217 protein-coding genes, 1 other RNA gene and 3 pseudogenes (2 of these 221 only partly in view) are annotated in these 230,686 nt (G+C 59.2%); 98 read left to right on the plus strand and 123 right to left on the minus strand.

Going from position 1 to position 230,686, the window contains the following annotated elements:
• The 6 genes in view from CU048_09090 to CU048_09115 are tightly spaced (at most 27 nt apart) and all read right to left on the minus strand, a layout consistent with a single transcriptional unit that may run on beyond the window.
• Nucleotides 1-789, minus strand: the 5' portion of a protein-coding gene (locus CU048_09090) for a multidrug ABC transporter permease (GenBank protein QBR71410.1). It extends 54 nt beyond the left edge of the window; the window shows 789 of its 843 coding nt (coding positions 1-789); its start codon is at nt 787-789; its stop codon lies beyond the left edge, outside the window.
• Between the two features lie 5 nt (nt 790-794).
• The gene (locus CU048_09095) at nt 795-1,580 is read right to left on the minus strand and encodes an ABC transporter ATP-binding protein (protein QBR71411.1); all 786 of its coding nucleotides are present in this window, start codon (nt 1,578-1,580) and stop codon (nt 795-797) included.
• Nucleotides 1,577-2,554: a hypothetical protein gene (locus CU048_09100; protein QBR72798.1), complete on the minus strand. Its 978-nt coding sequence runs from the start codon at nt 2,552-2,554 to the stop codon at nt 1,577-1,579. Before CU048_09100 ends, CU048_09095 begins: the two co-directional genes overlap by 4 nt.
• A gap of 20 nt (nt 2,555-2,574) precedes the next feature.
• Entirely contained in the window at nt 2,575-3,774 is a 1,200-nt protein-coding gene (locus CU048_09105; protein ID QBR71412.1) for a branched-chain amino acid ABC transporter substrate-binding protein, read from the minus strand.
• A 27-nt stretch (nt 3,775-3,801) separates the two neighbouring features.
• Nucleotides 3,802-4,584, minus strand: a complete 783-nt coding sequence (locus CU048_09110; GenBank protein QBR71413.1) for a uroporphyrinogen III synthase HEM4 — start codon at nt 4,582-4,584, stop codon at nt 3,802-3,804.
• Between the two features lie 4 nt (nt 4,585-4,588).
• On the minus strand, nt 4,589-5,497 hold the full coding sequence (locus CU048_09115) for a hydroxymethylbilane synthase (protein ID QBR71414.1): 909 nt from the start codon (nt 5,495-5,497) through the stop codon (nt 4,589-4,591).
• Nucleotides 5,498-5,648: 151 nt separating this feature from the next.
• Between CU048_09115 and tsaD the strand changes: the two genes are divergently transcribed.
• The gene (tsaD, locus tag CU048_09120) at nt 5,649-6,707 is read left to right on the plus strand and encodes a tRNA (adenosine(37)-N6)-threonylcarbamoyltransferase complex transferase subunit TsaD (protein QBR71415.1); all 1,059 of its coding nucleotides are present in this window, start codon (nt 5,649-5,651) and stop codon (nt 6,705-6,707) included.
• A 4-nt stretch (nt 6,708-6,711) separates the two neighbouring features.
• Here the strand turns inward: tsaD and CU048_09125 are convergent, their stop codons facing one another.
• The 4 genes from CU048_09125 to CU048_09140 form a co-directional block, all read right to left on the minus strand.
• Nucleotides 6,712-7,320 (minus strand): Holliday junction branch migration protein RuvA, encoded by a 609-nt coding sequence (locus tag CU048_09125; GenBank protein QBR71416.1) that lies wholly within the window; start codon nt 7,318-7,320, stop codon nt 6,712-6,714.
• Between the two features lie 104 nt (nt 7,321-7,424).
• Entirely contained in the window at nt 7,425-7,940 is a 516-nt protein-coding gene (locus CU048_09130; GenBank protein QBR71417.1) for a crossover junction endodeoxyribonuclease RuvC, read from the minus strand.
• Between the two features lie 82 nt (nt 7,941-8,022).
• Entirely contained in the window at nt 8,023-9,564 is a 1,542-nt protein-coding gene (locus CU048_09135) for a chromosomal replication initiator protein DnaA (protein QBR71418.1), read from the minus strand.
• A 907-nt stretch (nt 9,565-10,471) separates the two neighbouring features.
• Entirely contained in the window at nt 10,472-10,738 is a 267-nt protein-coding gene (locus CU048_09140) for a 30S ribosomal protein S20 (protein QBR71419.1), read from the minus strand.
• A 341-nt stretch (nt 10,739-11,079) separates the two neighbouring features.
• Between CU048_09140 and CU048_09145 the strand changes: the two genes are divergently transcribed.
• From CU048_09145 to CU048_09155, 3 genes are all read left to right on the plus strand, one after another.
• Complete coding sequence (locus CU048_09145; GenBank protein ID QBR71420.1) at nt 11,080-11,421, plus strand: hypothetical protein; 342 nt, start codon at nt 11,080-11,082, stop codon at nt 11,419-11,421.
• Nucleotides 11,422-11,557: 136 nt separating this feature from the next.
• Nucleotides 11,558-11,782 carry a hypothetical protein gene (locus tag CU048_09150; GenBank protein QBR71421.1) on the plus strand — a complete coding sequence of 75 codons (225 nt, stop codon included), beginning with the start codon at nt 11,558-11,560 and terminating at the stop codon, nt 11,780-11,782.
• Nucleotides 11,769-12,572 (plus strand): hypothetical protein, encoded by an 804-nt coding sequence (locus tag CU048_09155; protein ID QBR71422.1) that lies wholly within the window; start codon nt 11,769-11,771, stop codon nt 12,570-12,572. Before CU048_09150 ends, CU048_09155 begins: the two co-directional genes overlap by 14 nt.
• A gap of 22 nt (nt 12,573-12,594) precedes the next feature.
• On the opposite strand, the gene CU048_09160 is transcribed toward CU048_09155, so the two are convergent.
• Complete coding sequence (locus tag CU048_09160; protein ID QBR71423.1) at nt 12,595-13,779, minus strand: lytic murein transglycosylase; 1,185 nt, start codon at nt 13,777-13,779, stop codon at nt 12,595-12,597.
• A gap of 114 nt (nt 13,780-13,893) precedes the next feature.
• Nucleotides 13,894-14,274 (minus strand): response regulator, encoded by a 381-nt coding sequence (locus tag CU048_09165; protein ID QBR71424.1) that lies wholly within the window; start codon nt 14,272-14,274, stop codon nt 13,894-13,896.
• Nucleotides 14,275-14,480: 206 nt separating this feature from the next.
• Between CU048_09165 and CU048_09170 the strand changes: the two genes are divergently transcribed.
• Together CU048_09170 and hisN are read left to right on the plus strand one after the other, a co-directional pair.
• Entirely contained in the window at nt 14,481-15,419 is a 939-nt protein-coding gene (locus CU048_09170) for an N-formylglutamate amidohydrolase (protein ID QBR72799.1), read from the plus strand.
• A 478-nt stretch (nt 15,420-15,897) separates the two neighbouring features.
• On the plus strand, nt 15,898-16,695 hold the full coding sequence (gene hisN, locus CU048_09175; GenBank protein QBR71425.1) for a histidinol-phosphatase: 798 nt from the start codon (nt 15,898-15,900) through the stop codon (nt 16,693-16,695).
• A 193-nt stretch (nt 16,696-16,888) separates the two neighbouring features.
• Here the strand turns inward: hisN and CU048_09180 are convergent, their stop codons facing one another.
• The 7 genes and pseudogenes from CU048_09180 to CU048_09210 all read right to left on the minus strand — a co-directional run bounded on the left by CU048_09180 (nt 16,889) and on the right by CU048_09210 (nt 22,089).
• Nucleotides 16,889-18,292 carry an NAD synthetase gene (locus CU048_09180; GenBank protein ID QBR72800.1) on the minus strand — a complete coding sequence of 468 codons (1,404 nt, stop codon included), beginning with the start codon at nt 18,290-18,292 and terminating at the stop codon, nt 16,889-16,891.
• A gap of 7 nt (nt 18,293-18,299) precedes the next feature.
• Entirely contained in the window at nt 18,300-18,731 is a 432-nt protein-coding gene (locus CU048_09185) for an NAD synthetase (GenBank protein QBR71426.1), read from the minus strand.
• A 42-nt stretch (nt 18,732-18,773) separates the two neighbouring features.
• Entirely contained in the window at nt 18,774-19,913 is a 1,140-nt protein-coding gene (locus CU048_09190) for an NAD(P)(+) transhydrogenase (Re/Si-specific) subunit alpha (protein ID QBR71427.1), read from the minus strand.
• Nucleotides 19,914-20,017: 104 nt separating this feature from the next.
• Complete coding sequence (locus tag CU048_09195; protein QBR72801.1) at nt 20,018-20,167, minus strand: aa3-type cytochrome c oxidase subunit IV; 150 nt, start codon at nt 20,165-20,167, stop codon at nt 20,018-20,020.
• Nucleotides 20,168-20,351: 184 nt separating this feature from the next.
• The gene (locus CU048_09200) at nt 20,352-21,719 is read right to left on the minus strand and encodes an ABC transporter ATP-binding protein (protein ID QBR71428.1); all 1,368 of its coding nucleotides are present in this window, start codon (nt 21,717-21,719) and stop codon (nt 20,352-20,354) included.
• A gap of 53 nt (nt 21,720-21,772) precedes the next feature.
• Nucleotides 21,773-21,895, minus strand: a pseudogene (locus CU048_09205) (SAM-dependent methyltransferase).
• Nucleotides 21,889-22,089 (minus strand): hypothetical protein, encoded by a 201-nt coding sequence (locus CU048_09210; protein QBR71429.1) that lies wholly within the window; start codon nt 22,087-22,089, stop codon nt 21,889-21,891. The pseudogene CU048_09205 and the gene CU048_09210 overlap by 7 nt, the downstream one beginning before the upstream one ends.
• 113 nt (nt 22,090-22,202) lie before the next feature.
• On the opposite strand from CU048_09210, the gene CU048_09215 reads away from it, so the two are divergent.
• The gene (locus CU048_09215; protein QBR71430.1) at nt 22,203-24,086 is read left to right on the plus strand and encodes a glycosyl transferase family 1; all 1,884 of its coding nucleotides are present in this window, start codon (nt 22,203-22,205) and stop codon (nt 24,084-24,086) included.
• A 32-nt stretch (nt 24,087-24,118) separates the two neighbouring features.
• On the opposite strand, the gene CU048_09220 is transcribed toward CU048_09215, so the two are convergent.
• Nucleotides 24,119-24,730, minus strand: coding sequence for a hypothetical protein (locus CU048_09220; protein ID QBR71431.1), 612 nt, complete (start codon nt 24,728-24,730; stop codon nt 24,119-24,121).
• Nucleotides 24,731-24,863: 133 nt separating this feature from the next.
• Nucleotides 24,864-27,269 carry a TonB-dependent receptor gene (locus tag CU048_09225; protein ID QBR71432.1) on the minus strand — a complete coding sequence of 802 codons (2,406 nt, stop codon included), beginning with the start codon at nt 27,267-27,269 and terminating at the stop codon, nt 24,864-24,866.
• Nucleotides 27,270-27,736: 467 nt separating this feature from the next.
• Between CU048_09225 and CU048_09230 the strand changes: the two genes are divergently transcribed.
• The 7 genes from CU048_09230 (at nt 27,737) to treS (ending at nt 36,824) form a co-directional block, all read left to right on the plus strand.
• The gene (locus CU048_09230) at nt 27,737-28,105 is read left to right on the plus strand and encodes a 30S ribosomal protein S13 (protein ID QBR71433.1); all 369 of its coding nucleotides are present in this window, start codon (nt 27,737-27,739) and stop codon (nt 28,103-28,105) included.
• A 106-nt stretch (nt 28,106-28,211) separates the two neighbouring features.
• Nucleotides 28,212-28,601: a 30S ribosomal protein S11 gene (locus CU048_09235; protein ID QBR71434.1), complete on the plus strand. Its 390-nt coding sequence runs from the start codon at nt 28,212-28,214 to the stop codon at nt 28,599-28,601.
• Between the two features lie 114 nt (nt 28,602-28,715).
• On the plus strand, nt 28,716-29,732 hold the full coding sequence (locus tag CU048_09240; protein QBR71435.1) for a DNA-directed RNA polymerase subunit alpha: 1,017 nt from the start codon (nt 28,716-28,718) through the stop codon (nt 29,730-29,732).
• Nucleotides 29,733-29,818: 86 nt separating this feature from the next.
• A complete protein-coding gene (locus CU048_09245) occupies nt 29,819-30,238 on the plus strand; it encodes a 50S ribosomal protein L17 (protein ID QBR71436.1) in 420 nt (139 codons plus the stop codon).
• 366 nt (nt 30,239-30,604) lie between these two features.
• Nucleotides 30,605-32,041, plus strand: coding sequence for a serine protease (locus tag CU048_09250; GenBank protein ID QBR71437.1), 1,437 nt, complete (start codon nt 30,605-30,607; stop codon nt 32,039-32,041).
• Between the two features lie 42 nt (nt 32,042-32,083).
• Nucleotides 32,084-33,397 carry an AAA family ATPase gene (locus CU048_09255; protein QBR71438.1) on the plus strand — a complete coding sequence of 438 codons (1,314 nt, stop codon included), beginning with the start codon at nt 32,084-32,086 and terminating at the stop codon, nt 33,395-33,397.
• 154 nt (nt 33,398-33,551) lie between these two features.
• Nucleotides 33,552-36,824 (plus strand): maltose alpha-D-glucosyltransferase, encoded by a 3,273-nt coding sequence (gene treS, locus CU048_09260; GenBank protein QBR71439.1) that lies wholly within the window; start codon nt 33,552-33,554, stop codon nt 36,822-36,824.
• Here the strand turns inward: treS and CU048_09265 are convergent.
• A pseudogene (locus tag CU048_09265) lies at nt 36,821-36,948 on the minus strand (Appr-1-p processing protein). The gene treS and the pseudogene CU048_09265 overlap by 4 nt on opposite strands.
• 58 nt (nt 36,949-37,006) lie before the next feature.
• Here CU048_09265 and CU048_09270 point away from each other — a divergent pair.
• Complete coding sequence (locus tag CU048_09270) at nt 37,007-37,894, plus strand: hypothetical protein (protein QBR71440.1); 888 nt, start codon at nt 37,007-37,009, stop codon at nt 37,892-37,894.
• 191 nt (nt 37,895-38,085) lie between these two features.
• Here the strand turns inward: CU048_09270 and CU048_09275 are convergent, their stop codons facing one another.
• The 4 genes from CU048_09275 to CU048_09290 all read right to left on the minus strand — a co-directional run bounded on the left by CU048_09275 (nt 38,086) and on the right by CU048_09290 (nt 41,162).
• A complete protein-coding gene (locus tag CU048_09275; protein QBR71441.1) occupies nt 38,086-39,003 on the minus strand; it encodes an IS1595 family transposase in 918 nt (305 codons plus the stop codon).
• 112 nt (nt 39,004-39,115) lie between these two features.
• Nucleotides 39,116-39,730, minus strand: a complete 615-nt coding sequence (locus CU048_09280) for a hypothetical protein (protein QBR71442.1) — start codon at nt 39,728-39,730, stop codon at nt 39,116-39,118.
• Nucleotides 39,730-40,554 carry a hypothetical protein gene (locus tag CU048_09285; protein ID QBR71443.1) on the minus strand — a complete coding sequence of 275 codons (825 nt, stop codon included), beginning with the start codon at nt 40,552-40,554 and terminating at the stop codon, nt 39,730-39,732. The genes CU048_09280 and CU048_09285 overlap by 1 nt, the downstream gene beginning before the upstream one ends.
• 17 nt (nt 40,555-40,571) lie before the next feature.
• Complete coding sequence (locus CU048_09290; GenBank protein ID QBR72802.1) at nt 40,572-41,162, minus strand: LemA family protein; 591 nt, start codon at nt 41,160-41,162, stop codon at nt 40,572-40,574.
• A gap of 294 nt (nt 41,163-41,456) precedes the next feature.
• Here CU048_09290 and CU048_09295 point away from each other — a divergent pair, with 294 nt between their 5' ends.
• Together CU048_09295 and CU048_09300 are read left to right on the plus strand one after the other, a co-directional pair.
• Nucleotides 41,457-41,696 carry a hypothetical protein gene (locus CU048_09295; protein ID QBR71444.1) on the plus strand — a complete coding sequence of 80 codons (240 nt, stop codon included), beginning with the start codon at nt 41,457-41,459 and terminating at the stop codon, nt 41,694-41,696.
• A 189-nt stretch (nt 41,697-41,885) separates the two neighbouring features.
• Nucleotides 41,886-42,770, plus strand: coding sequence for an alpha/beta hydrolase (locus CU048_09300; protein ID QBR71445.1), 885 nt, complete (start codon nt 41,886-41,888; stop codon nt 42,768-42,770).
• Between the two features lie 86 nt (nt 42,771-42,856).
• Here the strand turns inward: CU048_09300 and CU048_09305 are convergent, their stop codons facing one another.
• A complete protein-coding gene (locus tag CU048_09305) occupies nt 42,857-43,828 on the minus strand; it encodes an alpha/beta hydrolase (GenBank protein ID QBR71446.1) in 972 nt (323 codons plus the stop codon).
• A gap of 258 nt (nt 43,829-44,086) precedes the next feature.
• Here CU048_09305 and CU048_09310 point away from each other — a divergent pair, with 258 nt between their 5' ends.
• Nucleotides 44,087-44,557, plus strand: coding sequence for a molecular chaperone (locus tag CU048_09310; protein ID QBR71447.1), 471 nt, complete (start codon nt 44,087-44,089; stop codon nt 44,555-44,557).
• Nucleotides 44,558-44,650: 93 nt separating this feature from the next.
• Here the strand turns inward: CU048_09310 and CU048_09315 are convergent, their stop codons facing one another.
• Nucleotides 44,651-45,262, minus strand: coding sequence for a hypothetical protein (locus CU048_09315; GenBank protein QBR71448.1), 612 nt, complete (start codon nt 45,260-45,262; stop codon nt 44,651-44,653).
• A gap of 202 nt (nt 45,263-45,464) precedes the next feature.
• Complete coding sequence (locus tag CU048_09320) at nt 45,465-46,529, minus strand: low specificity L-threonine aldolase (GenBank protein ID QBR71449.1); 1,065 nt, start codon at nt 46,527-46,529, stop codon at nt 45,465-45,467.
• Nucleotides 46,530-46,843: 314 nt separating this feature from the next.
• Here CU048_09320 and CU048_09325 point away from each other — a divergent pair, with 314 nt between their 5' ends.
• The 3 genes from CU048_09325 (at nt 46,844) to gltD (ending at nt 53,353) form a co-directional block, all read left to right on the plus strand.
• Nucleotides 46,844-47,065, plus strand: a complete 222-nt coding sequence (locus CU048_09325) for a hypothetical protein (GenBank protein ID QBR71450.1) — start codon at nt 46,844-46,846, stop codon at nt 47,063-47,065.
• A complete protein-coding gene (locus CU048_09330) occupies nt 47,062-51,738 on the plus strand; it encodes a glutamate synthase large subunit (protein ID QBR71451.1) in 4,677 nt (1,558 codons plus the stop codon). The genes CU048_09325 and CU048_09330 overlap by 4 nt, the downstream gene beginning before the upstream one ends.
• A gap of 196 nt (nt 51,739-51,934) precedes the next feature.
• On the plus strand, nt 51,935-53,353 hold the full coding sequence (gene gltD, locus CU048_09335; protein QBR71452.1) for a glutamate synthase: 1,419 nt from the start codon (nt 51,935-51,937) through the stop codon (nt 53,351-53,353).
• A 6-nt stretch (nt 53,354-53,359) separates the two neighbouring features.
• Here gltD and CU048_09340 read toward each other — a convergent pair whose 3' ends face one another.
• The 3 genes from CU048_09340 to CU048_09350 all read right to left on the minus strand — a co-directional run bounded on the left by CU048_09340 (nt 53,360) and on the right by CU048_09350 (nt 56,400).
• A complete protein-coding gene (locus tag CU048_09340; GenBank protein ID QBR72803.1) occupies nt 53,360-54,085 on the minus strand; it encodes a L,D-transpeptidase in 726 nt (241 codons plus the stop codon).
• A gap of 238 nt (nt 54,086-54,323) precedes the next feature.
• A complete protein-coding gene (locus CU048_09345) occupies nt 54,324-54,929 on the minus strand; it encodes a L,D-transpeptidase (protein ID QBR71453.1) in 606 nt (201 codons plus the stop codon).
• A gap of 145 nt (nt 54,930-55,074) precedes the next feature.
• Nucleotides 55,075-56,400 carry a DUF459 domain-containing protein gene (locus CU048_09350; GenBank protein ID QBR71454.1) on the minus strand — a complete coding sequence of 442 codons (1,326 nt, stop codon included), beginning with the start codon at nt 56,398-56,400 and terminating at the stop codon, nt 55,075-55,077.
• 99 nt (nt 56,401-56,499) lie between these two features.
• On the opposite strand from CU048_09350, the gene CU048_09355 reads away from it, so the two are divergent.
• The 3 genes from CU048_09355 to CU048_09365 all read left to right on the plus strand — a co-directional run bounded on the left by CU048_09355 (nt 56,500) and on the right by CU048_09365 (nt 59,559).
• Complete coding sequence (locus tag CU048_09355) at nt 56,500-57,057, plus strand: RNA polymerase subunit sigma (GenBank protein QBR71455.1); 558 nt, start codon at nt 56,500-56,502, stop codon at nt 57,055-57,057.
• Nucleotides 57,057-57,599: a hypothetical protein gene (locus CU048_09360; GenBank protein QBR71456.1), complete on the plus strand. Its 543-nt coding sequence runs from the start codon at nt 57,057-57,059 to the stop codon at nt 57,597-57,599. The genes CU048_09355 and CU048_09360 overlap by 1 nt, the downstream gene beginning before the upstream one ends.
• 556 nt (nt 57,600-58,155) lie before the next feature.
• Nucleotides 58,156-59,559, plus strand: coding sequence for a ClC family H(+)/Cl(-) exchange transporter (locus CU048_09365; GenBank protein ID QBR72804.1), 1,404 nt, complete (start codon nt 58,156-58,158; stop codon nt 59,557-59,559).
• Nucleotides 59,560-59,581: 22 nt separating this feature from the next.
• Here CU048_09365 and CU048_09370 read toward each other — a convergent pair whose 3' ends face one another.
• The 3 genes from CU048_09370 to CU048_09380 form a co-directional block, all read right to left on the minus strand.
• A complete protein-coding gene (locus tag CU048_09370) occupies nt 59,582-60,355 on the minus strand; it encodes a molybdopterin-binding protein (protein ID QBR71457.1) in 774 nt (257 codons plus the stop codon).
• Nucleotides 60,356-60,372: 17 nt separating this feature from the next.
• Nucleotides 60,373-60,996 (minus strand): thioredoxin reductase, encoded by a 624-nt coding sequence (locus tag CU048_09375; GenBank protein ID QBR72805.1) that lies wholly within the window; start codon nt 60,994-60,996, stop codon nt 60,373-60,375.
• A 66-nt stretch (nt 60,997-61,062) separates the two neighbouring features.
• Nucleotides 61,063-61,635 (minus strand): fasciclin, encoded by a 573-nt coding sequence (locus CU048_09380; protein QBR72806.1) that lies wholly within the window; start codon nt 61,633-61,635, stop codon nt 61,063-61,065.
• Nucleotides 61,636-62,157: 522 nt separating this feature from the next.
• On the opposite strand from CU048_09380, the gene CU048_09385 reads away from it, so the two are divergent.
• The 3 genes from CU048_09385 (at nt 62,158) to galE (ending at nt 66,197) form a co-directional block, all read left to right on the plus strand.
• The gene (locus tag CU048_09385; GenBank protein ID QBR72807.1) at nt 62,158-63,609 is read left to right on the plus strand and encodes a hypothetical protein; all 1,452 of its coding nucleotides are present in this window, start codon (nt 62,158-62,160) and stop codon (nt 63,607-63,609) included.
• Between the two features lie 130 nt (nt 63,610-63,739).
• Entirely contained in the window at nt 63,740-64,699 is a 960-nt protein-coding gene (locus tag CU048_09390; GenBank protein ID QBR71458.1) for a hypothetical protein, read from the plus strand.
• A 469-nt stretch (nt 64,700-65,168) separates the two neighbouring features.
• Nucleotides 65,169-66,197: a UDP-glucose 4-epimerase GalE gene (gene galE, locus CU048_09395; GenBank protein QBR71459.1), complete on the plus strand. Its 1,029-nt coding sequence runs from the start codon at nt 65,169-65,171 to the stop codon at nt 66,195-66,197.
• Nucleotides 66,198-66,276: 79 nt separating this feature from the next.
• On the opposite strand, the gene rho is transcribed toward galE, so the two are convergent.
• From rho to CU048_09410, 3 genes are all read right to left on the minus strand, one after another.
• On the minus strand, nt 66,277-67,545 hold the full coding sequence (rho, locus tag CU048_09400) for a transcription termination factor Rho (protein QBR71460.1): 1,269 nt from the start codon (nt 67,543-67,545) through the stop codon (nt 66,277-66,279).
• 210 nt (nt 67,546-67,755) lie between these two features.
• Complete coding sequence (locus CU048_09405) at nt 67,756-68,187, minus strand: protoporphyrinogen oxidase HemJ (protein QBR71461.1); 432 nt, start codon at nt 68,185-68,187, stop codon at nt 67,756-67,758.
• Nucleotides 68,184-69,194, minus strand: coding sequence for a uroporphyrinogen decarboxylase (locus CU048_09410; protein QBR72808.1), 1,011 nt, complete (start codon nt 69,192-69,194; stop codon nt 68,184-68,186). The genes CU048_09405 and CU048_09410 overlap by 4 nt, the downstream gene beginning before the upstream one ends.
• 438 nt (nt 69,195-69,632) lie before the next feature.
• On the opposite strand from CU048_09410, the gene CU048_09415 reads away from it, so the two are divergent.
• The 6 genes from CU048_09415 (at nt 69,633) to CU048_09440 (ending at nt 74,334) form a co-directional block, all read left to right on the plus strand.
• Complete coding sequence (locus CU048_09415; GenBank protein ID QBR71462.1) at nt 69,633-70,466, plus strand: phosphoenolpyruvate synthase regulatory protein; 834 nt, start codon at nt 69,633-69,635, stop codon at nt 70,464-70,466.
• Complete coding sequence (locus CU048_09420) at nt 70,463-71,080, plus strand: septum formation inhibitor Maf (protein ID QBR71463.1); 618 nt, start codon at nt 70,463-70,465, stop codon at nt 71,078-71,080. The genes CU048_09415 and CU048_09420 overlap by 4 nt, the downstream gene beginning before the upstream one ends.
• On the plus strand, nt 71,077-71,931 hold the full coding sequence (locus tag CU048_09425; protein ID QBR71464.1) for a shikimate dehydrogenase: 855 nt from the start codon (nt 71,077-71,079) through the stop codon (nt 71,929-71,931). The genes CU048_09420 and CU048_09425 overlap by 4 nt, the downstream gene beginning before the upstream one ends.
• A complete protein-coding gene (locus tag CU048_09430; GenBank protein ID QBR71465.1) occupies nt 71,931-72,527 on the plus strand; it encodes a dephospho-CoA kinase in 597 nt (198 codons plus the stop codon). The genes CU048_09425 and CU048_09430 overlap by 1 nt, the downstream gene beginning before the upstream one ends.
• A 68-nt stretch (nt 72,528-72,595) precedes the next feature.
• Complete coding sequence (gene dnaQ, locus CU048_09435; GenBank protein QBR71466.1) at nt 72,596-73,321, plus strand: DNA polymerase III subunit epsilon; 726 nt, start codon at nt 72,596-72,598, stop codon at nt 73,319-73,321.
• Between the two features lie 146 nt (nt 73,322-73,467).
• A complete protein-coding gene (locus tag CU048_09440; protein ID QBR72809.1) occupies nt 73,468-74,334 on the plus strand; it encodes a peptidase M23 in 867 nt (288 codons plus the stop codon).
• Here CU048_09440 and CU048_09445 read toward each other — a convergent pair.
• On the minus strand, nt 74,315-75,664 hold the full coding sequence (locus CU048_09445; GenBank protein QBR71467.1) for a glycolate oxidase iron-sulfur subunit: 1,350 nt from the start codon (nt 75,662-75,664) through the stop codon (nt 74,315-74,317). The genes CU048_09440 and CU048_09445 overlap by 20 nt on opposite strands.
• 1 nt (nt 75,665) lies before the next feature.
• Entirely contained in the window at nt 75,666-76,865 is a 1,200-nt protein-coding gene (locus CU048_09450; GenBank protein ID QBR71468.1) for a glycolate oxidase subunit GlcE, read from the minus strand.
• A 301-nt stretch (nt 76,866-77,166) separates the two neighbouring features.
• Between CU048_09450 and CU048_09455 the strand changes: the two genes are divergently transcribed.
• A complete protein-coding gene (locus CU048_09455) occupies nt 77,167-78,048 on the plus strand; it encodes a hypothetical protein (protein QBR71469.1) in 882 nt (293 codons plus the stop codon).
• A gap of 98 nt (nt 78,049-78,146) precedes the next feature.
• On the opposite strand, the gene CU048_09460 is transcribed toward CU048_09455, so the two are convergent.
• From CU048_09460 to CU048_09490, 7 genes are all read right to left on the minus strand, one after another.
• Nucleotides 78,147-79,103, minus strand: coding sequence for a type I pantothenate kinase (locus CU048_09460; GenBank protein ID QBR71470.1), 957 nt, complete (start codon nt 79,101-79,103; stop codon nt 78,147-78,149).
• A gap of 126 nt (nt 79,104-79,229) precedes the next feature.
• Nucleotides 79,230-79,556, minus strand: coding sequence for a phosphoribosyl-ATP diphosphatase (locus tag CU048_09465; protein ID QBR71471.1), 327 nt, complete (start codon nt 79,554-79,556; stop codon nt 79,230-79,232).
• Nucleotides 79,553-80,377, minus strand: a complete 825-nt coding sequence (locus CU048_09470; GenBank protein ID QBR71472.1) for an imidazole glycerol phosphate synthase subunit HisF — start codon at nt 80,375-80,377, stop codon at nt 79,553-79,555. Before CU048_09470 ends, CU048_09465 begins: the two co-directional genes overlap by 4 nt.
• A 24-nt stretch (nt 80,378-80,401) precedes the next feature.
• A complete protein-coding gene (gene hisA / locus CU048_09475) occupies nt 80,402-81,142 on the minus strand; it encodes a 1-(5-phosphoribosyl)-5-[(5-phosphoribosylamino)methylideneamino]imidazole-4-carboxamide isomerase (GenBank protein ID QBR72810.1) in 741 nt (246 codons plus the stop codon).
• Nucleotides 81,139-81,789 (minus strand): imidazole glycerol phosphate synthase subunit HisH, encoded by a 651-nt coding sequence (locus CU048_09480; GenBank protein QBR71473.1) that lies wholly within the window; start codon nt 81,787-81,789, stop codon nt 81,139-81,141. The genes hisA and CU048_09480 overlap by 4 nt, the downstream gene beginning before the upstream one ends.
• Before the next feature lie 10 nt (nt 81,790-81,799).
• Nucleotides 81,800-82,219, minus strand: coding sequence for a hypothetical protein (locus tag CU048_09485; protein QBR71474.1), 420 nt, complete (start codon nt 82,217-82,219; stop codon nt 81,800-81,802).
• Nucleotides 82,220-82,249: 30 nt separating this feature from the next.
• Nucleotides 82,250-82,837 (minus strand): imidazoleglycerol-phosphate dehydratase HisB, encoded by a 588-nt coding sequence (locus CU048_09490; protein ID QBR72811.1) that lies wholly within the window; start codon nt 82,835-82,837, stop codon nt 82,250-82,252.
• 308 nt (nt 82,838-83,145) lie between these two features.
• Here CU048_09490 and CU048_09495 point away from each other — a divergent pair, with 308 nt between their 5' ends.
• From CU048_09495 to CU048_09510, 4 genes are all read left to right on the plus strand, one after another.
• Nucleotides 83,146-83,718, plus strand: a complete 573-nt coding sequence (locus tag CU048_09495; GenBank protein QBR71475.1) for an HslU--HslV peptidase proteolytic subunit — start codon at nt 83,146-83,148, stop codon at nt 83,716-83,718.
• Between the two features lie 28 nt (nt 83,719-83,746).
• On the plus strand, nt 83,747-85,054 hold the full coding sequence (locus CU048_09500; protein QBR71476.1) for an HslU--HslV peptidase ATPase subunit: 1,308 nt from the start codon (nt 83,747-83,749) through the stop codon (nt 85,052-85,054).
• Nucleotides 85,055-85,236: 182 nt separating this feature from the next.
• Nucleotides 85,237-86,271, plus strand: coding sequence for a tryptophan--tRNA ligase (gene trpS / locus CU048_09505; GenBank protein ID QBR71477.1), 1,035 nt, complete (start codon nt 85,237-85,239; stop codon nt 86,269-86,271).
• 265 nt (nt 86,272-86,536) lie between these two features.
• Complete coding sequence (locus CU048_09510; GenBank protein ID QBR72812.1) at nt 86,537-87,805, plus strand: porin; 1,269 nt, start codon at nt 86,537-86,539, stop codon at nt 87,803-87,805.
• Nucleotides 87,806-88,102: 297 nt separating this feature from the next.
• On the opposite strand, the gene CU048_09515 is transcribed toward CU048_09510, so the two are convergent.
• Complete coding sequence (locus CU048_09515; GenBank protein ID QBR71478.1) at nt 88,103-88,771, minus strand: hypothetical protein; 669 nt, start codon at nt 88,769-88,771, stop codon at nt 88,103-88,105.
• Between the two features lie 225 nt (nt 88,772-88,996).
• On the opposite strand from CU048_09515, the gene CU048_09520 reads away from it, so the two are divergent.
• The 3 genes from CU048_09520 (at nt 88,997) to CU048_09530 (ending at nt 91,084) form a co-directional block, all read left to right on the plus strand.
• Nucleotides 88,997-89,518, plus strand: coding sequence for a hypothetical protein (locus CU048_09520; GenBank protein QBR71479.1), 522 nt, complete (start codon nt 88,997-88,999; stop codon nt 89,516-89,518).
• 349 nt (nt 89,519-89,867) lie between these two features.
• A complete protein-coding gene (locus CU048_09525; GenBank protein QBR71480.1) occupies nt 89,868-90,485 on the plus strand; it encodes a hypothetical protein in 618 nt (205 codons plus the stop codon).
• A 41-nt stretch (nt 90,486-90,526) separates the two neighbouring features.
• Nucleotides 90,527-91,084, plus strand: a complete 558-nt coding sequence (locus tag CU048_09530) for a hypothetical protein (GenBank protein QBR71481.1) — start codon at nt 90,527-90,529, stop codon at nt 91,082-91,084.
• Between the two features lie 334 nt (nt 91,085-91,418).
• On the opposite strand, the gene CU048_09535 is transcribed toward CU048_09530, so the two are convergent.
• Nucleotides 91,419-93,491: a thioredoxin domain-containing protein gene (locus CU048_09535; protein ID QBR71482.1), complete on the minus strand. Its 2,073-nt coding sequence runs from the start codon at nt 93,489-93,491 to the stop codon at nt 91,419-91,421.
• A gap of 86 nt (nt 93,492-93,577) precedes the next feature.
• On the opposite strand from CU048_09535, the gene CU048_09540 reads away from it, so the two are divergent.
• The 6 genes from CU048_09540 to CU048_09565 all read left to right on the plus strand — a co-directional run bounded on the left by CU048_09540 (nt 93,578) and on the right by CU048_09565 (nt 100,364).
• Nucleotides 93,578-94,906: a tRNA uridine-5-carboxymethylaminomethyl(34) synthesis GTPase MnmE gene (locus tag CU048_09540; GenBank protein QBR72813.1), complete on the plus strand. Its 1,329-nt coding sequence runs from the start codon at nt 93,578-93,580 to the stop codon at nt 94,904-94,906.
• 91 nt (nt 94,907-94,997) lie between these two features.
• Nucleotides 94,998-96,857, plus strand: a complete 1,860-nt coding sequence (locus CU048_09545; GenBank protein QBR72814.1) for a tRNA uridine-5-carboxymethylaminomethyl(34) synthesis enzyme MnmG — start codon at nt 94,998-95,000, stop codon at nt 96,855-96,857.
• Between the two features lie 3 nt (nt 96,858-96,860).
• On the plus strand, nt 96,861-97,502 hold the full coding sequence (gene rsmG / locus CU048_09550) for a 16S rRNA (guanine(527)-N(7))-methyltransferase RsmG (protein ID QBR71483.1): 642 nt from the start codon (nt 96,861-96,863) through the stop codon (nt 97,500-97,502).
• Between the two features lie 164 nt (nt 97,503-97,666).
• Complete coding sequence (locus CU048_09555; protein ID QBR71484.1) at nt 97,667-98,488, plus strand: chromosome partitioning protein ParA; 822 nt, start codon at nt 97,667-97,669, stop codon at nt 98,486-98,488.
• Nucleotides 98,489-98,536: 48 nt separating this feature from the next.
• Nucleotides 98,537-99,436, plus strand: coding sequence for a chromosome partitioning protein ParB (locus CU048_09560; GenBank protein ID QBR72815.1), 900 nt, complete (start codon nt 98,537-98,539; stop codon nt 99,434-99,436).
• Nucleotides 99,437-99,734: 298 nt separating this feature from the next.
• Nucleotides 99,735-100,364: a hypothetical protein gene (locus CU048_09565; GenBank protein ID QBR71485.1), complete on the plus strand. Its 630-nt coding sequence runs from the start codon at nt 99,735-99,737 to the stop codon at nt 100,362-100,364.
• 49 nt (nt 100,365-100,413) lie between these two features.
• On the opposite strand, the gene pyrE is transcribed toward CU048_09565, so the two are convergent.
• Nucleotides 100,414-101,043: an orotate phosphoribosyltransferase gene (pyrE, locus tag CU048_09570; protein QBR71486.1), complete on the minus strand. Its 630-nt coding sequence runs from the start codon at nt 101,041-101,043 to the stop codon at nt 100,414-100,416.
• Nucleotides 101,044-101,205: 162 nt separating this feature from the next.
• On the opposite strand from pyrE, the gene CU048_09575 reads away from it, so the two are divergent.
• Nucleotides 101,206-101,835, plus strand: coding sequence for a hypothetical protein (locus CU048_09575; protein QBR72816.1), 630 nt, complete (start codon nt 101,206-101,208; stop codon nt 101,833-101,835).
• Between the two features lie 19 nt (nt 101,836-101,854).
• Here the strand turns inward: CU048_09575 and CU048_09580 are convergent, their stop codons facing one another.
• The 6 genes and pseudogenes from CU048_09580 to CU048_09605 form a co-directional block, all read right to left on the minus strand.
• On the minus strand, nt 101,855-104,107 hold the full coding sequence (locus CU048_09580) for a primosomal protein N' (protein ID QBR71487.1): 2,253 nt from the start codon (nt 104,105-104,107) through the stop codon (nt 101,855-101,857).
• 9 nt (nt 104,108-104,116) lie between these two features.
• Entirely contained in the window at nt 104,117-104,857 is a 741-nt protein-coding gene (locus tag CU048_09585) for a hypothetical protein (GenBank protein QBR71488.1), read from the minus strand.
• A gap of 138 nt (nt 104,858-104,995) precedes the next feature.
• A pseudogene (locus CU048_09590) lies at nt 104,996-105,091 on the minus strand (SAM-dependent methyltransferase).
• A gap of 248 nt (nt 105,092-105,339) precedes the next feature.
• Entirely contained in the window at nt 105,340-105,627 is a 288-nt protein-coding gene (locus CU048_09595; GenBank protein ID QBR71489.1) for a hypothetical protein, read from the minus strand.
• A gap of 97 nt (nt 105,628-105,724) precedes the next feature.
• Nucleotides 105,725-106,066, minus strand: a complete 342-nt coding sequence (locus CU048_09600) for a hypothetical protein (protein ID QBR72817.1) — start codon at nt 106,064-106,066, stop codon at nt 105,725-105,727.
• A 447-nt stretch (nt 106,067-106,513) separates the two neighbouring features.
• Complete coding sequence (locus CU048_09605; protein QBR71490.1) at nt 106,514-109,327, minus strand: preprotein translocase subunit SecA; 2,814 nt, start codon at nt 109,325-109,327, stop codon at nt 106,514-106,516.
• A gap of 518 nt (nt 109,328-109,845) precedes the next feature.
• On the opposite strand from CU048_09605, the gene CU048_09610 reads away from it, so the two are divergent.
• The 3 genes from CU048_09610 (at nt 109,846) to CU048_09620 (ending at nt 112,755) form a co-directional block, all read left to right on the plus strand.
• Nucleotides 109,846-110,910, plus strand: a complete 1,065-nt coding sequence (locus CU048_09610; protein QBR72818.1) for a peptidylprolyl isomerase — start codon at nt 109,846-109,848, stop codon at nt 110,908-110,910.
• 29 nt (nt 110,911-110,939) lie between these two features.
• Complete coding sequence (locus tag CU048_09615; GenBank protein ID QBR71491.1) at nt 110,940-112,178, plus strand: bifunctional ornithine acetyltransferase/N-acetylglutamate synthase; 1,239 nt, start codon at nt 110,940-110,942, stop codon at nt 112,176-112,178.
• A gap of 103 nt (nt 112,179-112,281) precedes the next feature.
• Complete coding sequence (locus CU048_09620) at nt 112,282-112,755, plus strand: 8-oxo-dGTP diphosphatase MutT (protein QBR71492.1); 474 nt, start codon at nt 112,282-112,284, stop codon at nt 112,753-112,755.
• 181 nt (nt 112,756-112,936) lie between these two features.
• On the opposite strand, the gene CU048_09625 is transcribed toward CU048_09620, so the two are convergent.
• The 3 genes from CU048_09625 to CU048_09635 are packed head-to-tail and all read right to left on the minus strand — an operon-like array spanning nt 112,937 to nt 116,335.
• Nucleotides 112,937-114,370, minus strand: a complete 1,434-nt coding sequence (locus tag CU048_09625; protein QBR71493.1) for an aldehyde dehydrogenase — start codon at nt 114,368-114,370, stop codon at nt 112,937-112,939.
• 26 nt (nt 114,371-114,396) lie between these two features.
• Nucleotides 114,397-114,972, minus strand: a complete 576-nt coding sequence (locus CU048_09630) for a nuclear transport factor 2 family protein (protein ID QBR71494.1) — start codon at nt 114,970-114,972, stop codon at nt 114,397-114,399.
• Complete coding sequence (locus CU048_09635) at nt 114,923-116,335, minus strand: beta-carotene 15,15'-monooxygenase (protein QBR71495.1); 1,413 nt, start codon at nt 116,333-116,335, stop codon at nt 114,923-114,925. Before CU048_09635 ends, CU048_09630 begins: the two co-directional genes overlap by 50 nt.
• 71 nt (nt 116,336-116,406) lie before the next feature.
• Between CU048_09635 and CU048_09640 the strand changes: the two genes are divergently transcribed.
• On the plus strand, nt 116,407-117,039 hold the full coding sequence (locus CU048_09640) for a TetR/AcrR family transcriptional regulator (GenBank protein QBR71496.1): 633 nt from the start codon (nt 116,407-116,409) through the stop codon (nt 117,037-117,039).
• 6 nt (nt 117,040-117,045) lie between these two features.
• Here CU048_09640 and CU048_09645 read toward each other — a convergent pair whose 3' ends face one another.
• Entirely contained in the window at nt 117,046-117,879 is an 834-nt protein-coding gene (locus CU048_09645; protein ID QBR71497.1) for an electron transporter SenC, read from the minus strand.
• Nucleotides 117,741-119,057, minus strand: a complete 1,317-nt coding sequence (locus CU048_09650; protein ID QBR71498.1) for a selenium-binding protein — start codon at nt 119,055-119,057, stop codon at nt 117,741-117,743. Before CU048_09650 ends, CU048_09645 begins: the two co-directional genes overlap by 139 nt.
• 195 nt (nt 119,058-119,252) lie before the next feature.
• Here CU048_09650 and CU048_09655 point away from each other — a divergent pair, with 195 nt between their 5' ends.
• Both CU048_09655 and CU048_09660 read left to right on the plus strand, forming a co-directional pair.
• Nucleotides 119,253-120,146: an MBL fold metallo-hydrolase gene (locus tag CU048_09655; GenBank protein ID QBR71499.1), complete on the plus strand. Its 894-nt coding sequence runs from the start codon at nt 119,253-119,255 to the stop codon at nt 120,144-120,146.
• Entirely contained in the window at nt 120,134-120,745 is a 612-nt protein-coding gene (locus CU048_09660) for a GNAT family N-acetyltransferase (GenBank protein ID QBR71500.1), read from the plus strand. The genes CU048_09655 and CU048_09660 overlap by 13 nt, the downstream gene beginning before the upstream one ends.
• Here the strand turns inward: CU048_09660 and CU048_09665 are convergent.
• The 3 genes from CU048_09665 to CU048_09675 form a co-directional block, all read right to left on the minus strand.
• A complete protein-coding gene (locus tag CU048_09665; GenBank protein QBR71501.1) occupies nt 120,733-122,598 on the minus strand; it encodes an oligoendopeptidase F in 1,866 nt (621 codons plus the stop codon). The genes CU048_09660 and CU048_09665 overlap by 13 nt on opposite strands.
• A 102-nt stretch (nt 122,599-122,700) precedes the next feature.
• A complete protein-coding gene (locus CU048_09670) occupies nt 122,701-124,704 on the minus strand; it encodes a hypothetical protein (protein QBR71502.1) in 2,004 nt (667 codons plus the stop codon).
• 2 nt (nt 124,705-124,706) lie between these two features.
• Nucleotides 124,707-125,000, minus strand: coding sequence for a hypothetical protein (locus CU048_09675; GenBank protein ID QBR71503.1), 294 nt, complete (start codon nt 124,998-125,000; stop codon nt 124,707-124,709).
• Between the two features lie 215 nt (nt 125,001-125,215).
• On the opposite strand from CU048_09675, the gene CU048_09680 reads away from it, so the two are divergent.
• Complete coding sequence (locus CU048_09680) at nt 125,216-126,694, plus strand: sigma-54-dependent Fis family transcriptional regulator (GenBank protein ID QBR71504.1); 1,479 nt, start codon at nt 125,216-125,218, stop codon at nt 126,692-126,694.
• 131 nt (nt 126,695-126,825) lie between these two features.
• A complete protein-coding gene (locus tag CU048_09685; GenBank protein QBR71505.1) occupies nt 126,826-128,658 on the plus strand; it encodes a L,D-transpeptidase in 1,833 nt (610 codons plus the stop codon).
• A 33-nt stretch (nt 128,659-128,691) separates the two neighbouring features.
• Here the strand turns inward: CU048_09685 and CU048_09690 are convergent, their stop codons facing one another.
• Together CU048_09690 and CU048_09695 are read right to left on the minus strand one after the other, a co-directional pair.
• Nucleotides 128,692-129,180 carry an acyl-CoA thioesterase gene (locus CU048_09690; protein ID QBR71506.1) on the minus strand — a complete coding sequence of 163 codons (489 nt, stop codon included), beginning with the start codon at nt 129,178-129,180 and terminating at the stop codon, nt 128,692-128,694.
• Between the two features lie 200 nt (nt 129,181-129,380).
• A complete protein-coding gene (locus CU048_09695; GenBank protein QBR71507.1) occupies nt 129,381-130,268 on the minus strand; it encodes a branched-chain amino acid aminotransferase in 888 nt (295 codons plus the stop codon).
• Nucleotides 130,269-130,537: 269 nt separating this feature from the next.
• Here CU048_09695 and CU048_09700 point away from each other — a divergent pair, with 269 nt between their 5' ends.
• The 4 genes from CU048_09700 to CU048_09715 all read left to right on the plus strand — a co-directional run bounded on the left by CU048_09700 (nt 130,538) and on the right by CU048_09715 (nt 134,393).
• On the plus strand, nt 130,538-131,011 hold the full coding sequence (locus CU048_09700; GenBank protein ID QBR72819.1) for a MarR family transcriptional regulator: 474 nt from the start codon (nt 130,538-130,540) through the stop codon (nt 131,009-131,011).
• Nucleotides 131,008-131,748 (plus strand): DNA-binding response regulator, encoded by a 741-nt coding sequence (locus tag CU048_09705; protein QBR71508.1) that lies wholly within the window; start codon nt 131,008-131,010, stop codon nt 131,746-131,748. The genes CU048_09700 and CU048_09705 overlap by 4 nt, the downstream gene beginning before the upstream one ends.
• Nucleotides 131,749-131,897: 149 nt before the next feature.
• Nucleotides 131,898-133,139 carry a two-component sensor histidine kinase gene (locus CU048_09710; GenBank protein ID QBR72820.1) on the plus strand — a complete coding sequence of 414 codons (1,242 nt, stop codon included), beginning with the start codon at nt 131,898-131,900 and terminating at the stop codon, nt 133,137-133,139.
• Between the two features lie 150 nt (nt 133,140-133,289).
• Nucleotides 133,290-134,393, plus strand: coding sequence for a bifunctional DNA-binding transcriptional regulator/O6-methylguanine-DNA methyltransferase Ada (locus CU048_09715; GenBank protein QBR72821.1), 1,104 nt, complete (start codon nt 133,290-133,292; stop codon nt 134,391-134,393).
• Here the strand turns inward: CU048_09715 and CU048_09720 are convergent.
• Nucleotides 134,372-135,310, minus strand: a complete 939-nt coding sequence (locus CU048_09720; GenBank protein QBR72822.1) for an ABC transporter permease — start codon at nt 135,308-135,310, stop codon at nt 134,372-134,374. The two genes, CU048_09715 and CU048_09720, sit on opposite strands and share 22 nt — an antisense overlap.
• A gap of 65 nt (nt 135,311-135,375) precedes the next feature.
• Nucleotides 135,376-136,038, minus strand: a complete 663-nt coding sequence (gene ftsE / locus CU048_09725) for a cell division ATP-binding protein FtsE (protein QBR72823.1) — start codon at nt 136,036-136,038, stop codon at nt 135,376-135,378.
• Between the two features lie 376 nt (nt 136,039-136,414).
• On the opposite strand from ftsE, the gene CU048_09730 reads away from it, so the two are divergent.
• From CU048_09730 to CU048_09740, 3 genes are all read left to right on the plus strand, one after another.
• Entirely contained in the window at nt 136,415-137,131 is a 717-nt protein-coding gene (locus CU048_09730; GenBank protein ID QBR71509.1) for a 4-phosphopantetheinyl transferase, read from the plus strand.
• Nucleotides 137,132-137,295: 164 nt separating this feature from the next.
• On the plus strand, nt 137,296-138,216 hold the full coding sequence (locus CU048_09735) for a hypothetical protein (protein QBR71510.1): 921 nt from the start codon (nt 137,296-137,298) through the stop codon (nt 138,214-138,216).
• 54 nt (nt 138,217-138,270) lie between these two features.
• Entirely contained in the window at nt 138,271-139,869 is a 1,599-nt protein-coding gene (locus CU048_09740) for a bifunctional metallophosphatase/5'-nucleotidase (protein ID QBR71511.1), read from the plus strand.
• Here CU048_09740 and thiD read toward each other — a convergent pair.
• The 3 genes from thiD to CU048_09755 all read right to left on the minus strand — a co-directional run bounded on the left by thiD (nt 139,848) and on the right by CU048_09755 (nt 142,970).
• On the minus strand, nt 139,848-140,645 hold the full coding sequence (thiD, locus tag CU048_09745) for a bifunctional hydroxymethylpyrimidine kinase/phosphomethylpyrimidine kinase (GenBank protein ID QBR71512.1): 798 nt from the start codon (nt 140,643-140,645) through the stop codon (nt 139,848-139,850). The genes CU048_09740 and thiD overlap by 22 nt on opposite strands.
• Before the next feature lie 92 nt (nt 140,646-140,737).
• Nucleotides 140,738-141,907, minus strand: coding sequence for a hypothetical protein (locus CU048_09750; protein QBR71513.1), 1,170 nt, complete (start codon nt 141,905-141,907; stop codon nt 140,738-140,740).
• 70 nt (nt 141,908-141,977) lie between these two features.
• Entirely contained in the window at nt 141,978-142,970 is a 993-nt protein-coding gene (locus tag CU048_09755) for a hypothetical protein (GenBank protein QBR71514.1), read from the minus strand.
• Between the two features lie 129 nt (nt 142,971-143,099).
• Between CU048_09755 and CU048_09760 the strand changes: the two genes are divergently transcribed.
• A complete protein-coding gene (locus CU048_09760; GenBank protein ID QBR71515.1) occupies nt 143,100-143,714 on the plus strand; it encodes a hypothetical protein in 615 nt (204 codons plus the stop codon).
• Nucleotides 143,715-143,725: 11 nt separating this feature from the next.
• Here the strand turns inward: CU048_09760 and CU048_09765 are convergent, their stop codons facing one another.
• From CU048_09765 to CU048_09780, 4 genes are all read right to left on the minus strand, one after another.
• Nucleotides 143,726-144,766, minus strand: a complete 1,041-nt coding sequence (locus tag CU048_09765; protein ID QBR71516.1) for a cobalamin biosynthesis protein CobW — start codon at nt 144,764-144,766, stop codon at nt 143,726-143,728.
• 108 nt (nt 144,767-144,874) lie between these two features.
• On the minus strand, nt 144,875-145,747 hold the full coding sequence (locus CU048_09770; GenBank protein QBR72824.1) for an ABC transporter substrate-binding protein: 873 nt from the start codon (nt 145,745-145,747) through the stop codon (nt 144,875-144,877).
• A 55-nt stretch (nt 145,748-145,802) separates the two neighbouring features.
• Nucleotides 145,803-146,672, minus strand: coding sequence for a zinc ABC transporter permease (locus CU048_09775; GenBank protein QBR71517.1), 870 nt, complete (start codon nt 146,670-146,672; stop codon nt 145,803-145,805).
• An 18-nt stretch (nt 146,673-146,690) separates the two neighbouring features.
• Nucleotides 146,691-147,431 carry an ABC transporter gene (locus tag CU048_09780; GenBank protein ID QBR71518.1) on the minus strand — a complete coding sequence of 247 codons (741 nt, stop codon included), beginning with the start codon at nt 147,429-147,431 and terminating at the stop codon, nt 146,691-146,693.
• Between the two features lie 373 nt (nt 147,432-147,804).
• Here CU048_09780 and CU048_09785 point away from each other — a divergent pair, with 373 nt between their 5' ends.
• The gene (locus tag CU048_09785; GenBank protein QBR71519.1) at nt 147,805-148,422 is read left to right on the plus strand and encodes an SCO family protein; all 618 of its coding nucleotides are present in this window, start codon (nt 147,805-147,807) and stop codon (nt 148,420-148,422) included.
• A 24-nt stretch (nt 148,423-148,446) separates the two neighbouring features.
• On the opposite strand, the gene CU048_09790 is transcribed toward CU048_09785, so the two are convergent.
• Nucleotides 148,447-149,340, minus strand: a complete 894-nt coding sequence (locus CU048_09790; GenBank protein ID QBR72825.1) for an ABC transporter substrate-binding protein — start codon at nt 149,338-149,340, stop codon at nt 148,447-148,449.
• A gap of 287 nt (nt 149,341-149,627) precedes the next feature.
• On the opposite strand from CU048_09790, the gene cobA reads away from it, so the two are divergent.
• Nucleotides 149,628-151,055 carry a uroporphyrinogen-III C-methyltransferase gene (gene cobA / locus CU048_09795; GenBank protein QBR72826.1) on the plus strand — a complete coding sequence of 476 codons (1,428 nt, stop codon included), beginning with the start codon at nt 149,628-149,630 and terminating at the stop codon, nt 151,053-151,055.
• Between the two features lie 50 nt (nt 151,056-151,105).
• Nucleotides 151,106-152,437: a C4-dicarboxylate ABC transporter substrate-binding protein gene (locus tag CU048_09800; GenBank protein ID QBR71520.1), complete on the plus strand. Its 1,332-nt coding sequence runs from the start codon at nt 151,106-151,108 to the stop codon at nt 152,435-152,437.
• 40 nt (nt 152,438-152,477) lie between these two features.
• Here CU048_09800 and CU048_09805 read toward each other — a convergent pair whose 3' ends face one another.
• The gene (locus CU048_09805; GenBank protein QBR72827.1) at nt 152,478-152,708 is read right to left on the minus strand and encodes a hypothetical protein; all 231 of its coding nucleotides are present in this window, start codon (nt 152,706-152,708) and stop codon (nt 152,478-152,480) included.
• A gap of 229 nt (nt 152,709-152,937) precedes the next feature.
• On the opposite strand from CU048_09805, the gene typA reads away from it, so the two are divergent.
• Nucleotides 152,938-154,758, plus strand: coding sequence for a translational GTPase TypA (gene typA, locus CU048_09810; protein QBR71521.1), 1,821 nt, complete (start codon nt 152,938-152,940; stop codon nt 154,756-154,758).
• A 156-nt stretch (nt 154,759-154,914) separates the two neighbouring features.
• Here typA and CU048_09815 read toward each other — a convergent pair whose 3' ends face one another.
• The 4 genes from CU048_09815 to CU048_09830 all read right to left on the minus strand — a co-directional run bounded on the left by CU048_09815 (nt 154,915) and on the right by CU048_09830 (nt 156,525).
• Entirely contained in the window at nt 154,915-155,520 is a 606-nt protein-coding gene (locus tag CU048_09815) for a hypothetical protein (protein ID QBR71522.1), read from the minus strand.
• 93 nt (nt 155,521-155,613) lie between these two features.
• Entirely contained in the window at nt 155,614-155,937 is a 324-nt protein-coding gene (locus CU048_09820; protein QBR71523.1) for a hypothetical protein, read from the minus strand.
• Nucleotides 155,938-155,956: 19 nt separating this feature from the next.
• Nucleotides 155,957-156,301, minus strand: a complete 345-nt coding sequence (locus CU048_09825; protein QBR71524.1) for a hypothetical protein — start codon at nt 156,299-156,301, stop codon at nt 155,957-155,959.
• Entirely contained in the window at nt 156,289-156,525 is a 237-nt protein-coding gene (locus tag CU048_09830) for a hypothetical protein (protein QBR71525.1), read from the minus strand. Before CU048_09830 ends, CU048_09825 begins: the two co-directional genes overlap by 13 nt.
• A gap of 84 nt (nt 156,526-156,609) precedes the next feature.
• On the opposite strand from CU048_09830, the gene CU048_09835 reads away from it, so the two are divergent.
• A complete protein-coding gene (locus CU048_09835; protein ID QBR71526.1) occupies nt 156,610-157,062 on the plus strand; it encodes a hypothetical protein in 453 nt (150 codons plus the stop codon).
• 27 nt (nt 157,063-157,089) lie between these two features.
• On the opposite strand, the gene ubiB is transcribed toward CU048_09835, so the two are convergent.
• The 3 genes from ubiB to CU048_09850 all read right to left on the minus strand — a co-directional run bounded on the left by ubiB (nt 157,090) and on the right by CU048_09850 (nt 160,259).
• A complete protein-coding gene (gene ubiB, locus CU048_09840; protein QBR71527.1) occupies nt 157,090-158,676 on the minus strand; it encodes a 2-polyprenylphenol 6-hydroxylase in 1,587 nt (528 codons plus the stop codon).
• Between the two features lie 102 nt (nt 158,677-158,778).
• Nucleotides 158,779-159,528, minus strand: a complete 750-nt coding sequence (locus tag CU048_09845; GenBank protein QBR71528.1) for a bifunctional demethylmenaquinone methyltransferase/2-methoxy-6-polyprenyl-1,4-benzoquinol methylase UbiE — start codon at nt 159,526-159,528, stop codon at nt 158,779-158,781.
• A gap of 275 nt (nt 159,529-159,803) precedes the next feature.
• The gene (locus CU048_09850; GenBank protein QBR71529.1) at nt 159,804-160,259 is read right to left on the minus strand and encodes a transcriptional repressor; all 456 of its coding nucleotides are present in this window, start codon (nt 160,257-160,259) and stop codon (nt 159,804-159,806) included.
• Nucleotides 160,260-160,559: 300 nt separating this feature from the next.
• Here CU048_09850 and CU048_09855 point away from each other — a divergent pair, with 300 nt between their 5' ends.
• Nucleotides 160,560-161,225: a fatty acid hydroxylase gene (locus tag CU048_09855; GenBank protein QBR71530.1), complete on the plus strand. Its 666-nt coding sequence runs from the start codon at nt 160,560-160,562 to the stop codon at nt 161,223-161,225.
• A gap of 13 nt (nt 161,226-161,238) precedes the next feature.
• On the opposite strand, the gene CU048_09860 is transcribed toward CU048_09855, so the two are convergent.
• Together CU048_09860 and CU048_09865 are read right to left on the minus strand one after the other, a co-directional pair.
• Nucleotides 161,239-162,396 (minus strand): ceramide glucosyltransferase, encoded by a 1,158-nt coding sequence (locus tag CU048_09860; protein QBR72828.1) that lies wholly within the window; start codon nt 162,394-162,396, stop codon nt 161,239-161,241.
• Between the two features lie 109 nt (nt 162,397-162,505).
• Nucleotides 162,506-163,228, minus strand: coding sequence for a superoxide dismutase (locus CU048_09865; GenBank protein QBR71531.1), 723 nt, complete (start codon nt 163,226-163,228; stop codon nt 162,506-162,508).
• A 285-nt stretch (nt 163,229-163,513) separates the two neighbouring features.
• Here CU048_09865 and CU048_09870 point away from each other — a divergent pair, with 285 nt between their 5' ends.
• Nucleotides 163,514-164,386, plus strand: a complete 873-nt coding sequence (locus CU048_09870; GenBank protein ID QBR71532.1) for a DNA-formamidopyrimidine glycosylase — start codon at nt 163,514-163,516, stop codon at nt 164,384-164,386.
• Nucleotides 164,387-164,407: 21 nt separating this feature from the next.
• On the opposite strand, the gene CU048_09875 is transcribed toward CU048_09870, so the two are convergent.
• Nucleotides 164,408-165,160 (minus strand): L,D-transpeptidase, encoded by a 753-nt coding sequence (locus CU048_09875; GenBank protein ID QBR71533.1) that lies wholly within the window; start codon nt 165,158-165,160, stop codon nt 164,408-164,410.
• Nucleotides 165,161-165,513: 353 nt separating this feature from the next.
• On the opposite strand from CU048_09875, the gene CU048_09880 reads away from it, so the two are divergent.
• Nucleotides 165,514-165,966 carry a PadR family transcriptional regulator gene (locus CU048_09880; protein ID QBR72829.1) on the plus strand — a complete coding sequence of 151 codons (453 nt, stop codon included), beginning with the start codon at nt 165,514-165,516 and terminating at the stop codon, nt 165,964-165,966.
• Nucleotides 165,967-165,993: 27 nt separating this feature from the next.
• Here the strand turns inward: CU048_09880 and CU048_09885 are convergent, their stop codons facing one another.
• Complete coding sequence (locus CU048_09885) at nt 165,994-166,590, minus strand: DUF2239 domain-containing protein (protein QBR71534.1); 597 nt, start codon at nt 166,588-166,590, stop codon at nt 165,994-165,996.
• Between the two features lie 255 nt (nt 166,591-166,845).
• On the opposite strand from CU048_09885, the gene coaBC reads away from it, so the two are divergent.
• From coaBC to CU048_09900, 3 genes are read left to right on the plus strand one after another with little or no spacing between them, the layout of a single operon-like run.
• On the plus strand, nt 166,846-168,108 hold the full coding sequence (coaBC, locus tag CU048_09890; protein QBR71535.1) for a bifunctional phosphopantothenoylcysteine decarboxylase/phosphopantothenate--cysteine ligase CoaBC: 1,263 nt from the start codon (nt 166,846-166,848) through the stop codon (nt 168,106-168,108).
• A gap of 17 nt (nt 168,109-168,125) precedes the next feature.
• Nucleotides 168,126-168,593 (plus strand): dUTP diphosphatase, encoded by a 468-nt coding sequence (locus CU048_09895; GenBank protein QBR72830.1) that lies wholly within the window; start codon nt 168,126-168,128, stop codon nt 168,591-168,593.
• Nucleotides 168,590-169,039, plus strand: coding sequence for an Rrf2 family transcriptional regulator (locus tag CU048_09900; protein ID QBR71536.1), 450 nt, complete (start codon nt 168,590-168,592; stop codon nt 169,037-169,039). The genes CU048_09895 and CU048_09900 overlap by 4 nt, the downstream gene beginning before the upstream one ends.
• Before the next feature lie 29 nt (nt 169,040-169,068).
• Here the strand turns inward: CU048_09900 and CU048_09905 are convergent, their stop codons facing one another.
• From CU048_09905 to CU048_09955, 11 genes are all read right to left on the minus strand, one after another.
• Nucleotides 169,069-169,335: a DUF1150 domain-containing protein gene (locus CU048_09905; GenBank protein ID QBR71537.1), complete on the minus strand. Its 267-nt coding sequence runs from the start codon at nt 169,333-169,335 to the stop codon at nt 169,069-169,071.
• 328 nt (nt 169,336-169,663) lie between these two features.
• Nucleotides 169,664-171,175, minus strand: coding sequence for a CarD family transcriptional regulator (locus CU048_09910; GenBank protein QBR71538.1), 1,512 nt, complete (start codon nt 171,173-171,175; stop codon nt 169,664-169,666).
• A 423-nt stretch (nt 171,176-171,598) separates the two neighbouring features.
• The gene (locus tag CU048_09915) at nt 171,599-171,937 is read right to left on the minus strand and encodes a ferredoxin (GenBank protein QBR72831.1); all 339 of its coding nucleotides are present in this window, start codon (nt 171,935-171,937) and stop codon (nt 171,599-171,601) included.
• 247 nt (nt 171,938-172,184) lie between these two features.
• The gene (locus tag CU048_09920) at nt 172,185-172,460 is read right to left on the minus strand and encodes an RNA-binding protein (protein ID QBR71539.1); all 276 of its coding nucleotides are present in this window, start codon (nt 172,458-172,460) and stop codon (nt 172,185-172,187) included.
• Nucleotides 172,461-172,514: 54 nt separating this feature from the next.
• Entirely contained in the window at nt 172,515-173,693 is a 1,179-nt protein-coding gene (locus CU048_09925) for a GTP-binding protein (GenBank protein ID QBR71540.1), read from the minus strand.
• Between the two features lie 36 nt (nt 173,694-173,729).
• Nucleotides 173,730-175,316, minus strand: coding sequence for a D-alanyl-D-alanine carboxypeptidase (locus CU048_09930; protein QBR71541.1), 1,587 nt, complete (start codon nt 175,314-175,316; stop codon nt 173,730-173,732).
• A 238-nt stretch (nt 175,317-175,554) separates the two neighbouring features.
• Entirely contained in the window at nt 175,555-176,832 is a 1,278-nt protein-coding gene (locus CU048_09935; protein QBR72832.1) for a hypothetical protein, read from the minus strand.
• Nucleotides 176,833-176,883: 51 nt separating this feature from the next.
• A complete protein-coding gene (locus CU048_09940) occupies nt 176,884-178,374 on the minus strand; it encodes a sodium:solute symporter (GenBank protein QBR71542.1) in 1,491 nt (496 codons plus the stop codon).
• A complete protein-coding gene (locus CU048_09945; protein ID QBR71543.1) occupies nt 178,364-178,558 on the minus strand; it encodes a hypothetical protein in 195 nt (64 codons plus the stop codon). The genes CU048_09940 and CU048_09945 overlap by 11 nt, the downstream gene beginning before the upstream one ends.
• A 28-nt stretch (nt 178,559-178,586) precedes the next feature.
• Nucleotides 178,587-180,098: a Zn-dependent protease gene (locus CU048_09950; GenBank protein ID QBR71544.1), complete on the minus strand. Its 1,512-nt coding sequence runs from the start codon at nt 180,096-180,098 to the stop codon at nt 178,587-178,589.
• 14 nt (nt 180,099-180,112) lie between these two features.
• Nucleotides 180,113-181,045 carry a hypothetical protein gene (locus tag CU048_09955; protein ID QBR71545.1) on the minus strand — a complete coding sequence of 311 codons (933 nt, stop codon included), beginning with the start codon at nt 181,043-181,045 and terminating at the stop codon, nt 180,113-180,115.
• Nucleotides 181,046-181,757: 712 nt separating this feature from the next.
• On the opposite strand from CU048_09955, the gene CU048_09960 reads away from it, so the two are divergent.
• From CU048_09960 to CU048_09985, 6 genes are all read left to right on the plus strand, one after another.
• Nucleotides 181,758-182,549: a methane monooxygenase/ammonia monooxygenase subunit C gene (locus CU048_09960; protein ID QBR71546.1), complete on the plus strand. Its 792-nt coding sequence runs from the start codon at nt 181,758-181,760 to the stop codon at nt 182,547-182,549.
• Between the two features lie 189 nt (nt 182,550-182,738).
• On the plus strand, nt 182,739-183,605 hold the full coding sequence (locus tag CU048_09965) for a methane monooxygenase/ammonia monooxygenase subunit A (protein QBR71547.1): 867 nt from the start codon (nt 182,739-182,741) through the stop codon (nt 183,603-183,605).
• Nucleotides 183,606-183,684: 79 nt separating this feature from the next.
• On the plus strand, nt 183,685-184,965 hold the full coding sequence (locus CU048_09970) for a methane monooxygenase/ammonia monooxygenase subunit B (protein ID QBR71548.1): 1,281 nt from the start codon (nt 183,685-183,687) through the stop codon (nt 184,963-184,965).
• Nucleotides 184,966-185,064: 99 nt separating this feature from the next.
• Complete coding sequence (locus CU048_09975; protein QBR71549.1) at nt 185,065-185,682, plus strand: hypothetical protein; 618 nt, start codon at nt 185,065-185,067, stop codon at nt 185,680-185,682.
• Nucleotides 185,683-185,922: 240 nt separating this feature from the next.
• Nucleotides 185,923-186,462, plus strand: coding sequence for a hypothetical protein (locus CU048_09980; protein ID QBR71550.1), 540 nt, complete (start codon nt 185,923-185,925; stop codon nt 186,460-186,462).
• 45 nt (nt 186,463-186,507) lie between these two features.
• Nucleotides 186,508-187,371, plus strand: coding sequence for a prephenate dehydratase (locus CU048_09985; protein QBR71551.1), 864 nt, complete (start codon nt 186,508-186,510; stop codon nt 187,369-187,371).
• Between the two features lie 483 nt (nt 187,372-187,854).
• On the opposite strand, the gene CU048_09990 is transcribed toward CU048_09985, so the two are convergent.
• From CU048_09990 to tkt, 4 genes are all read right to left on the minus strand, one after another.
• Nucleotides 187,855-188,424, minus strand: coding sequence for a hypothetical protein (locus tag CU048_09990; protein QBR71552.1), 570 nt, complete (start codon nt 188,422-188,424; stop codon nt 187,855-187,857).
• Between the two features lie 174 nt (nt 188,425-188,598).
• On the minus strand, nt 188,599-189,810 hold the full coding sequence (gene pgk / locus CU048_09995) for a phosphoglycerate kinase (protein QBR72833.1): 1,212 nt from the start codon (nt 189,808-189,810) through the stop codon (nt 188,599-188,601).
• Between the two features lie 14 nt (nt 189,811-189,824).
• Nucleotides 189,825-190,832, minus strand: a complete 1,008-nt coding sequence (gene gap, locus CU048_10000; protein ID QBR71553.1) for a type I glyceraldehyde-3-phosphate dehydrogenase — start codon at nt 190,830-190,832, stop codon at nt 189,825-189,827.
• 86 nt (nt 190,833-190,918) lie between these two features.
• Nucleotides 190,919-192,922: a transketolase gene (gene tkt / locus CU048_10005; protein ID QBR71554.1), complete on the minus strand. Its 2,004-nt coding sequence runs from the start codon at nt 192,920-192,922 to the stop codon at nt 190,919-190,921.
• 402 nt (nt 192,923-193,324) lie between these two features.
• Between tkt and CU048_10010 the strand changes: the two genes are divergently transcribed.
• The 3 genes from CU048_10010 to CU048_10020 all read left to right on the plus strand — a co-directional run bounded on the left by CU048_10010 (nt 193,325) and on the right by CU048_10020 (nt 195,664).
• Entirely contained in the window at nt 193,325-193,639 is a 315-nt protein-coding gene (locus CU048_10010) for a hypothetical protein (protein ID QBR71555.1), read from the plus strand.
• Between the two features lie 49 nt (nt 193,640-193,688).
• Nucleotides 193,689-194,057 (plus strand): cell division protein ZapA, encoded by a 369-nt coding sequence (locus CU048_10015; GenBank protein ID QBR71556.1) that lies wholly within the window; start codon nt 193,689-193,691, stop codon nt 194,055-194,057.
• A gap of 356 nt (nt 194,058-194,413) precedes the next feature.
• On the plus strand, nt 194,414-195,664 hold the full coding sequence (locus tag CU048_10020; protein QBR72834.1) for a porin: 1,251 nt from the start codon (nt 194,414-194,416) through the stop codon (nt 195,662-195,664).
• A 29-nt stretch (nt 195,665-195,693) separates the two neighbouring features.
• On the opposite strand, the gene CU048_10025 is transcribed toward CU048_10020, so the two are convergent.
• Entirely contained in the window at nt 195,694-196,857 is a 1,164-nt protein-coding gene (locus CU048_10025) for a hypothetical protein (protein ID QBR71557.1), read from the minus strand.
• A gap of 448 nt (nt 196,858-197,305) precedes the next feature.
• On the opposite strand from CU048_10025, the gene CU048_10030 reads away from it, so the two are divergent.
• A complete protein-coding gene (locus CU048_10030; GenBank protein ID QBR71558.1) occupies nt 197,306-197,542 on the plus strand; it encodes a hypothetical protein in 237 nt (78 codons plus the stop codon).
• A 661-nt stretch (nt 197,543-198,203) separates the two neighbouring features.
• On the opposite strand, the gene CU048_10035 is transcribed toward CU048_10030, so the two are convergent.
• Nucleotides 198,204-200,204 (minus strand): helicase, encoded by a 2,001-nt coding sequence (locus tag CU048_10035; GenBank protein QBR71559.1) that lies wholly within the window; start codon nt 200,202-200,204, stop codon nt 198,204-198,206.
• 229 nt (nt 200,205-200,433) lie between these two features.
• Here CU048_10035 and ssrS point away from each other — a divergent pair.
• From ssrS to CU048_10050, 3 genes are all read left to right on the plus strand, one after another.
• Nucleotides 200,434-200,588: non-coding RNA, 6S RNA (ssrS, locus tag CU048_10040), on the plus strand.
• Nucleotides 200,589-200,609: 21 nt separating this feature from the next.
• Complete coding sequence (locus tag CU048_10045; protein QBR71560.1) at nt 200,610-201,194, plus strand: 5-formyltetrahydrofolate cyclo-ligase; 585 nt, start codon at nt 200,610-200,612, stop codon at nt 201,192-201,194.
• A gap of 35 nt (nt 201,195-201,229) precedes the next feature.
• Complete coding sequence (locus CU048_10050) at nt 201,230-202,072, plus strand: metallophosphoesterase (protein QBR71561.1); 843 nt, start codon at nt 201,230-201,232, stop codon at nt 202,070-202,072.
• A gap of 3 nt (nt 202,073-202,075) precedes the next feature.
• Here the strand turns inward: CU048_10050 and CU048_10055 are convergent, their stop codons facing one another.
• On the minus strand, nt 202,076-202,948 hold the full coding sequence (locus CU048_10055) for a hypothetical protein (GenBank protein ID QBR71562.1): 873 nt from the start codon (nt 202,946-202,948) through the stop codon (nt 202,076-202,078).
• A 183-nt stretch (nt 202,949-203,131) separates the two neighbouring features.
• A complete protein-coding gene (locus CU048_10060; GenBank protein QBR71563.1) occupies nt 203,132-203,824 on the minus strand; it encodes an AraC family transcriptional regulator in 693 nt (230 codons plus the stop codon).
• 295 nt (nt 203,825-204,119) lie between these two features.
• On the opposite strand from CU048_10060, the gene CU048_10065 reads away from it, so the two are divergent.
• The 4 genes from CU048_10065 (at nt 204,120) to CU048_10080 (ending at nt 207,477) form a co-directional block, all read left to right on the plus strand.
• On the plus strand, nt 204,120-204,989 hold the full coding sequence (locus CU048_10065) for a diaminopimelate epimerase (GenBank protein QBR71564.1): 870 nt from the start codon (nt 204,120-204,122) through the stop codon (nt 204,987-204,989).
• A complete protein-coding gene (locus CU048_10070) occupies nt 204,986-206,263 on the plus strand; it encodes a tRNA (N(6)-L-threonylcarbamoyladenosine(37)-C(2))-methylthiotransferase MtaB (GenBank protein ID QBR71565.1) in 1,278 nt (425 codons plus the stop codon). Before CU048_10065 ends, CU048_10070 begins: the two co-directional genes overlap by 4 nt.
• A gap of 94 nt (nt 206,264-206,357) precedes the next feature.
• A complete protein-coding gene (locus CU048_10075; GenBank protein ID QBR71566.1) occupies nt 206,358-206,501 on the plus strand; it encodes a histidine kinase in 144 nt (47 codons plus the stop codon).
• 7 nt (nt 206,502-206,508) lie between these two features.
• Nucleotides 206,509-207,477: a tyrosine recombinase gene (locus tag CU048_10080; protein QBR71567.1), complete on the plus strand. Its 969-nt coding sequence runs from the start codon at nt 206,509-206,511 to the stop codon at nt 207,475-207,477.
• Here CU048_10080 and CU048_10085 read toward each other — a convergent pair.
• The 7 genes from CU048_10085 to CU048_10115 all read right to left on the minus strand — a co-directional run bounded on the left by CU048_10085 (nt 207,474) and on the right by CU048_10115 (nt 214,261).
• Entirely contained in the window at nt 207,474-208,403 is a 930-nt protein-coding gene (locus tag CU048_10085; GenBank protein QBR71568.1) for a hypothetical protein, read from the minus strand. The two genes, CU048_10080 and CU048_10085, sit on opposite strands and share 4 nt — an antisense overlap.
• A gap of 142 nt (nt 208,404-208,545) precedes the next feature.
• Nucleotides 208,546-209,715 (minus strand): hypothetical protein, encoded by a 1,170-nt coding sequence (locus CU048_10090; protein QBR71569.1) that lies wholly within the window; start codon nt 209,713-209,715, stop codon nt 208,546-208,548.
• A gap of 192 nt (nt 209,716-209,907) precedes the next feature.
• Nucleotides 209,908-211,065 (minus strand): hypothetical protein, encoded by a 1,158-nt coding sequence (locus CU048_10095; GenBank protein ID QBR71570.1) that lies wholly within the window; start codon nt 211,063-211,065, stop codon nt 209,908-209,910.
• A gap of 480 nt (nt 211,066-211,545) precedes the next feature.
• The gene (locus tag CU048_10100; GenBank protein QBR71571.1) at nt 211,546-212,277 is read right to left on the minus strand and encodes a glutamine amidotransferase; all 732 of its coding nucleotides are present in this window, start codon (nt 212,275-212,277) and stop codon (nt 211,546-211,548) included.
• A 31-nt stretch (nt 212,278-212,308) separates the two neighbouring features.
• The gene (locus tag CU048_10105; protein QBR71572.1) at nt 212,309-213,139 is read right to left on the minus strand and encodes a short-chain dehydrogenase; all 831 of its coding nucleotides are present in this window, start codon (nt 213,137-213,139) and stop codon (nt 212,309-212,311) included.
• Nucleotides 213,140-213,141: 2 nt separating this feature from the next.
• On the minus strand, nt 213,142-213,642 hold the full coding sequence (locus CU048_10110; GenBank protein QBR71573.1) for a hypothetical protein: 501 nt from the start codon (nt 213,640-213,642) through the stop codon (nt 213,142-213,144).
• A gap of 67 nt (nt 213,643-213,709) precedes the next feature.
• Nucleotides 213,710-214,261 carry a hypothetical protein gene (locus tag CU048_10115; protein QBR71574.1) on the minus strand — a complete coding sequence of 184 codons (552 nt, stop codon included), beginning with the start codon at nt 214,259-214,261 and terminating at the stop codon, nt 213,710-213,712.
• 154 nt (nt 214,262-214,415) lie between these two features.
• Here CU048_10115 and CU048_10120 point away from each other — a divergent pair, with 154 nt between their 5' ends.
• Both CU048_10120 and CU048_10125 read left to right on the plus strand, forming a co-directional pair.
• Nucleotides 214,416-216,848, plus strand: a complete 2,433-nt coding sequence (locus CU048_10120; GenBank protein QBR71575.1) for a phenylalanine--tRNA ligase subunit beta — start codon at nt 214,416-214,418, stop codon at nt 216,846-216,848.
• Nucleotides 216,849-216,864: 16 nt separating this feature from the next.
• Nucleotides 216,865-217,290, plus strand: a complete 426-nt coding sequence (locus CU048_10125) for a hypothetical protein (protein QBR71576.1) — start codon at nt 216,865-216,867, stop codon at nt 217,288-217,290.
• Between the two features lie 18 nt (nt 217,291-217,308).
• On the opposite strand, the gene CU048_10130 is transcribed toward CU048_10125, so the two are convergent.
• From CU048_10130 to gnd, 4 genes are all read right to left on the minus strand, one after another.
• Complete coding sequence (locus CU048_10130; protein QBR71577.1) at nt 217,309-217,674, minus strand: 50S ribosomal protein L20; 366 nt, start codon at nt 217,672-217,674, stop codon at nt 217,309-217,311.
• 49 nt (nt 217,675-217,723) lie between these two features.
• Nucleotides 217,724-217,924: a 50S ribosomal protein L35 gene (locus CU048_10135; GenBank protein QBR71578.1), complete on the minus strand. Its 201-nt coding sequence runs from the start codon at nt 217,922-217,924 to the stop codon at nt 217,724-217,726.
• Nucleotides 217,925-218,567: 643 nt separating this feature from the next.
• On the minus strand, nt 218,568-219,293 hold the full coding sequence (pgl, locus tag CU048_10140) for a 6-phosphogluconolactonase (protein QBR71579.1): 726 nt from the start codon (nt 219,291-219,293) through the stop codon (nt 218,568-218,570).
• Between the two features lie 61 nt (nt 219,294-219,354).
• The gene (gene gnd / locus CU048_10145) at nt 219,355-220,350 is read right to left on the minus strand and encodes a 6-phosphogluconate dehydrogenase (decarboxylating) (protein QBR71580.1); all 996 of its coding nucleotides are present in this window, start codon (nt 220,348-220,350) and stop codon (nt 219,355-219,357) included.
• Between the two features lie 264 nt (nt 220,351-220,614).
• Here gnd and CU048_10150 point away from each other — a divergent pair, with 264 nt between their 5' ends.
• The 4 genes from CU048_10150 (at nt 220,615) to CU048_10165 (ending at nt 225,364) form a co-directional block, all read left to right on the plus strand.
• On the plus strand, nt 220,615-221,973 hold the full coding sequence (locus CU048_10150) for a sodium:proton antiporter (protein QBR72835.1): 1,359 nt from the start codon (nt 220,615-220,617) through the stop codon (nt 221,971-221,973).
• 168 nt (nt 221,974-222,141) lie between these two features.
• Nucleotides 222,142-223,050, plus strand: coding sequence for a hypothetical protein (locus CU048_10155; GenBank protein ID QBR71581.1), 909 nt, complete (start codon nt 222,142-222,144; stop codon nt 223,048-223,050).
• Nucleotides 223,051-223,260: 210 nt separating this feature from the next.
• A complete protein-coding gene (locus CU048_10160) occupies nt 223,261-224,160 on the plus strand; it encodes a hypothetical protein (GenBank protein ID QBR71582.1) in 900 nt (299 codons plus the stop codon).
• Between the two features lie 154 nt (nt 224,161-224,314).
• Nucleotides 224,315-225,364 carry a Holliday junction branch migration DNA helicase RuvB gene (locus tag CU048_10165; protein QBR71583.1) on the plus strand — a complete coding sequence of 350 codons (1,050 nt, stop codon included), beginning with the start codon at nt 224,315-224,317 and terminating at the stop codon, nt 225,362-225,364.
• Here the strand turns inward: CU048_10165 and CU048_10170 are convergent.
• The 5 genes from CU048_10170 to CU048_10190 form a co-directional block, all read right to left on the minus strand.
• Entirely contained in the window at nt 225,361-226,140 is a 780-nt protein-coding gene (locus CU048_10170; GenBank protein QBR71584.1) for a hypothetical protein, read from the minus strand. The two genes, CU048_10165 and CU048_10170, sit on opposite strands and share 4 nt — an antisense overlap.
• A 154-nt stretch (nt 226,141-226,294) precedes the next feature.
• Complete coding sequence (locus CU048_10175; GenBank protein ID QBR71585.1) at nt 226,295-227,197, minus strand: tRNA pseudouridine(55) synthase TruB; 903 nt, start codon at nt 227,195-227,197, stop codon at nt 226,295-226,297.
• The gene (locus CU048_10180; protein ID QBR71586.1) at nt 227,194-227,607 is read right to left on the minus strand and encodes a ribosome-binding factor A; all 414 of its coding nucleotides are present in this window, start codon (nt 227,605-227,607) and stop codon (nt 227,194-227,196) included. Before CU048_10180 ends, CU048_10175 begins: the two co-directional genes overlap by 4 nt.
• Nucleotides 227,608-227,765: 158 nt before the next feature.
• A complete protein-coding gene (locus CU048_10185; GenBank protein QBR71587.1) occupies nt 227,766-230,405 on the minus strand; it encodes a translation initiation factor IF-2 in 2,640 nt (879 codons plus the stop codon).
• A 90-nt stretch (nt 230,406-230,495) separates the two neighbouring features.
• Nucleotides 230,496-230,686, minus strand: the 3' portion of a protein-coding gene (locus CU048_10190; GenBank protein QBR71588.1) for a DNA-binding protein. The gene runs 466 nt beyond the window's last position; only the last 191 of its 657 coding nucleotides appear in the window; its start codon lies off the right edge, out of view; the stop codon is at nt 230,496-230,498.

Genomic DNA, 230,686 nt, shown 5'->3' on the forward strand with positions numbered 1-230,686 from the left:
CGCCGCGGCGAGGAACACAATCGTCGCGCCAAGCACGACCGCCAAGGCCAGAAAATCGATCTTTTGGTAAAAGGCGAATCGGATCAGCTCGACCGCATGCGTGAATGGATTGAGTTCGCAAACATAGGCGAGCCACGGGCTGCCCTCCTTGACCCGCCAAAGCGGATAGAGCGCGGAGGAAGCAAAAAACATCGGGAAGATGACGAAGTTCATCACCCCGGCAAAATTTTCCAACTGCTTGACCAGCGACGATAAGAGCATGCCGAGCGAACCCAGCATGAGACCCGCGAGTATGAGCGCGGGAAGCACGGTCAGATAGCCCCAAAAAGTCGGCGGCTCGATGTCCCAGAAATAGGCGACGATCAGAAACGCATAGACTTGGCACAGCGAGACGGCGGTGCCGGCGACGAGTTTGGACATCAGCAGAAACCAGCGCGGAAACGGACTGACCAGAAGCGTGCGCATGTTTCCCATCTCGCGGTCATAAACCATCGACAGCGAGGATTGCATGCCGCTGAAAAGCTCGATCATCGCGATGAGGCCGGGCGTGATATAGACCTCGTAGAGCACATAGGTTTCGTAGGGCGGAATAATCGAGACGCCCAGGACCGAACGGAAACCGGCCGCAAAGATGAACAGCCAGACCAGCGGGCGCACCAGGGCGGAGACGAAGCGCTCGCGCTGGTGCCAGAACCGCAGAGCCTCGCGCCATACGATGCCGCCGAAGCAAACCGCATAGCGGGCAAACCCGAAGCCTTCGCGCGTCGGTGCCGTCACGACAGATCGCATAGATTTCACCTCGCTGTTGCGCCGTCCGTGCGGACTAATTTGTTGAAGGCGGCACCGATGTCGGCCGCATCCGCACGGGCGGCAACATGGCTGCTGTTGCCGGTGGCAAGGACCCGGCCCTCGTGCAACACCACAACTTCGTCGCTCGGTTCGAGCTCGTCGATGAGATGGGTGGCCCAAAGCACGCCCAAGCCCTCGCACGCGACGAGAGCACGCACATGTTTAAGAATGTCCGCGCGGGCCTTGATGTCGAGCCCGACGGTCGGTTCGTCGAGCAGCAGCATGCGCGGACGATGCAAAAGCGCACGCGCAATTTCCACCCGGCGCATCTGCCCGCCGGAAAGATCACGCGCCCTGTCATTGGCGCGATCGGTCAGCTCGACTTGGGCCAAGACCTCGCCCACCCGCAGCTTTGCCGCTCGCGCCGAAATTCCGTGCAAGGCCGCATGGTAGAGAAGATTTTGCATGATCGTCAGATCGAGATCGAGCGTGCGTGCCTGAAACACGACACCGAGATTTCGCAGCGCTTCGCCCGGAGCGCGGTTCACGTCGAAGCCCAATATTTGGATGGTACCGCTTCGTGGCGCAAACAGCCGCGTGATCAAATTGACCAAGGTGCTCTTGCCGGCCCCGTTGAGGCCAAGCAGGACCGTGAAGCTGCCTTGCCGGACGCTAAAGGAGACATTCTCCAAAGCCCGGCGCTTGCCGTAGCTGTAACCGACCCCGACAATATCCAAAGCATCAGGCGGAACGCCGACCGGAGCGTTGGCTTCGGGCACGGAAACGCTCATTGGCGTGCGATCGCAACGCCCCAGGGGAAGGAGCCGACCGCAATCGATTTCACCACCTTGAGGCTCGCCACGTCGATGACAGAGACATCATTCGACACGCCATTTGTCGTGTAGAGATATTTGGCGTCCGGCGTGAACGCCAATTGCCACACACGCTGGCCGACCAAGAGATATTTCTCCACCTTCTTAGTCGCGGTATCGATGACCGCGACTCGGTTTGCCGGGCCGAGCGCCACGAAAGCCCGTTTTCCATCTGGGGTAAATCGCAAACCGACCGGCTGAATGGCTTCCTTCGAAAGGCCGGGGATCTCAAAGACGATCTTTTGTTTGACTTTCGAGGTCGCAACATCGATCACGCTGACCGTCCCGCCGACTTCAGACGACACCCATAATTCCAACCCATCCGGCGTGTATTGCGCCGCGCGGGGCCTCGCGTCCACGAGAACATTGGCGAAAATCTTGCGCGTTTGCGTGTCGATCAGATGCGCCATGTTCGTCGTTTCCGACGTGTTGACAATGACCTTGCCGTCGGGGCTCAGCGCCATTCCTTCCGGTTCGACGCCGACCGGAATTTCGGCGACCGACTTCCGCGTCGCGACGTCGATCACGGTCACCAGATTGTCGTTCTCATTCGACGTGTAAAGCAGCTTGCCGTCCGGGCTGAGGATCAGAAGTTCGGGATCGGCGCCCGAAGACAAGGTGCCGACGATGGAGAGCTTCTTGGTATCGAGGATTTGGATCGTGTCGTCGTCGCCGGCGCAGATGAAGAGTTCGCTGCCATCTTGATTGAGCGCGATTCCACGCGGCCGATGGCCGACCGGAACCGTGTCGATGACGGCCATTTTCTCCGTGTCGATAATCGAAATCGAATTGCCCTTTTCGTTCGACACATAAGCGGTAAACGCCTGGGCCGGCAAAGCGCGCGCAAGGCCCAGCGCACCGATCATGCAGGCATAAAAAGCAATCCTTGGCATCCGGTGACTTTCTGAAACGATCATTGCAATTTGCATTTTGTTTCGGGCCGATCGAAACCCAGCGTGTCGAGTTCGGACGTCTGATGCAGAAATCCTTCCTGCGGTGAAACCGAAACGATCATTCTTCCATCTCCAAGGAGAATAGGCTGCCGCAACTGCTGGTTCCAGGGCCGCAAGGTCTGCTTCTGTCCCTTGAAGGCGGCGATGGCAAAATCCGGTCCCGTCAGATAATCGCGGAGGATCTTGGGATCGTTCGACTGGGTGCGGGTTGCTGCTTCGCCAATCATCCGCATCGCGACCCAGGCTTGATTGTCGCGATCGTTCATGCGCCGCGCGGCTAGCTTCATGAATCGATTTTGCAATTGGACCGCGCCCCATTGCTCATGGCTGCCATCCCAGCTCGTCGGCTTCAGGCCGGCTGAGCCCGCGACCGGCCGCGGATCGAAGGTGCGGTATGGAAGATAGTTTGCAAAGACTTCGCTTTGATCGGCAGCGATGAGAACATCATAGGCCGGCGCGCTTTGCGTCGCCGCTGGAATGAGTCTTTGGGTTTGCACACTTCCCGAATCCGAGCGCCGGCCGCCGCCAGTGTCGGCATAGGTTCGCTCCTCGACGATCTTGGCGCCAAACTTTTTCGCGGCGCGGCGCAGCGCCTCGGCAAAAAGCTCATCTTCGGGATGCGACCCTTTGATAAGGAGCCAGCGCTTCCATTGCTTCCAAACAAGATATTGAGCGAGCCCGTCGGCCAGCATGGAATAGGTCGGCGCGATATGAAAGAGATTGGCGCGGCAGTTTTCCTCGCGCAGCGAATCTTCCGGCGCACTGGTATTGAACAGCAGGACCGGCTTGCCTTTGGCCGCGGCGCTGAGCGCGAGGAGCTGGTCGGCTGGAAGATCGACAAGAACCAGGGAAACACCGCGATCGATCAGGGCATTGAGGGCTGCGACCGGATCCTCTCCGGGTTTCAGAAGAATGTCCTCAATCGTAAAACTCTGTCCAAGAAAGCGGCCCGTCGTATTGTTATCTTCCGCGGCAAGCTTGGCCCCGGCGATGCCATCGTCTTCCGCGGGAACGTCGAGAATCGAGAGGGTGTCATGCAGATGGGGCGCTCGAATGAAGCCCACCTTGACGTTGAGCGTGTCCGCTGCGCTCGCCGGGAGGGTGCACATGACAAGCCCCGCGGCGAGAAGGGCAGCAACAACACCATGCTTGAAAATCATACGTAAATCATGGTCGGTTACGGGCGTCTAATCAAGCTCTTGCTTATCAAGATCTTGTATTTCGCCGGGACCGAGCGGCGGCGGCTCGGGCAGGCCCGCCAAGGCATTGACGATGGCCAACATTGCCGGCTCATCGGGCGACTTGGCAATCAGGACTTCATGAATCCCACTCGCCATGAGCGGTGCCGCCGCATCGCTTGAAATGCAGACGTGGTTGACTCGCGACATATCGAGAGCGGCGGCTCGCGCGAGGCTCAGGAAAATTTCCGTGCTGCGTCGGGAATAATGCAATACAGCGCCGATCTCGCCGGTCTCCAGGCGGGCCGTGACTGCGTCGTTCAGAGAATCGGTGGGCTGTGCCGCATAGACCTCGATCAGTTCGAGCGTGTTTTCGATACTCCGGAAATGATCTTCGATCTCGGGTTTGCGATCACGCCCGGCGAGATAGACAAGTCGACGAGGCGCGCGACCGTCCGGTTCGATTTCGGCGCAAAGCATTTTCACATCTGGCGCAACCAGAGCCGGACCCTCAAAGCCACGCTCCTTGGCCGCTTCGCGCGTGCGCTCCCCAACGAGGATCAAGGGCATCAGGCGGCGGGCTTCCGGTGCCGGCCACTCCGGCGTATCGGAAAATAGCTCGAACGCGAGCGCGCTCGTCGCGATGACCCCGTCGACGACCCCCGCCGGCCAGATGGCTCCGGTCGGGACCATATCGAGGACCGGGGAAAACATCGCCTTGTGTCCTTGCCGCTCAAGTTGTGCGGCCGTCCGCTTGGCTTGATCCAAGGCGCGTGTCAGCAAGACCATCATGTTTTCAGCCGTTAAAAAAATCTGCCGGGATCCTCGCGGCGATATCTTGCCCCGCCGATTCTCCCAGGCTTGCCGGGGCGGATGCCAACCCCGATGTCACCGTTTCAAAAAACTGCGATCCATCCGGCTTCAAAACGATGGCGTGAAACGTCAGATCAAGCTGTTCGATTTGCGCATGGGCTCCGATCGGCGTTTTGCAGGATCCGTCGAGAACACGCAGGAAGGCCCGCTCCGCATCGAGAGCGATACCGGTCGCCGAATCGAGGACAGGCGCAAGAAAAGCTTGCGCCGCAAGATCGTCGGTTCGCGCCGTGATGGCGATCGCGCCTTGTCCCGCCGCTGGAACGAATTCGCGCACATCCAAAATGGCCGTGACTTTGGCCTCGAGGCCGAGCCGCCTCAGGCCGGCAAGAGCCAAAAGTGTGGCATCGACCTCGCCTTTGTCGAGTTTGGCCAAGCGGGTCTCGACATTGCCGCGCAGCAGCGCGATGTTCAAATCCGGCCGCAGCCGCTTGACCATGGCGCCGCGCCGCAGAGAGGCCGTGCCGACCGTACTGCCAGCGGGGAGCCCGAGGGGATGCACCGCATGCGGAGAAATCCAGGCGTCGCGCACATCTTCGCGCGGGAGATAGCCGGCGATGACAATTTCCTCCGGAAGGATCGTTGGGAGATCCTTGGCGGAATGGACCGCCAATTGAATATCGCCCTGCATCAAGGCGAGATCCAGCTCCTTGGTGAAGAGTCCCTTGCCGCCAACTTCGCTCAGGGGCACGTCGGCGATGACATCGCCGCTGGTTTTTATGATGGTGATTTCAATAAGTTCTGGCGGGCAGCCATGTGCGGCCGCGAGGCGTCCTTGCAGCTCGCGCGCCTGGGCCAGCGCGAGGGGACTACCGCGCGTGCCGAGCTTGATGGGGACCGCTGAGGTCGAAGCCGAAGAAGATGAGAAAATAGACGGATTTCCTTATTTATCAGAAGGCTTTATAGGTTGATGCATCTCGCCGTGCACTGTAGGTGACATAGCCACTCGATTGCACGGAAAATGCGGCAAAGGGTATGGAACCATGCTGGTCCTCGGCATTGAAACGACTTGCGATGAAACCGCTGCAGCCGTCGTCCAGCGGCGCCAAGGTGGAGCTGGCGAAATTCTCTCGAATGAGGTGATGAGCCAAATCGCCGAACATGCCGCCTATGGCGGTGTCGTCCCAGAAATCGCCGCGCGGGCTCATATCGATGTCATCGACCGGCTGGTCGAACGTGCGCTCGATGTCGCCGGAGTTCGGCTGGCCGATCTCGACGGCATCGCCGCCGCCGCAGGCCCAGGCCTCATCGGTGGCGTGCTGGTCGGCTTGACCACCGCCAAGGCCTTGGCCCTGGCAAGTCGAAAGCCTTTCCTGGCGATCAACCATCTCGAAGCCCATGCCCTGACGGCGCGATTGACCGATGAGCTCGCCTTTCCCTATTTGCTGCTGCTGGTCTCCGGCGGTCACACTCAGCTCGTCGCGGTCAAAGGGGTCGGAGATTATATCCGGCTTGGCTCGACCGTCGATGACGCCGTGGGGGAAGCTTTCGATAAGGTCGGCAAATTACTGGGGCTTGCCTATCCCGGCGGGCCTGAAGTTGAAAAATTGGCGGCGGAAGGCAACGCCACGCGATTTGATCTTCCGCGTCCCATGCTTGGCCGCCAGAAGCCAGACTTCTCCTTATCCGGGCTAAAAACCGCCGTCCGGCTCGAAGCCGAACGCGTTGCCCCTTTGACGTCGACCGATGTCGCCGATCTTTGCGCCTCGTTTCAGGCGGCGGTGGTCGATACGATCATCGATCGTTGCCGCGCGGGCCTGCGTCTGTTTCGGGAAACCGTCGGGCAGCCAACGGCGATGGTGGTCGCGGGTGGGGTCGCCGCCAATAATGCGATACGTCGTTCCCTGATGCGCTTCTGTGGGGAAGCTGGGCTGCGTCTCGTTCTGCCGCCCGGACATCTTTGCACCGATAATGGGGCGATGATCGCGTGGGCGGGTATCGAACGACTGTCGATGGGCCTCGTCGACGACCTGACCTTTGCGGCCAAGCCGCGCTGGCCGCTCGACGCCAACGCCGAGGCCGCGCATCACGGCAAGGCATGACCCATTAGCGGGTCAGTTCCTTAAGCCCATGCAGTATTAAATCGGCAGCCGGCGCGCCTTCACCGAGCGCGGCAAGGGCCGCTCCCACGGCGACGGCGGCTTGCGGGCGTCCGTAACCGAGATTGACGAGAGCCGAAAGCGCATCATGGGCCGCGCCGACCGGCTTGACCCCCAGTCCGTCGAACTCGGCTGGAATGCCGCCGACGCTCAGGGCAGCGCCCTTGTCCTTGAGTTCCGCAACGATCCGCGCCGCAAGCTTGGGTCCGACCCCTGGTGCCCTGGCGATAGCCGCCTTGTCTTGGCTCGCGATCGCCCGCGCTAATTCGGCGACGTCCAGAACGGTTTGCACCGCGAGGGCAACTTTGGCGCCGACACCCTGAACCGATTGCAGCAAGCGGAACCAATCGCGTTCGGCGTCCGTCAGAAACCCAAACAGCTTTATTGAATCTTCCCGCATCTGCGTTTCAATTGCGAGCGTCGCGGCTTCTCCCGCTTGCGGCAGCTTCATCAAAGTGCGGCCGGAACAGTGCACGACATAGCCGACGCCATGCACATCAAGGATGATGAAATCCTCGCCTTGCGAGTCGATCGTGCCTTTGAGCTTGCCGATCATTTGGGACGAGCGGAGTGGAGTCTTGGGAGGTTGCGTTTATACCGAAGCCTTGGCCCGGCGCCAATGTCCGAATGGTTTTGGTCGCGCCTCGGCTTGATTTTCACTTAGGCGCCGCCGACCGATTGCAGATTGCGCGCCCAGAGACGGACCCGCGCATGGGTGATAGCAACAGCCAGGGCATCGGCCGCATCCGCGCCACGCGCTTCGCTGCCGGGCAGGAGCATTTTGACCATCATTGCAATTTGCGCCTTTTCTGCATGGCCATTGCCGACCACCGTCTTCTTGACGAGATTGGCCGCATATTCGGCGACCGAAAGCCCCGCAAGGGAAGGAACGACGAGCGCGATCCCGCGCGCCTGGCCGAGCTTCAACGCCGACTGAGGGTCGCGATTGATAAAGGTTTCCTCGACCGCCGCCTCCGAGGGTGCGTATTCAACGATGACAGCGGCCAGGCCCTCATGCAGCGCCCGCAAGCGTTCGGCCAGCGCGGCCCCATCGTTCGACCGGATGTTGCCGCTCGCCACATAGGATAGGCGCGTGCCAAAAACTTCGATCACGCCCCAGCCCGTGGTCCGCAGACCGGGATCGATTCCCATGACGCGAACCCCTGAGCCCTGCATACCCCCGCCCCGCCATGAAAACCGATAAAGAGCCTGTCCAAGTGGCGCGCGGCAAGAAGATCAACCGCAACAGGGTTGAAGCCTACTCCAAAAGCATGCGTTTCAGAAGTTCGATCTCTTCCGAAAATGTTCCATCCGCCGTGACCAGACCTTGAATCTTGCGGACCGCATGAAGGACGGTCGTATGGTCGCGGCCGCCGAACCGTCGGCCGATTTCCGGCAGCGAGCGTGGGGTCAAGACTTTTGAAAGATACATGGCGATCTGGCGCGGCCGCACCACGGCCGCGGTTCGCCGTGAGGACAGAATATCGGCCCGGCTGACATTGAAATGGCTCGCCACCAGCTTCTGGATGTCCTCGATCTTGACCTTTTTCGGTTCCGGGGTTCGCACCAGGTCGCGAATGGCAAGTTCGGCCGTTTCCATCGAGAGAGGGGCGCCGTTCAAGGAAGAATGCGCCAGCAGTCGGTTGACGGAGCCGTCGAGGTCCCGGCCATTGGTCTGAACGACGCTTGCCACATAGGCGACGACGGCAGGCGGAACTTCGAAAGTTGGATGCACGAGTTTGGCCGCGGATATGCGGGCTTCGAGAATCTTCGTGCGCAGCTGTTCGTCGAGGCCGCCGATTTCGATGCAGAGGCCGCCCGCCAGACGGGAGCGAACTCGTTCTTCGAGGCTTTCCAGATCGCCCGGAGGCCGGTCGGCCGCTATCACGATTTGCCTGCGCGCATCAATCAGCGAATTCAAGGTGTGGCAGAATTCCTGTTGAATCGACTTGCCTTGCAGGAATTGAATATCGTCGATAACGAGAACATCGATCGCGCGCAGCCGCTCCTTGAAAGCGATCGACGTTTGCGCCTTGAGGGCCGAGACGAAGCCGTACATGAACCGCTCGGCCGTAAGATAAATGACTCGCCGCTTGGCAGAAGAGGCTGCGTGCGCGACGGCTTGCAGAAGATGTGTCTTGCCGAGCCCTACGGACGCATGGAGATAGAGCGGATTGAAGAGGAGGGGATCGCCGGAGGCGGCGAATGCGACCCGAAGCGCCGCGGCATGGGCGAGCTGATTGGAAGCTCCGACCAGAAAATTCGAGAAATTCAGGCGGCGGTCCAAGGGCGAACCGGCAAGGATGTCGGCACTCCCGCTCTCCGTCGACCCGGACCTCTTTAACGTCGAAAGCGTTGTGTCCGAATGGGCCATGGGCAATGCGCACGGGCTCGGCGTTTCACTTCGGCTTCGCAGCGAGTCAGAGCCGATTCCCGGACTCAAGTCCGGGTGGTCGCCACCCGCGCGGGAAAACATCGGACGCGTCGACGAGCGGACATTGATCGAGATCCGCTTGATCCCCGGAAATTCGGTCGCCAGCGACGCAAAAATCCTGTCCGCATAGTGAGATTGGATCCAGCTCTTCAAAAACTTTGTCGGCACTGAGAGAAGCGCATCCTGGTCCGACAATGCATCGAGTTCCAGGCGTCCGAACCAGGAAGAGAAAACTTCATCACCGAGCTCCGCGCGCAAGCGGCGGCATATCCGCATCCATGCTTCTTCTTTGGTGGCGACACTGCTCGGAGCGACGGTTTCATCATCATTTTTTGGCTTGGTGATCTGTCTGCGCGGATCCAGCATCGGTGATCTTCTTCAGGAATCGAGGCAAAAAAACAGCGGCCGTTAAAATGACGGCGCCAAAAAACGTGCTGATGACGTGAGAGTGGAATGCGCGAATCTAATCGCGGACGCGAGGGCGATGCCGGGTTAGCGCGGAATAGGCTTTTTGAACGCGCTTGGTCCGCTCACATTCGGTTGCAGGAAGCTGAGCAGGCGGACATTGGACAAAAGCCTTCACGGTCGTAAATCCCCCTTGGCTCCGGCACTAAGCCTCCGAAGCTTGTTTACGTCAACTCCAAAAGAAATCTTTCAATCCTGTGCGGCTATACCACCGCGTATACTACTACTCCACGCACACAGGAAGGTCTCGCGCAGAATTACTTCGGCTATGACCTTCGGCATCGTGTTTACGTAAGGTTAATACACGCCAAAATCGCGCTATTACACGCTGGACGCTCGAACAAACCGGAAAACGCACAGGAGGTCCGCCATGAACTCTTGAGTGAGCCAGATCCAGACCGGAATGAGACTGTAGCATAGGCAAGGCACTTCGCAAGCGGCGTTTAAAGAAAAAGTGACGAAGTGACGTTCCTCGACACAAACACGGCGACCCAACGAGCTTCTATAACCACCTGATTTCGCGGTCATCCCTTGAACCTCGAAAGGGTCGGAACGGGGATATCCGAGCCGTCCAAAATCGTCACAAAAAATTTTCATTTCGGCCCCGCGAGAACGAAGCAACCCCGCTCGTCCGCACGACGTCACGTAGCTTTAATGACAAGCCATTGAGTCCGATGGAAAATGGTTGAGCGATCATTGCACTGAAGAGTGCGAGCGAATTCGCGTCTTCTCAATGAAAAAAAAGGCCCGACACGCGCCAGGCCTTTGGGAACTTTTTCCAAGACTACTAATTCAGCGGTGCTGGATTTTATTTGCTCAGTGCGTTTACTCGCAGGCTTAGCCGTGAGACTTTTCGCGCTGCCGAATTCCGATGCACTATTCCTTTCTGTGCCGCGCGCATAACGACGGGTTGCGCAACGAGCAAAGCGGCGGCGGCGGCCTCGCGGTCACCGGCGGCGATCGCTTCTTCGACCTTGCGCACATAGGTGCGCATCTGGCTGCGCCGTGACCGGTTGACCTTGGTCCGGCGTTCAATCTTGCGGACGGCCTTTTTGGCCGAAGTGGTATTCGCCATTAAAAATGTCCTGGGTAAGGGTCCCTGCGGAATGGCTTCTCTATAGAGAAAGCCGGTCAGGCGTAGCCTGAAAGGTGGCGCTAATAATCATGAACCAATCAATTCGTCAACGTTTGATGTCTGGGACGCAACTCCCGCCCGAGCCTCGCCGCTGCCCCGGGAAGCGCCCAAACCATCTCTAAAGCGCGATCCTCTTTCGCTCACCCCTGTCGAGCATCCTCTAAAGCTTTCATATTTTTTGGAGAGAAGCACCGAAATTCTTGGCATCAGAAATACACTTGATCTGCGCTTTGAAGCAGACAAGTACGGCCCTTATTAGCAATTTGCATTGCGACAAACGATTGGGAAACGCGAGCCCGTTCGATGTTATTTGGTTCGACGATTCAAAAAAAGACAAGGTTGCAGATGCCAAAATATATCAGCCCGCTTTGGAAATGACAGCTAAGCTCATTGCCGGATTCGAATCCCCTCTAGGTATGGAAGTGTTGGCGACCTTAGATTGGCTTCTCCACAAAGAAGGCATTTCGCCGGAACGGAATGCAGTCCGCATGGGTCTTGATGCGTGGGCGGGAGGCCAAAAAGCAGCTGAACGAAAACAACGACTCTTCGATGATCGACTAATCGAATTGGCACTTCAGCGGTTGAGCTCATATAAAGCGCCTTCTACGAGGTGCATTGCCTAAGGGTTCCGATTGCGAGCGTCCATGCCGAATTGGTAAAGCTATATTCAAAGCGGGACGCCGCTCACGCTCGCGGATTGACTTCGTTCCGACCGGCCCTACATGCTTGAGTCTCAGCTGAAGCAAACAGGAGCCGTCCGTGTTTCAGATCGAATTTGTTGGGATGAAGCGCGAGGGAGTCGCGCCCGAAGTCCTCGATCGGATGACGACCGATATGACCGATCTTCCTCACGTGATTGCGCACGCAAAGTCGCTGTTCTCCAATGCCGTGGCCCAGCGAGTCCATAAGCCGCTCCCGCATGGATTTCGAATCCTGGACACGCAAGGGATAGAAGTCGCGCGGTGGAGTATTGACGATTCTTGACGCGCGGTCTCCGGCCCGACGTTCGCATCTCTTTGCCAAGACGCAGGTTTCGATTTGCCTTGTGATGCTGCTTATCGTCGCGGCGGGTCTGGCGCGTGCCGCCGAAGATTCCGGCGAGGTCAAACTGAGGACGCTGCCGCCGGTTACCGCAAGCGTCGCTGCGTTTCCCCGGCTTGTCGCCGGAGCGGACCCGGCTACTGTCGAGCGGATCAATAAAGCCTTGGCGCGCGGCGACGAGCGAGCGCGCAGCGCTGCAACAGACTGTGTCCGCCAGGGCCGAAACCACGGCGCATGGTCCCGCAAAGTTTCGGTCACGATGCGCGGGCCGCATTATCTGAGCTTCGTCGCCGCTGACGATTGGTTTTGCGGCGGCGCCTATCCCGACACCGGCACGGTGGCGCTGGTTTTCGATTTAAGCACGGGCAAGCCGGTCGATTGGGGAAAACTGCTGCCGGAGCTGGTCAAGCATACGGGCACCGACACCGCGGGCGATGGATCGACCTTGGGCACCGTCTCGTCCGACCGGCTTTCAGAGCTCTATAGGGACGCCGCGAAACGGGGCGAAAGCGAACCGGAATGCGCCGACGCCCTTAAGGAAACCGAGCTGAATTTCCTGCTCTGGCCAGATGCGAAGCTGGATGGCTTGGTTCTCCAGCCGACCGGACTCATTCACGCGATTGCCGCTTGCGGCCCCGCGCGTCCGATTGCCTCGGAGACTTTGAAATCCCTCGGCGTCAATGCGGAGTTCATCGCGGCCATCGATACCGCCCATCGACAGGCGGGAAAATAGAGTTCGCGGACGCCAGCTTGCTTCACCGCCCCCTGAGCGCCGCCAGCACCGAGACAGAGGCGCGGCCGTTCGGCGAGAGGCCGGATTTGCTTTGAAAATCGGTGATTGCCTGTTTCGTCTTGGTTCCGATCACGCCATCGGCCTTGCCGTCGAGATCATAGCCGCGCCGCATGAGAAGCGTTTGCATCTCGCGGCGTTCCGCGCGCGACAGCCCCGGATCATTGGTTGGCCAAGCCGCGACGAGTCCATGCTGGCCGCGCAGCCGGTCGGACAAAAGAGCGATCGCCAGCGCATAGGATTCCGCGGCATTATAGGAATAGATCGCATCGAAATTGCGGGTGACGAGAAAGGCTGGCCCGTTGGGGCCGGCAGGCAAAAGCAGGCCCGCGGCCGGGCCGCTGCCGAGAGGTCGGCCGTCGATGCGGGTCAAGCCCCGTGCGGCCCACGACGCCATCGCTTCCTTGCGGGTGCGGCCGGAAGGACCGGAATAATGCTCCGGCAGACGGACCTCAAATCCCCATACGCCGCCGGGGACCCAGCCGCCTTTTCGCAGATAGGCGGCGGTCGAACCCACCGCGTCGGGAACCGAATTGATGAGATCCTTGCGGCCATCGCCGTCGAGGTCCACGGCGGTTCGCAGAAAGGTCGAGGGCATGAACTGGGTATGCCCGAAGGCCCCGGCCCAGGAGCCGTTGAATTGGGCCGGATCAATGTCACCGTGCTGGATGATTTTGAGGGTGGCGATGAATTCGGACCGGAAATAATTCTGCCGGCTGCCGCCGCAAGAAAGGGTGGCGAGCGATTGCACGACCGGACGCGTTCCAAAACTGCGCCCGAAATCCGATTCGACGCCCCAAACGGCGGTGATCGTTGCCTGATCGACGCCGTAGCGGCTTTCGGCCAGAGCCAGCGCCTGACTCCAGCGGCTCATCATGGCGCGGCCGTCACTGACTCTTTCGTCATCAACGAGGCCGGCAAGATAATCCCAAATCGGCGTCTTGAACTCGGGCTGGACTTGCGCCATGGCGAGAACGTCGGGATTGGGCTCAAGCCCCCGCGTCACGCGGTCGAAAGTGGCGGCGTCGACTCCGCTCGCCAGCGCGGTGCTGCGAAGGCCCGCCAGACACTCCGAGAAACCAGCTGCGTTGGCTTCCGGGGCGGAGAGGAGGGCAAGGCTTAAAGTAATGCAGCTCGCGTATTTCGGCATGGTCCGCGCTTTGGTGGTCAGCACAATGGTCCTTCCCTGTTGCTCATCCGATTTCTGCGCGCTGAACCATGCGGGAGCAAAGCAGGGCTGGCAAGCGTGGACCCTGCGGTTTGGCTAGGCCGCGAGCAGACGCTGGACTTCGTTGACTAAGTCTTTGAGGTGGAACGGTTTGGAAAGGACCTTGGCTTGCGGCGGCGCATTATTGTCGGGGTTTAGGGCGACAGCCGCGAAGCCGGTAATGAACATCACCTTAATGTCGGGGTCGAGTTCCGTCGCGCGCCGCGCCAGTTCGATGCCGTCCATCTCTGGCATGACGATATCGGTCAGGAGCAATTCGAATGGCTCCTCGCGCAACCGGTGATAGGCCGACATTCCATTGTCGAACGAGGCCACCACATAGCCGGCGTTCTGGAGCGCCTTGCCGAGAAAGCGGCGCATGTCATTATCGTCTTCGGCCAGCAGGATCTTGTAATTGATGGTAATATACTCGTTCATGGGGGGTGCCTCGCAAGTCGAACCATCAAAACGCCCCCTGGTAAAAATCGAGTGAAAATCGGTTCGTTTTGCTTTAAGCGTTGATTTTTTCCTACCAAGTTGCACATTCGCACCGCCGGAACAGCGCTGGATAGGCTTCGATGTCCCTGACAAATTGGTTGGCTGCCAAGGGTTTCGGAGGTGCGAAGCTCCGGAAGGGAGACTTGATGGAGTCAAAGCCGTCGGACGCAGCGGAACCGCATGAGCCGGAACTCGATCCGCCGTTCGAGGTCTTGGAGCCGGCCCAACTGACATGTCCGCTGGTTTTTTCGTCTCCCCATTCCGGCGACATCTATCCACGCCGGTTTCTGGATTCGACCAAGCTGGACCAGGCGGCGCTTCGCCGGTCGGAAGACGCTTTCGTTGATACTTTATTCGCAGGCGTCACGGCCTTGGGCGCCCCTCTCGTCAGAGCCCGCTTCCCGCGTGCCTATCTCGATCTCAATCGGGAGCCTTACGAGTTGGATCCGCGGATGTTCGATGGCCGGCTGCCCGCGTTCGCCAATACCCGTTCGCTGCGAGTGGCCGGAGGACTGGGGACGATCGCCCGGGTTGTCGGTCAGGCGCAAGAAATCTATGGGGCCCGGCTGCCGGTCAGCGAAGCGCTGGGCCGGATCGAAAAGCTCTACAAGCCCTACCATGAATGCTTACGTCTGCTGCTTGACAGGGCGAGAAATAGCTTTGGCGTTGCGGTTCTCATCGACTGCCATTCGATGCCCTCGGGCGCTCTCCAATTGGGAGCAGCTGGGGTGGTTGGAAAAATCCCGACCGGGCCAAAGCCGGATTTCGTTGTGGGCGACCGCTTCGGAACCAGCTGTGCCGTTGCCTTTGTCGATACCGTGGAGTATGAACTGCGTCGGCTCGGCTACGCGGTGCAGCGGAACAAGCCCTATGCTGGCGGCTTTATCACGGAACATTACGGCCATCCGGCAGGCGACTGCCATGCCATGCAAATCGAAATAAGCCGGGCGCTTTACATGGATGAGCGGGCGGTGCGGCGGGGCGAGAAATTCGATAGGGTCGCCGCCGATCTGACCCAGCTGGCGGGGGCGCTTGCGGAAGCCGCTGCAGGGTTCCGCGACCGTCATCGTGCCGCGGCGGAATAAATAAAGGGGCCGCCTGCGTTACCACAAGCGGCCCAAGTCTAGGGAGGAAACGCCCAAGGAGGGCATCGACGGCAACACCGTTGCCGCATTGCAATAATATGCACGTGCACTGCACAAAAAGCAACCCCTGCTGACCTATTTTTTCGAACGAGCCGGTGACATTCTTGGATCTCGTTTTCTAAGGCTTTGTTTTGGTTAGGTTTATCTTGCTCTCAAAGTCGAGCCTAAAATTGTCTCGATGCCATGGCTCAATCGAAAGTTGAGCTCCGGCGCACTCGACGGCGCCGGCCTTGCATAGCTTGCGGCTAGAGCATGTTCCGAAAAAGTTGACCGATTTTTTCGATCAGAACATGCTCCAACTCGTTGAACTTGAGCGTTTCCTTTTCGATCAGATGATTCCATCTGATCGGGAAGCGCTCTAGGGGAGCGACCCGTAACGAGCGGATTGCCACAACCGCCAATCGGAAAATAACCAGCCATGACCGCCGTGGATTTCGCCGCTTTCGTCGACAAGCTCGCCGATGTGGCAACCGAGACGATTTTGCCGTTCTTCCGCACGGCCCTCTGCGCCGAGGACAAAAATATCGGCGGGATGTTCGATCCCGTGACGGAGGCGGATCGGGCTGCCGAGACCGCCATGCGCCGTCTGATTGAGGCCACCTTCCCGAATCACGGCATTATCGGCGAGGAGTTCGGATCGGTGCGGGCCGATGCCGAATATATTTGGGTTCTCGACCCGATCGATGGCACCAAGAGTTTTATCGCCGGAATGCCGGTCTGGGGAAGTTTGATCGGGCTCTTGCATCAGGGCTGTCCGACCTACGGAATGATGGTCCAGCCCTTCACGCAAGAGCGATTCGTGGGCGATGGACGCCGGGCAAGTTGGCGGGGTCCGGGCCATGATCGGCGGCCCACCGAGCGCAAACTCAAGACCCGCCTTGCACCAAGTCTTGCCAAAGCCACTTTGATGACGACGTCGCCACTGCTCTACACTGAGGCTAAACTTGAGCTGTTTCGCCGGATCGAGGCCAAAACACGGCTGTCGCGGTATGGGGGCGACTGTTATGCCCTGGCGATGCTGGCCGCCGGCCATGTGGATTGCGTAATCGAATCGGGACTAAAGCCCTACGACATCGTGCCCTTGGTGCCGATCATCGAGGGCGCGGGGGGAATCGTGACTTGCTGGGATGGGGGCAGTCCGGCGAAGGGCGGCGATATTGTCGCCTCTGGCGACGCCCGGGTTCATGAGGAAGTCTTGAAGCTGCTGCAGGCGTAGCGCGCTTCGATGACCGACTTCCGATAAGACCTAGAGCATTTTCAAGCGAAGTGGATACCTGTTCGCGTTAAGAAAATGCGACAAAACAAAGGGTTAGAGCTGCTTTCCGATTCCATCGGATCGGAAAGCACTCTAAGTCTCCGAGAGCATGGCCCGGGCTCGAGGCACGGATCATGCTCTCGCGGTGTTTTATCTATCCCATCGCCTTCAAAATGCTGTCGACCATTTTCTTGGCGTCGCCGAACAGCATCAACGTGTTGTTCCGGAAGAACAGTTCGTTTTCGACGCCGGCATAGCCAGAACCCATGCCGCGTTTGACGAAGAGCACGGTTTTGGCGAGTTCGACGTCGAGGATCGGCATGCCATAGATCGGCGAGGACGAATCGGTCTTCGCGGCGGGGTTTGTCACGTCATTGGCACCAATCACAAAAGCCACGTCGGCGTCGGCGAACTCGGGATTGATATCGGTGAGTTCGAAGACTTCGTCGTAAGGCACGTTGGCTTCGGCGAGCAGCACGTTCATATGTCCCGGCATGCGCCCCGCGACCGGGTGAATGGCGTATTTCACGTCGATGCCCTTGGCCTTCAAGACGTCGGCCATTTCCCGCAAGCTGTGCTGCGCCTGGGCCACCGCCATGCCGTAGCCGGGCACGACAATGACTTTTTTCGCGGCGAGCAGGATTTTTGCGGCTTCTTCCGCGGAGCCCTGCTTTACCGGCCGGGTCTCGGCTTCACCGATTCCGGCGGGTGCGGCGGCTTCCACCCCGAACCCGCCAAGGATGACCGAGATGAAGGAGCGGTTCATGCCCTTGCACATGACGTAGGAAAGAATGGCGCCGGATGAGCCGACGAGCGCGCCGGTGATGATCAGGGCCAAATTCGCAAGGGTGAAACCGACGGCGGCCGCAGCCCATCCCGAATAGGAATTGAGCATCGAGATAACGACCGGCATATCGGCGCCGCCGATCGGCACGATGAGCAGAACGCCCAGCGCGAAGGCCACCAACACGATCAGCCAGAAAACCAGATGCGCTTCGGTTCCGATGAAAGCGAAAATGAAGATCGCAAGCAAGATACCGAGACCGATATTGATCGCATGGCGGTTCGGCAGAAGAATGGGGTTGCCGGTCATCCGTCCGTCAAGCTTCAAGAACGCGATCACCGAGCCGGTAAAGGTGATGGCGCCGATCGCCGCTCCAAGCGACATTTCCAACAAGGTCGAGCCATGCATCGAACCGGGGATGCCGAGGCCGAAGCCCTGCGGCGCGTAAAGCGCGCTCGCCGCGACGAGCACCGCGGCAAGGCCGATCAAAGCGTGGAAGAGGGCGACAAGTTGGGGCATCGCCGTCATCTGAATGGTGCGGGCGCGCCATACGCCGATGGAGCCGCCGATCCCAACGGCAAGCACCACCCACAGAAACGAGAAGAATCCCCAGGGCAATTGATAGAGGAGCGTGGTCGCCGCCGCTATCGACATGCCGATAATGCCGAAGCGATTGCCTTGCCGTGCGGTTTCCGGCGAGGACAGTCCCCGCAGGGCGAGAATAAAAAGCACGCCCGAGGTAAGATAAAGAAGGGCTGCGATATTTCCGTTCAACATCGACTCAGCCCTTTTTCTTGAACATGGACAGCATCCGCTCGGTGACGAGGAAGCCGCCAAAAATATTGACCGAAGCAAGGGTCAGGGCGAGAAAACCGAACAGCCGCGCCGTGCCCGCACCGTCGCCGCTATCGGAATTGATGCCGGCCGACAGAAGCGCGCCGACGACAATGACCGAGGAGATCGCGTTGGTCACCGACATCAGCGGCGTATGCAGCGAAGGTGTCACCGCCCAAACGACATAATAGCCCACGACGACGGCGAGGACGAAGATCGCCAGTCTGAAAACGAACGGATCGATGGCTCCGCCACTGGCAGCCGCGGCGCCTGCGGCAAGCTGGTCGGCATAGGCCTGCGCGGTTTCGGCTGCATGCCGCGCCGCCTGGGCCGCGGCCTGTATCTTTTCCATCAAGTTCGGATCGACTTCGACTGCCATCTCATGCCCTCCTGCATAGTTTTTGTTGATTGAATTCCCGAATTACGTCGCGGCTTGAAAGTTTGGATGCACGAGCGCTCCGTCCTTGGTGAGCAAGGTTGCCTTGACGAGTTCGTCATCCCATTTGATCGCGAGCGTCTTGGTTTTTGGATCGATCATGGTTTCGATGAAGGCCAACAGGTTCTTTGCGTAAAGCGCCGAAGCTGTGGCGGACAGACGTCCCGCCACATTCAAATTGCCGACGATCTTGACACCATTTTTTGTGACGACCAGTTCACCGGGTTTTGACAATTCACAATTTCCCCCGCGCTCCACGGCAAGATCGACGATCACCGAGCCGGGCCGCATCGAGTCCACCATGGCGGTGGTCAGAAGAACCGGCGCCGCGCGTCCTGGAATCAGCGCGGTCGTAATGACGATATCCTGGGAAGCGATATGGGAAGCGGTCAGCTCCGCCTGCTTTGCCCTATATTCCGGCGACATTTCCTTGGCGTAGCCTGCCGCCGTTTCGGCCTGTTTGAATTCCTCGTCTTCGACCGCGACGAATTTCGCCCCGAGCGACACCACCTGCTCTTTGGTGGCCGGCCGGACGTCCGTCGCGGTGACGATGGCGGCGAGCTTGCGGGCGGTGGCGATCGCCTGCAATCCGGCAACGCCAACACCCATGACAAAGATTTTCGCGGGCTGGATCATTCCCGCCGCCGTCATCATCATCGGAATGACGCGGCCATAATGGGCGGCGGCATCGATCACCGCCAGGTAGCCGGCGAGATTGGCTTGACTGGACAGGACGTCCATCGTTTGCGCCCTGGTGATGCGCGGCATCAATTCCATGGCAAAGGCGGAGACGCCAGCCGCCGCCAAGGCTTTCAGGGCATCGACATGTCCATAGGGGTCCATGACCGCGATCACCACGGCGCCCGGCTTGGCGCCCGCGGTTTCCGCCGCGCTTGGCCGCCGGACCCTAAGTATAATGTCGGCGTCTCGCACGGTCGCAGCGGCGTCGGGCTCGATCTTCGCCCCCGCCGCCACAAATTCCTCATCTAGGATGCCGGATTTTAATCCGGCGCCGGTTTGCACTTTGACTTCCGCGCCGAGTGCGGCAAGTTTCTTGGCTGTTTCGGGCGTCGCGGCAACGCGGCCCTCAGCGGGATCATTTTCGGCGGGGATGGCGATCAGCATGAATGACTCCGGGGAACTCTGGAAGCTTCGACCCAGCCCGATTTGTGTCTTTCGGTCAAGTCATCGCTGACCGCCAGAGCTGGTGTCTCGACCGGCGGGCGGCATTAGCCCCAGAAAAAGGCTAGGAAAGCGAGAACGAGGACCGAACCCGCCACAGCATATTGGATAAGCCGGATAAACATCCGGTAAGTCTTCTCGTGCTCGTCGTAATCCATGCCGGAATGACCTGCGGGTTGAGCATGATTTTCAGCCATTGTGCCCACCTTTGTTGCGGATTTAGTGTCATTGTAGCTTTCGCAATGATTTAATCCCCGCGCAAGAGGGAAAAGCCCAGCGAATGCCAATTTTTTATGCAACTAACGGCTTCTGATTACGCGATAAGGTTTTTCCAACAATGTTTACTCCACACCCGGCGCGATGCGCGCGTGACGCGCCGCCTTAAGTCGGACCTGCCAGACCCGCTTCAGAGAGTGCTTGTTCCTGGCGCCGGCCCAAGGTCTCTGCCGAAAACTTGCCCATCGTTTCATGGAATAATTGATAGAAGTTCAATTTTGCGTCGAGATGAAGGAATGCGCTGCCAAGGCCAATTGCGGCGCGATCCATGAAAACAAACTCGCGCGGCACCAGCACCGGGCCTCTTTTCTTCAAAGCTTGGTGGACCGAGAAGGCCTCCTTGCGGCCATATTGGCCAGGCGCCACCCCGTCGGCGACGCTGCGGACCCGGTTATCGAGGAGCGGCGCATAGATAAAGCGCGCCCAAATGTTCAAGATTTCGGCGAGGTCTTTGGTCAGGCCGCGAAAGCCCCAAGTCTCATAGGCATGGACCGTGCGGGCGAAATCATGCTGCAGCAGCCCCTCGTAGAGGTCCACCACGCCGCCGACAAAGGTCGGCGTAAAAATTCGCACGCAGCCATAATCCAGAAGGTTTATGCCGCGCGCCTCGCCCTCTTCCTCGGTTCCAAAGACCGTGTAGTTGCCGAGGTGCGGATCGCCATGGATGATCCCGAACTGGCTGAACGGAATCCACCACGCCTTGAACATCGCACGGGCGATGCGATTGCGTGACTCTTCTCCGGCTTGCTTGAAGTCAAGCAATTTGCCGCCTTCGAGCCAATCCATCGTCAGCAGCCGGCCGGTCGAAAGTTCCGGCCGCGCACGCGGCACGCGAACGTCCTCGACATCGGCAAGGATCGATCCATACAGCATCATATGCTTGGCTTCACGATAATAATCGAGTTCCTCGCGGACGCGATCGGCGATCTCCTTGGTCATCTCCCTTGTGTCGATCACCGGGTTGAGGCGGCGATGCAAGGCGAATACGACATCGAGCTGACGAAGATCAGCTTCGACCGCTGATTTCATGTCCGGGTACTGCAATTTGCAGGCGAGCGCTGTGCCGTCCTTGGCAACGGCCCGGTGCACTTGACCGAGCGAAGCCGCCGCCGCCGGATGGGGATCAAACGACGCAAAATGCGATAGCCAGTCGGTCCCGAGCTCGGCCTGCATCCGCCGCTTGACGAAGGCCGCGCCCATTGGAGGCGCCTCGCTTTGCAGCTTCTGCAATTCCTCGGCGTATTCCGGCGGCAGAAGGTCGGGGACGCTCGCCATCATTTGGGCGACCTTCATCATCGGCCCCTTGAGGCCCCCCAGCGCTTGCGCCAAGGCCGCGGCATGGGTGCCCCAAGCCCCGCTGCCTCCGATAAGACGGGTACTGGCAATTCGGGCGGCGATCCCGCCAACATTGGCACCAACGCGGGCGTAGCGCGCCGCGCGGGCGGAAAATCGGTTGCCTTCCTCGTCTTTCATGCAGACTCGTTGTTTCTTGAAAATTCCCGCGCATGCGGAGCTGCCTGCTCCTCTAAAGCGGGATGAGGAAAAGTGGAAGCCGGTTTTCCGCCCGCATCCCGCTCTAAACTTTTGGAATCGATCACGTTCATGATTTTGGATTGAGTCAATCCAAAATCATGAACGTGATCTAAGCTGAACCAAGCGCCGCAAGAAGCAAAATTTGTCCCTTCACGGAGACTTGTAGCCTTTCTCGACTTCGATCGCCCCCCTTAAGTTTGAGGCGTTTGCCGCTTTGGCTCTCACAGGTCAACTCCCAGGGCGTGCTGTCGCGGAACCCACCGAGCTCCGACTCGCTGAATCCAGCAATCTGCTCGTCGATAAGTCCCATTCCCAACTCCTGGCAATATCGCGTCCATTTTTTATGAATCCATTGACAAACCCGTTATGCCAAGTCGCCAACGGCGGTCTTGCCAAAAGAAGCCTGGCGGGCGAAAAGCCGGCATGCTCCACATCAACGACATCACATTAAGGCTCGGGCCGCGGGTTCTCTTCGACAAGGCGACCGCGGCGCTCCCCGACTTTGCCAGGGTCGGCATGGTCGGCCGCAATGGCGCCGGGAAGACGACACTGTTTCGAATGATCGCGGGGGAGCTGGCACCGGAAACGGGGTCCATCTCCATCCCACGCGCGATGCGCCTCGGGCGAGTCGAGCAAGAGGCGCCGGGCGGCCCGCAGAGCCTGATCGATTTCGTGCTGGACGCGGATGTCGAGCGGGCACGCCTGATGGCCGAAGCCGAAGCCGCGACCGATCCGGCCCGCATCAGCGAAATTCAGATGCGCCTCGTGGATATTCTGGCGCATGCGGCGCCGGCCCGCGCGGCACGCATTCTATCGGGTCTTGGCTTTGACGAAGCCGCCCAGCAGCGCGCGCTGTCTGAATTCTCGGGCGGCTGGCGCATGCGCGTCGCGCTCGCCGCCGTGCTGTTTTCCAGCCCGGATCTCCTACTCCTCGACGAGCCGACCAATTATCTCGATCTCGAAGGCACGCTGTGGCTGATCGATTATCTCCAGCGCTATCGGGCAACCGTCCTGGTCATCAGCCATGACCGCGATCTGCTCGACGCGGTATCCGATCATATCTTGCACCTCGATCAGGCCAAGCTCACCCTCTGGCGCGGCAATTATTCAAGTTTCGAGCGGCAGCGGCGCGAGCAGCAGGCAATCTTGCTCAAACACAAGAAGAAGCAGGATGAGCAGCGCAAACATCTCCAATCCTTCGTCGATCGCTTCCGCGCCAAGGCGACCAAGGCGGCTCAAGCGCAGTCACGCCTGAAAATGCTGGCGCGCATGGAGCCGGTGACGGCGATCGTCGACGGACATGTTTTGCCGTTTCACCTGCCCTCGCCGCACAAGCCATTGAGTCCTCCGATCGTCGCGATGGAGGATGCCAGCACGGGATATGGCGAAGAGCCGGTGTTGCGGCGCCTTTCGCTGAATATTTCCGACGATGACCGGATAGGTCTTTTGGGTGCCAATGGGAATGGCAAATCGACCTTCGCCAAGCTCGTTGCCGGACGGCTCAAAGCCCTCAGCGGCACGGTCCGCCGCTCTTCAAAACTAGAAGTTGGTTTCTTCGCGCAGCATCAGGTCGACGATCTCGACGAAAAGGCGACGCCCTATCAATGCGTCGCCGCGCTCATGCGCGAGGGCACGGAGGCCAAGATCCGCGCGAAATGCGCCCAACTCGGTTTTCCCAATGTGAAAGCCGACACCAAGGTCGAGCAATTGTCGGGCGGTGAAAAAGCCCGGCTTCTTCTCGGCCTCGCCAGCTTCAAGGGGCCTCATCTTTTGATTCTCGACGAACCGACCAACCATCTTGATATCGATAGCCGCGCCGCTTTGATCGAGGCGATCAACGATTACCGGGGCGCGATCATTCTCGTGTCGCATGACAGGCATCTGCTCGATGCTTGCGCCGATCGGCTCTGGCTGGTCGAAGAGGGTACGGTGAAAACCTTCGACGGCGACATCGACGATTACAAGAAATATGTTCTCGATCGGGCGAGTGGCGGGAACGGTCGGCAAACCAAAAAGGAACGCGTGGAAGCTCGCCAAACCCCCGAGCGGCGGGAGAGTCCACGGACCGCCAAGGATTTTGTCCAGCTGAACAAACGCATCGCGGCAGTCGAAGACAAGCTGCGGAAGTATCAGGATTTGATCGCGCGCATCGACAAGGCGCTGGCCGACCCGGCGGCCTTCAGCAAGGATCAAGCCAAGGCCGCCGTTTTGGCTGCGCAACGCGGCGAACTCGAACGCGCGCTCCATTCAACCGAAGAAGAATGGCTGAGCCTCACGGGCGAGTTCGAGGCCGCGCGGGCCGAATAGTTGGATTCAGGGGGTGAAAATCGCCGCCGTATTCAATGGACTCGGAACTGCAAAAGCTTCCAGGTTCCAAGCCCGAACAGCATCAAGAGCGAGAGCAACACCAGAATGACGAAAATGCGGGTCAGGAAGTTGAGCTTGATGTTTCGGGTTTGCACTGCCTGCGTTTGAGTTGCAGGACCAGTTGCGGCCGGGGTCGCCGGCGTGCCAAATCCGCTTTGGCGGACACAGACCGCCGCAGCGATCGTATCGGTGTAACTGATCGAAAGCAGACAGCCTTGATGCGAGGGTCTGCCGTCAGCATCGAAGCTTAGTTCGATCCCACGCCGGTCCCCGGCGGAATGGCTCGCCGCGCCGGACTTGATGATCGCACGCTTGGCGGCCAACACGCCTTGAAAGGCCGCCTTGATCGAGGCCTGCTTTAGGCAATAGGCGATCTCGGCTGGCGTAAAATTGGACGCGTAGAATTCGTCGAGCGCATAGTCCTCGGCATCCGGCAATGCCGCGATATTCAAAATTTCAAGACCAAGACCGTTCGGTCCGTCGAGCCCGCCGAAACCTTCCTCGGTTGCGACCGGAGTAATATGGACCAGCGCGCTCTTGCCCTCCGAGAGACTGTTGATCGTGAACCGGGCCTGGTTGGTCATGAAAATCCAAGCGATCGTAAGAGCGTTAACTTTGCTTATCGCCAGAGTTAGCCCATGCCGTCCGTGAAGGAAAGCCCCTGTGGCCAAGGCTTCCCCATGTTTGGTCAATCGCTACCGCGCTCTCCAAAACTCCTCAAAAAATGACTTTTACGCCGCCATAGAAGGAGATCGGCTGCAACGGTGTGACCGTCCGCGGATTTCCGCTGAAGGGGATTGGCGAGGCGAGCTGAGCATCGGTGCCAGTATCGAAGAACGTGCCGTAGGTTGGATTTCTGTTGTTAAAAATATTATTGATCAGCCCGAAGAACTGAACATTTTCGTTCACCTGATAGGAGGCATGAAGATTGGTGACCCAATAAAGTGGCAATTTGGGATTCTGGTTGGCGTCGTCGCCGACCAGATATTGGGAACCGACGATCAGCACATCGGCGCCGAGTTTGAATTGGGGCGTGAAGGCATAGTCTCCGCCGAATTTCAACAAGTGGCGCGGAATGCCCGGGATATGATCGCCGGGCGTTACCAGGACATTGCCGTCCGCATTGGCGAAAGGATTGTTCGGAGAAGCGAGAGCTGCGGCGAACTGATAGGTTGCATCGACGAAGGCGTAATTCACATAGGCAAACAGATTGCCATAGTGGAAGTTTGCTTCGGCCTCGACGCCCTGGCGCAGGGTTGCGGGCACATTGGCGAAATATCCGCGCCCTGTGATCGTGCTGGCGAGCGCGACGATGTCATTGGTGCTGTTGGTACGAAAGAACCCGGCCTTCCAATCGACGCGGCCGGTATCGAACACGGTGTCGCCGCCGCGAAGCCCGGCTTCAAACGTATGCGCCACCACTTGCTGCAACGGGGGGTCGGCGACGAGAGAGTTTTCAAGAAGGCAGGGCCGTTGCGGATTGGCGCAGTCGAGTTCGAGCGGCGTCGGCGCGCGGTTCGCCTCCGAGTAGCCGCCATAGACGGTTACGGTCGGCAATAGCTTATAGGTCAGACCCACCACCGGATTGATTCGCGAAAAACTGTTATTGATATTGAGTTCCGGCGCTTGGCCGGTGACGTCTTCGGTGACGATCTGCGCGATGTTCAGCCGACCGCCGGCGGTGAGCGCAAGCTCCGGCGTAATATTGAAGGTGTCGAGGGCGTAGACGCCGTAATAGGTCGTGTTGCCTGTGAGGTAGGTGGGCACATAGCCGATGCCTCCCAGCGTGCCGATGGTCGTGCCCGAGCCTGCAAAGGGCCCATTGGCGATAACGAAATCCGGGTAAATGTTCCCAAGCTGGCTTGTGGCGTTAAAACTCAGCAGGCTGCGGTCGACGCTGGCGCCGAAGGTTAGGTAGTTCTGATGGCCAAAGAATTTATCATTGTCGGTCGCCTGCAGCGCCGTGCCGAAGGTGGTCGCATGCACGGAGGTTCGATCGATGGTGCCATAGACGGCGGTATCGGAAAAAGGGATCGGGCCGTTGCGATTTGAAATCACGAAGGCGTTTCCATTCGTCACCGCGGGGAAATTGCCGCTGTCGAGGCAAAGAGAGCCGCTGAAACTGTTTGGAATGGAATTATCCGAGCAGTTTTGAATATCGGCGTCATTGCCGTCGGTATGGTGCTGCCGGAAACTCCGCATGTAAAAATTGCTGGCTATCGACCATTGCGGATTGATGTCGAATTTGCCGGTGAAGGCGAGCGAGCCCATTTCATTCAGCGTGATCTGCGGCGAGGTGAAAACGGAGCTTTGGTTTTGCTCGAGGAGCAGAACCGGCGTCGGCCCGATCACGCCGAGCGAGTTGCGGGCCCCCGACGCGATCAAATGAATTTCGTTGCCCGGTGTGCGGTAGCCGAGGTCGCCATAGAGGCGAAACAGCGTCGAGGGGGAAAAAAACCGCCAGCCGCCGTCGTGGGTCGCATCGCCGGTGGCATAAAGGCTGATGTCGTCGATCTGCTTGCCATATTGGAACATTCCGCTGACGCGGCCGAAGGAGCCGCCCATGACCTGCGTCTCAAGCCCTTGCCAGAGGAAACCGTTTTTCATCTGCAGGCTGACCGCGCCGCCGAGCGCATTGAGGCCGAAGATCGGATTATTGGTGAAAATGTCGGCCCGATAGATGGCCTGCGGCGGGATCAGATCCCAATTGACGGTGTCGCCAAAAGCCTCGTTGACGCGAATGCCGTTTTGATAGACGGCAAGGCCTTGCGGGCTGCCTTGCAGCGGCGAGGCGACGAAGCCTCGAAAGCGGAGATCTTGGGAAAATGGATTGCCGTTAATATCGATTGAAACCGCGGCCGGGATGCGTTGCTGCAATGTGTCGGTCACGTTTTGGGAGTTTGTGCGGGCGAAATCTTCGGCCGGCAGGGTCTGGACCATGGCGGGGATGTTATCGCGACTTTCACCCCCGCCGGGCAAAGGCGAGGTCGCAATGACATCGACTTCCGGAAGCGCGATGGGCGCGGCCGGTTCGGCGGTCTGCGCCAAGCCTTCGGTAATGCCAAAAGGCAAAAATGCCGCGCTGAGCCACAGAATTCGCGACAAGTCAGATTTGCGCTGCATTTTTTGCTCGCTGGGTACGGATTAGACGGATCGTTTTCTGCATTTACAAACAAGTGCAAAGATTAGATTTGAAGATTACAGGTCACAATGGACTTTTGCGATCTTTGGAGAAATAGCTCTCGACTGTTGCACCCTTGCACTACAGAAAAACCAGCTTCTTTTTGGAATAGTTCATCTTAAATAATGGAAAAATCCATGCATTTCTTACTCGATCATTGCTTTAACTTCTTGCCGCAGCTAGCCTTCCCCCACGTAGCCGTCTGGCTCCGCTGTGCAGAAGGGTTGACGCGCTCCAACCAATCGGCTAACGAACTCCTTTCCGCCTGAGACGACGTTTCCCGGGGGCTCTTGTTTCGCCCCAGGGTTGCTTTTGCTTTGGCGTCCCACAAGGGCCGGCCTCCACCGGACGTGGGATAGACCCTTGCCGCCCTCCTAAACAGGGGCGGCCTAAAAATGGAGACTGGGTTTTGGCACGTATTGCTGGCGTTAATATCCCGACGAACAAGCGCGTGGTGATTGCGCTTCAATATATTCACGGCATTGGTTCGACGAAGGCTCAGGAAATTTGCGAGAAAGTGAATATTCCCGCCGAGCGGCGTGTCGCCCAATTGACAGATGCGGAAGTCCTGCAAATTCGCGAGACGATCGACCGCGATTATATGGTCGAGGGCGATCTTCGCCGCGAAGTCGCGATCCACATCAAACGCCTGATGGACCTTGGCTGTTACCGCGGCCTCCGGCATCGGCGCCAACTGCCGGTTCGCGGCCAGCGCACCCATACCAATGCGCGCACGCGCAAAGGCAAGGCCAAGCCCATCGCCGGCAAGAAGAAGTAATTCCAAATTCATTGGCTGAAGCTGTTCGCCGCCAAGCGAGCGTAGCCAAACATCGACGATCATCCCGAGCACCTGGCATCACGGGCGCGCTTGAAGGAATTGTATAATGGCAAAAGAGGCTACCCGCGTTCGCCGCCGCGAGCGCAAAAATATCGCGTCCGGCGTCGCCCACGTCAATTCTACCTTTAATAATACGATGGTGACCATCACCGACGCGCAAGGCAACACGATCTCCTGGTCTTCGGCGGGAACAATGGGCTTCAAGGGCTCGCGTAAATCGACGCCTTATGCGGCACAAATGGCGGCCGAAGATTGTGCCCGGAAGGCGGCCGAACATGGCATGCGCACCCTCGAGGTCGAGGTTTCGGGGCCGGGTTCCGGACGGGAATCGGCATTGCGTGCGCTGCAAGCCGCGGGCTTCACGGTGACTTCGATCCGCGACGTCACGCCTATTCCGCACAATGGCTGCCGGCCCCGCAAGCGGCGGCGCGTCTAAGTTCTACGATCCGCGAACGGAAGCCTTTGGGGTTCCGCAAAGCGCTAGATATTTTCGGCCCCAAGGGCCGGTGGGCGCCTTTTGCGCCTTTAGCATCGAAAGAAAGGTCCGGTCGTGATTCAGAAGAATTGGCAGGAGCTTATCAAGCCAAGCAAGCTCGAAGTCGTATCGGGCGATGATCCAAAGCGCATGGCGACGATCGTTGCGGAGCCGCTCGAGCGCGGCTTTGGCCTCACTTTGGGCAATTCCTTGCGTCGTATTCTCTTGTCGTCGCTGCAAGGCGCGGCGATCACTTCGGTGCAAATCGACGGCGTCCTGCATGAATTCTCGTCGATCCCCGGCGTGCGTGAGGACGTGACCGACATCGTTCTCAACATCAAGGACATCGCGCTGCGGATGCCGGGCGACGGACCCAAGCGCATGGTCTTGAAGAAGCAAGGTCCCGGCAAGGTCACTGCCTCTGATATCGGCACCACCGGCGATATTTCAATTTTGAACCCCGATCTGGTGATTTGCACCCTCGACGAAGGGGCGGAAATCCGCATGGAGTTCACGGTCAACACAGGCAAAGGCTACGTCGCCGCGGATCGCAACAGGGCGGAAGACGCGCCGATTGGTCTGATCCCGATCGACAGTCTCTACTCGCCGGTCAAAAAGGTGAGCTACCGCATCGAGAATACGCGCGAAGGCCAAATTCTCGATTACGACAAGCTAACCATGCAGGTCGAGACCAATGGCTCGCTGTCTCCCGAAGATGCGATCGCCTTCTCGGCGCGCATCTTACAGGATCAACTGAATGTCTTCGTGAATTTCGAGGAGCCGCACCGCGTCGAGGCAACGCCTTCGATCCCCGAACTCGCGTTCAATCCCGCGTTGCTCAAGAAGGTCGACGAACTCGAACTGTCGGTTCGCTCGGCGAATTGCCTGAAGAACGACAATATCGTCTACATCGGAGACCTGATCCAAAAGAGCGAAGCGGAAATGCTCCGCACGCCGAACTTTGGGCGTAAATCGCTCAACGAGATCAAGGAAGTGCTGGCGCAAATGGGCCTCCACCTCGGCATGGAAGTCAGCGGTTGGCCGCCGGATAATATCGACGAACTCGCCAAGCGGTTCGAGGAACATTATTGATCTGATAATCCCTCCCTTCCTTACATAAAGGAAGGATTGGAACCGGCCGTACCTTGGCACGGCGGCCGCAAACAACGGAGAACGCCATGTATCACGGACACGCCAAGCGCCGCTTCGGCCGCACCCACGAACATCGCAAAGCGATGTTCGCCAATATGTGCCAAGCTTTGATCAAGCATGAACAGATCGTCACCACGCTTCCCAAGGCAAAGGACTTGCGGCCGATTGTCGAAAAGCTGGTCACTCTTGGCAAGCGCGGCGATCTGCATGCACGCCGACAGGCCATTGCGCAAATCAAGGATCCTGTGCTGGCCGGCAAGCTTTTCTCGGTTCTGGGCCCACGCTACAAGGACCGGCACGGCGGCTACACGCGGGTCTTGAAGGCGGGGTTCCGCTATGGCGATAACGCGGCCATGGCTGTGATCGAATTCGTCGACCGGGATGTCGACGCGAAGGGGCAGGATTCCGGTCCCGTCCAGGTTCGCGAGGAAGAGACCACGGAATAATCCCGCGCTGCGGCGCGACCGCAGCTCGCCGGGGCCAATGCCGGGCGAGCTTCGCCCCCCCCCCGCACAAGATAGCTCGCGCGATGCGCTGTCGCGCTTCCCTGGCCGGCGCGGTTGAATGCCGAGCTTACCTTGATGCCGGGGCGAGATGTCCGCCCCTCGGCATCCCAAAGGGTGGGGAACCAGCTCTAAAATCTCGGGCAAGCCTCTTGCCCTTGCCGCCTGATCCGATACCTTTAGGCCGCTCGTCTCAAGGGGCGGTGTTTTGCCCTCAAGCGCTCCGCTCCCCGCGCAATTATCGATTCAACGAAACCTTTTTAACGTAGCCGTCAAACCCCTGTCGCCCAAGCCGGTTGAAGCGGTGTTATGAGAAAATCCATGGAATCGAAACTTGTTTTAATTCGCGCGGCGAAAATGGCGTCGATTCTGTCGGTTCTGTTCCTCGCCGGACCCTCGCGAGCCGAACCGGTGCGGCAGGTCCCGCAGACTCAAGGCGACGTTCTGTTGTCCTTCGCCCCGGTTCTCAAGAAAGCGCAACCCGCGGTCGTCAATGTCTATGCCTCGCGCACGGAGAAGCGGCCGCGCAGTCCGCTTTTCGACGATCCGGTTTTTCGCCGTTTCTTCGGCGAGGGCGGAAATGGCAGGCCAGGCGGCCCGACGGCTCGCTCGCTCGGCTCTGGCGTCCTCGTCGATCCGAGCGGGCTCGTGGTCACCAATTATCACGTCATCGAAGGCATGACCGACGTCAAGGTGGCGCTCGCCGACAAGCGTGAGTTCGATGCCGAGATCATCTTGCGGGATCAGCGGACCGATCTCGTGGTTCTGCGGTTGAAGGGAGGCGGAAGCTTCCCGGTGATGGAACTCGGCGACTCCGACGCGCTGGAAGTGGGCGACATCGTCCTTGCCATCGGCGATCCGTTTGGAGTCGGGCAAACGGTCACGCAGGGTATCGTTTCGGCGCTGGCCCGCACGCAGGTCGGCATTTCCGATTATGGGTTTTTCATTCAGACCGATGCCGCGATCAATCCCGGCAATTCGGGCGGCGCTCTGGTCGATATGCGGTCCCGGCTGGCTGGGATCAATTCGGCGATCTTTTCTCAAACCGGAAGCTCGATCGGAATCGGCTTCGCGATCCCGGTCAATATGGTGAAAATCGTGATCACCGCCGCCAAGGGCGGAGGAAACCGAGTCCATCGTCCCTGGCTTGGCGCCAGCCTCCAGGTCGTGTCGCGGGAAATCGCCGATTCGCTTGGCCTTGACCGGCCATCGGGAGCTCTTGTCACCGATCTGTCTGCCGGCGGCCCCGCCGTTGAAGCAGGCCTGCGGCGCGGCGATCTCATCGTCGCCATCGACGGGCAGAACATCGACGATCCCGAGAGTCTCGGCTATCGGATGGCGACAAAGTCGCTTGGGGGCGTTGCCTCCCTCAGCTATCTGCGCAACGGAAAACCCGGGGCAGCGTCGGTCAAGTTGACGCCCGCCCCGGAGGTTCCCGCGCGCGATCCGGTCAAGCTCAAGGGCCCATCGCCTTTTTCGGGTGCAACGGTGGTCAATCTCTCGCCCGCAGTCTTGGAGGAAATGTCCATCCGCGGCGTGAGCGACGGCGTCGTGATCGTCGAGGTGGAAGACGGCTCGTCGGCCGCCGCCGTCAATTTCCAAAAGGGCGACGTGATCTTGTCGGTCAACGATGGCACGATCGCGACGACGCGGGATCTCGAGACGGCGGTGCGCGCCAGTCACCGGGTTTGGAAATTGGCGATCGGGCGCGGCGGCGAGGTTATTACCACCATGATCGGCGGTTGATGCCCGAAGGCGGCCCGCCTTTGCAAAGATGAGCTAGGCGACATGACCGATCTTTTTGCCGCCGCCAATCTTGAAAAGGACGCGCCGCATCCGCTGGCCGACCGGCTGCGTCCGCAAAGCCTCGCCGATGTGGCCGGCCAGGATCATCTTTTGGGGCCCGAAGGCGCCCTCAGCCGGCTCATTGCGTCCGGCAGTTTAGGCAGCCTTATTTTCTGGGGGCCTCCGGGAACCGGCAAAACGACCGTCGCGCGCCTGCTCGCGCGAGAAACCAAGCTCGCTTTCGTGCAGATCTCGGCTATTTTTTCGGGCGTCGCCGAACTTAAAAAGGTGTTCGAAGAGGCGCGCGGCCGTCGAAAAACCGGTCAAGGAACCTTGCTTTTCGTCGACGAAGTGCATCGTTTCAATCGGGCGCAACAGGATAGTTTCCTGCCGGTGATGGAAGATGGCACCATCACCCTCGTCGGCGCCACAACCGAAAATCCGAGCTTCGAACTGAATGCTTCGTTGCTGTCTCGCGCCCGCGTCATGATTTTTCATGCGCTCGACGAGGCGGCGATCGAGAAGCTGCTCGGTCGCGCTGAAACGTCGGAAGGCAGAGTATTGCCGCTCGATTCCGCCGCCCGCACCGCGCTGATCCGGATGGCGGACGGTGATGGTCGGGCCGCCTTGAGCCTTGCGGAGGAAGTTTGGCGCGCCGCCAAGCCGGACGAGATTTTTGATGCGTCCACGCTGGCGGCGATCGTGCAGCGGCGCGCTCCGATCTACGACAAGTCGCAGGAAGGTCACTACAATCTCATCAGCGCGCTGCATAAATCCGTGCGGGGTTCCGACCCCGATGCGTCCCTCTATTATCTGGCGCGGATGCTGGATGGCGGTGAAGATCCGCTGTTCATCGCAAGGAGGGTGGTGCGGATGGCGGTTGAGGATATTGGCCTTGCCGATCCGCAGGCGCTCGTCATCGCTAACGCGGCCAAGGATGCCTATGATTTCCTGGGTTCCCCGGAAGGCGAGCTTGCGATCGCCACCGCGGTGATCTATGTCGCGACCGCGCCGAAATCGAACGCCGCCTATGTTGCCTTCAAGGCTGCCACACGGCTGGCCAAGGAGCATGGCTCGTTGATGCCGCCCAAAACGATTCTCAACGCACCGACCAAACTCATGAAAAATGAAGGCTATGGCGCCGACTATGCCTATGATCATGATGAGCCCGAGGGTTTTTCGGGTCAGAATTATTGGCCCGAAGCGCTCGGGCGGCAAAAGCTCTATCGTCCGGTGGGCCAGGGCTTCGAGCAAGAGCTGCGGGCGCGGCTTGACCATTGGGCCAAGCTCCGGAAAGTGCGAAACGATCCAAATTGACAGTGCGGCCTGTGCTTCGCTCGCGCCGAGCGGTGGATGGCTGAACGCCGTCCTTGCTGTTCACCGGCAGTTCATGCGCAACAGGTTACGCGAATGGTCCACCCTCGTCCCTGTCGTCAAATCCGGCTGCCGCCGGTGACCGGAGTCCAGCGGCATGATTGATCGCAATGACGTGCGGTGGTACCGGGACGCGATTATCTATCAGCTGCACGTCAAATCGTTCTTCGACGCCAACAATGACGGCATCGGCGATTTCGGCGGCCTGACCCAAAAGCTGGACTATATCAAGGAACTCGGGGTGACCGCGATTTGGGTCATGCCGTTCTATCCGTCGCCGCTGCGCGACGACGGATACGACATCTCCTATTATCGCGGGATCAATCCGGCTTATGGAAGCCAGCGGGATTTCAAGCTGTTCGTGCGCGCCGCGCATGAGCGGGGACTGCGAGTCATCACCGAACTCGTGATCAACCATACTTCCGATCAGCATCCTTGGTTCAAACGCGCGCGCGCCGCGAAGCCCGGTTCGGCGGCACGAAATTTCTATGTCTGGTCGAACACGGACGTGGAGTACAGGGACGCGCCGATCATTTTCCTGGACACGGAAAAATCGAACTGGACCTGGGATGACCAAGCGCAGGCGTTTTATTGGCATCGCTTTTACGCGCATCAGCCGGACCTGAATTTTGACAATCCGCGGGTTATCGAGGCCGTGCTCGACGTGATGGCCTATTGGCTCGACATGGGCGTCGACGGTCTGCGGCTGGACGCCATCCCCTATCTGGTCGAACGCGAGGGCACGAGCTGCGAAAATCTTCCCGAGACACATGGGGTCATCAAGAAAATCAGAGCGGCAGTCGATGCCCGTTATCCGGATCGTATGCTCCTCGCGGAGGCTAATCTCTGGCCGGAGGAGACGGCGCAATATTTCGGCGAGGGCGATGAATGCCACATGGCGTTCCACTTCCCGCTCATGCCGCGCATTTATATGGCGCTGGCGCAGGAAGACCGTCATCCGATCACCGACATTATGCGGCAGACGCCAGAGATTCCCGAAAATGCCCAATGGGCGATCTTTCTGCGGAACCATGACGAGATGACGCTTGCCATGGTGACCGACAAGGAACGCGATTATCTGTGGTCCTTTTATGCCGCCGATCCTCGGGCGAGAATCAATCTCGGCATCCGCCGGCGCCTGGCGCCCTTGCTCGAAAACGATCGCCGCAAGATCGAATTGTTGAATTCGCTGCTGTTGTCCATGCCAGGCACGCCGGTCATCTATTATGGCGATGAAATCGGCATGGGCGACAATATTTATCTCGGCGATCGCGATGGGGTGCGAACGCCGATGCAATGGTCGCTCGATCGCAATGGCGGGTTCAGTCGCGCGGACCCCGCCAAGCTGTTCCTGCCGGCAATTCAGGATCCCGTCTACGGTTTCGGCGCCGTCAACGTCGAGGCCCAGCTCGCGAGCCCCTCGAGCTTGCTCACTTGGATGCGGCGCATGATTGCCGTCCGGCGTTCGCATCTCTCGTTCGGGCGAGGCACCCTGCGGTTCCTTTATCCGGCCAACCGAAAAGTCTTGGCCTATCTGCGGGAGACCCCGAACGAACGGATCCTTTGTGTCGCCAATGTATCGCGAGCGCCGCAGGCCGTGGAACTCGATCTAGCCGAGTTCAAGGATGCGATTCCGATGGAGCTCACGGCCGGGAGCGTGTTTCCGGCGATCAATTCACGATCCTATCTTCTGACTTTGCCATCTTATGGATTCTTCTGGTTCAAGCTCGAATCCGCGGAGGCGAATAAAGAACTCGAAAATCAGCAACCGACACCGGGGCTTTTTACCCTGGTTGCGACCGGCAAGCTCGAAACCATTCTGTCGGGGCGGGAGCTTGTTGCGTTCGAAACCAATGTCGCGCCGCGGTTCCTGGCCTCGCGGCGCTGGTTCAGCGAGACCCCGATCAGCGGAGTTTCCGTCAAGGATTTCGCGGTGCTTCGGGACGGCGGACAGAGTCGTTTCGTTCTCCCGCTCCTGGACGTCAAATTGCCAAACGGCCGGGTCGAAAGTTATTTCGCACCGCTTGCCGCCGAGGCCGAAACGGAGCACGGACCGGCCGCGGCCTACGCCGCCGCGAGGCTACGCCGCGGTGCGATGACCGGCGTGCTCTACGAGGCCGACGCCTGCGAAGGTTTCGCCGCGAGCCTACTGGCGGCGTTGCGGCGCGACGAGAGGCTGCGCACGATTCACGGGCGGGAAATTATTTTCTCGCCGACGCCTCGCCTTGGCGATGAGCCCCTCATCGATGCCACGAATGTCCAACGAATCGGGGCCGGAAAACGCAATTCCTCGCTCGTCATTGCCAGCCAGATGATGCTGAAAATTCATCACAGGCTGCACAGCGGTGGCGATCCGGAGGTTGAGGTTTTGCGCTTTCTGACCGATGTGGCGCAGTTTGCCAATTCTCCTCCCGTTCTTGGGGTCATCGAATATGTCGACGACGCCGACAATCACACGGTCCTGGCGATTCTCCAAACCTATATGCGCAACCAAGGCGATGCCTGGACCTGGACCCTCGAAGCGTTGAAGCGCATTTTGGAAGATGCCGCACTGACGCCCGGACAGGACGAGCACGCGACTCATGAAGGATTTGGAACTTATGTGCCGCACATGCAGCGGCTCGGCATGCGCACCGCCGAAATGCATAAGGCGCTGGCAACGCCCACCGCCGATCCGGGATTCAAAGCCGAGCCGCTGACCCTCGACGATGTGCGTCAGAGCGCGGACGAGGCGAGGGCCCTCGCCAAGCGCGCTTTTGCGCGGTTGCGAAAGATCGGCCCGGAGACCAGCAAGCAAACGCGCGCGACCGCCGAACGCCTCTTGGCCAGACGCCAGGAATGTTTCGGCCTGATCGACGAGCTCGCGCAAGAGCCGCAAGGCGCGATCAAGATCCGCATTCACGGCGATTATCGGCTCGATCGGCTCCTTGTCGTGAAGGATGATGTCATCATGGTCGATTTTGCGGATTCGCCTTCGGCCAGCCTCTACCAGAGACGCGCCAAGGCCTCGCCCTTGCGGGATGTCGCGGTCATGCTGCGTTCCTTTGCGCAAGCGGTCGCCGCCGCTAAACGTGATCTCGCGGGGCGCGTGCCGGATTCGACGCTGGCGGCGGCGGGGCTGCGCGAGGAACTGGTCGAATTCTCGCAAATTTTCATCCGGTCTTATATGGATGCTGCCCGCGACAGTCCGATTTGGATCGAGGATAAGGAAACCCGGGTTCGCCTCCTTGTCCTCTATCTGCTTGCCGAAGCCCTTGAGGAAATTGATCACCAGGGGCAATTCCGCCCGGAGTGGCTGGACACGCCGATCGAAGGGGTCATTGCGATACTGGACCGCATGGCAAGGTTCCCTGAGCGAGGTTCAGATTGAACCTCCAGTAGAGAGCACTCTATGCCTAAAATCCAATAACGCCGCACAAGCTCAGCGACGAGCGCGCGGGCGTTAGCTTTTCAACACCAGTTCGTTTGGCAACGTTTTGATATCTATTTGTCGGCGGCCCGTTGTTGGCGATATTATACTTGACGTAGCACAAATCGCAAGGGGGTGCTAAGATGAGCGCCGACGCCGAGGGATTCGCGCCCGGTAGGCTGTGGAGCCTATGGGATATAATGATTCATTTCGATGTTCGATTGCTTATCTTACGAATGCGCCACATTGAGGATTTCGAAGAATTACTCTCGACTGGAGCGCCAATCGGAGGTTCCCCACCGGTTGATGGCTCTGCGCTAACGATGCGGTTGACGCCTTCAAACTCCCCAAACGAGCGGCTTAGCGCGGACGGCCGAAAGTGGCTATGGGCGCACATAGGCCCGCTTCAAGTCGAGCTAAGTCCACTCGCTTTGACCGTGGCTCAGACGGAAGTTCAGCACATATGGAACAATGCCCATATTTGGACAGCTAAAGAGATGGCCGGTCGGTTAAAAGAATTTCGACTGAAGTTAACGAATGAATTGAATGATCGGTTTTTTGTCTACTTAACTCCAGAGGAGGCGCATTATTTTCGTGAAACGCAGCCGTTTGGTAAGGAAACAATCGGCGCATTCCATTCATCGGAAGTCGATATTGGCGAAGCGTCAAAGTGTTTCGCAATTGGGCGAAATACCGCATGCGTTTTTCATTGCATGAGGATTCTTGAAACTGGCCTTCGGGTTATGGCGGCTGATGTGGGTATAGCGTTTGACGTGCAAAACTGGCAAAATGTGATCGATCAAATTGAGTCAGAAGTGAAGAAGATTGGGAAAACACTTCCGTCCGGAGCTACTAAAAGTCAAAGATTGCAACAATTGTCTGAAGCCGCTGTGCAGTTCACTTATTTCAAAGATGCTTGGCGCAACCATGTCTCGCACAATCGATCTCGTTATGATGCTAATCAGGCGCTAAGCATATTTAATCATACCAAGGAATTTATGGGCGCTCTGGCCAAATGGCTCCAAGAGTAACTAGCGGTTAGGCATCTTTGATCGTGGGGGCACTATTTTCGCAAAGGCATTCTCGAATGGCTGACCAACCTCTTCAACGCCAAGCTTTCGAGCGGTCTCTATAAACCGCTCGGATTGGGCTTTGTCAGTGAACTTAGGTTTCGGCTTTGCCGTTGGTTTTGGTTTTGCGGCTTTTGCCATAGGGGCGCTCGCTAATGAGTCGTTCGGTAGGTGAGCCTCTTACCGACAACGCCTTTGAGAGCGCGATCCGCGCGCTCTACATCGTCACAGCCAAGACGAACGCGATTGCTGTAGCGGAAGTCGAATTCCGCAAGATAGCGATGCAAATGGCGCTCACCACAATGCTGATATACGCCTTTCATGCCCCGTTTGAAAATGGAGAAAAAGCCTTCAACAGTGTTTGTAGTCACGGTGCCGCGCACATATTCATCGGCGCTGTGATTGACAGTTTCATGGCTTGCGAATTCTCCCCCGACCTCGCGATAACAATTGGCTTCATCAGTCATCAACGCAGTTTCGCGAACGACATTCGCGCGCACAATCGGTGCAATGTCCGCAACGCGAGTGCTATCGATATGAAAACTGCGGGAACTGCCGTTGCGCTGAAGAAGGGTTAAGACTGCGTTCTTATGACCGGCACCTGCCTTGCGCTTGGGCTGGCCTTCAACGCGGCCGATAAAGGTTTCGTCGACTTCCACAATCTCGCCAGCGCCGCCCATTGGCTCAAGCCCGACGGTTTGCATGGCAGTGCGGATGCGGTGCGACATAAACCATGCGGTTTTGAGAGTTACGCCAAGGGTACGGTGAAGCTGGTTAGAGATAATGCCCTTCTTGCTGGAGGTCATGAGGTGCATCGCCTGCAACCAAAGGCGCAGCGGAACATGGCTGGACTCAAAGATGGTTCCAACCTTCACGGTAAAGGGCTTGCGGCACTCATTGCACTGGCGGACGCCCAGACGGGTAGACTTGCCAGCCATCAATTTCATGCGCGACGCATCGGCATTTCCACAATGAGGGCAAGTTGGCCCATTCGGCCAAACCCGAGCCTCAACATAGGCATAGGCGGCGCGCTCACCGTGGAAATGTTTGTCCGAAAGGACGGATGACATGGCTGACTCCTCAATGGAATCAAACTACTCCAATCGCTGTGCTACGTCAAGTATAATATCGCCCCGTTGTTTAGAGAACAAATAATGAACAAATTGTCACGTATAATTTTTCTCAAATCAGATAAATCCGGTCCGGCAGCGCGTCCTCGCCTTCGCCCTTGGGCGGAAAATGTTCGGCCAGAACCCGGCCGCATTTCTCGACCGCGATCACGAAGCCTTCTGCGATTGCCCCTTCGCTGATATGGCCGCGCAAAGCATCGACCGCATCCTGCCAAACCGTTGGATCGACTTTGGACGCGATGCCCTCGTCGGCGACTATCCGCACGTAATGTTCGGCCAGCGAAACGAAGATCAGGACGGCCGCACGATTCTGTTTGCGCGCCATGCCACGGATCATGAATTGCTCCGTCGCGGCGCGATGCGCCTCGGCCCGGCGAATGCGGCGCGGGACGAGAATTCGGCCCAACGGCGTTTCGGTCAGGACTAAAAAGAGCACCACGAAAATGACAATCTGCGCCAAAAAGATTCCCCGCACCGAAAGGTTTGTGACGGCGAGCAGAATCCAGGGAGCGATCAAGGCGAGGAGGGCCGACCAGGCCGTTGCGTAGGTTCGTGAATCGGACGACGAGCGCGCCAGCACGCAGACGATTTCGCCCGCGGTTCCGGCCTCGGCAGCTTTGATCGCGGCGCCGATGCGACTTTGGTCTTCCGCCGACAAATTCGCCATCACCAACTCCCTGAGGCTCCGCCACCGCCCGACGACCCGCCGCCGCCGGACCAGCCGCCCCCGGAACTGCCCCCTCCGGAACTTCCGCCGGAGCTCATGAGCATCCCGAGCAAGAAGGAGAAAACATCGCCGCGAATCCCGCGCGGCAGAAGCATGAATATCAAAAGCAGAAAGAGTCCAATCGCAATCAACGGAGCGATGCCGTCCGTCGTCGACTCCTGGTCATTGACGATGCGTAGGTCCGGGCGCTTTCCCCATTCGGCGGAATCCGTCGTCAAAACCGTGATGATGTCATCGACGCCGCGCTCAAGGCCGCCGCCATAATCGCCCGTTTTGAAACGGGGGGTCATCGCATTGGTGATGATGATCTTGGACAGCGCGTCGGTCAGCGTGCCTTCGAGGCCGTAGCCGACCTCGATCCGCACCTTGTGCTGTTGCGGCGCAACCAGAACGAGCACACCATTGTTCTTGTCTTTCTCGCCGAGGCCCCAGGCGCGAAACAGAGCGTTGGCGTAGGGCTCGATCTCGTCGCCTTCGAGCGATGTCACGGTAGCGACGACAAGCTGGATGCCGGACTTGGCTTCGAGCGCGGCGAGCTTTTGGGTAAGCGTCTCGGCCACGGCTTCCGGAATGACATTGGCCTGATCGACCACCCGACCCGTCAGCGGCGGAAAATTATAGGCGAGACCCGCGCCGACGAAGGCGAGCACCAAGAGCAGCGCCGCGATAAGGCTTGTTGCGGCCACGACAGGGAGCGCATGGCCGGGACCCAACCGGCCGCGCCGCCAAACCCGAGCCAGATCGTAAGCCCCCGCCGGGGGCATGCCCGGAAACTCCGCCGTCAAAATTTGACTTGCGGCGGCGTCTGCGCCGATTCGCTGGCGGCGAACTCCGCCATGGGCTTGTTGGCACGAAACAACGTCGCCGCCCAAAGCAGGGTCGGGAACGTCTTGAGGCTCAGATTATAAGCGCGGACCGCTTCGATATAGTCGCGCCGGGCGACGGAAATTCTATTTTCCGTGCCTTCGAGCTGCGACTGCAACGCGAGGAAATTCTGATTTGATTTCAAGTCGGGATAATTTTCGCTGACCGCAAGCAAACGGCCGAGCGCGCCGGACAATTGGGATTGGGCCTGCTGGAACTGCTGGACCTTTTCCGGATCGGTCAATTGCGAGGCGTCGATCTTGACCGAAGTCGCCTTGGCCCGCGCTTCGATCACCGAGGTCAACACATCCTTTTCCTGCTTGGCATAGCCCTGCACCGTGGCCACCAGATTGGGAATGAGGTCGGCACGCCGTTGATATTGATTTTGGACATCGGCCCATTTGGCCTTGGCCTGCTCCTCGAGCGTCGGAATCGTATTATAGCCGCAGCCGGAAACGCAGACGCCCAAGATCGCCAGGACGAAAACAGCGCGCAAGCTCGCAAACATCCGATTCGCGCGAGACAGTGGCAGCGTATCTTGAGATGCATTGATCGAAAAATTCATAGGCAAGCCCTCCAGCGTGACGAAGTTAATCGGTTCGCGTGCATTAAGCAAAACTCCGTGGACGCGCATATCGCCCAAGACTCAAAGATCAAATTACGGCGCAGGCCATCGGCGCCGTTTACCGAACTTTTTAATATATACGTTCAATCGTCTTGTTTTAGAAACACAAGGCCCTAATTTCGCTGGGGTAAAGCGCCGCCGATCGAGGCGGCGCTTTTCGGCTGGGCTGCTCGTCGAATGGCCGGCGAGATAACCTACGGAAGTGAGACTCTGATGACGATGAAAGCAACCTTCTTGGCGGGCGCCCTGGCGTTCGCGGCAGTGGCGCTCCCTGCTGCAACCGCCTCCTCCATGCCGCAGGTCGCCCCGGGCATTGCGCGCGGCGATTCGGTCAACCATGTCGAAAAGGCCTATTGGCATAGGTGGCATCGCTGGCATAGGTGGCACCGTTGGCACCGCTGGCATCGCAGATGGTGATGCAGGCCTGAATTCAGGGCGGGTTAGTTTGCAGGCATGATCGAGGCGGGACGCACCAAACCGTCCCGCCTCGACGCTTATTTGCCATGAACGGAGCCTCATTCTAATACTGATTGGGCGAGACTCGCCATTCGCATCGGACGCCTGGGCCAATCTCGATCCAAGCCGAACAGGGATTCGTATAGCCCGATGAACCCCAAGCTCAGTCATCTGACGTTTCAATTGTCCGATGTTTCGATCCACGCGGTCGCCGCGGGCCCGCAAGACGGCCCCTTGCTCATTCTCCTGCATGGCTTTCCCGAATTCTGGTACGGCTGGCACGCACAGATCCTGCCGCTTGCCGAAGCCGGCTTTCGCGTCGTCGTTCCCGATCAACGCGGCTATAATCTGAGCAGCAAACCGCAGGATTGGCAGGCGTATGAAATCTCCCGCCTGACCGGTGACGTGTTCGCGATTGCAGACCAGCTTTCCCGCCCGCGTTTCTCGCTGGTCGGCCATGATTGGGGCGGCGCCGTCGCTTGGGGCTGCGCCCTATCCCGGCCCGAGCGCCTCGAGCGTGTGGCGATTTTGAACGCACCGCATCCCCGCGTGATGGTGGACTATATCCGCGCCCATCCGACGCAGCTTTTGCGCAGTTCGTATATGTTGTTTCTGCAGCTGCCTTGGCTGCCGGAATTTCTGCTCGGGCTCGCAAATTTTTGGCTCCTGGCCTTGACGGCGAAGATCACCAGCCGTCCGGGCACCTTCTCCGAACAGGATCTCAAACATTATCGCGAAGCGTGGCGCCAACCTGGCGCGCTGACGGGCATGGTTAACTGGTATCGCGGGCTGCGCGCCAAAAGCAAAAATAAGCGCGAGGGTGCACGCAGCAGGCCGACGATCGACATTCCCGTCAAGATTTTATGGGGAAAGAAAGATCGTTTCCTGGAAAGCGCAATGGCCGAACTCAGTTTGCGATATTGCCCGAAGGGCGAATTGACCCTGGTTCCCGGGGCGGGCCATTGGCTGCAGCACGAGGAACCGACACTCGTGACCCAGGCCCTGAAGGATTTCTTCTCAACTTCAGGTAAGTGAAAGAGCGGTTCCGGGCGATTAGAGCCTGTTCCAAAAAAGTTGACCGACTTTTTCGATCAGATGATTCCATCTGATCGGGAAGCGCTCTAGCCGGCGGGCGCGGCAGCGGCCTTCTCAATTGCGACTTCGCCGGGAAGAAACCCATCGAACGCCGCCCAAAACTGTTCCCGAAAAGCGTCGCGCTCCATCAGGATCTCATGCCGTGCGCGCAGCAGAGTGATGCATTTGCCGGCTTTGAGGCGGCTCGCGAAAAGTTCGGCTGCGGCAGTATCGACCACGCGGTCGTCGCCGGCCGCCAAGATCAAAGTCGGGGTCAAAATCCGGCGGGGATATTCGACGTCCTCGAAGCGCTGCATGAGCCGGAAGGCGGCATTGATCCACCCGATCGTCGGATCGCCGATGGCCAGCTCCGGCACCGCCTCGACGACGGCCGCCGAGCGGACATGGCGCCTTGGATCGGAAGTCAACACATTCCCCTCGAAAGGGCCGGCCATATAGGGCTTCGGTTTGCCTCCAGGCATAAAGCGGCGGCTCTGGCCGAGCAGAACCAGCAACCGCGCAAGAATCCGCAGGCTTGTCCCGAAACGTAGCCCATAGAGATCGACCATCGGCGCCGTCAAGACCAGGCGTTCGAAGGGCGATCGCCCCGTGTGCGCCGCGGCAAGCGCAATGGCGGCCCCCATGGAATGGCCGAGCGCGAACCAGGGGCGCGGGCAGTAAGGTTCCAGGATTTGCTCCACCAAAGCGTCGAGATCGAGGTCATAGGCCTGAAAAGTGGCGACATGGCCCTTCCGGGGATTGTCGAGGAGGCGGCTGGAAAGGCCTTGCCCGCGCCAATCCAGGGCGACGACGTCGAAGTTTCGGCTGAGCAGCTCGCCGATGACTTCAAAGTATTTTTCGATGAATTCGGCGCGGCCAGGCAAAATCGCGACCGTTCCAACGCAAGCATCGCCGCAGCTCCAGCGCGCCGCCCGCAGGCCGCGGTGATCCCGCGTGGACAGCGCCGAAACGACCCCCCCAGGGGGCGCAGGGTTTTCGGGAAGTGAACAGAGATTCATAAGGAGTCTTCGATGCTCGGGGCTTGGCCGCGGAGGGAAATGCCACGGTTCGTGGCCTGCGCGCCGGGGACTTTAACGGGAGAAGATTTGCTTGTCTCGCCCCTCTTGCAAACCGAATCCCTGTTCCCACATCAGCTGTGCGCGGGCCATGCGAGGCCGCGTAGGAGCGGCGGCGAAGGTTGCAGGATAACTCGTCTCGTGCCGCTTCGTGAACTTGGTTGTTTCAACTCGTGTCGCTTCATCAAGGAGGATAGTGAGATGCGTCAGTTCGATCTGTCACCGCTTTACCGTTCGACCATCGGCTTCGATCGTCTGTTCAATATGATTGATCAGGCCGCAGGTCTCGAAACCATGCCGAGCTACCCGCCCTACAACATCGAGCGCACCGGCGATAATGCGTATCGGATTTCCGTGGCGGTCGCTGGCTTCGGCGAAAAAGATCTCTCGATCGAAACCAAGGAAAACAACTTGACCATTCGCGGTTCGAGGGAAATCCGGGAAGGGAGCGAGGCCGCCAAGACCGAGGTTCTTTATCAGGGAATTGCCGCCCGCGCGTTTGAGCGCCGCTTCCAGCTGGCCGATCACGTCCTAGTGACCGGTGCAAGCCTTGAAAACGGCTTGCTTCATGTGGATCTTGTGAGGGAGCTGCCAGAGGCCCAAAAGCCCCGTCAGATTCCGATCGGAACCGAAGCTGCAAAGCCCACGATCGCGACGTTTAGGGCAGCCTAACGGCTTTCCGGGTGTCTCTCCCAGGCCCGGTTAGTCGAGGAAAGGGCGTCTCCAACGAGGCGCCCTTTTTATTGGTCTGAACTTCACTTTGCTTCAAAGCGGGATGGGATCCGACGGGGTTTCGTCGGGTCGTCCTTTGGGTGGCAGCGCGCGCTCAGGCTTGGCCTGGGGTATTGCCGGTTTTTCCGCCGCTTCCGGATTTACCTTGCCGGCGGTCGCGGCCGGTTGGCGGGCCGGTTTGCTCGAAGGTTGGGCGGAAAGATCGGAGGGTCGAGGCTTCGGCAAGTCTGGCGGAGCTTCTTTGGCCGGGTTTGGCGCAGCGAGGGAGGCGGCAGGTTTCGGCCAAGCCCCCAGCGGAACATTTTGGATGATTGTTCCATCGAATGCATCAAACACGACCCTGCGCCGCTGGCCCTGGGGGTCTTCGGTTTCCGCCAGATAGATGCGGCCCTTTTTGCGAGGGGCGGCAACGAGGCGCAGCCCCATCTCCGAGACCCATTTTCGGATCGTGGCAGGCGGAATAGGCGGATCGCCCGGCTGTTCTGCCTCCGGATAGGCATAGCGCGGTGCCGGCCCGGGCAAAGGATAATACGGTCCCCATCCACCGTAGAATTGGGCTTGGACCGGGGTTTGGAAAATCATCGCCGCGAAACCAAAGGCCGCACCCGCGGCCCGCCGTCGCCATGGCGAATTCCTGCGCATCATGCGCTCTGCTCCTTCGCCCCGTTCGTTAGCCCTTCCAAAGTATCGGGGAGAAGCGTGAGAGAATTGAGGCGGCGGCAAGAAGGGTTTGGCTAGAGCAGGTTCCGAAAAAGTTGACCGACTTTTTCGATCAGAACATGCTCCAACTCCTTGAACTTGAGCGATTCCTTTTCGATCAGATGATTCCATCTGATCGGGAAGCGCTCTAAGCGGCGCTCCATACGATCGACAAAAAGCGCTCAATGTCGGAAGGTTTGGTCGCGAAAGACGTAACCAGACGGACGAACGCTTCGTCCATGTTTTGATTGCCGATTTCGGCTTCGAAACCATGAAAGTTCCAGTCGTAATAGAGTACGCCGGCGGCTTTCAGGGCCATATCGACACGATTGGGCAGGATCGCGAAAATTTCATTCGCCTCGCTCGGCCAAACCAGGCGCACCCCAGGAACCGCGGCCAAGCCTTCGGCGAGACGCCCGGCATGCGCGTTCGCGCTCCCCGCAAGGTCGAGCCAATGGCCATTTTCCAGATAGGCGATCATTTGCGCCCCGAAAAACCGTCCCTTTGAGAGGGTATGACCGCTCCGCTTACGCTGAAAGGGAAGGCTCGCTGCCGTCGCGGGGTCGAAAAAGATCACGGCCTCGCACGCCAGCGCCCCATTCTTCGTCGCGCCGAAGGATAAAACGTCGATCCCCGACTTCCAGCTCATTTCGGCAGGCGTACACCCGGACGCGACAAGGGCGTTGGCGAAACGCGCGCCGTCCATGTGGACCATCAGGCCGGCGCCATGCGCGATCGCGGCAAGTTCGGCGAGTTCTTCGCGCCTATAGATGGTCCCGCATTCGGTCGCCTGCGAGAGCGACAGGGCGGCCGGCTGGACCTGTTTCACCAATCCGCGCGGAAACCCCTTGAGGATTGCCGAAAATTCCCGCGGATCGATTTTCCCGGCGTGGCCAGGGATGCCGACGAGCTTGGCGCCACCTGTGAACATTTCCGGCGCGCCGCATTCATCTTCGTTGATGTGGGCTCGGCTGTGACAGAAAACCGCGCCATAAGGCGGCGAAATGGCGCTCAAGGCCAGGGCGTTCGCGGCAGTCCCAGTAGGGACAAAAAAACAGGCGGCTTCGCGTTCGAAAACTTCGCCGAGAATGCGGATCGCCTTGGCGGTCAGAAGGTCGCAGCCATAAGCCGCATCCGAGCCTTCGTTCGCGGCGATAATGGCGTCGAGTATTTCCTGGCTGGCTCCGACGGTATTATCGCTTGCGAAGTTCATTGTTCTCAACGCCAAGCGAGAGCTTAACAGATTTGCGGGACGGAGGTCGAGCGGAGTGCTCCCCGGCCCCCCTAACCTGCCCGTCAAAGGTTGTGGCTTATTTAACGGGGCCTCGCAATGCGCTGCCCGTCGCCGCTGGAGCTCCAACTGGGGGGCCGAGTCGAGCGCCGGAAATGTTTGCGCCCGGCGCTTGTTATGGACGCTGGAATCTGCAATGTTACTTGCTTAGGACAGTGTTGCTGACCATTTTAAGGGGGCACACATTCCCGCCGCCGCTTCGGTTTTTCTGCGCGCATCGAACGTCTCAAGGTTTAATGCGAATAGGCGCAGCCGATCCGACGCCAAGCGCGCGCGATGGGGGTAGGAGCCGGCGGGACCTGACCGCGTGGCTCGGTTCTTGCCAGAATGGCCAGCGCTGCTTAGAGCATAATCAGCGCGCGCAAAAATCGGTTTTGCCGGAAGGCAAAGCCCAAAAAACAAGCTGCGGCACGCTATTTCCCGGCGACAACCGCTTTTTGATGGAGGCTGAGAGATGACCGACAAGATCCCCGGCCCAATCCACCTCGACCCTGGCCTGCCGCCTGCCCAAGGTCTTTATTCGCCCGAGTATGAGCATGACGCGTGCGGAGTCGGCTTCGTCGCCGACATGCACAATCGTAAATCGCATGAAATGATTACGATGGGGCTCGAGATTTTGCTCAATCTCGATCATCGCGGCGCTGTCGGCGCCGATCCGCAGGCCGGCGATGGCTGTGGAATGCTGGTCCAGATCCCGCATCGCTTTTTTGCCGGCAAGGCAAGCGAACTCGGTTTCGTTCTGCCGGCGCCGGGCGAATATGCCGTCGGCGCCTTCTTCCTGCCGCGCGACCCGGAAGGCCGCCGCATCGCCGAAACCATTATTGAAAAAGTGGTCGCGGAAGAAGGACAGATCTTTCTTGGCTGGCGCGACACGCCGGTCGACTCTTCCTGCCTCGGCGAGAGCATCAAGCCGGCCGAACCGTTCAGCCGCCAGATTTTTATCCAGCGCGGCCCGGGCGTTTCGGATCAAAATATCTTCGAGCGCCGGCTTTTTGTTTTGCGCAAGGTGATTTCGAACGCCGTCTATGATTTGCGCGACCCGCGCACCGCGGGCTTCTATCCCGTCTCGCTTTCCTCGCGCACCATTGTCTACAAGGGGCTGCTGCTGGCCGCCAAGCTCGGCGTCTATTTCAAGGATCTCGCCGATCCCACCTTCGAGTCGGCGCTCGCCCTCGTGCATCAGCGGTTTTCGACCAACACATTTCCGACCTGGTCGCGCGCGCACCCCTATCGCCTTGTCGCACATAATGGCGAGATCAACACGCTGCGCGGCAACGTCAATTGGATGGCCGCGCGGCAAGCCTCCGTTGCCTCCGGCCTGTTCGGCAATGACATCAGCAAGCTCTGGCCGATCTCCTATGAAGGGCAATCGGATACCGCTTGTTTCGACAATGCCCTCGAATTTCTTGTGCAGGGCGGGTATTCGCTCTGCCACGCGATGATGATGCTGATTCCGGAAGCCTGGGCTGGCAATCCGCTGATGGATGAGGCGCGCCGCTCCTTCTACGAATATCATGCCGCGATGATGGAGCCGTGGGACGGACCCGCCGCCGTCGCCTTCACCGATGGCCGTCAGATCGGTGCCACTCTCGATCGCAATGGCCTGCGGCCGGCGCGCTACCTCGTGACCCGCGACGGGCTCGTCGTGCTGGCTTCGGAAGCCGGCGTGTTGCCGATCGCCGAAGACCGGATCCTCACCAAATGGCGGCTGCAGCCAGGCAAAATGCTGCTCGTCGATTTGGAGCAGGGCCGCATCATCTCGGACGACGAAATCAAGAACGCGCTGGCCGCGTCACATCCCTATGCCGAATGGCTGAAACACACCCAGATCGTACTCGAAGACATGGATCTGGCGGTTCATCCGCGTTCGCCGCGCTCCGACGTCTCGCTTTTGGATCGCCAGCAGGCGTTCGGCTACAGCCAGGAAGATCTTTCGCTGCTGTTGCCGCCGATGGCGGTGACGGGGCAAGAAGCGGTTGGCTCGATGGGCACCGACACGCCGATTTCGGCGCTGTCGACACAGTCGAAGCTTCTCTACACCTATTTCAAGCAGCACTTTGCGCAGGTGACCAATCCGCCGATCGATCCGATCCGCGAGGAATTGGTCATGAGCCTCGTCTCCTTTATCGGACCGCGCCCCAATATTCTCGATCACGAAGGCAACTCGAAGAAAAAGCGCCTTGAGGTTCGTCAGCCTATTCTCACCAATGGCGATCTTGAGAAAATCCGGTCGATCGGACATTTCGAAGAATCGTTCGACACCAAGACGCTCGACATCACCTATCCGTCGGAGAACGGCGCCGAGGGCATGCCCGAAGCCTTGGAACGGCTTTGCGAGCGGTCGGACCGTGCCGTCAGCAGCGGGTTCAACATCATTATCCTGTCCGATCGCCTGACCGGAGCCGATCGCATTCCGATCCCGGCTCTGCTTGCGACCGCCGCCGTACATCATCATTTGATCCGCAAGGGTCTCCGCACCTCGGTCGGCCTCGTCGTCGAAACCGGCGACGCACGGGAAGTCCATCATTTTGCATTGCTGGCGGGATATGGGGCAGAAGCCATCAATCCTTATCTTGCCTTCGAAACGCTCGCAGCGATGGCTGACGATTTCCCCGAGGAAATCGACGGCTACGAGGCGTGCAAGCGCTACATCAAATCGATCGACAAGGGATTGCTGAAGGTCATGTCGAAAATGGGTATTTCGACATATCAATCCTATTGCGGCGCGCAGATTTTCGATGCGGTCGGTCTCGCCGATGATTTCGTCGCGCGTTATTTTACCGGGACGCCTTCCATGATCGGCGGCGCCGGTCTGACCGAGATCGCGGAAGAGACCGTCCGCCGCCACAGGGAGGCTTTCGGCAACGCTCCGCTCTATCGCCATGCGCTCGATGTCGGTGGCGACTACGCCTTCCGCCTGCGGGGTGAAGCGCATTCCTGGTCGCCGCAATCCGTCTCCCTGCTTCAGCACGCCGTGCGCGCCAATAATGAATCCGATTATCGTGCCTATGCTTCCTTGCTGAACGATGAGACCGACCGGCCCCTGACGATCCGCAGTCTGTTCCGCATCAAATCGGCGTCGGAAGATGGCCGCGCGCCGGTGCCGATCGAGGCGGTCGAATCGGCTGCGGCGATCGTCAAGCGTTTTTCGACCGGGGCCATGTCCTATGGCTCGATCTCGCGCGAAGCGCATACGACGCTCGCGATTGCGATGAACCGGATCGGCGGCAAATCGAACACGGGCGAGGGCGGCGAGGAATCCGACCGCTACAAACCTCTACCCAATGGCGATTCGATGCGTTCGGCGATCAAGCAGGTCGCCTCTGGTCGATTCGGTGCGACCACGGAATATTTGGTCAATTCCGACATGATGCAGATCAAGATGGCGCAGGGTGCCAAGCCCGGTGAAGGTGGCCAATTGCCGGGGCACAAAGTCGACGCCGTCATTGCCAAGGTCCGGCATTCGACGCAGGGCGTCGGCCTCATCTCGCCGCCGCCGCATCATGACATCTATTCAATCGAGGATCTGGCGCAGCTCGTTTTCGATCTGAAAAACGTCAACCCGGACGCCGATGTCTCGGTCAAACTCGTCTCCGAAGCTGGTGTCGGAACCGTCGCCGCGGGGGTCTCCAAGGGCCGGTCGGATCATGTGACGATTTCGGGTTTCGAGGGCGGCACCGGCGCTTCGCCCCTGACTTCGATCAAGCACGCCGGCGACCCTTGGGAAATAGGACTCTCCGAAACCCAACAGACCTTGGTCTTGAACAGGCTGCGCTCGCGGATCGCCGTGCAGGTCGATGGCGGCATCCGCACCGGCCGCGACGTCGTGGTTGGCGCGCTTCTTGGTGCCGACGAATTCGGCTTTGCGACGGCGCCGTTGATCGCTGCCGGCTGCATCATGATGCGCAAGTGCCATCTGAACACCTGCCCGGTCGGCATCGCGACTCAGGACCCTGTGTTGCGCAAGCGCTTCACCGGCCAGCCCGAGCATGTCATCAATTTCTTTTTCTTTGTTGCCGAGGAAGTCCGCCGTCTGATGGCCGAGATGGGCTATCGCAGCTTCAACGAGATGATCGGGCAGATGCAAATGCTCGACAAGCAACAGGCGCTCGCGCATTGGAAGGCGCGCGGGCTGGATTTCTCCAAGCTGTTCCATAAGCCCGTTGCCGCGCCAGGAGAGACGATCTTCCATTCGACCCGCCAGGATCATGGGCTTGAGAAGGTGCTTGACCGCAAATTGATCGCGGCCGCGACAGCCTCGATCGAAACCGGGGCGCGGGTGAAAATCGAAACGGCCATCAACAATACAGACCGGACTACCGGCGCCATGTTGTCCGGAATGATTGCGCGCCGCTATGGCCATGCCGGCCTGCCCGAGGATACGATCCATATCTCCGCCAAGGGCACGGCGGGACAAAGTTTCGGCGCCTGGCTCGCCGCCGGGGTCACGATCGAACTCGAGGGGCAGGCAAACGACTACGTCGGCAAGGGACTTTCGGGGGGGAAGATCATCGTTTATCCCCCCGCCTCCAGCCAGATCTTGCCCGAGAAATCGATCATCATCGGGAATACTGCGCTTTACGGCGCGATTGCCGGTGAATGCTATTTTCGCGGCGTCGCTGGCGAGCGGTTCGCGGTCCGCAATTCCGGTGCGATCGCGGTTGTCGAAGGCGCCGGCGATCATGGCTGCGAATATATGACCGGCGGCATCGTCGTCGTGATTGGTGAGACGGGCCGCAATTTCGCCGCCGGCATGTCGGGCGGCATCGCCTATGTCCTCGATGAAGACGGGAAATTCGCCGAGCGCTGCAATCTCGCGATGGTCGACCTAGAACCGGTCGCCGAAGAAGAAGAGTTGATGCTCGAAAAATATCATCATGGCGGCGACCTCGATTTCCACGGCCGCGTCGACGTCATGGGCGATATGACCCGTTTCGACGCGGAACGGCTGCACCAGCTGATCTCCAACCATGCCCGCTATACCGGCTCGACACGGGCCCGACACATCCTTGAACAGTGGGACGAGTATAAGCCGAAATTCCGCAAGGTAATGCCGGTCGAGTACCGCCGTGCTCTCGCCGAACTCATCGCCAAGGGTGACCAAGGTGTTTTCGTGACAGCGGGGCCCTAATCCAAAGCCGGGCTAGGCGCCGCGCGTCAGCTTGACCCATAGAGCGGAACAGAAGACAGGGACCATGAGCGTTTTTGAGCGATCACGGTCTTAAGGTTTGGACGCGCGACAAGCGCGGGTGTATGCGCAAGGCTCAGGACCTCCGCAACGGAGGGGCGGCTGTGTAGGCTTGATTGTTCGAGGATGATGAGAAGGCATGGGCAAGGTTACGGGGTTCCTTGAAATTGACCGGCGCGACCGGCGCTATGCACCGGCGTCCGACCGGATTCGTCACTACAAGGAATTCATGATTCCTCTGTCGGAGGAAGCAACCAAGGATCAGGCCGCGCGCTGCATGGACTGCGGCATTCCGTTTTGCCACACTGGTTGCCCCGTCAATAATCAGATTCCGGACTGGAACGACCTCGTCTACCGGAGCGATTGGGAAGAGGCTTCTCGCAATCTTCATTCGACCAACAACTTCCCCGAGTTTACCGGCCGCATTTGTCCGGCGCCCTGCGAAGCCGCCTGCACATTGAACATTGACGACAGTCCGGTCACCATCAAAACGATTGAATGCGCGATCGTCGACCGTGCCTGGGCGAACGGCTGGGTGAAACCCGAACCCGCCGACACCAAGACGGGCAAGAAGATCGCGGTGGTCGGTTCGGGGCCGGCGGGGCTTGCTTGTTCCCAGCAGCTCGCGCGCGCCGGGCACGAGGTCCATCTTTTCGAGAAACATGCCAAGCCCGGCGGTTTGCTTCGCTATGGCATTCCCGACTTCAAAATGGAAAAGCATCTGATCGACCGGCGCGTTGCCCAGATGCGGGCGGAGGGCGTGCATTTCCATAACAATGTGAATGTCGGCATCGACATTAGCGCCGCCGATTTGGTGGACGGCTATGATGCGGTCGTCCTGGCCGGAGGCGCGGAAAAGCCGCGCGATCTTCCGGTTCCGGGCCGCGATCTTGCGGGCGTGCATTTTGCCATGGATTACCTGCCGCAGCAAAATCGGCGGATCGGGAATGAGCCGATCCACAGCAACGAGCCGATCCTGGCCGGCGCCAAGCATGCCATCGTCATCGGCGGCGGCGATACAGGTTCGGATTGCATCGGAACTGCAATTCGCCAGGGTGCGCTGTCGGTGACTCAGCTTGAAATTTTGCCGCGGCCGCCGGACAAGGAAGATAAGCTTCTAACCTGGCCGAATTGGCCAATGAAGATGCGCACCTCTTCTTCGCAGGAAGAAGGCGCACACCGGGACTTCTCCGTCCTCACGAAGGAATTGCGCGGCAAGGACGGCGTGGTCAATAAGCTCGTTTGCGTGCGGCTCGACTCGAACCTGAAGGAAATTCCCGGCACCACCTTCGAGCTCAAGGCCGATCTCGTCCTGCTTGCCATGGGCTTCGTTTCACCCCTGCATGAAGGGCTTTTGCACGATCTCGGCGTCGCCTTCGATCAGCGTGGCAATGTCGCCGCCGACCAGACGCACTACAAGACCTCGGTTGCGAAGGTGTTCGCCTGCGGCGACATGCGGCGCGGCCAATCCCTGGTGGTCTGGGCAATCCGCGAAGGCCGCCAGACGGCACACGCCGTCGATGCTTTCCTGATGGGCTCGAGTCTGTTGCCGAGATAGAGGCTTCTACATCACCACGACTTTTGTCCCCACGCCGACGCGCTCATAGAGATCCATCACATCGGCGTTCATCATCCGGATGCAGCCGGACGACACGGCCTTGCCGATCGAATCCGGTTCATTGGTGCCGTGGATGCGAAACAGCGTGTCCTTGTCGCCTTTGAACAGATAGAGCGCCCGGGCGCCGAGCGGATTTTCGAGCCCGCCCTCCATCTGCTCAGGAAGATCGGGGCGCCGCTGCAGCATTTCCTTAGGCGGAATCCAGCGCGGCCATTCGGATTTGCGGCCGACCCGCGCGATGCCTCTCCACTCAAACCCCTGGCGTCCGACGCCGATGCCATATTGAATCGCGGATCCATCGGACTGAACCAAATACAAATAGCGCGAGCGGGTATCGATGACGATGGTCCCCGGCGACTCGCTGGTCGGATTTTTTACGACCCCGGCGGTTTTTTGCCTGAGGTTGACGCTGACCTCGGGATCGCCGCGATCGGAATATTCGCCGCCGCGCCTTTGCCGCGCATAGGGATCCTCATAGAGCGGTTCGCCATAGGCATAGGGACGGCCGCGATACCGGCGTGCCGGTGGCGGATCCGCCGGATAGGCTGAGTAGGGATCGGAATAGCCCCGATTGGAATAAGCCGGATACGCCGGATAGGTCTCATAGCCGGAATAGTTTCGCCATTGTGCAAAGGCCGGAGCCGCCGGTATGAGAAGAGCGAAGGACAGCATGAGGCCGGCCCCGCGCCTTGCGGTCTTGCTGATTTGTTTTGCACACATGTGAGACTCGACTTCGTTTTTTCCTGACGAAAAGACGCATCATTTTCTCAATAAATCGCAAAAACAACAACTCGCTTGATATGGACCTTGTTCACCTCTTGAAACAAAAAGACCGATTTATTGAAACAAAAAAAAACCGGTTTGGCAACGTGCCAAACCGGTCTTCCGCTCTCCTGAAACGAGCACTCTATCAGAGGACCACGACCGTGGCACCGACCTTCACCCTTTGGTAAAGATCGACGATATCCTCATTTAGAAGGCGGATGCAGCCGGAGGACACCGCGTGGCCAATGGTATTGGGCTCGTTGGTGCCATGGATACGAAACATCGTATCGCCGTGGCCGTTATAGAGATACATGGCGCGGGCGCCGAGCGGATTGGCAAGGCCGCCAACCATCACACGGGGCAGTTCCGGCCGGCGCTTCAACATGGCGGCGGGCGGGTTCCAGGTCGGCCATTCGGCGCGCCGGCCAATATAGGCGCGGCCCGACCAAGCAAAGCCTTCCCGGCCAACGCCGACGTCGTAGCGCATCGCGCGGCCGCCTTCCATCGACAGATAAAGATAGCGGTTCTTGCTGTCGATCGTGATCGTGCCGGCCCGTTCGCCAGTGGGATCATCGACCAAGGTCCGGGTCGGCTGAACATCGCGCCGAAGATCGGTTGGCAGATTGACCGGCTGAATTTGGCGGTTGACGAGGCCTGCGGGCGAACCGCCGTCGAAAGCCTGCGCGCCGGTGGCAAGAAGAGTCGCAATGCCAGCCACGGCAAACAAGTGAGTCGTAGAAACTTTGAACATTATTTTGGCGTCCCCGTTCGAAAACTGCAATTCAGAGTGTTCGACTGAGAACGCAACAGCTGTGCGGTTTGTTCCGTTGCAAACGGGCGAGGTAACGATTTTTTTGTTTTTTTTTGGGCGGCGACGTCGCCGAACCGCGGCATTCCTATTTTGATGCGGGTGCGTCGGCGCGCGGCCAGGAGAAATCATCCGCTCGGCCCGGTTTGGGCGGCAGCGGTTTGCCTTGCTGCAAGGTCTGGTCGATCAATCTCTGCGCGTCGGTCGGGGTGGACCCGGCGGTCGTCACCCGCGTGGCGAGTTCGCCGCCCGGCGATAGTGCAGGGCCCGTCAGCGGCAGGACCGGTCCGGCAACGGGTTTGACGCGCGGCGGCGGTGCTTCGCCTGGCAATGCCGATACGTTCGCCGGCGTTTCCTCCGATGTCGAGCCATTGGCCGGGTTTGTGGCGATATCCGGAGTCATGCCCGGTTCGATCTTTGGAAACACTTCTTCGAGCTTGCGTCGGATTTCGGGTTCGACAAAATGCGCGAGCTTGCGCGCGCCGGCTTTGGTGAAATGGACGCCGTCGGCAGCGCGCAACTTCACGGTCTGGCCGTTGATGTCGGGACCAACCGCGCTGTACTGCCCGTTCTCATCGGCAAACGCTTCCCAGACATCGATATAAGTGGCGCCCGCCTTCTCTGCGTAATCATGATAGAATTCATTGAAGGCCAGCGCATCGGCGGAAAGGCGGTCGCTCTTCAGAATCGGCAGACCGACCCAGATGAGCGGGATTTTCTTGTCCCGGAACATCGCCGCAATGGTTTCGATCCGCTGCACATAAGCGGCCTTCCACTCGGGCGAGCGCGGCTCATAGGCGCCCGCGGCGTCGCGCAAGCTTTGCCGGTCGTTGCTGCCGATCATCATGACCGCGAAATCGATCTTCTCCCCGCTGGCGAGCAGATCCTGCGCGGCCTTGGTCCAATCGTAGAAATCGTCGCGCACAAGCCCCGAACTGTCGCGCGCCTTGCGCAGAATGGCGACTTCCGGCCGGTTTTCAAACGCCTCGGTCAGCCCCTGGCCGAGCATCTGCCCCAGGCCGTCGCCCAGCACGGCGACGAAAAAGGTAGGCGCGACAGCCGGTGTCGCGGGCGCCTTGGCAACCGGCCTTTCGCTCGCGGGACGACTTGGCTTTGGCCGCGCCACACGCGGTTGCGGCGCGGTCCGGCGCATTTCCGGCCGCGGCCGCGCCACCCTGGCTTGAGGGGGCCGGAAAAGCTGCTCGAACCAGCCGAACGGATCGCCCTGCGCCAACGCCGGCTGCTCGCCCGCGGTCCCCATCAGGGCGATTGCCGCCAGAATAGAAAGCGCGGCGAACTTCGCCATTTGGTGCCAAGCACGGCTTAACAAGTCTGGACCAAGATTATGTGCCATAGCTTTCATTATAACGCTCAATCGCTGCCGATGCACGTCATGCAATGGCGGCGGTGCCATGGCCGAGCTGGCGGCGGATCACCCCCCTAGCCGCACCGCCGCCAAACTGTTAAACAAAGCCAAGGCTTCGCGCCGGGTTTTTCAGGTGGAAACGGCCTTATGGCACCAGGTCATTCGGTCCGTCCCGAGCCAAACAAAGAATTGTGTTGCCTGCTGGAAGCGGTAGCTTCAGGCGACCGCTCGGCATTTCGAGCCCTTTACGACAAATCCGGACCGATCCTCTTTGCGATTTGTATGCGCCTGATGCGGGACCGCGAGCTGGCGCAGGATGCCCTGCAAGAGGCGATGACAAGAATTTGGCAGAAGGCGCATCTTTTCGATGCTTCCAAAGGTAATGCTATTGCGTGGATGGCCGTGGTGACCCGCAATTGCGCCTTGAGCCGGATCGCCGCCGCCCCTCCGCCTTCGTCATCGCTCGACGAGAATGGCGTAATGGCAGCGGTTGAAGCATCCTCCGGTTATGATCCGGTCACTGCAGCCGATGTACGGCAATGTCTGAAAAAGTTAAGTGAAAAATACCGAAAATGCGTAACCCTTATTTACCTTCATGGGTTGAGCTATGAGGAACTCGCTGTCCAAATGGATGCCCCCCTGGGAAGTGTGAAGTCCTGGGTTCATCGTGCGGTGCGTGAGCTCGCCGTTTGCATGGGAAAATAATGTCCGAGGATCTCGACCAGACCGCCGCCGATTATGTGCTGGGCATTGCGCGCGGTGTCGAGCGCTCCGTAATCGAGTCTCGGCTTGAAAACGATGCGGCCCTGAAAGCCAGGGTGAACCTTTGGCAGGAAAAATTTGTCGCTCTCGATCTTGCGGCCGGCGAGCACCCCCTTCCCTCCGGGCTTTTCGACGCGATTATCGCCTCGGTTGACGCCGAGGCCAAGGAATTTCAAGGCACCTTGACGCGGCGCGCCGGCAGCGGGGTCTGGATCGAGATGTCGCCCGGCATAACTTATACGGTGCTATTCGAAGACAGCGTCGAGAAGCGGCGCTCAATTCTCATCCGTGCCTTGCCCGGAGCGACCTATGAATCGCATGCCCACGACAAGGGCTATGAAGAGTGTCTTGTCCTCGAAGGCGATCTGATCATGGGCGACTTAGCAATGTCGGCCGGGGATTTTCACGTCGCCGCCAAGGGCAGCACGCATCCAGCCGCCACAACCGTTTCGGGGTGTCTTCTTTATCTCTCGACCGCAATCTAGAGCATGTTCCGAAAAAGTTGACCGACTTTTTCGATCAGAACATGCTCCAGCTCGTTGAACTTGAGCGATTCCTTTTCGATCAGATGATTCCATCTGATCGAAAAGCGCTCTAGGCTTGGTCACAAGGACCAAGCTGAACGGTCAACCTGCTCTTGACGCAATCCCTCCAATCGGACGATCTGATTGTCTCGTAGACCAAAGCGTCGGTCCATCTCAACAGGAACGGCTCCGGTTTCCTTCAGCCGTTTGCTTGGGGCTCGATCGACCATCGAGGCTTTTCATATTGCCGCATGAGCCGTCTCCCATGCCAGTCGACGTCCTTTTCCTCTTTGCAGGAATGGGGACCGCGCTTCTCCTCGCCCTGGCGCTTATTACGCTGATCTATCGGCGCAGGGCCCGCCGCAAGCTTCACGTCCCGGTTCCTTCGGGGCGACTTGGCGCTGTGACGAGCTTTGCCCTGGATCATCGGCGAGACCTTGTCGTGATTCGTCGCGACGATGTCGAAGATCTCATTTTGATAGGGGGGCCGAACGACCTGACCATCGAATCGGACTTTATGAGCAGAGGTCCGTGGGAACCCGATGAGCCGGGCGAAGATGGGCTGGATCAGGACAAGTCCGAAGCCCCGCTTGCATCGATCCGCCCCCGTTTCGAACTGGCGCAGCGGCTCTTGATCGGTCCGGGCCTGGTTCCGCTGGCCTTGCTGTCGGGTCTCGCGGGGGCAGGAGCAGGGTTGATTTGCGGACTTTTCCGGCTGGCGCTCGTACAGGCCGACCAGCTTCGCCTCGCTTTACCCGGCTGGTTGGCGGATCGGCCGCTTCTTGGCTGCACGCTGATGATCGTTGGCGCGGCGACGGCTGCCGGCTTCAGCGCCTGGCTGGTGCATCGTTTCAGTCAGAACGCCGCGGGGAGTGGCATTCCGCACGTCGAGGCGGTGTTGGGCGGCGAACTGCCGCCGGCTCCTTTCATTCTGATTCCCGTCAAATTCTTCGGGGGCCTTTTGGCGATCGGCGCTGGCCTTGCGCTGGGCCGCGAAGGTCCCTGCGTGCAAATGGGCGCAACCCTCGCGGAACGTCTTGGCCGGATTTTCGGTCGAAACCTCGCCGACTGCCGGTCATTGCTTGCGGCGGGCGCCGGTGCCGGTCTCGCGGCCGCGTTCAACGCACCCTTTGCCGGGTCTGCCTTCGTCCTGGAAGAACTCATTCGACGCTTTGAAACCCGCAACGCCATCGCCGCGCTCGGAGCATCCGGCAGCGCGATCATGGTCGTACGCTTACTCACCGGTCCAGCGCCCGACTTTGCCGTCGCGAACATCCCCTATCCGGCCCCGATCGATAATCTTTTGTGCATCGCCTTGGGCGTCGTCGCAGGACTGCTTGGGACTGTCTATAATCGCGTGCTTCTGGGCGCGCTTTCGATTGCGGACCGACTCGGGGCGTGGCCGGTCGAACTGCGCGCGGCCATCGTTGGGGCGGCAGTCGGCGCGCTAGCCTGGTTTGCACCGGGCCTCCCGGGAGGCGGCGATCTCCTTACGCAGCAAACGCTGAATGGTGCCGAGACGCTTGCGCTGCTCCCGCTCATTTATGTGCTTCGCCTGGTGCTGGGGGCCGCCTCCTACGCCGCCGGAACACCTGGAGGATTGTTCGCCCCTCTTCTCGCGTTAGGGGCGCAAATGGGATATTTGTTCGGCGGGCTGTTCGATCCCGGCGGGGTCGACTCCACTTCTCATGCGGTATCGTTTGCGCTGGTCGGCATGGCCGCCTTGTTTACCGCCGCCGTGCGGGCGCCGCTGACCGGCATGATTTTGGTCACCGAGATGACCGATAATTCCCGGCTTCTCCTGCCGATGCTGGCGGCCTGCTTCTCGGCGATGGCGGTGGCGACCATGCTGCGCGAACCGCCGATCTACGATTCACTGAAACAGCGGACTCCGGCGCTTTCCGAAAAGCGCGTGAGTTAATCGCGCGGGCTCTTCCACAAACTCAAAGCCCGCTGAACCAATTATAGCCGTAGGTCTCCCAATAGCCGCCGTTAAAATCATTGCCGATCTCGATCTCCCCGATATGTTTCGGATTCTTGAAGCCGAGCTTGGTTGGAATTCGTAGCTTCATCGGGAACCCATATTTGCGCGGCAATACCTCTCCGTCGAACCAAAAGGTCAGCTGTGTCTGCGGATGAAGCGCCGTCGGCATGTCGATGCTCGTGACGAAATTGTCGTCGCAACGGAAGGTCACATATTTGGCGCTAGTGTCGGCACTGATCCGCGCCAGAAACTCCGAAAAGCGCACACCGGTCCATTTGCCGATCGCGCTCCAGCCCTCGATGCAGATATGCCGGGTGATCTGCGTGAACCTCGGCAATGCGTATAGTTCATCGAGCGTCCAGGGTTTGTTGTTTTCGGCCAACCCGGTGATGTCGAGATGAAAATCCGCTGGATCGATAATGGGGGCTTTGTCCTCCGAGTAATAGGCATTGAAGGGGAAAGGCCGGGTGATTGCGCTTTCCGGGTATTCGCGCGCGAGCTTGTTCGGATCGAACAGAAGCGCCTGCACCTTGTCGTTGAAGTCGGACATGGTCCGAAGCATTCGCTCGGCCGAAAAGCCATCGACAACATCGCAGCCCGAAAGCAGCGTCAGCGAACCAAGGCCAACAGCGTTGCGGATGAACAATCTGCGATTCGGCATATCGAGACGCCGCGCGACTTCCTTCATAATTGTCTCGGCATCCTTGTCGCGCGGGCGGGTTTTCCCGAACATTTGTTGCTCCCAAAAACTTACCGTCCGCCGATCATCGCCCGAAGACTTTTCGGAACGGCCACGGCCATCACGACGTGAATGACGAGAAACAGAGCGATCGCGCACATCGCCAGAAAATGGATGATCCGGGCCTGGTCGAAATCCCCAAACATATTGGCGAGAAGTTGAAACTGCACCGGTTTCCAGATCGCCAGTCCGGTCAGAATTGCGACAAACCCCGCAAGGATGACGCCGCTATAAAGAAGCCTTTGCACGGAATTATAGATCGACAGATCATCATGTGAGAGCCGTCTCGAAACAGCCGCCCTTATATCGGCGACGACGTCAGAGGGACGGATCGGCCAGAACTTGCGTTTGAATCGTCCCGAACCGAATCCATACGCCACATAAATGAGGCCGCTGGTCATCAGCACCCACATGGCCGCGAAATGCCATTGCGTCGCGCCGCCGAGCCAGCCGCCAAGCGTGATCGCGCGCGAGACCTTGAAAGGCAGGGTCGGATAGGCATTGTGGATCTCCAATCCGCTCATGACCATGATGATGATCGCCGCCGCGTTGATCCAATGCGTGACCCGAACGATCAGCGGGTGAATGAGGGGACGCCGGGCGAGGGCGCCGGCAGTTGCCGCAGGCGAAGCCATGACATGAACCTCCAGAGGGGCAGGCCGGACCATTCCTGCTGGAATGATCCAGCCCGTTCAGCGCCTTCAGCTCTTCGGCAAGAGCACCATATCGATAACGTGGATGACGCCGTTCTTCTGGTTGACGTCGGCGATGGTCACGAATGATTTGTCGCCCTTGGAATCGATGATTTCGAGCCGGCGGCCGCTTTGCATCACGGTCAGCTCGTCGCCTTCGACCGTTTTGAACATGGCCTTGCCGCCACCGTCCTTGACCGCCGCGACGAAGTCTGCCGCGGAGACCTTTCCGGGAAGGACGTGATAGGTCAACACTGCGGCGAGCTTGCTTTTGTTTTCAGGCTTCAGGAGGGACTCAACGGTGCCCTTGGGAAGCTTGTCGAAAGCCTTGTTCACCGGCGCGAACACGGTGAAGGGTCCATCGCTTTGCAAAGTGTCGACGAGACCCGCTGCCTTGACGGCAGCCACAAGTGTCGTGTGGTCCTTGGAATTGACGGCATTCTCAATGATATTTTTGGAGGGATACATGGGTGCGCCGCCGACTTCCACGGTCATTTCCGCGAAGGCGGGGGAAAGCGCGGTGCCGCCCAGCGCGGCAAAGGCCACGGACGCGGCAAAAACAGCATTGCGAAATCTGAACATGAAATTCTCCATCTAAGCTGATGACCGCCTAACCGGCGGGGAGTAAACGAGCGCCGGCCGACAATTCGTCCGTTCCAGTCTCGCTGCCGACAATTACAGGCGGGCATCGGCAAAAGTTGCGGGCGCTCGTTTGGGCCCAAGGCTATTGTGCCTTTTCGCACGCGGACTGGAGCGCCGTGTGAGCGGGGCGTGGTTCGCAACTCGCGGCGCGATGGGGAATTAGAGATATGCCGGGCTGCGCGGCAAAGTGTCTGCTATTGCCGCAAATCCCTCTATTTCCTAGCTCTCGCGCGCTCTATCTGGCATAATAAATGCTTGCTTATCCATTGAACGCGCCCGCCCGTTCAGGCCCTGCTTGAGGCCCATCGGTTAGCCCCCTGACCGCTGGTTCGACTTTATTCGCTTGGCCCTCTCATTTCGCGTGGTCCCATGCAAAATCACATTGTCGAACAAGGCAAAGCCTCCGCCCCCTGGCCCGAAACGCGATCCGGGCAACCGCCAAAGTCCCGCTGTTTCGATGAAATGACGTTGAGCGACGGCGCCATTCGGCCGGTCTATAGCAAGGTCGCAAGTTGGCTGGCGGCAACGCCCGCCGAAGTTTTGGCTTCGCGCCGCTCTCAAGCGGAATTGTTGTTTCGGCGCATCGGCATCACCTTCGCGGTCTATGGCGAGGAAGAGAAAAACGGCGGCGAACGGCTGATCCCCTTCGATATCATTCCCCGCATGATGCTGCGCTCGGAATGGTCGCATCTCGAAGCCGGGCTTGTGCAAAGGGTGAAGGCCCTCAATCTGTTTCTTGCCGATATTTACGGCGCCCAGGAGATTATCAAGGCCGGCCGGATACCGGCCGACCTCGTCGCGCGCAATGCCGAATTCCGGCCGGAAATGGTCGGCTGGCACGTGCCGCACGATATTTACGTTCATATCGCCGGCATCGATGTGGTCCGCACCGGCGAAAATGATTTTTACGTTTTGGAGGACAACGTCCGCACCCCGTCCGGCGTCTCCTATATGTTGGAGAACCGCGAGGTCATGATGCGTCTAGCGCCGGACCTGTTCGCAGAACATCGGGTGGCGCCGGTGGAGAATTATCCGGACGCTTTGCTCGCGTCCTTGCGGTCGGTAGCACCTGCCCCGGCCGGCGGCGAGCCGACAACCGTGGTCATGACTCCGGGGCGCTTCAACTCCGCCTATTACGAACATTCCTTTCTGGCGGATAAGCTCGGGGTGGAACTCGTCGAAGGCGGCGATCTTTTCGTCGAGGACGAGATCGTCTACATGCGCACCACACAAGGCGCAAAAAGGGTCGATGTCATTTACCGGCGGATCGACGACAGCTTCCTCGATCCGGAGGTGTTCAAACCGGAGTCGGTGATCGGTGTCGCTGGCTTGATGCGCGCCTATCGGGCCGGCAATGTGACGATTGCCAATGCCGTCGGCACCGGCATCGCCGACGACAAGGCGATCTATACCTATGTGCCGGAGATCATCAATTTCTATCTCGGCGAAAAAGCCATTTTGAAAAATGTGCCGACCTGGCGTTGTCGCGAGCCCGAGTCCTTGCGCTATGTGCAGGAGCATCTCGCCGAACTTGTGGTGAAGGAAGTCAACGGGTCGGGCGGCTATGGCATGCTGGTCGGTCCGCACGCAACAAAGGCTGACTGCGAGCTTTTCGCTGCAAAACTCGCTCAGGATCCGGATAATTTCATCGCCCAGCCGACTCTCGCGCTGTCAACAAGCCCGACTTTCTTCGACGCCGGCATCGCTTCGCGTCATGTCGATTTGCGGCCGTTCGTCCTAACGAGCGCCAACGGCGTGCGGGTGATGCCGGGCGGCTTGACCCGCGTGGCCCTGAAGGAAAACTCGCTCGTGGTCAATTCCAGTCAGGGCGGCGGGACAAAGGACACTTGGATCGTTGAAGATTCCATCTTTGATGAGGTTCAGCCTTTGCAAAGCCAAACTCAGGTGACATGATCCGCTGATAGCCTGCCGGAGTCATCCCCACTTGCATGCGTCCATCCGAAGGCCCAGCGATGTAAGCCCGCGCATGATTTTGGCGGCTAAGCCCCCGGTCCTTTTGCGGTTCATGTGTTAGAGGCAGGCAATGCTATCACGCACCGCGGACAATCTTTATTGGCTCGCACGCTATGTTGAACGCGCCGATTTCCTGGCCCGCATCATCAAGGCGGCGCAACGCCTGGCGACCTTGCCCGCGAGCTATTCGGGAACCGGCACCGAATGGGAAAGCGCTCTTGAATCCTCCGGCGCGGCTGAGGGTTTCCGGGCTTCGAGAGGTGCCGCGGAAGAAGCGAGCGTCATCGACTATCTTTCCTTCGCGCCCGACAATCCCTCATCGATCTGCAATTGCCTGAAATTTGCTCGCGCCAATGCGCGGGCGGTGCGCACCGCGTTGACCTCCGAGATGTGGGAGGCGATCAACGGGGCCTGGATCGAGCTTGGACGATTCGAGACAGGCAATAGCGGTTCGGGCCGCTACAACCGGGAGGAACTGTCGCGTTTTTTCGAACTGGTCAAAAAGACGTCGCTTGATTACGACGGTTCGGTCGACAGAACCATGCTGCGCAACGACGCCTATTGGTTTTCCAAGGTCGGCCTCTACATTGAGCGCGCCGACAATACCGCCCGGATTTTGGACGTTAAATATCACGTGCTCTTGCCGGAGCATGAGGCCGTCGGGGGCTCCCTCGACTATTTTCAATGGTCGGCAATTCTGCGGGCCGTATCCTCGCTCACGGCCTATCATTGGGTGTACAGGGAAAGCGTCAAACCGTGGCTGATTGCCGATCTCCTAATCCTGAAGAAGGAGATGCCGCGATCCCTGATTGCTTGCTACGATAATATCGTCCATTTCCTGGATGCGATCGGGACCGCCTATGGCAGCGCCGGAGCCTCCCAAAAACAGGCCCACGAGGTGATGGCGCGGCTTGCCAACGCAACAACGAAGGAGATTTTCAAGATCGGCCTGCACGAATTCATCACCTCTTTCGTGGAGGACAATGATCGACTCGGACGAACCATCAACGAGCAATATTTATTGTACTAAAAGTTGTTTTGAAATGAGGTCGGAATCCGGCCGAAACTTTGATAGCTTTAACCAATGGATTGACAAGCGTGTGCGGGACGCCAAGCCCGCGGGATCCCCGGCCAAGAAACTTGATAAATATGGAATAATATAATAAAATTATCGACTAATTCCTACCTCGGGAAAGCGAGGCTGCTTCTCTTAAAGCCTGGTGCATTCCCGCTCACGGCGGTTATTTCCTTCTGTTGCAGTCCGATTTGGCGGCAGGACAGGGTCCAAGGTGCGTTAGCAAACGTCTGGTCGCTACGCGGTCTGCTCTTGTAGTCCAAACTTAGAGCGCTTCCCGATCGGATGGAGTCATCTGATCAAAAAGGAAACGCTCAAGTTCAACGAGTTGGAGCATGTTCCGATCGAAAAAGTCGGTCAAGTTTTTCGGAACATGCTCTAGAGCGCATTTTCGGAATTCCATTCGACAGCTTAGGCAGCGCACATGGCGGTTTTAGTAACCGGTGGAGCAGGGTATATCGGCGGTCACATGGTGCTCGCCTTGCTCGATATTGGCGAGAAAGTGGTTGTCCTTGATGATTTGTCTACCGGCTTCCGCTGGGCGGTTCCGGAATCCGTAAAACTCGTCGTCGGTGATTTTGGCGACACGGCGCTCGTCAGGCGGATCATTGCCGAGGATCAAATCGACGCAATTGCGCATTTTGCGGCCAAGATCATAGTGCCGGAATCGGTCTCCGATCCGCTTCTCTATTACCTCAACAATACCGCCAAGGCGCGTAACCTTTTGGAATGCGCGGTCGCGGGCAAAATCAAGCATTTCGTGTTTTCTTCGACCGCTGCGGTCTATGGAGAGCCAACGGTCGACCCGATCCCGGAGACGCTGGCCCTTGCTCCGATCAATCCTTACGGCCGCTCGAAGCTGATGACCGAATGGATGTTGCAAGATGTCGCCAAGGCCCATGGATTGAAATTCGCGATCCTGCGCTATTTCAACGTTGCCGGGGCCGACCCCAAACGGCGGCTCGGTCAGTCTTCGCCGCAGGCGACGCATCTCATCAAGGTCGCGGTGCAAGCGGCATTGGGCTATCGCCCAGGACTCGACATCTTCGGGCTCGATTATCCGACGAGAGACGGATCCTGCGTCCGTGACTTTATTCAGGTCACCGATCTGGTCGATGCCCATGTCACGGCGCTCGACTATTTGAGAAAGGGCGGCGAAAGTTTCATTTGCAATTGCGGCTACGGCAGGGGTCTTTCGGTGCTCGAAGTCGTCAATGCCGTCAAACAGGTGGCGGGAACAGATTTCAAGGTCCGGCTGTCCGCACGGCGTCCGGGTGACCCGGCCTCGCTCGTGGCCAACTCGCAGCGGATCAGGGAATTGCTCGGCTGGAAGCCGAAGTATGACGATCTCTCGACAATGATCAGCCAAGCGCTCGATTGGGAACGGCGTCTGCACAAACGCCCCCTCGCGAACGAGCACGCGGCGGCGTTGGAGTCGATGGAGCGGATTTAGAACCGCGCGGCGGCGTCACCACCTTAGCTCATCGGTAGAAGCACGAAGGACCGCCAAACTTTTACGGCCATTTACCTCTTTACGTGTTCATCGACTCGAAGAACGCTGCGTTACCTTTTGGGGTTTCCCGCAGTTTTCCAAGCAGGAATTCGATGCCATCGACCGTACCCATCGGGTTCAGGATACGCCGCAGCACGTACATTTTCTTCAGCGTATCCGACGGCACGAGCAATTCCTCCTTGCGGGTGCCGGATCGGGTGATGTCGATGGCCGGGAATGTCCGCTTGTCGGCCACCTTGCGGTCGAGAATGATTTCGGAATTGCCGGTGCCTTTGAATTCCTCGAAGATCACTTCGTCCATCCGCGAGCCGGTATCGATCAGCGCGGTCGCGATGATGGTGAGCGATCCACCTTCCTCGATGTTGCGCGCCGCACCAAAGAAGCGCTTGGGGCGCTGCAGCGCATTGGCATCGACGCCACCGGTCAAGACCTTGCCGGATGAGGGCACCACGGTGTTATAGGCGCGCCCGAGCCGGGTGATCGAGTCGAGAAGGATCACGACATCGCGGCCATGCTCGACGAGCCGCTTGGCCTTCTCGATGACCATTTCGGCGACCTGGACATGTCGCACCGCAGGCTCATCGAACGTCGACGACACGACTTCGCCGTGAACCGATCTTTGCATATCGGTCACTTCTTCCGGCCGCTCGTCGATCAGCAGCACAATCAGATAGCATTCGGGATGATTGGCCGTGACCGATTGCGCGATATTTTGCAAAAGCACGGTTTTGCCGGTGCGCGGGGGAGCCACGATCAGGGCGCGCTGGCCTTTGCCGATCGGCGCCACAATATCGATTACTCTCGCCGACAAATCCTTTTTGGTCGGATCGTCGACTTCGAGCTTAAGACGCTCGTCCGGATAAAGCGGCGTCAGATTGTCGAAGTGAACCTTGTGCCGGATTTTTTCCGGATCTTCGAAATTGATCGTGTTGACCTTGAGCAGCGCGAAATAGCGTTCGCCTTCCTTTGGGCTTCGGATCAAGCCTTCAACCGTATCGCCAGTCCGCAAACCAAAGCGGCGAATTTGCGAGGGCGACACGTAAATATCGTCGGGTCCCGCCAGATAATTGGCATCGGGCGAGCGCAAAAACCCAAAGCCGTCCTGTAATACCTCGATGACGCCTTCACCGACGATCTCAATGTCGCGGCTCGCCAGCTGCTTGAGAATCGCGAACATCAGCTCTTGCTTGCGCATGATCGATGCGTTCTCGACTTCATGCTCTTCGGCGAAAGCGAGTAATTCGGTCGGCGACTTGAGCTTCAAGTCCTGCAGTTTAATTTCCTGCATGGGAAGGACGTCCTTGGAAGGGTGGCGCGGTGCGGTCGCGCAAGGAGTGGAGCCGATTGGCGCAACCGGCTTCTGGAAAAATGGTGCAGCGCTCTAAGGCGGCGCGATGGAGCACCAGAACTAGGTTAGTTCATGAGAGGGGAACATTTTAAATAAGCCAATTTAAATGCTTTGACAAGTCAAAATGCTTCAAACGCGGTCGTGTTGTGATCAAAACGGTTTGAGAACCACCAGTATCACGATCCCTATCATCAGGACCGTTGGACCTTCATTAAGGATGCGAAAAAAACCAGCGCCATGCGGATTTGTGTTTCGTGTGAAATCCTTCCGGATCACGGCGAAGTAACCATGCAGCGCCGAAAGGATAATTACCAGCCCAAATTTGGCGTGAAACCAACCGGCGTGCAAAAACCCGCCCGGGACGACAAGGATAAGGCCGGTCGCCCACGTCACGAGCATGGCCGGCAGCATGATCGCCCGCATGAGGCGGCGTTCCATCACGGCAAAGGTTTCCGCCTGCGCCGAACCCTGCGGTGCTTGCGCGTGATAGACGAAGAGACGCGGCAGATAGAGCATTCCGGCCATCCACGAGATGATCGCCAGAATATGAATTACCTTGATCCACAGATAGGCATTGGTCATTTAGCGGGGCTCTCACGAATAAGATTGAGCATAAGCTCAACATGATGGATCGGCGTCTGTGGCAAAATGCCATGACCAAGGTTGAAAATATGTGGACGACCTTCAAACGCCGCGAGTATCTGCCGGGTGGCTGTTTCCAAGGCGCCACCGCCCGCGAGTAAGGCCAGGGGATCGAGGTTCCCCTGCAAAACCAAGGTTCGATCGAGGGCTTGCGCCGCCCAACGTGGATCGACGCTGCTGTCGAGACCCAAGGCATCGAGCCGCGTCCGCCGGGCAAAATCAGCAAGTTGCAGACCGATCCCTTTTGGAAAGCCGATCACGCGGGCGGTTTCATGGCGAAGTCTTACGCCCGCGACAATTGCTTTGATGGGCGCCAGGCACCATTGCTCATACTCGGCAAATGGTAAGACCCCGGCCCAGGTATCGAAAATCTGCACGGCGTCGACGCCCGCTTCGATTTGACTGGATAGATAATCGATCGAAGCGGCAACTAGCCTATCGATCAGCCGCTGAAAAAGGGCGGGGTACTGATAGGCGAAGAGGCGGGCCGGAGCCTGATCGGATGTGCTCTTGCCGGCGATCATATAGGAAGCGAGCGTCCAAGGCGCGCCACAAAAACCGATCAGCGCGGTTTCTTCCGGAAGGCCCTGCTTGACCCGCTCGATCGTTTCAAAAATCGGCCCGAGCCGATTGGAATCAATATTCTCGTTCAGCCTGGCAAAATCTTCCCAGGTTAAAATCGGTTCGAGCTTGGGTCCTTCATTGGGCTCGAAAGTGACTTTTTGCCCAAGCGCATCCGGGATGACCAGAATATCGCTGAACAGAATGGCTGCATCGAATCCAAAACGGCGAATAGGTTGCAAGGTCGCTTCGGCCGCAAGGGAGGGGGTATAGCAAAAATCCAGAAAGGACGGAGCTTTGGCCCGGATCTCTTGATATTCGGGCAGATAACGCCCGGCTTGCCGCATCAGCCAAACAGGAGGTGGAAAGCATGCCTCGCCATCCATAACCTTGAGGAACTGTTTTTCTTGACGGCGCTTTAGCCCTTCCAAAATTGCAATCCTCTAAAATTAAAGAATCTTCTTAGAGAAGTTTTCTTTGTCTTATTGCCAAGCCGATTAGGCTCATTCGACGGTTCGCACAATGTGGCGTTCCGTTTTGTGCTTATCCTCTATGTAAACAGTCCGGCCCGCAGTTTGACGGCGTTAACTTTTCGTTAATCATTTAAGGCGGATAGGCGTTCGCGCGTCCCTAAAAACCACAAGCTTAAGTATTATCACCGGCATTCACAGGCCGAGTTTAACTATAGCCCAGCCTTGGATGGCGGTGGAGAATTGTTGCCATCTTCGTCTCATAAATGAGTTGCCTTCTGTTCAGAGGGGCGTTTATCCACCTTTGTCCCCAGAAGTCTCCGGGACCGGAATTGCGGTGAGGCGCTAACGGCTGTGGGGCGGCATTATTTCCATTTGCATTTGATTTCCGACGCGACGGGCGAGACCTTGATCGCGGCGAGCCGTGCCGTTTCGGCCCAATTCGAAGGCGTCTGCTCCATCGAGCATGTGTATCCCTTTGTGCGCACCAGAGCTCAGCTGGAAAAGGCGATTTCCGAAGTCGATGCGGCTCCCGGGATGGTTCTTTTTACCCTTGTGGAGCAAGAACTGGGGCAGCGACTTGAAGAAGCCTGCAAAGAGATTGGCCTGCCTTGCCTGTCGGTGTTGCAGCCGATTTTGAATCTCTTTCAATCCTACGTGGGGACGTCGTCCACGCCTCGGGCGGGCGCGCAGCACATGCTCAATGCGGATTATTTCAGGCGGATCGAAGCCTTGAACTTTACGATGATGCATGACGATGGTCAGCAGACCGAGAATTTTGAGGATGCCGATGTCGTTCTGCTCGGGGTAAGTCGGACATCGAAGACGCCCACGAGCATTTATCTCGCCAACCGCGGCATCAAGACAGCCAACATACCGCTTGTTCCGGACGTGCGGCTGCCGGAGCAAATCCTGAACCTGCGCAATCCGCTTGTCGTGGGGCTGTTGGCCTCCCCCGAGCGAATCGTCCAGATTCGCGAGAAACGCCTGTTGTCGCTGAACGCCAGTCCTGATTCGCCTTATGTTGACCGGCTCCTCGTGGCGGGCGAAGTCGCCAGGGCGCGTAAGATTTGCGCGACGCATGGCTGGCCCATGATCGATGTAACCCATCGTTCGATCGAGGAAACCGCTGCGGCGATCATCGATCTTTACAAGGTTCATCAGCTGAAATTCATAGCCACATCATGACCAAGCTATGGCGTGGCCCATTTCCCGTCGTTCTCGCCTCGAAAAGCGCGGCGCGCCGGAGCCTACTGGCTGCGAGCGGCATTCCTTTCGAAATTTTCGAAGCGAAAATCGATGAACGTGGCATGGAAACGCCTCTTCTTGCAGCCGGCGCCACCGCCGGGGAGATCGCGCTACATCTTGCGCGCGCCAAGGCCTTGTTCGTCAGTGCCAAGATGCGGGAACGGCTTGTCATCGGCGCGGACCAAACCCTCTGCCTCGAAAACCGGCTTTTGACCAAGGCGGCGGACAAGGCGGCTCTTGTGGCCACACTGGAGGCTTTGTCCGGGCGTGACCATGAACTTCATTCGGCTTGTTGCATCGCACGCGCGAATACCGTTCTGTTCGAAACGGTTTTGATCGCCCGACTCACTTGCCGCCGGCTTTCCCGCGCCTTTATCGAGGCCTATGTGGCCGAGGCCGGCGAAGCGCTGCTGGCGAGCGTCGGAGGCTATCAAATGGAGGGCCTCGGCATCCAGCTCTTCGAGGTGATCGAGGGCGATCACGCGACGATTTTGGGGCTCCCCTTATTGCCTCTCCTAAAATTTCTGCGCGAGGAAGGCAGCCTATTGTCATGAGCGGTGCGGTGTCCGTCAAACCAAGGGCCTGCGTCATCGGCTGGCCGGTTGCGCATTCGCGCTCGCCCTTGATCCATAATTTCTGGTTGGATCGCCTCAAGATCGAAGGGTCTTATGAGCGGGCTGCGGTCAGTCCAGAAGATTTTCAAGCGTTCCTCCGCGATTTTGCACGGAATGGATTTGTCGGCGGAAATGTCACTTTGCCGCATAAGCAAAGGGCGTTCGAACTCTGCGATGTCAGGACCGAGACAGCGGCGCGTCTGGAAGCTGTGAATACCTTGTGGATGAATGGGGGAAAACTCTACGGCGACAACACGGATGCGGCGGGATTTCTTGGCGCCTTGGATCAGGATGCTCCAAGCTGGGATTCAAATCCCGGCAACGCGGTCGTGATCGGCGCGGGCGGCGCGGCGCGTGCCATTATTTATGCTCTTGGGCAACGCAAAATGAAGCGCATATTTCTCGTCAACCGGACCAAGCAGCACGCGGTCGAACTCTCGGCCCATTTTGGGCCAGGGATCGAGGTTGTAGATCATTCCGATCTGCCGGCGGCGCTGAAAGTCGCCGATATTCTGGTCAACACCACCTCGCTCGGGATGCAGGGGCAACCCCCGCTCGAGGTCGACCTGTCGCCGTTGCGGGCAAATGCGGTGGTCAGCGACATTGTCTATGTTCCGCTCGAAACCTTGCTGATTCAAGCCGCAAGGGCGCGTGGTTTGCGGGCGGTCTGCGGCATCGGCATGCTGTTGCACCAGGCGGTACCAGGGTTCGAGCGATGGTTCGGCGTCAAACCCTGCGTCACGGCGGAGCTACGCGGCTTGGTCGAGGCGGATATTTTGGCGGCGGGCTGATGTTCATTCTAGGCCTCACTGGCTCGATCGGCATGGGAAAATCGACCACCGCCGCGGTGTTCCGCGCGGAAGGGATCCCGGTCCATGACGCCGATGCCGTCGTCCACGAGCTCTATCAGGGGGTGGCCGTACCCGCGATCGAGGCGGCGTTTCCGGGCACCACACGTGATGGCATTGTCGACCGGCGCCTTCTTTCCACCCAGCTTCTCAACGATCCGGCGGCGCTGACTCGGCTCGAGGCGATCGTCCATCCGCTGGTGGCCGCGCGGCGCACCGCCTTCCTGGCGAAAGCGCAAAAAGAGGGGGCAAGGCTCGTCGTTCTCGATGTTCCCCTGCTGTTTGAGACGGGCTTGGACCGAAAGGTCGATGCTGTGGCGCTCGTCACCGCGCCGGAAGCTGTGCAAAAAGAGCGCTTGATGCAACGTCCGGGCATGACGCCCGAGTGGCTTGCCGTCATACTGGCCAAGCAGATACCGGATGCTGAAAAGCGGTTGCGGGCGCATTTCATCATCGATACCGGACGCGGATTTGCGGCCGCCGAACGGCAAGTGCGCGGAATTGTGCGAGCACTGGCGGGCGCCAGCAACAAAACCTAGAGCATGGTCCCGAAAAGGTGCAGATAAGACATGACGGATAGAGCATGATCCGCGGAGGGGACTGAAAAATGCGGGAGATCATTCTCGACACGGAGACGACGGGACTGGACCCGGCCAGCGGGCACAGGATTGTCGAGATCGGCTGCGTCGAGCTTTTGAACGCCATCCCGACGGGAGAGATCTTCCATAGCTATATCGATCCGGAGCGCGATATGCCTGAGGAGGCGTTCCGGGTGCATGGGCTTTCCGCAGCGTTCCTTGCGGGCAAGCCGGCTTTTTCCGCAATCAGCCAAGAGTTTTTGAAATTCGTCGAGGGCGCGAAAATCATCGCGCATAATGCCGAGTTCGATCTGCAGTTTTTAAATGCGGAACTCGCCCTTCTCGGGATTGAACCGATCGGGATGGATCGTGTCATCGACACGCTGGCTCTGGCGCGCCGCAAATATCCCGGTTCCGCGAACAGTCTCGACGCGCTTTGCACGCGCTATGGGATCGATACTTCGCGCCGCACAAAGCATGGCGCATTGCTCGACGCCGAGATCCTCGCCGAGGTCTACGCCGAACTCACCGGCGGGCGGCAGGCGGCTCTGGTTTTCGGTAACGAGGCCGCTGCGGCGGGGATGGGGGCGGGAGGCTTGCTGACCCAGCGGCCGACACCTTTGCAAACAACCGTCAGCATCGAAGAACTTTCCTTGCACAGCGCTTTTATCGCCACGCTCGGCGCGAACCCCATTTGGAGCGCTTATTCATCCGAAGCGCGCGAAAGCGAACTGTCACGGATCAAATCGGCGTAATCTCCGCTTTTTCTATCTACGGATTGTTCCGGCGCAGTGTGTTTCTTCGCGCTTGGATGTAGGAACATATTTGCGGTTCCGGTAACCGCCCTTTTTTAAGCAACGGTGCCGCGGCAGTGGAGAAGCTCATGCCCTCAAAAATGTCCCTGTTGGCCGCGGTCGTTCTGGGTGTCGTGACCCACGCCTCCGCGTTTGCTGCCGGCGACGAATGGCAGAAGGTGGCCGATGCCCTGGGGAAGGCTGGCACGGAGACAACCAATGGGGTCTATCGGGTCGGCTTTCCGCGCACAGATCTCAAGGTTTTGCTCGATGGCGTGGAGCTTAAGCCCGCGTTGGCTTTGGGGTCTTGGCTTGGCTTCCAACCCGAGCAAGGCCAAGCGTTGGTGATGGGCGATCTTGTCCTTACCGCCGAGGAAGTAAGCCCGGTCATGCAGAAACTGGCGGACGACGGCATAGAGATTACCGCGTTGCACAATCATTTGCTGCGGGCGGTCCCGGCGACTTTCTATTTGCATATTCGTGGCCTGGGCGATCCGGTGAAACTTGCCACGGCACTGCACGACGCCTTGGTCCTGACCCAGACACCGTTTGCTCCGGCCACCGTGCCGGCGCCGGACCTTGAATTCGATACTGCGATGATCGACACCACGCTTGGCGCCAAGGGTAAAACGAATGGCGGCGTGTATCAGGTCAGCCTGAGGCGCGCCGAACCGGTGAGCAGCGACGGGATGGGCGTGCCCGACAATATGGGGTCCGCCGAGCTGATCAATTTCCAGGCGACCGGCGACGGTAAAGTCGCGATCTCCGGCGATTTTGCACTGACCGAGAAGGAGATCAATCCGGTGCTTCGCGTGCTGCGCAAGAGCGGCATCGAGGTCACCGCCTTGCACAACCATATGCTCGACGAGGAGCCGCGGCTGTTCTTCATGCATTTCTGGGCCAATGACGCCCTGACCAAATTGGTCCCGGGATTGAAGGCCGCCCTCGACCTCATCAATTTGGAGCGCAGTTGAGAGCGTCCGCTTCGGTTGAGTCCCTTAGATGGAGGCCGGCCGGCTTTGGGCCGCCATAAGCGAAGTCGAGCAGCTCAACGGTATGGACGATGGGAATCGAGGTGCCATCGGCTATCTGAGAGATGCATCCAATATTGCCGGTCGCTATCACATCCGGCGAAGTTGTGAGGATATTCGCGATTTTGCGATCGCGCAGCCGCATGGCAATCTCGGGTTCCAAAATATTGTAGGTGCCGGCGGAGCCGCAGCATAAATGCCCCTCGGGGATGCTGCGCACTGTATATCCGGCGGCTTCCAGGAGCTGCTTTGGCAGCGCGTCAATCCTCTGACCGTGCTGCATCGAACAGGCGGAATGATAGGCGACAATTGCGCCTGGGAAAGCCTGCGGCTCTGGCAGGTCAAGCGATCCAAGGAGCTCCGTCACATCCTTGGCAAGATCGGAAATGTGCGCAGCCTTGACCGCATAGGAACGGTCATTGCGCAGCAAAAATCCATAATCCTTGATCATGGTGCCGCAGCCGGATGCGGTGATCACAATGGCATCAAGTCCAAGCCGCTCGATTTCATCCGTCCATACATCGATATTGTGACGCGCCGCCGCGAGCGCCGCCGCTTCCTTGCCCAAATGATGAACCAGCGCGCCGCAGCAATCTTCACGGCGTGGAACCACCACTTCGACGCCTGCCCGGACCAGCAAGCGGATTGCGGCGTCGTTGATATCCGGCCGCAGCACTTTCTGCACGCAGCCGTCGAGAAGCGCGACGCGGGCGAGCGGTTTGTCGGAGGGTGTGATGAGGCCAGTGCGGGACAGGCTGGATCGCGGCGGCAGGCGTGTCGGTGCAAGCCGCATCATCGCGGCGAGCCGACGCCCGGTTCGGCCGAGAGAAGGATAAAGCCAGTTGAACAAACGGGCGAATTTTGCGCCCCTGACGGCAAGCCGGAACCGCTTCGGATAGGGGAGAATCGTTTCCAGCACGGCACGAAATAGCCGGTCCAAGAGCGGCCGTTGATAGGTTTCCTCGATATAGGCTCTCGCGCCGTCGACAAGATGCATATAGTTCACGCCGGAGGGACAGGCGGTGACGCAGGAGAGGCAGGAGAGACAGCGATCGATATGCTTGACGGTCAGCGCATCGGCCGGCCGGTTTTTTTCGAGCATGTCCTTGATGAGATAGATGCGGCCGCGCGGACTATCGAGTTCATCGCCGAGCAACACGAAGGTTGGACAGGTCGCGGTGCAAAAGCCGCAGTGAACGCAGGCGCGGAGGTTTTTCTCGGCATCCGCGATGGCGGGATTTTCAAGCTGCGCTGCGGAAAAATTGGTCTGCATGTTAAAGCAGAGCCTCCATGCGTTGCGGCTCCAAAACCCCATAGGGATCGAATTCGGCCTTCAGCCTTCGCGACAAAGCGGTATGCGCCGGGGCCTGCGGCTCGAACACAGGGATTCGAGCCCTTGTTTCGGCGGGGGCACGCATCAAGGTGGCATGGCCGCCGCCATGCTCCACGATTGCCTTGCGAATAATGCCCGCCGCTGCATCCTCGCAAGGATCGAGCGCGAGCCAGACGAGACCGCCCGACCAGTCGAACAATGCTTCGGCATTATACGCGCGGGCGACGATTTCGGCGACCTTGGGGCCGGCGGTCGGCGCCACAGATATTTTCCAGATGAATTTGTCGGAAGGCTCCGCAAGCGGGGTCGCATCGCGGATCGCCTGCCAAAGGTTTTGGGTTGCAGCCGGATCCAATCGCTCGGCGGCTGCGAAGATTTTCAGCATCGCTTCGAGCCGGTCCACGCGCTCGGCGACGGAGGGCGCAAAACCTTCGAGGCGCAGGGCGGTGATCGCGGTTGCAAAACCCAAGCGCTGCGCCGCAAAGGCGGGCAGGTGCGCGGCGCCCGACACATCGACCGGCGCGCCCATGGCCGTGCAGAGCGCTTCCACCGCGCGGGCCGGATCGAGGTTTTCGAGAATGAGGGTTGCGGAGGTTTCCGCGCGGGGCAGCACCTTGAGCGTGATTTCGGTGGCGACCGCGAGCGTTCCGAACGATCCAGTAAGACCTCGGGAAAGATCATAGCCGGTGACATTCTTGACGACCCGGCCGCCGGCCTTGAAGGCTTCGCCCCGGCCCGACACCGCCTTGAGGCCCAACACATGGTCGCGCGCGGCGCCGGCCTTGATGCGGCGCGGACCGCTGAGATTAGTCATAAGGCAGCCGCCGATCGTTCCGGCCCCCGTGCCATAAAGCGCCGCAAAGGACATGGGCTCGAAGGCCAGCTCCTGACAGTTTTGGGCGAGCAGCGCGTCGATGGTCTCAACGGGCGTGCCGGCCAGCGCCGAAATCACCAATTCGTCGGGCTCATAAAATGTGACGCCGGAAAGCTGCGAGAGATCGAGGCGGCCCGCGTTTTTCATCGGCCGCCCGAGGCCGGCCTTCGAGCCGAGGCCGGTAATCGAGAGCGGCGTCTTCGACGCGATTGCGAGGGTCACGGCGGCCGCGACCTCGGCCGGATCAGCCGGGATGAAATGGGACATGAAGACCTACGCGCAATAACCGAAAGGAGATGTCTATACCTATTCGGCTGCACCCGGAACGGGTGGAGTGTTTTTCGGGTTTGGGAAAAGTTAAGTTCCGGTTGGAGTGGCGCGGCACGGCACGGCACGGCACTACTTAAGGCGAACAATAAGAGTGCCATGTGACGGCGTTGCGTGGGTGGCCGAAAGGGCGTTCGAGCGCCTCAGCCACGGTGTGTGCCATTTTAGTCTCTTGTGGTCCGATTTGGTGCTAAATTTCGTATCAATGAATCGCAATATTTAGCCTGGGGAGAAACCGCGCGTGAGACCGCCCCATCTTTCCACTTTTCCGCTTCATAAGCCGTTCGAGCGGCAGGATCCAACGACATCCCTTTCCGAGGTCGCACTTCGATTAGTCGTCAATTGCTACTCGAATGAACCCCGTGTAGTCGGCACGGCGGCTGTGCTGTGCGGGCATCTTTTGGTCACGGCGAATCATATAATCATAGATGCGTTTGGTGCTCCTCCCAACCCCGATGGATCGATTGTCAACGTAGACAAACATCTTGTTGCCGCCCAAGTGCTTCCTGGCCCAGAATACATCTTCTGGGATGTCCACAGTATAATCGCTGATTGCTCCTCGGATATTGCCCTCCTCAATTTGGGTAACAACCCATGTCGAAGTAATCCAAACGACGTGCCTCGATGGAGGCAGCTGCCTGTCAATCCGTTTTCCCCGGAAGTGGGAGAGCGAGTGGCCGCTTTCGGCTATCGGCTCTCATCTGTGCAAGTGTCAAAGAATGAAGATGGCGGTAATCACATCGCCGTCGATGACGAGCCAATGGTCAGTATTGGTGAAGTCAGGGAAGTTTTTGAGATGCGGCGTGATTCCAATCTTCCTTTCCCCTGCTATCAAGTGAGCGCTCGGTTTGATGGCGGTATGAGCGGTGGCCCAGTATTTGACGAGACCGGGTGCATTTGCGGGATTGTCTGCTCCAGCATTGAAGGCTCACACTTGGATGGTGAGCCAATTTCTTACGTGTCGACGCTCTGGCCGCTTTTTCGGCTAATGACCTCGATCGGCCGTGGTGACAATTATCCCCGTGACGTGAGCTACCCTATAATCGAACTGGCGCGTGGTGGCCAGATTAGCGTTCCCGATCTTCCAAAGCTTGAGCAATGGTTTGCGAAGCATGTGAGATGATCGGCTCTGCTTCCTTGGTGATGTTATGTAATGGGATAAACTGTTCCAACCTCAGGCCGGCTTCGGTTCAAAAGCGCTCTAAGCAGACCGCCCCTCCCCTACAGCTTCCGCAGCTCAACCTCTTCGATGATGTGGCTCGGCCCCTTGGTCAGCACGAGATTGGCACGGGGGCGCGTCGGCAAAATGTTTTCGCGCAGATTGCGGAGATTGATGCGGGTCCAGATATCGCGCGCGACCGCATTTGCTGCCGCATCGTCGAGATCGGCGTATTTTTTGAAATAAGAAGACGGATCGCGAAAGGTCGTTTGGCGTAGCCGCATGAAGCGCGCGATGAACCATTTTTCGAGATCGCTTTCGGCCGCGTGGAGATAGACCGAAAAATCGAAAAAATCGGAGACGAAGGGAATCGCCCGCCCGTCGCGCGCGGCGCGTTGGGGCAGCAGCACATTCAAGCCTTCGACGATGAGGATGTCCGGGCGGTCGACGATGATGCTCTCGCCGGGGACCACGTCATAGGTCACATGCGAATAGACCGGCGCTTGCACATTGCGGCGGCCGGCCTTCACATCGGATAAAAAACACAGAAGCTTGGTGCTGTCGTAGCTTTCGGGAAAGCCCTTCTTGTCAAGCAGGCCCTCGCTCTTGAGAACGGCGTTTGGATGGAGAAAGCCATCGGTCGTGACGAGTTCGACCTTCGGTGTATTCGGCCAGCGCGACAACAACGCCTGCATGACCCGCGACAGCGTCGATTTGCCGACCGACACCGAACCGGCGACGCCGATGATATAGGGCATCTTCCCGCCTTCGGCGCCGAGAAAACGCTGGGTCGCCTTATAGAGTCCCTGGGTCGCTGCCACATAGAGCGCGAGAAGGCGGGAGAGCGGCAGATAGATCGCCACGACCTCTTCCAGCGAAATCGGATCGTTGAGGGATTTGAGCCGCGACAAATCCTCGGCCGAAAGAGTGAGCGGCGTGTCGGCGCGCAACGCTGCCCATTCGCTGCGTGTGAAACGATGGTAGGGCGAGAGGGCTACCGATGCGGTGCGGTCGTCCATGGTACCTCGGTCAAGCGATCAATCGCGAAAACACGTCTCTCTAAAATAGCATTGTTGTTTGACAAACCCGCTCCAAATCTTCCGCCGAGGCCCCTTTTGCAAAAGCCCAGCTTTTTCGGTTTTTCTTCAAGATGGCTCCATCCGGCGCGCGGCTTTTTCCTCGTGACCCGAACGGCCGGTGCGCTGTTCGAGTTCGGCGCAGACATCCGCCAATGAAATACCGCGCTGATGCCACACGACCAACAGATGGTACAGGAGGTCGGCACTTTCCTGGGTGATGGCGTGCACGTCCCCTTCGACGGCAGCGATCACGACCTCGACCGCCTCCTCGCCGAACTTCTTGGCCGCGCGGGCCGGCCCTGCGTCGAGAAGCGATTTTGTGTAGGAGGCTGCGGCGTCGCTATCCGCCCGCGCGGCAATAATGGCGGCGAGATCGTCGAGGGTGAAGCTCATGCCCGTGGTTCCATGGCGGCAGCCTCGATTTGAGAGGTCAAAAAGTTGGTTGGCGGGCTCGCATCGAGGCGCATCGGCAGTCCGTGGCGCGCCATATGACGCTTGGCCTCGGCGATGGTGAATTCTCCGAAGTGAAAAATCGAGGCGGCGAGCACCGCCGTCGCGCCGCCGTCGCGGATCCCCTCGACCAGATGATCGAGCGTGCCGACGCCTCCCGAAGCGATCACCGGAACCGGAACCGCATCGGTGACAGCCCGCGTGAGCGCGATATCGAAACCGCTTTTGGTGCCGTCGCGATCCATTGAGGTCAAAAGAATCTCCCCGGCCCCCAGTGCGACCACCTCCCGCGCATAGGCGATGGCCTCAAGGCCGGTCGGCTGCCGCCCGCCGTGGGTGAAAATTTCCCATCTGCCGGGCGTGGTTTGCTTGGCGTCGATCGCCACCACGATGCACTGGCTGCCGAATTTCTGCGCGGCCTCGCGGACGATCTCGCGCCTTGCCACGGCCGCGGTCATGATCGACACTTTGTCGGCGCCGGCGAGCAGCAGCGCCCGAATGTCCTCGAGCGTGCGCACCCCACCGCCGACGGTCAGCGGCATGAAACAGGCTTCGGCGGTGCGCTGAACCACGTCGAGTATGATCGCGCGCCGCTCGTGGCTGGCGGTAATATCGAGGAAGCACAGTTCGTCGGCGCCGGCGGCATCATAAGCGATCGCGCATTGGACCGGATCGCCGGCATCGCGGAGATCGACGAAGTTCACGCCCTTGACCACGCGGCCGTCTTTCACGTCGAGACAGGGAATGACGCGGCACTTAAGCATTGGTCGGGCTCCCGACGGGCTTGGTCATGCGGGTGCCCTCGCCCGCCGGATCAGCTGCAGCGCTTCGGCCGGATCGAGGCGGCCATCGTACAATGCCCGACCGGTGATCGCGCCCGCGAGTTTTTCGCAATCGGGTTGCAGCAAGCGTTCGACATCTTTCAGGCAAGCGAGCCCGCCCGAGGCGATGACTGGGATCGTGAGGGTTTGCGCCAGCGCCAAGGTTGCCTCGATGTTCAAGCCCTTGAGAATTCCGTCGCGGGCTATGTCGGTATAAATAATGGCGGCAACGCCGGCGTCTTCAAATCGTCTACCGAGTTCGACGGCCGAGAGTTGGGAGGTCTGGGCCCAGCCTTCGACCGCGACCGCGCCGTCGCGGGCGTCGATCCCGACGGCGATGCGGCCCGGATAAAGCCGCGCCGCCTTACGCACGAGATCGGGATCGCGGACCGCCGCGGTTCCGATGATGACGCGCGCGACGCCCTTGCCGAGCCAGGCTTCAATGCCGGCCAAATCCCTGATGCCCCCGCCGAGCTGAAGCGGAATCCCGATCGCCGCCAGAATGGCTTCCACCGCTTGGGCGTTGACCGAGCGTCCGGCGAAGGCGCCGTCGAGATCGACCACATGAAGATATTCGAAACCCTGCGCCTCGAAGGCGCGCGCCTGTTCCGCCGGGGAATCGTTGAACACGGTTGCCTTGGCCATATCGCCTTGTTCGAGGCGAACGCAATGGCCGTTTTTGAGATCGATTGCCGGAAAAAGGATCATGGCCGCCATCTGAGAAAATTTGCGATCAGCGCCAGGCCGAGAGCCTGGCTTTTTTCCGGGTGGAACTGGGTTCCGGCGATGTTGTCGCGCCCGATCAGCGACGGAAACGGACCGCCGTAATCGGTAGCGGCGACGATATGGTCTTCATGCGCGGGTTTGAACGCAAAGGAGTGCACGAAATAGGCATGGAGGCCAGTTTCGCCGGTCGCAATCCCGGCCAGCAGCGGATGGTCTTTTCGCGGATCGAGGGTGTTCCAGCCCATGTGCGGAATCCGCAGCGTCTGCCCCTTTGAATCCATGGCTGCGACATCGCCTTCGATCCAGCCGAGCCCCTGCGTGACCCGGTGTTCGAGACCCCGTTCGGCCAATAATTGCATGCCGACGCAAATTCCCAGAAACGGCCGCGCTTTGGCGTGAACCGCGCTCGTCATGGCGTCGATCATGCCGGTCACCGCATCGAGGCCGGCCCGGCAATCGGCGAAAGCTCCAACGCCCGGCAAGACGATGCGGTCGGCGCTGGCCACCGCGTCGGGATCGCGGGTGACGAAAATCTCGCAAGGCAGGCCTGCCTCCCGCGCGGCGCGCTCAAAAGCCTTATGAGCGGAGTGGAGGTTTCCGGACCCGTAATCGACGATGGCGACATTCACCGGCCGGTCCTCAAATGCCGGCGCCAGGCGGCGCGGCGATCAATCCGGCGGCAGTGGCGTCGGACGGCGCGACTTTTCGAAAGTATACGGCCTCCGCCTGGTCGAGAGCCGGGGCGGCAATGATTTCGACTAGGTGGTAGCCCTGTGCCACGAGCTTTGTTTCTAGAAGCCGATTGGCCTCGAGTCCAAGCAGAAGCTGAACGGCAAATAAAATCATAAAAGTCGAACTATCCGAAAGGATAGTCGGCGAAGCGAGGATCAAGAGGATAAAGACGCTACCCCAAAGGGTGAAGGCTGCCCAGAGCCGGTGGCGCAGCAGCCAAAGCGGGCCGAAAAAAAAGGCTTTCCAATTGAAAGCTTGGCGCACGAAGGCTGCCTCGGCGATCGAGTTGAGCCCATCGCCTTGCAAATGGACGGAATAAACGGCCATGGTCAGGCTCCTCCGCGCGGTTGCCCCGCCTCAAAGCGTCCCCTTGGTGGATGGGATCGCGCCTTTCTGGCGAGCGTCCTGCGCAATTCCCGCCCGCAAGGCGCGGGCGAGGGCCTTGAACGAGGACTCTGAAATATGATGGGCATTGTCTCCGTACAGGGTCTCGACATGAATATTCATCGCGGCATGCGTGGCGAAGGCCTGGAAAAACTCACGGACGAGATCGGTGTCGAATTCGCCGATCTTGGCATGCACGAATTTGGTCCGGAAGACGAGAAACGGCCTGCCGGAAATATCGATGGCGACCCGGGTGAGAGTTTCGTCCATCGGCAATAGCACATCGGCAAAACGGGTAATCCCGGCCATGTCGCCCAAGGCTTGGCGAACCGCCTGACCCAGAGCTATGCCGGTGTCCTCGACCGTGTGGTGCTGATCGATATGGAGATCGCCCATGGCGCCGATTGCGATATCGATCAGCGAATGCCGGGCGAGCTGTTCCAGCATATGGTCGAAAAAGCCGATTCCGGTCGAAATTTTTGCCAAGCCCGTGCCATCGAGATCGACGCTGACCTCGATTTGGGTTTCCTTGGTTTTGCGCGAAACGGCGCCTTTACGCATGGACTTGCTCGACGTGCGGGCGGGTACGGTTTCTTGAACCATTTCAAGTTAACCGGCGCCAAGAAATAGCTCTCGGCCTTTTGTCAAGGGAGCTTCATGGCAAAGCGGCTTTCCGCTTGGCCGGCTCGTCCTCTCAGTATGCTCTAGCAACTCACTGGGCGCTTGGCTACCCTTGCGGTTGGCTCGTGGGGGGTCCGGTTTTCGCGCCGCAGCTTGCATGCTTTCGTGCGACGCCATAGATGAACGTCATCGCGAAACAATTCCTTCCCCGACGGCCCGGTGCTGGGCCCTATTTTTTGAGAGCTTAGATGCAAGATCATCCGTCCGGACGGGAAGCTTGGCATGCCACCACGATCGTCATGGTGAAAAAAGACCATCGGACCGTGATCGGCGGGGATGGACAGGTCTCGATCGGCCAGACCATCGTCAAGGGCAATGCGAGAAAGGTTCGACGATTGGCCAAAGGCGAAGTGATTGGCGGCTTCGCGGGCGCCACCGCGGATGCTTTCACTTTGTTCGAGCGCCTTGAAGCAAAGCTCGAACAATATCCGGGCCAGCTCATGCGCGCTTGCGTCGAACTCGCCAAGGACTGGCGCATGGACCGCTATTTGCGCCGGCTCGAGGCAATGATGCTGGTGGCTGACCGCGAGGCGGCTCTCGTCCTGACCGGCACCGGCGACGTGCTGGAGCCCGAGGGGAGCGGCAACGGCAGCGTCATGGGGATTGGATCGGGCGGCAACTACGCACTTGCGGCAGGGCGCGCTTTGCTCGCCACGGATCTCGATGCGGAAGCGATCGCCCGCCGCTCGCTGGAAATCGCCGCTGGGATTTGTGTCTATACCAACAACAGTTTTGTAATCGAGTCGATCGACTCGAAATGATCGCGCGGCAACAGGAAAGCTCTTCGACATGACTGATTTTTCTCCGCGTGAAATCGTTTCCGAGCTCGATCGTTTCATCGTCGGGCAAAAGGATGCCAAGCGCGCCGTGGCCATCGCTTTGCGTAACCGCTGGCGGCGGCTGCGCCTCGAAGGCTCGATGCGCGAGGAAGTCTTGCCGAAGAATATTTTGATGATCGGGCCCACGGGCTGCGGCAAGACCGAGATTTCGCGGCGGCTTGCCAAGCTCGCGGGGGCGCCTTTCCTCAAGGTCGAGGCGACGAAATTCACCGAGGTCGGTTATGTCGGCCGAGATGTCGAACAGATTGTCCGCGATCTTGTCGAGACCGCGATCACCATGACCAAGGAAGAGCGGCGCAAGGCGGTTTACGCCCGCGCGCAGCTAGCTGCGGAAGAGCGGGTTTTGGACGCGCTCGTCGGCACCACCGCTTCGGCATCGACGCGGGACAGTTTCCGGAAAAAATTGCGGGCCGGCGAACTCGACGATAAAGAGATCGAGATCGAAATCGCGCAGGCAACTTCCGGCATGCCGATGTTCGAATTGCCGAACATGCCGGGCTCGGCGGTCGGCGCGATCTCAATCGGCGATATTTTCGGCAAGGCGCTTGGCAATCGCGCAAAACCCCGACGGACCACCGTCAAGGAGGCCCATGCTCCGCTGATCGTCGAGGAAAGCGACAAGATGATAGACCAGGATCAAATCGTGCAGGAGGCTATCCGGGAAGTCGAAAACAATGGCATCGTGTTTCTCGACGAGCTCGACAAGATTTGCGCCCGCGAGGGGCGCGGCGGCGCCGACGTTTCGCGTGAGGGCGTTCAGCGCGATTTGTTGCCGCTGATCGAGGGGACCACGGTTGCGACCAAGCATGGGGTGGTGAAGACCGATCATATTCTATTCATTGCATCGGGTGCCTTCCATGTTTCGAAGCCCTCGGATCTCCTGCCCGAACTGCAAGGGCGGCTGCCGATCCGGGTAGAACTTTCGCCCTTGAACGAGGACGACTTCCGCCGCATCCTGACCGAAACGGAGGCCAGCCTCATCAAGCAATACGAAGCCTTGCTGCGGACCGAAGGGGTCGAGCTTACGTTTACGCCCGACGCCATCAGCGCCGTGGCGAGAATTGCGGTGCAGGTCAATTCCTCCGTCGAGAACATCGGGGCGCGGCGGCTTCAAACGGTGATGGAGCGGGTCCTTGATGAAGTGAGCTTCACCGCATCCGATCGTTTTGGCGAAAAGATCGAAATCGACGGGGCTTTTGTCGAAAAGAACATTGGCGATCTGGCCAGGAATACGGATTTGAGCCGGTTCATCCTTTAGGCCTTGATCGCTTGAGGGAAGAGTGGGCACGTTCTTTACCGGCTTCTATCGACGCATGAGTTGACTGAGAAGAGTTCCACGCCTTTTTGGGATCATCCTCAAGAACGCCGCTGGACACTTGCCACGCGGGATCAGCGGCGTGATAAGGCGTGTTCGCGTGAATCATTGGGAGCCGCTCCGGTATGGCAAAGTTCGTTGAACGGGTTTTTTCCGGCGTGCAGCCGACAGGAAATCTGCACCTTGGAAATTATCTCGGCGCCATCGTAAAATTCGTCGAATTGCAGAACACGCATGATTGCATTTATTGCGTCGTCGATCTGCATGCGATCACGCTGCCGCAAAAGCCGGAAGATCTGAAGGCGAGCATCAGGGAAGTTACGGCCGCTTTTATCGCCTGCGGCATCGATCCGGAAAAACATATCGTCTTCAACCAGAGCCAGGTCAGCGAGCATGCTGAACTCGCCTGGGTCTTCAATTGCGTGGCTCGCATCGGCTGGCTCAATCGCATGACGCAATTCAAGGAAAAGGCCGGCAAGGATCGAGAGAATGCATCGGTCGGGCTTTATGCCTATCCCTGTTTGATGGCCGCCGACATTCTTGTCTATCGCGCCACGCATGTGCCGGTTGGGGAGGACCAGAAACAGCATCTCGAACTTGCGCGTGACATCGCCCAGAAATTCAATCTTGATTTTGCGGACTCGATTGCCGCGCGTGGTCACGGTGATTGCTTCTTTCCTTTGCCGGAGCCGTTGATTCAGGGACCGGCCACACGGGTCATGAGTCTTCGCGACGGGTCCAAGAAAATGTCGAAGTCCGACCCTTCCGACTATTCGCGGATCAATCTGTCCGACGACGCCGACGCGATCGCGCAAAAGATCCGCAAGGCGAAGACTGACCCGGAAGCGCTGCCTTCCGAAGTCGAAGGACTGAAGCAAAGACCTGAGGCCGATAATCTTGTCGGCATTTTCGCCGCGCTCAATGGCGAGACGAAGCCCGATGTCTTGCGGGTTTTCGGCGGCGGTAATTTCTCCGCCTTCAAATCGGCCCTTGTCGAACTCGCGGTGACCAAACTCGGTCCGATCGGGGCTGAAATGACGAGGCTCAAAAACGATCCGGCCTATATTGATCGTGTGCTGATCGATGGTGCCGCGCGGGCCCGCGCGCTTGCGGCAAAAAACATGGCTTCGGTGAAGGATATTCTCGGCTTCGTGCGATAGGCCAGAGGGGTCGACGCCGCAGGAATATCCAGGGTTTGCAACTGGATCATGCATATTGCCTCATTGCCGCATTTCCTGCTGTGCAATTACGCAAACTGTTGCAGAATCGCATCGCGGTCTGGAAGAAGCGTGTTTGGACCTCCGAGAAATATTGCATTTAGAATTTTGCGGCGCACCCTCCTAGCCAATGATTTGCCGCTTGGAGAACCCGCTCATGTCCCGTTCGCGAAAAACCCTGCTGGTCCCGGCGCTCTGCACCGGGCTGATGTTCGGCCTCTCCCTGGGCCTTGCCGGGATCGCGCAAGCCGCCGATGTCGCCGCGACCCCGCCGCCCGCCCCCGCCAATTGGTGGGATACGATCACCGTCACCGGCGTGGTCGAGGGCGGCCTGACCCTCAATCCCGACTATCCGGGCGATGGCTTGAATTTCGGCCATTTGTTCACCGACAAGGCCAATACGCCGCTCCTCAACCAGATGCTGCTCACCGCCCAGCGGCCGCTCGATCCGAAGGCGACCGATTATGATTTCGGCTTCAAGCTGCAGCTGATGTACGGCTCGGACGCGCGCTACACCCATTATCTCGGCGAGTTCGATTACATCATCAACGACCGCAGCCAGTTCACCCCGGTCGAGGCGTTCGGCATCGTCCATCTGCCCTGGCTGTTTGCCGGCGGCATCGACGTCAAATTCGGCCAATATGTGACCCTCGAAGGCGCCGAGACGATCGACCCGACCACCAATTATCTCTACTCGCATTCCTACATCTTCAACTTCGGCATTCCGCTGGTCCACACCGGCATCATGACGATCTCGCATGTCGATCCGATGGTCGATATTTATCTCGGCGTCGACACCGGCGTGAACACCACCTTCGGCAATCGCCAGGGCGACAACAATGGCGCCGCGGCGTTTCATGGCGGCATCGGGCTCAATCTGCTCGACGGCAATCTGACGATTTTGGCGACCACCCACATCGGCGCGGAAAACCCCGACACCTTCGGGACCGCCCTCGCCTGCGCCTGCAATCCGAACCGGGCGCTTCGCTATCTGAGCGACATCACCGCGATCTGGAAGGCCACCGACTCCTTGACCTTCATCACCGACCTCAACTACATCCGCGACGACGGGTTCAAGGCGAGCGGCTATGGCATCGCGCAATATGCGATCTACACGGTCAACGACTGGCTGAAACTGGTCGGCCGCGGCGAGGTCTGGCGCGACAACAATAATTTCTTCGTCGCCGCCTTCCCGGGCAATTTCGACTTCGTGAATGTCGAATATGGGTTCCCGTCGACCGCGGTGTTCGGGCCGGCGCCGACGACCTATCTGGAGCTGACCGCCGGGCTCAACATCTCGCCGGCGTTGCCCGAGGGCCTGCCGTTTTTGAAATCGCTGACGGTGCGCCCGGAAGTTCGCTACGACGCTTCGCTGAACGGCACGACGCCGTTCAACGGCCTGGGCTTCCCGGCGTTCGGGGTCGGCACCAAAAGCTCGCAATTCACCTTCGGCGGCGACATCATCGCGAAGTTCTAGAGCGGGATGAGGAAAAGTGGAAACCGGTTTTCCGCCCGCATCCCGCTCTAAGCTTTTGGAACAAGATCACGTTCATGATTTTGGATCGAGTCAATCCAAAATCATCGTGATCTAGAGCCCGATCCCCAAAAGGCGTTTGACTTTTGGGACAAGATCAGGCGGCAAAACAAAGCCCGATCCCCAAAAGTTGCCCGACTTTTGGGATAAGATCAGGCGGGACGATAGAGCCCAAAAATCCCGCCCGGCTGAAACGCCGGGCGGTTTTTTAGGTGCTCAAAAACCGGTGGCATGATCCGTTCAACGAACCGGATCAGCAGGGCCTTTGGGACGGTCGAGATTGCGCTCGTCTCCGGGTGCAAGATCGCCATCTTTGTTCGGGCCGCCGCGCTGCCAGCCGCCATGCTCAAAGCCGCCATCCATCATCGCGAAATGATGATCGAGGAAATGCGGCTTGAGGGCGTGCAGGAGAACCGGGAGACGACGCCTCTGATCCTCATTCAAGCTGGCATAAAGAGGTGCTGCGGCATTGGCGATTGCTTGCAGATTTTCGCCCCGCGCAACCGCTCTTTCGCCGCGCTGGCGAAGGCGATCGATCAGATTGTCCGACTGTGATTGGCTTTGAACCTTCTGGTGCAACTCGAAAGTTTTCTTGGCCATGTCACGGAGGGAAGCTTCGACATTTGGCCAAAGTTTTTCCTGGTCCGGCGTCAATTTCAGTCCGGCGTGCAAAGCCGCCACGCGCGCATCGAAGAAGGCCGCACGATCCGCCGGCGTGAAAATGAACGGAGGTTTTTCAGGCGCTTGGAAGGCTACGGTGATGGGCTGTTGAGCGTTGACGCTAAAGGCGGCGAAGGCGACACTAGCGCCGGCAAGCGCCATCAAAGTAAGAATAGCAGGTAGACCCGTTTTCATGGGAGGACTCCAACTCCTGAACGCGCGTGTTTTATTCGCGAACCCGATCAGCATTTTCGTCGATCATGCTTGAGCAGCATGAACTCGTGAATAGACAACATGGATAAGCTCTTCAAATGAACCTTTGGTCATGTTGATGCGCGTTGCATGAGGAGCGGCGTGGTAAGTCACGTGGATTTGAACTTCATTTGTGCTTTCGAATTAACGCAGGTTCAAAGCCCTGCTCGCATAGTGGCGAGGTCTTTTCGAACCGCGCTTGGATGGAGGCCGGTGACGGCCATGGTCCGCACGAAGCGAAGCAACGCCGATAATTTCAGCGATATTCTCGCGGCGCTCGATCAAAGCCAGGAAGCAGGCGTGACGTCGCGCGCGCAGAAGGCCGATGACAACGACGCAGAATTGGAAACCGAACGTCAATCAGGTCCGAGAAACCGGCTTCGGCGCGTGTTGAAAACGATTTCATTTCCTTGGCTGGGTGGCCTCGGGTTTTTTCCACATGGCCATGTCTCCTACAACGAAGAGGAAGCCATCGATGTTTCGGCGCAGCCCGCTGCCGAGCCACCCATCGATGAGATCCCGAAATCCGAGGGCGCAAGATCCGAAGATGAAGAGATTGCCGAGGAACTCGGCTTGAAAAGGGATCTCGCGAGCGGCGAATTGCGACGGATTCGACGCGAATTTGCGAAGAACAACCACCCAGACCGTTTCGAACCCTCCCGCCGCGTCCTGGCCGCGCGCCGCATGTCGATCGCGAATATGTTGATCGATGCGCAGTTGAAACAAAGTCGGTCGGGGCGCTAGAGCGCTTCCCGATCAGATGGAATCATCTGATCGAAAAAGAATCGCTCAAGTTCAACGAGTTGGAGCATGTTCTGATCGAAAAAGTCGGTCAACTTTTTCGGAACATGCTCTAACGTATAAGGGCCTACGTGATGGCGATTCGCGAAGCCTGGCACGGCGACAGAAAATGGCAATCAACAAATCTTATTTCGTTTGCTGTCCGGTCACTGTGCTTAATTAGAATGAATCAGCGGATTGCTTGACAGTGGCCTTACGGTCGCGAAAAAGCTCAAGGGACTGCGGCGGATCTTACGGGTGCCGCACGTTTAACTTGACGTGCCCCTTACCCCAAAGGTGAGAAACAATCCCGATGAAACCTGGATCGACGCGCGCAAATTCGAAGATCGATAGGCGGCTCGTGGCGCCTACCCGCGGGATCGAGCCCGATGGCGGAGAAAGCGATGTGTTTCTTTTGCCGAACGATCCGGTCAGCCTCGAGGAATTAATTCGCGACCTGTTCCAAAACCATTGGGCGGAGATCGTCTTCGGTCCGATCATCGAGGGCGCGGCGTGGGAGATGCGGGCGGCGCATCCGCCTACCTATGTCGGCATGATGGACGGGTATTTGACGGTTGCCTTCGGCATTCCGCATTTCCACATCTGTATCGGCGAACATAAGGGCTCGCCAAGAGACCCTGTTCCGGCTGCGCTTGCGCAGCACCGAAAAACATCGCGCGCCGAGCTGTACCGTCTCCTTGGCCCTTCCGGCACGCCGGTCTCCTGGGGTGTTCGCCTGTTCAATGGGAAGGGCGAGCAACAAATCACGATTTTGCTGGGAAATCCCTTTCTTGACCCGAAAACCGATAAGGTGCTGAAATCACCCGATTGGTCGCGGCTCGCGCTTTGGGATCATTTGCGCGCCCGTTGGCTTGGCTTGACCGAACCCGATCAATTCGATCGTTCGGGTCGCGGTTTTAGCCATGTGTGATATATTTATGAAGAAGCGTGATTCGAGGAGAGAAATTTAAAATGGCTCAGCTATCGATTGTTCCGGTCTCCCGCCGCCCGCTTTGGATAGCTTTGATCGTTTCGGCGAGCGTTATCGTCAGCCTCGGCTTTGCCTGCGCCGTGCCGCTCGCGGCATTTGCCGCCGTTGCGGCCCTGACTTTGCCCCGACGCGATGCCTTCGTTCTTGTCGGACTGGTGTGGCTCGCCAATCAAGTCGTTGGCTACACCCTGCTCCATTATCCCTGGACCGCGGAAAGCTTTGCCTGGGGCGCCGTTCTCGGCGGAGTTGCCTTGCTCTCAACCGTGGCGGCGCAATGGACCAAGGAGCATTTGGCGCAAGGACATATGATCGTGGCCGCAACCGCGTTTGTTGCGGCGTTCGCGGTGTATGAAGGAACTCTCTTCGTGATTTCCCTGGCGATCGGCAGTGGGCTCTCGAATTATACGCCGTCCGTCGTCAAGCGGATTTTCGCGATCAATGCCGCCGCGTTTGCCGCGCTGTATCTGGTTCATAGCCTCGGCGTGTTTAAGAGCCTGGCCGCCAAGCCCCAAGGGGTTTCCCGCGAGCGGCGCGCATGACTTTCGGCCCCTTCCCGGGTTCGTAATCCGTAACCAAAGCGTGGATTTCAAGCCGGACCGTTCGGCTCATCCGGAGGCGCGGCTTCGCCCGGCTTGGGTGCGCGCTTGAGACGATATTCCCGAATTAAATGTCGTGATATTCGATAAACGCCATAAATAAGAAAAGCGACGACGGCTATATTTATGGCAAAACGCATAATAACGACGAGAGCATGGATCAATACGCCTATTATACTACCCGCCGCACCAAATAGAGAGGCTAGAAAATCGGACATGTGATCGCAGCTTCCCTATTGGCGCCCTCGTCATGAGATCTTGGGGGGCTTCCTTTTAGCTAACCATGCTCGACGCGCTCTAGCAATGTTTGTTTGTCAAACACAGGCAAGGAGCAGCGCCCCCCCGAACAGACAAAGGCCGCCGCTTCGCCCGCCAGAGCGCTTTGGGCTTTCGCCGGATGGCCCTCGGGAATCTGGTCCGGCTGATCGAGATCCATCACCACGCGGTCGATAAAGGGCACGCCCAGCGCGGCCGCATAAAGGGCTTGGCGTTGCGGTCCTGCGGTGACGATCTCCTTGGCCTGAAGCCGGAAATCAAGCGCATTCAAGATCCCGGCATGGCCGACAAAATTGCTCCGGACCGATCCGCCGACGACCCGGAAAATCTCGTCGGCCCGCGTCAGCCAGCTCGCGTTGCCGGTGAGCCCGGCGAGGCGAATGAGCGCCGACAGATAGACCGGGTGCGCATTCGGAATCGCGTCGTCCGAGGTGGGCGCAAGCCGCAGGATGACGTCATTAGCATCGCTGGCTGTCATATTGAGCAGCCCGCTTTGCGGATCGCAATGATAGGTCTCAAGCGCTTTCGCCCATTCGATTGCATCGGCAAGATAATCTCGGGTCTGCGGCAGAGCGCCGTTAAAATTGCGCGCTTCATGCAAGGCCAGGGCGGCGCGGATCATTGCGGCATGATCGAGCGCGAGGCCGGGCGTCACGAGGACACCGGCGCGCCAGCCATGCGCCAGCCGTTTGTTTCCCGTCGCATCGGTATATTGCATTGTCGTGGCGATGAACGCATAGGCGCGGGCGGCGAGAGCGATCCATTCGGGCTCGTCAAACAGCGTCGCCGCGTTGACGAGCGCGGCGATCATCAAGCCGTTCCAGTCGGCGAGAATCTTGTCGTCGAGGCCAGGATGAACACGCTTTTCCCGCGCGTCGAACAGGCGTTGCCGCAGCGGCGCAAGCCGTTCTTCTTCCGCCTGGGTTGGGGGATTGATATCAAGGCGGTTCAGGATAATAACGCGGGCGCCTCCATGCGCCTCGTCGACCCAATTGCCGTCCGGCGCGGCATCGTAAAAGCGACCAAAGAATTTTGCATCGTCCTCGCCGAGGAGGGTTGTGATTTCGGCAAAACTCCAGACATAGAATTTGCCCTCGACTCCTTCGCTATCGGCGTCGAGGCTCGCGCAGAAGGCGCCGGCGTCATTGGTCATTTCGCGGCGGAGCCAGCCGACCGTTTCGCGTGCGCGTGCGTGGAAAAGCGGGCCCCCATAGTCGTGATGGCAGAGGGCCAGCATTTCGAGAATCTGCGCATTGTCGTAGAGCATTTTTTCGAAATGCGGCACCAGCCAGCGCGCGTCGGTCGAATAGCGCGCATAGCCGCCACTGAGATGATCGTAAATACCGCCCTCCGACATTTTTGTCAGGGTCAGTTTGACGAGATCGCGATAGGGAGCCTTGCCCAGTCGCCCACCGGCCCGCCACAGCAATTCGAGAATCGGCGTGTTGGGAAATTTCGGTGCGCCGCGCAGGCCACCCTCGATTGGATCTATGAAATTCACGATCTGCGGGGCCAGAGTATTGATTTGCTCGAGGCTGAGCGGTGCCTGCTCGTCGTGCGAGGCGAGTTTTGAGAGCTCTCCATGGACGATTCGGGCATTTTCCGCGATCCGTCCCGGCTCAGACCGGAACACTTCGGCGACCGTCTTCAAGACGCTGACGAAGCTGGGCCTGCCATATTGGCTCTCCTTCGGAAAATAGGTTCCGCCCCAAAATGGCTCGCCCATGGGCGTGAGGAACATGGTGAGAGGCCAGCCGCCCCGTTCCCCAAAACTGTGAAGCGCCGTCATATAAATATGATCTATATCGGGGCGCTCTTCGCGGTCGACCTTGATATTCACGAAAAGCTCGTTCATCACCGCGGCGGTTGCTGCATCTTCGAAGCTTTCATGGGCCATCACATGGCACCAGTGACAGGCCGCATAGCCGACGGAGAGCAGAATGGGCTTGTTGAGCGCCTGGGCTTCCCGCAGAGCCGCGTCGCCCCACATCCGCCAATGCACGGGATTTTCGGCGTGCTGCAAGAGATAAGGGCTTGCAGCCTTGCTCAGTTCATTTTGGCCGTGTGCTGACATGGAATTGGAGCCTTTTGGGTGCGGCAAGCGCGGAATTGGGGCCGGGCGATGCAATCCGGCCCAGTAAATGGAAGATCTGTGCCAGAATGAAACACATAGACGATGACACGATTTTCGCCATTGCCACCGGTGCGGGCCGTGCGGCCATCGCGATTCTGCGGCTATCGGGGCCGGCGACGCGTGGGATTGTCAAGAGTCTCGCAGGCAAGTGCCCAGAACCGCGGGTGGTTGCCCGAGGGATTTTTTCCGATCCTGCGTCGGGGGAGGCAATCGACAGCGGGCTGCTCATTTTTTTTCCCGGGCCAAAAAGTTTTACCGGCGAAGACTATGCCGAAATTCACGTCCATGGCGGGCGTGCAGTGCTGACCGCGCTAATTGCGGCTTTGGGCGCCATGGCGAACACGCGTCCGGCAGAGCCGGGGGAATTTACTCGCCGCGGATTCGTGAATGGCAAAATGGATTTGGCGGAAGTCGAGGGTCTTGCGGATCTGATCGATGCGGAAACCGAATGGCAGCGTCGGCAGGCCCTGCGTCAGACAGAAGGGATTCTTGGCCGCCAGGCCGCGATGTGGCGGGCGAAGCTCATCGAGGCAGCGGCGTTGCTTGAGGCGGAGATCGATTTTCCGGAGGAGGAGGGCATTCCGGCCTCGGTGGGGCGGCGGGTCGGGGAAGTGCTGGCTCCGGTGCTTACGGCGTTGAAAGCCGAAATCGCGGCGGGGCGGGCTGCGGAGCGGTTGCGGGAGGGGGTGGTGATCGTGATCGCCGGGCCTCCCAACGTTGGAAAATCGACACTGTTGAACGCCCTGGCGCGCCGGGAGGTGGCGATTGTCTCGCCCTTCGCGGGCACGACCCGGGATACGCTTGAGGTGCATCTCGATCTCGGGGGCTGCCCGGTTACCTTGATAGACACCGCGGGGTTGCGGGAGAGTAGCGACGCGGTGGAAAAAATGGGCGTGGCCCGAGCTCTCGAGAAAGCCCAGTCGGCGGATCTGATATTATGGCTGAGCGAGGCGGGCGCGCCGGCCTTGCCGCCGGAAACTCGCGGCGCGACCTGGCCGATTTCCACGAAAGGCGATCTGGTGCCGGCGAGCGAGAGGTCGGCTGACGCAGAGGGGCTCTATATAAGTGCCGAGAGCGGCGAAAATCTCGATCTGCTCGTCGCCCGTCTGCGGGAGTTCGCGGGAGGGATTGTCAGCGACGGCCATGCCGGCCTTATCACCCGGGAACGGCATCGAAAAGCGTTCGAATTGGCCGCGCTGGCCCTGGAGCGGGTCCTGGGTGGTTTGGAGGGTCCGGTCGAATTGCTAGCGGAGGACTTGCGCGCGGCGATATTTTCACTGCAAAGACTAACGGGCGAGGTCGGTGTCGAGGATGTCTTGGACGAGATTTTCTCGCGGTTTTGTATCGGCAAGTGAGACTGGCGGGCTACGCCACAATGTTTCACGTGAAACCTTTTTAGAATTATTCCAAAAATGTTTCACGTGAAACATTCTGAGGGGCATGGGCATGGCAGGCGGGTTCGATGTGATCGTGGTGGGAGGAGGCCACGCCGGCTGCGAGGCGGCCGCGGCCTCCGCGCGCATGGGCGCCCGCACGGCCCTCTTGACCCATTCCTTCGACACCATCGGCACAATGTCCTGCAATCCGGCCATAGGCGGCCTCGGCAAAGGCCATTTGGTTCGCGAGGTCGACGCGCTCGACGGGCTCATGGGACGGATTGCGGATGCAGCCGGCATCCAATTTCGCGTCCTTAATCGAGCAAAGGGCCCCGCCGTACGGGGGCCACGGGCTCAAACCGACCGTAAGCTTTACCGCCAAGCGATGCAGGCGGCCATTCGAGAGATCGAAAATCTTTCCGTCCTCGAGGGGGAAGCGGCCGATATCTTGCTCGGGAGCGGCCGGGTGGTAGGCGTCAAAACCGCAACCGGCGAGGAAATCTCCTGTGGCGCCATCATCCTCACCACGGGGACGTTCCTGCGGGGCATCATTCATATCGGTCAAAAGACCTTTCCGGCGGGACGAATGGGGGAAAGTCCAGCCATCGCTCTCGGAGAACGGCTGCAGGAGATGGGTCTGGAGCTCGGGCGGCTCAAGACCGGAACCCCGCCCCGCCTCGATGGCACGACGATCGATTGGGCGGTCCTGGAGCGCCAGAGCGGTGACGATGAGCCGGAGCCCTTCTCTTTTCTCACCAAGGCCATTGTCACGCCTCAGGTCGATTGCTTCATCACCCATACGACGGCCGAAGGCCATGCGGTCATCGCCCGGAATCTTTGCCATTCGCCCGTCTATTCCGGCGCCATCTCGGGCCGGGGCCCGCGCTATTGCCCCTCCATCGAGGACAAGATCGTCCGCTTCCAAGAGCGCGAGAGCCATCAAATCTTTCTCGAGCCCGAAGGCTTGGACGACACGACCATTTATCCCAACGGTATTTCGACCGCCTTGCCGGAGGACGTTCAAGAGGCGTTCCTGCACACCATCCCCGGCCTCGCCAAAGCCCGCGTACTACGGCCGGGCTACGCCATCGAGTATGATTTCATCGATCCGCGCGCCCTCACCCCGGGCCTGGAGGTCAAAAGATTTCCCGGGCTTTTCCTTGCCGGGCAGATCAACGGCACCACCGGCTATGAAGAGGCTGCCGCCCAAGGCCTGGTCGCCGGCTTGAGCGCGGCGCTCCGCGCCGGCAGCGCAGAACCGCTGAGCTTCAGCCGGTCCGATTCCTATATCGGCGTAATGATCGATGATCTGATCAATAAGGGTGTGAGCGAGCCTTATCGGATGTTTACCTCGCGCGCCGAATATCGCCTGTCCCTACGCGCCGACAACGCCGATCAGCGCCTCACTCCACGCGGCGCCTCTCTTGGGTGCGTGGGTGCCGAACGCCAGCGGGCTTTCGAGGCGAAGGCGGCGGAGCTGACCCAGGCGCGCAATCTTCTGCAAGGTTTGAATCTCACGCCCAACGAGGCGGCGCGGCATGGCTTGCACGTCAATCAGGACGGCGTTCGCCGGAGCGCATTCGACCTTCTCGGCCTGCCCGGCCAATCTATTGCAACGCTTCAGGCGATCTGGCCGGAGCTTGGCGGGATCAGGCCGAAAGCCGCGGCGCAGATCGAGATCGATGCCAAATATGCGGTTTATCTTGCCCGTCAGACGCGGGACATCGAAGCGTTTCGCCGCGACGAAGCGCTGGAGATCCCCGCCAATGTCGACTACGCGCTTCTGCCCGGACTTTCCAATGAGATCCGCGCGCGCCTTGAACTTATCCGGCCCCGCACGATGGGCCAAGCCGGGAGAATTGAAGGCATGACGCCGGCGGCCATGACCCTCCTGGCGTCGAAGATGCGCCGCGTCAGCGCCGGATCTTGATCCTTGCCGGTGGGACGGGCTCCAATTAACCAGGCAAGGTCGCATCCCTCCTTGGCAGCTCTGCCGGAGCCGATTCTGCGACGCCTGGAGATCTACGCCGCCCTCCTCGCCAAATGGCAGCGGGCGATGAATCTTGTCGGAGCCTCGACACTAGACGAAGTTTGGGTGAGGCATTTCGCGGATTCTCTCCAAGTGTCGGAAGTCGTGCCGGACGCGCGGAAATGGCTCGATCTTGGCTCGGGAGCCGGGTTCCCCGGTCTCGTCACGGCGATTCGCTATGCTGACGAAAAGGGAGCGAGCGTTCATCTGGTGGAAGCCAACCAGCGCAAATGCGCCTTTTTACGCGAGGTCGCGCGGGAAACACGCGCTCCGGCGGTGGTTCATTGCGGCCGAATCGAAGAAATCGTGCCCTTATTGGACAATAATTTCGAAGCTGTGAGCGCGCGCGCCCTGGCATCCCTGCCGGTCCTCCTCGGATATGCCGAGAAATTCATTCAGGATGGCGCCGTCGGTGTGTTTTCCAAGGGGAAACAGCTAGACGCGGAATTGACCGACTCGTTAACGATCGGTAAATATTTAATCGCGACTGTAGGGAGCAATACATGCTCCGAGGCGCGTCTGGTCCTCGTCAGGCGCCGTCCATAATAAGCAAAAGATTTAATCTTGCATCATTACATTGTACGCTAATTAGTTGCCTTCTTCTTTTGGGAGGGCGCGAATCGCACATATCACGTCTCTGCAAGGAAACTGGTTCAAAATGCAAAATCTCATGAGCCGGCGAGGCTTCAGGGTTTTTCCAGGAGAATAAGGTGTCCGTCTCCGCCCCTCTGCGCGTTCTCGTGCTTGCCAATCAAAAGGGCGGGGTCGGCAAGACTACGACCGCCATCAACCTTGGCACCGCGCTCGCGGCCATGGACGAACGCGTGCTCATCGTCGATCTCGATCCTCAGGGCAATGCCTCGACGGGGTTGGGGATAGAGCGTGCCAACCGCCGGATCTCGACCTATGATGTTTTAACGGGGGAGCAGACACTTCAGGCTGTCCTGCAGGAGACTGCCGTCCCGCGCCTCTCCATCGCGCCCTCGACGCTCGATCTGCTGGGCCTGGAACTTGAGATCGCCGCGCGCCCGGACCGCGCCTTCTGCCTCAAAAAGGCGCTGACCGCCTTCGTTGAAGAGCAAAGCATCAAGTCCGAGGAAGAGCGCTTCAGCTATGTGTTGGTCGATTGCCCGCCCTCGCTCAATCTTCTCACCATGAATGCGATGGCGGCGGCTCATGCCGTATTGGTGCCGCTGCAATGCGAGTTCTTCGCCTTGGAAGGGCTATCGCAACTGCTGACGACCGTGGACCAGGTCCGCGATACGCTGAATCCGGGCCTGACCATTCATGGCATCGTCCTGACGATGTTCGATGCGCGTAATTCCCTCGCGACGCAGGTGGTGGCGGATGTGCGCGGATATATGGGCGACAAGGTCTATGAAACGGTCATTCCCCGCAATGTCCGGGTGTCCGAAGCGCCTTCGCATGGAAAGCCGGTCCTGCTCTACGATCTCAAATGCAGTGGTAGCCAAGCCTATTTGAAACTTGCGTCGGAAGTGATCCAGCGGGAGCGCCTCTTTCGCGCGGCCTGAGGCTGGTCCTGCGTTGGCCGGGAATTAATGATCTGGAGCGAACGACAAATGAAGCCAGCCAAATCACCAGAGGAATCGCGACCGAGGCTCGGGCGCGGTCTGGCCGCGCTGCTCGGCGGCGACGACACCGTCCAAGCCGCCACGCGCGCCCGCACCCCGCAGAAATTGCCGATCGAGTTTCTTCGGCCCAATCCCCGCAATCCACGAAAATCCTTCGCCGAGGAAGACCTCGAAGAACTGACGGCGTCGATCAAGGAAAAAGGCATTATTCAACCGATCCTCGCGCGTCCGGTGCAAGGATCGGTCGGTACTTTCGAGATCATCGCGGGCGAGCGGCGTTGGCGCGCGGCCCAACGCGCGGGCTTGCACGAAGTCCCGATTATCAGCGTCGACGCGGACGACCGTCAGGCGCTGGAATTGGCGATCATCGAAAACGTCCAGCGCAGCGATCTCAATCCGATCGAGGAGGCGGTGGGCTATCAGCGGCTTGGCGATGAATTCGGGTATACACAGCTCGATCTCGGCAAAGTGATCGGCAAAAGCCGAAGCCATGTGACCAATATTTTGCGGCTTCTCAAGCTTCCCGAACGCAGCAAGACCCTCCTGAGCGAAGGTAAAATTTCGGCGGGGCATGCCCGATTGCTCCTGTCTGCCGACGAACCCGATGCCCTCGCCGAACGAATCGTGGCCGAAGAGCTTTCGGTGCGGGATGTCGAGCGGATGTTGCAAGGTTCGTCCAAAAGCTCCGGCGCCGCCGGGCCTGGGCCGCGCAAGCGCGAGGCGGAGGAAAAAGACGCCGATACCCGCGCCTTGGAAACGAGCTTGCTGGAAGTGCTGGGAATGAATGTGACAATCACGCAAAAAGTCGGAGAGGCCGGCGAAATGCTAGTGAAGTATAAAACCCTCGATCAGCTCGAGTTTGTCTGCCGCCGTCTGCGCGGCGACTAGAGCGGGATGAGGAAAAGCGGAAACCGGTTTTCCGCTCGCATCCCGCTCTTAAATTTTTGGAATCGATCACGTTCATGATTTTGGGTTGAGTCATTCCAAAATCATCGTGATCTAGGGCCAGCTAAGGCGTGACGCCTTGCGGTGAAATATATGGAGTAGCCACGGCTCGGTTAGCGCTGTGACAATTGACGCAGTTCAATACGCCTAGACGTATTTGGCTTATGCATTACGTCTTAGGAAGAAGCCGTAGGGCCACGGGTTCCTCCCGTGCCGGCGACTTTTCAGAAAGGACCGCGTGATGAGTTTTACCGGCGTAGATGGACCAAACACCAATCTTCACTCAGCTGCCCTTGAGTTCGGGCTCGATACCACTCTTTCCCGCAATTGGTGGGCCGTCGCCTTAAGGGGCGTTTTCGGTATTGCCTTTGGTTTGATCGCGTTTCTTTTCCCCGGCGCCACGATGCTGTCGCTGGTCGTGGTTTTCTCGGTATATCTGGTCTTTGACGGCGTCGTGGCGATCATCTCGGCCATGCGCGCGGCCAGACATCACGAACGTTGGGGCCTCCTGACGATCGAAGGCTTCGTCAGCATCCTTGTGGCCATTTTGGCTGCGTCTTGGCCCGGCCTGACGGTATTCGTCTTCGTGATTATGGTCGCCGGGTGGGCAATCGCCACCGGGGTTCTCATGTTTGCCGCCGCCTTTAAACTCAATAAGGATCATGGCCGCTGGTGGCTTGCCATCGGTGGGATCGTCTCGATTCTCTATGGAGTCTTGCTGATCGCAGCACCTCTACTCGGTGCTCTGGTTCTCACATGGTGGATCGGCGCTTATGCGATCGTTTTCGGCGTAAGCCTCCTGGCCTTGGCATTTCAGCTCAGGGCACGGCACAAGGACCGCGAAACGGCCACGATAGGCACAAGAGCCTGATTCTGAGGCGCCCTTAAACCCGGCGGCTTGAGGGCGCCGCCTCCCCATTTCAAATCTCGGGAAAATCGCTTCTCTTAAAAATCGCCGCGAGCTGAATATTTTGCGCGGCCAAATTTTCAGCCGCCCCTTCTTCGCGATCGACTACCGCGAGCGCCCGGCGAACATAGGAGCCATGGCCTTCGATGCCCTCGATGGCCTTGAGAATCGAGCCGCCGGTGGTCGCGACATCGTCGATCATCAGCACCTCGGCTTCGTTGCGAAGATATCCATCGACTCTTTCGCGCGCGCCGTGTTCTTTGGCGGCCTTGCGGACAAAAAAAGCATCGACCGGCCAGGCTTTCAAATGGCTGATGGCGGCGACGGCGGAAACGATCGGGACCGCGCCGAGTTCAAGGCCGCCGATACACGCGATATTGTTTTTCTTCATGTAGTCGACGATGATTTCGCCGATCAGCGCGGCGCCTTCCGGCAACATTGTGGTTTGCCGAAGCTGAAACAAATAGGTGCTGGTTCGCCCCGAGGCGAGAAGAAACTCGCCGCGTTTGAGCGAATGCGCCCGGATGATGTCCCGCAGCCGCACCCATTTGGCATCGCTGCGGTCCAGAACATCCGCGGATGCGCCTGGTTTCTGCGCCACATTGGAGGGGACCGTTGGGTCCGTCGATCGGTTCGAATTCATAAGGACTAGCCGGAGCTTGGCTTGGGGGGAGGATGCGAACGGCATGCGCGCAAAATTACCGCGCGTCAACGCCCCCTCGACGTCGGTCTCTGCAGTACCTACCTCTGGGGTTCGAACGTCGTGGGGTTTTCTCGCGGCGGCAGCATGGAAGGAACCGAAACGATGACATTCTCCAATCCAAGCAGAGGCGATACAGGCGTTCATCGGGAACTTCTCGGATTCGGACTCGGTGCAACGCTCGCGCAGAATTGGTGGGTCGTTGCGGGCCGCGGCATCTTAGGGCTGGTCATCGGCTTGATCGCCTTTCTTTTTCCCGGCGCGACCTTGCTATCGCTCGTCACCCTGTTTGCGCTTTATCTGATCATCGATGGGATTTTTGCGATCGCCGCCGCTGTCCGCGCGGCGCGTCATCAGCAACGTTGGGGCTATCTCACCTTCGAGGGAGCGGTGGGCATCATTGCCGGTATTGTAGCCCTGGTCGTGCCCGGGCTCACTGTGCTCGTGTTTGTCGGGCTCCTCGCGGCCTGGGCGATTGTCTCCGGCGTGCTGGAGCTGCGTGCCGCCTTTGATGTCACACAGGAGCATGGCCGTGTGTGGCTGGTGCTTGGCGGGATCATCTCCGTTGTATTCGGAGTCCTACTCATCGCGGCGCCCATGTTCGGCGCCTTGGTGGTAAGCTGGTGGGTTGGCGCTTATGCGACCGTCTTCGGGGCCAGCCTCTTGGCGCTCGCGTTTCAATTGCGCGCGCGGCACACGGGTGCGGGCACACCGACTGCCGCTGACCGGCCCTGACACGCGGGCGACGCGCCTGTCATAAAAAGCTTTGCGGATCGACGTCGACGGCGACCCGCACGCCCCCCTTTTCGGGTGGTCCCGCGGCCAGCCAAGCGCGCAAAAAGCCTTGCAGATCGGCCGAGCGTGGCGCGCGCACGAGAAGTCGGAAACGGTGACGTCCGCGAATGACCGCGATCGGGGCCTCGGCGGGCCCGAGCAGGCTGATTTCGTTTTCCTCGGGCAGTCCGCCGGCGGGGGCCAGCCGCCAGCCTGGTGTGGGCGGAAGAGTGTAGGCGGCCCGCGCGAGCGCCCGCGCATGGGTTTCGGCCGTGCCGCTATCCCGCGCCGAAATAATCAGAGCTGCCAGGCGTCCGAAAGGCGGCAGGCCCGCGCGCCGACGCTGCTCGGTTTCGGCCCCGTAAAAACTCTCGAAATCGCCGGAGAGCAATGCGCGCATCACGGGGTGTTCCGGTTGCCAGGTCTGAACCAGGGCCCGGCCAGCCGTTTCAAACCGTCCCGCGCGTCCGGTGACTTGATTCAGCAATTGGAAGGTCCGTTCGGCGGCCCGAGGATCGCCCGAGGTCAGGCCAATATCCGCGTCGATGACCCCAACTAGCGACAGGAGTGGAAAATTATGGCCCTTGGCGACGAGCTGGGTGCCGATAATGATGTCGCATTCGCCGCGCGCGATGGCGTCGAGTTCGTTGCGCAGACGCTCGGTGCCGCCGGGAAAGTCCGAGGAGAGGACGAGCGTTCTGGCGTCGGGAAACAGTTCGCTCGTTTCTTCCGCCAATCGCTCGATGCCAGGACCGCAGGCCGAAAGCGAATCCTCCGCGCCGCAGGCCGGGCAAATGTTTGGCCGGCGTTCGATGTGGCCGCAATGATGGCACATAAGCGCCCGGCGGAAACGGTGTTCCACAAGCCAGGCGGTGCAGTTCGGGCAATGGAAACGATGTCCGCAGCTACGGCACACGGTCAGCGGCGCATAGCCTCGGCGGTTGAGAAAAAGCAGTGCCTGTTCGCCTTGCGCAAGGGCTGCCGAAACGGCGGCGACGAGACGCGGTGCGATCCATCTGCCGCGAGGCGCTGCCTCGGAGCGAAGATCGATGGCGGCGAGTTTTGGCATGGCTCGCGCCTTGAAACGGCTGGCGAGTTGGACATGCCCATAGCGGCCCTGCTGGGCATTGACCCGGCTCTCGATGGAAGGCGTCGCGGAAGCGAGAATGACGGCACCCTTCTCGATACGGCCGCGCACGACCGCCATATCGCGGGCGTGGTAGGCGACGCCATCCTCCTGCTTGTAGGCGGCCTCGTGTTCTTCGTCGACAATGAGCGCGCCCAAATCCGCAAATGGCAGAAACAGCGCCGAACGTGCGCCGACCACGACCTTGACCTCGCCCAGAGCCACGGCGCTCCAGAGCCGCGCTCGTTTGCGCGCGCTGACCCCGGAATGCCATTCGGCCGGGCGGGCGCCGAATCGGGCGGCGAAACGATCGAGGAATTGCGCGGTCAGGGCAATCTCCGGCATCAAAATCAAGGTCTGGCGCCCGGCCTCGTAGGTTGCTGCGACGGCTTCAAAATAGACTTCCGTTTTGCCGGAGCCGGTGACACCTTCGAGCAGGGTGACCGAAAATTCGCGGGCTTTGACACGCGCGATCAGATGCTCTGCGGCGGCGGCCTGGCTGGCTTCAAGGCAGGGCTGGGCGAAACCCGGATCGCAGCTTGGCGCGACGGGATCGGGAGGGAGTGCGACGGCCTCAAGCGTGCCCTCATCGATCAGCGTATCGATCACGCCGCCCGAACACGCGGCCGCCTCGGCGAGAACGGCCTTGGGGAATGCCAGTCCTCCCTCCGCCGCGGCGAGCACCCGAGCGCGGGCGGGAGTCATCCGGCGCGGCGGCGGTCCGGCGAGACGAACCCCGATGCGGACCGGTTCGGGTCCGGCATGAAATGGCGCACCGATGGCCATGCGCAGAACCATGCCTTGCGGACTAAGCGTCCAGCGCGCGACCCAATCGATGAAGCTTCGTAAATTGCCCGGAAGCGGAGGCAGATCGAGCACCGCCGCGATGGTCTTCAGATTGGGCCGTTCCGAGGCTGCCTCGCGAACCTCCCAAACGACACCGCTTGTGATCCTTGTGCCAAGCGGCACGTCCACGAAAGCGCCCGGCGTGACGGTCGTGCCGGGGCGAACCAGATAGGAATAGGGATGATCGATCGCGACCGGCAACAAGACCTCCGCGATGGTCACAGCTCGCTCTCCGGGTTTGGCCTGGCCGCTCTCTCTCATGAGCGCGCTTCAGGTTTTCGGCGGACGTTTTCGCCGGTTTCGCGCGAGCATGTTCAGCGCTTCGATCGTGCCTGAAAAAGCCATCGCGACGTAGATGTAGCCTTTCGGAAAATGAAATCCAAATCCTTCGGCGATCAGGGTCGACCCGATCAGAAGCAGAAACCCGAGCGCCAGCATGACGATGCTCGGATTGCGATGAATAAAATGGCTCAGCGGGTCGGCGGCGATCAGCATCGCGAGCACGGCCGCAATCACCGCGATAATCATAATCGGAACATGTTCGGTCATGCCGACCGCCGTGATGATGCTATCAATCGAGAACACAAGATCGAGGAGGACGATCTGGCCGACCGTCACGGCAAACACACCCGGACGGCGTGGGGTTGCTACTTCGGCGTCGGTGTCCGGGTCGACGTTGTGATGAATCTCGCTGGTCGCCTTGAAGACGAGAAAGAGGCCGCCCGCGATCATGATGAGATCGCGCCATGAAAACTCCTGGCCAAGAATCCCGAAGACAGGTTGCGTAAGTCTGACGATATAGGCAGCGCCGGCGACGAGCAGCAGCCGGAAGATGAGCGACAGGCCGATCCCGATCCGCCGCGCCTTCGAGGCCTGAACCGGCGGAAGTTTCGACGAGAGAATGGCGATGAAGACGAGATTGTCGATGCCAAGGACAATCTCCATCACAATGAGCGTGAACAGAGCGAGCCAAGCCGAGGGATCGGCGGCGAGCAAGATCAGGCTGTCCATTAATACATTCATGCGGAGATCATTTTTGCGGGCATTGCCTTTGCGGGGTCATCGTTTCGAAGCGAGCCCTCGCTAAACTTGCGCAGGAAAACGCCTCCCCGTCCAGCGCCCGAAAGATCCCTTAGCAAAGTTCCGGTCTAGAGCGGGATGAGGAAAAGTGGAAACCGGTTTTCCGCCCGCATCCCGCTCTAAACTTTTGGATTGAGTCAATCCAAAATCATCGTGATCTAATGCAAAGTTCTCAGCATGGCCAAAAACGACAAGGACCACGATCGCTTGATTAAACGATCGTGGTCCAGGTACACTTGCACTCAATTAAATCAGAACGTGTTTCGTTAGTTTCGTTGCGTCATAATTGACGCTAAATCGATTCCCAAAGGTCGTAACCGTCGGGAAAGACGTTGCGAGGATTGAACCCACGCTCCGTCAGAGTCTTCGGCGAAAATTGCCGAAACCAAAGGCCGCTGTTGCGGGATCATGCATCAATTGCAAACCCGCACGCGGCGATAGCCGACGATATTGCCATAGGTGTCGATGACCGGCTGACGCGCGAAGCCGCACGCGGGATATCCATAGCCGTAGTCATAATAGGGAGAGGCGGCAGCGCTAGCCGCGGCGCCGATGGCGAGGCCAGCGGCAACACCGCCGAGACCCCAGCCCCACCCGGGATAATAACCGCCCGCAGCGGCGGGCGTTGAGGTGGCCGCAACACCCAGACCAAGGGTTGTAACTGCGAGACCCACCGCAATGGACTTACGAAAATTGATCATGAAACTCTCCCTTTCTTCGCCCCCCGATTGGGACCGTCAATAAAGGGAGATTAGGTGCAAGCCTGCCGCAACGCGGTGCGCGCTCGCACCTTCGTCGTTACATCAAACCCATCGGGCCGATTCTCATGCCGTCGGCGATCTTCTTTTGCTCATCGTTGAAGGTCGCATACAGCGGATCGAGCGCAGCTTTGATCGCCTGCAGGCTCGCCGTATCCTTTGACGCCATTTTAGCAAGACCATCGAGCCGCTCCGGAAGCGCCTCCCCGCCGGATTGAATCATCTTCATCTCGTTGCCCTTCATCGTCTCGTCCATGGCTTTTGCAGCAGAGACGAGCGTGTCGGCAAATTTGTTCCAGGCGGGTAATTGCGCGTCCGTGATTTTGAGTTCGGTCTTGACGGCCTCGACGCGTTCTCCGGCATGCGCCAGTCGCTCATGCATCATCCTCATCATTTGCGCCATGTTGTCGCCGCCCATGGGACCGCCCTTCATGGCGCCGCCCTTCATCGGTCCGCCCATGGGGCCGCGTTGATTGTCTACATTACCTGCGATCGGCGTTTGTTCGCCGGCGGATTGCGCAAATCCCGAAACCGGGCCGAGCCCCAACGATGCAGCCAGGACGATCGTGGAAAGGGGACGAATAATGAGAGCTCGCATGAATACTCCTCCTTGGTTGATTATCGAAAATGTAAACGGCAGAGTTTTTGCAGGCAGCACCGCGCCCCCGGCGGATCCTGCGTAAATCTAGAAAGATCGCGGCTCATTTCAAGGCGAGCTGCCGTTCGGGTCTACGCGAAGCGGCTCCTCTGCGCGCCTGCCTCATGCCTCGCTGGCCGGTCTGTAATACTTCGACGGACCGGCCGGATCGCCGCAAACCCGAGGCGGGAATTAAACGGCGGCGCCGTGGCAATGCTTGTATTTTTTCCCCGAACCGCAGGGGCAGGGCTGGTTCCGGCCGACCTTGGCGAAGGCTGCCGGTTCACGCACGAGCGTATCGCCAGCGAGTTCCCGATCGGGGCTGAAGGCGGGATTAGCGGCTCGCGGAAAGCCGGCGCCAGGGCCCGCGGCCAATGCTGCGTTGAGCGGACCTTCGAAATGCGCAGATGAATCCCCATGCGAAACCTCAAGCATGGGGTTTGGCGGCGGCGCCTGCTCAAAGGCAACTTCGACGCGGTTCAACTGCGAAGTCGTGACCTCGCGCAATTGCGTGATGAGTCCGTCGAACAGTTCAAACGCCTCAGATTTATATTCATTCAGCGGATCGCGCTGGGCCATGCCGCGCCAACCGACGACCTGCCGCAAATGATCGAGCGTCACCAGATGCTCGCGCCAAAGATGATCGAGCGCTTGAAGGATGATTTGCTTCTCGACATAACGCATGACCTCGGCGCCGTTTTTCTCGACTCGCGCGGCATAGGCTTCATCGGCCGCCTTGCGCAGCCGCTCCCGCATTTCGTCTTCGGTAATTCCTTCCTCCTTCGCCCAATCGGCGAGCGGAAGCGAAATATTGAACGCGCCTTTGATCGATTCTTCCAGCCCGGAGATATCCCAGGCTTCGGGATAGGCATCGCGAGGAATATGCCTGCCGATGAGATCGTCGACGACGCCATGGCGCATGTCGGTGATCATTTCTTCGAGCGACTCTTGCGCCATCATCTCGCGACGCTGTTCGAAGACGACCTTGCGCTGATCGTTCATGACGTTGTCGTATTTTAGAATATTCTTGCGCATGTCGAAGTTGCGGGCCTCGACTTTCTGCTGTGCCTTCTCGAGGGCCTTGTTGATCCAGGGATGCACGATCGCTTCGTCTTCCTTAAGACCGAGCTTGACGAGCATCGACTCCATGCGTTCGGAGCCAAAGATCCGCATCAAATCGTCTTTCAACGACAAGAAGAATTTGGAGCGGCCCGGATCTCCCTGACGGCCAGAGCGGCCGCGCAGCTGATTGTCGATGCGGCGGCTCTCATGGCGTTCGGTGCCGATGATATAGAGACCGCCGGCGGCGATGGCCTGCGCCCGGAAACGTTCGACCTCGGCACGGATTTCGGCTTCCTTTGCTTCGCGCTCACCTTCCGGAAGATTGGCGCATTCCTGGGCAACCCGCATCTCGACATTGCCGCCGAGCTGAATGTCGGTGCCGCGGCCCGCCATATTGGTTGCGACCGTAATTGCGCCGGGCACGCCCGCCTCGGCGACGATATAGGCTTCCTGTTCATGGAAGCGCGCATTCAAAACCGCAAAGAGCTTCGAGGGCTTGTCCGAGCGCGCTCCCGCGTAGAGCTTTTGCAATGCTTGCGGCTCGGCGAAATCGATCTGCTTGTAGCCCTGCTTTTTTAAAGCTTCGGCAAGCTGTTCAGATTTCTCGATCGATGTCGTGCCAACCAGCAGGGGCTGGAATTTCGCATTGGCCGCTTCGATCTCGCGGGTAATGGCGCGGAGCTTCTCTTCGGCCGTGCGATAGACTTCATCGTCTTCGTCAAGGCGTCGGACCGGCTGGTTGGTCGGGATCTCGACCACATCGAGCTTATAGATCTCGGCGAATTCGTCCGCCTCAGTCGCGGCGGTTCCGGTCATGCCGGCAAGCTTTTTGTAAAGACGGAAGTAATTCTGGAAGGTGATCGAGGCCAGGGTCACGTTTTCCGGCTGGATTTGCACATGTTCCTTGGCTTCGAGCGCCTGATGGAGTCCTTCCGAATAGCGCCGTCCCGGCATCATGCGGCCCGTGAATTCATCGATGATGACGACCTCGCCCTTGCGCACGATGTAGTCCTTGTCGCGCTTGAACAATTTATGCGCGCGCAAGGCCTGGTTGACGTGGTGCACAACGGTGACATTGGTCGCTTCGTAAAGCGAACCTTCGGAAAGCACCCCGAGCTCACCGAGCAATTGCTCCATGTGCTCATTGCCGGCCTCGGTCAGATTCGTCGTGCGTTGTTTTTCGTCGAGTTCGTAATCCTCCGGGGTGAGGTTGGGGATCACCTTGTCGATTGCGACATAAAGATCGGATCTGTCGTCGGACGCACCGGAAATGATCAGAGGTGTCCGCGCCTCGTCGACCAGAATCGAATCGACTTCGTCGACGATCGCGTAAGAATGGCCCCTCTGTACCATTTGCGCGAGTTCGTATTTCATATTGTCGCGCAGATAATCGAAACCGAACTCGTTATTGGTGCCGTAAGTAATGTCGGCGGCATAGGCGCGGCGGCGTTCGTCATCGTCAAGTCCATGCACGATGATGCCGGTCGTCAGGCCGAGAAACTTGTAGATGCTTCCCATCCATTCCGCGTCGCGGCGGGCGAGATAGTCATTGACGGTGACGACATGGACCCCGTTGCCGGCGAGTGAATTGAGATAGGTGGCAAGCGTCGCGACGAGCGTTTTGCCCTCGCCCGTCCGCATCTCCGCGATGGCGCCCTCGTGCAGCACCATGCCGCCAATCAGCTGGACGTCAAAATGGCGCTGCCCCAAAACCCGGCGCGCCGCTTCCCGGACGGTGGCAAAAGCCGGAACCTGAAGCTCATCAAGCTTTCTGCCGGCCGCGACCTCTTCTCGGAAGGTTATCGTCCGCGCGGCCAGTTCTTCATCCGAAAGCTTGCGCATTTCCGGCTCGAGGGCGTTGATTGCCGCGACCTTTGGCCGATACCCCTTGAGACGGCGATCGTTCGACGATCCGAAAATCTTCCTCGCGACGGACCCCAACATTATTAAACGACCTTTCTGGAGAGCGGCCGAAGCGATCTTCGGCCATGGGGCTTCAGCCCCTAGGTGTTTGTCCTATTTTGCTGTCACTTCGGCGGCTTTCGCGCAAGCCCGCCGCGACGGGGTTGTTCCGGCCCCGGACCGACAGCCGATCTTCCAAATAGCATTATAAGATTTCCCGGCCACCAAGTACCCATGCTTTGGACCGAAAAATTTTGAACTCGGCCGCATCGGCTAAGCCGATGTTCCTGCAGAGTTTGCGCCTCCATTTAAGGAAAACCTCGTCGCGGCCGCGCGAAAAGCCTCAAATGCTGAGAGCCGAATCACGACAGGGCGGGGAACTCAGCCGGCCAAAACCCGAAAAAAGATCTCCCGAGACAAGTTCGACAGATAAGATTGGGGTCCGGGCTTGTCAAATCCGCTCGGCCGTGCATGTTTCCGCGCACCGCCACGAAATCACCCTCCATTTCGCGGCAATCCTCGGTGGTTGCCGCACCCATTTCCAGCCCGGAGCTGAATTCATGTTCCTGACGACAAGCTTGCGCAACAAAGCCGCCGGCCTCTCCTGCCTGCTGGCCCTGGCCTCGTCCGCCCTTGTTTTGGCTTCCCCGGCGATGGCCAAGGTGCTGGCCACGGTCAACGGCAAGGAAATCACCGACGAGGATGTCAAAATCGCCGGCGACGATCTTCGCGGCACGCTGCCGCCTCAGCTCGAGGGTAAGGCACGCGAGAGCTATATTCTCGACTTTCTGATCGACGGCGAACTGGTGGCGCAGAAAGCCCTCGCGGACAAGGCCGATCAGGCCCCGGACTTTGCCAAAAAGCTCGCCTATTATCGCGAGAAGCTCCTGATGGAGAGCGTGCTCGAACAGGTCGCAAAGACGGCGACGACAGACGCTGCGATCAAGGCCACCTATGACGAGGCGGCAAAGGCGCAAAAACCGCAAACCGAGATTCGCGCCCGCCACATTCTCGTGGGGTCCGAGGACGAAGCGAAGGCCGCGCTGAAAAGGATCATGGGCGGCGAGGAATTCGCCAAGGTCGCCAAAGAGGTTTCGAAGGATCCGGGCTCGGAAGGCGGCGATCTCGGCTGGTTCACCAAGGATCGCATGGTGCCCGAATTCGCCGATGCCGCGTTCAAGCTTGAGGCCGGGCAGATTTCCGATCCCGTGAAAAGCCCGTTCGGCTGGCATATCATCGAGGTCGAAGAAAAGCGCGAGAAGACGTTCCCGCCCTTGGCCGATGTCAAGGATCAGGTGAGCCGCTATGTGGCGCAGAAAGCGCAGGCCGAGTTCGTCTCGCAATTGCGCAAGACTGCCAAGGTCGAGCGCACGGAGCCTCCAGTGGCTCCGGCGGCACCCAAGCCGGCCCCTGGAACGCCTGCTCCGGCGGCGGCTCCTGCCCCTGCGGCCCCGCCCCTGCGGCCCCGCCCCTGCGGCCCCCGCCCCCGGCAAAAAATAAATTGCCTCGGCGGATTCAGGCGCTTTCGTGGGCGGGCATCCGTCCACGGAAGCCGTGAATTCAAAGAGCAATCGCTTGACGCCGGGCGCGGGCTGGGCAATTTCATCGAGGTCCTCGCGCTTTAGGTGCGATCCCCTTACCCTTGGGAACTTGCATGGCCGCCGTGTCTCCGCTTGCACCCAAATCCTATCCCGACCTTCCGAATATCGAGGGTGTGCGCTTTGCGACGGGCGCCGCCGGAATTCGCTACAAGGACCGCACCGATGTGATGCTGGCCCTTTTCGACAAAGGCACACAGGTCGCCGGGGTTTTCACGAAATCGAAATGCCCGTCCGCGCCGGTCGAATGGTGCCGCGCGCGGCTCAAGGGCGGGAAAGCCCGCGCGCTGGTCGTCAATTCCGGCAACGCTAATGCTTTCACCGGCAAAACGGGCGCGCGGGCGGCCAAATTCACGGTCGCGCTTGCCGCGAAGGCCAGCGGCGCACCGCCGGCTGAAATTTTCCTCGCCTCGACCGGCGTGATCGGCGAGCCGCTCGACGCATCGAAATTCGATGGCGTGCTGGAAAAAATGGCGGCCTCCGCGCGGCCGGATGGTTTGCTTGCCGCCGCCAAGGCCATCATGACGACGGACACCTATCCGAAAGTCGCGACCCGCCGCGCGAGCCTCGGCGGCGTGGAGGTAACCCTTTCCGGCATGGCCAAGGGCTCCGGCATGATCGCGCCCGACATGGCGACCATGCTCGCCTATGTTTTCACCGACGCACCGATCGCCGCCCTGACCTTGCAATCCCTGCTGGCCAAAGGCGTGGCGAAGTCCTTCAATGCCATTACCGTCGACGGCGATACTTCGACCTCCGACACTTTGATGCTGTTTGCGACAGGCGCCGCCGCCAAAAGGGGCGCGCCAAAAATCAGCGCCGCCAAGGATCGCCGGCTCGTCTCGTTCAAAAAGGCGTTGGACGCGCTTCTCCTCGATCTCGCGCATCAAATTGTTCGGGATGGTGAGGGCGCACGCAAATTCGTGCAAATCACGGTCACGGGTGCGAAGGGTTCGGCCGCCGCCAAAAAAATCGCCCTGTCGATTGCCAATTCGCCCTTGGTCAAAACCGCCATTGCCGGCGAAGACGCCAATTGGGGCCGCGTCGTGATGGCCGTCGGCAAGGCCGGCGAAAAGGCCGAACGGGATAGGCTTGCGATCTGGTTCAACGATATTCGCGTCGCCTGCAAGGGGATGCGGGATCCGGCCTATGACGAAGCGGTGGTTTCGCAAAGCATGCGCGGCGAGGACATCGAGATTCGCGTGGATTTGGGTCTCGGCAAGGGCACGGCCACCGTCTGGACCTGCGATCTCACCAAGGAATATGTCGCGATCAACGGCGACTACCGGTCCTAGAGAAAAGGCTTTATTTGACTGACCTGACCGGGTCAGAGTTTGCCATTTGTCTCATGGCGGGCATTATCGACTCCGCTTCGCCACACTTGCCGCCGTTGGATGAATGGTGTGCTGCGATTTCCCGCGACAACGATTGGAATATCAATTCCTGGGCCATAAAGGGCAAACCCTCAGCGTGAATCTTTTGCTTGTCGTCGCCGTTGCGCTCGTCGACCCGGATTGCCGGGTGTTGATCGCGCAGCGCCCGCAAGGAAAATCGCTGGAAGGCCTTTGGGAGTTTCCGGGTGGCAAGGTCGAGGACGGGGAAAGGCCGGAACAAGCCTTGATCCGGGAATTGCACGAGGAATTGGGGATCGAGGTCGAAGAGGCCTGTCTCGCACCTTTGACATTCGCGAGCTTCGCCTACCCCGATTTTCACCTTCTTATGCCGCTCTATATTTGCCGGCGATGGAAAGGGTTTGTTTCCGCGCGCGAAAACCAGACGCTGAAATGGGTTCTCCCTAAGGATTTGCGTTCTTATCCAATGCCGCCGGCGGACGCGCCACTCATTCCGGCTCTGCTCGATCTTTTGGGGTGATAACTAATACTAAGTTTCGAAGAGAGCCACCCATCGGCGCTAGCCGTCATGGCCGGGCTCCGTCGTCATGCCCGGCCTTGAGCCGGGCATCCGACAACGGAGGCAGATGTTTGGATGGCCGGGTCAAGCCCGGCCATGACAGCGGTAGATGACGCACTTCATTCGAGACCTGGTATAACCCTCAAGTCAGATACCTTAGCGTCCATTTGATCATCTGCTTCACCCATGGCGTATAGGGCGGAAACAACATCGGGGTCACATTGAATTTGTCTTCAAGCACCGCGCGTTCATGCGAGAAGGCGCGGAAACCATAGAAGCCATGGGCGTTGCCGAGCCCCGAATTGTTGATGCCGCCGAATGGCAGATTGTCATGCGCGAACTGGATGTTTGAGGCATTGACGCAGGATCCGCCCGCCGATGTCTCGGTGAGCACGCGTTCAATGTGAGCGTGATCCTTTGCATAGACATAAAGGGCGAGCGGCTTTGGCCGCGCATTGATCGCGGCAATGGGCTCAGCCAAATCGCGATAGGCGATGATCGGCAGCAACGGCCCAAAAATCTCTTCCCGCATGATCGCGGACTCTTCGCCCGCGCCGGTCAACAATGTCGGGGCGATGAATTTTTCCGCGCCATTGCGCGTGCCGCCCGCCTGGATGGTGGCGCCATGCTTCACCGCGTCATCGAGAAGCTGCGACAAACGCTCGAAGTGTTCGTGATTGATGATCCGGCAATAGTCCTGGCTTTGCGCCGGATCGCCGTACATTTTTGCGATGGCATCCTTCATCGCATCGATGAATTGCGGAAGCCGGCTTTCATGCACATAGGCATAATCCGGCGCGATGCAGGTCTGGCCGCAGTTGGAAAACTTTCCCCAAACAATGCTCCGCACGGCTTTCATCATATCGGCGGTTTCATCGACAATGACCGGCGATTTTCCGCCGAGTTCCAATGTCACGGCGGAAAGATGCTTGGCGGCCGCCGTCATCACCACTTTGCCGATCTCTGGGCTGCCGGTGAAGAAAATATGTTCGAACGGCAATTTAAGCAAAGTCGTCGAAACCGCGGCTTCGCCCTCGAAGACGGCGACCTCCTCCGATGGAAAACTGTCGTTGAGAATCTTTGCGAGGATCGCCGAGCATGCCGGGCTCATCTCGGACGGCTTGATGATCACCGGGCAACCGGCCGCGATCGCCGAAGTAAGAGGCCCGAGCAAAAGACTGACTGGATAATTCCATGGCGAGATGATGAGTGAAACGCCCTTGGGTTCATGGCGGATCCGAGCCTTGGTTCCGAACATCGTCAGGGTCGGCGCGGCATATTTAGGCTTCATCCAGGATTTCAAATGCCGGCGAGCATGGCGAAGTCCCGAAATGACCGGAAGAATTTCGCAAAGATCGGCCTCGGCTTCGGGTTTACCGAGGTCGTCGGCGAGCGCGCGGCAGATCGCATCATGATTGGCAAGAATGACCGCCTCCAGCCTTCGCAGCTTGGCGATGCGCATTTCGGCGTTCGATGTTCTCAGGGCGATCGCCGTCTTCTGCTGAGCCGCGAATGTCCTCTTGATCTCCGGGGCTGCTTTGCCCTCGGCCAATGTAACCTCTGCCGCTTCGTTCATAGGCTCAATCCTTGATCATCCAGATATCAATCGAGAATCGGCCGCGCCGAGGCTTCGGAGAGCCCGCAGGCAGCGTTGCGCGACAGCACCTCTTTGAGAAGCAAGGTATCGCAATAGATCCGGATCACAGTGGTTTTACCCCAGCTTAAATTGATGAAATGCACGCCCTGATTGGTGAAGGGGCTCCCATCGAGCGTGGTCCCAAAGTCACGCCATTCGACAGCTATGTCCGTCGCCCAAGGCCAGCCGCTCACGACGATCCTTTCGATTTCGAAGGAGAGGCCGGGAAGGACGCGCGGCAAGCGCTGATACCAGCGTTTGATCGCCGCATGCGTCTTGCGGGTCCCGCCGAGCGCATGGTCACCCATAAAACTATGCTCGCACTTTGAAGCGAGGCTGTCGAGAACAAGCGCGTAGTCCTGCCGTCCAAGCCTCCGGAACAGCTCGCGGATGCGGGCGGCAACAATCGCATGGTACATGTCGGAGCCCTCGTGGAAGTATCGTTGAAACCAGTGCCGTTTGCGCAATCGATGAAGGAGCAAGAAGCCACGTCTATCCGGTGTTCGCGAAATAATTGCCATGGAAACCGAAAGGAATGACATGCGGCGCGTAGGCCCGCGCGCGCTCGCGCATCGTGCCGGCATCGAGCACCAGAAGAAAAGAACTCTGCGCCCGGCCATCGAGGACCACAGACAACAAAACCCCATCGTCTTCCGGCCCGGCGCCGGGGGTCGCAACGAACACAGGTTCGCCCGGAGAGGTCTCGTCTTCGCTCCAAATCGTGGTCGCGGCGGCGTGGAGGTCCTGCTTGACGAGACTGTCCAGAAACCCACCGCCCATTTGGCCGGTGCCCCACACATAGCGATAGGGGCGCCCGGCCAGCCGCCGATAGGCGATGCGCGGCAATTCCAGTGCGACATCCGAGAGAGTTTGGCGGGTGACCGGCCCCTCGCCAAGAGGGATTGTGTAACGGGTGAGTGCGCTCCGCGGCACGGCCTTGCCGGCGCGAAGCGCATCGAGATACAGGGCATCGATGATACGGGCATCCGGAAAGGCCGCGAGGTCGAGCAGAATGGCGCCGTCTTGCTCGAAGGCATTGACATGATGAAAAGCAAAACACGCATCGGTCTCGGCCCGCCGGACGATCGCGCCCGTGTCTTTCTCGATCACGGTGAAGCGCAGCCCGCGACCCGGCGTCCAGCGATAGGTCTCGATGAACGGACGGCCGCTGAACAGGAGCCGCAGTGGTTTTGTTACGAGGGGAAATTCAGCAAGGACGAGATAGCGCTCGGTCATCGCGAAGCTATGGGTATAGGCGGGATCGCTGGTTTCGATCTCGGCGACCACGCTGCGTTTTCCCGCGCCGAAGCCCATGCGGGTGAAGCGATAGAGACTCTTCCGGCCGAAGACGATTTCAAAATTATAAATGGTCCGCCTCGCCAAATCATAATGCGGATGCGCCGTGGTGATCTGGCATTTGAGTTCGTCCGACCATGCAAAGGCGCCCAAGGTTTCGAGCGTTTTCGGATCGAACCGCAGCGGATGCGGGGTTTCCGTGAGAGCCACCATGTCATGGTCGCCATAGGCGATGACATTCACATTGTTGTTGTCGCTGCCAAGTTGGCCGCTCAGGCGGGCAATAAGTCCTGACAAATAGGATCCCGGACGATTGGTCGCAAATTCATCGCGGGAAATGGCATTATTGGCGATCGCCTTCCGATAGGCGACGCTCTGCAAAAAAAGGTTCGTGTAGCGGACCCGCCCGCCGCCGAAGGCAAAACGGTGCAACATCGCAAGCCCGTCGAACCAGTGCCGATAGGGGGTTGTCCCCACCTCGAATTTGGCTGGCCCGGTGCGCAGAAGGGCGCCGTTCAGCCATTCGGGCGGATCACCTTGCCAGTTCAATTCCGCCTCGCGCGTTTCCGCGTCGAGCGTCTCGAAACCCGCCAGGATTTTACTTGTCATCGCCCTGTTCCTGAATCGGTTGCAAATGCTTGCCCGCCGGCGCAATGTAGACGTTGTCTACATTAGAGGGAATGTTGCTGTTGTCAACATCTATCAAGCCGGAATCTTCCCCCTACCATCACGGGGATCTTCGGCGGGCCCTGGTCGAGGCGGGTCTGCAGCTTTTGGAAAAGCGGGGGCCCGCGCATGTCAGCCTGCGGGAGGTGTCCCGCGTGGCCGGCGTCTCACATAATGCGCCCTACCGCCATTTCGACAGCCGCGAGGCGCTGCTTGCGGCCATGGCGGCGGATGGATTTGAAACGCTTAGAGCGGCGATGGCGCGGGCCGCCGAGGGCAAGCAAAGCCTGGAGCGCCTTCGCGCCTTGGGGCTCGCCTATGTCGGATTCGCCCGCGAGAAGCCGGCGGTCTATCTCTTGATGTTCGGGCCGGAACTCGCGAAGGATCCGTTTCCGGCCCTAAAAGCGGTCGCCGAGCAGAGTTTCGAGGCCCTGAGGCAGGCGATCGATGCGATCACGCCGGAGGAAACGCGCGCGGCAGCAGCCATCGGCGCTTGGGCTTTGGTTCACGGGCTTGCCCATTTGATCGCGGATCGACAGCTTCCCCCTGAGTTGTTTGATCCGGCCGATGACGAAGGCTTGATCGAAAATGTTTTGGCGATTTACCGGCTGGGACTGATGCGGCAGGACGAACGCCGGGGAAATTAGACGGAATCAATTCGTCTGTTTTGCCGCTTCGATCAGCAGCGTCCTGATGTCGCCGAGGATTGCGGCGGGATCGAGCGATTGGTTGGAATAAATCTCCCGCACCCAGCCATCAGTGTCGATCAGGAAAACTTTGAGGATATGGTTCAAGACCAAAACGCCCCGCGCCGATGCCTCCCGGTCGATGGAAATCTCCTCGCCCATATCGCGGAGCAAGGGTCGCAGAAAAAATTCCGAATAGGTGGTCAGAAAAACCCATGGCAGGATGGCCGTCTCGGCCTCATAGCGCCGTGCAAACCAGCGAAGGACGTCCGGCGTGTCATGCGCCGGGTCAATGCTCACAAACACGAGGCGAACGCGGCCGTGCAAATCCGGATGCGCAATGATCTCCCCGCGAATCTTTTCAAAAGCATCCCAGGCGAGGGGACAGCCATTCGGGTCAGTGCAATAGCTATAGAAAAAGCCGAGAAGCGTGATGGCCCCGGTCGTGTAGCGCGCGAGCGAGCGCGGAAAGCGGCTGCCTTCGAGCACGATGGCAGCGGGCACACGCTGAATATGATCGAGGCTATAGCTTCCGGGCAAGGGAAGGGAGAGCCCGCCGCGCTCCTCTGCGGCAACCGGCAAATGGCTCGATGGAACACTGGCCGTCGCGATCAGCGCAGTGCAAAGCACTCGGACAATCGCCTGCCCTGCCGCTCGATAAATCACCGTGACGCGGCGCGGATCGGATGATCGACCGAAGCCTTGTCCATCGGTCCGGAAAATTTCATGTGGTGGGGACGGCCGAGCTGCTCCTTGGAAAAATCGACCTCGAATTTGAGTTTCAAATCCTTGCCGTCCCAATCATAGGCGCGCAGGACCTGCTCGTTGTCGGCGCCCTTTTTGTCCCAGTTTTCGAGCAGCGATGAGGTGATGTAGACGCGCTTTCCATCCCAGCTTTGGGAAATCATGTTGACCTGCTTGCCGGTGACTTTCTCAAAAATCTGCACGGGCTTCGTAGGATCGGAAATATCGAACAAACGGGTGGTGCCGTCCATAAACGTGTTCACCCAAATCGTCTTGCCATCGGCCGCAATCGAAATATCGACAGGCAAGGGAATCTTGGCCGGATCGCCGATCGTGCCGACTTCCTTGGCCTGCCATTCATTTTTGTCGTCATGGTTGATGAGCCAGAGCTTTGAGGTCAGAGCCGAAGCGGTGATGGCCCAATCGTCGCCTTCCTTCAGGGACCAACGGATTTCGAGCGGCGCGCCCGGAACGCTGAAGATTTTTTCGGGCTGGAGCGACTTGAGATTCCACAGCACCATTGTATTGCCGAAGTGCTTCATGGCTTCGGAATCCTTGATGAGGGCGCCGAGATCCCTCATGTAATTGTTCCAGCCGGTGAAGCTCGAAGTCAAAAACACATTCTTCTTCGGATTGATGGCAATGTCGTAGCCATAGCCGTCGCCGCCCTTGTCGGCCGGGATCGGATGGGCGGAGAGAAACTCTCCTTTGTTGTTATAAATCGCAATTCCGGTCATGCCGTCGTGGGTCTTGTCGTTCGACAAGGCGCCGATCACCATCCGGCCGGGGATGGCATAAAACGTATGCGGGCCGATGAAGCCGGTCTTTTGGGGAAGATCGGTAATTGTGTTGACGAGCTTTGGCTTCGACGGATCCGTGCCGACGTCAAAGATAAAAATCTTGCTGTCGTCGAGCCGACCGGCCCAAAGATATTTGCGGTCGTCCGTGAAGCCCATGTGATGCGCCTCGCCGCGGCCACCGACGGAAACGCTGCTGATCATCTTACCGTAATTGCTCGATTTTGGATCGGCTTCAATCGTCACAAGCTTGTCGGAACCATCGCCGAGATCTTTGTCCCCGAGCGTCCAGACATGAACATAAGCCTCCTGACCTTTGATGAGGGCGGCCGTGTAGGGCGAGAGGCAGGTCTCGTCAGCCCATGCGGCGGGAGGTATGAACCCGGCCGTGGCGGCGATCATGGCCGTCATTAACACGCACAAAGATGTCCGCTTCATCCCGCGCCTCTTTTCGTTCGACGACGGTGCGACGTGCCAACTGTCCAGCTGAGATTATGATTTTTTTCAACCGGAGGCAACACCAACGTCCCTCCTGGATTTCTCCGAACGTTTTCCGCAAACCTCGGAGGGTCACTATGTTCCGCAACGGTCTTTCGGCTTATATGATCGATCAAGGCCTTGGCGAGAACCAACATGCGCAGCTTCACTGGAAAACAACCCGTTGTAAAAGGCTTTTTCGAAAAGCGCACCTCCAGCGTCCAATATGTGGTCTTCGATCCGGCCACCAAGAAATGCGTTATTATCGATCCCGTCCTCGACTTCGAGGAAAAGTCTGGCACGACGGCAACACGATCTGCCGAGGCGATTTTGAGCTATGTGAATGAGCAGCAGCTCACGATCGAACTTATTCTCGACACGCATGCCCATGCCGACCATCTCTCGGCGAGCTGGTATTTAAAACAGAAGACGCATGCACCCGTCGCTATCGGGGATGGCGTGTGCGAAGTCCAAAAAGTCTGGAAGCAGATTTACAATTGGCCCGACCTCCCCGCAGACGGATCGCAATGGGACCGGCTCATCGCCAATGGCGAAAAATTTCGGATCGGGGAAATCGAGGTTGAGGCGATCCTTTCGCCTGGCCATACGCCGGCCTCGATGACCTATGTCATGGGCGACGCAGTCTTCGTTCACGACACCTTGTTTGCGCCGGACTATGGGACGGCGCGTGCCGATTTTCCCGGCGGCAATGCGGCGCAGCTTTGGCGCTCGATTCAGAGAATTCTTGCCCTGCCTGAGGAGTTCCGGGTGTTCACCGGGCATGACTATCAGCCTGGTGGCCGGGCGGTGTCCTTCGAGAGCACGATTGCCGAACAACGAAGCAACACGCATCTCGTGCGGACCGGCAATGAGGCGGCCTTCGTCGCATTCCGCGAATCGCGCGACAAAACTTTGCCGCTGCCAAAATTGCTGTTGCCTTCGCTGCAGGTCAATATTCGAGGTGGCCGCCTGCCCGAGCCCGAAAGCAATGGCCGCCGTTATCTGAAAATCCCGCTCGATGCTTTTGAGGGCGCGGTCTGGGACGAGTAACAAACCGGAGACAATGGGTGAGCCCCGAACTCCTTGGACCAAGCGACTACGAGGCTTTGGCGGACCATCTCAACCGCCAGAACGCCGAGACCGATGGATTGGGCTTGCCATTTTTTTCGGCGATTACCGGGCCGCCTCTGGACGCGCATGAACCGCGCCAACGTGCGAATAGGATCGCGAATTGGGCCCGCAGGATCGGCGAGCCAGGCTGGCAAAGAATGTGGGGAATTAGAAGCGATGTCGATGGGGCGATCATCGGCCATCTCGAACTCACCGGCCCGGAATATAAAGTCAAGCAACATCGCGCCAAGATCGCCGTCGGCGTCGAGCCGCCCTACAGACGGCAAGGCTTGGGGGAGGGTTTGCTGCGCGCGGCGATCGCTTTTGCCAATGACGCCGGTCTTGCTTGGCTCGATCTCTGGGTCTTTACCCATAACAGGCCGGCGTCGGCCCTTTACCGAAAAATCGGTTTCGTCGAGGTCGGGCGATTCAAGGACCAGTTTCGCATCGGCCAATGGGCGATCGAGGATGTGGCCATGGCATTGGAGCTTGAAACGCGCCGCTCCCGTCCGGCTCCGCCCGCCCCTTACGAGGAATGAGAAAATTCCAGGCCTTCGAGTTCCGCGATCATCGACTCGATCATCTTGAGCCCGATCTGCCAGAACCCCGGATCCCGCGCATCCAGTCCGAATGGCGCCAACAGTTCGGAATGATGCTTGGTGCCTCCCGCCGACAGCATGGCGAGGTAGCGTTCGGCAAAATTGTCTTGCGCGCCCTCATAGACGCCATAGAGCGAATTCACCAGACAATCCCCGAAGGCGTAAGCGTAGACGTAAAAGGGGGAATGCACGAAGTGCGGAATATAGGCCCAATAGGTCTCGTAATCGGGTCCGAATTCGATCGAAGGCCCGAGACTGTCGGCCTGCTCGCTCATCCATAGGCTGCAAATATCATCGGCGGTGAGTTCGCCTTTGCGCCGCTCGAGATGCAATTTGCGCTCGAATGAATAGAAGGCGATTTGCCGGACGACAGTGTTCAGCATGTCTTCGACCTTGGCGGCGAGCAAGGCGCGACGCTGGGGAGCGCTGGATGTGCGCAGAAGCAAGGCGCGGAAGGTCAGCATTTCGCCGAATACGGACGCGGTCTCGGCGAGCGTCAGCGGCGTCGGCGCCATGAGCGCGCCATTGGGGCCGGCCAGAACCTGATGTACGCCGTGCCCGAGTTCATGCGCGAGCGTCATCACATCGCGCGGCTTGCCCTGATAATTCAAAAGCACGTAAGGATGCGCGGACGGCACGGTCGGATGCGCGAAGGCGCCCGGCTGCTTGCCCGGCCGCACCGGCGCGTCGATCCAGCGTTCGTCGAAAAAGCGCTTGGCAATGCCGGACATCTTTGGCGAGAAGGCATCATAGGCGCCAAGAACGATGTCCCGCGCATCGCCCCAGGGATAGTTCTTCGAGGCGGCATGCGGCAGCGGCGCATTGCGGTCCCAATGCTTCAGGGCGGGCTTGTTGAACCATTTCGCCTTCAGCCTGTAGTAGCGATGCGACAAGCGCGGATAGGCCTCGCGCACGGCCGAGACCAATGCGTCGACGACCTCGCGCTCGACTCGGTTCGCAAGGTGCCTCGCGTCGGCGACATCCTTGAACCCGCGCCAGCGGTCGGAAATCTCTTTGTCCTTGGCGAGCGTATTGGTGACGAGCGCAAAGGTCCGCAAGTTTCCTCTGAGGCCCGCGCCGAACGCAAGGGCGGCCTTTTCGCGGGTCTTTTCTTTCGGATCCTGCATCAAATTGAGCACGGGCTCGATCGTCATCGTCTGGCCATCGACGACGAATCGCAAGCTCGCGATCGTCTCGTCGAAAAGCCGGTTCCACGCACCGAAACTGGTAATCGATTTTTCGTGGAACAATTGTTCGAGTTTGTCGTCGAGCTGATAAGGCTTGCCCTTGCGGATGTCTTCAAGCCAGGGCCGATAATATTTGAGCGCGCCTCCCGCCACTTTGGCCATGAGGCGGTCATCGAGCCGGTTCAATTCAAGTTCGAAGAACAAAAGATCCGACGAAGCGGCGGTTATTTTTTCCTGCGTATCGCCATAAAATTTCATCCGCGCGGGATCGACCGTATTGGCCGCATAGACGAGCCCGGCATAGGACATGATGCGCCCTAAAAGTTCTTCGAGCGCTTCATAGCGCTGCACGGCCTCGAGAAGCCCCTCGCCGGAGCGCTTCTTGGCTAGGCCTTCGAGCTTGCCTTTGTAGGTTGAATTGAAGGCGGTGCATTCGGCCGCCGCCTTGGCGAGATCGCCCAGAAAGGCCGGCGAATCCATCGCCGGATAAAGATCGGCAAGATTCCATTCCGGCAAGCCGTCGAATTCAGCCGGCTGCTTGGCTTTTGCGCTGGATTGCCGAGTGGCGTGAACAGTGCGGAGAAATCCAGATGCGCGCAGGAGCATTTGAGAACCGTTCTATTTTCGGAAGGATGTCCAATAAAAAATCATAACGGATAGAAGGGCCCGCAATCAACCTTTGCGCGAAGTTAACGCTTGCGGGGGGCCTTATCTCCGTTTCCTCGCTTTGGATTGCGCCTTGCGTTCGGCAATCAGAGCGAGGGCCTGATTCAAATTCTGGCCAGCCGTTTGCCAGTAATGGGGCGATTGCTTTTCGTTGAATTCCTTCAAGGCTTCGCGAAAAGCGGCAACGGCCTGCTGCAACCGTTCGGTTCCGCTTTCCCGCTCGCCAAGCAGTTTGAGGGCAACGCCTAGATTGTTCTGGGCCATGGCCCATTGCAGCGGCGCGCGCCCGCGGGTCTGTTCCTTCAAAGCCTCGCGAAAGGCGGCAACGGCTTCTTCAAGTCTCAAGGTTCCGCTGTCCTGCGTACCGAGCGCTTCCAACGCAAGGCCGAGGTTGTTCTGGGCCATGGCCCATTGGGTCGGCGCGCTCTGCCGGGAAAATTCCTCCAAGGCTGCACGAAAGGCAATCACGGCTTCGTTCAGTCTGGCTGGGTCTCCTTCGCGCATGCCCAGTGTTTCCAGCGCGAGGCCCAGATTGTTTTGAGTCATGCCCCATTGGCGCGGGGTGCGCTCTCTGGTGAACTCCAGCAGGGCTTCCCGATAGGCGGAAACAGCCTCGTTCAGCCGCGCGGTGCCGTTCTCCCCCGCCTCCCGCGCACCCAGCGTCATAAGCGCATTGCCAAGGTTCACTCTCGCCATGCCCCATTGGAGCGGCACGCGTTCGCGGGTCGCCTCCATCACGGCTTCACGATAGGCGGTCACGGCTTCCTCCAGCCGCGCGGTCCCGCTTTCCCGTTGGCCGAGCATGACGAGGGTGGCCCCGAGATTGATTTGCGTCATCGCCCATTGGAGCGGAACCCGCTCGCGGGTCGCTTCTTTCGCGGCTTCTCGATAGGCCACAACCGCTTCTTCCAGCCGCGTCGTCCCGCTTTCGCGTTCGCCGAGTCTTGCCAGCGCATTGGCAAGATCGACCTCTGTCATCGCCCAATCGAGCGGCAGGCGCTCGCGGGTCCGTTCCCTCAAAGCTTCACGATAGGCGCCGACGGCCTCTTCGAGCCGCGCGGTTCCGCTCTCCCGCTCGCCGAGCGTGACCAGGGCGTTGCCGAGATTCAGTTGGGCCGTGGCCCGATCGAGAGGCGCGCGCTCAGGCGTAAATTCCTGCAAAGCGTCACGAACCGCGACGACGGCCTCTTCGAGGAGAGCGGTCCCCGCCTGACGCTCACCAAGCACCCAAAGCGCGTTGCCGAGGTTCATTCGGGCCATGGCCCAATCGAGCGGAAACGCCTGCCGGGTTTTAAGTTCGCCCAGGCTGCGATAGCGTTCGATCGCCGCGTACGCGGCCGCATTGTCTCCAAATTCGCTGCCTTGCCGGTGAAGAGCATCGGCCTCGTTGTTGAGATATGTCCACCGCGCATCGCTCCCCACCGGCGCTTTTGCCGCCGCCTCAGTGAAGCGTTGCGCCGCATCGAGATAGCGCAGACGCGTCAAGGCCAGATCGCCGCGCTGGGCGGAGGTTTGCGCGGCATTGAGCGCCAGCCGGTCCAACGCCTCGGTTTGGATCTTCTCGATCGCGGCCAAACGATCGTCGGCTTCGCCGAGCTGGCCGTCTTGGATCGCCCTTTGGGCGGCCGCCTTCAATGTGGTGATTTTCGCATCGTCGCCGGGCTGCTCCGCCGCCGCCCTTTGCAACTCCTTATATTTCTGGGCAATCTCGGCCAGTTTCGCGGCGAGCCGCTCGGGTGGAACATTGGCTTCGCCGACGATCTCCAAGGCGCTGCGAACCTGGTTCTGATTGAGGTCGAGCTTTTCCTTGAGAAGCGAAATCGTATCCTTCTGCGAGTCCGACAGATCGCTGAGGTCTTTGGTCCGGGAACGAACCGCTTCCTCGAGCTTTTCGTAAGGAACCCCGATCGTGCTGTTCGAAACATTGCCGCCGATCGCGACACTTCCGCCTTCGGCATGAATGGGAGGCCGTTCCTGCGCATAGGTTTCCTGGCCTCCCGATATGAAGGCGAAAAACAAACAGAGGGCCAGGACGACCCGCCACATGGCTATGGCCGGGGTTTCGGACAGTCGCCACTATTGCCGGCTGTGATCGACGTCCCCGACACATCGCCGCCGATCGCGACGCTGCCGCAATCGGCTTCGATATGCTTTTGCGGCGGATTGGGTTTTGTCTGGGGCGCCGGGAAAAAATAAACGAACACCGCCCAAAGTCCGCCGGCAATAAGCGCAAGCCCGCCGCCGATCCAGCCAAGGAGTTTTTGGTTGTCCTCGGATTTCAAAAACACCCACAGGCGATTCGGCATGGCCTCGTCCTTGGTCAAAACAATTGCGCGATTCATAGCACGAAATTGTGGCCGCCAGCGCCGCTTCGGCTCCCGTTAATATCCCATTTACCCTAATTACCCATAGTGCGCCCAACGGGTCACGGAGGCTCCAATGGCTAGACCCAAGCAGATGAATTGCTTCTGTTTGGGTCTAGCCGTCGGCCCAAATCTTGTGGGCCGACTTCACCCTGACGTTTGCGTCGTCAGGCCTGGACCCACCACGAGGCTGCATGTCCCCTAAGATATTAATCGCCGATGACGACCCCGTTCAGCGGCAATTGCTCGAAACCCTGGTTCATCGCTTCGGTTATCAAACCGAGACCGCCGAAAGCGGGGAGGCGACGCTCGCCAGGCTGGAGCGGGCGGGAGAGCCGATCGATCTTCTGATCCTCGATCTCGTCATGCCGGACACAGACGGCATGACGGTGCTTTCGCGGTTGCGGGAAAGCGGCCATAAGCTGCCCGTGCTCGTCGAGACCTCGCGGGGCTCGATCGAATCGGTTGTCTCCGCCCTGCGTCTTGGCGCGAATGATTTCGTGGTGAAGCCAGTTGGGGCGGAACGACTCCAGGTCTCGATCAAGAATGCGCTCGCCGCGACTTTGCTCGAAGATGAGGTTGGCTTCTTGAACCGGCGGGCGACCGCCAGTTTGTCGTTCGACGATCTCGCGGCCAAAGGCGACGGAATGGAGCGGGTCGTCCAGCTTGGCCAAAGGGCGGCGAAATCAATCATTCCGGTGTTGCTCGAAGGCGAAGCCGGAACCGGCAAGGAACTGATTGCCCGCGCCATCCACGGCGTTTCGGAGCGTCGCGGTCGACCCTTCAAGACGGTCCATTGCAACATTTTGACCGAGCATTCGGCTGACGCCGTGCTATTTGCAAACCCAGGTGCATTTGTCGAATCGCACGGCGGCACCTTGTTCCTCGATCAAATCTGCGCATTGCCGCTCGACGTGCAAGCCAAATTGCTGCGGGCCTTGCAGGAAGGTGAGGTTCATCCGGCAGGGACGAAACGGCCGGTGAAGGCGGATGTACGGTTGATTTCCGCGACCACGCAGAATCTGATCGAACTCGTCAAACTCGGCCGCTTCCGCGAGGACCTTTATTACCGGATCAATGTGTTCCCCGTTTTCATACCGCCGCTGCGGGCGCGGCCCGATGATATCGCGGGTCTTGCGCGACGACTCTGCGCGAGATTTGCGGCGGAGGAAGGAAAGCGGCTTCGCGGAGTCTGCGCCGAGGCGCTCGCCCTGCTTTGCGCCTATGATTGGCCGGGGAATGTGCGGCAATTGGAAAACGCCGTGTTTCGCGCGGTCGTACTCGCCGATGGCGATGAGCTGACCGTCGCCGAGTTTCCGCAAATCGCCAAACGGGTGGAAGGATTTGACGTCAGGGTCCCGGCGGCTCCGGCTCCGGGTGCGAGCCAAGCGCCGCGCGAAAGAGAGTTCGTGCGCGTCGAGGTCCGCGATCCCAATGTCCTGGCGCTGCTCGACCAAAACGGCAATGCGCGGTCGCTTGAGCAATTGGAAGCCGAAGCCATCAAATTCGCGCTGGTCCATTATCGCGGCCAGATGTCCGCTGTCGCGCGCAAGCTCGGGATCGGCCGTTCCACCCTTTATCGTAAATTGAGGCAATATCACATTGAGCCCGATAAGATGGAAGCCCTTGACCTTGCCTGCGCGGAAGGTCGCCGCGACGAGGCCGCAGCATGAGCGGGACATCGTCCCCTCCAAGACGCAATTGTGGCGGCCCTGCCCCCCGCAATGAAAATTTATCCGATGTGACTTCGCACGCATCGGTTCGCGCGTTAGTCTGATTCCATCAAGGTCGACGCGATCTAAATATGGCAAAAGGCAGGATTATGTTTGCGCCCTGGCAAGTGGCCGGTCGGACCGTTTTGGCTCTGGCCTTATTTGTTTGTGTCGCGAGTTTGGCGGCACGCGCCGAGGATGCGAGCCCCGGGCTTGGCGTGGCTTTGCCTGCGCAATTAGCCATGTCCCCCGCGCATGGGGATCCTTTTGCCGAAGCTTCGCCCGAACCGCAGAATGACGATCAAAGCGACGCCGCAACCGAGCCTGAAGAAGCTGCACCGCAAACAGGCGAGGCGGCTCCGATGCCGCCCGAGAGCTTGCCCGAGGGAAAGGACGCCGTCGTCGCACCCTCAGGCGGCGACTCCGAGCAGGCGCCGCCGCAAGAGACTGCCATGCCGGCTGTCAATGCCGCCCTCAAGGCCGAACTTGAAACGCGGTCCGCCGCTCGGAGTGCAATCCTGAGCCGCCGCGATCGGGAAGCGATTGGGGCTTTCTACGCCATGCGGGATTTCGCGCCGTTGTGGTCGCGGGACGGCAAAGCCAACAGCGAGGTTGCCCCCGTTCTCGAACGGCTTGCTCATGCCGGAGACGATGGGCTCGACCTCAAGGGCGCTGCCATCGGATTTTCACCTTCCGGGACGGATGCCGAAGTGGCCGCCGCCGATATCGCCCTGACGGACGCCGTCGTGGCCTATGGAAGACAAGCCAGCGGAAGCAGAATCGATCCGGGCACCGTTTCGCGGTTGATCGGGCTTGAACCGGAAGTCGCGGATCCCGCCATCATTCTGGCCACCGTTGCTACAGCCGGCGAAAATGGCGGGGACCAGCTTCGATCCTTCAACCCGCCACAGAAACCGTATGAAGCGCTGCGCGAAAAACTCGTCCAAATGCGCAAGGGACGAAATATTGCCGAAGGGGGAGCCGTCATCCCGGCCGGTCCGGTTCTTCGTCCGGGCATGCGCGATCCGCGCGTCCCGCTCATCAGGGCCCGCCTCAGCCTTGATGGTGGGTCCGACGCGCAAGATAAGGCTCGCGATCGGATCTATGACACCAAAATGGCCGCCGCAGTCGCGGATTTCCAGAAAGCCAATGGTCTTCCGCCTTCGGGGACCTTGACCACCAAGACCGTGGCCGTAATGGGCGGCCAGCCCTCGCATCAAGAACCCGAGATCATCGCCAATATGGAGCGCTGGCGGTGGATGCCGCGCGACATGGGCGAGTCACGGATCGAAGTGAATATTCCGAATTATGAGGTCGTCGTCGTCGAAAAGGGCGCGGTCGTCGAGCGTCACCGCGTTATTGTCGGCAAGGAGCAAACTCCAACGCCGATTTTTTCCAACCGGATGCAATTTCTGATCGTCAACCCCTATTGGAACGTGCCGCCTTCCATCATCAAGAAAGAGATGCTCCCGAAACTTGCTTCGGACCCTAATTATTTGCATCGGCTGGGTTATGAAGTTTTCTCCCGCGGCGGCCGTCTTGTCGTGCGTCAGCCGCCCGGTGAGCGCAATGCGCTCGGGCGTATCAAATTCATGTTCCCCAATGATTTCGCGGTGTATTTGCATGACACGCCGAGCCGCAAATTGTTTTCTTCGCCGAAGCGGGCCTTCAGCCACGGCTGCGTGCGTGTCGATGACCCGTTCCGTTTCGCCGAGACGGTGCTGGGGCGCGGCAATGGTTGGAGCGAGCAGCGCGTGAAGAAATTGATCGGCGGCAAGGAACGCTATGTCCATCTGCCGAAACCTCTCCCGATTCACCTCGAATATTTTACCGCCTTCGTGGACGAAGCCGGGCACCTGCAATTGCGTGACGATATCTATGGCTATTCGCACAAGGTGAAGGCAGCGCTCGGGCTGGAAAGTTAGGCGGACGCACAGAGAAACAGTTGAAACCCGGTGTCAGTCCGGCATGCCGACGTGCAACGATCTGTTTCGTTCCATGATTTCCTCGCGCATTTCCTTGCGCATCTTTCCCGCCTCGAACAGCCGCCGTTCGATTTCGGTCTCAATTTCAAGCGGCGGGACGGTGACCGGCTGGCCTTCCTCGCTGCGCGCCACCATCGTGAAGTAGCATGAATTGGTGTGGCGGGCCGCTTTGGTCGTCAGGTTCTCGGCAATCACCTTGATCCCGATCTCCATCGAAGTACGGCCCACGTAATTGACATTGGCCTTGAAGGTCACCAATTCGCCGACCTTGATAGGCTCCTTGAAAATCACCTGATCGAGCGAGGCGGTCACCACATAGTTCTTGCAGTACCGCGCGGCGCAAGCGTAGGCCACTTGATCCAAAAGCTTCAAGATCGATCCGCCGTGCACGTGGCCGGAAAAATTGGCCATGTCCGGGGTCATGAGAAACGTCATGAAAAGGGATTTTTCCTGGTTGCTCATAGGGCTTGAACAATTACAAGCGGCTGCGGCAAAACGGCTGTCCTAGTTCAAGGGCATGTCGAGCCAGGGCAACAAAGCCGATGGCTTGGACGCAGGAGGTTCGCCAGAAGACGTCCGCGCGCAACCTAGCAAATGGTCGAGGCCAAGACAACCGGCGGCAGTCGGGCCCGAGGGTCGTGATTGCATGGGCTAACGGATTTTCACGCCGCCTTTTGCTTCGGCCGAACTTCCGCGGAATAATCGTCGATCAGGGCGCGGGAGATAGCGCCGGGCGTAAACTTGTACGATCCCACTTCGGAAACGGGCGTGACTTCCGCGCCGGTGCCGCAGATGAAGCATTCCTCGAAACCCATCAGGACTTCCGGCATGATGCGGCGCTCGATCACTTCAATGCCGCGGCGTTTGGCCAGTTCGATCACCGTGCGGCGGGTGATTCCGTCAAGGAAGCAATCGGCGATCGGGGTGTGGATGACTCCATTGGAGGTAAAGAAAATATTGGCACCTGTGCATTCGGCAACCCGGCCTTGCCAATCGAGCATCATGGCGTCGGCATAGCCGCGCCGTTCGGCCCGATGTTTCGAAATTGTGCAGATCATATAGAGCCCGGCGGCCTTGGCACGGCAGGGGGCGGTCTGCGGATCGGGCCGCCGATATTCAGCGAGATCGAGCTTGATGCCCTTCATTTTCTGCTCGACGTCGAACATGCTCGGCCAGTCCCAGACGGCGATAGCCACATTGATCGTCGAATTTTGCGCTGCGACGGCCATCATCTCGCTGCCACGCCAGGCCACCGGACGAACATAGCAATCCTGCAGATTGTTCTTCTCGACAACGAGTTGCTTGACCCGGTCTAGCTCCGCCACCGAATAGGGAATTTCGAAGTCGAGGAGTTCGGCCGAAGTTCGGAACCGCTCGGAATGTTCGGTCGATTTGAAGATGCGGCCTCCGTAGGCGCGCTCGCCCTCAAAGACGCAAGAGGCATAATGCAAGCCGTGCGAGAGAACGTGAAGCTTTGCTTCTCTCCACGCGACAAGATTGCCATTCATCCAAATGAAGCCTTCGCGCTGATCGAAAGGCAAAACCGACATCGGTCCCTCCTGGGCTTGCGGCTGGTTCGTGAGCCCAAATTGCGCGGGCCTTGACGCTCTGCCTCGTCTGGCGCCGGACAAAATAAAGATATATCCCGGTCAGAAAAAGTCATCTGCTGGTTCTTTCTTGACGGGTAACCAGCTTCCTGAAATATGTCAATAGTGCTGACATAAAAGGCGGTCCAGTGGATTCGGTTTCGAAGCAGGATGTTTCGCAAAGGCTATCGCGCGGGCAGGGCGTTGCCGCGGAGCCGATTGGTGTGGCTCCGATGTTCGATTTGATCGAGCTGATGTTTTTCGCCTATCGCGATTTTGTCGGCGACGCCGACCACCTCCTCGAGACCCTTGGCTTTGGCCGGGCGCACCACAGGGTGCTGCATTTTGTGTCGCGAAGGCCGGGCCTCACAATCGCCGAATTGCTGGATATTCTGAAAATCACCAAGCAAAGTCTCAATCGCGTCCTCAAGGAATTGCTCGATCAGGATTATGTCGAGGCCCGCCCAGGCATGAAGGATCGCCGCCAGCGTCAGTTGTTTCCGACTTCGCGCGGCAAGGCGCTCGCGCTCGAGATCGCGGAGTTGCAGTCGCGGCGGTTCGCCGAGGTCTTCGCCGAATTGCCCCCCGGGGCTCGCTCGGGCGCGATTGATTTCCTCCTGGCGATGGTCGATGCGGGGGAGCGGGCCAAGGTGGCGGCTCTGGTCGGCGCGGGCTCCCCGGCAACGGCCAAGGAAACACCGCTTTGAATATTTTATCGGATGCAAATCCCGCGACCAGCGTGCCTGCCGACGATGCCGCCCATTTGCTGATCGTCGATGATGACCGGCGGATCAGAGCGCTGCTGTCTCGCGTGCTCTGCGAACAAGGATATCGCGTCACAACTGCGGGCGATGCGGCCGAGGCGATGGCCCACCTCAAAAGCCTTTCCTTCGACCTCATCGTTCTCGATGTCATGATGCCGGGCGAGGATGGTTTCCAGTTCGCGGCGCGGCTTCGCCGCGATGCAACGGAACTCGCGCATGTTCCCATTTTGATGCTGACCGCGCGGACCGAAGCCGATGACCGCGTCCGCGGCCTCGAAACCGGAGTCGATGATTATCTCGGCAAGCCCTGCGAACCCCGCGAACTCACCTTGCGGATTGCCTCGATTCTCCGCCGCGCGATGCCGCGCTCGATTTCCCGACCGCTGAGCGTGGTACGATTTGGCGACTTCAGCTTCGATATCGGCCGCGGCGAACTGCGGCAGCGCGATGAGATTATCCGGCTCACCGATCGTGAGCGCGAAATGCTACGACTTCTGGCGGAAAACGCGGGTGAGACCGTTGCCCGCGAAGCCTTGGCTGGGTCGGGTATTGCCGCCAATGAACGGACGGTCGATGTTCAGGTCAACCGGCTGCGCCGCAAGATCGAGCGCGACCCGGCCAACCCACTGCATTTGCAAACCGCGCGGGGCGCAGGCTACCGTTTGCTGATCGACCGCTGAAACAGCTTGAACGGGGACGTGCCTTGAGCCTTTCCCTCCCCCTTTCCCTAGAGCGGCCACGCTCCTGGTGGCGTGGCTTTTGGCGCTGGGCCGCCTTGCTTCTGCCAAAAGGCCTTTACGCGCGCGCACTGCTGATCGTCCTTGCGCCGATGATCATCCTGCAGTGCGTGCTCACCTATGTCTTCATGGAACGGCATTGGCAGCTCGTCACCACGCGGCTTTCAACCGCGCTGACTCAGGATATAGCCGCGATCGTCGAGCTTCACCGTTCCTATCCGGGCCGGGCAAACGACGACATCCTGGCGCGAATCGCCCAGGACCGGTTGAAGATAGACATGGAGTTTCTGCCTAAGGGGGAATTGCCGCCGGCGCTGCCGAAGCCATTCTTCTCCATTGTCGATGGCGCCTTGTCGAACGAGATCAAGCGTCAGATAGGCAAGCCCTTTTGGCTCGATACGGTGGGTCGCTCGAGCTTCATCGAGATCCGGATCAAGCTCGAGGATTCGATCTTGCGAATTGTCGCGCTTCGCAATGCCGCCTATGCCTCGAACTCGCATATCTTTTTGTTATGGATGATCGGCACATCCTTCGTTCTGATTGTCGCCGCCATCGCCTTTTTGCGGAACCAGATCAAGCCGATCCTCTCGCTTGCGGGTGCCGCTGAAGCGTTCGGCAAGGGGCGCGATCTCGACTTTCGCCCGCGCGGGGCGCGCGAGGTGCGCCAGGCCGGTTATGCTTTCATCGAAATGAAGCGTCGCATCGAACGCGCGTTCGAACAGCGCACCGCGATGCTGAATGGCGTGAGCCATGATCTTCGCACCATTCTCACGCGCTTCAAATTCTCGCTGGCTCTGATCAGCAAGACCGACGAAACGCTCGATCTGCAAAAAGACGTCTTGGAAATGCAGCACATGCTGGAAGCCTATCTTGCCTTTGCGCGAGGAGACGCCGGCGAAAGCACCGCCAAGGTCGACATGGAGGAATTTTTGGAGGACCTGCGGCTTGATGCCGAACGGGCCGGCTGCGATGTTCAAATCAGCTTCAGCGGCGATCCAATCGTGGCGGTGCGGCCCAATGCGTTCAAGCGCTGTCTCGCCAACCTCATTAGCAATGCGCAGAATCATGGCAAGCGGATCTGGATCGAAGCGGTCCGGGATCTCCGGTTTCTCACCATCCACATCGACGACGACGGTCCCGGCATCCCGGTTGATCGGCGCGAGGATGTCTTCAAGCCTTTTGTCCGCCTTGATGAGGCACGCAATCAGGACGAGGGCGGCACCGGGCTTGGCCTTGCCATCGCGCTCGATGTTGCGCGCTCGCATGGCGGAGACATCAGCCTGAGCGACAGCAAAGCTGGTGGTCTCCGGGCGACTGTCCGTGTGCCGGTGTAAGCCAGCAGAATTTGCGGGCCAAGTCTCGAGGCTAAAGGTGTTTCTCCTCGTCCGAATGAAAATTCCCAATTCGATAGCAAGAGCCGGAGTGTGCCGGCAGCGGCCCGGCGCTACATAATCTTCCAGATGGACGGCAAGAGGACCGAACCGATGTTGGAAAAAACGGCGAGTGTCCGGGTTCTCGCCGATCGGGATCCGAGGTGGCAAGCGGTTGCCACGCGGGATCGCCGTTTCGACGGGCAATTCTATTATTCCGTCAAAACAACCGGCGTTTATTGCCGTCCGTCCTGCGCCGCTCGCTTAGCGCGGCCCGAAAATGTCGCCTTCCATCTCACTCGCGAAGATGCCGGGCGAGCGGGCTTTCGTCCGTGCAAGCGGTGCAAGCCGGACCAGCCTGCGCTGAGTGAGCAGCAGGCCGCAAAAATGGTGGCGATCTGCCGAAGCATTGAATCTGCGGACGAGGTCCCAACCTTGGACGCGCTTGCCCAAACGGCGGGGCTCAGCCCTTCCCATTTTCATCGGCTCTTCAAGGCTGTCACCGGTTTGACTCCCAGGGCCTATGCGACGGCGCATCGTGCCCAACGGGTCCGAGCCGAACTCGCGCGCGGCGACAGCTCGGTGACCGAAGCAATCTACGGCGCCGGCTTCAATTCCAACGGCAGGTTCTACGAATCCTCAAACGAAATCCTCGGCATGACACCGACGGCCTATCGCGCGGGCGGTGCCAACACCAAAATATGTTTCGCGATCGGCGAATGCTCGTTGGGTTCGATTCTCGTGGCAAGAAGCGAGAAAGGCATATGCGCCATTCTCCTGGGCGACGATCCGGACACCCTCGCGCGGGATTTGCAGGACCGCTTTCCGAATGCCGAGCTGATCGGTGGCGACACAGAGTTTGAAGCGCTGGTCGCCAAGGTCGTCGGTTTCGTCGAAGCGCCGGCAACCGGCCTTGATCTCCCGCTCGACGTGCGGGGAACGGCCTTTCAGCAGCGGGTCTGGCAGGCCTTGCGCGAAATCCCCGCCGGGAAGACGGTAAGCTACGCCGATGTCGCCAAGCGGATCGGAGCGCCCAAATCGGTTCGCGCCGTCGCCGGGGCTTGTGCGGCCAACGCCATAGCGGTGGCCATTCCCTGCCACCGGGTTGTGCGGACGGATGGTGCGCTCTCCGGCTATCGCTGGGGCGTCGCGCGCAAGCGTGCTTTGCTTGATCGCGAGAGAACAGCTCGCTCGCCTCAGCTCAATCCCCGCAAATGACGATATACGATAACCCGCGACACGAAGCCGGTGACGATGGCGATGCCGGCAGCGATGAGGGCGATCGCGGCATAGATATTCGGCCCTAGCGAGAAATCGCCGAACATGACTTCCATCTGATCGCCGCCGGGCGTGGCCCGCAGCCACGCGGCCACAGTTCCCGACAACAGAAAGGCGATGATCGCCAAAACTCCGCCGATCGCACCGCCGCGCAAGCCGAGGCGGAAAAAATGGCGCTGGAACTGGCGCGAAATATAATTGTCGGCGGCGCCGACGAAATGCAGGATCCCGATAATCTCCCGATTGCCCGCCATGGCGCCCTGGGTGGCGAACGCAACCGCCATGACCATTGCCACCAGGACCAGAACAAAGATCACCGCCGCGACGAACACCACCGTTTTCGCCATGACGGCGAGCCGCTCGATCCAGAGTCGGTGGTCGTCGATGCTGGTGCCTGGAATGACATCGGCGAGCGCCTTGCGAAGGACCGTAATGTCCAAACGCTCATGCTGATCGAGTGCGACAACGATGAGGCGCGGGACCGGCAATTCGGAAAGATCGAGCCCCGAGCCGAGCCAGGGCTGCAAGAGTTCCTCGGATTGAGCCTTGGTATAGGCGCGCGCAGCGGTGATGCCCGGCATTCGCTGCGCCAGCTCGACGGCCTTCGCCGTATCCGCCTCAAGATCTCGGCCCACCGTCGGGCGGATCTGGATCGTCATCTCGCGCGCAACTTCGTCCTGCCAGCCGCGCGAGGCATCGCTGATGAGAATAGCTGCGCCGGCGGTGAGCGAAGCCAAAAAAGTCATGATGGCGACGACGGTGACCAGCGCGCGCCCGGCGATGGAGGCCGCCGGCACAAGCGCGGTATCACGGTTACTCTCCCGCCTCAATGTCTTGAGGATGCCGCTCGAATTCAAATGACCACCGCTTCCCGCCGCTTGCACCAATCGAAATGCGCCCGAGAAAAAACTCATCCTACGCCTCAATCGTAAATGTGGAGGCGGCCGTCACCGAGGACCAATCGGCGGGCACCGTCGAATTGATCCATCAAGGCGAGGTCATGGGTTGCGATCACCACCGATGTTCCCGATTTATGGAGCTCGGTAAACAGCCGAAGCAGTCTTCGCGCGAGGCTCGGATCGACGTTGCCGGTTGGCTCGTCGGCGAGAAGAAGCTCCGGGCGCACGATCAGGGCGCGGGCGATCGCGGCGCGCTGTTTCTCGCCACCGGACAGCACGGGCGGCAGAATATGCATGCGCTCGCCGAGACCGACCCAATGCAGCAGTTCGGTGACTTCAGCCCTGTAGCTTGCTTCCTCCTTACCGCGCACGCGCAGCGGCAAGGCGACGTTTTCATAGGTCGTCAGATGGTCGAGCAGCCGAAAATCTTGAAAGACCACGCCGATCCGCCGCCGCAGGTCGGTCACCTCGGCCTTGTCGAGGGTTAAGGCATCGCGCCCAAACAGACCGATCGACCCGCGCGTCGGCCGCAAAGACAAAAGAATAAGGCGGAGAAGCGTCGTCTTGCCGGCGCCCGAGGGACCGGTCAGAAACTGAAACGACTGCGGCTCAATGGTAAAGCTCAAATCCTTGAGGATTTCCGCTCCCATCCCGTAGCGTAAGCCGACGTTTTCAAATTGGACCAAGCAGACCTCGCGCGCGCCCGACACTGCGCCATGGCAAAAAACTTCAGCTTCTCCTCATAGCATGGCTTGCCGACTGGAAAAGAGAGGCTGAATGTCTCTGCCTAACTCCCGGCGAGACGCCCGCCCACGCTCGCGTGCGGCTGAAATTCACATGTTTAGCGTGAATCTAACGAAGGGAAGGTAAATTAAGACTTAATTTTTTCCGTTAGACCGGCTGTCGGCCAAGGCTTCCACATAGTTGCGTTCATTTGGACGCGCCGCGGTTCGTATAGTTCGAGCTCAGCCAGGCGTATTCACGCGCTCAAAGGCCTAGATTACCTGTTCCTGTTGCTCGCTGTGCTTTTATTTCTTAGATTTATAGACGAATATCTTGCTCATGATGGAAATGCCTGACCCACGCGTCCTTCCTGTCAGACAATTGACCTTGCCAACCGCCCGAAGTGGGGACCCCAAGGTCACGCTTTGGCTCATCGGTCCCGCCGGGCTCTCCGGAGTCCCGGAGGATCTGTGGGATGATCTCGATGCTGGCGAGAGAGAGCAAGCCAACCGGTTTCGCCGCGCGCAGGACAGAACATTATTTGCTTTGACGCGCGGCATATTGCGCAATCTCCTCGGTCGGGTGACTGGGATTGCGCCGGCAAACATCGTTTTCGCGCAGGGGCCTCACGGCAAGCCCTATTTGGCCGGGGCACGCGGGCCTCATTTCAATGCCTCGCATTCGGGGGCTTGGGCCTTGGTTGGATTTTCCGACGAACGGCCGATCGGCGTCGATATAGAATTGATCCGCGCGACCGAGGATGAATTGGAATTGGCACGTTCATTTTTCTCGGATGCGGAATACCGCTATCTTTCAGGGCTGGACGCGGCGGCGCGGCAGCAGTCTTTTTACAAAATCTGGACTTGCAAGGAGGCCGTCCTCAAGGCCTTTGGCGCCGGAATTTCGGAGCATCTGAAAAACTTCTCCGTCGAACCGACGCCCCATGGATTTCAGGTGCGGCCGGAACGCGATTGTTTTTCTGTTTCCTTCGCTTCGGTCATTGCCGCACCCGTCGAAGTCCCGGAAGGCTACGCAGGAAGCTATGCGCTAGCGTGACGGGAGAGCTTCCTCATGGAAGTGCCCCGGCGCCTATTTTCCATCGCGATGGCGACGACAATTACTCTGCTTTGTCTGGAAGACGGCTTGCTGGCGCGGCGATCCTCTGGCTTTCTTGTTTCGGCCCAAATGTCCATTCAGCACTAGAATGCTAGTTTCAGGCTCTGCGGATAAAGGAGGCTCAGTTGTTTGGTGGTATTCTAAAGAGGATCGGTGCCGCGTTTCAGGCATTCAGGCGATCGACCGCTGATGTCATTCCGGATGGATTTATCCCGATCTCCGATTTCTCACCGGACGATGTCTTCATTGTCGGGTATCCCAAGTCAGGAAATACCTGGTTTCAGCATCTCGTCGCGGGTGTCGTCTATGGCGTGGATCCCAAGTGGGCTCCTATTGCGGCGGTGCAGGATCTCGTGCCGGACGCCAGCCTGCTCAAATATTATCGCCGCTATGCGCCGCGCATGTTTTTCAAGGAGCATTCGCTGCCTCGCCCGGATTATCGCCGGGTGGTTTATTTGCTCCGCGATGGACGCGACGCGATGGTTTCCTATCGCCATTATCGGGAGGCGGTAGACAAGGTAAAATATGATTTTCAAGAGTTCGTCACGCCGGAAACCGACTTATACCCCTGTCATTGGCCCCGGCATGTCGACGCATGGACAAAAAACCCCTATGGGGCGGAAATATTGCTGATCAAATATGAAGACCTGCTTACGCAACCGGTGGAGCAGCTCCAGCGATTCTGCGAGTTCGTCGGCATTTCGAGGGACATCGATCATTTGAAGGCCGTCGCCGAGGCGGCGGCTTTCTCGAATCTGCGCGGTAAGGAAGCCAGAGAGGGCTGGCCCGATTCCAATTTCGAGGCGGGCAAATTTTTCTTCCGGCGTGGTGTCGTCGGCAGTCATAAGGACGAAATGCCTCCTGGAGCCCTCCAAATTTTTCTCGGTCAAGCCAGTGAAACATTACGCAGGCATGGTTACGAGATTGGTCATTCTGCGTGGTTCGCCGCCGTGCTGGGAGTGGCGCAGGGATATCTATCCGACGAAGGCCGGCCTCTCGAGGCATTGATTTATCTATTTGCGTAATCTGGGCCGGCCATCGAATTCGATCATTCTTTATTGAGATACGAAGAGGGATAAATGCCAAAGCTCTCGCGCCGCCAGACCTTGGTCACCCTGCTGGCCGCGGGTGCGAGCGCGGCCGCGCCGCCCGCGCGGGCCGCCGGCAGCGTGATCCGGGTGAGCTTTCTTCTTACGAACGATGTTTATCGCATGGAGGCGAACAAGGACGGGCGCGGCGGCCTGGCCCGTTTCGCGACCGTGGTGAAGGCGGAGCGCGCCAAGGCCCTCGGTGAAAAGCGCCGTCTGATCTGTGTCCATGCCGGGGATACGCTGTCGCCGAGCCTTTTATCGAGCTTCGATGAAGGGGCCCATATGATCGATCTCTATAACGAGGTGGGTCTCGATGCCTTCGTTCCGGGAAATCACGAATTCGACTTCGGCAAGGACGTCTATTTCGAGCGGGTCAAGGAAGCCAACTTCCCTTTCCTTGCCGCCAATCTCAGGGATAGCGAGGGCGCGCGATTGCCGCGCCATCAAGACCAATTGGCAATCGAGGCCGATGGACTCAAGATTGCGCTGATCGGGTCGGCGTATGAATTTACCGGCATCGCCTCGCGTCCCGGCGACCTCAAATTCATGCCGACCATCCCCTCGGTGCTGGAAAACGTGAAGCAAGCCCGCGCGGCGGGAGCGGATCTCGTCGTTGCGATCGTACACGCCGACAAGCCGACGGGATCGGCCTTGATGAATTTACAGGCTGTCGATCTCGTTCTGTCCGGCCACAATCACGATTTGCATATCGATTTCAATGGCCGCACGGCGCTCGTCGAATCCGAGCAGGATGCCAATTATGTGGCGGTGGTCGATCTCGACGTTTCGATCACGCAAGGCGAGACATTCCGTTCCATCTCGTGGTGGCCGAATTTCCGCGTCATCGATACCGCAACGGTCGCTCCGGATCCGGGCCTGCAGCAAAAGATCGATGTCTATAAGGCCGGATTGGCAAAGCGCTTCGATGTCGAAATCGCAACGCTCGCCGCGCCGCTCGATAGCCGGACCCAAATTGTGCGCTCGGGGGAATGCGCAATCGGCAATCTATTTGCCGATGCGCTTTTAAAGGCGGCCGATGCCGATCTCGCCATCATCAATGGCGGGGGCATCCGGGGTGACAAGGTGTATCAGATTGGGGACAGGCTGCTGAAGCGGGATATCCTCGAAGAACTGCCGTTCGGCAACAAGTCTATGCTTACGATTGTTTCAGGCGCAAATATTCAAGCGGCTCTTGAAAACGGCCTTTCCCAACTCGATCGCTTGTCTGGCCGGTTTCCGCAGGTGGCTGGATTGACGGTTGTCGCCGACCCCAAGGCCGCGCCGGGCACGCGAGTCAAAGCGGTGCGCATCAAGGGCCAAGCGCTCGATCCCGCCCGCGCTTACAAGGTTGCGACGAATGATTTCCTCGCGCTAGGTGGCGATGGCTATGGGATGCTTGCCGGCATGACGCGGGCAACCGCGGACTCCGGTACGAGGCTCATTGCCCTCGATGTGATGGATTACGTCGAGGCGAAGAAGATCATCGACGGGAAAGTCGAGGGCCGAATCGTGTTTCAAGAGGCTGCCCCCGCTTTGTCCGAGTCCGCGGCAGCTCGCGATCAGCATCACCAGAGTTTGTGGAAATGATGGACCGGCCCATGGCCGCGACCGACGCTGAGCGTGTCGGCTGCGGCAAGCGCGCCCGTCAAAAAGCTCTTCGCGGAATCGATCGCTTCGCCAAGCTCCACACCCTTGCCAAGGTACACAGCGATCGCCGAGGCTAAAGTGCAGCCGGTGCCATGGGTGTTGCGGGTTGCAACGCGCGGCGCCGAATAGAGCCGATAAGAAACGCCGTCGAACAAGAGATCGTCGGCAGTCGGCCCGCTCATATGACCTCCTTTTATGAGCACGGCTTTTGCGCCGCGCGCATGGAGAAGTCCGGCGGCACGGCGCATGCCGGCCGGATCTGCCGCCAGGACATGTCCCGAGAGGCGCGCCGCTTCATAAAAATTCGGCGTGATGAGAGTTGCCAGCGGGAAAAAATGACGCACGATCGCTTCGGCTGTGCCGGATGCACTCAGCGCGTCGCCGCTCGTGGCCGCAAGGACAGGATCGAGGACAATGAAACGGGGCTTATAAAGCGCGAGGCGCTCCGCCACCGCCTCGACGATCGGCCGGCTGGCCAACATCCCGATCTTGACGGCGCCGACCTCGATATCCTCGAAAATCGCATCAATCTGCGCGGCGACAAACTCCGCCGGAAGAATATGCACGTCAGTTACGCCAAGGGTGTTCTGCGCCGTGACCGCAGTGGTGACGGCCATGCCATGGCAGCCCAGTGCGGCAAAGGTTTTCAGATCGGCCTCAAGGCCCGCGCCGCCGCTCGGATCGGACCCTGCTATCGACAGGAGATTTTGTATCATGTCCAGGGCTCCGTGGCCGGCAGGGAACTGCGCAGGAGGCCACAAATTCTGGATTTGGTAAAGCGATGCGACCACGCGCCATGGGTGGGGCGCTAGGTCGGATCCTCTCGGTGCAGATCGTGGATCGTCACGCCGCCACGTACAATCGCGGCACGCTCCAGCCATTCGGGGTGGCGCAGGGTGCGCAAGGTATCTTCGTAGCCAGAGTCCCAATGCTCGCGCATCGAGGTGCCGGAAAATTCGTAATCCCTCGCGTGGCCCTCATAATTCTTATGCTGATAAATGAGATGGACGATGTTGATGACGTTCGCCGCCGAACATTGGGCGATAAACTCTTTTTCGCCCGGCTGCAGTGCTTCGACCGGGACTCTCTTCAAAGCATCGGCCAGACGCATCTTCAGGGTGTGGGCCCGGGCGAAAGCGTCCGTATTCTGGCGGGTGCGGCTTGAATACACGATTTCCTTGTGGCGGGTAAGGACCTCCGACATTTCACGCGGAAGAGCACCGCGCGCGCTGAACAGGTCAACCTGAAAAACGAGTGAGGACTGACTTTCGTCCTGTTCGAGCAGATATTGGAGCGGCGTGTTGGAAACGATGCCGCCGTCCCAATAATATTCGCCCTCGATCTTCACTGCGGGAAGCGCCGGAGGAAGCGCGGCCGAGGCCATGATATGTTCAGGCCCGATTCTGTGCTTCTCGGTGTCGAAATAGAGGAAGTTGCCGGTGCGCACGTTGACCGCGCCAACGCTAAGCCGCTTGTGCCCATCATTCAGAAGATCGAAATCGATGAGTTTTTCGAGCGTCTCTCTTAAGGCGCTTGAATCATAGTAACTCGTCGCGCCATATGCGCCCGGAAGGTGGAACCAAGGATTGGGAACGCGGGGCTGAAAAAATCCGGGTTGCCCAAAGACCGCCGTGATCAGGGAACTCGTCTGGTTGCGCAAATCGCGAAAAATGTCGCCTTCGGGCGTAAACGGCCAGATCTTGCGCCCGGATATGATGTCCCAGAACGCTTCCAGGTTTTGCAACCGCCTTTCTGGCCCATTGCCGGCGATGATAGCGGAATTGATCGCTCCGATGGAAACGCCGGAGATCCAATTGGGCTCACAGCCGGCTTCCGCAAGAGCCTGATAGACCCCAACCTGATAGGCACCCAAAGCGCCTCCGCCTTGGAGCACGAGCGCGACGCGGTCGTAGCGTTGAGCGATCGCCGAAATGTCGTCCCGGCGGGCTCCTGCGCGGGGCGGCCGCATTTCGTTCATTGCGCGGGCTCCGTCGTGTGTTCAAGGGCTGGAGATGCTAGCGCCGCAAAGTGACAGATTTACAACGGCTTCAGGCGGGCATATCGAGGATACCGGCTGCTCCATTTGCCGCTCCGAACAACAGCCGGCGGCCGGCCAGATCCCAGGACAGGGCGGTAATCGCCTGAGCTCCCGGCTCAGCGGCGCGCACCAGAATTTCCGCCCCGTCGGGAATCCGGCAGAGCGACACGAGCCCGTCTTCATAGCCCTGCGCCACGACAAGGGATTTGGGATGATAGGCAACGTAGGTCACTTTGGCCTCCCGCACGCCAAGTTCCAAAGGGGCTTTGCCGATCGGCCCTTGCTTGTCCTTAAATGGCCAAATGATATTGGCGTCCGCGCCCGATGTCGCGAGCCAATGGCTATCGAAGGACCATGAGAGTGACCGCGATTTTGCCGGATAGCCGCTCATGCGCATATCCTGCTTGTCCGAGATGCGCCAGCCATGCAGTGCGTTTTCCTGCATGGAGGTGACGAGAAATCGACCGTCGGGAGAAACCGTGACGGAGAGATGCGAACCCTTCCATTTGAACACCTCGGGCGCTGCGTTGGTGTTCGGAAACCAAAGTGTCGCGCCATCATAATGGGCGATCGCAATGCGGTAGCCCTTGGGCATGAACGCCAGCCCCCGCACCGTTGAAGGGGCGATGAAAGTCTTGACGTCGCCGGTATGGTCTCGCGCGCGGGCTTCCTTTCCGGCCGACCAGGCTATCGCCCCATCGGCGCGAGCGGCAAGCGCGTCGATCCATTTGCCGTTTTCATGGGCGATTTCCTGGCAGCCCTCCGGGCCGGTCGCAACGACGCGGCCGTCATCGCCGCCGGTGAAAAGGCTTTGACCCGCTTGGGCAGCAACCAGAATGGCTGCATCGGGATGGGCCACGAAGCGTCGCTCGGCGCCGGGGGTGGCGATCAACACGGTTCCGTCGTCGAGCGCCAAGGCGGGGCTTTGCCCCAAAAAAGCAGCCCCGGCGACGGGCGCGCCTGCATCGACTAGGCTGACATGTTCAATTAACGATGAAGTCATGAGTTGCCGATAAACTATCCCGCGAACATCCAGAAACTGTCCGGTCGACAGATACGTTAATGTGAAAATGATCAAGTATATTTGTAATCGGCGAGCGGTCGCGCCGAGCCAGCAACGGATCACACCCTTATGCAAGGCGAGATTCTCGACAAATTCATCAGGTCTCTCCGCGAGACAGCCGGTTCGCGGTTCAATGCGGCAAAGCGGCTGGCAGGGCGTGACAGGAGACTGACGGCGGTTGCGGCTGTCTCATCGGTCTATATCATTATCCTGACTGTGCTACCCTATTTCTTGAACGTGCCGCCCGAGATCACGACCTACCTGAACATCTTCATTATATTTCTATCCATGGTTATTCTGGTTGTATCGCTCCTGCAATACTCCAGCAACAACGTCATAAATTCCGAAAAACTTCATAGAAGCGGTCTCGAAGTCAAGGAAATTGAACGCGAGTTGGAGCTGAAACAAGACCAGATCGATGTCGCAGAGTTGGATCTGTACCGGGTGCGCTACAACAATGTTTTAGAAAAATACAGTGTCGATCATGATCGCAGGGACTACGCTCTTTATCAAATAGAGAATAGAGAAAAATACCCCTACCTCTCTGATTATGCCGCCTTCATTGCGCACACTAAAATTAGACTTCGGAAACACTCCACAACCTTATTCATGATCATTATCACTTTGATCATCCTGTCGCTGTCGCTGTCGTTGTTGAGCACCTATCCGGTCCGCCTGCGCTGACAGGCCGTGGGTCAGGCCGCGCAGCTTAAAAAGCCCTCGGTGATCTCGTCCTGCTTCAAATTGCGCCCGATGAAAACCAACCGGCTGACGCGCTTTTCCTGCGGCTTCCATTCACGCTGCAGATCGCCATCGAGAAGCATGTGAACGCCCTGGAACACGAATCGCTTCGGCTCGTCCTTGAAAGCGAGGATGCCCTTCGCGCGCAGGATCGAGGCGCCTTCCCTTTGAATATAGTCCTGCAGCCAGGGCACGAATTTTTCCGGATCGACATCGCCGTCAATCGATAGCGCCACCGATTGCATATCTTCGTCGTGGTAATGCTTCAGCCCATGAGACTCGTGATGATCATGCGCGTGGCCGTCCTGCGCATGATCATGCTCATGGTGCGCATGGTCGTGATGATCTTCGACCGTGAGAAATTCCGGTTCGATGTCGAGGATTCGGTCGAGATCGAAGGCATTGCGGCCGAGCACGGCCTCCAACGGCACGGCGCAGTTCACCGCTTTGTGCAGCTTGGCATAGGGGTTGATGGCGCGGATCCGCGCTTCGATTTCGGCAACCTCGTCTTCGCTCGCGAGATCGACCTTGTTGAGGATGATCACATCCGCGAATGCGATCTGATTCTTGGCTTCCGGTGCATCCTTCAGGCGTTCGGCCAGCCATTTGGCGTCCGCGACGGTGACGACCGCATCGAGCCTTGCGGCGTCGCGCACTTCTTGATCGACAAAGAAGGTTTGCGCCACGGGGGCGGGATCGGCAAGCCCGGTCGTCTCCACCAGGATCGCGTCGAACTTGCCCTTACGTTTCAGCAAACCCTCGATGATGCGGATGAGATCGCCGCGAACCGTGCAGCAGATGCAGCCATTGTTCATCTCGAAGACTTCTTCGTCGGCGCCGATGACCAGATCATTGTCGATGCCAATTTCACCGAATTCATTGACGATGACCGCAAATTTCTGGCCGTGATCTTCGGTGAGGATGCGGTTCAAAAGAGTGGTTTTGCCGGCACCCAAATAGCCGGTGAGTACGGTGACAGGAATTTTATCGGCCATGTAAAACTCCGCGAGGGAGCGCCCGCTGCCGGGTAACGGCGAAGGTGGCGCTGCAAACAAAGATTTATGGCGACTTGTCCCGGTTTGAGTCCTGGCCGTCAAGGGCCCTTAATTCTGGACGAGCGCCGCGGAAAGCTGCTTGATGTTGTTGCGGACCATGTCGATGTAGGTCGCAGCCGGACCATCGGGAGATGAGAGCGCATCGGAATAAAGCGTTCCCCCGATCGTGGCGCCGGATTCGCGGGCGATGTTGCGCAAGAGCCGGGGGTCGGTGATGTTTTCGAGAAATACGGCCGGAATTTTTTGGGTCTTGATCTGACGAATGATCTTGGCCACGTCGCGGGCGCTTGCCTCCGTTTCGGTCGAAACGCCTTCCGGGGCAATAAAGCGAAAGCCATAGGCAGTGCCGAAGTAGCCGAACGCATCATGCGAGGTGATGATTGCGCGCCGCGCCAGTGGAATCTTCGCGATTTCTTCCCGCACCTCGCTTTCGAGAGCGTCCAGCTTGGCGAGATAAGTGTCGGCATTGGCGCGGTAGGTCGCAGCACCCTCCGGGTCCGCCGCGACTAAGCCGTCGCGAATGTTGGCGACATAGAGTTTGGCGTTGGCGATGGATTGCCAGGCATGCGGATCGGTGCCGATGCGGCCGTCCTCGCGCATTTCTTGCGGGCTTATTCCTTTTGTTGCGACAATGATCGGTGCCTTGGTTCCGGACGTCTTGATCAGACGATCGATCCAACCTTCCAGATCGAGGCCGTTCACCACAATGAGCCGAGCCGAACCAAGCTTTTGCGCATCGGCAGGTTTGGGTTGATACACATGGGTATCGCCGTTCGGGCCAACGAGTGTGGTGATCTCGGTCCGGCCTCCGCCGACATTGCGGGCGAAATCGGCGAGGATCGAGAACGTCGCGACAATCGGCAATTTTTGTGCGTTTTGCGCGTGGGCCAGAAACAGAGAGGTCTCGCTCAGCAACGCCAAGACAAGAGTTAGAACATACCGCGTTAGGGCCACGCATGCCTCCGCATTCGAGGAATTAGGCTTCCAAATGCTGCACTGGCCGCAGTCGGCGCAAAAGCCCGCCGGCCGGGCCGAATATAAGCGCTGCAAGATACATGACGCCGGCCACCAGAATGATCAAAGGTCCCGAAGGCAGGCCGGCATGATAGGAAACAACGAGTCCCACATAACCAGCGATCAGCCCTTGTGCGGCCGCGATGGCAATCATCGCGGTCATGTCCTGCGTAATGAGTCTTGCGGACGCTGCCGGCAGCATCATGATTCCGACGGCAAGCAGAGTTCCGAGCGCGTGAAAACCGCCGACTAGATTCAGGACGACCAGGGCAAGAAAAATAATTTGCACAGGGCCCCCGCTGCGGCTGACCGAGGCAAGAAACCCCGGGTCGACCGTTTCCAGCACCAAGGGCCGATAGAGGGCGGCCAGCGCGGCAAGCGTAAGGCTCGCGATAGCCGCAAGCAGGATCAAGGTTGCATCATCGAGGGCGAGCACGCTGCCGAACAAGACATGCAACAGATCGATGTTCGAGCCGCGCCAGGACACGATCGTGACGCCGAGCGCCAGCGAGATCAGATAGAATGCGGCAAGCGAAGCGTCCTCGCGCAGGATCGTCGTGCGCGCGACAACGCCCGAGCCGACGGCGACGATGAGACCCGCGGCCAAACCGCCAATCGTCATCGGCCCAAGCGAAAGGCCCGCGACCAGATAGCCGAGCGCGGCGCCGGGCAAGATCGCATGCGCCATGGCATCTCCAGTCAGCGACATGCGGCGCAAAATCAAAAAAACTCCAAGCGGGGGACCGGCAATCGCCAATGCAAATGAGCCCGCGAGCGCGCGGCGCATGAAGGCAAAATCGCTGAAGGGAGCGATCAGCAGATCATGAAGCATGAAGGCCCCGAAGCACGCTCATGCCGCCCGCACGCAGGCGTGCGCCTGTCGGTCGAAGGCCTCGATCATGGCGCGCGCTTTCAACAGATTCTCCGGGGTCAAAACAGCCTTGGTCTCGCCCTTCGCAATGGCCTCGCGGGCCAACAGAAGCGTTTGCGGAAAATGCGTCCGCACAAGATCGAGATCATGCAGCACAACGAGGACCGTCCGCTTTTCTGTGTGCCAGCGGGCGACAAGAGCCAACAGATCGGCGGTGGTTTTGGAGTCGATCGCGGTGAACGGTTCGTCGAGCAAAATAATAGCGGCATCCTGGATGAGCAGCCGGGCGAACAGCATGCGCTGCAACTGGCCGCCGGACAAAGTCCCAATCGGGCGCGCTTCAAATCCATCGAGTCCAACGGCGGCAATCGCAGATTGGATTCTTGTTCCTTCGTCGCGGGATACGCCACCGAACAGGCCGCAACGCCGCCACATCCCCATTGCGACGAAATCAAACACATTGACCGGGAAGCTTTTGTCGACCTCTGCCGCCTGTGGCAGATAGGCGATTTCACGAGGCTTCGCGCGCGGCAAGGCCACCGAGCCGCTCAACGGCGTCAGGGCTCCGACGATGCCTTTGAGCAAAGTCGATTTGCCGGCGCCATTCGGACCGCAAATGGCGAGCAGAGCGCCGCTTTCAATGTTGCCATCCAGGTGATGCACCGCGGGATGGCGATCGTAGCCGAGCGTCAAATCGCTGAACCGAATCGCGGTGTCCATCAGAAGTCCATGTAAGGATGCCCAAATCCACTCAAACCAGCGCCCACAGCACCACCGCCCAGAGGCATGCGATCACAACCAAGGCGCCGGCGCAACGCGCCAAGGCGGAGAGACGCAGCAGCGAGAACCCCGGTCCATTCGCTTTGGCCGGCAAATGGTGATGCATGCCGTTCATCGAGGCTTCATCGGGCCCGCCCGTCCTTTAGAAGGTTATAACGTTAGTCCCGATCTGCTAGCAAGCGAAAGCGTTGCACAATTCCTTGGCAGGGCGGAAAGCTCGACCTTAAGGGCATTGCACCCGACACGATTTTTTTAATGGTTCGGACTGGCGCCGCCTGCGCATTTTGATTAATTTCGCGGCATGAACCGTGTCATGAACAAAGTGTCCAGGACTGCTCCGCAAAAAAAGGCTTCCCGCCACCTTTTTTACATTGTCCTTGCCTTCGCATTCGGCCTGGCCGGTCTTGCCGGCGTAACCTATTTCGTCATGCCCGGGCGCGTTGAGCTCGGGTCGCCGGCCATCGGCGGATCGTTCACCATGATCGGGCAGGACGGCCGGATGGTGACGAACGCCGACATTGCCGGGCGCCCCTATCTGGTGTTTTTCGGCTATACGCATTGCCCGGATTTTTGCCCAACCGCGCTTTTCGATATTTCGGCTGTCTTCAAAGAACTTGGGCCGGACAAGAAGGTCGCGGCTTTATTCGTGACCGTCGATCCCGAACGGGACACGCCTGAAATCCTGAAAACCTATCTCGAAAACTTCGATCCGCGCATCATCGGTTTGACTGGCGATCCCACGAAGACCGAAGCCATTGCCAAGTCTTTTCGCGTCTATGCCAAGAAGGTGCCTGGCGAAAAACCCGGCGATTACACGGTGGATCATACCGGAGTCGTTTATTTGATGGATAAGCGCGGACGGTTCGTCAGTGCCTTCAATCTGTCGAGGCCGCCTCAGCAGGCCGCGCGCGATCTGGAAAGATATCTTTAAGCCGCGCCTCGACCGGTCACGCCACTAATAAAAACTCAGCGGGAAATATTTGAGATAGAGAGTTGCATAAGTCCCCCGCGCGGCAAGGGCTGCGAGAGCGTAATCGAGCGCCTCCCTTAATGTCGTATTGTCTTTCTCGATCGCGATACCGACGCCTTCACCAAAATATTTGGCATCGAGAAACGGGCCGCCGCGAAACGCGCAGCAGTTTCGCGCGTCCTTGCCGTCGAGCCACAAGCTGAGCGAGATGCCATCGGCGAAAATCGTGTCGATCTCGCCTCTGAGCAGGGCTTCGCGCAGCGCATTTTGCGACGCGTACGGCCGTCGGATCGCAGCCGGGAAAAACGCCTCGAGATAGGCTTCGTGCGCGCTTTTCGCTTCGACGCCGACCGTCTGTTCGCGCATGCTCTCCGGCGTGACAGGCTGGTACTGTTTAGCTTTGCTTCCCGCGAAACGGGCCGGCGTGCTGTAATAGGGGCCGGTGAAGTCGAGCTTGGCGCGGGTCTCGGGGCTGATGCGGATTGCCGCGATCAGCGCGTCACCCTGCTTGCTGTTGAGGGCGTCGATCAAGGTATCGAAACGCCGGGCCTGAATCGTGCAGGCGATTTTCAATTCCTCGCAGATGGCACGCGCCAGATCGACATCGAAGCCGGCCAGCGTTCCGTCCGGCAGGGCGAAATGGAACGGGGGGTAATCGTCCTCGGTCAAAAAACGCAGACTGTGCAGGCTACTGAGGTCAGGCTTGGGAACGCTATGATGGGGATCCCAAAAGCTCGGCACGAAAACATCCGCGCGAGTTGGGCCCGGCCACCACGTGAAGCAGAGGAGGGCCAGCACGCCGAGCGCCGGACAGAGGCGAGGCCGCCGGTGGCGCCTCACGAGCGGTCGGAACCGAAGGAATTCAGGGAGAGTTGCCATGCATGGCTCCGATTGCTTGATGAGAAGCGCCCATGCTATTCCTTTCTGGCGGGGCGAACGCATTTTCACTGAAATGGGGAAAATGCTTGAATGAGGCCTAGAGCCATTCGACCACGACCAATTCTGCTGAGTGCCTTCCCTTGATACGACGCCGACTGGCTTATCGTCAGGTGCTCTGGCTTCGCAAGGGATAATGAACAGTGCGGCAATAGTGATAGGACAAAATTGCGCGGATGAATGAAGTTTTTCCGCTCTCCGGCGAATCGGAGATGGAACGCGGACCGCTGATGCGGGAGCTTGCATCCCTGCCGGTGTTTTACGCTCTTGCCGGCAAGCGTGTGGTTCTTGTGGGCGGCTCCCATGCGATTCTGTGGAAGGCCGAGCTTTGCCACGCTGCAGGGGCAAGCGTCGACATTTATAGCTCGCATCCCTGTTCCGCTCTGGTTGTCTTCGTCGAGCGCTGTCCTTCGGTGACCCTCGTCCGGCGTCACATCGGCCCCAACGAGATGGAAGGGGCAGCGCTCGCCATTGCCGACGTCGAGAGCGCCGCCGAAGCCACGGAATTTCAGGCGGTGGCGCGATCCGAAGGCGTCGCGGTGAATATCATCGACAAGCCTGCCCATTCGGATTTTCAATTTGGCGCCATCGTCGACCGTTCGCCTTTGGTGATCGGAATTTCGACCGATGGCGGCTCCCCCGTCCTGGCACAAGCGCTGCGCGGCCGCCTCGAAGCGTTGCTCCCGCGCGAAATCAAACATTGGGCGCAAATTGCCAAGCTGTGGCGTGGACGGCTAAAGCCCGCGCGGTCGCCGGCAAAAACACGGCGCGCCTTTTGGGAAATGTTTAGCCGCGAGGCGCTGGTCGCGCGCCGCGCGCCGAACGAGGGCGATTTTGCCAAGCTGCTTGCCGCGGCAGAGGCCGGCCTGCCGGAAGCGCCGGGTGGATCGGTTGCCCTTGTTGGCGCGGGTCCGGGCGATCCGGAGCTTCTGACGCTCAAAGCTTTGCGCTTTCTCCAGTCCGCCGATGTGATCTTATACGATGATCTCGTCGCTCCTGGCATCCTCGAGATGGCGCGGCGGGAGGCCGAAAAAATTCCTGTCGGCAAGCGCGGCTACAAGCCTTCCTGCAAGCAAGATCACATTGTTGCGAGGCTGATCGCTTTGGCGTCGCAGGGCAAGCGGGTGGTCCGACTGAAGGGCGGCGATCCGATGATCTTCGGCCGGGCCAATGAGGAGATTTTGGCCTTGCAGGCGGCCGGCATCCCTGTCGAGATCGTTCCCGGTGTCACCGCCGCGCTCGGCGCCGCGGCAGCGCTGAAGCTGCCGCTGACCGAGCGAGACAAGGCCCGGCGGCTCCAGTTCATCACGGCGCATGCGCATGATGGCAAGCTTCCCGAGGATATCGATTGGCACGCGCTTTGCGACCCTAGGGCGTCCAGTGTTGTTTACATGGGCGTTAAAACGCTCAAGGCGCTGGCCGAGCACCTGTTGGCCCATGGTATGAAACCCTCGACACCGGCGCTTTTGGTTGAACGCGCGACCTGCCCGGATGAACGGTGCATTTTCGGCACGATCGCCGATTTGCCGGGCAAGGTGGCCGCGCTGGAACCGGACGGCCCCTGCGTGATTCTAATTGGCGAAGTATTCGCGGGCGCCTTTTCTTTGCCGCGAACGCAAGTCAAGCTCGACACGAACTCGGACGTGGTAACCGGCTAGAACTTGGAGATTTTGCGAGCTTCCATTCCGGAAGCAGGCGGGGAAACTGAATGCGCCGTCTCTTGCTTTTATCGACTATCGGAATCCTGACTGCGATCGCCGCTGTCGGCAGCGGCATTTACTACTACGAGCGGCCTACTGTCTTGCGAGTCGCCGTTTCGCGCGACAGCGATGACCAGGCAATCCTCGCGGCCGCGGCCCAAGAGTTCGCCAAGGATCGCGAAGCTATTCGCTTCAAGCTGATTGCGGTCGAGAGTTTCGCGGAGGCCTCGCGCGCGCTCGAAGAAGGACACGCCGAGCTTGCCGTCGTGCGCAGCGATATCGCGATGCCGCCGAGCGGTCAGACCGTGTTGATCATGCGCCGGAACGCCGCCGTGCTGTTTGCGCCGGCGCAAACCACGCTGCGAACGATCGATGATCTGCAAGGTCATAAAGTCGGCATTCTGCAATCCGCACCGGCCGGAAAAGTGGACAATCAGGCGCTGCTCGACACTGCGCTAGTTCAATATGATGTTCCGCTGGCCTCGGTGCGGCGGATATCTTTGACTCTCGCGGAACTTGGCCGGGCCATCGAGCGAAAGGAGATCGATGCGGTCCTGGCGATTGGCGCGCCTGGCTCGGAACGCTTGACCGAGGCGGTCAATACCGTTGCGCTTGCTGGGCAAGGCCCGCCGGTTTTCATTCCCATCGCCGAGGCCAAGGCGATCGCCCAGCGCTCGCCCGCTTACGAAGGTGTGGAAGTGACGCGCGGCGCGTTTGGCGGTGCGCAGCCCAAACCGGCGGTCGAATTCGACACGCTCGGGGTGAGCACACGGCTTGTGGCACGCCATGAATTGAACAATGAAACCGTCGGCGCGGCGATGCGGCTGATGCTGGCCGTGCGGCCCGCGATCGCGGCGCGGGTTGCGATTGCCAACCGTATCGAGGCTCCCCCTGCGGACAAGGGGGCTTCATTGCCGGTCCATCCGGGCGCCCTCGCCTATCTGGACAATGAAGAAGTGAGCTTTTTCGAGAAATACAGCGATGTCTTCTATATCGGTGCGATGATCTTCAGCGTCCTCGGGACGGGCCTGGCGGCGGTTGCGACCAGGTTTGCCGGGCAAAGGAGCACGGAAGCCGACAAGATTTTGGGCCGTCTGATGCATATCACCAGGGCGGTCCGCAGCGCCCAGCGGCCGGAAATTCTCGATGCCTATGAAGAAGAAGCCGATGAGCTTCTGGCACTGGCCCTGGCGCCCGACGCCATCCACGCCTTAAGCGTCAACCGAATGGGCGCCTTGAATCTGGCGCTGAATCAGCTCCGGCATGCGATTGCCGACCGGCGGCAGAGTCTCGCAGTTCCGGCGCGCACCCACTTCTCTCCCCGGATCGTTCGCGAATAAGGCCAGATGGCCCTCCCGAATCGATAAACTCAAGGTCAAGCTAGCCTGGAGATTGGGTTCGCCGGACAGCGCTCCAACGCCGCAGTGCAACCAGGCTCCAGATGGCCTCGACGACGCCGAAAGGCCAGGCGCCCTGCAAGAATCCGTAGATGGAACCAAGGCAACACGCACCGGCAAAAGCGAAGATAAACCAAGGGCTTCTTTCTTCGAGCGCATAGCTGATCAGCATCAAGGTAACGGCGATCAGCCCAAACCACGTCAGCCCGTCCATGTTCATTTAAACCCCTTGTTAAAGTCAGCCAAACATCATGCGGCAGGCAAACGCTCGATACGGGTTCCCAAACTGAGTTGTTTCGTATATGGGATGCTGCAACCGCGAAGATGCCACCCCATATCTTAGTCGGCACTCCGGCGATCCTTAAAAATAAACGTCATTTGGGTGGTGTAGGACCGATGGCTATTTCGCTGCTGGCCTCGGTAAAAATGGATTCGGCACAAAAATGAAGCTGCGCAATATCGCTATCATCGCCCACGTCGACCACGGCAAAACCACGCTGGTCGACCGCCTGCTCCAGCAATCGGGGGCCTTCCGCGAGAATCAGCGCGTCGCCGAACGGGTGATGGATTCGAACGATCTCGAAAAGGAGCGCGGGATTACCATCATGGCCAAGGCGACGTCGATTGCCTGGAAAGACACACGAATCAATATTGTTGACACTCCCGGCCACGCCGATTTCGGTGGCGAAGTCGAGCGGATTCTGTCGATGGTCGATGGCGCCATCGTGCTGGTCGACGCCTCCGAAGGGCCGATGCCGCAAACCAAATTCGTCGTCGGCAAGGCTTTGAAAATCGGTTTGAGGCCGATTGTTGCGGTCAATAAGGTCGATAAGCCGGACGCGCGCGTCAGCGAAGTCGTCAACGAGGTGTTCGATCTTTTCGCGGCGCTCGACGCCACGGACGAGCAGCTCGACTTCCCGATTCTCTACGGTTCGGCGAAACAGGGCTGGATGGCCGACAGTCCGGACGGCCCCAAAGAGAACATGGCGCCCTTATTCGATCTTGTTCTGAAACATGTTCCGCCGCCAAAAATCGAAGCGGGCGGGTTCCGGATGCTCGGCACCTTGCTCGAAGCCAATCCCTATCTTGGCCGCGTCATTACCGGACGCGTGTTCGCCGGTTCCGTGAAGCCGAATCAGGCGGTCAAGGTTTTGGATCGCAAGGGCAATGTCGTCGAACAGGGGCGGGTGTCCAAGATCCTCGCCTTTAGAGGAATCGAACGCACGCCGATCGATGAAGCGGAGGCGGGCGATATCGTCGCGATCGCCGGGCTCGAAAAGTTCAACGTCGCCGACACGCTTTGCGCCACCGAGGTCAACGAGCCCTTGCAGGCGCAACCGATCGATCCGCCGACTCTGTCGATGACCTTTCTGGTCAATGACTCGCCGCTTGCCGGAACCGAGGGCGACAAGGTGACGAGCCGCGTCATCCGCGACCGTCTCTACAAGGAGGCCGAGGGCAACGTCGCCTTGCGGGTCGAGGATTCGCCTGGCGCGGATTCCTATGTCGTGTCGGGCCGTGGGGAACTGCAGCTCGCGATCCTGATCGAGACCATGCGCCGCGAGGGTTTTGAACTCGGCGTCTCGCGACCGAAGGTCGTGTTCCAGAAGGATGAGAGCGGCAAGCAATTGCTCGAGCCGATCGAGGAAGTGGTGATCGACGTCGATGAAGAGCATTCCGGCGTCGTCGTCCAGAAGATGGCCGAACGCAAGGCCGAGATGGTCGAGATGCGTCCCTCCGGCGGCAATCGTTTGCGATTGGTCTTCCACGCGCCGACGCGCGGCCTGATCGGCTATCAGGGCGAACTTTTGACCGATACGCGGGGGACCGCGATCATGAACCGGCTGTTCCACGCCTATGCGCCTTGGAAAGGCGAAATTGCCGGGCGCCGCAATGGGGTGCTGATTTCCAACGACAATGGCGAATCCGTCGCCTATGCGATGTGGAAGCTCGAAGACCGCGGCCCGATGATGATCGAGCCTGGCTGGAAGGTCTATCGCGGCATGATCGTCGGCGAACACACCCGCGAGAACGATCTCGAGATCAATGTCTTGAAGGGCAAGCAGCTGACCAATATCCGCGCCGCCGGCAAGGATGAGGCGGTGCGTCTTACCCCGCCGATCCGGATGACCCTCGAAAAGGCGCTCGCCTATATCGAGGACGACGAACTCGTCGAGGTCACGCCGAAGTCGATCCGGCTGCGCAAGGGCCTGCTCGATCCCAACGAGCGCAAGCGCGCGTTCCGGGCCAAGGAAAGCGCCTGAGCGAATTCCGGTAGTGGGTCAGTCTGAATTTCTGCTTTGCGCCAATCTCAGCCATTCGTCGGCCGCAACGTGGGGTTCCGAAGCGGTCATTCGCTCAGTTGTCGGTGTTTCAGGGTCCTGCCTAGTCTAATGTTGCCGCCCATAACCGCTACGGCCTCACGCACCCGTCAGGTGGTCCAACAACCCGTCCAGTCCGTCGAAATAGTTGGCTATCTTCCTCATGGTCCTGCGCAGGTTGCCGAGGTCGACGGTCTCGAACGCCAGCACCATCGGTTTCCCACCCTTCTCGACAGGGTAGCGAAACGAGAAGGACATCGGATCCGCTGCCGACATCTCCCTGATGCAGGCTTCCACGGCGTCGTTAGCACCGCCGTCGCCGGTTCCGTTGCCCGCCGTCTCAATAATTGGGCGCACCTTCGCCCAGAGGTCCGTTAGGCTGTGCGACTTCCAGTCCGCGTCCTCGCCGAAGTGTCGCCCATAGGTCAACAGCACATATTTCAGCTCCAACTCCATGAAGTGGCGGTACAGGAAGATGACCGGGTACACCACGGTGCCCTGGAGAACGGTGTCTGTGGCGACCGCGTCCACGAGCCTGTCGGCGGCCTCCCGGTAGCCATCTGCCATCAGCACCAGACGCGTCCATGCATTGGACGCCAGCGTACCCTCGTCGGCGCGCCCGCCCGGTGCGACGAATAGCCTATCGCCCGGTTCGGGCCAGGTGAACTCGGGATTGAGCAGGCTGAGAAAATCGGGCTTTGACACGTTCGTTCTCCGCCAACGCGGCAGCGGGCATCCTACGCCTCCCAGCGGCTCCTGTCGCGCGGGCCGTCCGTCGGGTAGTGGGTCAGTTCGAAATCACTCGCGAACGCAAGTGGCTACGGTCGCCTCAGCTTCATAAGGTTGGTAGCTTGTCCCGTGAAAAATGACTGCCGTCGAGTCATCATACTTAATCATCTTCTTCGCGGTTTTGTCGAGTATATTTACAAGAGAAACCGTCTTATTATCAGATGTTTTGTATAGATAGTAAGCTACAACGAGAGTAGGGCTGTCAGATAACACAGTGAAATAGCCTTTTCCTTTCGCAGCGAACATCCGACCATCGACAATGGTCCATGTTGTGGATGCTATTTTGTCAGTACACGTCCACCGCTCGACATCGGCGGCCTGCACCTCAAGCACGAGCAGAAGTGATAATCCGCTAAAGAGCAATAGGCCTCTTGTAAGGCCCGCGTTTTTTCGGAGCATCCTCAGCTTCCTCAACCAGCTGCACAATGTCGCCAATCTCCCAAAGCCGATCCGCGACCCCTGCGGCCATGGCTGACGTAACCCGCAGCTTCGAATGCAGTTTGACGAAATTATAATACATCATGTGAAGGGCGACCGCGTAGGCGTGGTTTTCGACCTTTTTACTGAAACCGTTCGTCAACCTCGTAAACCGGCGCATATGCATCCGCATCGCAAGATTGCTGCGCTCCACATACGACGTTGAGATGTGCGCCGGATCTGGAGCGCCTTCGATCCGATCCTTCTTCAGCCGATGCATTCCGCCGGACTGTACCGCCTTCGCGCGGCCTCTGGGGCGGTCCCGTAAATCTTATTGATAATCGCATAATCCACTTCGCCGCCGAAAGCAGACAGGCAGCTCAGGCCATTTCCTGCCGTCCATCGCGTCTGACCGAATGTCGGCTCCTGGCGCGAAGCGGTCATTCGGCGGCTCAGGCGTGATGTCAGCTTGGGGTCCACTAGCAGAAATTCAAACTGGCTCACTACCCGGTTTCCTCGGTGCTGGTCCTATTTCGAAAAACGCCTTAGAATTGGGCTATCGTCAGCTGGGCGGCAAGGAGATCGCTCATGAGCCAGAACCCATGGAAGGCCTGCATCGCATTCGGTCTGTTAAGCGCCTGCCTGCTTTTGGGAGCGAATTTAGCCGTCGCGGACGACACGCGCATCGTCAAGCTACCGCAGGATATTAGCTTCACGGGGCCGCCGGGAGGGGTGCAAATAGCCGTTCTTTATGGCGATCCGGCAAAGCCGGGTCTTTACGTTTTGCGTTTAAAACTTGCCCCTGGGGCGAAGGTCATGCCGCATACCCATCCCGAAGAAGTGCGAACGCTTACCGTGTTGTCGGGAACTCTTTATTTCGGGCTCGGCGATCAATGGGATGAAAGCAAGCTCACACCCTATCCGGCCGGAACCTTTTTTTCGGAGCTTCCGAGCGTCCCTCATTTCGTCGCGGCGAAGGACGGCGAGGTCATTTTTCAGGCGACCGGCATCGGTCCGACTGCGTTGATGCTGGCCCATTAATCGTCGAACTGACGACGAAGGTTAAACTCAGCGGAACAGTAGCAGCAGGCCGATCGCGGCGATCAGCCAAAGAGCGATGTGGCCCCAGCGTGCACCGCGCGCTTCCGCCTTGCCGATTTTGTCGATCACTGAATCGGAGAGTTCAAAGCCGTTTTCGGCCATGCGCTCGAGCTGATTGACGATATTCTCGCCCCGCACAAGAACCGAGGGCAGATTGACCGCAAACCGCCCGAGCGTCGAGGCGGCGCGGCTGGCGTCCTGCAGTTTGCCGACCGGACCAAGATTCTGTTCGATCCAGGCGCCGACGACCGGCTCGGAGGTCGACCACATATCGAGCTTGGGATCGAGCGTGCGCCCGACGCCTTCAACCACCACCATGGTCTTCTGCAACAGCACCAGTTCGATCCGCGTCTTCATGTCGAACAGCGCGGTGATCTCGAAGAGGAGGGTGAGGAGTTTCGCCATCGAGATCTGATCGGCGGTCCGCGAATGGATCGGTTCGCCGATGGCCCGGATGGCTTGCGCGAAATCCTCGACCTTGTGGATGCGCGGGACGTAGCCCGCCTCGAAATGCACCTCGGCGACTCGGCGGTAATCTCGCTTGATGAAGCCATAAAGGATTTCAGCCAGGAAACGCCGCTCGTTTAGGCCGAGCCGGCCCATGATGCCAAAATCGACCGCCGCGAGACGGCCTTGCGCGTCGACGAACAGATTTCCCTGGTGCATGTCGGCATGGAAGAATCCGTCTCGCATCGCATGGCGCAGGAACGATTGAATGACGTTGCGGCCAAGATCCTGCAGATCGAACCCTTTGTGGGCGAGCGCCTTGACGTCGGAGAGGGGCGTGCCATCGATCCATTCGAGCGTCAGCACCTCTTTCGTGGTCCGGTCCCAATCGATATAAGGCACACGGAAATCGGTGTCTTTGGCGACGTTCTCGGCGAATTCCGATGCAGCCGCCGCTTCGAGGCGGAAGTCGATTTCCATTTTGACGCTGCGCGCCAGCGTGTCGACCACTTCGACCGGCTTGAGCCGGCGGGCGTCGTCGAGCCAGCGTTCCGCCATTCGCGCCGCGAAATACATGTCGCCGAGATCGCGCCTGAAAAGCCGCTCCACGCCCGGACGCAATATTTTGACGGCGACATCGCGCTCGCCCTCGGAATCTCGGACCCGTGCCCGGTGGACCTGGGCAATCGAGGCGGCGGCGACGGGCTCTCCAAAGCTGATGAAAATACGATCGAGCGGCCGGTTGAACGCGGTCTCGATGGTGGCGATTGCAACATCGCGCGGGAACGGAGCCATCCGGTCCTGCAGGAGCTCGAGATACCCCACGACGGCGGTGCCCACCACATCGGGTCTTGTCGCCAGGAACTGGCCGAGCTTGACGTAGGATGGCCCCAGCTTGCTGATCGCGTCGGGGAGATTGGCGAGACCGCTCGCCGGTTTGCTTCCCTTTGACGCCCGGCTGGGCGCGGCGATGAGTTTCACCAGCGCCAGCGGCAGCCGCGCGGCGGGGGGCAAGATCGATGGATCGACGTCGTTAAACACGCCGGCCCGAGCCAGCACGAAACCTGCGCGCGCAAGGCGCACCACAGAACCAAAGGAAGAACGCAACCCCGCCGCCTTCCCTAAAGGGTGGCCTGACCCGAGCGACTCGGATCATGCTTCGAAATAGGTTTCTGGAAGGTGATCCGGCCCGATCGCGACCTGATCATGCTAGAGCTTCCAACCGGAGTGAATGGCGACAATCCCGCCAGAAAGCCTCGTAAACGAAGGCCGCTCAAATCCCGCCGCGCCGATCATGCTGCAGAAACGCTCGGCATCAGGAAAATGTGCGATCGATTCGACGAGGTAGCGATAAGGCTCGGCATCCCCGGCGACAAGCCGGCCGAGCAGCGGGATGACACGAAACGAATAGGCCTCGTAGACCCGGTCCAGAACCGGCAAGTCCACATTCGAAAATTCGAGGCATAAGAATTGGCCGCCGCGCCGGAGCACCCGGCGCGCTTCGGAAAGCGCTTTCTCGATGCGGGGGACGTTTCGAATTCCGAACGCAATCGTATAGGCGTCGAAGCTATTGTCGGCGAAAGGCAAATCCTCGGCATTTGCTTCGACAAAATCCAGGCTTGCTTCGAACCTCCGCTTGGCGGCGCGCCGGCGCCCTTCCTCCAGCATGTCGGCATTGATATCGAGCACGACGATCTCGGTCAGCGCCGAGCCGGCCCGCGCCACCCGGAAGGCGATGTCGCCGGTCCCGCCGGCCACATCGAGGTGGCGGAAATGCATGGTCTTGGACGGCTTGACCCTTGCGACAAAAATATCTTTCCAGATCCGGTGGAGACCAGCCGACATCAGATCGTTCATGATGTCGTAGCGGGATGCGACCTTGTGAAAAACCTGATCGACCCGAGCTTGCTTGTCTTGCAGCGGCACGCGGGAAAAACCGAAATGCGTTTCTTCAGCCATGAGTTTGGGTTCTTGTCGCCAAGCAGTCGCAGGGGTCACGGATTGAATCGGGGGACCATAGCGCGCGGCGCACGTCATGGCTATGGAGGGGAACTCCAGGTCCTTCTGCCTTTGGAGGCAATCGGAAAACCGGAGCTTTGCCTTGCGGGCCGCAGACGGAAGGGATCGCGGATCAGTCTTGGCATCGGGGATTGGCGAGGGACAGGCTTAGAACCGGGAGCTCCCGAATGCGGGCGTGGGCTGCCTCAAATCTACGCCCCCTGCGCGGCGGACCCTCAGATGCTGGTCTTGCGGCGGAGCCGGACGACCACATCCACCTTGACGATTTCATAGCCTTCCGGCGGGGTCACGTTCCCGGCGAACTGCATGCCTTCGAGCTTAATGTCCTCGATTTCGCCAGTTTCTTCGAAATAGAAATGACTATGATCACTTGTATTGGTATCGAAAACCGTCTTGGTCCCTTCGATCGCCAAACCGCGCACGATCCCTACGTCAGCGAATAGATTGAGTACATTATAGACAGTCGCCAGGGAGGCGGGCATTTTTAAAGCATTGGCTTCTGCCGCCAAAGCATCAGCTGTCACATGCCTGTTGCCTTTACAGAATAAAAGCTTCGCCAGACCGAGACGCTGCCTGGTCGCTCGCAGGCCGTAAGCTTCCAGAAGTGCTCTATGCTGCTGATTTACCGGCAGCGAACCTTTGGCAACCTCTTCATGCGGGAACCGTGACATAAGCCTGCGCTTTCTAAAAGTGCCTCGCCATCAGCCTGCGCGCGTCGCCTAGGGCGCCAATCCTTGCGCGGCCAACTATCCGTCTGATGCTCAAGTTAGCATTATTATAACGAGCTAGTGATTTATTCAACGTCTTTCCCACGGGGATGGGCGACGAAACCTTGACGCGAGCTTCCGGCGGCTTCATGCATGAGGGTGGCGACCAAAATATATACGCAGTCAATTCGGGTTGCCTGGGCCTGCACGTGGCGCGCTAGTGGGGCGACCAAAAGGGCTGCAAATCAACGAGGTTTGTCAGAAATGACGCCCAAGCCAAACGATTCTTCATCTCGCGTTGCAACAGAGGCGGCGTCCTTGTGCGCCTCGCCGCGGCTTTTTGAAAATCCCGTGCTAGACAAATTGTCGCGCGTCCACTGGTCGATGCCGCTTTTTATCTATCTGCCCTTTGTTGCCTTGCTCGCTTTCTTGAGCTTTCGCGCCTTCGATGTTTGGCTCGTTCTGGCTGCCACGGCGCTTGGTTATTTCATCTGGACCTTGATCGAATATTTCGGTCATCGCTATCTCTTTCACTACGAATTTCCCGGCCGCTTCGGAGCCCGGATCCATTTCTTGATTCACGGGGTGCATCACGTGCATCCCAATGATCCGCTGCGCCTCGTGATGCCGGCCTTGCTCAGCGGTCCGATCATGCTGATCGCCCTTGCCGTCGTGCGGCTGCTGTTCGGTCTGCCGTTTGGCTACCCGGTTTTGATGGGCTTTATCCTCGGCTATCTCGCCTATGACATGGTTCACTATTACGTGCATCATGGCGAGCCGAAGAGCCGCCTGGGGCTGACCTTGCGGCGGCTCCATATGCTGCATCATTTCCGCGATCCGACGCGTGGCTTTGGAGTGAGCGTCCCCTGGTGGGATTATGTTTTCAAGACGGCTTTTATCAAGATCGAGCGCGGCGGCGTCGACGCCTGAGCGTTGATCTGCGTTATCCCCGCGTTTCATCCAATGCGCCCTTGCGCGCATCGAAACGGATCTTTGCCCACACGACGTCATGCGTCGTAAAGGCCCGCAGCCACGACGTCAGCGCCAGGATTTCGCGGCCGAGAAAAGCCAATGGCGACCAGATCGAAACTTCCCAGCCCTTACATAAGGAAAAAGCGGTTTCCGCCGCAAACCAACCGAGCAAGGTACAGGCGAATAGCAGCCACGCGGAAATGCCAAGCAGCGGCGCCGCGAGTGCGCCAGCCAATGCGGCGGGCAGCGGGCTAGCCAGCGGTTCCAGGGGAAAAGTAAGGCGTTCGTTGGTTCTTCTGATCACGCTCCAACGCAGCTGGCGCCCATAAATCTCCGCCAGACTTCGCACGCCGATTTCCTGGGCAACGGTTCGATGCGCGAACATTGTTTTCAGGCCGAGCCGCGCCAGGTTTTGCGAGAGGGCGGTATCTTCCGAGAGCGTCGTGCTCAAGGCGGCGATGCCGCCCGATTTGGCCAGATCGCTGCGTTTGAACACCATGACCTTGCCGACCCCGAACCCAATGCCCAGAGTTGAAGCGGTGAGGAGGAGCCGCGCGTGGCCGTTGATCAAATAGGCTTCGACGCGTCCCGCGAAAGTTTCGGGGCGAACCGCGACCGGCACGGCGACGACGAGGCCGACACCCTTGACAAAGTTTTGCACGAAGGCCGCCATCGTATCCGGATCGAGCGTGATGTTCGAATCCTTCGTGAATACGAGATCGTATTCGGCCTCGGCGAGCGGCGCGGCAAGATTATTGAGCTTTGGGCTCACTGCCGCTTCACTGGCGGAGTGCAAGATGCGGCAGGGGCGCTCGGGAAAGGCGCTCGCGATTTGGCGCGCGGCATCGAGCGCCGGAGAACTTTGCTCGGCGGCGCTGATCAGCACCTCGTAATTTGTATAGTTTTGACGAAACATCGAGGCTTGCGCGGTCTCGAAGCCGGGGTCGAGCAGCTTGATCGGGATGATCGCCGAGACGGGAGGCGGATCCGTCTGCGGGACTTGTCCCTTCAGACAGCGGCGGCGCTGCACGAAGGGCTGCAGCAGGCCGCAGCAAAGAGTGATGCAGAACAGCGCGACGGCAAGGCTCCACCAGATCGCGCCGGCATAGGAAAGAAAGAGTGTCACGATGATCCAAATCGCCAAGAGCTGTAAACTTTGCGCGAATGAGCCAAAAACTTCGGCGAATTAAAGATGGCACGCCGGCCGGCGCTCGGGATCTGGACGCTCCTACCTTCGATCATGCCGGGGGCTTGGCAAAATTCGCCGCCGCCTTGTCCCAATTGACGGTATTCCACCAGGCGGTGAGATAATCGGCGCGCTTGTTCTGATATTTGAGATAATAGGCGTGTTCCCAAACATCGACACCCAGAACGACGCGCTGGACGCCCTGCTCCAGCGGCGTGTCCTGATTGGGCGTGGAGACAATATCGAGCGCGCCGTTTTTATCGACGATCAGCCATGCCCACCCGGAGCCGAAACGCGACAATCCGGCGGCGTTGACCTGCTCGGCGAGCTTGGCGGGCGAGCCGAATGTCGTGTCGATCGCTGATTTGAGTTCACCTGCCGGCTGCTTCGCGCCGCCCGTCGTCATCAGCTCCCAAAAGAACGAGTGGTTCCAGTGGCCGCCCAAATTATTGCGGACTGGCGCACGCAATGTTTCAGGCACATCGGCAAGATTGGAAAGAGTCCAGGTTACAGGCTTTGCGGCAAGGTCCGGATATTTGCCGACGAGCCCATTCAAAGCGGCGACATAAGCTCCGTGATGACGATCATGGTGAATCATCATGGTGGTCGCGTCGATATAGGGCTCGAGCGCGCCGAACTCATATCCAAGCGTTGGCACTTTGAACGCGGCTTCTGGCTCCGCGTGCGCGGCGGAGACAAGGCCCTGCTTTGCACCAGCCGCCAAGGAGGCGCCGAGCGCCAACGTCCACTTTAAGCTGTCGCGTCGTGAGAACATGAGATTTCCTCCTGAAATAGGGGCGTGCCGATGCCCGCTCGATGGAAGCATTGATCACGCCCTGGCGCTACGAAGGATAACGCGGGCCATGGAGAGAAGCCGACATCTCCTGATGGCCGGCGCCATGCTGCACGCTTCCGGGTCCGCAAGCAAGTCGCGACCATTTCCGGCTTAGGGACCGGAAACGGCTGAAACTTACTGGCAAAAATAACGAAAGACCCGCATATACGGACTGATTCCACGAGCAAAAGGGCAGGTTTCCAGCCCCGAGCGAGGACCCGTAAGGTGCCCGAACTGCCTGAAGTCGAAACCGTTCGCCGAGGTCTTGAACCGGCCATGGTTGGCGCACGACTCGAGAGCGTCGATCAGAGGCGGCCGGATCTGCGGTTTCCCTTTCCGGAGCGGTTTGCCGAGCGACTGACCGGCCGGCGTGTCGAGGCGCTCCGCCGCCGGGCAAAATATCTGCTCGCCGATCTCGACGGCGCGGAGGTGCTTGTCATGCATCTTGGCATGTCGGGATCGTTTCGCATCGAGCAAAACGGCCAGCACGGGCCGGCGCCCGGGGTCGCGGCCAAAAATTCCGCGCATGATCATGTCGCCTTCGATCTCTCGAATGGCGCGCGAATCATCTACAACGACCCCCGCCGTTTTGGCTTCATGCAATTGATTCCCTATCCCGATGTCGCAACGCATCCGCTGTTTCGGAACATCGGAATAGAGCCGCTGGGCAATGAATTTAGCGGCGAGTCCTTGGCGGCTCTGTTCGCCGGCAAGACAACATCGCTGAAATCGGCGCTCCTCGATCAAACCTTGATCGCGGGTCTTGGCAATATCTATGTGTGTGAGGCTCTCTATCGCGCCGGACTGTCGCCGCGCCGGGCCGCAGCCAGTCTTGTCCGCAAGGATGGCACGCCGAATAGACGCGCAAATCTTCTCGCCAGCGTCATTCGGGATGTTCTCAACGAGGCGGTGGCGGCGGGCGGCTCGTCGTTGCGCGATCATCGCCAGGCCGACGGGGCGCTCGGCTATTTCCAGCATAATTTCCGGGTATACGGGCGGGACCGAGAGCCTTGCGTCCGCCCGGATTGCGGTGGGACCGTGCAACGGTTCACACAGTCAGGCCGCGCCACCTTTTATTGCGGCGCCTGCCAGAGGTAATACCTGGGCGACCGCCTCAGCTCAGACGCGCGCGACCTTGGCCGCTCCCGCGGAGCCAAGCACCACGACGCGCGTGCCGACGGGTGTCTTCTGGTAGAGATCGATCACGTCCTGGTTGATCATCCGAATGCAGCCGGATGAGACGCTCTGCCCGATGGTCCAGGGCTCGACCGTGCCATGGATACGAAAATATGTGTCTTTGTTTCCTTGCCAAAGATACATGGCGCGGGCGCCGAGCGGATTTCTTTCCCCGCCATGCATGCCGATCCCGCTTTGCAGCTGGCTCAACTGCTTTTTGAGCTCGGGCTTGCGCTGGATCATCTCCTTGGGCGGATACCAGTCGGGCCATTCCTGCTTGCTCTTGATCGTTGCGTCCCCGGCCCAGACGAAACCCTCGCGGCCGACCCCGACGCCGTAGCGGGTGGCCCGGCCACCTTCCTCCACATGGTAGAGATAATGATTGGCGGGATCGACGACGATCGTGCCCGGCGCTTCCTTGGTGTCATAGCTGACACTTTTGCGCAGATAGGCGGAATCGATCTGCGCCAATTTGATCGCGGGAACGTCGTGGGGCTCGCCGGTCACCTCGCCATAGACCGAACTATACTGTGGCGAGATGCTATCCGCCACGCCGGGATGGGCGGGCGAAGGCGGCGGTACAACCGCGGCGGCATTGATGGCGGGATTGGGATTGGAGCTGACACATCCGGCGAGGCCGGCTGCAGCGGAGGCAGAAGCCCCGGCGATTATTGAGCGGCGAGTCAAAAAGGACATTTTCGCACCAGATCAAGGACGGGATTTGCAATGTCCTATTTTTGTAAATGAGAAATATGGCCTGCGATATGACCGATATGTCACGGTCGCGGGTTTTGTTTGTCTGGATTGAGGCAAAGCGTTTCCGAGCGCCATGGAAACGCAAGGCGATGGCCTCATGGCTTAAAATTCTTTTCTCGAGCCCTTGCATACATTGTATCTAGATATATCTAAGTCAGATATATCTGAGTTGTACTAGCAAGGAGTTTCCCATGCATTTTCATCATCGTTCCCATTCCTGCGCGCACGGCGAAGGAGCCGGCGGCGGCGGCCGGGGGCACCGACCGTTTGGCCTGTTCGGACCCCGCCGCCGCATGTTCGACCAGGGCGACCTCCGATTGGTCGTCCTGAAACTCATTAGCGAGAAGCCGTCGCATGGCTATGAAATCATCAAGGCTGTGGAGGATCGCCTCGGCGGGGCCTATTCACCCAGTCCTGGAATCATCTACCCGACCCTGACCCTGCTTGAGGAGCAAGGATTGATTCGCGTCGAGTCGACCGACGGGCCGCGCAAGCTTTATGCGGTGACCCCAGAGGGCGAGACGCTGCTGGAGCGCAACAGCGCCTTGGTTCAGGCGATCTTCAGCCGGATTGCGGAGATCAATGCCCGTCATGGCGGCGGACCCGCGCCGCAAATTGTACGGGCGATGGAGAACCTCAAACTCGCTTTGCGGCTGCGGCTTTCGCAGGGCCCGCTCGGCGCCGAGCAGATCGCAAAAATCGCGACGATTCTCGACGAAGCCGCCAAAGGCGTGGAGGGGAGTTGAGGCGGATCGATGTTGCGCGCGTTCAGCTTAACCAGCCTGGGCGCGTGCATGATCGGCGTTGGGACCCGCGAGTTTGATGATGTGCTCACGAATATCGCTGGGCCAGGACGCGATAATCCTTTCCATGCGCGCCGGGTCGTCGGCAAAAAGCGCCCTCGCTGCATCTTCGAAGGCAGGAAGGTCGCCTGCCATCGTCGACATGAAGCGATAGACTCTCTCGCGTGTTTCTCGCTTGCTATCCTTTATGCTGTTGGCGCGCCGGGCCTCTTCAACGAGCTTGCGGAGTGCGACGGAAGCACCACCGGGCTGAGTGCTCAGCCAATCCCAGTGACGCGGCAGCAGCGTAACCTCGCGGGCGACCACGCCCAGCTTTGGGCGGCCTCTGCCGCGCGGTTCTTCAATCTCCCGACCAACCGGCGACAATCTTGCCAATATCGCATCGGCATTGCCCCGCAGATCGATATCGATGACCTGGCCGGTGGCGTCGTCGAAGATAAGGATCGGCACCGGCGCCCCCCTCCCAACCGCGTCTTTCACGGCGATGGCGACGTCACCGAGCGGACCCGACGAGAGGCGCCGATGACCTTCGAAGGCGGTGCACGGCTTGAGACGAGCGTCCTGCATAGGTGAGGCCCGATATCGCTACGGAAAGCCCCTATATATACCCGGATAGAAATTCGTCAATATTATCCGGGTAAAAATAGCGCAAATAAATGGCACGTTGGCGGAGTAAGCGTGCATATCCACATATTTTGCTCGCACGTCGAAAACCCCAAATCCATGAGCAGCGAGACATTGCGGCCGCGGCTCAAATGGCAACGCCCTTTCAAATAAGGCCGACCGGCGGTAGCAATCTCCACCAAGGAAGGTTCGGGCGTCATGAACGCGATTTCGGGAAAACGCATTCTCCTCATCATAGGCGGCGGCATCGCGGCCTATAAAGCGCTTGAACTTATCCGCCGCCTGCGCGAGCGCGGGGTGTTTGTCCGTGCGGTGATGACGGAGGCGGCCAAGCATTTTGTCAGCAAGCTCTCCGTCGAAAGCCTCGCAGGGACGAGGGTCTTTGACGATCTCTTCGCGCTGACCGAGGACGCGGCGATGGGGCACATCGAATTGTCCCGCGACGCGGACCTTCTGGTAGTGGCGCCGGCAACGGCGGACCTGCTCGCCAAGATGGCGCACGGCCTAGCCAATGACCTCGCCTCTACCGTTTTGCTCGCCACCGACAAAAAAATCCTGGTCGCGCCAGCCATGAACGTGCGGATGTGGCTACACCCCGCGACGCGACGAAACACTGCAATTCTGGAAGGCGATGGGGTGATCTTTTGCGGCCCCGAGGATGGCGACATGGCCTGCGGCGAATTTGGGCCCGGCCGAATGAGCGAGCCGCATGAAATCATCGCTTCGATCGAGCAAGCCTTGGCCGGCGACACGAGCTTTCCATTGCCTGAAAAGCTGGAACGGCCTCACGGCGCAGCGGCCGCGCTCGCCGGCAAGAGGGTGATCGTAACGTCGGGGCCGACCCATGAGCCGATCGACCCAGTCCGCTACATCGCCAATCGATCGTCGGGCAAGCAGGGTCATGCGATCGCTAGCGCCGCCGCCGCTGCCGGTGCCGATGTCGTTCTGGTCACCGGCCCCGTATCGCTGAGCGATCCTCCGGGCGTGGAAACCATTCGCGTGGAGACGGCGAAGGAAATGTTGGAGCGCGTGGAAGCGGCGCTGCCCGCGGATATCTTCATCGGGGTCGCGGCGGTTGCCGATTGGCGGACCGATGAAATCGCCGCCGAAAAGATCAAAAAACATCCCGCCCAAACGACGCATCTCAAGCTGGTCGAGAATCCCGATATTTTGGCCACGATCGGGCGGCGGACGAAGGATCGGCCTTCGCTTGTCGTTGGCTTTGCGGCTGAGACCGAAGAGCTGAACGGAAACGCGATCGCGAAACTCACCACCAAGAATTGCGATATGATCGTCGCCAATGATGTAAGCCACGCTTTGGGTGTCTTTGGCGGGGAGACGAACAAGGTGCTTGTGTTGACTCACGATGGCAAAGAGTCCTGGCCCTCGATGACCAAACACGAGGTTGCGGCTCGCCTCATTGCACGACTTGGCAAGATTTTGTCTGGAGCGGCGAAATGACGGCCTCTCCCGCGGCCATTCGGGTCGGATTGAAACGGTTGCAACACGGCGAGGGCCTGCCCTTGCCAGCCTACCAGACGCCGGGGGCGGCGGGCCTCGATCTTCTCGCCGCTTTGCCGGCGGGAACGACGATCGTGCTTGAACCGGGCGGCCGACATCTGGTTCCGACCGGAATTGCGCTGGATATTCCTCAAGGTCACGAAGGCCAGGTGCGGCCGCGCTCGGGGCTTGCCCGCGATCATGGCGTTACGGTCTTGAATGCGCCGGGGACGATCGACTGCGATTATCGGGGCGAGGTCGGAGTTCTCCTGATCAATCTAGGCGATGAGCCCTTTGAGATTGTCAGGGGAGCACGGATCGCCCAGCTTGTCATTGCGCCGCTTACGCGGGCTCTTCTCGTCGAACACGAAGACTTGCCGACGAGCCCGCGCGCAAGCCGCGGCTTTGGATCGACAGGACGCTTCAGCGAGGAGAATGGGCCGTGATCTTGCTCTCCCGCCGTGGCTACCTCGCGATTGCGGCGGTTGTTGATATTGCCATTCATGCACGTCCGCTGCCGGTTGCCGCAAAGGCCTTGGCGACGCGGCTCAAATTGCCACCGCGCCGTTTGGAAACCCTGCTCCAAGGCTTGGTTCGTGCGAATATTTTGAAGGGCGTGAGAGGGCCTCACGGCGGCTATGAATTGGCGCGCGAACGCCGCCGGATTACCGTGGCGTCAGTTCTGCACGCGGTGGCGAGCGCGGGTGCCGGCGATCCGGGTGCGGTCACGGACTGTCGTCTTGTTGAGCAGGTGGTTGTGCCACTCGTGGAAGCCGCAGGTAAGGCTTTTTTGGATGAACTCGAAACCATCACCATTGACGACATTTGCCGGCGCGCGGAAGATCTGAAGCTGGGCGAAGAAAAAGGCCCCGGTTCCGACTTCGCAATCTAACGCTCGTTTTTGCGAAGCCTAAAATCGGATCAGTGCAAGCTGACCATTTCCAATTCCTGGCTCATCGCATTGGCGACCGCGGCGTCGCGCGAATCGGTGACGATGATCGGGGTGCCGTCGGCTGCGAGCAAAGCAAAAAGCTGCAGTCCGGGCTGGATCGCTGGCGCCGCCGGGAAAAGCCGGCTTACATCTTCCGAGCGGATCGGTTTTAGATAGGCGACGCGACCGCCGCCGAGGCTTGCCAGCTGTTCATTGGTTAACAGGGGGGCAGACTCAGATTTGTTGGCGTTTAACATCTAACCATCTCCTCGTGTGCGGTCTCGCAGAGACCCGCTTTCAGGCGAACCGTCCGCCGCACCGCATGATGCTGATCTTTGTACCTCGTTCGTCTTCCCCAGAGGGACGGTAACAACAGAACGCTCAAGCAATGCACGCGCCAAGACCTTTCGGTCTGATTAACGGGGACCCACTCTGGCATCCCGCGGCCATTCGCTTATGCTCGATATGGACACAATCTCCATTATTTCAAGATCGTTGCAAACGGCCTCCGCAGCCCGGCTGACGCCTTGGCCAGATCAAAAAAAACCCGGCGGAGCGCCGGGTTTTTGTTTCTTCAGAGGGCGTTCATGCCGCCTCTTCAATCTCGGCCTCATCGGCTTCGAGCTCTTCACTCTTGCCGCGGCGCGGGCCTTTTTGCAGCTGGGCTTCGATGATCTTCAAAGACTCTGTCTCGGTCAGCTTCTGCACCACAATGATCTCGCGGGCCATGCGATCGAGCGCTGCCTCGTAGAGCTGCCGTTCGGAGTAGGATTGCTCGGGTTGCGCATCCGAACGATAGAGATCGCGCACCACTTCGGCGATCGCGTTCAGATCGCCAGAATTGATCTTTGCCTCATATTCCTGCGCACGCCGCGACCACATGGTCCGTTTCACGCGCGCCCGGCCGGTTAAGGTCTCGAGCGCCGATTTGACAACGCCGGCATCGGAGAGTTTGCGCATTCCGACACTCGCCACCTTGGGCAACGGAACCTTAAGGATCATCTTATCCTTGATAAAGCTGATCACGAACAGCTCGAGCTTGAAGCCCGCGACCTCTTGCTCCTCGATCGCGATGATCTGGCCGACGCCGTGGGTCGGATAGACCACGAATTCATTCGGCCTGAATAAGGGCTTGGCCGGAGACGTGGCTTTGACAGGCTTCGCCGGGGCGACGCCGGGCTTGAACTCCGTTGGGCTTGCGTGGGCGGCGATCGAGGTCACGGGCTCGGCCGGCCGCAGCTCGATCGAGGGCGCGACGGCGGTCACTGCTGCGGTTTTGCCGGCGGCAGGCCTTGGAACGCTCTTGGCGGCAGGCTGCGCCGTGACATTACGGGCCGCATCCCTGGCGACATTGGTCTTCGCAGCTTCAATAGAAAAGTCTGCGGGTATTTTCTTTTCAGGTTTCTTGGTCACCGCTGTCCGATCATTCGTTTCTGGAGAGAGATTCGAAGAAATAACGGGCGGGCGGGCGGTTGACGCCGCGGCCGCTCGTTTCCGCGCCTCGGTAAGACGCGCAACATTTTGTTTCAGGGCCGCAGCCGAAATCGCGGCGGCGGTCTTGCCGGCCGCTGACGCTTCCGGCGCGCGGCGTGCTTCGGTCGCCTTGGTCACGGCGGGCTTCGCGGGCTGGCTGGAATGCCCTTTGGCAGGTGATGCCTTATGTGCCACCTGCGGCCGTGCTGCCGCTTTGCGCGCGGGGGCCTGACTCGCCGGCCGCGCAGCTTTGACCGTTTTTGCAGCCGAGCGGGCGGATGCGGCCCGAGACGAGCCGGCGGTTTTTCCGCGAGCCGTCGTAGCCCCGCGGCGAGCCTCGGAATTTCCCCGGGCCGGGGCGGTCTTCACGGCAGATAGCTTTTTCTTGGCCGCTGGCTTTTTAGGCGCAGCCGCGGACTTTCCGCGGGACTTGGCGGCGGTCGTTTTTTGTGTCTTCACTTTGCTCGCACTCTTTCGAGCGGCCAGAGCCCGCGCGGCCGCGGCTGCCTTTTTGGCTTTCAATTCGGCAGCGCTCTTGGACGCTTTTGTCTTAAGATTTCGCGTTCCGGCTTTCTTGACCTGCTTTGTCTTGGACGATTTCACGGTCTTTTTGACAGACGCCATAACCAGCGCGCTCCTTTTTCCTGCCCCGCTTTGGAGACGGGACGGCTATTAACGGCGGACGAACCCTCCGCCGTTCGGAAACTCTACATTTTCGGCCCTGGAGAGGCGCGAAGCGGGATGCTCCTAAACCATGATCATCCGTCTAAGACGGGACTGGACAGTAGAAAACGAGGCATTATCCAAGCGCCGTCAGACATTTGCCCTGGCGCCGAGAAGCCTCCAAGACCCGGATGACACAGACAGTCGCATACTTCCGAGTATGTCGACTGATATGAAACAGTATGGCACGAAAATGTGTGAAAATCAAAAGATATGCGCCATGGGGGTGTCATGAAACCCCGCTGGCCGCATTTGTCCCCAAATTTTGGCGATTTATGGCCCTACTTCACCTTACGCTCGAGCTAAGCCGAGAAGGTGGCGGCCTCAGTCACCTTGTCCCGGATTGGCGGAAAAATAAGCATCCAATTTGCCGGGCTTGCCGTCGAAAGCTTTGGCATCAGGGGGCGGGTCGCGCTTAATTGTCACATTTGGCCAGGACTGGGCCATATCGGCATTGAGAGTCAGCCATTTCTCAAGCCCCGGTTCGGTGTCCGGCTTGATTGCCTCGGCGGGGCATTCCGGTTCGCAAACACCGCAATCGATACATTCGTCCGGATGGATCACCAGCATGTTCTCGCCCTCGTAGAAGCAATCTACCGGGCAAACCTCGACGCAATCCATATACTTGCACTTTATACAATTCTCGACGACGACATAGGTCATGATCATCTTCCTTCGCGGCGCCGGCCGCGACGCCAATAGCTTACAGTCCTGCAACGGTTTTGGAATCCGCCGAAACGACCGCGGCGCCTGAGCGCATGCCGAGGTAAAAGCTCGGGCTATCCCTGAAGCGGTTGCTCTAACGTTTTTGATCCATTTCAGCAAGGATCCACTTCGGAGCGACGAGAGTTCGGGCTCTCTCAGTGAGATCGGCTTCGAGCCTGCCCATAACGCGGTCAAAACTGCGAGATCAGCTCTGCGAGCGCGACGTCAAATCTTCAAACAAAAGGGAGGCCTCGGGAAAACCACCCCGATGCGTTCCTGGCGCCAGAATCTTCAGCACCCGAACCTGACGCTCCAGCGCAATCGTTAGGACATCGCCCGGTTGAACCGGCTTGGCGGGGGTTTCGACCCGGCGCGCGTTGAGGCGAACGTGACCTTCGGCGACCAGGCGGGCCGCAAGGCTCCGCGAGCTGGCGACGCGGGCGAACCATAGCCATTTGTCAAGCCGTTGGCGGACTGCCATTCCTTCCTGGGCCTTGCTCCGTGTCCTTAATAGCTATCCATGGAACCGGCGATTTCAAGACAGCAAGCCGGCTCGCGATTGAACCAGAGGATTGGCCTTCAAAGCTGCAACATCCGGCGTGTCGGGCGCCGGCACACCGGTCAACGCGTTCCAGAGCCCTTCCACGAATGCTGTTTCCATATCGCGCAAAATGAAAACGATCCGGGTCGCGTGATCGCTGTCGGGCCATGCCGCAAGCCGAAGTGGCGGATGAAAGACATGCTGAACGCCCTGGATGACGACCGGCCGCAAGGGATCGTCGGTCAATGAAACGATCCCCTTCACCCGCAATAATTTTGGCCCGTGCGCCGTGCGCAGCAATTCGAGAAAGAGTTCGAGAGAGGCCGGCGGTAAAGGTGGCTCGTGCCGCAGGCAAAAGGCTTGGATGCGGGCGTCGTGGCGGTTGAGATCGTGGCTCTCCCGGTGTTCCTCCGGACCATCGTGATGATGGCCATGGCCGGCCTCCGTGCCGCCCGCTGCGAAGGCCTCCGCGTTCAGCCACCGGCTTACATCCGGAATTTTGCACGTCGGATCATAGGGACCGATGTCGAGCAGTTTCGCCGCCGTTGCCTCCCCCTGCGCGGCATCGAGGAGGGGCGCGCCCGGATTGAGGTCCGCGAGCCGTTCCCGCAGCGCTTGCAGGGCCGGAGCATCGACAGGGGCGAGGAGATCGGTCTTGCTAATGACCAGCCGGTCGGCCATGGCCGCCTGTTTCACCGCCTCTTCCCGCATGTCGAGCGTTGCGCTCCCGTTCACGGCATCCACCAAAGTGATGACCCCGTCGAGACGAAAGCGTAGCCTGAAATAGGGGTGCACCATGATCGTATGAAGGACGGGGGCAGGATCGGCGAGGCCGGTGGTTTCGATGATGACCCGTTCAAATGGAGCGATCCTGCCATTGTCGCGCCGACGCAGAATATCTTCCAAAGTTGCGATTAGATCGCCTCGGATCGAGCAACATAGACAGCCCGAGGTCATCACCAGCATGTCGCCGTCGATGCGTTCGACGAACAGATGGTCGAGGCCAATTTCGCCAAACTCATTGATGATGACCAGCGTGTCGGCGAGCGCCGGATCACGCAGCAATCGGTTGAGCAGACTCGTCTTTCCGCTCCCGAGAAACCCGGTGATGATGGTGAGCGGAAAGGGCGCGGGCGGTTTCCTTTGCAAAGCCTCTTCGTGAAGCTGGGTCATCCACGCCTCTCCGATCGTCCGGGCTCAATGAGCCGCTCACTCCTTGGCATGTTTCTCCGGCTTTTTCGCCTTCGCCTTTTCATGCGCGGATTTCTCGGAATGCGGGGCCGCCTTGGCTGCGGGCTGAGCCTTGCCGACGGCCTTCGCGGCGCTCCCGGATTGGCTTTTCGGTGCTTTTTTCTCAGCGGCGGCGGCCTTCGCGGGTGGTTTCTTTAAGGCTGCTTTATCCGCCGCGGCTTTGGTGTGCGCCTTCGTTGCTTTCTTGCCTTTGGCCGGAGCCTCCGACTCCTCCAAGTCGCGCTCCGCGCGGGCGACGTGATGGCGATGGCCGCCGTGAGTTGGCGCAGAAACAGGCTTCGCTGGTTTAGCCCGGGCCTTCATCGGCAGCGCCCGCGTATCGGGGGACAGCGGTGCGCCGGCTTCCTCGGTTTGCGTCGCCGTGACGGGCGCGAAGGCGCTAACCGTACCTGGCAGCGGTGGAGTGCCCAGGGGAGAATGAGGCGGACGCGCTTGCGCGACCAGGCCGCCATAGCTGGCCGGGGCGCCGACAAACACCGGCACCGGATTGAAGGAGGGACGCGGGACCAGGGCGATGCGGGGCGCCATGGGCGCCGGCCGGGAGAGGGCGTCCATCGTCGTCAAGACGAAATGGCCGGGCTTTGCGCCGGCTTGGGCATTCGGGCTGAGCAAGGGTGCCATCACTCGCTGCAAATCGGTGTTGAACTCGGCAACCGCCTTGCCGCGCTTGCGGCAGACCGATTGATGCAGATCCGGCGGGCCGGACTGCGAGGCCGCAGAGAGGTTCATCAGAGATCCGGATGGGCGGTCGATTCCGGCAAAGCCGCGATCGAACAGGGCCGCCGTCATGATGGTCCGCTGCTGGACATTGGGCGCGCCCAAAACCACTGCGATCAGTTTGCGGTTTCCTTGGGTGGCGCTCGCGACAAGGTTGAAACCGGCGGCGCAGGTGAAGCCGGTTTTCATCCCGTCCACGCCGGGATAGCGGCCAAGCATATTATTGTGGTTTTGAATGATGGCGCCGCCGAACCGCAGGGCGCCAATGCCAAACAGATTGGCATGCTCGGGAAAGGTCAGATACAGCGCCCGCGCAAGGATCGCCATGTCGCGGGCCGAGGAGATGTGCTGCGGGTCGGGCAGGCCGTTCGGGTTGACGAAGTGAGACTGGGTGAGGCCCAAGGAGCGCGCCGCGTCATTCATGTCTTCGGCGAAGGCTTCGACCGAGCCCGCAACGCCCTCGGCGATCACGACCGCGATGTCGTTGGCTGACTTCACCATCAGCATTTTCAAAGCATTATCCAGCGTCACCAAGGTGCCCGGCGGAAATTGCATCTTCGACGGCGGCATCGATGCGGCGCGGGCCGAGACGGTCAGCGGCGTATCGAGCGCAATCTTGTGATCGCGCACGGCGTTCAGCGCGACATAGACCGTCATCAATTTGGTCAGCGAGGCCGGATACCAGGGCTGGGTCGCATGATCCTCGTACAGAACCGCCCCGGACTCCAATTCAATAACAAGAGCGGGGGTGGCAGAGGCTCTTTCGGCGGCGCTTGTGCAAAGCGCGAACAAGCCCGTGATCAAGCCGGCGAGCCCGCGCATGATCATGCGGGCGTGCCGCCGATGGGGTTGGGCGGGAACCCTTCCTTGTGCTTCCGGGCAACGCAGTAGGCTTTGGCTCGAAGGGTTCATCTCTTCATCCCGGCCGAATCGAGGCAACCATAGTAGGAAAGCTGACACCCGACCCCGCTCCGCGCAAGCGGCGTTCGGAAAGATGGCAGGGCAGAGCTATAAAAGCAACGCGGCGAAGGTAGGGCATTGGGGTGGTTGCGCCCCACGGCAAATGTCATTTGGGAGTGTTCGCGGGCTGGACAACCCTGCGTTGGGGAGATTTGACGTGTTCGCGCCGGACGCCCAGTCCGATCAGCTGCGCGGGCAGCCTCTGCAAAATCGGAAAATAGATGAAGAGCCGCAGGAACCAAGGCGGTGCGGGTTTCCGGGTCCCGCCGAGGACTCGCGAGATGACCCGTCTTTGAATCGCGAGCTGGATGTTCTGAATGACCTTGGTCGGCCACTCGCGTCGCTTTTGCACCTCCGCCAGCAGCCGGTCACTGATCGGGCCCTTGTCGAAGAGAGGCTCGGCAAGAATATTGGCGGTGGCGATTGCATCTTGGATGGCGAGGTTGATGCCGACGCCGCCGACCGGCGACATGGCGTGCGCGGCGTCTCCGATGCATAAGAGTCCAGGCTTGTGCCAAAGCGGAAGCCGGTCGACCGCCACGGTGAGAAGCTTGACGTCATCGAAGCTTTTGAGTTCAGCCACGCGATCGGCAAGGAATGGGGCAAGGGTCGTGACACGCTGGCGAAGCGTTTCTATGCCTTGGGCCCTGAGGCGGTCGGCCGAACCCTTGGCGATTACATAGCCGCATTGCCAATGTTCGCCGCGGTTGATCAGCACAAGGATCTGTCCGGCATCGATCCGGCCGAATGTTTCAATTGGCTCATCGCCCTTGCGCGAAAGCCGGAACCAGAGCACGTCCATGGGCGCTCCAAGTTCTTCCGGTATGAGCCCCGCTTCCCGGCGGACCAAAGACCCGCGTCCATCGGCGCCAATCGTCAGATCCGCGTGGACCCGCAACGTTCCGTTTGGGGTCTTGGCGGTGACGCCGGCGATTCCCTGCGGCTCCAAGATCAGCCCATCGACTTCCGCATTCATTTCCAGCCGGAAGCAAGGATAGCGCTTGGCGTGTTCGGAAATAAAATTGAGAAAATCCCATTGCGGCATGAAGGCCAGAAATTTGGCATGGGTTGGAAGACGCGAAAAGTCCGCCAATGGAAGTTCGACATCGCCGATCTTGCCTTTGAGCTGCTTCACCTTCTGATGCGGCAGTTTCAGAAAATCGTCGAGAAGGCCGAGTTCGTACATCGCTTCGAGCGTGGAAGGATGGATGGTATCGCCGCGAAAATCCCGGAAAAAATCCGCGTGTTTTTCGAGAACGACCGTATCAACTCCAGCGCGGGCCAGCAGGAACCCGAGCATCATCCCGGCGGGCCCGCCGCCAACAATGCAGCAGCGGCAGTTGAGGGTTCGCGTTGCCCCATCCAGGGGAGATCCGTCGAACATCCGTTGAAAAAAAGAGGTTACAAATTTGATCATCTGAAAGCGCATTCCTTATCAATCTTGGGTTGCGGTGCTTTTGCCCGCGGGCACCGCACGAATTGCCGCGCTGACGAGACTTGCGATGAGGATATTGGCGGCAAGCGCCAAGAGCCCGGAATAAATCGTTATACTGATATCGCCGAGATGCAGCGTGTGTAGCGGTTTGAAGTTGTTGAGCCACGCAAGCCAGGTGCCACCCAAAAATCCGGTTGCCCAACCGGCGAGCAGGGCGGGAGCGCGGAACCACCCCGTGTATAGACCGAAAATCACGGCAGGAAAGGTTTGCAGGATCCACAAGCCGCCGAGCAATTGCAGATCGAGAGCGAATTGCGTTGGCAGATAGAGGATGACGAGGAGCGCGCCGGCCTTGACGGCGAGGGAGGTGATCTTCGCCACCTTCGCCTCTCCGGCGGGCGTGACGCCGCGATCAATATAGGCTTTCCAGAAATTTCGGGTGAACAAATTGGCCGCGCCGATGCTCATGATCGCGGCCGGCACCAAAGCGCCGATCCCGATCGCCGCTAGCGCGAAACCGGCGAACCAGCCGGGAAATAATATTTTGAACAGGGCCGGGACGACATCATTGCTGTTGGTAAGTTTAAGGCCGGCGGCATGGCCCATGAAGCCCATCAGCGCCACGAGAGCGAGAAGGACCGAATAGGCCGGCAGAAGAATTGCGTTCTTGCGAATCGTATTGGCGGTGGCGCTTGCAAAAATCCCGGTCAGCGCGTGCGGATACATGAACAGCGCCAGGGTCGAGCCGAGAGCCAAGCTCGCATAAGGCAGGAATTGGCTCGGGTTAAGCAGCGTGCCGCCGGATCCTTTGGCCGCAAAAGCCGCGTCGGCGGCCCGAAAGACAGCGCCATATCCGCCGAGCTTCATGGGAATGAGAGCAACCGCGGCCAGCACAACGATGTAAAGCATCGTGTCCTTGACAAAAGCGATCAGCGCCGGCGCGCGCAGCCCGGATGAATAGGTGTAGAAGGCCAGGATCAGAAACGCGATGATAAGGGGAAGCTCTCCTTGAAGACCGAGCGCATGAATGATGGTTTCCATGCCGATCAGTTGCAGGGCGATGTAAGGCATCGTTGCAACGACACCGGTCAAGGCCACCGCGAGTTCCAGCGAACGCGAACCATATTTGCCATGCACGATATCGGCGGCGGTCACATAATTATTGTCGCGGGCGACCTTCCATAGGACCGGCATCACCGCGAAAACGAACGGGTAGAGAATGATCGTGTATGGCACCGCAAAGAAGCCATAGGCGCCCACCGCATAGACGAGCGCGGGGACCGCGATCATGGTGTAGGCGGTATAGATGTCGCCGCCGATCAGAAACCAAGTAATCCAGGTCCCGAATTGACGGCCGCCCAGTCCCCATTCGTCGAGATGAGCGAGCGTTTTCGGGCGCCGCCATCTGGCGGCTGCGAATCCCATGACCGTGACCAGGCCGAAGCAGAAAAGGAAGACCGCCAGCGCCGCGTAATCCATCTCAGCCGTCATTGCGGTTATTCCGGCGGAGCTTCAAATAGACGATGTAGGTCAACAACGAGGTCAGCGGAACCCAGATCAGCTGGTACCAATAAAAGAACGGAAAGCCGAACAGGACGGGCATTGACTTATTGTAGAAAGGCACCCAAGCCAACGCCAGGTAAGGGATAAGAAGCAGGAGCCAGATTGGGCGCATCGGTGAAAACTTCCCCGTTGAAAAAACTTTATTCGATGACGATCTTGTAGCGTTCGGTGGAGTGCAACGGCCCACCATGCTCCAGTCCGTTGATGAGCAGAAAATATTCGAGTGCGCGATCTGGAACCGCCATCCGCGTCGCCATCGCCTCGGCGCTTTCGCCGGTCTTGGCGACAACGATCCCGATCCGCAACGGCGGCACCGCGCGCACCTCATCGTCGGAAACACGATGAAATGAATCGATCGAGGCACGGAAGCGGTCCTTTGCCGCGTCCGTCAATGTGCGGCTGGCGAAAATCAAACGATACACCCGATTTGGTTCGAACCGGATCAGGGCGAGGCGAAAACTCCATTCGCCCGCGCGGGCGATTGCGGTCGCGGCTGGCATGGAATTGACTTCGGTCGTCTCGATCGAACTCTCGACCAGGCCATCGATCCAGCCCGAAGCCATATAGCTCGTGAGCGAGGTCTCCGGCGCCAGCGTGACACTGTCGAGGCGCAAGGCTTCGGTGCCACCGGCTTTCACGCCAAGCAGCGCTTGCGACGCATTTTCAAGAACGAAACCTTCGGGAGCCAGAAACCCAAAACCCAATCGCCCATGCACGAATTTCCGGCCTCTGATCGCACCTTCGGAGGGATCGTCGCCAAATGTCATGCCTTCGATCGCGGCGAGATAGGCTGCCCGATCCGCCGTACCGATACCGGGCGCGCCAATCTGGCGGGCTGCCATGATGGCTTGGGTGACCCGCTCGGGAGTCGAGGGATGGGTCGCAAGCATGTCCGGCTTGCGGGAGCTTGCATTTTGTCCAATCAGCGAGCTTCGCATCGCCGCCGAACGGCCGAGCGCGCCGAGGAAGCGAGCGCCGCCGTAGGGATCGAATCCGGCCCGTGCAATGACTTTGATTCCGATCGCATCGGCCTCAAGTTCCTGCTGCCGTGAAAAGCTGGCGATCGTGCGTTGGGCGATGGCTTCGATTTCGACGCTTTTCTGCTTGTTTTGGATGACGCTCGCGGCCTGGCTGATCACGGCGGCCCGCTTTTCTTCTTCTTCCCGCTGGACGGCATGATTTGCTGTGATGTGGGCAATCTCATGCGCCATGACCGCGGCAACTTCGGCCGTGTCGTTTGCGAGCGCCAAGAGTCCGCGTGTCACATACACATTGCCAGGAGGAAGTGCGAAGGCATTGACGATCGGCGAATTCAGAATCGTCACGCGATAAGGCTCGCCTCCACGTTCGTCGGCGCTGGCGAGCTTGACCAAAATATCGTTGAGATAGCGTTCCGCCGACGGGTATTTATATTCCCCATCGAACAAGGCGATCATGCGCCGGTGTTCGCCCGAGGGCTTGGAGCCGCCCCCGGCGGCGCGGGGCGGCGGCGCGGATTGGGCGGAATTGAAAGAGCTATCCTGAGGCTCGATCGTGGCGCAGGCCGAAAGCAGGATCGCCGTCGAGGCCGCAGCCGCCCACAGCATGGCGAATCCGGCTCGAGAGTTCTTTTTCGATCGCCAGGAAGTGGCGATGATCATCAAAAACCTCATCTCGCTCCGCTGCCCTATTTCAGGGAGGTCGAGGCGCCGGCCCGCGTCGCGGTCGCATCGGGCGCCAATTCGATCAGTTCGACTTCGTCCGGGTTAGAAATCTCGATATGTGGTCCAAAATGCGTATCAAGAAGCCCACGGACACGCAGGGTCTTGCCGATAAAATCTGAAAGACCTTTTCCGGCCCCGTCGAAAGCTTTGATATTGCGCGACAAGATTTTGACCGAAAATTCGTCCCAGCCGTGGCGTGGCCCAAAAGTGAGAATGGCGCGTGAACCCCGATTCTCGACGCTGGCAACTTTGCCCTCGACAATGACGGAAGTTCCGGCCTTCTCGGCGAAGGATTGCCGATCGCTTGCAGCGAGGACCGCATAATACGGATCGGCCCAAAGTCCAAGCCCCGCGGCCCGCGCCCCGTTCTCCGCGGCGAGGAGCGCGCTGCGGCAAGGACGGGCCGCCGCGCCCGGCTCATAGCGGGCCAGACCGGCATCGAGAAGCGCTTCGCCGACCGACATGCGCGCCGGTCCCGGGGTGATTTGATCCGGCTCCATATCAAAAACGAAGGCAATCAGCCGCCCCCAGCGATCCGGGTTTGGCTCGGCCGCGCGAAACCTAATTTCGTGGCCGGAAAGCCAATTGGCGAGACGGTCTCGGGTCTTTGTGTCCAAGGCCGGATCGTCCGGCGTCGGGCGAGGCGGGTCGACGCCCGCGAGTTTGATGAGGCGGCCGTCCACAAGGGTGAGTTCGAGCCGTTCGCTGACCGAGCTCACCACAGCTGAGGCGGCTCCCTGGGTAGGGCAAGGTGCTTCCGCCGCGTGGAGGACACCCATCTGCAAGAACGCAAACATTGCCAGGAATAGGGCGGGCCCACGGCCGCGCGTGGGCCGCAAGCGCCGGAGTGCCGGAAGTTTCCACCGTCCTTGCATCCTCGCGCTGCACAAATTCATGTTTATTTCCAAGTAGTTAGGGCCTAACTCAACCGTTCTTAGGGTTATCGCGGCTTGGCTTTGGGCTTCCCTCCCCCTCCGACGCACGCCCTTATCATCTAAACCATTGAAAACACAAGCGATAGGCCTCACCGATGATTTTGCAAAACCAGCCTGGAGTTGGAGACGCGAAAGTGACAAAACACACACACTTTCAGGAAATCGACCTCTGGCTTAACTAGTCAAATAGAGCCGTTAAAAAACCCGTTGACCTAAATACAAATCATTCTAAGTTAAATACTAATTGGCACCTGTGATATAAAATCGCTAGACACTGTTACGTATGCTCGACAGCATCGGTGGATTTTATATAAAAAATTGCGGTCGCTATACTTATCAATACAGATTACATATTTGTAAATGCTCTATTACGCTGAACTGTGGTAAAGATTAACTTGGGCTCGCAGACCTATATTTTCCTCCCGGTTCCGAGCTAGAATCCAAAAACCTACCTTTATAGGTAGGTATAGACTACCCCTTCAGGTGTCATTTAGTCCCGCCCTCCAGTATATTGTCCCTTCCCAGGGGCGGCTCTAAACATGGGAATTGGAGATAGACCGGTCTTTTGGCGTCGTCGGCCGCGAAGGCAATGACCGTAAGTGGTCAGCCGGGCGGGTTAGTGTGGCGTCGCCTTTTTCTGGTCTTAATCCTCAACAGCTAAGAGGCTAGTGACATGAGCTTAGTAACAGGAACAACACGCGCCGGTGAGGCTGCCGCCGTCACCGAAGCGCCGGTATTCGACGGAAAGCCAGTAATAATCGGCACCGCCGTAATGTGCGTCTTCTATCTTTGCGTTCGTATCTATGAGCAGTATTTCGGTTGGTACGCGGGACTCGACTCGTTCGCTCCCGAGTTCACAACCTACTGGATGACCATCCTCTACATCGAGGAACCGGTCGAACTGATCTCCTTCCTCGCGCTGATCGGCTGGATGTGGAAGACCCGCGACAAAGACATCGCGAGCGTCCAACCGCGCGAAGAACTTCGCAGGATTTTCTACCTGCTCAGCTGGGTTTTCGTCTACGGTGTCGCGATTTACTGGGGCGCCAGCTACTTCACGGAGCAGGACGGCACTTGGCATATGACGGTTATCCGCGATACCGACTTCACGCCTAGCCATATCATCGAGTTCTATATGAGCTACCCGATGTATATCGTCATGGGCGTGGGCGGCTTCATGTATGCCCGCACACGGCTTCCGACCTTCGCCCTCAAGGGGTGGTCGATTGCCTACGTTCTCCTGTTCGTTGGCCCGTTCATGATCTTCCCGAACGTTGGTCTCAATGAATGGGGTCACACCTTCTGGTTCATGGAGGAACTGTTCGTTGCTCCGCTGCACTGGATGTTCGTCTTCTTCGGCTGGTTCACCCTCGCCATCTTCGGCGTGTCGCTGCAAATCTTCGGTCGTATCATGGAGCTTTGCGCGGGCTATGAAGACGTGGTCGGTCTCGAACCGGCTGAATAAATAAGCGCTGGCGTTGAGGACCCCCTTGGTCCGATCGGTAGCGTTCGGCCCAAGAATTCGGCCGCTTTCCGGAAGCCTGTAAACCGGGAAGCGGCCGTTCCGGGCCTGAATGAAGAAGTCTTTAAGCCAACTGAAATTTTACTCCGTTAATCCGGCCGATTAGGTCCGGGGAGTAACTGGGAGGATAGTATGGGTAGAAACACGTTCAATAAGGCCGGGGATGGCCCCGTGACCGAATCGATCTCGGCATCGCCGGGCATCGAGGGCGGCGCGGGTTCAAATCCGCCGGTTCAGGCGGCAAACCTCGGCACAGCCGGGGCCGCCAGCTCTCCGTTCAAATCCCGCGCCGAGGCGGCCTATCTCGTTAGGACGGCCGATCTTCTTTTCTTGACCGCTCTGTTCCTGATCATGATCGGTGGCTATCACGTCCACGCGATGCTCACGATGGGTGACTGGGACTTCTGGGTGGACTGGAAAGACCGCCGCTTCTGGCCGACCGTGCTGCCGATCATGCTGATCACCTTCCCCGCAGCCGCTCACTACTACTTCTGGAACCATTTCCGGTTGCCAATCGGCGCGACCTTCCTTTGCCTCGGCCTGCTCGTCGGCGAATGGATTAACCGCTACGTCAACTTCTGGGGCTGGACCTTCTTCCCGATCAGCCTTGTTTGGCCGACATCGCTTATCCCGATGGCGCTCTTCCTCGACCTCGTCCTGCTGCTGAGCAAAAGCTGGATCATCACCTCAATCGTCGGCGCAATGGGCTTCTCCTTGCTCATGTACCCGAACAATTGGGTCATCCTTGCTCCGTTCCATCAGCCGACCGAGCAATATGGCTTGCTCATGAGCGTCGCTGATCTCATCGGCTTCCACTACGTTCGTACCTCGATGCCTGAATACATCAGAATTATCGAACGCGGCACGATGCGTACCTTCGGTAAAGACGTCGTCGGCGTCGCGGCATTCTTCGCCGGGTTCGTCTCGATGATCGTGTATTTCGTCTGGTGGTTCATCGGCAAGATGTTCTCCACCGTGAAGTACATGGAGAAAATCTAACCCGTTGCCGCAAAGTCCCGAAAGGACAGAGGTCGAATTTTAGCAATATGCACGGCTTTGCCGTGTGGGAGAGTAAGCAATGAAAACAACAATGCTAAGTTCATTGGCGCGCGTTGCCAAGCGCCAAGCGGGGAGGGTCTGGGCCTTAGGTTTGGCCGTCGGACTCGTCGCCTCCATGGCAGCCGCCGGCCCGGCCGACGCCCACGGCGAGAAATCGCAGGCGGCGTTCCTCCGGATGCGTACCCTCAACTGGTATGATCTGAAGTGGTCGAAGACGACTGTTAACGTCAACGAAGAGTACGAAATCTCCGGCAAGCTCCACATCATGAATGCGTGGCCGGCGGCAGTGCACGTGCCGGACAACGCCTTCTTGAACGTGGGTCAGCCGGGCCCGGTCGCGGTCAGAGAAGCGGTGTTCGTCGGCGGGCAGTTCACCCCCCGTTCGCAAACCCTGAAACTGGGCGAGACCTATGAGTTCCGGGTTCTCCTCAAGGCAAGGCGCCCCGGTCACTGGCATACCCATGTGCAGCTGAGCGTCGAAACTGGTGGTCCAATTCCCGGCCCTGGCCAGTACATCGACATCAAAGGCAACATGGCTGACTTCCGGGACGACATTAAGCTGCTGAATGGCACGACTGTCGATCTTGAAGACTTCCAAACCACCAAGATCTATCTGTGGCATCTCCTGTGGGCAGTCGCGGGCGCGGCCTGGATTTGGTATTGGTTCAGCAAGCGCGGCTTCATCGGCCGGTTCGTTGCCGTTGCCTCTGGCAAGGGTGAAGAACTGATCACCCCGCAAGAGCGTACCGTTGGAGCAATCGTGCTCGGAGCGGTTTTGGGTACGGTCATTATCTTCTACGCGATCGTAGCCAGCCAGTATCCGAACACCATTCCGCTGCAGGCCGGTCTCATCAGAAACATTGAGCCGATCCCCGGCGCAGTGGGTGGCCCAGTTGCAATCAAATATCTCGGCGGTTCCTACAAGGTTCCTGGACGTGAGTTGGTGGCCAACTTCAAAATCACCAACGAAGGCAAGGAACCCCTCCGGATCGGCGAATTCGCGACTGCGGGTCTTCGCTTCCTGAACCCGGACGTCTTCACCAGCAAGGTGGACTATCCGGACTACCTGTTGGCGGATAGAGGCTTGTCGCTCAGCGATAATTCTCCGATCCAGCCCGGCGAAACCAGAGACATCACCCTGACCATCCAGGACGCGCGGTGGGATACGGAACGTCTCTCGGGTCTTGCCTATGACGTCGACAGCTCCTTTGCTGGTCTCCTGTTCTTGTTCTCGCCGACAGGAACCCGGTATGCCATCGAAGTCGGCGGCGCCGTGATCCCAACCTTTATGCCCGTCTGAGATCTATCTTGAACGGTCCGCATAGAGTGGATAAATAAGAAACAGAATCCCCCGCTGGAGCTATGCCCCAGCGGGGGAAGTCTTTTGGGAGGTCAAATAATGATAATACGAGGAATAGCCGCATGGCTTTTTGCCATGGTTCTGCTCACCTCGGCCGCGCATGCGCATGGTGGGGTGGGCATGCAGGATAACAGATGCGTCTTGCGGATCGGTCCCGATCTGATGTTCTTTACCGGCTATCAGCCGCAAAATTCCCGGGAAGAATTCTGTGACGATATTCCAAGCACCGGGCAGACTGTTGTCGCGCTCGACATGCAGGACACCGAACTCCGGGATATGAACACCGAAATCCGTATTATCAAGGACTTGGGAACCCACACCCGCATGAACGGGTTGCCGGTTCTGACCGATGCGGAATTGGCGAGCCCCGAAGTGCTGGACCCGATTACCATCGCTTATTTGCCGCCGAGAAAATACCCGACAGGTACTCTGACTTTTGAGCATACTTTCCCGGAAGAAGGAAAGTTCATCGGTATCGTCACGGTGAAGAACGGCCATGGCCAGACTTACGTGTCTCAATTCCCCTTCTCGGTGGGGCAAACCCTCGGAAAAAACATACTGCTTTACGGTTTGATGGTTGTAGCCGCCGTGGGCGGCGTCTTTGGCTTTTGGTATTACAGCCGCCACAAGCATGCCCCGCCAAAAGCGGCGGCCTGACACAGGCTGGTGCGGATTAACCGTTGCCGCCCTTTATTGCCGAAACCGCATGAAGGGTGGCGACGTTTTTAGAGCGATCCCGGCGCCCCCGCGTTGGCTCCGGTCGGGGGTGCGGCGCTCTCCTCCCGTCCACCTCCTGTCATTTGACCGGAAATCCGTTTACAAGCTGCATGCCCGTCCAAGGCGCCGTAAACCTTGACCCGGGTGCTGCCTCCCTCTTTTGAATTGTCGAGCTTGCGTATGAAAATCGCCCTGCCATCCCCCATTCAAAACCTTGTCGATATTGTTAGCTGGCAGGTCGGACCGGAAGTCTTTCCCAAGTCAATTTTGCTGCTCGGCATGAGCCTCAGCACTTATGCTTTCGTGGTTTTCCTCCGCAATATCATGGATTATACCTTCATCAAGGCGGTCGGAATCGGGGTCGGGAGCGCCCTTGTGCTCGGTGCTGTTACCATTCTTTGCGCCCGGATTTCCGGCTACCACGAAAGGCTCACCCAAACGCTGACCGCACTGGCCCTCGGCGGCGCGATTGTGCTGTTTGTGACGACCTTTCTGCGGTTCTTCCTCGTTGTCTCCTATCAGATGCAAGGTTTGCCGGAGATCAACGTGATGGAGCTTGCCAATTTTCTGCTCTTTCCCTTATTCGTTTGGAACGTGTTCGTCTTTGCGGCCCTCTATAGGAGGTCCTTTCGCGCGAGCGTTCCCATCGCTTTTGGGATTTCGATCGCGCTCTTATTGGCCCTGGATTTTTGGGTGCCCGCGGCGTTCAAGTTCGCTTAGGCGACGCAGATCGCCCCCGAGCGCCCGAACCGGACCGAGGACGCAATGACCGTGAGTAAGATCGCCTATCAAGGCGAGCCGGGCGCCAATTCCCACATCGCCTGCAAAAACGTATTTCCGCAATGGGAGCCCCTCCCTTGCGCCACCTTCGAGGACGCTCTGGGGGCGATCGCCGACGGCACGGCCATGCTGGGCATGATCCCCATTGAAAATTCAATCGCAGGGCGTGTCGCCGACATCCACCACTTGCTACCGGGGTCCGGCCTTTACATTGTCGGCGAATATTTTTTGCCGATCCATTTTCAATTGCTTGGCATCAGGGGCGCCAAGCTTGCCGAATTGAAGTCGGTCTACAGCCATGTCCATGCGCTGGGCCAGTGCCGCAAGTTCATTCGCCAACATCGGCTTGCCGCGCATGTGACGGGAGATACCGCAGGCTCTGCGCGTGAAGTTGCGGAATGGGCTGATCCGTGCCGCGCCGCGATTGCGACCCGGCTGGCAGCGGAGATTTACCACCTCGATTTGCTCGCCGAAGACATCGAAGACGAGGTCCACAATACGACCCGCTTTGTCGTCCTGGCCAAAACCGCCCAATGGGCAAAGCGTGGCGCCGGCCCAATCGTGACCAGCTTCGTTTTCCGTGTCCGAAACGTTCCGGCGGCGCTTTATAAGGCGCTGGGCGGCTTCGCGACCAATGGGGTCAATATGACCAAGCTCGAAAGCTACATGGTCGAGGGAGAGTTCACGGCGACCCAATTCCTGGCGGACGTCGACGCTCACCCCGACGACCCACCGCTTGCCCGCGCCCTCGAAGAGCTGGCTTTCTTCTGCAAGGAAATGAAGATCCTGGGGGTCTATCCCGCGCATCCGTTCCGGATCGAAAGTCAGCTGCGCCAGCAAGCTCAATGATCAAGACGAAGCGAAGGTAGAGCTGAGATCCGGGACTGACCGAACATTGCGCGCAATTCGAGCCAATTTGTCGCAGGTGGCGAGAAAACGATTTCTTTGTCTTAAATCAGATTAGCGATTACGCTTCCAGGTTAAAGTCAGCCGAGCCGAGCTGAACCTAGACGCTGAATAACACCAGCGTATCCGCGAGAGGAAAAACCGCGATGTTAATGAAAGACGATACGGCAGGTCGCGATATCGACGCGAGGGACAAGCGCCACGCCGACATATTGTGGAAAATTCTGCTGCTCACGCGCCTCGCCATCCCGTTATATGTGTTCTATGCGCTCTATCTCTGGTGGACCTTGCCGCCCAGCGCTTACTTGATGACCGGCAATTAAAGCATGGCAAGCCTTGCCAAGAGCAGGGCGGTTTGCAGAGCCTCATATCCAAACGTTTTTTGAGAGACCTTCATCATGAAGGTCTCTTTCTTTTTGGCGACCGCTATTTGAGTGGAAGCTCTTTGCAATTCTCGATCACCGTCCACTTCGCATCGGCTGGGTTCGTTACGGTGAAAACGATTCCATCATTGACGTTTTGCTGTTCGCCTTTCTCTCCCTCCCCGGTGTCATAGGCCAGCTCGAAACTGAACTGATTGGCTTCGGCCCCACCGCTTGGGTTTTTTAGGTTAAGGGGAATCAGAACAACACTATTGATGTCGCGCTTGTCACCCGCCGCGAGGGTGGTTTCCTCAGGGATGCTCGTAAAGCCCATGATCTGGGCGAATCTCGGATCGGCATGCACAAAGCGGCGATTGGCACTTCCTGCCGCAAGTGTAGGCGGGGATTGGTTCACAAAAAGCCGCACCGGCGCAAAAATAAAGCTGCCGTCGAATTTTGTATTGTCCACGGATTCGATTTTAAAGACCGCAAAGCCCTTGTTTGCCCCCGCGGTCACAGGACCGGCTGGCGTTTCATAGCCTTTGCAAATGCCGAGCGGCCGATAGGATATTTGGGTGGTTTTGCTTGAACTTCGACCGCATCCGGACAACGCCAGAGAGCCCGCGACAAGCATGGGAACAGTCAAAAAACATATTGCTGATGTTTTCATAACATTCTTTCCTTCAGACTCTTCACCGATCAGTTCTTGATTGGGTCGGGCAGCGCCACTTTTTGTAAGATCTATGGCTCCGAGGATCGGTCTCCAACCGCACAGAGGCGAGTCCCCTGAGAAGCGCGCCAGCGCTGCTCACGCGTTTCTGCCGTTAGCCCAGCGCAGCGCTTCGACCCCGGGCAGGCTTTTCCCTTCGAGCCATTCCAGGAACGCGCCGCCTGCCGTCGAGACATAAGTAAAGTCTTGTGTCGCCCCGGCCTGATTGAGCGCTGCGATCGTGTCCCCGCCGCCGGCGATGGTTTCGAGCGCGCCGGCCTTGGTGAGTTGTCCCGCGACTTTGGCGAGCGCCATGGTGCCGGTGTGGAAGGGAGGCACCTCGAAGGCTCCGACAGGCCCATTCCACACAAGCGTTCGGGCCGAAGCAAGAAGCCCCACAACTTGCGAAATGGTGCGCGGTCCAATGTCGAGGATCATTTGATTTTCGCCGATGGCATCGACATCGACTGTCTGGACGGGCACGTTCGGCTCCAGTCGCGAAGCGACGACGGCATCAACCGGTAGTACCAGCTTGCAATTTGCGGCGTCGGCATCGGCCATGATCTTGCGGGCGACATCGGCAAATTGCTTCTCGCAGAGCGATTTTCCAACGGGCTTTCCGGCCGCGGCTAGGAATGTATTGGCCATGCCGCCGCCGACAAACAAATATTCGACACGGCGCATGAGATTGCCGAGAAGCTCGAATTTGGTTGAGACTTTAGCGCCGCCGACAATCGCAGCCAACGGCCGCTTTGGATCCGCCAGCATGCTGGTCAGCATTTCCAGCTCATACTGCATGGTGCGGCCGACATAGGCTGGCAGCTTATGGGCCAAGCCTTCGGTCGAGCCATGCGCGCGATGGGCGGTCGAGAAAGCGTCGTTGACGTAAATATCGCCAATCTCGGCCAAGGCATCGATGAAGGCCGGATCGTTCTTGGTTTCGCCGGAATGAAACCTTGTATTTTCGAGCAGCAGGATATCCCCGTCCCGCATCGCATTGACGGCACTTTTCGCGACATCGCCGATGCAATCGGAGGCAAAGCAGATGAAACGTCCGATTTGACGTTCGAGCTCAACGGCCACCGGCTTCAGCGAGGTCTTCGCTTCCGGCCCGTTCTTGGGGCGGCCGAGATGGGAAAGGATAATGACCCTTCCCCCTTTTTCGGAAATCTCCCGAATATTGCCGAGGATCCGATCGATGCGTGTCGCATCGCTGATCTTGCCGTCTTCCATCGGCACATTGAGGTCGGCGCGGACAAGCACCCGCTTGCCGGTGAAGACCACGTCGTCGAGAGTTCGGAATGGAGACATCGGCGTCGTTCTCGTCATACCAGCTTCCCCATGGCGACGGCGGTATCGATCATGCGGTTGGAGTATCCCCATTCATTGTCGTACCAGGACATGACCCGCACGAAGGTTTCCTCCATCACTCGCGTCTGATCCATGTGGAAGATCGACGAATGCGAGTCGTGATTGAAATCCGCCGAAACATTGGGGCTTTCGGTGAAGGTCAGAATACCCTTCAATTGCTGCTCGGAAGCACGCTTCACCGTCTCCTTGATTTCATCGGTTGTCGTGGCGCGTTTGGCGACGAATTTGAAATCGATCACCGAAACATTGGGCGTGGGCACCCGGATCGCCGCCCCATCGAGCTTTCCGTTCAGCTCGGGCAAGACGAGGCCGACCGCCTTGGCCGCGCCGGTCGACGTCGGAATCATCGATAGCGCCGCCGCCCGCCCGCGATAAAGATCCTTATGCATCGTATCGAGCGTCGGCTGGTCGCCGGTATAGGAATGCACCGTCGTCATGAATCCTTTTTCGATGCCGATTGCATCATGCAGGACTTTGACGACCGGAGCGAGGCAATTGGTGGTGCAGGAGGCGTTGGAGACCACCAGATGATCCTTGGTCAGCTTGTCGTGATTGACGCCAAAAACCACTGTCAGATCGGCATGATCGCCGGGGGCAGAAATGAGAACGCGCTTGGCGCCGGCCTTCAGATGCGCGGCGGCTTTTTCACGGGAGGTGAACAGTCCGGTGCATTCGAGCGCGATGTCGACGTTGAGTTCCCTGTGCGGCAACTCCAGCGGGTCACGGATCGCGGTAACTTTGATCGGCCCATCGCCGTAATCGATCGAGTCGCTTGTCACCGTTATGATGCCTGGGAATCGGCCGTGAACGGAATCGAACCGAAGAAGATGCGCATTGGTCTCGACCGGACCGAGATCATTGATTGCAACAACCTGAATGTCCTTGCGCTTTGATTCCGCGATCGCCCGGAGGACATTGCGGCCGATGCGGCCAAATCCATTGATAGCGACTCTAATCGCCATATCATCTCCTTCTCTTCGAGCGGACCGGCCCGAACAGCGCATTGGCGCAAGGGGCTACTTTTTTATCGCGTGGCTGGGATTGACCGTCAACTATTGCTGCGTTGCAGTGCAGCTTTGACTACTGCATTGGGCGTGATGTTGAAGTGATTGTACAAGTCTTTGTAGGGAGCGCTCTCACCAAAAGTTGTCATTCCGATGAAAATACCGTTTTCGCCGATGAGTTCGTCCCAGCCTTGACGGACGGCCGCTTCGACCCCGATCCGGATCGGCGCATCGCCGATGATCGCCTGGCGCCGGACGCTGTCCAGTTGCAAGAACAGGTTCATGCACGGAACTGAGACGACGCGGACCGGAACGCCCTGCGCCGAGAGAGCGCTCCTAGCGTCAAGCGCAATCGAAACTTCCGAACCGGATGCAAAGATCGAAACCTTGGCTGGGCCACCCTCGGCCGGGGCCAGCTCATAGGCCCCCGCCGCGCACAGATTTTCGGTTTTAAATTCAAGCCGAACGGCAGGTAGATTCTGGCGGGTCAAAGCCAGGATTGAGGGTGAATTTCGGGCCTCGAGAGCGAGCTGCCAGCATTCGAGCGTCTCGGTTTGATCGGCCGGGCGGAACACCAGCATATTGGGGATGGCGCGCAAAGCCGCCAGTTGCTCGACCGGCTGATGGGTCGGGCCGTCTTCGCCAAGCCCGATCGAATCATGCGTAAAAACCTCGATGGAGCGAATTCGCATCAAAGCGGCAAGCCGCAGCGCTGGCCGACAATAATCGCTGAAGGTCAGGAACGACGCGCCGGACGGAATAAAGCCGCCGTGCAGCGCAATGCCGTTGACCGCCGCCGCCATCCCGTGCTCGCGGATCCCCCAGTGAATATAGCGGCCAGCATAGGAAGATGGCGTGATCTCCGGGGTGGCCGCGACTTTCGTGTTGTTCGAAGGGGTGAGATCCGCCGAGCCCGTCACCAGCTCGGGAACCGCCTTTGCGATCACTTCCAGCACGGCCTGGGACGCTTTGCGAGTGGCGATGGCGGTGCGATCGTCGGCGAGCTTGCGCTTATAGGTCTGAACCGCCTCTTCAAAAGATCCGGGCAGATCGCCGCGCAAGCGGCGCTCGAATTCACCTCTCTCCGTCGAAGGCAACAGCTTTTCTGCCTTGAGCCAGGCCTTGCGCCGCCCCGCACCGCGTTTCCCGGCCTTCCTCCAAGCCGCCAAAATCGGCTCAGGGATAACGAAGGGCTCATAGGGCCAGTGGAGATTGCCGCGGGCGCCGGCGATCTCCTCCGGTCCGAGTGGCTCGCCATGCGCCTTGGACGTTCCGGCGCGCGTCGGCGCCCCGAAACCGATCGTCGTCCGGCAGGCGATGAGGCTTGGCTTCTCGGATTTCTGTGCCTTGCGGATGGCCCGCAGGATCGCGGCCTGGTCATGCCCGTCGATGCGGACGGCGTTCCAATTGCACGCCTGGAACCGTTTCACCTGGTCGACCGAATCCGCAAGCGACAGGGGACCGTCGATGGAGACGTGGTTTTCATCATGAAGCACGATCAGCCGGTCCAGCCGGAGATGCCCGGCGATCGCGATCGCCTCCTGGCTTAGTCCTTCCATCAGATCGCCGTCGGAGACGAGCACGAAGGTATGATGATCGACGATCGGACCGAACTCAGCGTTCAACATCCGCTCCGCCAGGGCCATGCCGACAGAAGTGGCAAGACCCTGTCCCAGCGGGCCGGTGGTTGTCTCCACCCCGGGCGTGTGGCGGTATTCGGGATGGCCGGGGGTTATCGAGCCAAGCTGACGAAACCGTTGCAGTTGCTCGATGGTCATGCTCGGCTCTCCGGTCAGGTAGAGCAGGGCATAAAGCAGCATCGATCCATGTCCGGCGGACAGGACGAAACGGTCCCGATCCGGCCAGGTGGTGTCCGCGATGTCGTATTTCAGCACCTTGGTGAACAGCACCGTGGCAATATCGGCGGCGCCCATCGGCAAGCCGGGGTGGCCGGATTTGGCCTTTTCCACCGAATCCATGGCCAGCGCGCGAATCGCATTGGCCATTTCATCGTGGGTGACTTCGTCACGGATTTCGCGATCCACCATCACTTGTTCACCGTCCGGAGTTAGCGGCCGTATCCGAGCGGGACCCTCTCGTCCAGGGGCGGCTGGGAGCCATGCCGCAGGGGAAAGCATGGATTGCGCGGTCTGACAACCGCTGAAAGGCTTGTGTCAACGCACTGCCTATGTTTCTTTAGCCGCACTTTGACGTCTCGAAGGGCCGCCGCGTGATGAATTGCCGCGATTTGGTGCGCTGCCTGCGCTAAGCTGCGTTTCCGCAGCCCGAAGCACTTAGCGCGCGTCGGCCGGTTTGTCGACCGGCGCCTTGGGGGCTGGCACGGCGGGTGGGCGGGCCGCGACAAGAAAGCGCGGCTTTACCTGGGGGTAGGCTGATCGCACAAGTCAAACATGATTCATGCGTGAGTTTCGGACGCTGAAGGCGCTCGCATGACCGAGGACGCCGCCACCAAAGCGAAATTGCCGGAACGCCTCGAAGCGGCGCTGAGACGGCTGGCCGCCGCGCTGGACCGGCTGGACGCTGCGAGCGAGAGGCGGGTCAAGATGGACGCGCTTCGCGCCAATCTCGAAGAGGAGCTTGCGGTCATGCAGGACGACCGCTCGCGCCTGGCCGTTGAACTCGATGGCGCCATCGCCCGGACCAAGTCGCTGGAATTGGCCAATGACGAGGTGGCCCGAAGGTTGAGCCATGCGAGCGAGACGATCCGGGCCGTCCTCGCCGAGGCCGATGAACGGGACGACTGAGGGAAATGTGTCTCGGAGTTCTTTAACCGATCCGATTTGAGAGGGGACGATGGCGCAACTTGCGGTCACGATCGCGGGCCGGGTTTACCGGCTGGCTTGCGACGAAGGGGAGGAGGCCCGTCTCGGCGATCTCGCCCAATTGGTCGACGCCAAGATCGAGGGGATGCGGCAACGTTTCGGGGAAATCGGTGATCAGCGGCTGAGTATCATGGCGGCGATCACCCTTGCCGATGAATGGGCCGAGGCGAATAACCGCGCCCGCGAACTTGAGGCCGAACTCTCGCGGCTCAAATCAGGGCCGGCGGGAGGTGTCCCCGGCCGCGATGAATGGGCCGACCGCATTGCGGTTTCGCTCGGCGAGGCGGCGCTGCGGATCGAGCGGGTGGCGCAGGACTTGAACGCTGCCGGCCGCGAGTGAAGGCCGGGCGCACGCCCTAATCCATTCAATGCCCGCGAAAGAAATGTGTCCCAGTTTGAATTCTGCTTTGCACCAGAAGCTGACATCTGCACTGATATCTGCACAGTCTAGCTGCTTGATCTGATAGGCCCGGATGCGCTGTGCATCTTGAATTACGCACCGTCGCACACACACTAATTTCGCCACATTGCGCAATTCCGCTGGAAGCGACAATTTATGCCTTGCCGAAGCCGCCTCTATTTGCGTTTCTGGCTACAAGTTGGAAGGGCATCGTGATCCTAAAATCCCTTTGTCGGACGTGGGCCCTCAGCGATCCAGCCGCGATCCTGGCTGTTGCGGCCTTTCTCGGGGCGGCGATGAGCGTGGCGTCCGCGGAGGACGCCGAACCGTCACTGCCCAATCAGTCTTCCCTGACCGACACACCCGATGGTCCTAAAGAGCAATTGCGCAGCATCGGTATTATGCCGGACGTCTGGGTAACGCAGTTCTATCAGGGCCAGACGGAAGGCGACGGCAGCAAGACCTGGCGCTACGGCGGGAAGCTCGACACTTTCCTTAAAGTGGATGCGGAGAAACTTGGCCTTTGGCGGGGATTCCATGTCAACGTGCAATACGAGCATTACTTCGGTCAAAACATAAACAGGACGGATTTTGCGCTTATTCCGGTCAACACGGCGCTGGCCTATGTAGAACGAGACGGCTATCACTCCGCTCTCTCCGTCAGCATCACGCAGGATTTCGGCGAGTATTTTTCCGTCAGCGCCGGAAAATTCAACATGATGACGCTCGCATCGAAGACCCCGTTGATCGGCGGTGGCGGCATCGACACTTTCATGAACAGAGCTTTCGCCCTGCCATCGACCGGGGTGGCCTACACAGCTTTCAGAGGAGGTGCCGGCGACAGGGTTGTTCTCTCGGCGCCCTATCTTATTGGCGGAATAGTGACGATTAAGACAGAGCCGATCAATTTCGCGTTGATGATCGCCGATCCGCGCAGCGCGATAGATCCCAGGGTCATCGAGCGCCCGTTCGAGAAGGGGTTGGCAGTGGGCGGTGCTGCGACTCTTAAAACGGAGATCGCCGGCCTTCGTGGTTTTCACACATTGCGCGCCGCCTACAGCAATGCGCGCGGCATCGATCTCGAAGACATCGCCGACGTGCCCCGACCATCAGCGCTCGGCAGCTCAGTGAGGACCAAAAAAGGATTTTGGTTCACTTCTTACGCCATCCAGCAGAACTTCGTACAAAGCGAACAGAATTCGGAGGTCGGCTGGGGTCTGTTCACGCTCGCGACCCTTTCAGACGGAAATCCCAGCCCTGTCAGATGGAGCGTCCTTGCGGGCCTCGGAGGGAACAATCTGTTGGCGGGCCGCGAGAACGACCGTTGGGGCATTGGTTTCTTTCACTTTGGGCTGACTGAGCCCTTGCTTGCGGGACTGTCCGCGCTGGGAGTGAACCGACGCAGCGAAGGCGGAATGGAGGCTTTCTACAATCTCGCGATTACGCGTTGGCTGCGCTTGTCCGCCGATCTGCAGGTGATCGATCCCTGGAATCCGACCAAATCAGGAGCGACTTACGCAGCGTTGCGCCTGCAAACGAAGTTCTAGTCAATTCAGTCCCACTGTTCGCCTGCTGTTCACAGGCCGGCCAATTTGCTAAGGACCCTTTGGATTAGCTCCGCAATGGGATACTTGAACAGTAGTAGCGGCAACATCGGCAGCAGCGCAGCGACCACGACGGTTATCAACAGACGCGTGCTTACCGGCACCCAGCGCATATTACGTACGACTCCGAGGCTGTTGGACAAATCAGCCAGTGACTGCAAATCAGCTGTGCCCAACAAGGGATCCGCCGGGATCGTGGACGCTTTCAGCCATTTCTTCTCGAAGTCGTTCACGTAACGCGCTGCGAACACCATATAGTCGCTTAAGCCCTTCTCCTGGCAGGCTCTGAGCTTAGAGGCGAAGACGCAGGGGGGCAGAAATATCAGCGCCAGTTCCACGATAAGAGTGAACGCAAACGCAGGGTAAATCACCTCGAAGACCGTCTTGCCCGAGGAAATTTCCTCGGCGAACGATGCGGACACAAGGATTGAGATCGCCAGCACTAAGGCGGTGAAATGGGATTGCACAACTTCCAGATATCCGAGTCCCGCGGCACCGTCGGGATGAATCGGCACGAGGTGGAGATCCATTTTCGCCAAGCGCCAGAGGAAGTGGCACCAGAGGGCGATTCTCCAAATCCAGCGAAATATCAGGAAGCGAAAAAGCGGCAGACAAACGATCCAATACCAAAGACCTGCTAAGGAAACATCGCTTAGGGCTCGGGTCGGTTCGAGCGCCGCCGTTTTTCCCGAAACGTGCAACTGCGCGGCAAACAACGACAGCAGCACGGCGGCCAACAGGCACATTGCTTCCGGCAACCAAGCGTCTTTCCACCGGACCGTGGAGGCGATTTCGGAGTCCAGGGCCGGCAGCGCCTTCTCGGGCACGACCCCGGAGCGCACGATCGTGCTGACAAAGTCCCTCAACCGAGGGTCCAATGACGATTCGCACAAAAAGAGCAGCGGAATGACCACCAACAAGCGAACATCTCCGGCGATCGCCGAAAGCGAAAACAACCTGTCACTGACGCCCTCGATGAGTGCTAACATCAGCAAGATTGCCCACAAGAACAAACCCAGAGCCAGCCCGAGCGCAACCGAGTTCGTTTCGCCGCGGACTAGGCCCAGGCGCCGTCCAAGCTGGTGAAGCGGGCCGCCGAGCAGCGAGAATTTCTCAAGTCTTCCAGCTTCTTCCATACTCCGCGACTCGACTGCCAACGAACTCTTGTTTTGCCTTCGTTGCCTTGACGCAGAGCTCAAAATTCACTCCCGTCGTAGGAACGATTTCCCGCCAGTGATAAGGACATCTTGCCGGAGGCGTCTCCACATTGCTCCTCAAGCGCGGCGGGAGCCGGCCACAGCCTGGCTTCCGCCGCAATCGAGCGTCCGAGCCAGAAGGATAATGCACGTTATCCCATGGGTTTAGCGTGACGTCCAATAATCTCGCGCGGGTCACGATGATGACCGGCTTCGCCCAACGGATAGACCAACTCGTCGAGTATCGTTGGGCAATTGGAACGCCCCTGCCAGGATCAGCGTTCACCCCTGCCGGAAAGACTCGCGAAGAAGGAGACATGCGGCACAAGTTGGAGTGAACAAACCAGATTTTCATAAGAGGCAAAGAATGCCTTATATTTAAGGGAGGATGTTCGCGATGAGAAAGATGATCGTTCTTGAATTTGCTGCCGTGGCATTAGGAGCGACGCTGGCTATTGGGCTCGGCACACACGCTCAAGCCGCGGTCCCCGCGAATTATTCCCAAGCGTGCACGGAAGTTGTCGCGCCAGTTGTCGCATCCAACGGCTTCGTGGAGAAAGCGCTTTATGCCCGTCGTGTGGTGCGCCGCACCGCTCGCCGGACTTCTCGCCGTCACAGCTACTGAGCGAAGACCAGCCGAATACGTGCCGTGGTCTGATCGTGTGTTTCACGGTGCTGGACTCTGCGCTTCGCCACCCAGCACACTGGTGTGCTGGGTGTGCCTAGCTCACGGCTGGCGCCATGGTGAAGCTTGACCGGTTATCCGAAATCCCGATCTCCTGCGTGTTTGAACGGGCCTGGATATCGAGCACCGGCTCGATATCCAATCAACGCGCGTGCGGCGGATCACTTAATCATCGCGGTTTCGCTCGGCGAGGCGGCGCTGCGGATCGAGCAGGTGGCGCAGGATCTGAACGCTGCCGGCCGCGAGTGAAGGTCGGCCGCACGCCCTAATCCATTCAATGCCCGCGAACGAAGTGTGTCCCAGTTTGAATTTCTGCTTTGCACCGTGAGCAGACGTTGCGCTCCGAATAGATAGGACGGCCTATGAATGACTGACTACCAGTTCTTCTATGACTTTCAGTTCGGCCTTCGTCTGCCCTATGATGTCGGCGGTGCATGCGACACAGAAAATCGGTCGCGTGGTGAATCCGTTTTTTAGCTTCGGGATCTGAAAGCAGGGATGCCCGGTTGCTACCTTTTCCGAGCACCGGTCACAATGCGTCGCCTTCCCACACGTATGTACAACCGGCACGCCAGTCGACATAGATAGAAGGGACGGCGTCTTACCCTTTGGCTTTGCCACTCAGCAGCCCCTTGTATCGACGCGTTAGTGCGTTGAGGACGTCTTCCAGATCAGCTTCGGCCGCTACAAATTCCTCTGTGGCCCACTCTTTTCGTGGCTTCGGATATCTCTTCTTGAGATCCTTGTTGATGAGCGTGACACAAGCTACGAAATTGTTTGTAGCAGCGACGCCCAGACTGATCAGGTCACGACCGCCTCGGTTGATACCAAGCCTGTTGATCAGGAGATTGGCCGCTCTGTTGACCTGCTCGTTTAGCCCCTTTTTCTTCGCCTCCCATTCTCGTTGGGGGAGAACTTGGAAAGGTTGCGCCGCCTTGGACGTTGTCCTTGTGCTTGACTTTGCGAGGACGATCGCCTCCGCCTGCTCAGGATCGAGGCCGAGGAGTTCGAGCCTCTCCCGAAGTTCCTTGATAATGTCTTCCTGTTCAGCTGAAGTGAACTGTTCCTCAATCAGCGAGTCTACGATCTCGTAATTCACCACGGCCGGTTCGGATAGCTTCATTCGTGCCTCGCCGCTCTTCACATCGGCAGGGGGCTCCGGCTCCTTTCCCCCAATCACGTCCTCCCAGAATTTCTGATCGTCGCTTTCAAACAACTTGAACTCGCGAAGCCTCTCATCGAGATTCATGCCGGCGTGCGTTACGACGTGCCCATAGTTATCCGGATGGCCCGGGCTATTCTGGACTACGGCCCGCAGAATTCGTCCGACGAACTGGATATAGGGTGCGAGTGTGCGGAACGGCCGGAAGATTGCGGCGACGCTGAGCTTGGGGTGATCGAAGCCTTCACCAAGCATTTGAACCTGCACAATACAGTCGAGTTCACCGCTCGTAAGGCGGCGCTTCACGTCGGCCTTCTTGTCCTCATCCATCTCGCTGGAAATAAGATCAGCGTTGAAGCCGCGCGCTTGGTACAACCGAACGATCGATCGAGCATGATTCACACTGCAGGCGACCGCGATTAGCTGATGGGCTGTTCCAGTCTCTCGCAGCTGTTCCAGTCTTTGCAGGCTATTATCCACGATAGTCTGGTTGCATGGCTCGGAAAGAGCAATGCCTCGACTGAACCAGTCTTTATCCTTCATGACCAAGACTTCGTCGAGCGTATACGTTTTTGTCTCGCCATGTGCGGTGAATTCAAGCTCGCTGGGCGCTGCGTAAGATGCAGTCACACGCTTGATATAGCCTTTGAAGGTCGCTTTCTTAAACGGATAGCGATAGACCTGATCGCCTTCGATCTCTTGAGCATCCCCCCGGAACGGTGTTGCGGTCATGTTGATGACACGAGCGGCACCGAAATGCTCCCGCACCTTCCGCCAGCTTTCCGCCGGCGAGTGATGCGCCTCATCGACGATGAGCATGTCGAAAAAATCGTTCGGGAACTGACGCAGCCACTTTTCTGGGTTAGTTGAGAGTTGTTGGACGTTCGAGACGACGAAATGCGACTTCTCGCAGACCGATAGATTCCCGGTGTCGAGCGTCGTAGCAAAAGGTCCGCCGATCATAGCGTCGTCCGTGAGAACGCCGCGTCTACGCCAGAAACATTTTTGCCGATTGGTGACATCCAGGGACTCGAACAATCCTTCCTTGATTGTGAGGTTGGGCGCGATCACCAGCACTCTTCCTTTCGCGATGCCAAAAGGCGCGATCGCCGCGATCCCGGACTTGCCACAACCGACCGGGATCTGGATGATGGCGGTCTGCTTGCCGGACTTAAAATATTCGTACAGCGCCCTATAGGCCTCTACTTGGGGCTCACGAAGTTGCATGTTCTCTTCGATATGAGCCGGCGTCTTCAGAAAGAATTGCTCAAGAGGAATATTCGAGCGAACCCATGCGTCCAAATCGCGCTTACTGAAAAGCCACTTGCTGCCAACTTTGTTGGACGGGAGCGTTCGCTCCCTTGCCAGGGCGTATAGCGCCGTTTTCCCAAGCTGCAGGTATCGCGCAGTTTCCTCGATCGTCATCCATTCTTCGGCCATGGCGCGTCCTTCCTTGCCGTTTTCTATCAAATGGCATTGGCTGATGCAAGTCTGTCGAACGGGCGGCCGTTCCTGGAACTCGGTAGGGCCGGGGAACGACGGCAAATGGCGCAAAGCGGCCGGTGAAAATCGAGTGCCGGACATCGCTTGGGTGATTCGCAGAAATTCAAACTGAGGCACGACGCGCGAAAAACTGGTATTTCTCCCCACCACCCCCTAGATTGAACAAGCGGAGCTGCGGGGTGCGTGTTGGATCAGCATTCCCGGGGCCTTATCGATCTCTAAGGGAGCTGTCCCTGGCCTTGCCCGTGGGCTTGGCCACACGGCGCCCACCTACGTTGTAGGTTCCCGGGATCGATATCCCACGGCCATCGCGGCCCCGCGCTTATTCCTTCCGGCTGGATTATGTCCCTCGCAGTTAAAAAAGCGTCCCTGCGCGCGAGGGCCCTCGCGCGGCGCGGCGAGACCACCGCCGAGACCGCGGCTGCCTTCGCCGCACGGCTGGCGGCGGAGGGCCTTGCCCTTGTTCAGCGTCTGCGACCCTTGATCGCCTCGGCCTATTTTCCGCTGGCAAATGAGCCCTCGACCTTGCCGCTTCTGAAAAATCTTGCCGCTGCCGGGGTCAAAACCGCTCTGCCGGTGACCGGCCGGCTCGGCACACCGCTGGTGTTCCGGCTGTGGCGGCCGGGAGACCCTACGCTGAAGGGCAAAATGGCGATCGAGGAGCCGCTGCCGACGGCCCCTGAAGTGGCGCCGGATCTCCTGTTTGTGCCGCTTGCGGCCTTCGACCGGACAGGCCAAAGGATCGGCTATGGCGCCGGCTTTTATGACCGCAGCCTGGCCCAGCTGCGGGCGAAAAAGACGATTTATGCCGTAGGTGTTGCCTATGCGAGCCAGGAAGTCCCGGAAGTTCCGCATGAAGCCCACGACGAAAGGCTCGATTACGTGCTAACGGAAAACGAGTTGATTGACTGCCGGGCTCAGCTTTAGAGCGTCGGGTCTGGCATTTCAGGATCGTTTTTCGCATGCGTCTTCTTTTCGTCGGCGACGTCGTCGGCCGTGCCGGCCGCGCCGTTCTCATGGAAGAATTGCCCAAATTGCGCCTCGCCTGGGGGCTCGACTGCGTGGTCGTCAATGGCGAAAACGCGGCCGGAGGTTTTGGAATCACCGAGACCATTTGTGCCGAGTTTGTCGCCGCGGGTGCCGATTGCGTAACTCTCGGCAATCATGCCTTCGACCAGCGCGAGGCGCTCGTCTTTATCGCGCGCCAGCCGCGCCTGATCCGGCCGCTCAACTATCCGCGCGGGACGCCGGGCAGCGGCGCCAATCTGATCGAGACCGCGACCGGCGCCCGTGTGCTCGTTATCAATCTGATGGGCCGCATCTTCATGGACGCGCTGGACGATCCCTTTGCGGCGATTGAGCGTGAATTATGCGCCTGCCCGCTTGGAGCCGGCTGCGATGCCTTGGTTGTCGATTTCCATGCCGAGGCGTCGAGCGAAAAACAGGCTTTCGCACATTTCGTCGATGGGCGAGTCTCCCTTGTCGCGGGAACCCACACGCATGTTCCCACTGCCGACTACCAGATCCTGCCGCAAGGCACCGCGTATGTGACCGACGCCGGAATGACCGGCGATTATGATTCGGTCATCGGCATGGAAAAAGAGGAGCCGATCCGGCGATTCACGACCAAGCTGCCGGCCTCGCGGTTCGAGCCGGCCTCCGGTACGGCGACCCTTTGCGGCCTCGCTGTCGAACTCGACGCCAGGGGTCTCGCGGTCAAGATCGCGCCCGTGCGGATCGGCGGCAGGCTGTCTCAGGCACGGCCGCAATTTTGGGACTCGGTTGAAAAAGTGCCGGTGCCGTGACGGCTACATGCGAGATGTAGTCTGGCCGTTCACAGCGCTTGCAAGAATAGCGGCCAGCGCTTTGTTGCCCGCGACCGTGGGGTGAACGCCATCCGTGGAATAAAGGGTTTCGCTCCACGTCGGCTCTTTCGCCACATCCACGCAGGTCAGCGCCTGTTGCCGGCAAATCTCCTGAATCGGAGCGATCACTGCTTGCCACCCCGCCGTGTTTCTAAGATTCTTGAGCATCGGATACATAAAGATCACGACCTTACGGTCTTTGGCGGCGTTCGAGACAAGCGTTCTGAAGCGCTCCAATTGGGCGGGGTCCGTCGTGCCGGTGACAGGCAATGAACCGAATTCGTTGACGAAGTGGCCAACCAGAGGACGCACGACATATTTGCCGAATGCGAAATTCGTCAAACTCCATCCTCTGCGGTCGGGAAAAACATAATAACCGGGCCAGGGATTCGGCGCCGAAAGGCCTCCGTCCATATATTCGATGATCAGAGCATCGGCGTTTTTCAGAACGTCCGGATTGCGATCGAGATAGACCATCTCGTTGACATTCGACCAGCCGCCCGCGGCCGCCGACCACACGGTGGTGCGACCGTCCAGATCCTTTTCCAAAAGGGGGCCGAGCTTATCGTCGTGATGGAAAGGATTGCCGCCGAGTACAATGCTATTGCCTATGAGCAATATGTCGGGATGCTTCTTGGGGTCCCAGTTGGACTTATTCCCCATGTGCCGATCATTAAAATACCATTCGTTGCGATTTAAGAAATTGCCCTGCTGATTGGCGGCCGGGATATATTTAATTTCATCGTCGCGGTCATAGATCGGGAAGGATCCATAACCGACATAGCGCAGTCCCAATTCCAGTAAGACCAAACTCATTGCAGCTGCACAAAATATAACCGTTGCAATAGATAAGCGGCGGCGAACCATTCCTCGCTCCGGCGAAAGACGAACCAATGCTGGCCTTAAAGCGCGCCGATCCATTCGGCGAGCCGTGCGCAAACGCACGACACGCAAGGATCGTTCCTAAATCACCGACTCGCCCCAGGATTTGGCCGACGTCTATTTGAGGAAAACGTAAATATCGGCTTCGAGGTTCGCGTCGTCGGGTTCTTTCGTATCGGTCAGATATTCCTCGATGAAGCGATTTTGCGATTCGAGGCCCTTTTCATCGAGGAACGCGGTGATGAGATCATAGGTCGAATCGATATCGTCATAAGCTCCGCGGTGCAGGAACTTGATCGCTTTGCCGGTGGGCGATTCTCCGATTTTCACGCCGTCGCTCAATTCGATTTTGCTGTCGGGCTTTTCGGTAAGCGGCACCATCGCCTCGAATTGGAAGCTCGTATCGTCGGTCGCCAAGAACAAGGCAAAGGGGCGCCCGGATGCGACGAGGTTGGCTTTCTTGACCGCGGCCTGCACCTTGTCGATTGCACTCATCACTGACTTGAAGCCATTCGCCCATTCCGCTTTTTCGTCGATCATGGCCACGGGCCGGGCGTTCATTTCAAGCGTCACGGCCGAGGCATCGTTCGGCACTCCGGGAGCGGCTTTTGACTCGGGTTCGGTGGGGGGAGCCGCGTCGGGTGCGCTTTTCCCGTCGGGCGCTGGCGCCGCTGGCGTGGAATGGTCGGCGGCCGGACCCTGACCGCGCGTTTGGGCAACAGACGGCGTCGGCTGCAGGACCAAAACCGTGAGAAGTAAGCCAAACAGAATTTCGGCGCCCAGCAAACGGGCGATGTTGCCAATCCTCATGTACCGCGCTCCAAAACTATGTTTCCGCGAGAGCCCAAACGATCTAGTCCGTCCGGCAGGAGACTACGCCAATCCTGGCATAATTTGGCCCACACCTGCGATAAAACTGGCCGGCAAGCAAAGTTTTTTCTATATCAGAGGGCGCAAGCGGGATGGCCGTGCCTTCCCGTTTCGTGAAACGGTTCGTCCGTGGAGCCTTGTCGCCGAGAGTAATTTTCCCCATTCTTTGGGGATGCGACGGGCAATTGCTTCGCAAACATGGTGGAAACCAAGCCGCAGATGATTGATTGAGCCCATGAGCGCCCTGGCGAATAGATCCGTCACGAAGATGAACGGAATAGGTAACGAGATCGTAATTCTCGATCTGCGCGGGAGCGGCCTGACTGTCAGCGGCGCCGAGGCGCGTGCGATCTGGCGGGGGAAAGGCCTCGCCTTCGATCAGCTTATGGTCCTGCACGAACCCCGCTCGAAAGGGACGGATGCGTTCATGACGATCTACAACCGCGACGGTTCGCAAGCCGAGGCATGCGGCAATGGCACGCGCTGCGTCGCCTTTGCCTTGACCCGTGAAACGACGCGGGAAAAACTTGTTCTTGAAACAGCCGCCGCGCGGCTCGAATGTCGGCGGATTGGCGAACGCATCTTTAGCGTTGACATGGGTCAACCGCGTTTGGCCTGGAATGAAATTCCATTGCGCGATCCCGTTCCCGATACGCGCAAAATAGAATTGCCGACACATGCAATCACTGCGACTTTGCCTTCGTTCGCAGCCGTCAACATGGGAAATCCGCATGCGATTTTTTGGGTCGACGACATCGAGCCCTATGATCTCGAAAAGCTCGGCCCCTTGCTTGAGACCCATCCGATTTTTCCCGAGCGCGCCAATATCTCCCTCGCCCATGTGACATCGCGCGAACGGATCGAACTCAAGGTTTGGGAACGCGGCGTCGGCTTGACCCTCGCCTGCGGATCGGCTGCCTGTGCGGCGCTGGTCGCCGCGGCGCGCCTTGGTCTTACGGAGCGTCATGCGACAGTCAGCCTGCCCGGCGGCGATCTCGATATTGAATGGCGGGAGACGGATGACCATGTCGTGATGGCCGGCCTGGTCGAGCTTGAATTCGAGGCGCGGCTCGATCCGGTTCTGTTCAAGGACATTGCGGCGTGACGCATTTTTGCCGGCCTCCGGACGACGTTGAAGTCGTGACCTTCGGCTGCCGGCTCAATCTTGTCGAGTCCGAAGCGATGCGACGCGCGGCGCTAGGCCAGGGGAAGCGTGGTGTCGTGATCGTCAACACCTGTGCGGTGACTGCGGAAGCCGAGAGGCAGGCGCGCCAGGCGATTCGCCGCATCAAGCGCGAGCGGCCGGCAGCCGAAATTGTCGTCACAGGTTGCGCCGCCCAAATCAACCCGGCCCTGTTCGCATCGATGCCGGAAGTATTTCGAGTCATCGGAAATAGCGAAAAGGCCGATCCGGCCATTTGGGCGGAAGCAGGTGAGGAAGTCCGGGTCGCTGTCTCGGACATTATGTCGGCGGAGGCGGCGCCAAAGGCGCTCACCGAAGGTGTCGAGGATCATACGCGCGCATTTCTGGCGGTGCAGACGGGTTGCGATCACCGTTGCAGCTTTTGCATCATCCCGTTCGGGCGCGGCCGTTCCCGCTCGGTCCCGGAGACGGAGGTTATCGACGCGGCGCGCCGGCTGACCGCAAACGGTTTTCGTGAGATCGTTTTGACCGGCGTCGATCTCACCTCCTATGGCATCGATCTCGAAGGCGCCCCGGCGCTCGGGCACCTCGTCCAGTCGATTTTGCGCGCGGTGCCAAGCCTTCAGCGGCTGCGGCTTTCCTCGATCGACTGTATCGAGGCGGATGCCGCGCTCATCGGGGCGTTCGCGGACGAGCCGCGTCTTATGCCCCATCTCCATCTCTCGCTCCAGGCCGGCGACGATCTGACCCTGAAGCGCATGAAGCGGCGTCATCGCCGTGCCGATGCGCTGCGGTTATGTGGTGAATTACGCCGGCTGCGGCCGGATATTGTTTTCGGTGCCGATCTGATCGCCGGATTTCCGACCGAGACCGAAGCGATGTTCCAAAATACGGTCGCGCTGGTCGATCAGTGCGGCCTAACCCATCTTCACGTTTTTCCATTTTCCGCCCGCGTCGGCACCGCGGCCGCGAAAATGCCTCCGGTCGCCCCGGAAGTTGTGAAGGAAAGGGCCAAGCGTCTGCGCGAGGCCGGGGATCTGGCGCTGCGCCGCCATCTCGACACGCAAATCGGCAAGCTCTTGCCGGTGCTGACGGAGAGGGGCGGCATGGCCAGGACGGAGGATTTCACGCGGGTGAGGCTGAAAGACCAGCCGCCCTCCCGTATCATCGCGGCCCGGATGACGGGCAACGACGGCACGGCGCTCATTGGCATGCCATGCCATCTGCCGGGCTGATTATTCTTCTCAACAAACCGCCCCAAACGGCCACGCCGCGCTTGCCTCCCGCGAGTCCTTGCCCGATAACAGTGGAGCGCAAACGGAGATTCGCGTGCCATCACTCATTCGGTTTTTTGTCATCGTCGGCATCCTGGCAGGAATCGTCTACGGGTGCATGGTCGCACTCGTGACCTTTGTCGAACCGCAGCCGCGCGAGATGAGCCAATCGGTTCCTGCGGCGCGGCTGAACAAATAGGGCCTCCATGCCTGGGAAGCGAAAGCCTCTTCCCCTGATCGAAGCCTTTCTCGACATGATCGCGGCCGAACGCGGCGCGGCCAAAAATACAATCGAATCCTACGCCCGCGACCTCGCCGATTATGCAGCCGGATTGACGCTCGCGGGAAAGACGCCGCTGAATGCCGCGACCGGCGATATTCGCGCCTATCTTTCCGGTCTGGTGGACCGTGGCCTAAAACCGGCTTCGAGCGCTCGCAAACTGTCCTCGATCCGTCAGTTTCATCGCTTCCTCGTCACAGAAGGTCGCCGTTCCGACGATCCGGCGCTGATCATCGAAGCTCCCCGGCGCGGCCGAAATCTCCCAAAAATCCTATCCATTGCCGAGGTGAGTCATCTGCTTGCGGTTTCAAAGGAAGGGCTCGACGCCGCGTCGCGCCCCAATACCGATAGGCTGCGGGCGCTGCGGACGGCGTGTCTGTTGGAACTTCTTTATGCGACGGGTTTGCGGGTTTCCGAACTCGTGGCACTCCCGGCGAGCGCCGCGCAAACCAAGGAGCCTTTCATCCATATTCGCGGCAAGGGAGGCCGGGAGAGACTTGTGCCGCTTTCGGCTCAGGCGCGGGACGCGATGCTTGCCTATCGCGCCGCGTTGAACAAAAGGCCGAATCCCGCGACAGGCCCTTGGCTGTTTCCGGCCGATAGCACAAGCGGACATCTGACGCGCCAGGCTTTCGCCCGCGATCTGAAGATCTGTGCCGCCGCGGCTGGGATCGCGGCCGCGCGGGTTAGCCCGCATGTATTGCGCCATGCCTTTGCCAGCCATCTCTTGCAAAATGGCGCGGATTTGCGGGTCGTTCAGGAATTGCTCGGCCACGCCGATATTTCGACGACGCAAATTTATACGCATGTGCTCGACGAGCGGATAAAATCGATGGTCCGCGATCTCCATCCAATGAATGGCGATGGGGAGTTCGAAAAGGGCCCGCGCGTTTAGTGCAAATTTTGATTTTCTGTCGCCGACTCGCTCACACTGACCATGGCGACGGGGATCCGCAAGCCCAGCCAAGGGAGGGGCGCGACCGTGCCCTTGGCCCGAAGGGGCGTCACCAATCCCTGCAGGCCGGGGTGATGGGGCCCTCCTCTGATCCAGAATTCTCCTCCCGCGCCGTTTTGCGCATCAAGCGGACCGATGCAAGAAGCAATGAGCCCTTGCACCGTATCCGAGCCGTCGGCGCAGGCAAGGTAACCGTCTTTGACGGTGAGGCCACGTCCGGAGTCGAGTGTCGCGCGTGCCGCCGCATTCGCAAACAATACTCTTGCCCCCGCGTCGACCAGCAGGACGCCGCGGTCGAGATTTTCGAGCCGGTTCGGCGCGGTGTCGAGATCGAGATTGAGATCGAGCATCCTGAACTGGTAATGGATGCGGGCCGCGCGACCGATGTGGTGCGCAGCAGCCTCGAAGATGCGCCTTTGTTCATGGGTGATCTGATCGTCGCGAGGGGAATTGGCGACGCATATCAACGCGGAGACGCCATCATCCACCCGCAAATTTACGCCAAGCATGGCTAGCCCGAACTCGGCGGGCTTGAACCATTCATTGAATACGGGAGTCGTAGCAAACTCGGTGCGCGAAACGAGGCTATCGAGGGAATAGATTTCGCCGACAGGCTTGGTCGTGGTCAGCATCCAAAGCGGATTGTGGAACGCCCAATATTGTCGGTAGCTGGCTTGAAACTCGGGATCGGTACGCGGTGTGATCGAGTCGAAGATCTGGGCCCGAAAGTCCAAACTCGCGATGCCGATCTGTGCCGCCTTCATCACATCGGTGAGCTTCGTCAGCGCAACCGACCAGAGGCGATCATCAAGCGCAGCCTCATAAATCAAGCCGATTAAAGATATGAGTTCGTCCTGATTGACCATTTGACAGCCTCGCCGACATGGCGCTGGTGGGCCAGCAAAACAATGCTCGGCCTTTGGCGCTAAACACGCAAGAAAGAATTGGCCACTTGCCGCCTATTTTACCTATGCGTCGGTAAGGTAGCGCTTGGGGCGCGTCCAAGCTTCAGCCGCGATAGGGCCCGAACGGTTCGCTCCCTAATTTCCGCGCTTCGGAAACGTCCAGTAAAAGACGCACGAGTTCGGCTTGCCGATGGGTTCCGGTTTTTTCGAAAATGCTCGAAAGGTGAGTCCTCGCCGTGGCGCCGGTGATCCCGCGCCGTCGCGCCGCAGCGCCTCTGCCATCGCCTTTCACAATCTCCGCCGCCAGCCGGGATTCGGCGGCTGTCAGACCGAAACGACGCTGCAAATTGGTTTCCAATTGGCGCCGTTCGCAGTCGGGGTCGTTCACCGTAACAATGGCGACCGGCGCAGAAAGGCCAAGCCAGGAAACTTCGGATAGACGCTGATTGGATCGCAACGGCGCGACGCTTACCTGAAGCGGCGAACAAGGGAAGGCGCGCTCGACACTGAACTCGCCACCGGGAGCCTTATATTTGAGGGAGGCTTCCACGCAGGACGCGATGAGCGTTTGCAAAATGTCCGAATCGCCAATGTTGGTAAGGCGCCCCTTTCGGAGAACGATGCCGTCCTCCGCATCGAGCATTGCCTTCGCTGTAGAATTCAGAAACACAACTCTAGCCCAGGCGTCGACCAGAAAAGCACTTTTCTGCAAAGTGTCCAATCGCTCAAGCGCGGCTGTTTTATTCAGTTCAAGGCCCCAGAGCCGGCCACGGATTTTAATGGCCCGGATGATGTGGCGGAGCGCGGTCGCGAATAATTGGGTCTGTCTTTCCGTCATCTGATCTATGGCTGGCGCGTTGGTCACGCAGATCAATGCCGAAAGATTATCCTCCATGATGAGGTTGGCGGCCGTCGCAGCGAGCCCATATTCGGCGCGGCGCCACCACTCATTGAAAATTGGTGTAGCCGAGAACTCTTCGCGCCGCATGAGACTGTCGAGCGAGAAGGGCTTGCCGACCGGATGGAGCGCGGTGTGGCGCCAAAGCGGGCAATTAAACGCCCAGTATTCCTTATAGAGGGTTATGAGAGCTGGATCGGTGCGCGGCGCGACTGCCGACACGATGCTGTCCCGCTTGTCCACCGACGTGATGGCAACTTGCGACGCATCCATGGCGTCGGCAAGGGTCGTCAGAACTTTGGGCCAAACATCCCCATCATGGATCGTCTCGTAGATCGAATCGATGAGCGCAATGAAATCATCATCCCCACTCATGGCGCAGCGTCACCCGTTCGACGTCGATGCTGTAGCGTCAAGGCGCATAAGCTCCTGCAATTGCCGCAGTGACAAACCTTCGATGTCCCACCTTAGACCAGCGGGGATCAATTCCCGATTAGAAGCGTTGTAAGGTAAATTGCGCAAAATTGCATAACAATTTGCACTTTTATGAACCGGAAGGTCCTTGAATCAGGAATCCCAGCATTCCGTCGCACCTTTATCGGCGATATCGAGCAGAAGAGGCACAAGTTCGGCCTGTCGATGGGTGCCGGTTTTTTCAAAGATGCTGGAAAGCTGAGCGCGGGCCGTCGCGACCGAAATGCCGCGCCGCCGGGCCGCCGCCTCGCGGCCGTCGCCTTTGACGATCTCGGCCGCCAATCTCGCCTCCGCAGCGGTGAGATTGAAACGCCGGTGCAGACCTCGCGTGAGGATCGCCCGATCAATTTCGGGGTCCACCACGGTCACCATCGCGACGGGGGCGCGAAGGCCGAGCCAAGGGATTTCCACGACCGGCGTTTTGGGCCGCATCGGGGTCACCGCAACTTTGAGAGGGGCCCGGTTCAAACCTCGCCGCACTTCAAACTGTCCGCCGAATGGCCCCCGCAACGGGCCGACCCCGGGCGCACAAGAGGCGATCAGTTGTTGCAAGCGGAACGGACCATCTTTTGAGGCGAGGCAACCGCTTTTGATGACGAGCCCATCGCCGGCGTCGAGCAACGCACGCGCCGCGGTGTTTGCGTAAAGCGTGTGGCCTACGGCATCCACCATGATTGCTGCCTGCCGAATATTTTCGAAGCGCTCCGGCGTCGTGTCATGCCCCAGATCGGACGTCCAAAGCTGACGATGGATCCGCACCGCGCGTACGATGTGGCGGATCGCCGCCTCGAATAGGCGGATTTGCCTTGGCGTCGGCGCCTCATGTTTCGGATCGTTGACCATGCAGATCAGCGCCGAAACATTATTTTCAGACATTAGATTTGCTGCAAGCATCGCGAAGCCGTAGTCGGCCTTTTTCCACCATTCGTTGAAAATGGGTGTCTTGGCGAAGTCTTGCCGATCCATGAGGGTGTCGAACGAGTAAAGCTTGCCGACGGGTTGCGTGCCGGAGTTAATCCAGAGCGGATTGTGGAACGCCCAGTAGCTTTTGTAGCTGGCGTCCAATTCGGGATAGGTCCGCCGGGAAATCGAATCGAAGGTGTTGGCGCGCCGGTCCATGGTCGCGATGATCGCCTGCATCGTTCCCACGACATCGGCGAGCTTCGCCAGCACCGACGGCCATAGGTTGCCCTCCAGCGCCGCGGCGTAAACCAGGTCGATCAGAGCGATGAACTCAGCTTCATCATTCATGGTGTCGCTATACCTGCTTACGGTCGGTCATCGTTGGACGGGGGAGGATGGATGAAAGGCGCGGTGGGCGGTTCGTACCCCCCACGTGCTTCCGCGTGCGTCCGCAGGCATGAAGGGTCTGCTGATCACCGGCACATCACCCTGTCCCTAACTGAGGAGGGAGAACTGTAAAACGAGGCCTACAAGATTGGACCATCGCACGATTTAGAACATATGTCCGATGCGCCGCAACGGGAACTCTGCAACAACCGTCTTATCGCGGGGGTGTGAAATGGTCCTCCCAAGCCTCCCCCCAGTGATTTAATCACGTAACAATTTGCTTTGATTCCGCCGTTCCGCCCTCTCGCAGTTCAATGCGATCTTCGGCGGGACGGCGGCATTTTGTCGCCGCGCTGCCGCCTTAAGAATTTGCCGGCGTAACTGAGCCAACACGGTTCCGGGTCGAACCGAGCTAACCTAGACCATATTGGAACTGGATTTTCAGTTTACGGGCTCGCGGGTCGGATCGTTCCCGGAAAGCCAACGGCGCAGGAATGCGCTCGACCAGCGCCCAACCGCGCGGTCGTGCCGAAACCAGCCTTCAATATGGCGGTGACGCGGATGGGCGCCGAGTCGAGACATTCCCTCTGTCGTCAGAACGGTCCATCGGCACATCATCGGCAAAGTCACCTCCGGGTGGAACTGGAGGCCAAAGGCAGCTTCACCGTAGCGAAAGGCCTGAGCTTCGAATTCGCGCCCTTTTGCGAGCAAAGTCGCTCCCCGCGGCAGATCGAAGCCTTCACCGTGCCATTGATAGACATGGCTGGGAAAGCGGCACGCGCAAAGCTTATGCCCATGTTCCGTGGGATCGATGGGATAATAGCCGATCTCGACGCGTCCTTGCGGATGCGGGCAAACGCGGTGGCCAAGATGGCGGGCCAGCATTTGGGCGCCGAGGCAAATGCCGAGAAAGGGTTTGCGTTCTTTGAGGGGAACGCCGATCCAGTCGATCTCGCGGCGGACCCAGGCCTGCTCGTCGTTGACGCTCATCGGACCGCCAAAGACAATGACGCCGGCATGGTCTTTCAGCGTTGCCGGCAGGGGATCGCCAAACCGCGGGCGCCGGACATCAAGGGCCAGCCCCTCCGCCCGCAAAATCCGTCCAAACCGTCCCGGCGTCGAATGTTTTTGGTGCAGAACGATAAGAATCCGGCCAAATGATTTGCAATTCATAGGGCTCAAATTTTTTGGGACCAGCCGCGCCCTAAGCGCGCCCGATTCGATTTTGCTGCATACGCGAAATAATAGCCAAACTTATCGACTTTGGCAAAAACCGCGCTGACAATATGCTGAGTTTGTTAAATAAACCCGGCACGATCTCGCGCCGTCCGGCGAGCAGCCCGGCGTAGCCGGCTTCGGCGACCTCCATGGCGGTGGAACTTGGAACCAGCGCCAGCTGCATACCCGGGCCAAAACCGGCGCGGGCTTGAAAATCGGTTTTTGTATAGCCCGGACACAGGGCTGTCACAGTGACGCCCTGACCCTGCAACTCCTTCGAAAGGGCAAGACTGAAGGAGAGAACAAAAGATTTCGAGGCGTAATAGATGGCCATCCCAGGGCCGCCGGGAAAATAGCCAGCCACCGACGCGACGTTCAGGATCTTGCCGCCAGTAGAGCGGAGGGCCGGCAGAAAATGCAAAGTCAGCCCGACCAGCGCTTGAATGTTGAGATCGATAATTTCGAGTTGTTCCGCCGGGTCGAGGTCGGCAACCGGACCGGCGAGGCCGAAACCGGCATTGTTCACGAGAATATTGGGGGTGGCGCCGGCGGCATCCAGCCGACGCGCGATTTCGAGGGCTGCTCCCGGTAGGGCAAGATCAAGGACCAAGGTCAAAGGCCGCGGTCGACCACTCGCTGCGATTTCGTCCGCCAGCGCCGCGAGCTTGTCACCGCTTCGTGCCGCAAGGGCAAGATCGTGACCGTGGCGGGCGAAAACGCGGGCGAGATCGGCGCCAATCCCGCCTGAGGCGCCAGTGACAAGGGTAACGCCTCGGGTCGGCGATTGGCTCTCCGGGTGGAGATTGGCCTCGCTCACGCTTATGCTTTCGCCGCCGTCCAGGGATTGACCACTTTGGTCTCGGCCGACGTTTGCCCGGCGACGCGTTGGCGCATCAAGACCCTATCCCGGTTTGTAACGTTGAGAAGTTCGGCGACACGCCAGATGGTGTTTTCTTCGAATTCATGGACCACGCCGTCGGCGAATGCGATATCCCACATCATCTCCACGATCTTTTGCCGCCCGGCGTCGTCGAGAGCGCGTTTCAGAATGCTGGTGAAGCGATAGAAATCAACGGCTTCGCGATCGCTCTGTTCGGCGAGTGTCACCAGCTCAGCCGCAGCCTTCGCATCCAGGCCAAAGCGCTCCTCGATGATCGTCATCAGCCGGCGGCGTTCGGCAAGGTCGGTCTTCCCATCGGCATTGGCGACATGGACCAGCAAGGCCACCGCCGCGAGCCGGTAATCCTCCTCGCCGAAATTTCGCGAGGCCGCGTCCGCGCCGGTGACCTCGGCGATGAAATTCTTCAGGACATCGAACATTGACGGTCTCCAAACACGGTTGCCTGAAATATAGGGCCGATCGGTCCCCGGCGCACCGGCTGATTGATCAGCGCAGCAGGAGACAGGTCCAAAAGCCCTCCGGCCGATGGAAGGCGCGGCGCATCTCCCGAATCCAGTCCAGACAGATCGCGCGCGACGGGAAACAGAGCTTTTCCTCACGCCAATCGACGAGGGCTTGGCCGTAAACATCGATATAGGGGCGCCCGCCGGAGAAATGGCCGAGCCAGACCGACGCCCAGGGCAATTGTTCGGCCGTGGGGAGAATCGGTCCCCAGAACGGCCCGCCGGCCCGGCATGGAACTCCAACGATAGCCAAATCTTCGCCGGCGGGAACGGGCGTATAATCTGCCGCCCGTGCCGGGCCGCAAAAGCTCAAAACCACGGCGATCGGCAAAAGCTTGGCTTTGAGGGTCGCTGCGACCGCAGGTCTCCAGGTGCGGGACATGATCCGATCCTTCGCAAAGAATGATATTTGACCTTTGCCGGCAAAGTCGCCTCGCCGCAAGTGCGAATGCGCGGGATACCTACGCTGGCCACAGCCGGAGGGCTGGGGTGCCGGAAGCTTTCGGGAGGATTGTGCCGGAATGTTTGCCTCCATTCACCGTTCCGGATCGCTTGAAAAATCTTCGTTCAATTTGGATTCGGGAATTTCCCGCCGGCTAAGAAAACCTCTAGAAACGGCAAAGACCATTGACCGGGCCGGACAAAATACCTTTTGTCGCTCCGGGTTTTGACGCTTTTTTGGAAATGCAATGAAATTCACTGTCTCCTGGCTGAAGGACCATATCGAGACCGACGCCACCCTCGATGAAATGATCGCGACGCTGACCAAGATCGGCCTCGAAGTTGAGCATGTCGAGGATAAGGCTCTCGCGCTCAAGGATTTTGTCGTCGCTCGCGTGGTCGAAGCCAAGCCTCATCCCAACGCCGATCGGCTGCGGGTTTGTCTCGTCGATACCGGCGGGGAGGCCCCGGTGCAGGTCGTTTGCGGCGCGCCCAATGCCCGCACCGGCATGAAATCGGTGTTTGCTGCGCCGGGGGCCCATATCCCCGGCAAGAAGATCACGCTCGCCAAGGGCGTCATTCGCGGCGTCGAATCCAACGGCATGCTCTGTTCGGGCGCCGAACTTGAATTATCCGACGATCATGACGGGATTCTCGATTTGCCCGACGCGGCGCCGGTCGGCGTGGCTTATGCGCAATGGGCGCATCTCGATGACCCGGTGATTGAAATCAATCTCCTGCCTAATCGTCCCGATGCGGCGGGGGTGCACGGCATCGCCCGCGATCTCGCGGCAGCGGGGCTCGGCAAGTTCAAGGATCGGCCCATCAAGCCGGTCGAAAGCAAATTTCCCTGTCCTCGCCAAGTCAGGCTCGATTTGGCGCCGGCCGATGCGCATCTGGCACCGGTCTTCGCGTTGCGCCAGGTGCGCGGCGTTCGCAATGGACAAAGCCCCGACTGGATGCAAAAGCGGCTCAAGGCGATTGGGCTGCGGCCGATCAATGCGCTTGTCGACATCACCAATTACCTGACCTTCGATCGCGCCCGCCCGCTTCACGTGTTCGATGCAAATAAGGTCGAGGGCAATATCGTCGTCCGCCGCGCGCGGGAGGGGGAGACCCTCGTCGCGCTTGATGGCCGGACCTATACGCTCGATCCGGATGTTTTGGTGATCGCGGATGATTCGGGCGTTGAATCACTCGCCGGAATCATGGGGGGCCAAGCCTCGGGGTGCGATGAATCGACGACCGATGTGCTGATCGAAGCGGCATTATGGGACGAAGTGAATATTGCGCGAAGCGGCCGGCGCCTTGGCATCAATTCGGATGCGCGTTACCGGTTTGAACGGGGTGTCGATCCGGCGTTCTGTCTGCCCGGATTGGAACTTGCGACGCGGCTCGTGATCGAGCTTTGCGGCGGCGTCGCCTCGACGCCGGTCGTTGCGGGAAAAGTGCCGCAGCCCGATAAACGCGTGGTCTTTCCCTGGAGCGAAGTGAAGCGATTGACCGGGCTCGATCTCGAAACTTCCGAGATGGCCGGCATTCTCGAACATCTCGGGTTCGAGCTGGCCAATTTCGCCGGCAACAGCGACGAGGTCGTCGTAAAAGTCCCCTCGTTCCGGCCCGACATCGAGGGCAAGGCCGATCTTGTCGAGGAGATCGTGCGGATCGCCGGTCTCGAGCGTGTCGCGGCGCGGCCGTTGCCGCGCGCTTCGGATCAGGTCGCGGCTGCAGTCTTGACCCTGCTGCAAAAGCGGGTGGGAAACGCCAAACGGGCGCTCGCCGCCAATGGCCTTGTTGAGGCGGTTACCTGGTCGTTTGTTTCGCATCAGCGGGCCCTGTTATTTGGTGGCGGCGCGCCGTCTGTGGCGCTCGCAAATCCGATCGCCCCCGAGCTATCGGACATGCGGCCGAGCCTGCTGCCGGGGCTGATCGCGGCGGCTCAACGCAATGCCGACCGCGGTCATGGGGACGTCGCGCTGTTCGAAGTCGGGCAAATTTTTTTGGGCGATGGCGAAAACGATCAGCGGATCGCCGCCAGTGCAATCCGACGCGGCAGGGCGAAACAGATGGGAACCGGGCGGCATTGGTCGGCTGCTCCGGCCGACGTCGATATTTTTGATGCCAAGGCCGACGCCTTGGCGCTTCTTGCGTCGCTCGGCGTTCCGACCAGTGGTTTGCAGACCGTCTCCGGAGGCCCGGACTGGTTTCATCCGGGCCGCTCGGGGACCCTGCAATTTGGGCCAAAAAATGTCATCGGTGCGTTTGGAGAGCTCCATCCGCGCCATCTTGAGGCCATTGGCGCAGAGGGACCGGTCGTCGGCTTTGAAATTATCCTCAATGACATACCGGCGCCGAAATCGAAGCCGACAAAGGCAAAACCGAAGCTCGAATTTTCGGAGCTCATGCCCGTGCAGCGCGACTTTGCTTTCGTGGTCGATCGTTTCGTGAAGGCGGCCGATATTTTGAAAGCCGCCCAAGCGGGCGAGCGCGCGCTCGTCTCGGATGTCGGCGTTTTCGACGTCTATGAAGGCAAGGGCATACCCGAAGGTAAGAAATCGGTCGCCATATCTGTCACACTGCAACCGCGCGAAAAAACCCTGACCGAAGCCGAGATCGATGCCGTCGCTGGCAAGATCATCGCGGAGGTCACCAAAAAAACCGGCGCGACCCTCAGAGGATAAAGCCTTGCGATCCATCATGCCCGTCATTTTCGCAGCCGCCTTCGTCGCGGTCCCTGCGATTTCGCAAGCCGCTCCGCGCGGCATCAATGATTGCGAAAAAATCCAGGCGGCGGACGCCTATAACCAGTGCCTGGCATTGTTTGGACCTGTCGCCCGCGGGCATCGTTCGGTCGGCGCAGGCACGGATAACCAGGATGCCGCGGAGGCCAACGTCGAGAACTCCGAAGACTCGGTTGCCACGGCGGCAGCTTCAAACGAAACCGTTGACAAGGGCCGCCATGGGCGGCGCCACGCGAGCCGGCATGGCTGGGCGCGACACCATAGTTCTACGCATCATGCGCGGCACGGGCATTGGCGCCACAGCGGAACGGCCGAGCACGCGCAGGGTAAAAGCAAAAGGCTCGCGTTCAGCGTCGTGCCAGGCCGTACGCGCCTGCGCTGAGCATTTCGCGGCGCGGGCTTAGGCCCGCGCGGGAAGAGCGCCCTTCGCCTTTTCGACGATCGCTTTGAAGGCCTCGGGCTCGCTGATCGCGAGTTCGGCAAGAACCTTGCGATCGATCTCGATGCCGGCTTTGGCAAGGCCATCGATGAAGCGCGAATAGGTGAGGCCGAGTTCGCGCACCGCTGCATTCAGACGTTGAATCCATAAGGCCCGGAAAACCCGCTTTTTGACGCGCCGGTCGCGCGTCGCATATTGCATCGAACGGTCGACGGCGGCCTTCGCGGCGCGGATGGTATTCTTGCGGCGACCATAAAAACCTGTGGCGGCCTTCAGTGTCTTCTTGTGCTTGGCGTGCGAGGTGACGCCGCGTTTGACGCGTGCCATGGCTGAACTCCGGATTTATGCTGAAATGGACAAAGGATGAAGCGCGCTTTCAGCCGTTGGGCAGAAAGAATTTTATGATGTTGTCGCCATCGCTTTTGAACATCACATTGGTGCCGCGCAGATTCCGAATCTGCTTATTGGTCCGTTTGATCATGCCGTGGCGTTTGCCGCGTTGCGCATAGATCACCTTGCCGGTGGCGGTGATCTTGAAGCGCTTCTTGGCGCCCGATTTGGTTTTCAGTTTGGGCATTTTGCTTAAGTCTCCGTCAGGCGTCTCGCGCCCGAAAATGTGTCGACCGAGCGGACCATTGGGACCGCTCGCGTTTCGAACGAATTCGAAACAAGCGAAAGAACCGCCACGGCAGCCCTTATCAGCCGGGCGGTTCGGAACTGCGCCTTATACGCAATGACAAGGGAAATGCAAGGCCGTTCCCTCAATCAGAAGCCGACGCCGAGAAGCACAACCCCTGGGCAGGCTAGGGATGCGCATTTGCCTCTTGCGGGCTGCTGGGCAGGCAGCGCCCGACTGGGGGGAGGGGTCGGGCGGGGGGCCCGGGAACGCCCTTGCAGGCAGTCGAACGCCGGCGACTGATAATCTTCATGCTCCGGTCCGGCCAATGTGAGGCGGCTGGACAGGGCCATCAAGGCGCCCGTCGCAAAAACAAGTGTCACATATTCCCGCAGCCGCAACCCGTACACCTCCCAGGAGAAAAATTAACGCGCGGGACCTGTGTCCATTGGCTTTCCTCTCCAAGCGGAACCACGCGGTCAGCCAAGGGCGCAATCGCGGTTTCCGCACTAAATCGGGAGAATACGGCAAAGGTCTGTGCGAAAAACCGCAAGGCTTGCCGTAAAGCTTTCGCTCGGCCGGCTTAAGCGACCGGGATTTATGATTATCGGCCCGGCGCCGCCGCGCGGTCTGCGAAGATGCGGATAGCGCCCCGCGTCGCGAGCCGAGCCGCGGGCAGACTTTGGTCACCGGCGAGCACGCGGCCGAGAATCTCTCGTTTTTGGGGCCCTGACACCAGAAACAAAATGATTCGGCTCGATTCCAGTGCCGGATAAGTGAGCGAAATGCGCGGTTCCGGCTTCGCCCCGCGGATCGAAGTCACCCAGGCCTTCCGTTCCTCCAGGGCCACGGTGCCGGGAAAAAGCGAGGCGGTGTGTCCATCCTCGCCGAGACCGAGCAAATTGACACCAAACAGGGGCCGGTCGGGATCGAGCGTTCGGCTGCCATAGAAGTCCTGCAAGACCTTCTCATACAGTGCCGCCGCTTCTTCCGGCGAAGCGCAATCGGTGGGAATCGGGTGAACCTGTGCGGGCGGAATCGGCACGTACTGGATCAAGGCTTCCCACGCCATCCGATAATTGCTGTCACGATCCGTTGCCGGCACAAAACGTTCATCGCCCCAGAAGAGATGAATTTTTCCCCAATCGATGCGCGGGGAAAAATCGGGGCCGCCAAGAAGCTCATAAACCCGTTTCGGCGTCGAACCGCCGGAGAGGCCGAGGCCGACGGCGCCGGAGGCCTGCGCGATAAAGGTGACAAGCCAAGCTGCGACGCGGTTCGCCATGGACTCGGGGTCATCTGCGACGTCGAGGATCGGTACTGGGGTCATCTTATGATCTTTGTCGCGAAGGGGCCGTTATGGAAGTTCAAAGGCCAATTTCCATCCCGCGCTACCTATGCGGCGGAGTGTCTGCGGAGCGTTCGACATGACCGCCGAATTTGAAACGCATCGCCGACAGCAGCTTTTCCCCGAATGTATGTTGCTCGCGGGAGCGAAACCGCGCGAACAGCGAAGCGGCAAGGACATTGGCCGGCACGGCTTCTTCGATGGCCGCATCGACGGTCCAGCGACCCTCGCCGGAATCTTCGACCGCGCCGGTGAAATTCGCAAGCGCGGGGTCTTCCGCAAGTGCCATCGCACTAAGATCAAGTAGCCATGACGAGATGACACTCCCGCGCCGCCAGACTTCGGCGATGTCGGCAAGATTAAGCGTGAACCGCTCGCTTTCGGGAAGGGCAGACTCGGCCTTGCCCTTCAAAATGCCGAACCCCTCGGCGTAGGCCTGCATCAGACCATATTCGATGCCATTGTGAATCATTTTCACGAAATGGCCAGCGCCCGCGGGACCGGCATGGATATAGCCGCGCTCGGCTCTTGGATCTTGATCCTGCCGGCCGGGCGTCCTGGCAATCGAGCCGAGGCCTGGCGCGAGGGCTTGGAAAATCGGATCGAGATGATCGACTGCGGTGTCAGTGCCGCCGATCATCATGCAATAGCCGCGCTCGAGGCCCCAGATCCCGCCGGAGGTTCCGACATCGACATAGGCGATGTTTTTCGCCGCAAGGGCTTTGGCCCGCCTTATGTCGTCTTTGTAAAATGTATTGCCGCCATCGATCAGAATGTCTCCACTGCTCAACAGAGCGCTCACGCGATCGAGCATGGCTTCGGTAACGGCGCCGGCGGGAAGCATGATCCAAATCGCCCGTGGAGGATCGAGTTTCTTGACAAGATCCGAGATGTCCGAGGCTGGCGTCAGGCCCTCGGCGGCAAGTTCGGCAACCGGCTGTTGGGTCCGGTTGTAGACCACGCAATGCTGTCCGGCCCGGTGGAGGCGCCGCGCGATATTGCTTCCCATCCGGCCGAGGCCAATGACGCCAAGCTGCATTTTGACCCCTTTCGGCGCTCGCCGAAACGGCGAGCCATCGCAATTTGAGGTGCATGCTAAAGCACCGGCGTAAAACGTGCCAGTCGGACGTAAGTTTCGAACGCGGGCATGGATCGCGGCGCCTTTGCCGATTTGCACCAAAACGGCTGGACCTTGATGGGCCTATCGCTCAATTGTAGAGCCATATGCGACCCACCCCTGGAGACAACCGCCCCCATGATATCTTCTCTGACAAAAGGCGTGGGTTTGGCTGCGGTTTTCTCGATGACGATGGCGACTTCGGCGGTGGCGTCGCCCTCGCTCGATGGCGCGCAGCTTTCATGGCCCCTTGCTTTGCCGTTTGCTGGGATGCTCCTGTCGATCGCGCTCGGCCCGCTCGTCGTCAAGGAATGGTGGCACATCCATTACGAGAAGGCGGCTGCCTTTTGGGCGGTCGCGGCGATTTCCGGCCTTGTCGCGGTCGAGGGGTTTTCCGCGACCGCGGCCGGCGTTGTGCACAGCATGGCGCTCGAATATCTGCCCTTCATCCTCATGCTCTTTGCCCTGTTCACAGCGGCGGGAGGCATTGTGGTCGAAGGTAGACTCAATGGTTCGCCGGTCGCCAATACGCTGATCCTGGCATTTGGGGCTGGCATCGCCAGCATCGTTGGCACAACCGGCGCCTCGATGATCTTGATCCGCCCGCTGATCGTTGCCAACAGCGGCCGCCGGTTCAATGCCCATGTCGTGGTTTTCTTTATCTTCCTAGTTTCCAATATCGGGGGAGTGCTAACGCCGCTCGGCGACCCACCTCTTTTCCTCGGCTTTCTGCAAGGGATCGATTTCTTTTGGACGGCGCGTAATTTGTGGCTTGAAGCGCTGTTCGCCGTCGGCGTGCTGCTTCTTGTCTTTTTCGTCATCGACTCGTTTCTTTATCGGCGCGAAAAGAATCCGCCCCGTGAACAAACGGGCCTTCGGGTGAACGGGCTTGTGAACGTCGGATTGATTGGCATCGCGGTCCTTGCGATCGTCGGCAGCGGCATCTGGCATCCAGGCATAGGCTTCGACGTGCTCGGAGCACGAATCGAATTGCAGAACCTCGTCCGCGAATTCACGATGGTTTTTGTCGGGGTTGCATCGCTGTATTTGACGAGTCCAACTCTGCGTGCCGCCAACGGTTTTGAATGGGAGCCGATCCGGGAGGTCGCCTATCTATTTGCCGGCATTTTTATTTGCATCATTCCGGTGATGGCGATGCTTCGGGCCGGCACGAACGGCCTATTTTCCCTGATGATTCCTATCTTGACCCATGCAGATGGGACCGCGAACAACGTCGTTTACTTCTGGGCGACCGGGCTTCTCTCGTCCTTTTTGGACAACGCCCCGACCTATCTGGTGTTTTTTCAGCTTGCCGGCGGGGATCCGTCACTGCTCATGGGGCCGCTTGCCAGGACCCTGGCGGCCATTTCGCTCGGGGCGGTTTTTCTCGGCGCCAACACCTACATCGGCAATGCGCCGAATTTCATGGTCTATGCGATTGCGCGGCGGGCCGGCATTCGAATGCCCGGCTTTTTCCCCTACATGGCTTGGTCGAGCGTGATCCTGCTGCCGTTGTTTGGTGCGGTCAGCTGGCTGTTTTTTTAGCTACAGCTTGAGTGTCTTTGGGGATTTTGGTCCGGGTGGAACGGTTATTGGCGAAAATGTAGCAGTCTCATGTCGAAAATTGTTATTGTTAGGCTTGGAATAAGCTTTCGAACTGCATAGTGGTATTTGCGGGCGGAGCGATAGTCCTGGCTTTCGCCCTGCCACAACATAATCCCCCGAGTTTTTTCAGTGCTGCCATCTGTTTGGTCTGACGACAAGCGGCGAGAGGATCATGTCGTCCTCGGCGGTCGAACGCTCTCTCTCGACAAGATTTTGAACGAGACGTTTTTCGTTCCCGAGAAGGTGAAGGAGCTCAACAAGATCTTCACGCGGAATGTGCCCTTTCCGCATATCGAATTCGAAGGCCTGTTCTCTCCGCTCCTCCTGGAGCTGATGTATTCGGAATTCGACAGCGTCAAATGGAATGATTGGACGCGTTACGACACCAAGAATGAACGTAAGCTCGCGTCACGGCCAAACGTGCGGTTCGGCCACGCAACGCAGTTATATTTCGACATCATCCATTCCAGTCTCTTCGTCGATTTCATTCAGCGAATCACGGGCATTCCAGGCCTCGTTCCCGACCCTGCGCTTGCAAGCGGCGGGATGCATGAGATTCGGACTGGCGGGAAGTTCTCGTTGCACCTCGATTTCAACCAGCATGAGGTCACGAAACTCGACACGCGCTTGGTCTTCATCACTTATCTCAACAAGGACTGGCTGCCTTCCTACGGCGGGACGTTGGAACTATGGAGCATGGAGAAAAAGAAATGCGTGACGGAAATTCTCCCGACCTTTGGGCGGTCGGCCCTCATCGCCCATTCCTCTAAAAGCCTCCACGGTCATCCGAACCCGGTCAAGGCGCCGGATGGACGTTCGCGGCGCTCCGCCGCCGCCTATTACTACAGCAATGGCCGGTCCGACGGGGAGAGCAGGAATTATCACAGTACGCTCTTTCCCACGCCCATCTCTTTGTCCCAACGGGAAAGACTCGCATCTGCCGTCAAATATGTAACGCCGCCGGTCATAGTCGACGCATTTCGTAAATTGAGCGCGTTTGTGCGCCGTAAACTTTAAGCGCGAATCTCGCGGGTACTCCGTTTGTCGTCGGCTCAGTGCCTGACAATAATCGTCAGTTGATCGCGCGAGAGTTTCGTGTTCGGCTGAATGTCACAAATCCGGTGATTTAGTGGCCGGGGTGTGAAGTTTAGCACCGACTGCGATTTGCGGATATGTGACTGAGAAGGCTCCCATAGTCCTCATTTGGTCAATCACAGAGATCATTTTATGTTGCAAACTCGTTCGATCGACGACGGGCGGCAGTTGCAAGACTACTTTTCCATAGGCGGCCGGACGCTGGGATTCAGTGAAATTTTGAACGAGGCCTTTTTCACGTCGAATAGAATCGACGAATTGAGAGACATTTTTCGGCACAATAAACCGTTCCCGCATATCGTCTTCGACGGATTATTTTCGCCGGTTCTCCTGGAGATCATGGCCGCCGAATTTGACGATCTGCGACCTGAACAGCTTCGTCGCTATAATAATATCAATGAAAAAAAAATCGCGACCAAGGCCAATTGCCGGCTGGGCACCGCGGCACAGCTCTATTTCAATACAATCTACTCTGGGGCCTTCTTCGACTTCCTGCAGCGGATCACCGGCATCGAGGGTCTGATTCCAGACCCTGGGCTCACCAGTGGAGGCCTGCACGAAATACCAAGCGGTGGCCGGTTTGAGCTCCACACCGACTTCAATCAGCATTCGGTCACCAAGCTCGAAAATCGCCTAGTGTTCATCACCTATCTCAACAAGGACTGGCTGCCTTGCTATGGCGGGGCGCTGGAATTGTGGAGCATGGACGAGCAAAAATGCATGGCCGAGATCCAGCCGATTTTTGGCCGCTCCATCTTGTTCGCCCAATCGTCAAAAAGCTTGCACGGTCATCCAAATCCGGTCGATGCGCCGAACGGAAGGACCAGGCGGTCGGCGGCAGCATATTTTTATACCAATGGATGCGCGGCCGGAGAGACGACGCTTTTTCATACAACGCAGTTCTTCAAACCGCTCACTCGAACCCAATACGACAAAATTTCAAACACCATCAAATACTTGGCCCCCCCGGTCTTGATCGAGGCGATTCGGGCCGTGAAGGCGCGATTGAGAAATCAACCGAAGGCGCCCTAAGCGCGCCGTCGGGCGATTTTCCTTTACGCGTCCGGTTGGCCGTCTCAATATCGGGCGATTCGGGCTTTTGCCCGATCGACGCCGTTTGCGCCGCGTCAGACAGCGGCCGAACGATCCTTTTCGCTCCTATGCTCTAGCGTAAGGCCGCAGCTCCGTGCCAAGCCCCCGCCTCGTCACTCCGGAAAAGCGCGACGACGACAAGGATTTGTCGCTGCGTCCCCTGGCGCTTTCGGATTTCACCGGGCAGGAAGCGGTTCGGAAAAACCTGAAGGTTTTTATCGAGGCGGCCCGATCTCGGCGCGAGGCGCTTGATCACGTGCTGTTCGTGGGTCCGCCGGGGCTTGGCAAGACCACCTTGGCGCAGATCGTCGCGCGCGAACTCGAAGTGAATTTCCACTCGACCTCGGGTCCGGTCATTGCCAAGGCGGGCGATCTTGCGGCGCAGCTCACCGGGCTTGAAGAACGCGATGTGCTGTTCATCGATGAAATTCATCGGCTCAATCCCGCGATCGAGGAAATTCTCTATCCGGCGATGGAAGATTTCCAACTCGATCTCATGATTGGCGAGGGGCCGGGTGCCCGCTCGGTCAAACTCCCCCTCAAGCCGTTCACGCTCGTCGGGGCGACGACCCGCGCCGGTCTTTTGACCACACCGCTGCGTGACAGGTTCGGCATTCCGCTCAGATTGGAATTCTACACCGTCGAGGAGCTGGAAAGCATCGTGCGGCGCGGCGCGCGGGTGCTCGCCATTGCGATTTCCGACGACGGCGCCAATGAAATCGCCAAACGCGCGCGCGGCACACCGCGGATTGCCGGCCGTCTTTTGCGCCGAGTCCGCGATTTCGCGATTGTCGATAAGGAGCTCGAAATCACCCGAGGCGTCGCCGACAGGGCGCTGCGCCTCCTCGACGTCGATGCGATCGGGCTCGATTCGATGGATAGGCGTTATCTCAATACGATCGCCGTGTCCTTCGGCGGCGGTCCGGCCGGGATCGAGACCATTGCTGCCGCATTGTCGGAACCGCGCGACGCGATCGAGGACATTATCGAACCGTTTCTGATACAGCGGGGCTTCGTGCAACGCACACCGCGCGGACGCTTGCTGACGCCGCATGCGTTCCGCCATCTCGGCCTCCCGGAGCCGGCACGGGACACGCCGCAATTCCGGCTGTTTGCCGAGGACGGCCGCGACTCCGAGAGCTAATCTGCCCGACTTCCGTTTTCGGTATGGGGGAAAAACGAGAGGTCATCGGTAGCAGTAGTTTCCGCCCCGAGATCAATCATTTGCCCGTAAGCGCGCCTTTCCAAATCGAAAATTCGGACTGTCCGATGTGTAATAGGGTCACCAACGAATTTGTAAGTGGCGCAGGCAATAATGACAAAGCCGGGGATAAATCCAGGCCCGATAGGATTGCTATGGGGTTTCCAGCGCCGATTTTGCGGAACGCTTGGGAACATAATTTCTCCTAACCCCACCACTCTTCCCTGTTCGAAGTCTCTGCAAGTAGTTTCAACTGCGGTCTCGACGGCTTTGGTGGGCATGGCATGAGAGAAACCCCATGGCTCTGGGGGAGTAGGTTGAGGATCGCCTATTGGGATCATTGTAGCGAGAAAATTTACATTGAAAGCGGGCGACTTTCCTACATTGTTGATCGTGTATTTAACGATGAAATTCCAGCCGTTGGAATCGCGGGTGAGCGGACCTTCAGGCTGCATGTCGAGCGAAATCCACGGCCGCTGTTCGGCTTCCACCATAGTAAGTTGTCTGGCCGAGATTTTGGTTTGCTCATCCATAATACTAGCTTGTCTTTTGTAGACAGTGAATTGAGCAATGCCGACAAAGAGGAGGGCAATAGTCAGTGCCATTTCGACCCAGTGCGAGAGCTTCAGATCATAGAAGGACTCTGTGGCCTTCCAATAGCACTTGGGTAGCTTATTATTTCCTTGGTCGCTTGGTTCTGGACTTTTTGGCGTGCTCATGGATGTCAATCTATTGCACTTTTCTGAGAACGCCGTCGTTTCCTCCGGGATCGGTGCCGCAGCACCGGCCTAAGCGGCATCAAAGATGTCCCGGTTGTTCCGATTGTCGTAGCGCCAGGGGAACTCGGCAATATAGAGCGGAAGTATTTACCCCCTAAAAGGGAAGGTTGAACACGCGGCCCGGTATCAATTCGCCCTTTTCCACCGCGCCGACGGCGATGACGACGCCGCCACACGCAGCATAGGCGGACCCGTCAAATGGAGCGTCTTGGCCGCGTAGCAAAACCGATTGACCACGCCTGAGCTTTGCTGCGACGTCGCGATCAACTACGACCCGCGGCATTTCCATCAGGCCCGCCTCGACGCGGCGAAGCGCGCCGGCGTCCTGGACGCCGTCTTCCAATTCCGCCAGCGGAATTGCGTCGGCCTCGTTGAACGGCCCGACGCGAGTCCGGCGCAATGCGCTGACATGGCCATAGCAGCCAAGACTCCGGCCGAGATCGCGGGCGATCGCACGCACATAGGTTCCCTTGCCGCAGCGCGCTTCGAAAACGGCTTCGTCGGGCTGGGCCGCGATGAGATCGAGGGCGTGGATCGTCACCGGGCGCTCGGCAAGAACCGGCTCTTCGCCATGCCGCGCTAGATCATAAGCGCGCTCGCCATTGATCTTGATGGCCGAATAGGCAGGCGGCTGCTGCTGGATCGTCCCGATGAAGCGCGGCAGCAGGGCGAGAATGTCGGCGGTGAGGGGACGCACATCGGAGTGCGCGCGGACCGTGCCGTCGGAATCGTCGGTGTCGGTTTCCTCGCCCCAACGCACCGTAAAGCGATAGGTTTTTTCGCCGTCCTGCACGAAGGGGACGGTTTTCGTCGCCTCGCCGAACGCGACCGGCAAGATGCCCGAGGCGAGCGGATCGAGCGTGCCGGCATGGCCCGCCTTCTTGGCGTTGAAAATGCGCTTCAGCCGCGAAACGGCGTGGGTCGACGTCATCCCGATCGGCTTATCAAGGACGACCCAGCCGTCGACATCCTTCCGCGTTGAGGTCCGCGGGCTCATTCTTGTTCTTTCGGCTTGGGTTCCAAATCGCGTTTGACCTCGGGCAATTCAAAAATTGCATCGATCTTCGAACCATAGTCGAAGCTCGGATCTGCTTTGAAACGAAGTTCGGGAGCCATCCGCAGATTGATCCGATGCGCGAGTTCGCCGCGCAGGAACTTCTTGTGGCGTTCGAGAGCAGAGAGGACCGCATTTATATTCTTGCCGCCGAGCGGCATCACATAGATCGTGGCGAGCTTTAGATCGGGACTCATCCGCACATCGGGGATCGTCACAACCTGGCCTTCGAGGACCGGGTCGCTGATTGCCGAACGGATCAAAAGATCGGACATGGTGTGGCGGATGAGTTCGCCGACGCGCAGCATCCGCTGCGAAGGCTCGGCGCCCTGCTGATGATGAAGTCTGGACATCGGGAACTCCAGCGCGTTAGCGCAAAATCCTTAGTTGGTTCAAGCCGAAACGCCACCCGCGTTCGATGGTCCGGATCGCTGCTTCTCTCTGGATCTGATTGCGAACTGTGTCGGATAAAAGTCAGCTGAAGGCTAAACTGATCTGTTCAAACGCCCGCTCAGAGCGAGCGTTTGATTTCTGTTACGGTGTAGCACTCGATGACATCGCCTGCGCGCATATCCTGGTAATTTTCGAAAGCCATGCCGCATTCCTGGCCAGCCTGCACTTCCTTGACCTCGTCTTTAAATCGCTTGAGCGTCGAGAGCTTGCCCTCATGCACCACGACATTGTCGCGGATGAGCCGGACATTGGCGCCCCGCTGAACGGTTCCGTCGGTGACGCGGCAACCGGCGACCTTGCCGACCTTGGAAATTGTGAAGACTTCCAAAATCTCGGCATTGCCAAGCATCTCTTCGCGTAATGTCGGCGCGAGGAGGCCGGACATCGCCGCCTTCACATCATCCACGAGATTATAGATGATGTTGTAGTAGCGGATCTCAATGCCGGATTGATCGGCGAGCGTGCGGGCTTCCTTGTGCGCGCGCACGTTAAAGCCGATGACCGCCGCACCCGAGGCTTCAGCCAGGGTAATATCCGACTCGGTGATGCCACCCACGCCGGCGTGGATAACGCGTGCAGCCACTTCTTCGGTGTTGAGCTTTTCGAGAGTAGCGACGATTGCTTCAACCGAGCCCTGAACGTCGCCTTTGATGACGAGTGGGAATTCCTTGCGGCCCGCCGTCTTCAATTGGCTCATCATGTCCGACAGGGAACCGCGAGCCAAATTGCCTCGCGCGGCGGCTTTTTCACGCCGCTGGCGTTCACGATATTCGGTGATTTCGCGCGCTCTCGCCTCGGTTTCAACCACCGCGACGCGATCGCCGGCTTCCGGCGAACCGGAAAATCCGAGCACCTCGACGGGAGTCGATGGGCCGGCGTCTCCGCGAACCTCGCCCTTGTCTCCAAGCAGCGCGCGCACGCGGCCCCACTGTGAGCCGCCGACAATGATATCGCCGACCCTGAGCGTGCCGCGCTGTACAAGCACGGTTGCGACCGGCCCCCGTCCCTTGTCGAGACGCGCTTCGATGACGGTGCCTTCGGCGGGCCTTGTGGGGTCGGCTTGGAGGTCGAGCAGTTCAGCCTGCAAGGCGATGAGATCGAGCAGCTTGTCGAGATTGAGTTTCTTGGTGGCCGAAACTTCGACCTCGAGGGTATCGCCGCCGAGCGATTCGACCTGCACCTCATGCTGCAGCAATTCGCTGCGCACGCGCTCGGGCTTGGCGTCGGGCTTGTCGATCTTGTTGATCGCCACGATCATCGGAACCTTGGCAGCACGCGCATGCGCGATCGCTTCGGCCGTCTGCGGCATGACGCCATCGTCGGCGGCAACGACCAGCACGACAATGTCGGTCACCTTGGCGCCGCGCGCGCGCATGGCGGTGAAGGCCGCGTGGCCGGGCGTATCGATGAAAGTCACCGGTGCGCCGTTCGGAGCGACGATCTGATAGGCGCCGATGTGCTGGGTGATGCCGCCGGCTTCGCCGGAGACGACATTGGCGTGACGGATCGCATCGAGCAGCGAGGTCTTGCCATGATCGACATGGCCCATGATCGTCACCACTGCCGGTCGAGGCACGAGATGTTCGTCGGTGTCCGGCCTATCGAAGAGCCCTTCCTCGACATCGGCTTCGGCGACCCGTTTCACGGTATGACCAAGTTCTTCGGCGACGAGCTGCGCTGTATCGGCGTCGATCACATCGGTGATTTTCGCCATCTGGCCTTGCTTCATCAAAAGCTTGATCACATCGACGCCGCGCTCCGACATGCGGTTGGCGAGTTCCTGGATCGTGATGGTTTCGGGCAGGATCACTTCGCGGGTGAGTTTTTCCTTGACCTCGCTGACATGACCCTTCAGCCGTTGCGTACGGCGGCGGAAGGCGGCAACGGATCTTGTGCGCTCGTCCTCTTCCCCGGTGACATTGGCAACGGTGAGACGGCCCCGGCTTTTTTGTTCGGCCCCCTTGACCGGGCGGGGGACGACGACCTTGGTCGGCATGCCGGGACGGCGAACGACGTGCGGGGCTTCCTCTTCCTCCGCAGCAGCGGGCCGTGCCACGGGCGTCAGGCCGGTCGGCGCGAGGGAGGAAACAGCAGCAGGCGTCTTGCGGACGGTCGAGGGCGGGGGCGCTGGAGCTGGCTCACCACCGGCAAGCCGCCGCTTCGCTTCGCTCTCCGAGCGGCGCTTGGCCTCCGCCTCATGCGCGCGGCGCGCCTCTTCCTCGAGCTTACGGGCTTCGGCCGCGGCTCGTTCCTCGCGTTCGCGCGCCTCACGCTCCTCACGGGCTTTGGCGTCGATCTCGGCACGCTTGCGGTCTTCCACTTCACGTTCGCGCGCGCCGGAAAGGGCGCGGGAGCGGGCTTCCCGCTCCTCCTCCGTGAGCGAGCGCAAAATGACGCCGGACGGCGATCTTTGCGGCGCCGAGGGGCGGGCTGGAGCTGCGGGCTGGCGTGGCCGGGGTGGTGCGGCAACGGGAGCCGCGGCGGGTGGCGGCGGTGGCGGCAAAGTGGCTTCCCGGGGGGCATGTGACTCGCCCGGCGCCATGGCGCGACGCTTCACCTTTTCCACCACGACCGCTTTGGAGCGGCCATGCGAAAAGCTCTGGCGTACAATACCGGCTTCGACCGGACGCTTCAAAGTCAGCGTCTTCGTCGGAGCGACGCTCAGCGTGGAATCACCAGGGTTCTTGGTGTCATTCATTAGTCTTGCGTTCCCGGGCCCTTGCCCATTCTGTTACATTGTGCCGGGCATGCGAAGCCCGGCTCGCCAGTCCATGTCAATTCGAATTTTCTAACCGGACGACTGTTTCGGGGACGCCGCCTGAGACGATCCAGATCCATAAAGTGCCAGCTTCCGGCAGCGTTCCAAAAAACCCGCGCTCGCCGTTCCTTCGATCAGAGCTGCATGTATCACATTTGCCCGCCCCAATGCCAAATCCAATTGGCCGGATGGGAACAGATCAATGCGCGGAACGGCAGGCT

The organism is Beijerinckiaceae bacterium (assembly GCA_004564215.1).
GTDB lineage: Bacteria > Pseudomonadota > Alphaproteobacteria > Rhizobiales > Beijerinckiaceae > Methylocapsa.

Bases quoted from the DNA above. Each gene is read 5' to 3' on its own strand.
- CU048_09730 (QBR71509.1), top strand. From the start codon at position 136,415: ATGATGGAAATGCCTGACCCACGCGTCCTTCCTGTCAGACAATTGACC.
- CU048_09865 (QBR71531.1), bottom strand. From the start codon at position 163,228: ATGTTCTCACGACGCGACAGCTTAAAGTGGACGTTGGCGCTCGGCGCC.
- CU048_09710 (QBR72820.1), top strand. From the start codon at position 131,898: ATGATCATCCTGCAGTGCGTGCTCACCTATGTCTTCATGGAACGGCAT.
- CU048_09980 (QBR71550.1), top strand. From the start codon at position 185,923: ATGAAAATCGCCCTGCCATCCCCCATTCAAAACCTTGTCGATATTGTT.
- CU048_09270 (QBR71440.1), top strand. From the start codon at position 37,007: ATGAGCGCCGACGCCGAGGGATTCGCGCCCGGTAGGCTGTGGAGCCTA.
- CU048_09695 (QBR71507.1), bottom strand. From the start codon at position 130,268: ATGTCGGTTTTGCCTTTCGATCAGCGCGAAGGCTTCATTTGGATGAAT.
- CU048_10100 (QBR71571.1), bottom strand. From the start codon at position 212,277: ATGAATTGCAAATCATTTGGCCGGATTCTTATCGTTCTGCACCAAAAA.
- CU048_09375 (QBR72805.1), bottom strand. From the start codon at position 60,996: ATGGCTTCGCCTGCGGCAACTGCCGGCGCCCTCGCCCGGCGTCCCCTC.
- CU048_09545 (QBR72814.1), top strand. From the start codon at position 94,998: ATGGCAGGCGGGTTCGATGTGATCGTGGTGGGAGGAGGCCACGCCGGC.
- CU048_09160 (QBR71423.1), bottom strand. From the start codon at position 13,779: ATGCCGAAATACGCGAGCTGCATTACTTTAAGCCTTGCCCTCCTCTCC.
- CU048_09340 (QBR72803.1), bottom strand. From the start codon at position 54,085: ATGCTGTCCTTCGCTCTTCTCATACCGGCGGCTCCGGCCTTTGCACAA.
- CU048_10175 (QBR71585.1), bottom strand. From the start codon at position 227,197: ATGAGCCCGCGGACCTCAACGCGGAAGGATGTCGACGGCTGGGTCGTC.
- CU048_09940 (QBR71542.1), bottom strand. From the start codon at position 178,374: ATGACGGCTGAGATGGATTACGCGGCGCTGGCGGTCTTCCTTTTCTGC.
- CU048_09835 (QBR71526.1), top strand. From the start codon at position 156,610: ATGAGCCAGAACCCATGGAAGGCCTGCATCGCATTCGGTCTGTTAAGC.
- CU048_10030 (QBR71558.1), top strand. From the start codon at position 197,306: ATGTTCGCGATGAGAAAGATGATCGTTCTTGAATTTGCTGCCGTGGCA.
- CU048_09750 (QBR71513.1), bottom strand. From the start codon at position 141,907: ATGAACGAAATGCGGCCGCCCCGCGCAGGAGCCCGCCGGGACGACATT.
- CU048_09320 (QBR71449.1), bottom strand. From the start codon at position 46,529: ATGAACTTCGCAAGCGATAATACCGTCGGAGCCAGCCAGGAAATACTC.
- CU048_10160 (QBR71582.1), top strand. From the start codon at position 223,261: ATGTTGCAAACTCGTTCGATCGACGACGGGCGGCAGTTGCAAGACTAC.
- CU048_09190 (QBR71427.1), bottom strand. From the start codon at position 19,913: ATGCTGATCGCCATCCCCGCCGAAAATGATCCCGCTGAGGGCCGCGTT.
- CU048_10125 (QBR71576.1), top strand. From the start codon at position 216,865: ATGCCCGTCATTTTCGCAGCCGCCTTCGTCGCGGTCCCTGCGATTTCG.
- CU048_09715 (QBR72821.1), top strand. From the start codon at position 133,290: ATGTTGGAAAAAACGGCGAGTGTCCGGGTTCTCGCCGATCGGGATCCG.
- CU048_09880 (QBR72829.1), top strand. From the start codon at position 165,514: ATGTTCGACCAGGGCGACCTCCGATTGGTCGTCCTGAAACTCATTAGC.
- CU048_09790 (QBR72825.1), bottom strand. From the start codon at position 149,340: ATGGCAACTCTCCCTGAATTCCTTCGGTTCCGACCGCTCGTGAGGCGC.
- CU048_10035 (QBR71559.1), bottom strand. From the start codon at position 200,204: ATGGCCGAAGAATGGATGACGATCGAGGAAACTGCGCGATACCTGCAG.
- thiD (QBR71512.1), bottom strand. From the start codon at position 140,645: ATGATACAAAATCTCCTGTCGATAGCAGGGTCCGATCCGAGCGGCGGC.
- galE (QBR71459.1), top strand. From the start codon at position 65,169: ATGGCGGTTTTAGTAACCGGTGGAGCAGGGTATATCGGCGGTCACATG.
- CU048_10080 (QBR71567.1), top strand. From the start codon at position 206,509: ATGCCTGGGAAGCGAAAGCCTCTTCCCCTGATCGAAGCCTTTCTCGAC.
- CU048_09390 (QBR71458.1), top strand. From the start codon at position 63,740: ATGCTATCACGCACCGCGGACAATCTTTATTGGCTCGCACGCTATGTT.
- CU048_09915 (QBR72831.1), bottom strand. From the start codon at position 171,937: ATGACCTATGTCGTCGTCGAGAATTGTATAAAGTGCAAGTATATGGAT.
- CU048_09345 (QBR71453.1), bottom strand. From the start codon at position 54,929: ATGTTCAAAGTTTCTACGACTCACTTGTTTGCCGTGGCTGGCATTGCG.
- CU048_10020 (QBR72834.1), top strand. From the start codon at position 194,414: ATGAGCGTGGCGTCCGCGGAGGACGCCGAACCGTCACTGCCCAATCAG.
- CU048_09535 (QBR71482.1), bottom strand. From the start codon at position 93,491: ATGTCAGCACACGGCCAAAATGAACTGAGCAAGGCTGCAAGCCCTTAT.
- CU048_09405 (QBR71461.1), bottom strand. From the start codon at position 68,187: ATGACCAATGCCTATCTGTGGATCAAGGTAATTCATATTCTGGCGATC.
- CU048_09185 (QBR71426.1), bottom strand. From the start codon at position 18,731: ATGGCAGTCGAAGTCGATCCGAACTTGATGGAAAAGATACAGGCCGCG.
- CU048_09910 (QBR71538.1), bottom strand. From the start codon at position 171,175: ATGGCGTCTGTCAAAAAGACCGTGAAATCGTCCAAGACAAAGCAGGTC.
- CU048_09630 (QBR71494.1), bottom strand. From the start codon at position 114,972: ATGTCATTCCTTTCGGTTTCCATGGCAATTATTTCGCGAACACCGGAT.
- CU048_09495 (QBR71475.1), top strand. From the start codon at position 83,146: ATGCAAGATCATCCGTCCGGACGGGAAGCTTGGCATGCCACCACGATC.
- CU048_09540 (QBR72813.1), top strand. From the start codon at position 93,578: ATGAAACACATAGACGATGACACGATTTTCGCCATTGCCACCGGTGCG.
- CU048_09955 (QBR71545.1), bottom strand. From the start codon at position 181,045: ATGAATTTGTGCAGCGCGAGGATGCAAGGACGGTGGAAACTTCCGGCA.
- CU048_10120 (QBR71575.1), top strand. From the start codon at position 214,416: ATGAAATTCACTGTCTCCTGGCTGAAGGACCATATCGAGACCGACGCC.
- CU048_09255 (QBR71438.1), top strand. From the start codon at position 32,084: ATGACCGATCTTTTTGCCGCCGCCAATCTTGAAAAGGACGCGCCGCAT.
- CU048_09095 (QBR71411.1), bottom strand. From the start codon at position 1,580: ATGAGCGTTTCCGTGCCCGAAGCCAACGCTCCGGTCGGCGTTCCGCCT.
- CU048_09305 (QBR71446.1), bottom strand. From the start codon at position 43,828: ATGAATCTCTGTTCACTTCCCGAAAACCCTGCGCCCCCTGGGGGGGTC.
- CU048_09785 (QBR71519.1), top strand. From the start codon at position 147,805: ATGAACAAAGTGTCCAGGACTGCTCCGCAAAAAAAGGCTTCCCGCCAC.
- rho (QBR71460.1), bottom strand. From the start codon at position 67,545: ATGCAGGAAATTAAACTGCAGGACTTGAAGCTCAAGTCGCCGACCGAA.
- CU048_09490 (QBR72811.1), bottom strand. From the start codon at position 82,837: ATGCGTAAAGGCGCCGTTTCGCGCAAAACCAAGGAAACCCAAATCGAG.
- CU048_09600 (QBR72817.1), bottom strand. From the start codon at position 106,066: ATGCATGAGCGACTGGCGCATGCCGGAGAACGCGTCGAGGCCGTCAAG.
- CU048_10065 (QBR71564.1), top strand. From the start codon at position 204,120: ATGAGCGCCCTGGCGAATAGATCCGTCACGAAGATGAACGGAATAGGT.
- CU048_09960 (QBR71546.1), top strand. From the start codon at position 181,758: ATGAGCTTAGTAACAGGAACAACACGCGCCGGTGAGGCTGCCGCCGTC.
- CU048_09525 (QBR71480.1), top strand. From the start codon at position 89,868: ATGAAACCTGGATCGACGCGCGCAAATTCGAAGATCGATAGGCGGCTC.
- CU048_10050 (QBR71561.1), top strand. From the start codon at position 201,230: ATGCGTCTTCTTTTCGTCGGCGACGTCGTCGGCCGTGCCGGCCGCGCC.
- CU048_09620 (QBR71492.1), top strand. From the start codon at position 112,282: ATGGTGTGCTGCGATTTCCCGCGACAACGATTGGAATATCAATTCCTG.
- CU048_09930 (QBR71541.1), bottom strand. From the start codon at position 175,316: ATGATCATGCGCGGGCTCGCCGGCTTGATCACGGGCTTGTTCGCGCTT.
- hisA (QBR72810.1), bottom strand. From the start codon at position 81,142: ATGATCCTTTTTCCGGCAATCGATCTCAAAAACGGCCATTGCGTTCGC.
- CU048_09615 (QBR71491.1), top strand. From the start codon at position 110,940: ATGGCCGCCGTGTCTCCGCTTGCACCCAAATCCTATCCCGACCTTCCG.
- dnaQ (QBR71466.1), top strand. From the start codon at position 72,596: ATGCGGGAGATCATTCTCGACACGGAGACGACGGGACTGGACCCGGCC.
- CU048_10110 (QBR71573.1), bottom strand. From the start codon at position 213,642: ATGTTCGATGTCCTGAAGAATTTCATCGCCGAGGTCACCGGCGCGGAC.
- tkt (QBR71554.1), bottom strand. From the start codon at position 192,922: ATGGTGGATCGCGAAATCCGTGACGAAGTCACCCACGATGAAATGGCC.
- gap (QBR71553.1), bottom strand. From the start codon at position 190,832: ATGGCGATTAGAGTCGCTATCAATGGATTTGGCCGCATCGGCCGCAAT.
- CU048_09885 (QBR71534.1), bottom strand. From the start codon at position 166,590: ATGCAGGACGCTCGTCTCAAGCCGTGCACCGCCTTCGAAGGTCATCGG.
- CU048_09595 (QBR71489.1), bottom strand. From the start codon at position 105,627: ATGATCAATTTTCGTAAGTCCATTGCGGTGGGTCTCGCAGTTACAACC.
- CU048_09670 (QBR71502.1), bottom strand. From the start codon at position 124,704: ATGTGGCGGGTCGTCCTGGCCCTCTGTTTGTTTTTCGCCTTCATATCG.
- CU048_09245 (QBR71436.1), top strand. From the start codon at position 29,819: ATGTATCACGGACACGCCAAGCGCCGCTTCGGCCGCACCCACGAACAT.
- CU048_09650 (QBR71498.1), bottom strand. From the start codon at position 119,057: ATGAAGCGGACATCTTTGTGCGTGTTAATGACGGCCATGATCGCCGCC.
- CU048_09675 (QBR71503.1), bottom strand. From the start codon at position 125,000: ATGAATCGCGCAATTGTTTTGACCAAGGACGAGGCCATGCCGAATCGC.
- CU048_09425 (QBR71464.1), top strand. From the start codon at position 71,077: ATGAGCGGTGCGGTGTCCGTCAAACCAAGGGCCTGCGTCATCGGCTGG.
- CU048_10055 (QBR71562.1), bottom strand. From the start codon at position 202,948: ATGAGTTTGGTCTTACTGGAATTGGGACTGCGCTATGTCGGTTATGGA.
- CU048_09855 (QBR71530.1), top strand. From the start codon at position 160,560: ATGACGCCCAAGCCAAACGATTCTTCATCTCGCGTTGCAACAGAGGCG.
- CU048_09975 (QBR71549.1), top strand. From the start codon at position 185,065: ATGATAATACGAGGAATAGCCGCATGGCTTTTTGCCATGGTTCTGCTC.
- CU048_09420 (QBR71463.1), top strand. From the start codon at position 70,463: ATGACCAAGCTATGGCGTGGCCCATTTCCCGTCGTTCTCGCCTCGAAA.
- CU048_09235 (QBR71434.1), top strand. From the start codon at position 28,212: ATGGCAAAAGAGGCTACCCGCGTTCGCCGCCGCGAGCGCAAAAATATC.
- CU048_09385 (QBR72807.1), top strand. From the start codon at position 62,158: ATGACGTTGAGCGACGGCGCCATTCGGCCGGTCTATAGCAAGGTCGCA.
- CU048_09285 (QBR71443.1), bottom strand. From the start codon at position 40,554: ATGCCCCCGGCGGGGGCTTACGATCTGGCTCGGGTTTGGCGGCGCGGC.
- CU048_10135 (QBR71578.1), bottom strand. From the start codon at position 217,924: ATGCCCAAACTGAAAACCAAATCGGGCGCCAAGAAGCGCTTCAAGATC.
- CU048_09635 (QBR71495.1), bottom strand. From the start codon at position 116,335: ATGACAAGTAAAATCCTGGCGGGTTTCGAGACGCTCGACGCGGAAACG.
- CU048_09700 (QBR72819.1), top strand. From the start codon at position 130,538: ATGTTCGATTTGATCGAGCTGATGTTTTTCGCCTATCGCGATTTTGTC.
- CU048_09170 (QBR72799.1), top strand. From the start codon at position 14,481: ATGGAGTCAAAGCCGTCGGACGCAGCGGAACCGCATGAGCCGGAACTC.
- hisN (QBR71425.1), top strand. From the start codon at position 15,898: ATGACCGCCGTGGATTTCGCCGCTTTCGTCGACAAGCTCGCCGATGTG.
- CU048_09325 (QBR71450.1), top strand. From the start codon at position 46,844: ATGCGAATAGGCGCAGCCGATCCGACGCCAAGCGCGCGCGATGGGGGT.
- CU048_09560 (QBR72815.1), top strand. From the start codon at position 98,537: ATGAAGCCAGCCAAATCACCAGAGGAATCGCGACCGAGGCTCGGGCGC.
- CU048_09985 (QBR71551.1), top strand. From the start codon at position 186,508: ATGACCGTGAGTAAGATCGCCTATCAAGGCGAGCCGGGCGCCAATTCC.
- tsaD (QBR71415.1), top strand. From the start codon at position 5,649: ATGCTGGTCCTCGGCATTGAAACGACTTGCGATGAAACCGCTGCAGCC.
- CU048_09970 (QBR71548.1), top strand. From the start codon at position 183,685: ATGAAAACAACAATGCTAAGTTCATTGGCGCGCGTTGCCAAGCGCCAA.
- CU048_09430 (QBR71465.1), top strand. From the start codon at position 71,931: ATGTTCATTCTAGGCCTCACTGGCTCGATCGGCATGGGAAAATCGACC.
- CU048_10045 (QBR71560.1), top strand. From the start codon at position 200,610: ATGTCCCTCGCAGTTAAAAAAGCGTCCCTGCGCGCGAGGGCCCTCGCG.
- CU048_09530 (QBR71481.1), top strand. From the start codon at position 90,527: ATGGCTCAGCTATCGATTGTTCCGGTCTCCCGCCGCCCGCTTTGGATA.
- CU048_09355 (QBR71455.1), top strand. From the start codon at position 56,500: ATGGCACCAGGTCATTCGGTCCGTCCCGAGCCAAACAAAGAATTGTGT.
- CU048_09380 (QBR72806.1), bottom strand. From the start codon at position 61,635: ATGTTCAGATTTCGCAATGCTGTTTTTGCCGCGTCCGTGGCCTTTGCC.
- CU048_09465 (QBR71471.1), bottom strand. From the start codon at position 79,556: ATGAGCTTCACCCTCGACGATCTCGCCGCCATTATTGCCGCGCGGGCG.
- CU048_10115 (QBR71574.1), bottom strand. From the start codon at position 214,261: ATGGAGGCAAACATTCCGGCACAATCCTCCCGAAAGCTTCCGGCACCC.
- CU048_09330 (QBR71451.1), top strand. From the start codon at position 47,062: ATGACCGACAAGATCCCCGGCCCAATCCACCTCGACCCTGGCCTGCCG.
- CU048_09690 (QBR71506.1), bottom strand. From the start codon at position 129,180: ATGAGCAACCAGGAAAAATCCCTTTTCATGACGTTTCTCATGACCCCG.
- CU048_09100 (QBR72798.1), bottom strand. From the start codon at position 2,554: ATGCCAAGGATTGCTTTTTATGCCTGCATGATCGGTGCGCTGGGCCTT.
- CU048_10060 (QBR71563.1), bottom strand. From the start codon at position 203,824: ATGAGGATTGGCAACATCGCCCGTTTGCTGGGCGCCGAAATTCTGTTT.
- CU048_09350 (QBR71454.1), bottom strand. From the start codon at position 56,400: ATGGCACCGCCGCCATTGCATGACGTGCATCGGCAGCGATTGAGCGTT.
- gltD (QBR71452.1), top strand. From the start codon at position 51,935: ATGGGCAAGGTTACGGGGTTCCTTGAAATTGACCGGCGCGACCGGCGC.
- CU048_09135 (QBR71418.1), bottom strand. From the start codon at position 9,564: ATGCTGGATCCGCGCAGACAGATCACCAAGCCAAAAAATGATGATGAA.
- CU048_09780 (QBR71518.1), bottom strand. From the start codon at position 147,431: ATGGACACCGCGATTCGGTTCAGCGATTTGACGCTCGGCTACGATCGC.
- CU048_10170 (QBR71584.1), bottom strand. From the start codon at position 226,140: ATGAGCACGCCAAAAAGTCCAGAACCAAGCGACCAAGGAAATAATAAG.
- pyrE (QBR71486.1), bottom strand. From the start codon at position 101,043: ATGAATTCGAACCGATCGACGGACCCAACGGTCCCCTCCAATGTGGCG.
- CU048_09360 (QBR71456.1), top strand. From the start codon at position 57,057: ATGTCCGAGGATCTCGACCAGACCGCCGCCGATTATGTGCTGGGCATT.
- CU048_09625 (QBR71493.1), bottom strand. From the start codon at position 114,370: ATGAACGAAGCGGCAGAGGTTACATTGGCCGAGGGCAAAGCAGCCCCG.
- CU048_09760 (QBR71515.1), top strand. From the start codon at position 143,100: ATGCAAGGCGAGATTCTCGACAAATTCATCAGGTCTCTCCGCGAGACA.
- CU048_09685 (QBR71505.1), top strand. From the start codon at position 126,826: ATGGCAAAAGGCAGGATTATGTTTGCGCCCTGGCAAGTGGCCGGTCGG.
- CU048_09775 (QBR71517.1), bottom strand. From the start codon at position 146,672: ATGCTTCATGATCTGCTGATCGCTCCCTTCAGCGATTTTGCCTTCATG.
- CU048_09850 (QBR71529.1), bottom strand. From the start codon at position 160,259: ATGTCACGGTTCCCGCATGAAGAGGTTGCCAAAGGTTCGCTGCCGGTA.
- treS (QBR71439.1), top strand. From the start codon at position 33,552: ATGATTGATCGCAATGACGTGCGGTGGTACCGGGACGCGATTATCTAT.
- CU048_09920 (QBR71539.1), bottom strand. From the start codon at position 172,460: ATGGCAGTCCGCCAACGGCTTGACAAATGGCTATGGTTCGCCCGCGTC.
- coaBC (QBR71535.1), top strand. From the start codon at position 166,846: ATGAACGCGATTTCGGGAAAACGCATTCTCCTCATCATAGGCGGCGGC.
- CU048_09365 (QBR72804.1), top strand. From the start codon at position 58,156: ATGAGCAGAGGTCCGTGGGAACCCGATGAGCCGGGCGAAGATGGGCTG.
- CU048_09680 (QBR71504.1), top strand. From the start codon at position 125,216: ATGTCCCCTAAGATATTAATCGCCGATGACGACCCCGTTCAGCGGCAA.
- CU048_10130 (QBR71577.1), bottom strand. From the start codon at position 217,674: ATGGCACGCGTCAAACGCGGCGTCACCTCGCACGCCAAGCACAAGAAG.
- CU048_10025 (QBR71557.1), bottom strand. From the start codon at position 196,857: ATGGAAGAAGCTGGAAGACTTGAGAAATTCTCGCTGCTCGGCGGCCCG.
- CU048_09585 (QBR71488.1), bottom strand. From the start codon at position 104,857: ATGGACAGCCTGATCTTGCTCGCCGCCGATCCCTCGGCTTGGCTCGCT.
- CU048_09950 (QBR71544.1), bottom strand. From the start codon at position 180,098: ATGAGGTTTTTGATGATCATCGCCACTTCCTGGCGATCGAAAAAGAAC.
- CU048_09500 (QBR71476.1), top strand. From the start codon at position 83,747: ATGACTGATTTTTCTCCGCGTGAAATCGTTTCCGAGCTCGATCGTTTC.
- CU048_09105 (QBR71412.1), bottom strand. From the start codon at position 3,774: ATGATTTTCAAGCATGGTGTTGTTGCTGCCCTTCTCGCCGCGGGGCTT.
- CU048_09125 (QBR71416.1), bottom strand. From the start codon at position 7,320: ATGATCGGCAAGCTCAAAGGCACGATCGACTCGCAAGGCGAGGATTTC.
- CU048_09800 (QBR71520.1), top strand. From the start codon at position 151,106: ATGCGCCGTCTCTTGCTTTTATCGACTATCGGAATCCTGACTGCGATC.
- CU048_10090 (QBR71569.1), bottom strand. From the start codon at position 209,715: ATGAGTGGGGATGATGATTTCATTGCGCTCATCGATTCGATCTACGAG.
- CU048_09575 (QBR72816.1), top strand. From the start codon at position 101,206: ATGACATTCTCCAATCCAAGCAGAGGCGATACAGGCGTTCATCGGGAA.
- CU048_09765 (QBR71516.1), bottom strand. From the start codon at position 144,766: ATGGCCGATAAAATTCCTGTCACCGTACTCACCGGCTATTTGGGTGCC.
- pgl (QBR71579.1), bottom strand. From the start codon at position 219,293: ATGACCCCAGTACCGATCCTCGACGTCGCAGATGACCCCGAGTCCATG.
- CU048_09315 (QBR71448.1), bottom strand. From the start codon at position 45,262: ATGATGCGCAGGAATTCGCCATGGCGACGGCGGGCCGCGGGTGCGGCC.
- CU048_09990 (QBR71552.1), bottom strand. From the start codon at position 188,424: ATGCTTGTCGCGGGCTCTCTGGCGTTGTCCGGATGCGGTCGAAGTTCA.
- CU048_09470 (QBR71472.1), bottom strand. From the start codon at position 80,377: ATGCTTAAGTGCCGCGTCATTCCCTGTCTCGACGTGAAAGACGGCCGC.
- CU048_09515 (QBR71478.1), bottom strand. From the start codon at position 88,771: ATGCTGATCGGGTTCGCGAATAAAACACGCGCGTTCAGGAGTTGGAGT.
- CU048_09755 (QBR71514.1), bottom strand. From the start codon at position 142,970: ATGACTTCATCGTTAATTGAACATGTCAGCCTAGTCGATGCAGGCGCG.
- CU048_09485 (QBR71474.1), bottom strand. From the start codon at position 82,219: ATGGCCGTTTATTCCGTCCATTTGCAAGGCGATGGGCTCAACTCGATC.
- CU048_09610 (QBR72818.1), top strand. From the start codon at position 109,846: ATGTTCCTGACGACAAGCTTGCGCAACAAAGCCGCCGGCCTCTCCTGC.
- CU048_09640 (QBR71496.1), top strand. From the start codon at position 116,407: ATGTTGCTGTTGTCAACATCTATCAAGCCGGAATCTTCCCCCTACCAT.
- CU048_10085 (QBR71568.1), bottom strand. From the start codon at position 208,403: ATGGTCAATCAGGACGAACTCATATCTTTAATCGGCTTGATTTATGAG.
- CU048_09510 (QBR72812.1), top strand. From the start codon at position 86,537: ATGTTCGGCCTCTCCCTGGGCCTTGCCGGGATCGCGCAAGCCGCCGAT.
- CU048_09875 (QBR71533.1), bottom strand. From the start codon at position 165,160: ATGTCCTTTTTGACTCGCCGCTCAATAATCGCCGGGGCTTCTGCCTCC.
- CU048_09905 (QBR71537.1), bottom strand. From the start codon at position 169,335: ATGTTAAACGCCAACAAATCTGAGTCTGCCCCCCTGTTAACCAATGAA.
- CU048_09740 (QBR71511.1), top strand. From the start codon at position 138,271: ATGCCAAAGCTCTCGCGCCGCCAGACCTTGGTCACCCTGCTGGCCGCG.
- CU048_09250 (QBR71437.1), top strand. From the start codon at position 30,605: ATGAGAAAATCCATGGAATCGAAACTTGTTTTAATTCGCGCGGCGAAA.
- CU048_09845 (QBR71528.1), bottom strand. From the start codon at position 159,528: ATGGCTGAAGAAACGCATTTCGGTTTTTCCCGCGTGCCGCTGCAAGAC.
- pgk (QBR72833.1), bottom strand. From the start codon at position 189,810: ATGTCTCCATTCCGAACTCTCGACGACGTGGTCTTCACCGGCAAGCGG.
- CU048_09665 (QBR71501.1), bottom strand. From the start codon at position 122,598: ATGCTCCTGCGCGCATCTGGATTTCTCCGCACTGTTCACGCCACTCGG.
- CU048_09140 (QBR71419.1), bottom strand. From the start codon at position 10,738: ATGGCGAATACCACTTCGGCCAAAAAGGCCGTCCGCAAGATTGAACGC.
- CU048_09275 (QBR71441.1), bottom strand. From the start codon at position 39,003: ATGTCATCCGTCCTTTCGGACAAACATTTCCACGGTGAGCGCGCCGCC.
- CU048_09165 (QBR71424.1), bottom strand. From the start codon at position 14,274: ATGAACGAGTATATTACCATCAATTACAAGATCCTGCTGGCCGAAGAC.
- CU048_09280 (QBR71442.1), bottom strand. From the start codon at position 39,730: ATGGCGAATTTGTCGGCGGAAGACCAAAGTCGCATCGGCGCCGCGATC.
- CU048_09925 (QBR71540.1), bottom strand. From the start codon at position 173,693: ATGACCCAGCTTCACGAAGAGGCTTTGCAAAGGAAACCGCCCGCGCCC.
- CU048_10185 (QBR71587.1), bottom strand. From the start codon at position 230,405: ATGAATGACACCAAGAACCCTGGTGATTCCACGCTGAGCGTCGCTCCG.
- CU048_09200 (QBR71428.1), bottom strand. From the start codon at position 21,719: ATGAAAGACGAGGAAGGCAACCGATTTTCCGCCCGCGCGGCGCGCTAC.
- CU048_09130 (QBR71417.1), bottom strand. From the start codon at position 7,940: ATGCAGGGCTCAGGGGTTCGCGTCATGGGAATCGATCCCGGTCTGCGG.
- CU048_09310 (QBR71447.1), top strand. From the start codon at position 44,087: ATGCGTCAGTTCGATCTGTCACCGCTTTACCGTTCGACCATCGGCTTC.
- CU048_09965 (QBR71547.1), top strand. From the start codon at position 182,739: ATGGGTAGAAACACGTTCAATAAGGCCGGGGATGGCCCCGTGACCGAA.
- CU048_09935 (QBR72832.1), bottom strand. From the start codon at position 176,832: ATGTTCGACGGATCTCCCCTGGATGGGGCAACGCGAACCCTCAACTGC.
- CU048_09520 (QBR71479.1), top strand. From the start codon at position 88,997: ATGGTCCGCACGAAGCGAAGCAACGCCGATAATTTCAGCGATATTCTC.
- gnd (QBR71580.1), bottom strand. From the start codon at position 220,350: ATGCAGCTTGGCGTCATTGGCCTCGGCCGGATGGGAAGCAATATCGCG.
- CU048_09580 (QBR71487.1), bottom strand. From the start codon at position 104,107: ATGAGAGAGAGCGGCCAGGCCAAACCCGGAGAGCGAGCTGTGACCATC.
- CU048_09825 (QBR71524.1), bottom strand. From the start codon at position 156,301: ATGCATCGGCTGAAGAAGGATCGGATCGAAGGCGCTCCAGATCCGGCG.
- CU048_09215 (QBR71430.1), top strand. From the start codon at position 22,203: ATGCTCCACATCAACGACATCACATTAAGGCTCGGGCCGCGGGTTCTC.
- CU048_09605 (QBR71490.1), bottom strand. From the start codon at position 109,327: ATGTTGGGGTCCGTCGCGAGGAAGATTTTCGGATCGTCGAACGATCGC.
- CU048_09370 (QBR71457.1), bottom strand. From the start codon at position 60,355: ATGTTCGGGAAAACCCGCCCGCGCGACAAGGATGCCGAGACAATTATG.
- CU048_09450 (QBR71468.1), bottom strand. From the start codon at position 76,865: ATGTCCCATTTCATCCCGGCTGATCCGGCCGAGGTCGCGGCCGCCGTG.
- CU048_10150 (QBR72835.1), top strand. From the start codon at position 220,615: ATGACGATGGCGACTTCGGCGGTGGCGTCGCCCTCGCTCGATGGCGCG.
- CU048_09445 (QBR71467.1), bottom strand. From the start codon at position 75,664: ATGCAGACCAATTTTTCCGCAGCGCAGCTTGAAAATCCCGCCATCGCG.
- CU048_10010 (QBR71555.1), top strand. From the start codon at position 193,325: ATGACCGAGGACGCCGCCACCAAAGCGAAATTGCCGGAACGCCTCGAA.
- trpS (QBR71477.1), top strand. From the start codon at position 85,237: ATGGCAAAGTTCGTTGAACGGGTTTTTTCCGGCGTGCAGCCGACAGGA.
- CU048_09290 (QBR72802.1), bottom strand. From the start codon at position 41,162: ATGTTTGCGAGCTTGCGCGCTGTTTTCGTCCTGGCGATCTTGGGCGTC.
- CU048_09655 (QBR71499.1), top strand. From the start codon at position 119,253: ATGCGCAGCTTCACTGGAAAACAACCCGTTGTAAAAGGCTTTTTCGAA.
- CU048_09945 (QBR71543.1), bottom strand. From the start codon at position 178,558: ATGCGCCCAATCTGGCTCCTGCTTCTTATCCCTTACCTGGCGTTGGCT.
- CU048_09195 (QBR72801.1), bottom strand. From the start codon at position 20,167: ATGGCTGAAAATCATGCTCAACCCGCAGGTCATTCCGGCATGGATTAC.
- CU048_09210 (QBR71429.1), bottom strand. From the start codon at position 22,089: ATGGGACTTATCGACGAGCAGATTGCTGGATTCAGCGAGTCGGAGCTC.
- CU048_09460 (QBR71470.1), bottom strand. From the start codon at position 79,103: ATGGACGACCGCACCGCATCGGTAGCCCTCTCGCCCTACCATCGTTTC.
- cobA (QBR72826.1), top strand. From the start codon at position 149,628: ATGCGGGAGCTTGCATCCCTGCCGGTGTTTTACGCTCTTGCCGGCAAG.
- CU048_09295 (QBR71444.1), top strand. From the start codon at position 41,457: ATGGCCGGCGAGATAACCTACGGAAGTGAGACTCTGATGACGATGAAA.
- CU048_09110 (QBR71413.1), bottom strand. From the start codon at position 4,584: ATGATGGTCTTGCTGACACGCGCCTTGGATCAAGCCAAGCGGACGGCC.
- CU048_09805 (QBR72827.1), bottom strand. From the start codon at position 152,708: ATGGACGGGCTGACGTGGTTTGGGCTGATCGCCGTTACCTTGATGCTG.
- CU048_10015 (QBR71556.1), top strand. From the start codon at position 193,689: ATGGCGCAACTTGCGGTCACGATCGCGGGCCGGGTTTACCGGCTGGCT.
- CU048_09565 (QBR71485.1), top strand. From the start codon at position 99,735: ATGAGTTTTACCGGCGTAGATGGACCAAACACCAATCTTCACTCAGCT.
- CU048_09410 (QBR72808.1), bottom strand. From the start codon at position 69,194: ATGGATGGCGAGGCATGCTTTCCACCTCCTGTTTGGCTGATGCGGCAA.
- CU048_09225 (QBR71432.1), bottom strand. From the start codon at position 27,269: ATGCAGCGCAAATCTGACTTGTCGCGAATTCTGTGGCTCAGCGCGGCA.
- CU048_10180 (QBR71586.1), bottom strand. From the start codon at position 227,607: ATGTCCAGACTTCATCATCAGCAGGGCGCCGAGCCTTCGCAGCGGATG.
- CU048_09220 (QBR71431.1), bottom strand. From the start codon at position 24,730: ATGACCAACCAGGCCCGGTTCACGATCAACAGTCTCTCGGAGGGCAAG.
- CU048_10095 (QBR71570.1), bottom strand. From the start codon at position 211,065: ATGAATGATGAAGCTGAGTTCATCGCTCTGATCGACCTGGTTTACGCC.
- CU048_09300 (QBR71445.1), top strand. From the start codon at position 41,886: ATGAACCCCAAGCTCAGTCATCTGACGTTTCAATTGTCCGATGTTTCG.
- typA (QBR71521.1), top strand. From the start codon at position 152,938: ATGAAGCTGCGCAATATCGCTATCATCGCCCACGTCGACCACGGCAAA.